Source organism: Prauserella rugosa, assembly GCF_000719975.1.
In the GTDB taxonomy this organism is placed as follows: domain Bacteria; phylum Actinomycetota; class Actinomycetes; order Mycobacteriales; family Pseudonocardiaceae; genus Prauserella; species Prauserella rugosa.
In genome coordinates, this window is record NZ_JOIJ01000002.1 from 57,672 (window position 1) to 288,357 (window position 230,686).

The 230,686-nt window shown below is 71.3% G+C and carries 195 protein-coding genes, 2 tRNA genes, 2 pseudogenes and 2 riboswitches (2 of these 201 only partly in view); of the genes and pseudogenes, 85 read left to right on the top strand and 114 right to left on the bottom strand.

Going from position 1 to position 230,686, the window contains the following annotated elements:
• Both IF64_RS0102865 and IF64_RS0102870 read left to right on the top strand, forming a co-directional pair.
• A protein-coding gene (locus IF64_RS0102865) for a hypothetical protein (RefSeq protein ID WP_030530405.1) crosses the window boundary here: on the top strand, positions 1-126 show its 3' portion. 543 nt of this gene lie to the left of the window's left edge; only the last 126 of its 669 coding nucleotides appear in the window; the start codon falls outside the window, past its left edge; the stop codon is at positions 124-126.
• Between the two features lie 231 nt (positions 127-357).
• Positions 358-879, top strand: coding sequence for a hypothetical protein (locus IF64_RS0102870; RefSeq protein WP_051757431.1), 522 nt, complete (start codon positions 358-360; stop codon positions 877-879).
• 62 nt (positions 880-941) lie between these two features.
• Here the strand turns inward: IF64_RS0102870 and IF64_RS0102875 are convergent, their stop codons facing one another.
• The 4 genes from IF64_RS0102875 to IF64_RS0102890 are packed head-to-tail and all read right to left on the bottom strand — an operon-like array spanning position 942 to position 5,641.
• Positions 942-2,999 (bottom strand): M3 family metallopeptidase, encoded by a 2,058-nt coding sequence (locus tag IF64_RS0102875; protein WP_030530407.1) that lies wholly within the window; start codon positions 2,997-2,999, stop codon positions 942-944.
• A complete protein-coding gene (locus IF64_RS0102880) occupies positions 2,996-3,733 on the bottom strand; it encodes a histidine phosphatase family protein (protein WP_030530408.1) in 738 nt (245 codons plus the stop codon). Before IF64_RS0102880 ends, IF64_RS0102875 begins: the two co-directional genes overlap by 4 nt.
• A gap of 22 nt (positions 3,734-3,755) precedes the next feature.
• Positions 3,756-4,595, bottom strand: a complete 840-nt coding sequence (locus IF64_RS0102885) for an undecaprenyl-diphosphate phosphatase (RefSeq protein ID WP_030530409.1) — start codon at positions 4,593-4,595, stop codon at positions 3,756-3,758.
• Positions 4,595-5,641 carry an LLM class F420-dependent oxidoreductase gene (locus IF64_RS0102890; protein ID WP_030530410.1) on the bottom strand — a complete coding sequence of 349 codons (1,047 nt, stop codon included), beginning with the start codon at positions 5,639-5,641 and terminating at the stop codon, positions 4,595-4,597. Before IF64_RS0102890 ends, IF64_RS0102885 begins: the two co-directional genes overlap by 1 nt.
• Positions 5,642-5,728: 87 nt before the next feature.
• Between IF64_RS0102890 and IF64_RS0102895 the strand changes: the two genes are divergently transcribed.
• The 3 genes from IF64_RS0102895 to IF64_RS0102905 are packed head-to-tail and all read left to right on the top strand — an operon-like array spanning position 5,729 to position 8,045.
• Positions 5,729-6,703: an aldo/keto reductase gene (locus tag IF64_RS0102895; RefSeq protein ID WP_036875655.1), complete on the top strand. Its 975-nt coding sequence runs from the start codon at positions 5,729-5,731 to the stop codon at positions 6,701-6,703.
• Positions 6,700-7,821 (top strand): NHL repeat-containing protein, encoded by a 1,122-nt coding sequence (locus tag IF64_RS0102900; protein ID WP_084705610.1) that lies wholly within the window; start codon positions 6,700-6,702, stop codon positions 7,819-7,821. Before IF64_RS0102895 ends, IF64_RS0102900 begins: the two co-directional genes overlap by 4 nt.
• Positions 7,818-8,045: a DUF5703 family protein gene (locus IF64_RS0102905; RefSeq protein ID WP_030530413.1), complete on the top strand. Its 228-nt coding sequence runs from the start codon at positions 7,818-7,820 to the stop codon at positions 8,043-8,045. Before IF64_RS0102900 ends, IF64_RS0102905 begins: the two co-directional genes overlap by 4 nt.
• Before the next feature lie 71 nt (positions 8,046-8,116).
• Here the strand turns inward: IF64_RS0102905 and IF64_RS0102910 are convergent, their stop codons facing one another.
• Both IF64_RS0102910 and IF64_RS0102915 read right to left on the bottom strand, forming a co-directional pair.
• Complete coding sequence (locus tag IF64_RS0102910; protein ID WP_030530414.1) at positions 8,117-8,872, bottom strand: enoyl-CoA hydratase; 756 nt, start codon at positions 8,870-8,872, stop codon at positions 8,117-8,119.
• Between the two features lie 29 nt (positions 8,873-8,901).
• Complete coding sequence (locus tag IF64_RS0102915) at positions 8,902-10,089, bottom strand: hypothetical protein (RefSeq protein WP_030530415.1); 1,188 nt, start codon at positions 10,087-10,089, stop codon at positions 8,902-8,904.
• Positions 10,090-10,118: 29 nt separating this feature from the next.
• Here IF64_RS0102915 and cysC point away from each other — a divergent pair, with 29 nt between their 5' ends.
• The 3 genes from cysC to IF64_RS0102930 all read left to right on the top strand — a co-directional run bounded on the left by cysC (position 10,119) and on the right by IF64_RS0102930 (position 12,981).
• On the top strand, positions 10,119-10,817 hold the full coding sequence (gene cysC / locus IF64_RS0102920; protein WP_084705611.1) for an adenylyl-sulfate kinase: 699 nt from the start codon (positions 10,119-10,121) through the stop codon (positions 10,815-10,817).
• 164 nt (positions 10,818-10,981) lie between these two features.
• Positions 10,982-11,770 (top strand): crotonase/enoyl-CoA hydratase family protein, encoded by a 789-nt coding sequence (locus tag IF64_RS0102925; RefSeq protein WP_030530417.1) that lies wholly within the window; start codon positions 10,982-10,984, stop codon positions 11,768-11,770.
• A gap of 50 nt (positions 11,771-11,820) precedes the next feature.
• Positions 11,821-12,981 (top strand): carboxylate-amine ligase, encoded by a 1,161-nt coding sequence (locus IF64_RS0102930; RefSeq protein WP_030530418.1) that lies wholly within the window; start codon positions 11,821-11,823, stop codon positions 12,979-12,981.
• Positions 12,982-13,055: 74 nt separating this feature from the next.
• Here the strand turns inward: IF64_RS0102930 and IF64_RS0102935 are convergent, their stop codons facing one another.
• A complete protein-coding gene (locus IF64_RS0102935; RefSeq protein WP_030530419.1) occupies positions 13,056-14,654 on the bottom strand; it encodes a phytoene desaturase family protein in 1,599 nt (532 codons plus the stop codon).
• Positions 14,655-14,737: 83 nt separating this feature from the next.
• Here IF64_RS0102935 and IF64_RS0102940 point away from each other — a divergent pair, with 83 nt between their 5' ends.
• A complete protein-coding gene (locus IF64_RS0102940; RefSeq protein ID WP_030530420.1) occupies positions 14,738-15,715 on the top strand; it encodes a bile acid:sodium symporter family protein in 978 nt (325 codons plus the stop codon).
• Positions 15,716-15,746: 31 nt separating this feature from the next.
• On the opposite strand, the gene IF64_RS0102945 is transcribed toward IF64_RS0102940, so the two are convergent.
• On the bottom strand, positions 15,747-16,388 hold the full coding sequence (locus IF64_RS0102945) for a GntR family transcriptional regulator (protein WP_030530421.1): 642 nt from the start codon (positions 16,386-16,388) through the stop codon (positions 15,747-15,749).
• On the bottom strand, positions 16,385-17,590 hold the full coding sequence (locus IF64_RS0102950; RefSeq protein ID WP_030530422.1) for an acyl-CoA dehydrogenase family protein: 1,206 nt from the start codon (positions 17,588-17,590) through the stop codon (positions 16,385-16,387). Before IF64_RS0102950 ends, IF64_RS0102945 begins: the two co-directional genes overlap by 4 nt.
• Positions 17,591-17,697: 107 nt before the next feature.
• Here IF64_RS0102950 and IF64_RS0102955 point away from each other — a divergent pair, with 107 nt between their 5' ends.
• Positions 17,698-18,813: a CaiB/BaiF CoA transferase family protein gene (locus IF64_RS0102955; protein ID WP_030530423.1), complete on the top strand. Its 1,116-nt coding sequence runs from the start codon at positions 17,698-17,700 to the stop codon at positions 18,811-18,813.
• On the opposite strand, the gene IF64_RS0102960 is transcribed toward IF64_RS0102955, so the two are convergent.
• Entirely contained in the window at positions 18,777-20,285 is a 1,509-nt protein-coding gene (locus IF64_RS0102960; protein ID WP_030530424.1) for a flavin-containing monooxygenase, read from the bottom strand. The two genes, IF64_RS0102955 and IF64_RS0102960, sit on opposite strands and share 37 nt — an antisense overlap.
• A 231-nt stretch (positions 20,286-20,516) precedes the next feature.
• On the opposite strand from IF64_RS0102960, the gene IF64_RS0102965 reads away from it, so the two are divergent.
• Positions 20,517-20,825, top strand: a complete 309-nt coding sequence (locus IF64_RS0102965) for a MerR family transcriptional regulator (protein ID WP_030530425.1) — start codon at positions 20,517-20,519, stop codon at positions 20,823-20,825.
• A gap of 45 nt (positions 20,826-20,870) precedes the next feature.
• Positions 20,871-21,359, top strand: coding sequence for a DUF6292 family protein (locus IF64_RS0102970; RefSeq protein ID WP_051757432.1), 489 nt, complete (start codon positions 20,871-20,873; stop codon positions 21,357-21,359).
• Between the two features lie 16 nt (positions 21,360-21,375).
• On the opposite strand, the gene IF64_RS0102975 is transcribed toward IF64_RS0102970, so the two are convergent.
• Complete coding sequence (locus IF64_RS0102975; protein ID WP_246134710.1) at positions 21,376-22,200, bottom strand: pentapeptide repeat-containing protein; 825 nt, start codon at positions 22,198-22,200, stop codon at positions 21,376-21,378.
• 304 nt (positions 22,201-22,504) lie between these two features.
• Positions 22,505-22,762 (bottom strand): annotated as a pseudogene (locus IF64_RS0102980) (DUF2277 domain-containing protein); the annotation flags it as partial.
• A 163-nt stretch (positions 22,763-22,925) separates the two neighbouring features.
• Here IF64_RS0102980 and IF64_RS0102985 point away from each other — a divergent pair.
• Complete coding sequence (locus IF64_RS0102985) at positions 22,926-23,519, top strand: TetR family transcriptional regulator (RefSeq protein WP_030530429.1); 594 nt, start codon at positions 22,926-22,928, stop codon at positions 23,517-23,519.
• A 28-nt stretch (positions 23,520-23,547) separates the two neighbouring features.
• Positions 23,548-24,747, top strand: coding sequence for an NADH:flavin oxidoreductase (locus IF64_RS0102990; RefSeq protein WP_030530430.1), 1,200 nt, complete (start codon positions 23,548-23,550; stop codon positions 24,745-24,747).
• Positions 24,748-24,753: 6 nt separating this feature from the next.
• Here the strand turns inward: IF64_RS0102990 and IF64_RS0102995 are convergent, their stop codons facing one another.
• The 3 genes from IF64_RS0102995 to IF64_RS0103005 all read right to left on the bottom strand — a co-directional run bounded on the left by IF64_RS0102995 (position 24,754) and on the right by IF64_RS0103005 (position 26,880).
• Entirely contained in the window at positions 24,754-25,374 is a 621-nt protein-coding gene (locus IF64_RS0102995; RefSeq protein WP_030530431.1) for an L-threonylcarbamoyladenylate synthase, read from the bottom strand.
• A gap of 26 nt (positions 25,375-25,400) precedes the next feature.
• Positions 25,401-25,724, bottom strand: coding sequence for an STAS domain-containing protein (locus tag IF64_RS0103000; RefSeq protein ID WP_036875660.1), 324 nt, complete (start codon positions 25,722-25,724; stop codon positions 25,401-25,403).
• Between the two features lie 226 nt (positions 25,725-25,950).
• Positions 25,951-26,880 carry an AEC family transporter gene (locus IF64_RS0103005; protein WP_030530433.1) on the bottom strand — a complete coding sequence of 310 codons (930 nt, stop codon included), beginning with the start codon at positions 26,878-26,880 and terminating at the stop codon, positions 25,951-25,953.
• A 415-nt stretch (positions 26,881-27,295) separates the two neighbouring features.
• Between IF64_RS0103005 and IF64_RS0103010 the strand changes: the two genes are divergently transcribed.
• Entirely contained in the window at positions 27,296-27,640 is a 345-nt protein-coding gene (locus IF64_RS0103010; protein ID WP_048808419.1) for a hypothetical protein, read from the top strand.
• Here the strand turns inward: IF64_RS0103010 and IF64_RS0103015 are convergent.
• The 4 genes from IF64_RS0103015 to IF64_RS0103030 are packed head-to-tail and all read right to left on the bottom strand — an operon-like array spanning position 27,612 to position 31,033.
• On the bottom strand, positions 27,612-28,502 hold the full coding sequence (locus tag IF64_RS0103015) for a universal stress protein (protein ID WP_030530435.1): 891 nt from the start codon (positions 28,500-28,502) through the stop codon (positions 27,612-27,614). The two genes, IF64_RS0103010 and IF64_RS0103015, sit on opposite strands and share 29 nt — an antisense overlap.
• 26 nt (positions 28,503-28,528) lie before the next feature.
• Complete coding sequence (locus IF64_RS0103020; RefSeq protein WP_030530436.1) at positions 28,529-29,509, bottom strand: Acg family FMN-binding oxidoreductase; 981 nt, start codon at positions 29,507-29,509, stop codon at positions 28,529-28,531.
• Entirely contained in the window at positions 29,509-30,138 is a 630-nt protein-coding gene (locus tag IF64_RS0103025; protein ID WP_030530437.1) for a CBS domain-containing protein, read from the bottom strand. The genes IF64_RS0103020 and IF64_RS0103025 overlap by 1 nt, the downstream gene beginning before the upstream one ends.
• A gap of 4 nt (positions 30,139-30,142) precedes the next feature.
• Positions 30,143-31,033: a universal stress protein gene (locus IF64_RS0103030; RefSeq protein ID WP_030530438.1), complete on the bottom strand. Its 891-nt coding sequence runs from the start codon at positions 31,031-31,033 to the stop codon at positions 30,143-30,145.
• Positions 31,034-31,273: 240 nt separating this feature from the next.
• Here IF64_RS0103030 and IF64_RS0103035 point away from each other — a divergent pair, with 240 nt between their 5' ends.
• Entirely contained in the window at positions 31,274-33,664 is a 2,391-nt protein-coding gene (locus IF64_RS0103035) for a molybdopterin-dependent oxidoreductase (protein WP_246134711.1), read from the top strand.
• A 180-nt stretch (positions 33,665-33,844) separates the two neighbouring features.
• Positions 33,845-35,116, top strand: a complete 1,272-nt coding sequence (locus IF64_RS0103040; protein ID WP_030530440.1) for a YeeE/YedE family protein — start codon at positions 33,845-33,847, stop codon at positions 35,114-35,116.
• A gap of 333 nt (positions 35,117-35,449) precedes the next feature.
• Here the strand turns inward: IF64_RS0103040 and IF64_RS0103045 are convergent, their stop codons facing one another.
• The 4 genes from IF64_RS0103045 to IF64_RS0103060 form a co-directional block, all read right to left on the bottom strand.
• Entirely contained in the window at positions 35,450-35,701 is a 252-nt protein-coding gene (locus tag IF64_RS0103045) for a hypothetical protein (RefSeq protein ID WP_030530441.1), read from the bottom strand.
• A gap of 21 nt (positions 35,702-35,722) precedes the next feature.
• Positions 35,723-35,929 (bottom strand): hypothetical protein, encoded by a 207-nt coding sequence (locus tag IF64_RS0103050; RefSeq protein ID WP_246134712.1) that lies wholly within the window; start codon positions 35,927-35,929, stop codon positions 35,723-35,725.
• Positions 35,930-35,957: 28 nt separating this feature from the next.
• A complete protein-coding gene (locus IF64_RS0103055) occupies positions 35,958-37,718 on the bottom strand; it encodes a hypothetical protein (protein ID WP_030530443.1) in 1,761 nt (586 codons plus the stop codon).
• A 148-nt stretch (positions 37,719-37,866) separates the two neighbouring features.
• Positions 37,867-39,705, bottom strand: coding sequence for a hypothetical protein (locus IF64_RS0103060; RefSeq protein WP_051757433.1), 1,839 nt, complete (start codon positions 39,703-39,705; stop codon positions 37,867-37,869).
• Between the two features lie 503 nt (positions 39,706-40,208).
• Between IF64_RS0103060 and IF64_RS0103065 the strand changes: the two genes are divergently transcribed.
• On the top strand, positions 40,209-41,123 hold the full coding sequence (locus IF64_RS0103065) for a peptidoglycan-binding protein (protein ID WP_051757434.1): 915 nt from the start codon (positions 40,209-40,211) through the stop codon (positions 41,121-41,123).
• 62 nt (positions 41,124-41,185) lie between these two features.
• Here the strand turns inward: IF64_RS0103065 and IF64_RS0103070 are convergent, their stop codons facing one another.
• Positions 41,186-42,577, bottom strand: coding sequence for an MFS transporter (locus IF64_RS0103070; RefSeq protein WP_051757435.1), 1,392 nt, complete (start codon positions 42,575-42,577; stop codon positions 41,186-41,188).
• Between the two features lie 618 nt (positions 42,578-43,195).
• Between IF64_RS0103070 and IF64_RS28105 the strand changes: the two genes are divergently transcribed.
• Positions 43,196-44,542, top strand: coding sequence for a lysozyme (locus tag IF64_RS28105; protein WP_030530447.1), 1,347 nt, complete (start codon positions 43,196-43,198; stop codon positions 44,540-44,542).
• 30 nt (positions 44,543-44,572) lie between these two features.
• Here the strand turns inward: IF64_RS28105 and IF64_RS0103085 are convergent, their stop codons facing one another.
• On the bottom strand, positions 44,573-45,730 hold the full coding sequence (locus IF64_RS0103085) for a PucR family transcriptional regulator (RefSeq protein ID WP_030530448.1): 1,158 nt from the start codon (positions 45,728-45,730) through the stop codon (positions 44,573-44,575).
• 243 nt (positions 45,731-45,973) lie between these two features.
• On the opposite strand from IF64_RS0103085, the gene IF64_RS0103090 reads away from it, so the two are divergent.
• Both IF64_RS0103090 and IF64_RS0103095 read left to right on the top strand, forming a co-directional pair.
• Positions 45,974-47,371, top strand: a complete 1,398-nt coding sequence (locus tag IF64_RS0103090; RefSeq protein ID WP_084705613.1) for a cytosine permease — start codon at positions 45,974-45,976, stop codon at positions 47,369-47,371.
• A gap of 3 nt (positions 47,372-47,374) precedes the next feature.
• Positions 47,375-48,898 (top strand): amidohydrolase family protein, encoded by a 1,524-nt coding sequence (locus IF64_RS0103095; RefSeq protein ID WP_030530450.1) that lies wholly within the window; start codon positions 47,375-47,377, stop codon positions 48,896-48,898.
• Between the two features lie 72 nt (positions 48,899-48,970).
• On the opposite strand, the gene IF64_RS0103100 is transcribed toward IF64_RS0103095, so the two are convergent.
• Positions 48,971-51,133, bottom strand: coding sequence for a hypothetical protein (locus IF64_RS0103100; RefSeq protein ID WP_030530451.1), 2,163 nt, complete (start codon positions 51,131-51,133; stop codon positions 48,971-48,973).
• Positions 51,134-51,276: 143 nt separating this feature from the next.
• A riboswitch (cobalamin riboswitch) is annotated at positions 51,277-51,494 on the bottom strand.
• A gap of 127 nt (positions 51,495-51,621) precedes the next feature.
• Positions 51,622-52,422: a TetR/AcrR family transcriptional regulator gene (locus IF64_RS26420; protein ID WP_246134713.1), complete on the bottom strand. Its 801-nt coding sequence runs from the start codon at positions 52,420-52,422 to the stop codon at positions 51,622-51,624.
• Positions 52,423-52,607: 185 nt separating this feature from the next.
• On the opposite strand from IF64_RS26420, the gene IF64_RS0103110 reads away from it, so the two are divergent.
• The 3 genes from IF64_RS0103110 (at position 52,608) to IF64_RS0103120 (ending at position 56,052) form a co-directional block, all read left to right on the top strand.
• A complete protein-coding gene (locus tag IF64_RS0103110) occupies positions 52,608-54,866 on the top strand; it encodes a molybdopterin cofactor-binding domain-containing protein (RefSeq protein ID WP_246134888.1) in 2,259 nt (752 codons plus the stop codon).
• Between the two features lie 13 nt (positions 54,867-54,879).
• Positions 54,880-55,374, top strand: coding sequence for a (2Fe-2S)-binding protein (locus IF64_RS0103115; RefSeq protein WP_030530454.1), 495 nt, complete (start codon positions 54,880-54,882; stop codon positions 55,372-55,374).
• A 66-nt stretch (positions 55,375-55,440) separates the two neighbouring features.
• Positions 55,441-56,052 (top strand): TetR/AcrR family transcriptional regulator, encoded by a 612-nt coding sequence (locus IF64_RS0103120; protein WP_030530455.1) that lies wholly within the window; start codon positions 55,441-55,443, stop codon positions 56,050-56,052.
• 144 nt (positions 56,053-56,196) lie between these two features.
• Here IF64_RS0103120 and IF64_RS0103125 read toward each other — a convergent pair whose 3' ends face one another.
• From IF64_RS0103125 to IF64_RS0103155, 7 genes are all read right to left on the bottom strand, one after another.
• Positions 56,197-58,542, bottom strand: a complete 2,346-nt coding sequence (locus IF64_RS0103125) for an MMPL family transporter (protein ID WP_030530456.1) — start codon at positions 58,540-58,542, stop codon at positions 56,197-56,199.
• Between the two features lie 385 nt (positions 58,543-58,927).
• The gene (locus IF64_RS25130; RefSeq protein WP_169741917.1) at positions 58,928-60,139 is read right to left on the bottom strand and encodes an electron transfer flavoprotein subunit alpha/FixB family protein; all 1,212 of its coding nucleotides are present in this window, start codon (positions 60,137-60,139) and stop codon (positions 58,928-58,930) included.
• Between the two features lie 5 nt (positions 60,140-60,144).
• Complete coding sequence (locus tag IF64_RS0103135) at positions 60,145-60,921, bottom strand: electron transfer flavoprotein subunit beta/FixA family protein (RefSeq protein ID WP_030530458.1); 777 nt, start codon at positions 60,919-60,921, stop codon at positions 60,145-60,147.
• A 24-nt stretch (positions 60,922-60,945) separates the two neighbouring features.
• Positions 60,946-63,459, bottom strand: a complete 2,514-nt coding sequence (locus tag IF64_RS0103140) for a GcvT family protein (RefSeq protein ID WP_030530459.1) — start codon at positions 63,457-63,459, stop codon at positions 60,946-60,948.
• Between the two features lie 13 nt (positions 63,460-63,472).
• Positions 63,473-65,164: a formate--tetrahydrofolate ligase gene (locus IF64_RS0103145; protein WP_030530460.1), complete on the bottom strand. Its 1,692-nt coding sequence runs from the start codon at positions 65,162-65,164 to the stop codon at positions 63,473-63,475.
• Positions 65,165-65,167: 3 nt separating this feature from the next.
• Positions 65,168-66,094 carry a methylenetetrahydrofolate reductase gene (locus tag IF64_RS0103150; protein ID WP_030530461.1) on the bottom strand — a complete coding sequence of 309 codons (927 nt, stop codon included), beginning with the start codon at positions 66,092-66,094 and terminating at the stop codon, positions 65,168-65,170.
• Entirely contained in the window at positions 66,091-67,362 is a 1,272-nt protein-coding gene (locus tag IF64_RS0103155) for a glycine cleavage T C-terminal barrel domain-containing protein (RefSeq protein ID WP_246134714.1), read from the bottom strand. The genes IF64_RS0103150 and IF64_RS0103155 overlap by 4 nt, the downstream gene beginning before the upstream one ends.
• 503 nt (positions 67,363-67,865) lie before the next feature.
• Between IF64_RS0103155 and IF64_RS0103160 the strand changes: the two genes are divergently transcribed.
• Positions 67,866-69,056, top strand: a complete 1,191-nt coding sequence (locus tag IF64_RS0103160; protein WP_030530463.1) for a glycoside hydrolase family 64 protein — start codon at positions 67,866-67,868, stop codon at positions 69,054-69,056.
• 51 nt (positions 69,057-69,107) lie between these two features.
• On the opposite strand, the gene IF64_RS0103165 is transcribed toward IF64_RS0103160, so the two are convergent.
• The 8 genes from IF64_RS0103165 to IF64_RS0103200 all read right to left on the bottom strand — a co-directional run bounded on the left by IF64_RS0103165 (position 69,108) and on the right by IF64_RS0103200 (position 80,375).
• Complete coding sequence (locus tag IF64_RS0103165; RefSeq protein ID WP_030530464.1) at positions 69,108-70,253, bottom strand: polysaccharide pyruvyl transferase family protein; 1,146 nt, start codon at positions 70,251-70,253, stop codon at positions 69,108-69,110.
• A 72-nt stretch (positions 70,254-70,325) separates the two neighbouring features.
• A complete protein-coding gene (locus IF64_RS0103170; protein ID WP_169741918.1) occupies positions 70,326-72,578 on the bottom strand; it encodes an RCC1 domain-containing protein in 2,253 nt (750 codons plus the stop codon).
• 273 nt (positions 72,579-72,851) lie between these two features.
• The gene (locus IF64_RS0103175) at positions 72,852-74,288 is read right to left on the bottom strand and encodes an NAD-dependent succinate-semialdehyde dehydrogenase (RefSeq protein ID WP_030530466.1); all 1,437 of its coding nucleotides are present in this window, start codon (positions 74,286-74,288) and stop codon (positions 72,852-72,854) included.
• Between the two features lie 191 nt (positions 74,289-74,479).
• Positions 74,480-75,895 carry an Nramp family divalent metal transporter gene (locus IF64_RS0103180; protein ID WP_030530467.1) on the bottom strand — a complete coding sequence of 472 codons (1,416 nt, stop codon included), beginning with the start codon at positions 75,893-75,895 and terminating at the stop codon, positions 74,480-74,482.
• Between the two features lie 66 nt (positions 75,896-75,961).
• A complete protein-coding gene (locus IF64_RS0103185) occupies positions 75,962-76,579 on the bottom strand; it encodes a bifunctional 4-hydroxy-2-oxoglutarate aldolase/2-dehydro-3-deoxy-phosphogluconate aldolase (protein WP_036875666.1) in 618 nt (205 codons plus the stop codon).
• A gap of 84 nt (positions 76,580-76,663) precedes the next feature.
• Positions 76,664-78,397, bottom strand: coding sequence for an IlvD/Edd family dehydratase (locus IF64_RS0103190; RefSeq protein WP_030530469.1), 1,734 nt, complete (start codon positions 78,395-78,397; stop codon positions 76,664-76,666).
• Between the two features lie 182 nt (positions 78,398-78,579).
• Complete coding sequence (locus tag IF64_RS0103195) at positions 78,580-79,716, bottom strand: mandelate racemase/muconate lactonizing enzyme family protein (RefSeq protein ID WP_051757437.1); 1,137 nt, start codon at positions 79,714-79,716, stop codon at positions 78,580-78,582.
• Positions 79,716-80,375 (bottom strand): GntR family transcriptional regulator, encoded by a 660-nt coding sequence (locus IF64_RS0103200; RefSeq protein ID WP_030530471.1) that lies wholly within the window; start codon positions 80,373-80,375, stop codon positions 79,716-79,718. The genes IF64_RS0103195 and IF64_RS0103200 overlap by 1 nt, the downstream gene beginning before the upstream one ends.
• A gap of 141 nt (positions 80,376-80,516) precedes the next feature.
• Here IF64_RS0103200 and IF64_RS0103205 point away from each other — a divergent pair, with 141 nt between their 5' ends.
• From IF64_RS0103205 to IF64_RS0103215, 3 genes are read left to right on the top strand one after another with little or no spacing between them, the layout of a single operon-like run.
• Positions 80,517-80,921, top strand: coding sequence for an ArsR/SmtB family transcription factor (locus tag IF64_RS0103205; protein WP_048808435.1), 405 nt, complete (start codon positions 80,517-80,519; stop codon positions 80,919-80,921).
• The gene (gene arsB / locus IF64_RS0103210) at positions 80,918-82,024 is read left to right on the top strand and encodes an ACR3 family arsenite efflux transporter (protein WP_051757438.1); all 1,107 of its coding nucleotides are present in this window, start codon (positions 80,918-80,920) and stop codon (positions 82,022-82,024) included. The genes IF64_RS0103205 and arsB overlap by 4 nt, the downstream gene beginning before the upstream one ends.
• A gap of 36 nt (positions 82,025-82,060) precedes the next feature.
• Positions 82,061-82,504, top strand: a complete 444-nt coding sequence (locus IF64_RS0103215; protein ID WP_036875668.1) for an arsenate reductase ArsC — start codon at positions 82,061-82,063, stop codon at positions 82,502-82,504.
• Positions 82,505-82,511: 7 nt separating this feature from the next.
• Here the strand turns inward: IF64_RS0103215 and IF64_RS0103220 are convergent, their stop codons facing one another.
• From IF64_RS0103220 to bla, 8 genes are all read right to left on the bottom strand, one after another.
• Positions 82,512-84,194 (bottom strand): ABC transporter ATP-binding protein, encoded by a 1,683-nt coding sequence (locus IF64_RS0103220; protein WP_084705616.1) that lies wholly within the window; start codon positions 84,192-84,194, stop codon positions 82,512-82,514.
• Positions 84,191-85,129 (bottom strand): ABC transporter permease subunit, encoded by a 939-nt coding sequence (locus IF64_RS0103225; protein ID WP_084705617.1) that lies wholly within the window; start codon positions 85,127-85,129, stop codon positions 84,191-84,193. The genes IF64_RS0103220 and IF64_RS0103225 overlap by 4 nt, the downstream gene beginning before the upstream one ends.
• The gene (locus IF64_RS0103230; RefSeq protein ID WP_030530477.1) at positions 85,126-86,073 is read right to left on the bottom strand and encodes an ABC transporter permease; all 948 of its coding nucleotides are present in this window, start codon (positions 86,071-86,073) and stop codon (positions 85,126-85,128) included. Before IF64_RS0103230 ends, IF64_RS0103225 begins: the two co-directional genes overlap by 4 nt.
• Positions 86,073-87,554 carry an ABC transporter substrate-binding protein gene (locus IF64_RS0103235; RefSeq protein WP_342779915.1) on the bottom strand — a complete coding sequence of 494 codons (1,482 nt, stop codon included), beginning with the start codon at positions 87,552-87,554 and terminating at the stop codon, positions 86,073-86,075. Before IF64_RS0103235 ends, IF64_RS0103230 begins: the two co-directional genes overlap by 1 nt.
• 104 nt (positions 87,555-87,658) lie before the next feature.
• The gene (locus IF64_RS0103240) at positions 87,659-89,011 is read right to left on the bottom strand and encodes an MFS transporter (RefSeq protein WP_084705619.1); all 1,353 of its coding nucleotides are present in this window, start codon (positions 89,009-89,011) and stop codon (positions 87,659-87,661) included.
• Positions 89,008-90,153: a PLP-dependent cysteine synthase family protein gene (locus IF64_RS0103245; protein WP_246134715.1), complete on the bottom strand. Its 1,146-nt coding sequence runs from the start codon at positions 90,151-90,153 to the stop codon at positions 89,008-89,010. The genes IF64_RS0103240 and IF64_RS0103245 overlap by 4 nt, the downstream gene beginning before the upstream one ends.
• A complete protein-coding gene (locus IF64_RS0103250) occupies positions 90,150-90,998 on the bottom strand; it encodes a Rossmann-like domain-containing protein (RefSeq protein ID WP_036875670.1) in 849 nt (282 codons plus the stop codon). The genes IF64_RS0103245 and IF64_RS0103250 overlap by 4 nt, the downstream gene beginning before the upstream one ends.
• Before the next feature lie 155 nt (positions 90,999-91,153).
• A riboswitch (cobalamin riboswitch) is annotated at positions 91,154-91,342 on the bottom strand.
• 187 nt (positions 91,343-91,529) lie between these two features.
• Positions 91,530-92,159: a class A beta-lactamase gene (gene bla / locus IF64_RS26995; RefSeq protein WP_051757439.1), complete on the bottom strand. Its 630-nt coding sequence runs from the start codon at positions 92,157-92,159 to the stop codon at positions 91,530-91,532.
• Between the two features lie 514 nt (positions 92,160-92,673).
• Between bla and IF64_RS0103260 the strand changes: the two genes are divergently transcribed.
• Positions 92,674-93,657 carry a LysR family transcriptional regulator gene (locus IF64_RS0103260; RefSeq protein ID WP_051757440.1) on the top strand — a complete coding sequence of 328 codons (984 nt, stop codon included), beginning with the start codon at positions 92,674-92,676 and terminating at the stop codon, positions 93,655-93,657.
• On the top strand, positions 93,654-94,574 hold the full coding sequence (locus IF64_RS0103265; protein ID WP_030530483.1) for a serine hydrolase: 921 nt from the start codon (positions 93,654-93,656) through the stop codon (positions 94,572-94,574). Before IF64_RS0103260 ends, IF64_RS0103265 begins: the two co-directional genes overlap by 4 nt.
• 60 nt (positions 94,575-94,634) lie before the next feature.
• Here IF64_RS0103265 and IF64_RS0103270 read toward each other — a convergent pair whose 3' ends face one another.
• Positions 94,635-95,213, bottom strand: a complete 579-nt coding sequence (locus tag IF64_RS0103270; protein WP_030530484.1) for a TetR/AcrR family transcriptional regulator — start codon at positions 95,211-95,213, stop codon at positions 94,635-94,637.
• Between the two features lie 165 nt (positions 95,214-95,378).
• On the opposite strand from IF64_RS0103270, the gene IF64_RS0103275 reads away from it, so the two are divergent.
• The 3 genes from IF64_RS0103275 to IF64_RS0103285 are packed head-to-tail and all read left to right on the top strand — an operon-like array spanning position 95,379 to position 99,005.
• Complete coding sequence (locus tag IF64_RS0103275) at positions 95,379-95,849, top strand: (2Fe-2S)-binding protein (protein ID WP_030530485.1); 471 nt, start codon at positions 95,379-95,381, stop codon at positions 95,847-95,849.
• Positions 95,836-96,804, top strand: coding sequence for an FAD binding domain-containing protein (locus tag IF64_RS0103280; RefSeq protein ID WP_030530486.1), 969 nt, complete (start codon positions 95,836-95,838; stop codon positions 96,802-96,804). The genes IF64_RS0103275 and IF64_RS0103280 overlap by 14 nt, the downstream gene beginning before the upstream one ends.
• Positions 96,801-99,005 (top strand): xanthine dehydrogenase family protein molybdopterin-binding subunit, encoded by a 2,205-nt coding sequence (locus IF64_RS0103285; protein WP_030530487.1) that lies wholly within the window; start codon positions 96,801-96,803, stop codon positions 99,003-99,005. Before IF64_RS0103280 ends, IF64_RS0103285 begins: the two co-directional genes overlap by 4 nt.
• Positions 99,006-99,065: 60 nt before the next feature.
• Here IF64_RS0103285 and IF64_RS0103290 read toward each other — a convergent pair whose 3' ends face one another.
• Positions 99,066-100,511 carry a CitMHS family transporter gene (locus IF64_RS0103290; protein WP_030530488.1) on the bottom strand — a complete coding sequence of 482 codons (1,446 nt, stop codon included), beginning with the start codon at positions 100,509-100,511 and terminating at the stop codon, positions 99,066-99,068.
• Positions 100,512-100,708: 197 nt separating this feature from the next.
• On the opposite strand from IF64_RS0103290, the gene IF64_RS0103295 reads away from it, so the two are divergent.
• A complete protein-coding gene (locus IF64_RS0103295; protein ID WP_030530489.1) occupies positions 100,709-102,382 on the top strand; it encodes an ATP-binding protein in 1,674 nt (557 codons plus the stop codon).
• A gap of 104 nt (positions 102,383-102,486) precedes the next feature.
• The gene (locus tag IF64_RS0103300) at positions 102,487-103,173 is read left to right on the top strand and encodes a response regulator (protein WP_030530490.1); all 687 of its coding nucleotides are present in this window, start codon (positions 102,487-102,489) and stop codon (positions 103,171-103,173) included.
• A gap of 29 nt (positions 103,174-103,202) precedes the next feature.
• Here the strand turns inward: IF64_RS0103300 and IF64_RS0103305 are convergent, their stop codons facing one another.
• Together IF64_RS0103305 and IF64_RS0103310 are read right to left on the bottom strand one after the other, a co-directional pair.
• Positions 103,203-103,841: a TetR family transcriptional regulator gene (locus tag IF64_RS0103305; RefSeq protein ID WP_030530491.1), complete on the bottom strand. Its 639-nt coding sequence runs from the start codon at positions 103,839-103,841 to the stop codon at positions 103,203-103,205.
• Positions 103,842-103,881: 40 nt separating this feature from the next.
• The gene (locus IF64_RS0103310) at positions 103,882-105,318 is read right to left on the bottom strand and encodes a fatty acid desaturase (RefSeq protein WP_030530492.1); all 1,437 of its coding nucleotides are present in this window, start codon (positions 105,316-105,318) and stop codon (positions 103,882-103,884) included.
• 273 nt (positions 105,319-105,591) lie between these two features.
• Here IF64_RS0103310 and IF64_RS0103315 point away from each other — a divergent pair, with 273 nt between their 5' ends.
• A complete protein-coding gene (locus IF64_RS0103315; protein WP_030530493.1) occupies positions 105,592-106,770 on the top strand; it encodes an LLM class flavin-dependent oxidoreductase in 1,179 nt (392 codons plus the stop codon).
• A gap of 50 nt (positions 106,771-106,820) precedes the next feature.
• Here the strand turns inward: IF64_RS0103315 and IF64_RS0103320 are convergent, their stop codons facing one another.
• From IF64_RS0103320 to IF64_RS25870, 3 genes are read right to left on the bottom strand one after another with little or no spacing between them, the layout of a single operon-like run.
• On the bottom strand, positions 106,821-108,545 hold the full coding sequence (locus IF64_RS0103320) for an AMP-binding protein (protein WP_211252515.1): 1,725 nt from the start codon (positions 108,543-108,545) through the stop codon (positions 106,821-106,823).
• Positions 108,542-109,363: an alpha/beta fold hydrolase gene (locus IF64_RS0103325; RefSeq protein WP_030530495.1), complete on the bottom strand. Its 822-nt coding sequence runs from the start codon at positions 109,361-109,363 to the stop codon at positions 108,542-108,544. The genes IF64_RS0103320 and IF64_RS0103325 overlap by 4 nt, the downstream gene beginning before the upstream one ends.
• Positions 109,364-109,395: 32 nt before the next feature.
• The gene (locus tag IF64_RS25870) at positions 109,396-110,292 is read right to left on the bottom strand and encodes a hotdog family protein (protein ID WP_051757441.1); all 897 of its coding nucleotides are present in this window, start codon (positions 110,290-110,292) and stop codon (positions 109,396-109,398) included.
• A 114-nt stretch (positions 110,293-110,406) separates the two neighbouring features.
• Between IF64_RS25870 and IF64_RS0103335 the strand changes: the two genes are divergently transcribed.
• A complete protein-coding gene (locus IF64_RS0103335) occupies positions 110,407-111,027 on the top strand; it encodes a TetR-type transcription factor C-terminal domain-containing protein (RefSeq protein ID WP_036875675.1) in 621 nt (206 codons plus the stop codon).
• A gap of 193 nt (positions 111,028-111,220) precedes the next feature.
• Entirely contained in the window at positions 111,221-112,564 is a 1,344-nt protein-coding gene (locus IF64_RS0103340; RefSeq protein ID WP_030530498.1) for an MFS transporter, read from the top strand.
• A gap of 159 nt (positions 112,565-112,723) precedes the next feature.
• Here the strand turns inward: IF64_RS0103340 and IF64_RS0103345 are convergent, their stop codons facing one another.
• The gene (locus IF64_RS0103345) at positions 112,724-113,842 is read right to left on the bottom strand and encodes an NADH:flavin oxidoreductase (RefSeq protein ID WP_030530499.1); all 1,119 of its coding nucleotides are present in this window, start codon (positions 113,840-113,842) and stop codon (positions 112,724-112,726) included.
• Between the two features lie 146 nt (positions 113,843-113,988).
• Here IF64_RS0103345 and IF64_RS0103350 point away from each other — a divergent pair, with 146 nt between their 5' ends.
• Complete coding sequence (locus tag IF64_RS0103350) at positions 113,989-114,474, top strand: RrF2 family transcriptional regulator (RefSeq protein ID WP_030530500.1); 486 nt, start codon at positions 113,989-113,991, stop codon at positions 114,472-114,474.
• 14 nt (positions 114,475-114,488) lie between these two features.
• On the opposite strand, the gene IF64_RS0103355 is transcribed toward IF64_RS0103350, so the two are convergent.
• Positions 114,489-114,914 (bottom strand): hypothetical protein, encoded by a 426-nt coding sequence (locus IF64_RS0103355; protein WP_030530501.1) that lies wholly within the window; start codon positions 114,912-114,914, stop codon positions 114,489-114,491.
• 311 nt (positions 114,915-115,225) lie between these two features.
• Positions 115,226-115,864, bottom strand: coding sequence for an STAS domain-containing protein (locus tag IF64_RS27435; protein ID WP_169741919.1), 639 nt, complete (start codon positions 115,862-115,864; stop codon positions 115,226-115,228).
• A 529-nt stretch (positions 115,865-116,393) separates the two neighbouring features.
• On the opposite strand from IF64_RS27435, the gene IF64_RS0103370 reads away from it, so the two are divergent.
• Complete coding sequence (locus IF64_RS0103370; RefSeq protein ID WP_051757443.1) at positions 116,394-117,173, top strand: GAF and ANTAR domain-containing protein; 780 nt, start codon at positions 116,394-116,396, stop codon at positions 117,171-117,173.
• Between the two features lie 118 nt (positions 117,174-117,291).
• Here the strand turns inward: IF64_RS0103370 and IF64_RS0103375 are convergent, their stop codons facing one another.
• The gene (locus tag IF64_RS0103375) at positions 117,292-117,672 is read right to left on the bottom strand and encodes a DUF488 domain-containing protein (protein WP_030530504.1); all 381 of its coding nucleotides are present in this window, start codon (positions 117,670-117,672) and stop codon (positions 117,292-117,294) included.
• Between the two features lie 22 nt (positions 117,673-117,694).
• The gene (locus IF64_RS0103380) at positions 117,695-119,014 is read right to left on the bottom strand and encodes a M20/M25/M40 family metallo-hydrolase (RefSeq protein WP_030530505.1); all 1,320 of its coding nucleotides are present in this window, start codon (positions 119,012-119,014) and stop codon (positions 117,695-117,697) included.
• Between the two features lie 112 nt (positions 119,015-119,126).
• On the opposite strand from IF64_RS0103380, the gene IF64_RS0103385 reads away from it, so the two are divergent.
• Positions 119,127-119,210, top strand: a tRNA-Leu gene (locus tag IF64_RS0103385).
• 322 nt (positions 119,211-119,532) lie between these two features.
• Positions 119,533-121,248 (top strand): FAD-binding dehydrogenase, encoded by a 1,716-nt coding sequence (locus IF64_RS0103390; protein WP_211252528.1) that lies wholly within the window; start codon positions 119,533-119,535, stop codon positions 121,246-121,248.
• Positions 121,249-121,391: 143 nt separating this feature from the next.
• On the opposite strand, the gene IF64_RS0103395 is transcribed toward IF64_RS0103390, so the two are convergent.
• The 3 genes from IF64_RS0103395 to IF64_RS0103405 all read right to left on the bottom strand — a co-directional run bounded on the left by IF64_RS0103395 (position 121,392) and on the right by IF64_RS0103405 (position 125,395).
• The gene (locus tag IF64_RS0103395) at positions 121,392-123,167 is read right to left on the bottom strand and encodes an L-lactate permease (RefSeq protein ID WP_030530507.1); all 1,776 of its coding nucleotides are present in this window, start codon (positions 123,165-123,167) and stop codon (positions 121,392-121,394) included.
• 408 nt (positions 123,168-123,575) lie between these two features.
• Positions 123,576-124,430: an ABC transporter permease gene (locus tag IF64_RS0103400; protein WP_030530508.1), complete on the bottom strand. Its 855-nt coding sequence runs from the start codon at positions 124,428-124,430 to the stop codon at positions 123,576-123,578.
• Complete coding sequence (locus tag IF64_RS0103405; RefSeq protein WP_030530509.1) at positions 124,427-125,395, bottom strand: daunorubicin resistance protein DrrA family ABC transporter ATP-binding protein; 969 nt, start codon at positions 125,393-125,395, stop codon at positions 124,427-124,429. Before IF64_RS0103405 ends, IF64_RS0103400 begins: the two co-directional genes overlap by 4 nt.
• Before the next feature lie 158 nt (positions 125,396-125,553).
• Here IF64_RS0103405 and IF64_RS0103410 point away from each other — a divergent pair, with 158 nt between their 5' ends.
• Positions 125,554-126,333: an MOSC domain-containing protein gene (locus tag IF64_RS0103410; protein ID WP_030530510.1), complete on the top strand. Its 780-nt coding sequence runs from the start codon at positions 125,554-125,556 to the stop codon at positions 126,331-126,333.
• Positions 126,334-126,361: 28 nt separating this feature from the next.
• Here IF64_RS0103410 and IF64_RS0103415 read toward each other — a convergent pair whose 3' ends face one another.
• The 4 genes from IF64_RS0103415 to IF64_RS0103430 form a co-directional block, all read right to left on the bottom strand.
• Positions 126,362-127,231, bottom strand: a complete 870-nt coding sequence (locus IF64_RS0103415) for an alpha/beta fold hydrolase (protein WP_030530511.1) — start codon at positions 127,229-127,231, stop codon at positions 126,362-126,364.
• Positions 127,232-127,440: 209 nt separating this feature from the next.
• Complete coding sequence (locus IF64_RS27600) at positions 127,441-127,851, bottom strand: hypothetical protein (RefSeq protein WP_211252516.1); 411 nt, start codon at positions 127,849-127,851, stop codon at positions 127,441-127,443.
• A 196-nt stretch (positions 127,852-128,047) separates the two neighbouring features.
• Positions 128,048-128,524, bottom strand: a complete 477-nt coding sequence (locus IF64_RS0103425; protein WP_030530512.1) for an NUDIX hydrolase — start codon at positions 128,522-128,524, stop codon at positions 128,048-128,050.
• A 30-nt stretch (positions 128,525-128,554) separates the two neighbouring features.
• A complete protein-coding gene (locus IF64_RS0103430) occupies positions 128,555-128,830 on the bottom strand; it encodes a PASTA domain-containing protein (protein ID WP_030530513.1) in 276 nt (91 codons plus the stop codon).
• Between the two features lie 97 nt (positions 128,831-128,927).
• Between IF64_RS0103430 and IF64_RS0103435 the strand changes: the two genes are divergently transcribed.
• On the top strand, positions 128,928-129,614 hold the full coding sequence (locus IF64_RS0103435; protein ID WP_030530514.1) for an alpha-ketoglutarate-dependent dioxygenase AlkB: 687 nt from the start codon (positions 128,928-128,930) through the stop codon (positions 129,612-129,614).
• 88 nt (positions 129,615-129,702) lie between these two features.
• Here IF64_RS0103435 and selB read toward each other — a convergent pair whose 3' ends face one another.
• The 3 genes from selB to IF64_RS0103450 form a co-directional block, all read right to left on the bottom strand.
• Entirely contained in the window at positions 129,703-131,439 is a 1,737-nt protein-coding gene (gene selB / locus IF64_RS0103440) for a selenocysteine-specific translation elongation factor (RefSeq protein ID WP_030530515.1), read from the bottom strand.
• A complete protein-coding gene (gene selA / locus IF64_RS0103445; RefSeq protein WP_084705623.1) occupies positions 131,427-132,809 on the bottom strand; it encodes an L-seryl-tRNA(Sec) selenium transferase in 1,383 nt (460 codons plus the stop codon). The genes selB and selA overlap by 13 nt, the downstream gene beginning before the upstream one ends.
• Before the next feature lie 27 nt (positions 132,810-132,836).
• A tRNA-Sec gene (locus IF64_RS0103450) sits at positions 132,837-132,928 on the bottom strand.
• Between the two features lie 81 nt (positions 132,929-133,009).
• Between IF64_RS0103450 and selD the strand changes: the two genes are divergently transcribed.
• A complete protein-coding gene (gene selD / locus IF64_RS0103455) occupies positions 133,010-134,002 on the top strand; it encodes a selenide, water dikinase SelD (RefSeq protein WP_030530517.1) in 993 nt (330 codons plus the stop codon).
• 29 nt (positions 134,003-134,031) lie between these two features.
• Here selD and IF64_RS25880 read toward each other — a convergent pair whose 3' ends face one another.
• Together IF64_RS25880 and IF64_RS0103465 are read right to left on the bottom strand one after the other, a co-directional pair.
• Positions 134,032-136,953: a VanW family protein gene (locus IF64_RS25880; RefSeq protein WP_051757445.1), complete on the bottom strand. Its 2,922-nt coding sequence runs from the start codon at positions 136,951-136,953 to the stop codon at positions 134,032-134,034.
• Between the two features lie 151 nt (positions 136,954-137,104).
• Positions 137,105-138,772 (bottom strand): serine/threonine-protein kinase, encoded by a 1,668-nt coding sequence (locus IF64_RS0103465; protein WP_084705624.1) that lies wholly within the window; start codon positions 138,770-138,772, stop codon positions 137,105-137,107.
• A gap of 212 nt (positions 138,773-138,984) precedes the next feature.
• Here IF64_RS0103465 and IF64_RS0103470 point away from each other — a divergent pair, with 212 nt between their 5' ends.
• Positions 138,985-139,350 (top strand): DUF6401 family natural product biosynthesis protein, encoded by a 366-nt coding sequence (locus IF64_RS0103470; protein WP_030530520.1) that lies wholly within the window; start codon positions 138,985-138,987, stop codon positions 139,348-139,350.
• Positions 139,351-139,505: 155 nt separating this feature from the next.
• On the opposite strand, the gene IF64_RS0103475 is transcribed toward IF64_RS0103470, so the two are convergent.
• Both IF64_RS0103475 and mmuM read right to left on the bottom strand, forming a co-directional pair.
• Positions 139,506-140,348 (bottom strand): mechanosensitive ion channel family protein, encoded by an 843-nt coding sequence (locus IF64_RS0103475; RefSeq protein ID WP_030530521.1) that lies wholly within the window; start codon positions 140,346-140,348, stop codon positions 139,506-139,508.
• A gap of 86 nt (positions 140,349-140,434) precedes the next feature.
• Complete coding sequence (gene mmuM, locus IF64_RS0103480) at positions 140,435-141,319, bottom strand: homocysteine S-methyltransferase (protein ID WP_051757477.1); 885 nt, start codon at positions 141,317-141,319, stop codon at positions 140,435-140,437.
• Between the two features lie 134 nt (positions 141,320-141,453).
• Here mmuM and IF64_RS0103485 point away from each other — a divergent pair, with 134 nt between their 5' ends.
• The 8 genes from IF64_RS0103485 to IF64_RS0103520 all read left to right on the top strand — a co-directional run bounded on the left by IF64_RS0103485 (position 141,454) and on the right by IF64_RS0103520 (position 149,415).
• Entirely contained in the window at positions 141,454-142,683 is a 1,230-nt protein-coding gene (locus IF64_RS0103485) for a DnaJ domain-containing protein (protein ID WP_030530523.1), read from the top strand.
• Positions 142,684-142,785: 102 nt separating this feature from the next.
• Entirely contained in the window at positions 142,786-143,520 is a 735-nt protein-coding gene (locus IF64_RS0103490) for a DUF998 domain-containing protein (protein WP_084705626.1), read from the top strand.
• Positions 143,521-143,555: 35 nt separating this feature from the next.
• Positions 143,556-144,329, top strand: coding sequence for a 3-oxoacyl-ACP reductase FabG (gene fabG, locus IF64_RS0103495; RefSeq protein ID WP_030530525.1), 774 nt, complete (start codon positions 143,556-143,558; stop codon positions 144,327-144,329).
• Positions 144,326-144,796 (top strand): MaoC family dehydratase, encoded by a 471-nt coding sequence (locus IF64_RS0103500; RefSeq protein ID WP_030530526.1) that lies wholly within the window; start codon positions 144,326-144,328, stop codon positions 144,794-144,796. Before fabG ends, IF64_RS0103500 begins: the two co-directional genes overlap by 4 nt.
• Before the next feature lie 59 nt (positions 144,797-144,855).
• Positions 144,856-145,878 carry a phosphotransferase family protein gene (locus IF64_RS0103505; protein WP_030530527.1) on the top strand — a complete coding sequence of 341 codons (1,023 nt, stop codon included), beginning with the start codon at positions 144,856-144,858 and terminating at the stop codon, positions 145,876-145,878.
• Positions 145,878-147,086 (top strand): acyl-CoA dehydrogenase family protein, encoded by a 1,209-nt coding sequence (locus tag IF64_RS0103510; RefSeq protein WP_030530528.1) that lies wholly within the window; start codon positions 145,878-145,880, stop codon positions 147,084-147,086. Before IF64_RS0103505 ends, IF64_RS0103510 begins: the two co-directional genes overlap by 1 nt.
• Positions 147,086-148,300, top strand: coding sequence for an acyl-CoA dehydrogenase family protein (locus tag IF64_RS0103515; RefSeq protein WP_030530529.1), 1,215 nt, complete (start codon positions 147,086-147,088; stop codon positions 148,298-148,300). The genes IF64_RS0103510 and IF64_RS0103515 overlap by 1 nt, the downstream gene beginning before the upstream one ends.
• Positions 148,297-149,415 (top strand): acyl-CoA dehydrogenase family protein, encoded by a 1,119-nt coding sequence (locus IF64_RS0103520; RefSeq protein ID WP_030530530.1) that lies wholly within the window; start codon positions 148,297-148,299, stop codon positions 149,413-149,415. Before IF64_RS0103515 ends, IF64_RS0103520 begins: the two co-directional genes overlap by 4 nt.
• 51 nt (positions 149,416-149,466) lie before the next feature.
• Here the strand turns inward: IF64_RS0103520 and cutA are convergent, their stop codons facing one another.
• The 3 genes from cutA to IF64_RS0103535 are packed head-to-tail and all read right to left on the bottom strand — an operon-like array spanning position 149,467 to position 151,368.
• Positions 149,467-149,787: a divalent-cation tolerance protein CutA gene (gene cutA, locus IF64_RS0103525; protein ID WP_030530531.1), complete on the bottom strand. Its 321-nt coding sequence runs from the start codon at positions 149,785-149,787 to the stop codon at positions 149,467-149,469.
• Between the two features lie 4 nt (positions 149,788-149,791).
• A complete protein-coding gene (locus tag IF64_RS0103530; RefSeq protein WP_030530532.1) occupies positions 149,792-150,601 on the bottom strand; it encodes an SDR family oxidoreductase in 810 nt (269 codons plus the stop codon).
• Entirely contained in the window at positions 150,598-151,368 is a 771-nt protein-coding gene (locus tag IF64_RS0103535) for an SDR family oxidoreductase (protein ID WP_051757446.1), read from the bottom strand. Before IF64_RS0103535 ends, IF64_RS0103530 begins: the two co-directional genes overlap by 4 nt.
• A 47-nt stretch (positions 151,369-151,415) precedes the next feature.
• Between IF64_RS0103535 and IF64_RS0103540 the strand changes: the two genes are divergently transcribed.
• Together IF64_RS0103540 and IF64_RS0103545 are read left to right on the top strand one after the other, a co-directional pair.
• Positions 151,416-152,054, top strand: coding sequence for a TetR/AcrR family transcriptional regulator (locus tag IF64_RS0103540; protein ID WP_030530534.1), 639 nt, complete (start codon positions 151,416-151,418; stop codon positions 152,052-152,054).
• Positions 152,055-152,391: 337 nt separating this feature from the next.
• Positions 152,392-153,000: a DUF1203 domain-containing protein gene (locus tag IF64_RS0103545; protein ID WP_051757447.1), complete on the top strand. Its 609-nt coding sequence runs from the start codon at positions 152,392-152,394 to the stop codon at positions 152,998-153,000.
• 21 nt (positions 153,001-153,021) lie between these two features.
• On the opposite strand, the gene IF64_RS0103550 is transcribed toward IF64_RS0103545, so the two are convergent.
• Genes IF64_RS0103550 through IF64_RS0103565 form a run of 4 tightly spaced genes read right to left on the bottom strand, consistent with a single transcriptional unit; the run spans position 153,022 to position 156,785 of the window.
• A complete protein-coding gene (locus IF64_RS0103550; protein WP_211252517.1) occupies positions 153,022-153,597 on the bottom strand; it encodes a TetR/AcrR family transcriptional regulator in 576 nt (191 codons plus the stop codon).
• A gap of 14 nt (positions 153,598-153,611) precedes the next feature.
• Positions 153,612-154,772, bottom strand: a complete 1,161-nt coding sequence (locus IF64_RS0103555) for an acyl-CoA dehydrogenase family protein (protein WP_030530536.1) — start codon at positions 154,770-154,772, stop codon at positions 153,612-153,614.
• A 37-nt stretch (positions 154,773-154,809) separates the two neighbouring features.
• Positions 154,810-155,964 carry an acyl-CoA dehydrogenase family protein gene (locus tag IF64_RS0103560; protein WP_030530537.1) on the bottom strand — a complete coding sequence of 385 codons (1,155 nt, stop codon included), beginning with the start codon at positions 155,962-155,964 and terminating at the stop codon, positions 154,810-154,812.
• Entirely contained in the window at positions 155,961-156,785 is an 825-nt protein-coding gene (locus IF64_RS0103565; RefSeq protein WP_030530538.1) for a TIGR03084 family metal-binding protein, read from the bottom strand. The genes IF64_RS0103560 and IF64_RS0103565 overlap by 4 nt, the downstream gene beginning before the upstream one ends.
• A 238-nt stretch (positions 156,786-157,023) precedes the next feature.
• On the opposite strand from IF64_RS0103565, the gene IF64_RS0103570 reads away from it, so the two are divergent.
• Both IF64_RS0103570 and IF64_RS0103575 read left to right on the top strand, forming a co-directional pair.
• On the top strand, positions 157,024-157,941 hold the full coding sequence (locus tag IF64_RS0103570) for an enoyl-CoA hydratase-related protein (protein WP_051757448.1): 918 nt from the start codon (positions 157,024-157,026) through the stop codon (positions 157,939-157,941).
• Positions 157,938-158,579 carry an acetoacetate decarboxylase family protein gene (locus IF64_RS0103575; protein WP_030530540.1) on the top strand — a complete coding sequence of 214 codons (642 nt, stop codon included), beginning with the start codon at positions 157,938-157,940 and terminating at the stop codon, positions 158,577-158,579. Before IF64_RS0103570 ends, IF64_RS0103575 begins: the two co-directional genes overlap by 4 nt.
• Here the strand turns inward: IF64_RS0103575 and IF64_RS0103580 are convergent.
• On the bottom strand, positions 158,536-159,573 hold the full coding sequence (locus IF64_RS0103580; protein WP_030530541.1) for an AraC family transcriptional regulator: 1,038 nt from the start codon (positions 159,571-159,573) through the stop codon (positions 158,536-158,538). The genes IF64_RS0103575 and IF64_RS0103580 overlap by 44 nt on opposite strands.
• Before the next feature lie 90 nt (positions 159,574-159,663).
• On the opposite strand from IF64_RS0103580, the gene IF64_RS0103585 reads away from it, so the two are divergent.
• The 4 genes from IF64_RS0103585 (at position 159,664) to IF64_RS0103600 (ending at position 165,325) form a co-directional block, all read left to right on the top strand.
• Positions 159,664-161,133 carry a flavin-containing monooxygenase gene (locus tag IF64_RS0103585; protein ID WP_030530542.1) on the top strand — a complete coding sequence of 490 codons (1,470 nt, stop codon included), beginning with the start codon at positions 159,664-159,666 and terminating at the stop codon, positions 161,131-161,133.
• A gap of 231 nt (positions 161,134-161,364) precedes the next feature.
• Positions 161,365-162,765, top strand: coding sequence for a cytochrome P450 (locus tag IF64_RS0103590; protein WP_425468474.1), 1,401 nt, complete (start codon positions 161,365-161,367; stop codon positions 162,763-162,765).
• A 236-nt stretch (positions 162,766-163,001) separates the two neighbouring features.
• Positions 163,002-164,876 carry a diguanylate cyclase domain-containing protein gene (locus IF64_RS0103595; protein WP_030530544.1) on the top strand — a complete coding sequence of 625 codons (1,875 nt, stop codon included), beginning with the start codon at positions 163,002-163,004 and terminating at the stop codon, positions 164,874-164,876.
• On the top strand, positions 164,873-165,325 hold the full coding sequence (locus tag IF64_RS0103600; RefSeq protein WP_030530545.1) for a peroxiredoxin: 453 nt from the start codon (positions 164,873-164,875) through the stop codon (positions 165,323-165,325). Before IF64_RS0103595 ends, IF64_RS0103600 begins: the two co-directional genes overlap by 4 nt.
• Before the next feature lie 91 nt (positions 165,326-165,416).
• Here the strand turns inward: IF64_RS0103600 and IF64_RS0103605 are convergent, their stop codons facing one another.
• The 3 genes from IF64_RS0103605 to IF64_RS0103615 form a co-directional block, all read right to left on the bottom strand.
• Entirely contained in the window at positions 165,417-166,499 is a 1,083-nt protein-coding gene (locus tag IF64_RS0103605) for an LCP family protein (protein ID WP_084705627.1), read from the bottom strand.
• 375 nt (positions 166,500-166,874) lie between these two features.
• Positions 166,875-167,576, bottom strand: a complete 702-nt coding sequence (locus IF64_RS0103610) for an alpha/beta hydrolase (RefSeq protein WP_051757449.1) — start codon at positions 167,574-167,576, stop codon at positions 166,875-166,877.
• Positions 167,573-169,564 (bottom strand): ABC transporter ATP-binding protein, encoded by a 1,992-nt coding sequence (locus IF64_RS0103615; protein WP_084705628.1) that lies wholly within the window; start codon positions 169,562-169,564, stop codon positions 167,573-167,575. Before IF64_RS0103615 ends, IF64_RS0103610 begins: the two co-directional genes overlap by 4 nt.
• A gap of 172 nt (positions 169,565-169,736) precedes the next feature.
• Between IF64_RS0103615 and IF64_RS0103620 the strand changes: the two genes are divergently transcribed.
• Entirely contained in the window at positions 169,737-171,101 is a 1,365-nt protein-coding gene (locus tag IF64_RS0103620; RefSeq protein WP_030530549.1) for a glycosyltransferase 87 family protein, read from the top strand.
• Here IF64_RS0103620 and IF64_RS0103625 read toward each other — a convergent pair.
• The 4 genes from IF64_RS0103625 to IF64_RS0103640 all read right to left on the bottom strand — a co-directional run bounded on the left by IF64_RS0103625 (position 171,088) and on the right by IF64_RS0103640 (position 175,806).
• Positions 171,088-171,297 carry a helix-turn-helix domain-containing protein gene (locus IF64_RS0103625; protein ID WP_030530550.1) on the bottom strand — a complete coding sequence of 70 codons (210 nt, stop codon included), beginning with the start codon at positions 171,295-171,297 and terminating at the stop codon, positions 171,088-171,090. The genes IF64_RS0103620 and IF64_RS0103625 overlap by 14 nt on opposite strands.
• A gap of 344 nt (positions 171,298-171,641) precedes the next feature.
• Positions 171,642-173,270, bottom strand: a complete 1,629-nt coding sequence (locus IF64_RS0103630; RefSeq protein ID WP_030530551.1) for an ABC-F family ATP-binding cassette domain-containing protein — start codon at positions 173,268-173,270, stop codon at positions 171,642-171,644.
• Between the two features lie 163 nt (positions 173,271-173,433).
• Positions 173,434-174,159: an acVLRF1 family peptidyl-tRNA hydrolase gene (locus tag IF64_RS0103635; protein ID WP_030530552.1), complete on the bottom strand. Its 726-nt coding sequence runs from the start codon at positions 174,157-174,159 to the stop codon at positions 173,434-173,436.
• A gap of 81 nt (positions 174,160-174,240) precedes the next feature.
• Positions 174,241-175,806 (bottom strand): deoxyguanosinetriphosphate triphosphohydrolase family protein, encoded by a 1,566-nt coding sequence (locus IF64_RS0103640; protein ID WP_030530553.1) that lies wholly within the window; start codon positions 175,804-175,806, stop codon positions 174,241-174,243.
• A 258-nt stretch (positions 175,807-176,064) separates the two neighbouring features.
• On the opposite strand from IF64_RS0103640, the gene IF64_RS0103645 reads away from it, so the two are divergent.
• The 9 genes from IF64_RS0103645 to IF64_RS0103685 all read left to right on the top strand — a co-directional run bounded on the left by IF64_RS0103645 (position 176,065) and on the right by IF64_RS0103685 (position 185,474).
• A complete protein-coding gene (locus tag IF64_RS0103645; protein WP_030530554.1) occupies positions 176,065-176,919 on the top strand; it encodes a TetR/AcrR family transcriptional regulator in 855 nt (284 codons plus the stop codon).
• 4 nt (positions 176,920-176,923) lie between these two features.
• Entirely contained in the window at positions 176,924-177,817 is an 894-nt protein-coding gene (locus IF64_RS0103650) for a beta-keto acid cleavage family enzyme (protein ID WP_030530555.1), read from the top strand.
• A complete protein-coding gene (locus IF64_RS0103655) occupies positions 177,810-178,763 on the top strand; it encodes a 3-hydroxyacyl-CoA dehydrogenase NAD-binding domain-containing protein (protein WP_030530556.1) in 954 nt (317 codons plus the stop codon). The genes IF64_RS0103650 and IF64_RS0103655 overlap by 8 nt, the downstream gene beginning before the upstream one ends.
• Positions 178,756-179,193 carry a thioesterase family protein gene (locus tag IF64_RS0103660; protein ID WP_030530557.1) on the top strand — a complete coding sequence of 146 codons (438 nt, stop codon included), beginning with the start codon at positions 178,756-178,758 and terminating at the stop codon, positions 179,191-179,193. Before IF64_RS0103655 ends, IF64_RS0103660 begins: the two co-directional genes overlap by 8 nt.
• Before the next feature lie 128 nt (positions 179,194-179,321).
• Positions 179,322-180,908, top strand: coding sequence for an ABC transporter substrate-binding protein (locus tag IF64_RS0103665; protein ID WP_048807970.1), 1,587 nt, complete (start codon positions 179,322-179,324; stop codon positions 180,906-180,908).
• 15 nt (positions 180,909-180,923) lie between these two features.
• Positions 180,924-181,880, top strand: coding sequence for an ABC transporter permease (locus IF64_RS0103670; protein WP_030530559.1), 957 nt, complete (start codon positions 180,924-180,926; stop codon positions 181,878-181,880).
• Positions 181,881-181,885: 5 nt separating this feature from the next.
• Positions 181,886-182,740 (top strand): ABC transporter permease, encoded by an 855-nt coding sequence (locus IF64_RS0103675; protein ID WP_030530560.1) that lies wholly within the window; start codon positions 181,886-181,888, stop codon positions 182,738-182,740.
• Positions 182,737-184,377 (top strand): ABC transporter ATP-binding protein, encoded by a 1,641-nt coding sequence (locus IF64_RS0103680; protein ID WP_030530561.1) that lies wholly within the window; start codon positions 182,737-182,739, stop codon positions 184,375-184,377. Before IF64_RS0103675 ends, IF64_RS0103680 begins: the two co-directional genes overlap by 4 nt.
• 2 nt (positions 184,378-184,379) lie before the next feature.
• Entirely contained in the window at positions 184,380-185,474 is a 1,095-nt protein-coding gene (locus tag IF64_RS0103685; protein WP_030530562.1) for a serine hydrolase domain-containing protein, read from the top strand.
• A 134-nt stretch (positions 185,475-185,608) separates the two neighbouring features.
• Here IF64_RS0103685 and IF64_RS0103690 read toward each other — a convergent pair whose 3' ends face one another.
• From IF64_RS0103690 to IF64_RS0103720, 7 genes are all read right to left on the bottom strand, one after another.
• Entirely contained in the window at positions 185,609-186,031 is a 423-nt protein-coding gene (locus tag IF64_RS0103690; protein ID WP_030530563.1) for a metal-sulfur cluster assembly factor, read from the bottom strand.
• Entirely contained in the window at positions 186,028-186,483 is a 456-nt protein-coding gene (gene sufU, locus IF64_RS0103695; RefSeq protein ID WP_030530564.1) for a Fe-S cluster assembly sulfur transfer protein SufU, read from the bottom strand. Before sufU ends, IF64_RS0103690 begins: the two co-directional genes overlap by 4 nt.
• A 2-nt stretch (positions 186,484-186,485) precedes the next feature.
• Entirely contained in the window at positions 186,486-187,799 is a 1,314-nt protein-coding gene (locus IF64_RS0103700) for a cysteine desulfurase (protein ID WP_030530565.1), read from the bottom strand.
• Positions 187,800-187,869: 70 nt separating this feature from the next.
• Positions 187,870-188,634 (bottom strand): Fe-S cluster assembly ATPase SufC, encoded by a 765-nt coding sequence (gene sufC / locus IF64_RS0103705; protein WP_030530566.1) that lies wholly within the window; start codon positions 188,632-188,634, stop codon positions 187,870-187,872.
• 55 nt (positions 188,635-188,689) lie between these two features.
• A complete protein-coding gene (sufD, locus tag IF64_RS0103710) occupies positions 188,690-189,877 on the bottom strand; it encodes a Fe-S cluster assembly protein SufD (RefSeq protein WP_030530567.1) in 1,188 nt (395 codons plus the stop codon).
• 1 nt (position 189,878) lies between these two features.
• Complete coding sequence (gene sufB / locus IF64_RS0103715) at positions 189,879-191,327, bottom strand: Fe-S cluster assembly protein SufB (protein ID WP_030530568.1); 1,449 nt, start codon at positions 191,325-191,327, stop codon at positions 189,879-189,881.
• The gene (locus IF64_RS0103720) at positions 191,324-192,133 is read right to left on the bottom strand and encodes a helix-turn-helix transcriptional regulator (RefSeq protein ID WP_051757450.1); all 810 of its coding nucleotides are present in this window, start codon (positions 192,131-192,133) and stop codon (positions 191,324-191,326) included. Before IF64_RS0103720 ends, sufB begins: the two co-directional genes overlap by 4 nt.
• Positions 192,134-192,318: 185 nt before the next feature.
• Between IF64_RS0103720 and mptB the strand changes: the two genes are divergently transcribed.
• From mptB to IF64_RS0103750, 5 genes are all read left to right on the top strand, one after another.
• Entirely contained in the window at positions 192,319-194,427 is a 2,109-nt protein-coding gene (mptB, locus tag IF64_RS0103730) for a polyprenol phosphomannose-dependent alpha 1,6 mannosyltransferase MptB (protein WP_425468433.1), read from the top strand.
• 120 nt (positions 194,428-194,547) lie between these two features.
• Positions 194,548-195,474 carry an ABC transporter ATP-binding protein gene (locus IF64_RS0103735; RefSeq protein WP_030530569.1) on the top strand — a complete coding sequence of 309 codons (927 nt, stop codon included), beginning with the start codon at positions 194,548-194,550 and terminating at the stop codon, positions 195,472-195,474.
• Positions 195,471-196,262, top strand: coding sequence for an ABC transporter permease (locus tag IF64_RS0103740; RefSeq protein ID WP_030530570.1), 792 nt, complete (start codon positions 195,471-195,473; stop codon positions 196,260-196,262). Before IF64_RS0103735 ends, IF64_RS0103740 begins: the two co-directional genes overlap by 4 nt.
• A 157-nt stretch (positions 196,263-196,419) precedes the next feature.
• The gene (locus IF64_RS0103745; protein ID WP_030530571.1) at positions 196,420-197,373 is read left to right on the top strand and encodes a COX15/CtaA family protein; all 954 of its coding nucleotides are present in this window, start codon (positions 196,420-196,422) and stop codon (positions 197,371-197,373) included.
• A 339-nt stretch (positions 197,374-197,712) separates the two neighbouring features.
• Entirely contained in the window at positions 197,713-198,657 is a 945-nt protein-coding gene (locus IF64_RS0103750) for an acyl-CoA desaturase (RefSeq protein WP_030530572.1), read from the top strand.
• Positions 198,658-198,724: 67 nt separating this feature from the next.
• Here the strand turns inward: IF64_RS0103750 and IF64_RS0103755 are convergent, their stop codons facing one another.
• Both IF64_RS0103755 and IF64_RS0103760 read right to left on the bottom strand, forming a co-directional pair.
• The gene (locus tag IF64_RS0103755) at positions 198,725-199,606 is read right to left on the bottom strand and encodes an ATP-grasp domain-containing protein (protein WP_030530573.1); all 882 of its coding nucleotides are present in this window, start codon (positions 199,604-199,606) and stop codon (positions 198,725-198,727) included.
• Entirely contained in the window at positions 199,603-199,926 is a 324-nt protein-coding gene (locus tag IF64_RS0103760; protein WP_030530574.1) for a hypothetical protein, read from the bottom strand. The genes IF64_RS0103755 and IF64_RS0103760 overlap by 4 nt, the downstream gene beginning before the upstream one ends.
• Before the next feature lie 118 nt (positions 199,927-200,044).
• On the opposite strand from IF64_RS0103760, the gene IF64_RS0103765 reads away from it, so the two are divergent.
• Positions 200,045-201,016: a quinone oxidoreductase family protein gene (locus IF64_RS0103765; RefSeq protein ID WP_030530575.1), complete on the top strand. Its 972-nt coding sequence runs from the start codon at positions 200,045-200,047 to the stop codon at positions 201,014-201,016.
• 58 nt (positions 201,017-201,074) lie between these two features.
• On the opposite strand, the gene IF64_RS0103770 is transcribed toward IF64_RS0103765, so the two are convergent.
• The 3 genes from IF64_RS0103770 to IF64_RS0103780 form a co-directional block, all read right to left on the bottom strand.
• On the bottom strand, positions 201,075-201,686 hold the full coding sequence (locus IF64_RS0103770) for an FKBP-type peptidyl-prolyl cis-trans isomerase (RefSeq protein WP_030530576.1): 612 nt from the start codon (positions 201,684-201,686) through the stop codon (positions 201,075-201,077).
• A gap of 21 nt (positions 201,687-201,707) precedes the next feature.
• Positions 201,708-204,092: a HelD family protein gene (locus IF64_RS0103775; RefSeq protein ID WP_425468434.1), complete on the bottom strand. Its 2,385-nt coding sequence runs from the start codon at positions 204,090-204,092 to the stop codon at positions 201,708-201,710.
• Between the two features lie 279 nt (positions 204,093-204,371).
• Positions 204,372-205,382 carry a heme o synthase gene (locus IF64_RS0103780; RefSeq protein WP_030530578.1) on the bottom strand — a complete coding sequence of 337 codons (1,011 nt, stop codon included), beginning with the start codon at positions 205,380-205,382 and terminating at the stop codon, positions 204,372-204,374.
• A 468-nt stretch (positions 205,383-205,850) separates the two neighbouring features.
• On the opposite strand from IF64_RS0103780, the gene tkt reads away from it, so the two are divergent.
• The 7 genes from tkt (at position 205,851) to IF64_RS0103815 (ending at position 215,670) form a co-directional block, all read left to right on the top strand.
• Positions 205,851-207,950, top strand: coding sequence for a transketolase (gene tkt, locus IF64_RS0103785; RefSeq protein ID WP_030530579.1), 2,100 nt, complete (start codon positions 205,851-205,853; stop codon positions 207,948-207,950).
• A 20-nt stretch (positions 207,951-207,970) separates the two neighbouring features.
• Positions 207,971-209,080: a transaldolase gene (tal, locus tag IF64_RS0103790; protein ID WP_030530580.1), complete on the top strand. Its 1,110-nt coding sequence runs from the start codon at positions 207,971-207,973 to the stop codon at positions 209,078-209,080.
• 8 nt (positions 209,081-209,088) lie between these two features.
• Positions 209,089-210,696 carry a glucose-6-phosphate isomerase gene (locus IF64_RS0103795; RefSeq protein ID WP_030530581.1) on the top strand — a complete coding sequence of 536 codons (1,608 nt, stop codon included), beginning with the start codon at positions 209,089-209,091 and terminating at the stop codon, positions 210,694-210,696.
• Positions 210,693-212,222 carry a glucose-6-phosphate dehydrogenase gene (zwf, locus tag IF64_RS0103800; protein WP_030530582.1) on the top strand — a complete coding sequence of 510 codons (1,530 nt, stop codon included), beginning with the start codon at positions 210,693-210,695 and terminating at the stop codon, positions 212,220-212,222. Before IF64_RS0103795 ends, zwf begins: the two co-directional genes overlap by 4 nt.
• Positions 212,223-212,295: 73 nt before the next feature.
• Positions 212,296-213,495, top strand: coding sequence for a glucose-6-phosphate dehydrogenase assembly protein OpcA (gene opcA / locus IF64_RS0103805; RefSeq protein WP_051757479.1), 1,200 nt, complete (start codon positions 212,296-212,298; stop codon positions 213,493-213,495).
• Entirely contained in the window at positions 213,492-214,280 is a 789-nt protein-coding gene (gene pgl, locus IF64_RS0103810) for a 6-phosphogluconolactonase (RefSeq protein WP_030530584.1), read from the top strand. The genes opcA and pgl overlap by 4 nt, the downstream gene beginning before the upstream one ends.
• 163 nt (positions 214,281-214,443) lie before the next feature.
• Positions 214,444-215,670, top strand: a complete 1,227-nt coding sequence (locus IF64_RS0103815) for a sensor histidine kinase (RefSeq protein WP_030530585.1) — start codon at positions 214,444-214,446, stop codon at positions 215,668-215,670.
• A 125-nt stretch (positions 215,671-215,795) separates the two neighbouring features.
• On the opposite strand, the gene IF64_RS0103820 is transcribed toward IF64_RS0103815, so the two are convergent.
• The 11 genes and pseudogenes from IF64_RS0103820 to whiA all read right to left on the bottom strand — a co-directional run.
• Positions 215,796-216,143, bottom strand: coding sequence for an RNA polymerase-binding protein RbpA (locus IF64_RS0103820; protein ID WP_030530586.1), 348 nt, complete (start codon positions 216,141-216,143; stop codon positions 215,796-215,798).
• Between the two features lie 46 nt (positions 216,144-216,189).
• Positions 216,190-216,420 (bottom strand): preprotein translocase subunit SecG, encoded by a 231-nt coding sequence (gene secG, locus IF64_RS0103825; protein ID WP_030530587.1) that lies wholly within the window; start codon positions 216,418-216,420, stop codon positions 216,190-216,192.
• Between the two features lie 58 nt (positions 216,421-216,478).
• The gene (gene tpiA, locus IF64_RS0103830) at positions 216,479-217,267 is read right to left on the bottom strand and encodes a triose-phosphate isomerase (protein ID WP_030530588.1); all 789 of its coding nucleotides are present in this window, start codon (positions 217,265-217,267) and stop codon (positions 216,479-216,481) included.
• Positions 217,268-217,367: 100 nt separating this feature from the next.
• Entirely contained in the window at positions 217,368-218,582 is a 1,215-nt protein-coding gene (locus tag IF64_RS0103835) for a phosphoglycerate kinase (RefSeq protein ID WP_030530589.1), read from the bottom strand.
• A 3-nt stretch (positions 218,583-218,585) separates the two neighbouring features.
• On the bottom strand, positions 218,586-219,590 hold the full coding sequence (gene gap / locus IF64_RS0103840) for a type I glyceraldehyde-3-phosphate dehydrogenase (protein ID WP_030530590.1): 1,005 nt from the start codon (positions 219,588-219,590) through the stop codon (positions 218,586-218,588).
• 220 nt (positions 219,591-219,810) lie between these two features.
• Positions 219,811-224,289 (bottom strand): coiled-coil domain-containing protein, encoded by a 4,479-nt coding sequence (locus IF64_RS0103845; protein WP_030530591.1) that lies wholly within the window; start codon positions 224,287-224,289, stop codon positions 219,811-219,813.
• 41 nt (positions 224,290-224,330) lie between these two features.
• Positions 224,331-225,062, bottom strand: a complete 732-nt coding sequence (locus tag IF64_RS0103850; RefSeq protein ID WP_425468475.1) for a hypothetical protein — start codon at positions 225,060-225,062, stop codon at positions 224,331-224,333.
• Between the two features lie 56 nt (positions 225,063-225,118).
• On the bottom strand, positions 225,119-226,714 hold the full coding sequence (locus IF64_RS0103855) for a hypothetical protein (RefSeq protein WP_246134716.1): 1,596 nt from the start codon (positions 226,712-226,714) through the stop codon (positions 225,119-225,121).
• Between the two features lie 56 nt (positions 226,715-226,770).
• Complete coding sequence (locus tag IF64_RS0103860) at positions 226,771-228,426, bottom strand: hypothetical protein (RefSeq protein ID WP_051757451.1); 1,656 nt, start codon at positions 228,424-228,426, stop codon at positions 226,771-226,773.
• 371 nt (positions 228,427-228,797) lie between these two features.
• Positions 228,798-229,763: pseudogene (locus IF64_RS0103870) on the bottom strand (glucosyl-3-phosphoglycerate synthase); the annotation flags it as partial.
• Between the two features lie 303 nt (positions 229,764-230,066).
• On the bottom strand, positions 230,067-230,686 hold the 3' portion of the coding sequence (whiA, locus tag IF64_RS0103875; protein ID WP_030530596.1) for a DNA-binding protein WhiA. Its footprint extends 367 nt past the window's final position; the window shows 620 of its 987 coding nt (coding positions 368-987); its start codon lies off the right edge, out of view; its stop codon occupies positions 230,067-230,069.

Below are 230,686 nucleotides of genomic sequence, written 5' to 3' on the forward strand. Positions count from 1 at the left end.
TGGGACCAGCCCGGTTCGACGATGGAGTCCTGCAAGATCCAGGGTTCGGCGCTCGGTGACGTCACGGAGGTGCACTTCGACGACTACGACGCCTACAAGGACGACCCCATCGTCTGGACCGAGTGACGGCCCACGCTGAGCTCGCGGATTGCAGAAGGTCGCCGGCTTCGACGGGAAGCCGGCGACCTCGTCCTCACACCGTCACGATGGTCGGTCGCAGAGCCTCCGCTGCGAACACTGCCACGTCGGAAGCCCACTCGACCCAGTGAGGTAAACGTGCGCAACGGAAGTATCGTCGCTTCGGCGGCCGCAATCGCTACGGGCCTCTTGCTGTCGGCCTGCGGCGATGGAGCCGCAGTGCCGGGCGGCGAGCGCGCGGCACCGGGCGACGACATCACCGCACCGGGAACCACACTGGAGATCGGCGAGCGGGCGGTCGTGCCGTTCGAACACAAGCGGGACAAAAGAGGCGTCCCCGGCACCGTCGTCGAGAAGGGCACCATCGCCATCACGGTGACCGGTGTCGAGAAGGGCGCCCCTGCGGACCTGCCCCAGAGCGGCGGTTCCACGATCGACGAGCGCATCACGCCGTACTACATCAGTTTCACCGCCGAGAACCTCGACGGCTCCACCCTGGACAACGCGCGGGTCGAGCTGCACGGCCGCCTCGACGGCGGCCGATCCACGAGTCTGGCGATGGGATTTGCGCAGGGCGTGGACAAGTGTGAGAGCAAGTCCGCCCCGAGATTCTTCGACGAGCCGGGCCTGTCGTTCACCAGCTGCACGATCGAGCCCTCACTGCACGGCGAGGACGTGGCCGAGGTGCACTTCACCGATGCTCCCGACTACGAGGACAGCCCGGTCGTCTGGACCAGGTGACGACCCGTTCCCGGTCCGGACACGGTCGGCGTCCGGACCGGGAACGCCGGGACGGCGTCAGCTCACGCTGCGGTGAGACCGCGCCGTTCGAGTAACGGCTGCAGCTCGGGGTCACGGCCGCGGAAGGCGCGGAACGCCTCCATCACGTCGACGCTGCCGCCCTTGGCGAGCAGCTCGTGGCGGAAGCGGTCGCCGTTCTCCCGCGTCATCCCGCCGTTCTCGCGGAACCACTCGACCGAGTCGGCGTCCAGCACCTCGGCCCAGATGTAGGAGTAGTAACCGGCCGAGTAGCCGTTCGTGAAGATGTGCGCGAAGTACGTGCTGCGGTACCGCGGCGGCACCTCCGGCATGGCGACGCCCGCCTTCGCCAGCGCCTCGGCCTCGAAGGTCTCGACGTCGCCGATCTCGGTGTCGGGTCCGATGGAGTGCCACGCCAGGTCGAGCAGCGCCGCAGCGAGGTACTCCGTGGTGCGGAAACCCTCGCCGTAGTTCGTCGACTCCTTCAACTTCGCCACGATCTCGGCGGGCAACGGCTCCCCGGTGCGGTAGTGCCGGGCGTAGCGTTCCAGCACCTCGGGCCACAGGGCCCACATCTCGTTGACCTGGGAGGGGAATTCCACGAAGTCGCGCGGCACGTTCGGACCCTGCAACGACTGGTACTCCACATCGGACAGCAATCCGTGCAGCGCGTGCCCGAACTCGTGGAACATCGTGGTGACCTCGTCGAAGGTCAGCAGCGTCGGCTCGCCCTCGGGGGGCTTGGTGATGTTGAGGTTGTTGAGCACGACCGGCTTCTGGCCGAACAACCGCGACTGCTCGACGAAGTTCGTCATCCACGCGCCGCCACGCTTGGTCTCGCGGGTGTAGAAGTCCCCGAGGAACAGGCCCAGCGGCGAGCCGTCGGCGTCGAAGACCTCGAAGACCCGGACGTCCGGCAGGTAACCGGCCAGGTCCGTCCGTTCGGTGAACGACAGCCCGTACACCTGGCCCGCGGCGAAGAACACCCCGTCGACCAGCACCCGGTCGAGCTCGAAGTACGGACGGAGCGCGGCCTCGTCGACGTCGTACTTGCGCTTGCGCACCCGCTCGGCGTAGAACGCCCAGTCCCACGGCTGCAACTCGTCGGTGCCGCCGACGTCGTAGCCGTCGCGCCGCATCTCCTCGCGCAGTTCCTCGGCCTCGGCACGGGCGTTGGCGACGGCGGGGCCTGCGAGCCGCTCCAGCATGCCGCGCGCCGCCTCGTACGAGCCCGCGGTCTGGTCCTCGATGACGTAGGCGGCGTGGTGCGGGTAGCCGAGCAGCGCGGCGCGTTCGGCCCGCAGCCTGGCGATCCGCGTCAGCACCTCTCTGGTGTCGTGGTCGTTGCCCCGGCCGCCCCTCGACACCGACGCCCGGTGCACCCGCTCGCGCAGCGCCCGGTTCTCCAGCGACGCCAGGATCGGCTGCGCGGACGGCAGGCCCAGCGTCAACAGGTACTTGCCGTCCTCGCCACGCGCCGCGGCCGCATCCGCCGCGGCGGCGATCTCCGCGTCCGACAGTCCGGCCAGCTCGGCCTTGTCGTCCACGAGCACGGCGAGGTCGTTCATCTCGGCCTGCAGGTGGTTCTCGAACGTGGTCTCCAGTGTGGACAGCTGCTCGTTCAGTTCCCTGAGGCGCTGCTGTTTCTCCGCGGGCAGGCCCGCGCCCGCGCGTTGGAACGCGACGTGCGTGCGGTGCAGGAGCCAGGCCTGCTCGGGCGTCAGGTCGAGCTCGTCGCGCCGGTCGTACACGGCCTTGACCCTGGCGAACAGCCGCTCGTCGAGGTAGATCCCGTCGGAGTGCGCGGCCAGTTTCGGAGCGACCTCCGCCTGTGCTCGGCGGCGCGGCTCGGTGCCGTCGGGGCCGACGAGGTTGAACAGGGTCTGCACCGCCCGATGCACCAACTGTCCCGACCGCTCCAGCGCGACGATCGTGTTCTCGAACGACGGCGGTTCCGGGTCGTCGGCGATCGCCTTGATCTCTGCGCGGTGTTCGGCGAAGCCCGCTTCGAAGGCGGGCAGGAAGTGTTCGTCGGCGATGCGGTCGAACGGGGGCAGCCCGTACGGCAGTTCACTCGGTGCCAGCAACGGGTTGTCGGTCACGCGCGGTCCTTTCGTCCGGTGGAGCCTCCGATGACGGCGTCGGAACCGGAGGCCGAGGAAGAGGTCTTCGCCGAGCGGCGGCCACGCTTCTTGGCCGGTTTCGGCGGCACGACGCCACCGAGATCGCCGCCGTTGTCGTTGATGCGCAGCACGAACGGGCGCGTCTCGCCGTAGCGCACGACCGACACCGAAGCCGGGTCCACGACGATGCGCTGGAAGCTGTCCAGGTGCTGGCCGAGCGCGTCGGCGAGGATCGCCTTGAGCACGTCGCCGTGGCTGCACAGCGCCCACACCGCGTGCTCGCCGTGCTCGGCGGTGATGCGGGCGTCGTGGTCGCGCACGGCGGCGACGGCGCGCGCCTGGACGGCCGCGAGTCCCTCTCCTCCGGGGAACACCGCCGCCGACGGGTGGTCCTGGACCACCCGCCACAACGGTTCCTTCGTGAGGGTCTTCAGCTCGCGGCCCGTCCAGTCGCCGTAGTCCACTTCGGCCAGCCGCGACTCGGCGATCCGCGACAGGCCGCGGGCCGTGGCGAGCGGTTCGAGGGTCTGCTTGCAGCGCAGCAGAGGCGAGGACACGAGAGCCGCCAGCGGCACGTCGGACAGGCGCTCGACCATGTCCCGCGCCTGCCGGCGGCCCGTGTCGTCCAGCGAGATCCTCGGCGTGCGACCGGCCAGGATCCCCGAACCGTTGGCCGTCGACCGGCCGTGGCGCAGCAGAATGACGGTTCCCACGCCGTCACTCTACGCGCTGTCGTCAGGTGCCGACCGGCCCCGCGTTCGGGTCGAGCACGCCGGTGAACACCAGCACGTACAGCAGCAGGCCGAGCGCCACGCGGTAGATCACGAACGGCAGGAACGAGTGCGTCTTGATGTAGGACATCAGCCACGCGACCACCGCGTAACCGACCGCGAACGCCACCACCGTCGCCAGGATGGTCGGGCCCCACGCCGGCGCGTCACCGGCGCCGATGTCGGTCAGCTTGTACAGACCGGAGGCCATCACGGCGGGCACGGCCAGCAGGAACGAGTACTCGGCGGCGGCGGCGCGGTTGTAGCCCATCAGGCGGCCACCGGTGATCGTGCCGCCCGAGCGCGACACGCCCGGCACCAGTGCGAGCGCCTGGAAGAACCCGTACGCCAGACCGTGCTTGACGGTCAGGTGGTCCAGATCGCGCTCCTGCCTGCCGAACCGGTCCGCCGCCCACAACAAGAGACCGAACACGATCAGCGTGGTCGCGATCAGCCGCAGGTCGCGGAACGCGTGGTCGATCTGGTCCTGGAACAACAGGCCCAGCACGGCGATCGGGATGGAGCCGACGATGATCAGCCAGCCCATCTTCGCGTCCTGGTCACGCCGGTACTCGGCCTTGTACAGCGAGAAGAACCAGCTCTTGATGATCGTGCCGATCTTCTTGGCGAAGAACAGGATCACCGCGAGTTCGGTGCCGATCTGCGTGACGGCCGTGAACGCCGCACCCGGATCGCCCCAGCCCGCGAACGCGGCCGTCACGCGCAGGTGCGCGCTGGACGACACCGGAAGGAACTCCGTCAGGCCCTGGACGATGCCCAGGACGATCGCTTCGAACCAGCCCATCAGCCGGCCACCCCCGACAGCTCCAGTGCGTCCACGGCGGTCCGCAGCGCGTCCTTGCCCTGTTCCGGTGCCACGAACGGCGACACCGTCATCGTCGTCACTCCCGCCTCGGCGAACGCGGCCATCCGCTCGGCGATCCGCTCCTTCGGTCCGAGCAGCGACGTCGCGTCGAGGAACTCGGCGGGCACCGCGGCCATCGCGCCCGCGTGGTCCTTCGCGAGGAACTTCTCCTGCACCTCGGCAGCCTCGGCCTCGAATCCCATGCGTGCGGCGAGGCGGTTGTAGAAGTTCTTCTCCTTGCTGCCCATCCCGCCCAGGTAGAGCGCCGCGTAGGCGCGCACCGAGTCGGCACACACCCGCCAGTCGTCGCCGGGCACGAGCGGCACGGTCGGCGCGATGTCGAAGGACTCCAGGCTCCGCCCCGCCTTCTCCGCGCCCGCACGCAGCTGCCCGAGCTGTTCGGCACTGTGCTCGGGCGAGAAGAACACCGGCAGCCACCCGTCGGCGATCTCACCGGTCAACTCGATGTTCTTCGGCCCGATCGCCGCGAGGTACACCGGCACCTCATCCCGCACCGGGTGCACCGTCAGCCGCAACGCCTTGCCGGGACCGTCCGGGAGCGGCAGCTGGAAGTGCGCCCCGTCGTAGGCGACCTTCTCGCGGCGCATTGCGGTGCGCACGATGTCGATGTACTCGCGCGTGCGGCCCAACGGCGCGGTGAACCGCACCCCGTGCCAACCTTCCGACACCTGCGGACCTGACACCCCGAGCCCGAGCCGGAACCTGCCGCCCGACAACGAGTCCAGTGTGGCCGCCGTCATGGCCGTCATCGCCGGCGTCCGCGCCGGGATCTGGAGCACCGCGCTGCCCACGTCGATCCGCGAGGTCTGCGCGGCGATCCACGACAGCACCGTGGGCGCGTCCGATCCGTACGCCTCGGCGACCCATACCACCGAAAAGCCGAGCTCGTCGGCATGTTTGGCGAGCGTCAGATTGCTCGCGTCGTTCCCTGCACCCCAGTAACCGAGGTTCACACCCAATCGCACGGGCGCCGACACTATCGGTGGTCGCACAACCCGCCGATGGTGCCTTGGTCAACAGCGGCGAGAGGCGCATCGTTACGCTGGGCTGTCATGGAATGTCGCCCACTCGGCGCCTCCGGTCTGAAGGTGTCACGCACGGGCCTCGGCACGATGTCCTGGGGCACCGACACCGACGCCGAGGAAGCCGCCAACCAGCTCGTGGCGTTCGTCGACGCGGGAGGCACGCTCGTCGACACCGCCGACGTCTACGGCGACGGGGAGAGCGAGCGGATCCTCGGTTCGCTGCTCGCCGATCTCGTCCCGCGAGAGGACATCGTCCTCGCCACGAAGGCGGCGGCGCGGCGGGCCGACGGTCCGTTCGGCGGCGGGGCGTCCCGCGGCTCGTTGCTCCTGGCCCTCGACGAGTCGCTGCGCAGGCTGGGCGTCGACCACATCGACCTCTGGCAGGTCCACGCGTGGGACCCCGGCGTGCCGCTCGACGAGACACTCTCGGCGCTGGAGCACGCGGTCACCAGCGGCAAGGTCCGCTACCTCGGCGTGTCCAACTACGCGGGCTGGCAGCTCGCGACGGCCGCCTGCGGGCTGCGGACGACCCGGCTGGTGTCGACCCAGACCGAGTACTCGCTGCTCGAACGCGGTGCCGAGGCCGAGCTCGTTCCCGCGGCCGCGCACCACGGCGTCGGCCTGCTGCCGTGGGCGCCGCTCGGCCGCGGCGTGCTCACCGGCAAGTACCGCGGAGGCACCCCCGCCGACTCCCGCGGCGCCTCGGTCACCTACGGCGGCTACGTCGACCGGCACCGCACCGAACGCGCCGCCCGCATCGTCGAGGCGGTCGCCACGGCGGCGGAGGGACTCGGCACCTCTCCCCTGGCCGTCGCGCTCGCGTGGGTGCGCGACCGGCCCGGTGTCGCCGCACCCGTCGTGGGCGCCCGCGACGCCGCACAGCTCGCCGGCTCGCTGGCCGCCGAGGAACTGACCCTGCCCGACGAGATCCGCGGGGCACTCGACGACGTCAGCGACCCCACCGCAGGCGCCGACCACGCGCCCACCGAGGAGACCAGGTGACCGTGCCGCCCAGCCCCGTCCGATCCACCCGCCGCTTCGGCAGCTTCGTGCCTGCCCGCCGGCTCCGCAGCGTCACGGCGCTGCTCGTGGTTGCCGGCCTGACGCTCGCGGGCTGTTCGGACTCCGGCGGGGGTGGCGGCGACGAGCTCCAGGTCGTGCAGAACCCGAAGCGGGCGACGCCGGTCGCCTCGCCGCCCACCACGGAACGCCCGGCCGGCCGCGTGGTGGGCGTCGACGGCGACGTCACGGCGCTCGCCTCCGCCGACGGCATCCTCGCGGTCGCTCTCGACAGCAACGGTGACACCGAAGGAAACGGCGGCAAGGACAGCGGGGCCGGCAAGGGCAGCAACGGCACGGTCCAGCTCCACGACCTGCGTGAACCGCGCTCGGCTCCGCGCACCGTGTCCCTGCCCGGCGCGGTCACCTCCCTGCGCACGATCGGCGACGAGGTGGTTGCGGCGATGCCCGACGCCGACGCCTTCGCCCGGATCGACCCGACGTCGGGGAAGGCCGAGACGGTCGAGGTCGACGGCGGTCCCTCCGGGGTCGCCGCCATCGGCGACGAGACGCTCGTGGCCCTGCGGGACGGCAAGGCGGTGCAGGTTCTCGACGCCCAGGACCGGCCGACCCGCACCATCCGCGGCGAGCTCTACAGCGCCGACGACGTGCTCGCCGCCGACGGCGGCGCCGTCGTGCTCGACAAGCTGCGCACGGCCGCGTTCTCCGTCGACCTGGACGACGACACGGTCAGCGAGGGCCTGCGCGCCGGTCAGGGCGCGGCGAACGCCGACACCGACGAGTACGGCCGCGTGCTGGTCACCGACGTCCGAAACGGGGCACTGCTCGCGTTCGACGCCGATCCCCTGCTGCTGCGCCAGCGGCTTCCCGTCGACGGTGGCCCCTACGGTGTCGCCTACGACGCGCGGCGTGACGTCGCCTGGGTGACGTTGACCGAACGTAACGAGGTGGTCGGCTACAGCATCCGCGGCGGACAACCGGAGGAAAAGTTCCGGCTACCGACCGTTCGCCAGCCGGATTCCGTTACGGTCGACGAACGGACGTCCCAGGTCGTCATCGGGTCGGCGGCCGAGGAAGGTATCCAGGTGATCACGCCATGACGAGTGCGGAAGCGGTGGTCGACGACGATTGGGAGTACCGGCGGGTGCAGCTCCCGCCGGGTGTCTCACGCGTGACCGCCTCCGTGCAACTGGCCATCCAGGCCGAGTTCACCGGCTGGGAGCTGTCGAACGTACGGCTCTACTCCGACGGAACCCGGCGCGTGTGGCTGCGCAGGCGACGGGGCCGGGGCGAGCTGTTCGCCTCGCCGGGACTCATCGCCTGACCACGTCGCCGCCCGACCCGGACCCGCACCGCCCGGCCGCTACCGGCACCGCCCGGGCCCGGTAGGCCGGACTACCGGGCCCGGAAGCGCTCGACGACCTCCTGGATCTCCGGGCCCGTGGCACTGGAGGCCTGCGCCCACGCCTCGAACTCCAGCGTCGCGTCGAAATCGCCGCCCGCAGCAAGCCCGACGGCCGTCTTGATGTCGCGCGTCAACGCCGGGTCGTGCGCGCCCCACCGCTCGGCGAGCTCGTGGGCCCGCGCCAGTGGGTCGTCCGCGAGCTCGAGCGCGAGCCCCTCGTGCACGGCGGCGTCGGCGTCGAGCGATCCGCCGTCGAGCAGGAGCGCCAGCGCCCGCTGCCGGCCGAGGGCGTTCACCAGGAACCACGTGCACCCGCCGCCAGGGTGCAGGCCGATGCGGGAGAACGTCGCGGCGAACGAGGCCTGCGGCCCTGCGATCCGCACGTCGCAGGCCATCGCGAGGTTCAGGCCCGCTCCCACGGCCGCACCCTGGACGGCGGCGATCGTCGGAATGCTCAACGAACGCAGGCGCAGGAAGCTGTCGTAGACGCGGTGCAGATGACGCCTCAACTCGCCGACGGCCCGGTCGGAGGCGTCACCGAACAGTGCGGGCAGGTCGGCACCGGCGCAGAACGCCGTGCCGGCGCCCGTCACCACCAGGGTGCGGGCGTCGGGGTCGGCGGCCACGGTGTCGATCGCCTCACCCAGTTCACGACACGTCACGTCATCGAGACAGTTGCGCCGATCTGGGTCGCTGAGCGTCAGCGTCCACCTGCCGTCGGCGTCGACGAGAGCCACCCTGCTCATGCCTGCTCCATCCCGTAGCGTGCCGGTCCTCAGCGACCGATCTTGGCACGCGCACGCCAGTAGGCGCGGCGGGCGGACATGACCTGCGGATGCCGCTCCGACAGGCGCATGACGAAGTGGCGCAGCTTGACCGCCGTGGCGGCCTTCGGCGGCTTACGCTTCATCACCCGGCGCGAGCCGGCAGGGTGCTTGAGTAGCTCGACGACCGACTCCATCGCGATCTCCGCGAGCTCCTCGTCGCTCGGCGTGAGGGCATCGGCCGTGGCGGGCTCGTCGCCGCGCGGCTCGGCGGGCCGCAGGTCGGCCAGGTCGCCGACGACGTCGTAGCCCCGCTCGGACACGGTGGCGATGTAACGCTCGGCGGTCTCGCGCACCCAGTCCTGGTCCTGTTTCGGCAGCGGGATACTGCCCCGTCCGCTGCGCGCACTGAGCGTGTTGGCGGCGAAGTCGTCCTTGACGCGCGCCGCGTACTGCAGCCACGTGACGTCGTCCTCGCCGAGCGCGTCGTTGACGCGCCGCAGGAACTCGGTCTCGGCGTAGCCGAGGGAGAAGTTGCCGTAGTGCGGAATGTCCGTCTCGTACGTGGTCGGGTCGAGGCCCAGCAACGACGCGAACCGCTCCCACAGCGCGTCCGAACGCCCGCCCCGCGGCGGCACCGTCACCACGTGGACCCGCTCGGGCGGCAGGCCGGCGCCCCAGGTCTCGAGCACGCGCGGCAGGTCCTGGTAGTCCCAGAACAGCCGAGCCGTGTCGTCGAGGTCCGCGCTGCGCAACGAGGCGAGCAGATCGGGGTACGACGTGCTCTGCCGGGTCTTGACGTTCTCCTGCCACACGGACGGGATCTGCCGCGCGAGATCACGCACCGTGCAGACGATGTGCACTTCGGCGAACGGGAACGCGTCCACGACCTGCCGCGCCTCCTCGGGGCTCGCGGGCGCCAGCAGCTCCGAGGAGATCAGGGTCGCACCCTCGTGCGCCTTCGCCTGCTCGACCAGCCACGCCCACGAACCGGGGGTGCGCGCCTCCCGCCATCCGCCGTACCGTCCGGGGTGTACGTCGGCGACCGCCCTGTGGTGGGCACCGAGGTCGTGCCCGGGGAACGACAGGCCGTCGGCCGCGAGGACCTCACGGTTGTGCCACAGCAGCTCTTGAAGCGACGTCGTGCCGGTCTTGGGAAGCCCGATGTGCAGATACACGCGCCGTGTTGCGGAGGTCATGGCCCCGGGAGCGTACTCGCTCACAGTGGATGGTTTGCTGTGCCCTCACGGCGAGTTCCGTTCAGAACGGATGCCGGCGTCGGGTGCGCGGCCCACGCTCGGCGACAATTTCCTGGTTAGTGGAGGAGCGTCACATGACTGCGGACCGGTCCCTTCGTCTCACGCGCGGAGCCACGGTGTGGCTGACCGGGTTGTCGGGCGCGGGGAAGTCCACGGTGGCGGGGGCGGTGGCCACCCTGGTCTCGGGCGACGGCGCGGACACCGAGGTCGAGGTGCTCGACGGCGACGAGATCCGGCAGACCATCTCGAGCGACCTCGGCTTCAGCAGGGCCGACCGCGACAAGCAGGGCAGGCGGGTCGGCTTCATCGCCGAACTGCTCTCGCGGCACCGGGTGCTCACGCTCGTCCCCGTCATCGCGCCGTACGCGGAGACGAGGCAGGCCGTGCGCGAACGCCACGCCGAACGTGGTTCGGCCTTCTTCGAGGTGTACGTGGCGACTCCCCTGCAGGAGTGCGCCCGCCGTGACCCCAAGGGCCTGTACGCCCGCGCGGCCGCGGGCGAGATCAAGGGGCTGACCGGGGTGGACGACGTGTACGAGCACCCCGAGTCGCCCGATCTGGAGGTCGACACCAGCTCCGTCTCCCCCGAGATCGCCGCCGACCGCATCCTCACCATGCTCCGCGAGCACGGTGTCCTCGAGTACGCCGAGACGTCGGTGTCCTTCTGAGCCCTGTCATTCCCGCCTATCGGGCCGTCCGTTGCTGGTACGGGACCACCACGGCAGGTGAGCGGTACGAGCGGTTTGGACCCTCAATGCCGTGGTGTATAGGGCGTTATACATTTTGATGTGGCACGCTGCTCGGTGATCACCGAGTCCTCAGGAGGTCCCTCATGTCGCCGCGAGTCACCGTCGAACAGGACGGCCACGTGCTGCTCATCGGCGTGAACCGCCCCGAGAAACGCAACGCGTGGGACCGGCGCACGATCGACGAGGTGGGCCTCGCCTACGACCGGCTCGCCGAGGACGCGGACGTGCGCGTGGCGGTCCTCCACGGCTTCGGCGACCACTTCAGCGCCGGTCTCGACCTTGCCGACGTGTGGCCGGCCATCCAGGACGACGGTCCCGACGCGCTGGCGGGCGGCGGCGCCTACGACCCGTTCGGCATGTGGAAACCACCCGTGCCGAAGCCGGTGGTGCTGGCCGTCCAGGGCATCGCGTTCACGCTGTCCATCGAACTGGCGCTCGCCTCCGACATCGTCGTCGCCGCGGACGACGTGCGGTTCCGCCAGCTCGAGATCGGCCGCGGCATCATTCCCTTCGGTGGCGCCACCGTGCGTGCCACGACCCAGCTGGGCTGGGGCAACGCCATGCGGTTCTTGCTCACCGGTGAGGAGTTCGGCACCGAGGAGGCCCACCGCATCGGCCTCGTCCAGGAGGTCGTCGAACCCGGCCGCCAGCTCGACCGCGCCACGGAGATCGCCCGCCTCATCGCCGAGCAGGCACCACTCGGGGTACAGGGCACGCTCGCCAACGCCCGGGTCGCGCAGCGCGCCGAGCAGGAACGCGCCGCAGCCGAGCACCTCAGGGGGCTCATGCCCGGCATCCTCGCCAGCGAGGACGCCGCCGAAGGGCTGCAGAGCTTCGTGGAACGCCGTCCGGCGCGTTTCACCGGTCGCTGACGCACCGGACCAGGACACGCACCATCCACTCCGAGGCAGGGAGGTCACCGATGCCCGCAGCGCGCACTGTCGGCGTCGAGGAGGAGTTCCTGCTCGTCGACCCGGAGACGGGACAGACCGTCCCCGCTGCCGACGACGTGCTCGCCCGCATCCCCGCGGCCGGGGACGAGCACCGCGCCGACGACAGCGGGCCCGCCTGGCATCCCGAGCTGAAGGCGAGCCAGGTCGAGTCGGCCACGGGCATCTGCACCACGTCGGTGGCGCTCCACGAACAGCTCCTGGAGGGCCGCAGGCGGCTGGCCGTCGCCGCGGCCGACGAGGGCCTGCTGCTCGCGGCTGCGGGCACGCCCGCGGTCGCCGGACCGTCCGTACCGCTCGGCTCCGATCCGCAGTACACCGAGCTCGACGGGCTCTACCGGGGCCTCATCGGGGACTACGAGGGCTGCGGATGTCACGTGCACGTCGGCGTGCCCGACCGGGAGCACGCGGTCGTGGCCGTCAACCACCTCCGCGCCTGGCTGCCGACCCTGCTTGCCCTGTCGGCGAACTCGCCGTACGACCGCGGCCACGACACCGGCTACGCCAGCTGGCGCACCATGCAGCACGCCCGCTTCCCCACCGCCGGCATCCCGCCGCGGTTCGCCGACGTCGCCGAGCACGACGCCGCGGTCGAACGTCTCGTCGGCAGCGGCGCGCTCGCCGCGAAGTACACGACGTTCTGGCTGGCCCGCCCCTCCCCTGCCCTGCCGACCGTCGAGGTGCGGGTCGCCGACACCGCGATCACCCCCGACGAGGCATCGCTGCAGGCCATGCTCGTCCGCGGCCTCGTCGACACGGCACTGGACAACACCGCACTCGAAGACCCCGCCCGAGACGACCCCGCGCTCCGGGACGGTGCCGTTCAGGATGACGCCGTGCTGTCGGCGGCCGTGTGGGCCGCGGCGCGGCACGGACTGGCCGGACGCGGCGTCGACCCGTGGACGGGCCGCGCCCGGCCCGCCACCGAACTCGTCACCGCCCTGCTCGAGCATGTGCGTCCCGCGCTGACCGCCTCCGGGGACCTGGACCGTGTGGAGACGATCCTCCGGCGGGTCCTCGACGACGGCACGGGTGCGCAACGGCAGCGGCGGGCCGCCTCCGGTGGCATCTGGAAGGCCATGCTGTCCGTCGCGGAGCAGACGGTGCCCGGCGTCCACCCCGATCCGCAGTAGCCGCGCCCGCCCAGCCGCACTTGCCCAGTCTCCCCCAGCCACAGCCCTATCCACAGTCACGGCACCGCGGGCTCTCACCGGTACAGGAGACGCTGGAGGCCGCCGATGCCCGCGGCGTAGACCGCTCCGCCTGCGCTCGACCTGGCTAGGGCGGCCCGTGCGGCGTTCGCCCCCGGACCGCCGTGCACCGCCCCACCGGGATGCGCCGAGGCGCCGGCGAGGAAGAGCCGGTCCACGGGGGTGTCGGCCCTGCCGAGGCCGGGCACGGGACGGAAGACCAGCTGCTGGTGCATCGCGGCGCTCCCACCGTTGACCGCGCCCTCGACGAGTGCCGGGTTCTCGCGTTCCAGGTCGGCGGGTCCCTGCACCAGTCGCCCGCGCACCCGCGCGCCGAAGCCAGGCGCGTGACGTTCGATGGCCGCCTCCATGCGGTCGGCGAACCGGCGGGCGGCGTCGGCGTCCCGCACCTGGCCGGCCGGTACGTGCGCGTACGCCCACGCCGACTCGTGCCCGGAGGGTGCGCGCGCCGGGTCCGCGGTGGCCATCTGGCCGACGACGAGCAGCGGATCCCGGCACGCGGTGCCGAGTTCGAGGTCGAGACCACACCGTGCGAGCTCCGCGATCTCTCCTCCGATGTGGACCGTGCCCGCCAGCCCGGCCTCGGCCGCGGTCCACGGAATGGGTCCGGACAACGTCCAGTTGACCTTCACGGTCGCCGCGTCCCAGCGGAAACCCCGGAGGTCGCGTCGCAGCCGCGCGGGTATCGCCTCGGCCCGCAGCAGGCGTTCGTACAGCAGCGGTGCGGGCACGGCAGCCAGCACGGCCCGCCTCGCCCGCAGGGGCGCACCCGCGACGACGCCGACGGCCCGCGAACCCGACGTGACGATCCGCGTGACCGGCCGGTCGCAGTCGATCCGCCCGCCCCGCGCGCGGAGCCGGCGCACCAGCGCCGCGGTCAGGGACCCGGCACCGCCCTCCGGCACCGGGAACCCCACGTCCTGGGCGAGCATCGACAGCAGCCAGCCGAACACCGCACTGCCCGCCTGGGCGGGCCCCAGGTCGGTGTGCAGCGCGTTGCCCGCCGCGACGGCGGGTGCGCCCGCGCCGCGGAACCGTTCGGCGGCCCATGCCGTGACCGGCATCGCCGCCGTCCTGGCCAGGCGCGTGCCGTCCGCGGCTCCGGCCGCCCGGGCCAGGCGCGCGGCCGCCCGCACGGGTGGAAAGGGCGTGAACAGCGCGTCCAGCAGCGGGTCCCGCAGGCGGTTCCACAGCGCGACCTCCGCCGCCCACGCCTCGCCGTCGCCCACCGCGAACGACTCCAGTGAGGCCGACGTGACCTCCGGATCGCGCGACACGAGCGCCACCCGGTCGTCGGGCAGCACGTGCGCGAGTGCCGCGGGAGCGTGCCGCCACCGCAGGCCGTACCCGTCCAGTTCGAGTCCACGCAGGATCGGCGAGGCCACGGCCATCGGATAGAACGCGCTGAACAGGTCGGTGACGAAACCCGGCTCGATCACCTCGCCGCTGCGCACGGCACCACCCGGCGACGACGTCGCCTCCAGCACCACCACGTCCCATCCGGCGTCGGCCAGCAGATTGGCCGCGACCAAGCCGTTCGGCCCCGCACCGATGACCACCGCGTCGGCCGTCTCGGCCCGGGAGAATCCAGTCACGGCATCTGTGTACCCGACCTCCCCGGCGCCGTCACCGCATCGCGTGACCTACAGTGCCTCTCGCACCGACACGGGAGGCGGACATGACGCAGCGCGGCGGCATCGTGAGGAGGCTCGCGGAACTCGCGGGCACGTGGTTCGGACTTCTCGTCCTCCTGGGTGGGGTCGTCGGCATGCTCGTGCCGGAGCAGGTGTCCGGGTTGACCGACTACGTGTCGCTGCTGCTCGGCATCATCATGTTCGGGATGGGTCTCACGTTGCGTGCGGCCGATTTCGCCCTCGTGGCCCGCAGGCCGCTGGCCGTCCTGTTCGGACTGCTGGCCCAGTTCGTCATCATGCCGTTCACCGCCTGGGGCATCGCGCAGCTGTTCGGCCTCACCGGCGCACTGCTCGTGGGCATGGTCCTCGTCGGATCGGCGCCGGGCGGGACGGCCTCGAACGTCATCGTCTATCTCGCCAAGGGTGACGTCGCCCTGTCGGTCACCCTGACCTCGGTGTCGACGCTGCTGGCTCCGTTCCTGACGCCGCTGCTGATCCTACTGCTCGCCGGTTCCGACCTGCCCGTCGGCTTCGGCGACATGTTCGTCTCCATCGCCCAGGTCGTACTCCTGCCCGTGCTCGCAGGCATCGTGCTGCGCGCGATCGCCGACCGGGCCGTCCAGCGTGTACTCCCCTACCTGCCGCTGGTGTCGGTGCTCGGCATCGTGGTGGTGGTGACCGGCATCGTGGGCGCCAACGCCGAGACGATCGCGACCAGCGGGTGGTTGCTGATGCTCGCCGTCGTGGTGCACAACGCCGCGGGCCTCGGGCTGGGCTACGGCGCCGCGCGGCTGGCCGGACTCGACGAGTCCGCCCGCCGCGCCGTCAGCGTCGAGGTGGGCATGCAGAACTCCGGTCTGGCCTCCAGCCTGGCGACCACCCACTTCACCGCGGCGGCGGCACTGCCCGGCGCGGTGTTCTCCGTGTGGCACAACCTGTCCGGCTCGCTGCTGGCCTCCTTCTGGGCGCGCAGGCCACTGCGGCGCACCGGCGACGAACCCTCCGAGCGCGCCGCGTCCTGAGCGCGGGACGCGCGCCGGCGACCCTGCGGCGTCACCCGTCCAGTACCGCCGTGAGCACGTCCAGTGCGCGCTGCCGGTGGGCGTCCAACAGCGACACCACCGTCTCGACGTCGCGTTCCCGCACGGCGTCGAGGATCCGGCCGTGGTCGCCCACGGTGCGTTCGCGCTCCTCGGGCGCGTTGTAGTACAGCGCGCGGTAGGCCTCGGTCGACTCCCACAGCAGGCGGATCAGGCGCATCGTGTGGGCCTGACCCGGCGCCTCGAGGATGCCGAAGTGGAACCGGCGGTTCGCCTCCAGTTCGGCCACGACGTCGCCGCGGGCGGCCGCGTCGGCGCAGTCGCGTTCGGCGAGTGCGATGCGGGCGAGCGCATCGTCGTCCAGCACCGGCACGGCGGCGCGGGCCGCGCGCTCCTCGAGCAGCCGTCGCAGGGCGTAGATCTCCACGAGGTCGGCCACGTCCAGCGCGGTGATCACGTAGCCGCGCCGAGGGCGGTACTCGACCTGTCCCTCCTGTTCGAGCACGCGCAGTGCCTCCCGCACCGGCGCGACGCTCACCTCCAGCCGCGCTGCCACCTCCTCCTGGCGCACGCGCTGGCCCGGACGCAGCCTGCCGGCGACGATCTCCCGGCGCAGCTGCGCGAGGGCGTGGTCGGCGGTCGTGCCCGCGGTCATCGGAACGCGGGCGGCACGCCGGCCACCGCGCCGCCGACCACGAGGGCGTGCACGTCGGCCGTGCCCTCGTAGGTGACGACCGATTCCAGGTTGGTCATGTGCCGGATCACCGGATACTCCAGGGTGATGCCGTTGGCGCCGAGCATCTGCCGTGCGGTGCGGGCCACGTGCAGTGCCGCGTTGACGTTGGCCAGCTTGCCCATGCTCACGTGTTCGGGGCGCAGCGTGCCCGCGTCCTTCATCCGGCCGAGGTGCAGCGCGAGCAGAGTCGCGCGGTTGACCTCGAGCGCCATGTCGGCGAGCTTCTGCTGCTGGAGCTGGAACGAGGCGATCGGCCTGCCGAACTGCTCACGGGTCGCGGCGTAGTCGGCGGCGGCCTCGAGGCACGCGCGTGCCGCGCCTGCCGCGCCCCAGATGATGCCGTACCGCGCCTCGTTGAGACACGAGAGCGGGCCGCGCAGCGACGTCGCCTCCGGCAGGCGCGCGGAGTCGGGCAACCGCACGTCGTCGAGTACGAGTTCCGAGGTGATCGACGCGCGCAGCGACAACTTGGCGTGGATGTCGTGCGTGGTGAATCCCGGCGTGCCGCGCGGGACGAGGAAGCCGCGGACCCCCTCGTCGGTGTTGGCCCAGACGACCGCGACGTCGGCGCGCGAACCGTTGGTGATCCACATCTTCCGCCCGTTCAGCACCCAGTCGGCACCGTCCCTGCGGGCCCTGGTGCGCATCGAACCCGGGTCGGAGCCGGAGTCGGGTTCGGTCAGGCCGAAGCAGCCGACCGCCTCCCCCGCGGCCATCCGCGGCAGCCACGTGGTCTTCTGCTCCTCCGAACCCCAGCGGTGGATGGCGTACATGGCCAGCGAACCCTGTACCGACACCATGCTGCGCAACCCGCTGTCGCCCGCCTCGAGCTCCATGCACGCCACGCCGTACGCCGTGGCGCTCGTGCCCGCGCATCCGTAGCCCTCGAGGTGCATGCCGAGGACGCCGAGCCGGCCCAGGCGTTCGGGCAGGTCCGCCGGGATCGACGCCTCCTCGAACCACGTCCCCACGTGCGGCAGGACGTGGTCGCGCACAAAGGTCCGCACCACGTCCCTGATGTCGCGTTCCTCGGGGGTGAGCTGGTCGCCGACGGCGAGGAAGTCCCGCGGATCGAGCGCCGCCTTCCTGCCGTTCGCGCCGCCTGTGCTGCCGTCTGCCATACCGCTGCCTCCTGTGGACGTCGCCGGCCGGGTGCCGCGCCTTGACCCGGCACGCCGAGCACTTTAGCTTCGATTTTCGAAAATCCACCAGAAGGAGCTGCGTGCGCATGTCCTCATCGCTCGGTGACCTGCGGATCGTCGACTTCTCCCGCGTGCTCGCCGGACCGTTCGCGACCATGCTCCTGGCCGATCTCGGCGCGAGCGTGACCAAGATCGAACGCCCGGGGACCGGCGACGACACCCGCGGCTGGGGTCCTCCCCACGACGAGCGGGGCGAGGCGACGTACTTCCAGTCGGTCAACCGCAACAAGGGCTCGGTGACCCTCGACCTGCGCACCGACGAGGGGATCGCCCGCGCCAAGGAGTTGGTGGCCGGCGCCGACGTCGTCGTCGAGAACTTCCGCCCCGGTCTGATGGACGAGCTCGGACTCGGCTACGAGGCACTCAGCGCGGCCGACCCCGCGCTCGTCTACTGCTCGATCACGGGTTTCGGTACCGGCCGCGGCGCCGAGCTGCCCGGCTACGACCTGCTGATCCAGGCGCTCGGCGGGTTGATGAGCGTCACCGGGCAGCCGGACGGCGAACCGCAGAAGGCCGGTGTCGCTCTGGTGGACGTGCTGTCCGGACTGTTCGCGACGGTGGGCGTCCTGGCGGCGATCCGGCACCGGGACGCCAGCGGCCAGGGCCAACGGGTCGAGGTGAACCTGCTGTCCGCACTGTTGGCGGCACTGGTCAACCAGAGTTCGGGATACACCTCGGGCGGTGTCGTGCCGCACCGCATGGGCAACGCGCACCCGAGTGTGGCGCCGTACGAGGTGCTGCCGTGCGGTTCCGGTGAGCTCGTCCTGGCCGTCGGCAACGACCGCCAGTTCCGGGTGCTCTGCGAGCAGCTCGGTGAACCGGACCTGGCCGCCGACGACCGGTTCGCCACGAACAGCGCCCGGGTCGCCCACCGCGGCGAGCTGCGGGACCACCTCGTACGCCTGCTGAAGGCCGGCGACGCCGCCACCTGGGCCGAGACCCTCACCGCGACGCGTGTTCCCGCGGGCGTGGTCAACGACGTCGCGGGGGCGTTCCGCCTGGCCGAGGCACTCGGGCTTGATCCGATCGTCGGGGTTCCCCACCCCGACGGCGGCGAGGTACGGCTGCCCCGCAACCCGATCGGGCTGTCGGCCACTCCCCCGACCTACCGGTCGGCGCCGCCTCCGCTCGCCGACGCCTGACGTACCCGCGCACGGCGGCCGAACTCCATGTCGTCGGTGAGGGGTCCGTGGCGCAGCAGGGCGACGTCGCGTACGTAGTTCTGATGCAGCCGCCACGGCCGCGACCGCCCCTGCTTCGGCATCTCGTCGATGCTCCGCAGTACGTACCCCGCCTTGAGGTCGATGAGCGGTTCGGTCTCGTGATCCCCCGGCGGGAGCCGGGGCGTGGCCGTGTCGAGGCCCCGCCGGTCGAGATGGGCCAGCAGGCGGCACACGTACTCGGCGACGAGATCGGACTTCAGCGTCCACGACGCGTTCGTGTACCCGATCGTCATGGCGAAGTTGGGCACGCCGTCGAGCATCATCCCCTTGTAGGTCGCCGCCGAGCCGACGTCGACGGGCTCACCGTCGACCTCGAGCGCGATCCCTCCGATGGCCAGGAGGTTCAGTCCGGTCGCGGTCACCACGACGTCCGCCGCGAGCTCGTCGCCGGAGCCGAGCCGAATCCCGTCCGGGGTGAACGTATCGACGGTGTCGGTGACGACGGAGGCATCGCCGCGGCTGAGCGCCCGGAACAGGTCGCCGTCGGCCGCGAAGCACAGCCGCTGGTCCCACGGCTGGTAGGCGGGCCGGAAGTGCCGCTCGACCTCGAAGTCCTCCGGCAGCGACGCGCGCACACCCCGCTCGACGAGTCGGCGCACCAGGGCCGGGCGCCGCCTGCTGAGCTGGAAGAACAACGCCATCATCAGCGCGTTCTTCCAGCGCACCACCGGATAGGTCACGCGGTCGGGCAGGAACCGGCGCAGCGTCCTCGCGAGCGGGTCGACCGACGGCAACGCCATCACGTAACTCGGCGAACGCTGCAGCATCGTCACGTGCGCCGCGTCCCGCGCCATCGACGGCACCAGCGTCACCGCCGTGGCTCCGCTGCCGATCACCACGACCCGTGCGCCGCGGTAGTCGAGATCCTCGGGCCAGTGCTGCGGGTGCACGATCGTGCCGCGGTAGGAGTCGATACCGGGCAGCGGCGGCGTGTAGCCCTCGCTGTAGCGGTAGTAGCCGGAACACACGTACAGGAAGGAACACGTCAGCGTCCGCGCCGCACCGATGTCGGTCCGGTACACCTCGACCATCCACTGTGCCCGGTCGCTCGACCACGCGGCCGAGCGGACCTCGTGGTGGTATCGCACGTCGCGGTCCACGCCGTGTTCGCGGGCGGTGTCCCGGATGTAGGCGAGGATCGACGGGCCGTCGGCGATGGCGTCGGCGCGGCGCCACGGCCGGAAGCCGTAGCCGAGGGTGAACATGTCGGAGTCCGACCGCACGCCCGGATATCGGAACAGATCCCACGTCCCGCCCATGGCGCCGCGGGCCTCCAACACCGCCACGCTCCGGTGGGGATGGCGCTCCCGGAGCCGGCAGGCCGCTCCGATCCCGGTCAGTCCTGCTCCCACGACGAGGACGTCCACGTGTTCGGTGGGCTCGGCGGGCATGGGCCTCCTTCCGACGAGGGCGGCAGCGGCGACGGTGCCGGCCGCGCGCGCTCGACGCTACCGATGCGCCGCGTCCCGCACCACGCCGTGATCGGCATTCTCGACTTGACGAAACCTGCATCGCGCAGTACATATTTATTCGGATCGTTGGAGCAGGCTTCGCCGAGAGCCCGACACCCGGGCCCGCGACTCCCCGGAGGACATCGACGACAGCGCTGCGGAGGTGAGCACGTGAACCTGCACGACCTGGACGACGAACACCGGCCGACGTTCACCACCGGACAGGCGGCCGACATCCTCGGCGTGGAGCAGCCGTTCCTGCGCAGCCTCGACAGCGCCGGCGTCGTGTCCCCCGAACGCTCGGGCGGCGGCCATCGTCGGTACTCGCGGCATCAGCTGGGCCAGGCCGAGCGCATGCGCGCGCTGTTCGACGAGGGCTACAACCTCAACGCCGCGCAGCGCATTCTCGAACTCGAACACGAGCTCGAGCAGGCACGCAGGGAGATCGCCGAACTCCAGCGACGTCTCGGAAACGAGTGAGCCGCTCGCAGCCAGCGGGTGGCGGAAGGATCGAGGTGATCATCAGTGGACATCTACGGTTGGCACTCGACGGAATCCGCGCTGCACGCCTATGCCGGCGCCGTCGTGGAGGCGCTCACGTCCGGCCCGTACGGACGATCCCGCACCGGCGCCACAGGCCCGGCCGCGCAGTACACGTGCGACACGACGGGCACCCCGGTCAGCGCCTACATCGCACTGGACGGGCACCTGCCGACCTTCCCGGACCGGGACTTCGCGCTCGTGTGGGACGAACGGCACGGCTGGGGCGGTGCGATCGAGACGCACTCGGGTGAGGACCTGATCATCGTGTCGTACCTGGGCGGCAGCGATCCGACACCCGACCCCGACGACGTCGCCCGATTCGCCAGGCAGCTGCTCGACGGTGGCATGCCGGGCAGGCTCGATCCTCCCGAGCACACCCCGCTGCCCGACCTGCCGCGCAGGCTGCTCGCCGCCGCCGGCACCGCCGACGTCCCCGTCCAGGAACCCGCCTCGGCCGCACACGTGCTCTGACCCGCGGAAGCGGTGGTCAGGAGCTCCAGTGCGCGGGGACGCGCGCCCAGCCGGGAAGGCGGGTCCGCGCGTCCCCGCGGGCGGCGTCCACGTGCGACTGCGTGAGGAACAGGGTCTCGGCCAACCACGCACCCGACAGGTCCGCGCCGCGCAGATCGGCACCGGTGACATCCGCACGCGTCAGGTCGGCGCCGCGCAGATCGGCGCCCAGCAGCAGGGCTCCCCGCAGGTTCGCCCCGGCCAGCGCATCGCCGGCGAGGTCGGCGCCCACGAGATCCGCACCGCGCAGATCCCTGCCGGGGTAGCCGCCACGCGCCCAGGTGCTCGCCCTGGTCAACACGGCGTTGGCCTCCGCCCAGTGCTCTCCCGTGGACATGACGGCCACCGTGTCGAGGTCGCGGTCCGCCAGACGTTCGGTCTCGGCGATCATCGTGTCGAGCTCGGCGTGCACCGGCGCGGCGTCCGCGAGGTTCCGCGCCTCGTGCAGGTAGTACAGCAGCTCGTGCAGGTCGCGCAGCACCGGATAGGCCGAGAACATCCGCCGCCGGGCCGCGTCGTCGCGGCGCCAGTCGGCCCCTTCACGTTCGGCCACCGCCTGGCCCGCGCCGAAACAGTCGTAGACGACACAGCCCGCGAATCCGCGTTCCCGGAGCGTCTCGTGCACGCCACACCACGAGTCGGCCCGCAGATTCGGGCACGGCGTTCCCGGCGGCTTCGTCAGCGCGAAGTCGGCCGAGGCAACGAAACCCGGTGCGGCACAGCACAAGCCGTAGCACCGCCCGCAGTCCGCCCGCAGCCGTTCGCGAAACCCCGTGTCCGGTGTGGACGATCCGTGACTCACGCCGCCTCCCCTCGTTCGCTCCGCCGAGGGTAGACCGCGGGCCGGACACACCCACCGGCCACCTGCGCGACCGCCGCACTCCCCCGGCACACTGGACGGCGAGCCGTTCCCGACGCGGAAGGACCACCGTATGAGCACGTTGCAGACGCTCGACCGGGGCCTGCGCGCGCTCGACGTGATCTCCCAGTCCCCGGAGGCATCACGGTGGCCGACCTGTCCCGGCGGCTCGGTTGTCACCTGCGCGGTTGTTTCCTACTCCCCGGGCGCCTTCGGGCTCGGGCGGGTGAGGCCCCGTTCCGGTCCTCGCCACCCGCGCCCGCACCTCGGGCCTGCGCAACGGAGGCACGGTGCGCGGCGGCTGCCTCCGGGCGGGCAGTTCGGCCAGCAGCCGCGTCGTCGTCGCGGTGACCTCGGCGACGGCCCGTTCGAACGGTTCCCTCGTCGCCTCGGACACGGTCTGCACGCCGCTGACCTTGCGCACGTACTGGCGCGCGGCCGCCTCGATCTCCTCGTCCGTCGCGGACGGTTCCAGGCCCCGCAGGACCGTGATGTTCCGGCACATACCGCTGACGGTAATCGCGCCACCGTCCCCGGGCGAGGCCGCGAACGTGACGACGGTCCCGCCGTCACCACACGGTCGCCCCGAACGGTCACCGCGCACGGAATCCCATCACCGTTTGAAACATCTCTTGAGGGCAGCCACCGGCGTGCGCTCTACTGACCGCATGCCAACGACGGCGGCCTCCGACGCCACCCGCGCACGCCTGCTCGACGCCGCCGAGTCGCTCCTGCTCACCCGCGACGTCGACGCGGTGTCCGTCCGCGCCGTCAACGCCGCGGCCGGGATGAACCCCGCGGCCGTGCACTACCACTTCGGGTCGAAGGACGCGCTGATCGGCGCCCTCCTCGAGCGCAGGCTCGCGCCCCACTGGCAGGACGGGCTCCAGCGCCTCACCCGGCGCAGACGCGCCGGCGACCTGCCGACCGTCGACGAGCTGGTCGACGTGGTCCTGGTCCCACTCGCCGACCTCGCCCGCACCGAACGCGGTCGCCTGCACCTGCGGCTGCTCGCCCGCATCGTGCTGGGCCGCAGGGACGTCGGGTTCGTATCGGGCTGGTTCGGCCTGCGGCCGTGGATCGCGCTGCTGCGCGACGCCGTGCCCGGACTCCCGCCCGCCGAGGCCGCGCGCCGTCTCCTCCTGGCGTTCGACCTGATCCTGCAGACGCTCGCCGCACCGGACGGCGGCAGCGCCCGCGGCAGGGCCCCCGTCCGGTCGCTGCGCCGATTCGTCGTCGCCGGCCTGTCGGCCCCGATCTGACCCGACCGACCAACCCCGGGAGTTCGGCGTGAAGGTTCCACCCGCACAACGCTCCGTCCCCGACGTCCTCGCCCCCGCCACGCTGGGGCCGGCGCGGCTGCGCAACCGGATCATCAAGGCCGCCACGTTCGAAGGGCGGACGCCGGAGGGCCGCATCACCGACGACCTGGTCGCCTTCCACACCGACCTCGCCCGCGGCGGGGTCGGCATGACGACGGTCGCCTACTGCGCGGTCGCGCCCGAGGGACGCACCGACCGGCACCAGATCCTCATGCGGCCGGAGGCGATCGAGGCCCTGCAGACCCTGACCTCGGCCGTGCACGCCGAGGGCGCCGCCGTGTGCGCACAGCTCGGCCACGCGGGCCCGGTGGCCAACGGCGCCTCCAACGGCACCCCCGCACTGGCACCGCACACCCTGCCCAGTCCCCTCAGCATGCGCCTCATCCGACGCGCGACGACCGATGACCTCGCCAGGATCGTCACCGCCCACGCCGAGTCGGCCCGCGTCGCCGCCGACGCCGGATTCGACGCCGTCGAACTCCACTTCGGCCACAACTACCTGATCAGCGCGTTCCTCAGCCCCCTGCTCAACCGGCGCCGCGACGGGTACGGCGGTTCCCCGCACGCCCGCGCGCGACTGGCCAGGGAGACCGCCGCCGCGGTACGGGAGGCGGTGGGTGAGCGCATCGCCGTCACGGCGAAGCTCAACATGGACGACGGCGTCCCGGGCGGGCTGTGGCTCGACGAGAGCCTGCAGATCGCGCGGTGGCTCGAGGACGACGGGCATCTCGACGCGCTGACCCTCACCGCGGGCAGCTCGTTGCTCAACCCGATGTACCTGTTCACCGGAGAGGCACCGGTGCGCGACTTCGCGGCCGCCTTCGGCGGACCGTCGCGCGCACTCCTGCGGGTCGGGATCCGCCTCAGCGGCAACGCCTTCCTCCGCGAGTACCCGTACCGGGACGCCTACCTGCTCGACCGCGCGATGCAGTTCCGCGAGGAGCTGGAGCTGCCCCTGATCCTGCTGGGCGGTATCACCGGACGCGAGACCATGGAGCTGGCCATGCGGCGTGGGTTCGCGTTCGTGGCCATGGCGAGGGCCCTGTTGCGCGAACCCGGCCTGCCGAACCGGCTCGCCGCCGAACCCGACCACCGGTCCCTGTGCGTGCACTGCAACCGGTGCATGCCGACGATCTACCGGCGCACGCGCTGCGTGCTCACCGGCTGACGCGCGTCACTCGAACCGCGCCGGATCACCCGCGCCCACCCGCACGATCTCGGGTTCGTCCCCCGAGAAGTCGACGACCGTGGTCGGCTCCACACCGCAGTCCCCCGAATCGATCACCGCGTCCAGGACGTGATCGAGGCGCTCCTTGATGTCCCACCCCTGCGTCATCGGCTCCTCGTCGCCGGGCAGCAGCAACGTGCTCGACACCAACGGCTCGCCGAGCCCGGACAGCAGCGCCTGCGGCACGTTGTGGGCCGGAATCCGCACCCCGACGGTCTTCTTCTTCGGGTGCAGCAACCGCCGCGGCACCTCCTTGGTGGCGGGCAGGATGAACGTGTACTGCCCCGGAGTCGCCGACTTGACCGCACGGAACACCGTGTTGTCGACGTGGACGAACTGGCCCAGCTGGGCGAAGTCCTCGCACACGAGCGTGAAGTGGTGCCGGTCGTCGAGCCTGCGGATGCTCCGGATGCGGTCGAGACCCTCACGGTTGTCGAGCGAGGTGCCGAGCGCGAAGCACGAGTCGGTCGGGTAGGCGATCAGCCCTCCCTGCCTGACGAGGTCCACGACCTTCCCGATCGAACGCGGCTGTGGGTTGTCCGGATGCACGTCGTAGTAGATCGCCATGGCGGCCACCCTAAACGCGACCGGGGCTATTCGCCTTCACGGATGTCGAGCAGGGTGTCCAGCCCGGTGACCTGGAACCCGCGCAACACCGCCCGGTTCCCCACGATCACCCGCAACGCGGTCCCGTCCTCCTGGCACCGTTCGTGGGCCCGCACGAGCGCGCTGAGCCCCGACGACGCCAGGAACGTCACCCCGCTGAGGTCGGCGACCACGGCCATGGGCGGGGTCGCCTCCTCGCAGGCGGCGTCGAGGGCCGAGGTGAGTTGCGCGACCGTGCCCAGGTCGACCTCACCCTTCGCACGAACGAAGACCGCGTCGTCGCTGCGGTCGGCCGTGATCACCAGTTCCATGTGCTCTCCGTCGCCGAGTTCCGATGCACGTCGAGTACTCCCTTCTACCACGGCGAAAGGATTCCGGCGCTTCGTGCGCGTGTGCGACCGCCGGAGAAGCCACCCGCGTGGCCCCAAGTTCACCCCGGCAGCGCAATGATCATCCGCAGATCACCGCATCCGATCACCGGCATCCAGTCACCCGGGAACGCTCATCCGGCCGACGCGCGCCGCCGCGTCCGACCGGTCACCCCAGCACCGCCACGACTCCGACCAGCACCGGCAACGCGAGCACCGTGGAGGTCAGTGCGGCGTCGCGGGCCAGCTGGACCCCCTGGTCGAACCGCACCGCGTACCCGAACACGTTCTGCGCCGTCGGCAGCGCGGCACACACCACGGCCGCCAGCAACGTGTGCCCGTCGGCGCCGACGGCCACGGCCAGCGCCCACGCGATCAGCGGGTGCATGAGGTTCTTCAACACCACGACCGTGAGCAGCGACGGGCGCAGGTCCCGATCCCGGCCGGGCAGGGTCGAGGCGTGCAGCGAGATTCCGAAGGCCAGCAGCATGGCGGGCACGGCGAGGTTGCCGAGCAGGTCGATCGGATCCATGAGGCCCGTCGGCGGGAGAAAACCGGTCGCCGAACAGACGATGCCCGCGGCACTGGCCAGGGCGAGCGGGTTACGCAACGGCGCGGTGAAGGCCCGGAGCCAGTTGGGCCGACCGCCCTCCGCCCGTTCCGACAGCACGTCGAGCACCGAGGTGAACACCGGGGTCAGCACGGCGAGCTGGAACAACAGCACCGGCGCGACCTCGGCCGCGCCGCCCAGCACGTAGGTCGCGATGGGGATGCCCAGATTACCCGCGTTGACGTAGCCGCTGGCCATCGCGCCGACGGTCAGTTCGCCGGCAGGGCGCCTGCGGGCGAACCCGAAGGGCAGGTACAGCAGACAGGCCAGGCTGCTGGTGATCGCCGTGACGAGCAGGGCCGTGGAGAAGACGGCACCGACGTCGGACCTGGCGAGTGTGCCGAACAGCAGCGCCGGGCTTCCGACGAAGAACGCCGTCCGCGACAGCACCTGCATAGCCGCCGCGCCCAGTGCACCGGTGCGGCCGAGGACGTAACCGACCGCGACCACGAAGCCGATGACCAGGAACCCTTCGAACACCCCGTTCATGCGACAGTCACGTCGGCCCACCCTATGCCTGTGATGTATATCACCGCTCAGTGGGTAGTCGCCGAGATGTCCATTGTGGACATCGACGTACCGGTGACGTTCGGCGAAAGGCCTCGCAACCGGACGGCGGTCCGCCTTCACCCGCCACTCGCGGCTGGTTACTCCACTCCCCGTTCGGGTGTAGTTTGCCCGCGGGGAACGTGCAGATCGAGCGCCGTACACGTCCGCCTGCGTGGAGCGGACGTGTGCCGGCCGGCGAGCGGTTTCGCCTGCGACGTGCGGCCCGGCCCGCGTGGCGGCCGAAGCCGCAGCCGGCGAGCCGCGGCAGAGGTGGCTCGCCGCAGGAGCGGGTCACCGCGGAACCGGCTCACCACGGTGCTCGGCCCCGGAAGGGAAGCACGCGAAGGGAGTCGTCATGTTCGACCGTGCCGGCCGCGTCGGGGTCGGAGACCGGGTCACCTACGTGCCCGGATGCGCGGGACCGGGATCGCGCTCGGGCGCACCCGCGGCCGGCCGATGTGTGCTCGGCCGGGTCGTGGCCCCTCCGGTCACCGACCCCTACGCCGCCGTCGTGTGGGTGCCCACACGGCCGGACGGTGCCGCCGAGGACACCGAACCGACGTGGGTGCGGCACGACCGCCTCGTGGAGGTCGGCGGTCAGGGCGGCCCGAGCGGCAGGGTCGATCGCGCGGTCGGCGGCAGGGCCGGCGATGAGATCACTGGCGGGGAGATCACTGGCGGGGAGGGCGCACGATCATGACCGGACATCCGGCATGGTGAATGACCGACTGACTCGTCGAACCCAGCAGCATCCCGCGGAAGCCACCGCGTCCTCTGCTGCCGACCACCAGCAGCCGCGCCCCCTGGGCACGCTCCAGTAGGTGCTGGCGCGGGCGTCCGGGCACGACGACCCGCTCGACCTCGACGTCCGGAAACCGCTCGGGCCAGCCCGCCAGCGCCTCGGACAGCACCACCTGTTCGGTCTGTTCCCTGGTCGAGCCCTCCGCCATCTCGGGAAATCCCCAGTCGTACTCGACGTCGGCCCACGCGTGCACCGCGACCAGCCGCGCCCCGAGCACGGACGCCGCGCGGAAGGCCATCCCGACGGCGGCCGTGCTGACGCCGCTGCCGTCGACGCCCACGACGACGGGGCCGTCACCGGAGAGTCCGTCCACGGCACCGCGCACGACCACGATCGGGCACTGCGCATGGGCGGCGAGCGAGACCGAGGTCGAACCGACCAGCATCCCGGTGAATCCGCCGCGGCCCGACGTGCCGACCACGACCACCCCGGCACGTTCGGACTCCTCGACCAGCAGCGGCACCGAGCCCTGCAACGGCATGTCGGTCTCCACCGGCAGTTCCGGCGCCCGCGCGGCCACGCGCCGTCGCGCCTCCTCGAGGAACTGCCTGCCCTCGTCCTCCATGGCCTGGTAGACCTCGGGGCTGGCCGGCAGGTCGCCACCGTAGAAGCCCTGCACGTAGGTGAACGCGTGCACGATCCGCAGCGGCCGGTTGCTCCGCACGGCCAGGTCGGCGGCCCAGTCCACCGCGCGGTTGGCGGCCTCCGAACCATCGGTGCCCACGACGACGGGTCCGTCCCGCAGTTGCTCGGGCTCCATGTCTCCCAGCTCCCTTCCGGGTCTCGTCACTCGCCCCCGGCTCCGATGATCACGTCGCCGGGTGGTCGCCGCGGCGTCGCCACGCCGGGATAGCCGTGGCCGATCCGCAACGCCGTCTGCGGACACCCGCCCAGGGCCTCGACCAGGAGACTCCTGGTGTCCTCGACCTCCAGCGGTTGCGGCAGGAACGAGGCGCTCAGGCCACGCGCCGTGGCGGCCAGCAGCACCCGTTCCATGGCGACGCCCGCGAGCACGCGGTGTCTGCGGGTGTCGGTGGCGGTGGTCAGCACCGCGACGAGCGGGTCCTGTTCGAACGCGGCAGCAGGGCGTGCCCGCTCGTCCGGCCGGAAGTCCCGCAGGGCCAGCAGCGCGCCGGCTTCCGGGCACGGCCCGCCCGCCGACGCGGGCACTCCGTCGGCCCTGCCGCCGTCGTGGGTCCAGTCGGCCAGCTCGCGCCGATATTCGGCGTCCTCGGCGAGCAGTTGGTCGGCACGGCGCAGGAGCTCGGCGAACACGTCGAGCTGGGCGGGCGAGAGCACGAGCAGCCGGGCACCCTCCACCTCGGCGGCGGCCGACAGGGCACTGCTCAGCCGCCGGGGAACCGGCCGGTCGACGAACGGACGACGGTTGGTGGTGCGGCGCGCGACCGCACCCGCCAGTGCGTGATCCTCGGGCGTGACCGTCCGGGCGCCGCCGATCCGGACCAGACCGGCGACGTCGGGGTCGTGCGGGTCCGGCAGCACCTCGACGACGGCCTGCCTGCCCGTGGCCGCGACCGCCACCCGCATGTTGCACAGCGCCGCCCCGCACGCCAGGTCCGCGCCCCGGCCCTCGGGGTCGCTCGCGCGCAGCACACGGCCGCGATCCACCAGCACCTCCACCGCGTCGGAGCGAACCCGGAACAGCCACGGCTGGGTGTTGTGCTGCGACGGCGCGCGGATCCCCGCCCGCACCGCGACGCCGGCCACCTCCGTCCCCGCCGCGGATGCGCCGCCGGAAGGAGTCATCACGCGTCCGTGCGGGACTCGTCGCGGTGGCGGGTCTCGGCGTGCACGATGCCGGGAACGGACTCGGCCAGCAGCGTCGCCACGTGCCGGTCCTGGGCGTCGTCCCGTACATCGGCGATGTGGGCGACCCCTTCGGTCACGGCCACGTCCCACCGGTCCGGTCCGCCGTAGACGGTCAGCCTGCGCCGCACCTCGCGTGCCAGCTCCTCGTCGTCGCGCGACAACGCACGGACGAGATCGCGCCGGGTCACGACCCCGACCACCCGACCGCCGTCCACCACCGGAATCGTCCGATGGTGCAGACCGAGCATGAGCGAGACGAGCGCGGCCACGTCGGTCCCGGACGCGACCGACGCCACCGACCCGGCCTCGGTCATCACCTCGCCCACGGCCCCCGGCGGCGGAGCCGACTCCGCCGCGGCGGTCCCGTGTGGACGGAACCGGACGTCCTGCGGGACCCGTCCACGCAACAGATCGGCCTCGGTGACGATGCCGGCCAGCCGGTCGGCGTCGTCCACCACGGGCAGGGCCGTGAAGCCGTGTTCGGCCAGGATGCGCAGAGCCTCGGTCACCGGCGTCGCGGTGCCGACGGTCACCGCGGGGCCAGTCATCACGTCGCGTGCCCGCATGCCGTCAGGCCCCCGATTCCTCCGGCCTGGTCACGACGACGGGGCAGGGCGCGTGGATCACCATCGCCTGGCTCGTCGAGCCCAGCAACATGCCCGTGAACCCGCCGTGGCCGCGCGTGCCGACGACGACGAGTTGCGCCCCTTCGGCCTGTTGCAGCAGCGTGCGGACGGGCCTGCCCGGCTCGAGCACCTCGTGCACCTCGACCTCGGGGTGCCGTTCACGCCAAGGCGCCAGCGTCTCCTCGAGCAGTGTCCGCCCCGCCTTCTCCAGTTCGGACAGATCGGTCGGGAACGGGTAGGCGTACGGCCCTTCGACGGAGATGACGTCGTTCCAGGAGTGCACCGCCTGCAACGGCACGCCGCGTTCGGCGGCCGCGTCGAACGCGTACGCCAGCGCGGTCTCGGTGTGTTCCGAACCGTCGACCCCGACCACGACCGGGCCCTGCGCGGGCGGCGGGTCGTCGTGCCGCTTGCCGCGCACCACCGCCACGGGACACCGCGCGTGCGCCGACAGCGACACGGCCACCGACCCGACCAGCATGCCGGTGAACCCGCCCAGGCCGCGCGAACCGACGACCACGCATCGGGCCGTGCGCGACTCACCCGCGAGCACGTGCGCGGGCTGGCCCTCCACCCGCTGTGCCTCGATCTCCACGTCCGGGACCTGCTGCCGCACCTCGGTGCGCGCCGCGTCCAACGCGGTCTGCGCCTGCTGCTCGATCCCCTCGCGTACCTTCGGAGCGGAGGCCACGAAGGCGGGGTAGCTGCCCGCGGGCACGATGTAGGCGTAGATCAGCCGCACCGTGTCGCCGCGTCGCTGCGCCTCGCGCGCCGCCCAGACCGCCGCGTTCATCGCCGAGGGCGAACCGTCGACGCCTGCCACGATCACCGCCATGGAATCCGCTCCCCTCGCCGGGTGTCCGACGTCCGTGCCGTCCGGTCTCTCGCGCGAAGGGGACGCCGGGCGCTCCGGCGTTCCCCCGCTGCTCCGAGTCGGACGGTACTCCCGATCAGTGGCCTCGGCAGCGCTTCAGCGGCGGACCCCGAATGCCGCGGCCCGCCGTCCGTCGTGGCTCCCGCCGGGCGGCCCGCCACGACGCGGTTCCCGCTTCCGCACCCCGGTTACCGTGGAGCCGTGACGGTCGACGAGCACTCCCGCGAGATCACCCGCAGTCCGACGACCTTCCACTGGGGTCGCTACGAGGTCGTCACCTCCGGCGGCGAGATCGTGGCCCTCGAGCCCGATCCCGCCGATCCCGACCCGTCCCCGATCGGCCCGGGCGTGGCCGAGGCCGACCGTGCGCCCTACCGGATCACGCGCCCGATGGTGCGCGAGGGCTGGCTGACCGGCTCCGGCACGCGAGGCGGCGACCGGTTCGTGGCGGTGAGGTGGGAACGCGCGCTGGACCTCACCGCACGCGAGCTCGACCGGGTCCGCACCCGGCACGGCAACGCCGCGATCTACGGCGGCTCGTACGGCTGGGGCAGCGCGGGCCGGTTCCACCATCCGCAGAGCCAGATCCACCGTTTCCTCGCCATGGCAGGCGGTTACACCGCATCGGTCAACAGCTACAGCCAGGCGGCCATGGAGGTCGTGCTGCCGCATGTCATCGGCGGCGGTCCGCGCAGTCTGGAGGAACGCGGCCCGTCGTGGCCCGAGATCGTCGACCACGCCGAGCTCGTCGTCTCGTTCGGCGGGCTGGCGGCCAAGAACGCCCAGATGGTTCCGGGCGGTCCGAGCAGGCACACCCAGGTGTCGTGGCAGCGGGCCGCGGCCGGGGCGGGCGTGCGCTTCGTCAACGTCTCCCCCGTGCGCGCCGACACCGAGCCCGACCTCCGCGCCCGGTGGGTGCCGATCCGGCCCGCGACCGACACGGCGCTCATGCTCGCGCTGTGCCACGTGCTCCTCACCGAGGACCTGGCCGACACCGACTTCGCGCGCCGCTGCTGCGTCGGGTTCGACCGCTTCCGCGACTACGTGCTCGGCACCGCCGACGGCTGCGCGAAGGACGCCGAGTGGGCCGCGGCGATCACCGACATTCCGGCCGGCGACATTCGTGACCTCGCGCGGCAGATCGCCGCACACCGGACGGTGATCAACCTCGCGTGGTCGATCCAGCGGCAGGACCACGGCGAACAGCCGTACTGGGCGGGTATCGCCCTGGCGGCGCTGTCCGGGTCGTTCGGCAGGCCGGGCGGAGGCCCCGCGGCGGGACTGGGCATCGCCGAGACCGGCGTGCGTGGCCACTGGAGCATCGCCGCACTCCCCCAGCCGCCCAATCCCGTCTCCCCCGCGATGCCCGTCGCCCGGATCGCCGACGTCCTCCTGCACCCGGGCGCGACGATCGACTACAACGGCGCCCGCCTGACGTGTCCCGACATCCGGCTGGTGTATTGGGCGGGCGGCAACCCGTTCCACCATCACCAGGACCTGGGCAGGCTCGCGCGCGCCTGGCAACGGCCCGACACGGTGATCGTCCACGAGGCGTGGTGGAACGCCAACGCCCGGCACGCCGACATCGTGCTTCCCGTCGCCACCCCGCTCGAGCGCGAGGACCTCGCACTGGGCTCCTCCGACACGACGATCACCGCGATGCACCGGGCCGCGGCACCGCCCGCCGACGTCCCCACCGACCACCGCGTGTTCGCCGCGCTCGCCGAACGTCTCGGGTTCGCCGAGCGGTTCACCGAGGGACGCACCGAACGGCAGTGGGTGCGGGAGCTCTACGAGCGCACACGGACCAGGTTGGCCGCATCGAATGTCGACCTACCCGACTTCGAGCGGTTCTGGACGGACGGATCGGCGAGCCTGCCCGAACGGGAGATGCGCCACGACGGCGGTGCGTTCGCCGCGCTGCGGGCCGACCCCGACGCCCATCCGATCGCCACCCCGTCCGGCAGGGTCGAGCTCGTCAGCGACACGGTGGCCGGATTCGGTTATCCGGACTGTCCCGGCATGCCCGTGTGGCTCGAACCGGCCGAATGGCTCGGGGCTGCCGGCGCCGCGCGGCATCCTCTGCATCTGGTGTCCAACCAGCCGCGCACGCGCCTGCACTCCCAGTACGACGGGGCGCGGGCGAGCCGCGAGGCCAAGGTCGCGGGCAGGGAGCCGGTCGACCTGCACCCGGACGACGCCCGCGCACGGGGCATCGCCGACGGCGACGTGGTGCGGATCCACAACGACCGGGGTGCGTGTCTCGCCGGTGCGCGTCTGACCGACGCCGTCCGTCCCGGAGTGGTGGTCCTGGCGACGGGTGCCTGGTACGACCCGGACGCCGACGGGCTCGACCGGCACGGCAACCCGAACGTGCTCACGCGGGACGCAGGCACCTCACGGCTCGCGCAGGGTCCGACGCCGGGCACGACGCTGGTCGAGGTCTCCCCCGCGGGGCCGGACCCCGCTCCCGTGCGCGCCTTCGAACCACCGGAGATCGTGGAGACCGAACCCGCGCCCGGCCACCACGGCCCTGCCCACCACTGCCCTGCCCACGGAGCCGGCAACCACGGAGCCGGCGAAAAACGGTGACGCCGGACACCATTTCCGGACGGCATGGAACTAACGCGGTGAAATGAATCCGCGACGTCCGGATCGATGATTTCGCCGTGTTCCGAATAGTGGACGCACTTCTCCGGGGGAGTATTGGCGCCGTACGGTGGACGACGGCATTATCCCCTCCAACCGGAGCCTGCACATTCGGGAGTATTCGTGTCCACCGACACCGACCGCACGTCACCCAGGAATTTCCTGACGAGCTCCCCGACGTCGTGTGCTGCGCCACGTCCGGAGCCGGAACAACCGGTTCGCGTGGTGCCGCTCACGATCGCGGGAATCATCGCGGTCGCACTGAGCTGGTACGTCTGGGCCGTCCACGGCGCACAATTCGGCGCGCTGCTGATCATCGGACTGTTCCTCGGCGTCGCCCTGTTCCATTCCCGCTTCGGCTTCACCTCGGCGTGGCGGCAGCTGGTCGCCGTCGGCAACGGTGAAGGCCTGCGGGCGCACACATTGTTGCTCGGCACGGCCGCGACGCTGATCGCACTGGTGATCGGAACCGGAACCGGCCTGTTCGGCAACACGCCGGAGGCGACCGCGGGACCGATCGGACTCGCCCTGTTCGTCGGCGCGATGCTGTTCGCCATCGGCATGCAGCTCGGCGGCGCCTGCGCCTCCGGCACGTTGTTCGCCGTCGGCTCGGGACAGTCGACGATCGTGCTCACGCTCGGCGGGTTCATCATCGGCTCGGTGCTCTACACGTTCGCCTTCCCGGTGCTCGACGGCTGGCCGGAGGTGCCGGGCGTGCTCCTGTCCGACCACGTCGGCTGGTTCGGCTCGTGGGCGATCACGATCGGCGTGCTGCTGGCGATCGTCGTGGCGACGCGCATCATCCAGGCGCGCCGCAATCCGCCGCCCATCGGCGCGCCGCCGTCGGCGAAGGGCCCGGCGCGGGTGTTCCGCGGTTCGTGGCCGCTGCTCGTCGGCGCGGTGGTGCTGGGTGTACTCGCCGGTGCCGTGATGCTCGTGTCGGGCGGCATCTGGGGCGTGACGACCGCGTTCGCACTGTGGGGCGCGAAGCTTCTGCAGTTGCTCGGACTGCACCCGGAGACGTGGGAGTTCTGGCAGCAGCCCACGTTCGCCGAGATGCTCCAGGGTTCGGTGTGGACGGAGAAGACCACGCTGACCAACGTCGGCATCATTCTCGGCGCGGCGGTCGCGGCCGCCGCGGCGGGCGCCTGGAAGATCCACTCGGAGATCCCGTGGCGCACGGCCGTCGCGGCCGTCCTCGGCGGCATCCTCATGGGGGTCGGCGCCCGGCTCGCAGGCGGCTGCAACATCGGCGCGTACCTCGGCGGCATCTCCACCGGCAGCCTCCACGGCTGGCTGTGGGGCGCGTTCGCCCTGCTCGGCACCTGGGTCGGACTGAAGCTGCGCCCGCTGTTCGGCCTCGGCGTACCCAAGCCCGCCGACAGCGTCTGCTGAGTAACCCCGTTCGATCGATCAGCGCCCTGTGAGACCACCGCCCGGTCTCACAGGGCCCTCGTTCTGCGCGGAGGAACACCGGCCGACGTCCGTGGGCAGCCTGCCACCCGGCACCGGCGTCCCACACGGAAGAAGGGCGGTTTCCGGGGCATGCATCCGGAAACCGCCCTTCTCCTCTGTCCCCGCGCCGGGTCCGGAAAGGGTGTGACGACCTTCCGCGGGCGAGCCCACAGCGACCCGGTGCCGGCGGCTACGGTCCGGCCACCGGATCGCTGCCTCGCTGGGGCTCGGCCCGGCCACGGGAGTCCTGCCGGCCCTGACCGGCCTCCGCGGTTATCCGCCGACGCTGGGCAGCAGCTTGCCCGGCACGTCGGCCACCGACTGGACGACACCCAGCACCGGCACGCCCAGCGGGGCGAACGTGTACACGTTGTGCAGGTCGCTGGTATCGGGCTCGTCGACGACGGCGACGTCGTCCGCACCGTCACCGGGTGCGGCCGCGGCCACGCCCGCTCCGAGGCCGGTGACCGCCGCCGCTCCGGCCAGTGCGGCACCCGCGATCACGCGGGCGATGGTCTTGTTCATGGGGCTTTCCCTTCGTCTCCGTCACCCCGTGATGAGGGTGATCAGGCTGTACACCGGCTGCAGCGCCTCGGTGGGCAGGTTCGCGATCGGTCCGACGAGGCCTCCGGCGTCGACGCCCGGCAGCAGCCAGAACGGCGTGTCGTCGGCGGCCGCGGCGCCCGCGCCGAGGAGGCCGAACGCCGCCACCGCGGACGCGCCCGCGGCCAGGCGCGCCATGGTCCTGTTCATGTGGTCACCTCCCTCGTCCTCCCGTCCTTCACGGCCGCAGCGGACCGGTGACCGGCACCACCGCGGCACCCTCGATCCAGTTCCCCGCGCCGTCGCCGATGCCTGACATCCCGGGTGCGTGCGGTTCGCCCGCTCCCATCGGCATCGCCGTGACCTGCGCCGAGGCGTAGATGCGGTTCTGTTCGGCATCGCTGCGTCCCTGCGCGGCGAGCCATCGCCGGTATCCGTCGAGCGTGGGCCGCTGACCGCCGAACCGTCCGCCGAGCGCGACCACGAATTCGACCGCGTTCGGCCCGCGGGGATCCATGTCCAGTGCCAGCGAGGTGGTGGCGAGGCTGTTGACCACCGGGCTCGTCAGCAACCACGGAGCCAGGTGCACGCCGTACAGATACGTCGGACCGCGCGTCTGGTCCTGCGCCGTCCGCTGCACGGTCGTGTGGGCGTCGGTCCACCCCGAGACCACGATCAGTGCCGCGTCGCGCACCGGTCCGGTCCGTACCGGGAGGCCGTGCCGCTGTGCCTCCTGCCGCACGACCCGTGCCGCGAGTCTGCTGCGCGGCGAGTCGTCTGCGGCGAGCGCGACGGCGGGCACCTCGCGCTGTGCCAGATGCCCGACGAGGCTGCGCAGCGAACGCTCGTCCCGGTCGCTCAGTGCCTCGGCCGGGCAGCGGCGCAGGACGTCGCGCGCTCCGCCGACGAGCCCGCCGAGGGCGGCGGTCGCACACTCCGGGCCGTCGGCGCCCGTGGCGCCCGGCGGTCCGCTACCTGCCCCCGAGCCGGTGTCCACGTCGATGCCGGCCTCGTCGCCACCAGCTCGGACCACGATCTCCGACCGGCCCTCCGGCAGCTGCACCTCCGCCCACCGTCCGGGCGCGCCGCGCCTGCCGCCCGCCGGGACGAACCCGTCGCCGTCGACACCGACCGTGACGTCATCCCCCGCGCTCGCGGGCAGATGCACCAGGTTGGTGCCGGGACGGTGGGGGCTGATCAGCACGGGCACGTCCGCTCCGCCGACCGTGGCCGACGCGAGCACGGGCACCCCCGGCACGGGCAGCTCCGCGGGCCGGCCCAGCGCGGGCGCCGCGGTCCACGCCACGAACGCCACCGCGACGCCTGCGGCGGCCAGTCCGGTGGCGCCGCGCGGTCCGCTCCACCGGCGGGCCGCCACCACGAGCACCGTCGCCGCGACCGGCAACACCACCGCGGCGAGGCTCACCACGCCGATTCCGGTGGTCAGCAAGCGCCGGTCGGGGCCGAGTCCCGACCACACCAACGCGAGCGCGCCGGCCACGGCGAGCACGACGCCGAGCGACGTCATCAGCCCGCCGGGACGGACCGTCCGGCCGAGCCACGTACCCGACGCCATCGCGACCACGACGCCGAACCACGTCGCCGCGGCGGTGACCACCACGAGGTCCAGCATCAGGTCGAGACCGGACCGTCCCGCACCTGTCTCCACCACCAGCAGGACGAGCAGCGCACCCGAGGGCCCGACCGTGACCCGCGGCCGCGTCAGCGTCACCACGACGGCGACGCTCAGCACCGCGTGCACGGCCCCACCCACGACGTTGACGTCCAGCGCCGCCACCGACACGAGTGCCAGCACCGCCGACGCCGCGCCCACGGCACCGAGCGTCGCCCTGACCCGGCCCGGCGGATCTCCGCCGAGCGGTCGCAACAGCCCGGCACCGGCCACGACGACGGTGCACAGCAGCAACGTCAGCCGGATGGCGAGCGCCAGCCCGTCCGCGGTGGACGAGCCGGTGAGCTCGGAGGTTCCGTGGTGCATGCTCTCCTCGTTCGCCAGAGCGGGCCAGCCGGGAAGCCGGTGCCCGGCACATCCGTTGTCCGAACCCGCGGGACCGTGGTCCGGACCGCCGGCCGTGCGGCTCGACGGTCCGGACCACGCGGGCCCTCCCCGGGTCCCGCCTACACCGCTACTTGACGTCCTTGTCGGCGATCACGAACAGCTCCGAATGCGGTTTCGCGTTGCCGAAGTCGCCGTGCGGCCAGGACTTGCGGTTGAAGTTGATGCCGACCTGGCCGGTGAACTCGTCGCGGAACTCCTCGTCCACGGACACGTCACCGTTCTCGCCGAGGTTCAGCATCGTCACCTTGTGGTCACCGTCCAATCCGGACCGTGCGACGAAGTAGTTCGACACCGCCAGCCGCTCCGGCGTGTCGGTCTCGGTGTAGAGACCGTCGGAGTCCTGGGTGAAGTTGTCGTAGGCGCCCCAGTGCGGGCCGGCACCCGGGGTCCCCGGGTTGATCGGCGCGGCACCGGCGACCGTCGGGCAGTCGGCCTCGGCTCCCCCGTTCTCTGATTCGTCCCGCGTGTCGATGGAGCACTCGGGCGCATCGCCGGAGGCGAGCAACTTCTGGATGTCGAGCACGTACACACCACCGGTCGTACCCGGGTCGTCCGGGCCGAGCGTGCCCTTCTGCCTGCCGGTGACGGCGTGGTACAGGAACCGGTCGTCAGGACTGGTCTGCAGCCACCCGCCGTTGGAGCTCGAGCCGATGCGGTCGTTGCCGTCGTGGATCGACGCCGCGGCCGTGCCGTCGTCGAACACCTGCCGCCAACGCGGTTCCGGCGCGGTGATGTCGGGCGTGTAGAAGATCGCACCGCCCTGCATCGTCTGCGCGAACGCACCCTTGTGACCGGGCCGGTTCGTCACGGTCGTCTCCATCACCGCACGGCTCTCGGCGTACAGCGGGTCCGCGAAGTCGGCGCGGGGCCCGTCCGGCAGATAGGACACCGCCTTGAGCTTCGGATTGTCCCGATCGGAGATGTCCCAGGTGCGCACCGTCGGCCTGCGCAGGTACGGCGACGGCTGCTTCACCGGGTCGAGGATGATGTTGCGCGGCTCGGCGTAGTCGCTGGTGACCATCGTGTTCAGGTCCTCGCGGGCCTGGATGCCGTGCGGGTTGGCGCACGTCGGTTTCCCGAGGCTCGGCAGGTTCTCGCAGAGCTTGTCGTTGTCGCCCTGCGGCGTGGCCGCCGACGTCTGCGACAGCACCTGCCCGTTCTCGTCGAACCGCATCACCGCGCCCGGACTGCCCGCGAATCCGTTGCTGGTCACGGTCTGCCCGTTCTTGTACCGGTACGGGCCGGGCGCCACCGGCCCGCCCATGTAGGTGCCGTACGCGGTGCCGTCCGACAGCGTCCAGTACGCATCGGGCACCGACCCGCCGAGTGTCTGGGTCGGCAGGCTGACACCCTTCAGCTTGAGTTCCGGCAGTGCCGACACGTCGAAGGCGTACGTCGCGGCGAGGAACAACGCGCCCGCGTAGATCGTGTCGCCCTTGTGCCACACGTACTGCATGTGGTGCGGCTCGTTCTCGACGAGCGGCCCGACCGTCGCGGTGTTGACCACCTTGCCGTACGACTCGGAACCGGGTGTCGCGTCGATGACGGCGAGGAAGTCGGGGCCGGGCAGCGCGTTCTTCACCTTGTCCACACCGCCGGCCAGGGTTCCGGGCAGATCCTTCACGTCGCCGACGGCCGTGTCGGCGACGTTCTCGTCACCGGCCCAGACCAACAGCCACTTCTTGCGGTCGTTGCCGTCCTCCTCGGCCGACCGGGCGAGATCGGGCACCAGATGGTTCTTGACCCAGTAGTTCTTGCCGTCCGCGCCCTTCTTCTGGTCGACGAGCACCTGCACGTCGGCATAGGCGGGCGTGTTCGAACCGGCCGAGGTCACGCTGGCCGCTGCGATCACGGCGGCGGCTGCGCACAGGGAGAGCCGTCGCCACACTGGCGATGTGACTTTCATCTTCGCTCCGAAATCGGGACGCGGCGCGAAACGACGCGTCGTCGCGGATGACGCCGGGAATGCCGCCCGGCAATTCTTTGCACACTGATCCGAACAATGAGCGACCGGACTCGGTGTCCCCCACCCCTCCTGCGTAGGGCTGATGGTGGGCCCTACGTGAAGCGGCGGTGAAACGACATGAAGAGATATTCGCGTCCGACATGATCGACTGTCAAACCCCGATCACGGCCCGAGACTGACCCATCTGCGTGACATTCCTTGAAAGAAATCCCGGAGGATTTCCTTTCAATTCGAGAAAAGGACTTTCGTCACGGCGTCCCCATATCCGGGGCCCGTAACTCCCTGCGGCGCATGCGGCGTTCGGAGTACGACGATCAGGCCGTGTCCGCCGCCCGGCCGACGTTGGTCGCTACTGCACGGCGGGGGCGATGCCTAGCGTTCCCGGGCGGGGTCACCGGACGAAAGGAACCGACGTCATGAATCAGGACCGTCCACGGACTGCCATGTCGCGGAGGAGACTGCTCGCGGCCACCGCCGCGGGCCTCGGCGCCGCCACCGTGGGTCTCGCCTTCGGCACCGGCACCGCCACGGCCGCCTCGCTCAAGAACGGACTGTGGTGCAACCCGGCCCAGGGTTATTTCCCGAGCGGCGGACATTTCGGCGCGGACCGGGGCGGAGTGCCGCACGCCGGTCAGGACATCACCGGTCCGGCCGGGACCGCGATCTACGCCGCCCGCGGGGGCACGGTCCACGCGGCCGGGGAGAACGTGCTCAGCGGGCGGACCGGCTACGGCATCGTCCTCGCCCACGGCAGCGGCAGCTACACCTACTACGGCCACCTCAACGCCCTCCACGTGTCCACCGGCGAATCCGTCGGGGCCGGCGCGTGGATCGGCGACATGGGATCGACCGGCAACTCGACGGGCCCGCATCTGCACTTCGAGGTCCACAGCGGTGGACTCGGCGCGATCACCGACCCCGTGCCGTTCATGCGCAACCGCGGTGTCGACCTCGGTGGCGGGTGGCCGACGCTCAACCCGGGAGCGTCGGGCGAGACCGTGAAGGTCATCCAGCGCCTGCTCACCAGCCGGGGAGCCGACCTGGTGATCGACGGCGACTTCGGAACGGTCACCACCGACGCCGTCGCCGCGTTCCAGAGCGACCAGGGGCTGGTGGCCGACGGGCAGGTCGGGCCGAAGACGTGGCCGAAACTGGTCCGCACCATCGACAGCGACAGTTCGCCGGGCGACGCGGTCAAGGCCGCACAGACCGCCCTCAACAAGCACAGCGCGGGACTCGTGGTGGACGGCGACTTCGGGTCGGTCACCCGGGCCGCGGTCGAGACGTTCCAGTCGGTGAACCAGCTCGTGGTCGACGGCGAGTGCGGGCCGAAGACGTGGGAGGTACTCACCGCCTGACGTACCGGCGCGGGCGGGGAACGTGCCGGGGTGGGCGCCTGTCGCACCCACCCCGGTCCGGCTCAGGTGCCGGTGCGCTCGGTCGCCGCCGGATCGCCGCCGGCGACGCGGTCACCGGACACGCCGAGGTCGGCGCCCTTCGGCTCCTTGACCATGGTCACGGCCGCGCCGGAGACCACGGCCAGCAGCATGATGTAGAGGCCGACCGAACCTCCCCACCCGGTGCCCTGCACCAGCAGTTCGGCGATCGTGGGGGCGAACGCGCCGCCGAGGATCGCGCCGAAGGCGTAGCCGATCGACACCCCCGAGTAGCGCACGTTCACGGGGAACATCTCGGCGTACAGCGCCGACATCGGTCCGTACGAGAACCCGAGCCCCAGGCCGAGGATCACGATGCCCGCGCCGAACGCCACGATGTCGCCGGTCTCGACGAGCAGGAACATCGGCAGCATCCAGACGAACATGAACGCGTACCCGAGCTGGAACGTCCGCACCCGGCCGATGCGGTCGGACAGCATGCCGCCCCACATGGTCGAGGCCAGCCAGCCGACCGAGGCCAGCACGATCACGGTCAGCACCGACGAGCGGTCGAGGTCGAGCACGTTCGTGCCGTAGGTGAGGAAGTAGGCGATCACGAGATACCCGGCCGCGTTGTTGCCGACGAAGATCAGCGCCGTCAGCACGACCTCGCGGGTGTTGTGCCGCAGGAGGTCCTTCAGCGGGGCCGACGACTCCTTCTTGCGTTCCAGCATCTCCTGGAACACGGGGCTCTCCTCCACCGCTCGCCGGATCAGGTAGCCGACCACCACGAGGATCACCGAGAACAGGAACGGGACGCGCCATCCCCACGACTCGAACTGTTCCGGCGTCATGACCGCGTTCAGCAGCCACAGCATGCCGGTGGCCATGATGAGGCCGATCGGGACGCCGATCTGCGGATACGCACCGAACAGGCCGCGTTTGCCGACCGGCGCGTGTTCGACCGACATGAGGGCCGCACCACCCCACTCGCCGCCCGCGGAGAAGCCCTGCACGATCCGCAGGACCATGAGCAGCACGGGAGCCGCGACGCCGATGTCGGCGTGCGTGGGCAGCAGGCCGATCAGGGACGTCGCACCACCCATCATCACGAGCGTCAGCACGAGCATCCGCTTCCGGCCCAGCCGGTCCCCGAACCGGCCGGCGACGATGGCGCCCAGGGGGCGGAACAGGAAGCTGATGCCGATCGTGGCCAGCGACACGACCGCGGCCAGGCCCGGCGACTCATCACTCAGCGGCGCGAAGAACAGCGGCGCCAGTACCAGGCTCGCGGCCTGGGCGTAGATGAAGAAGTCGTACCACTCGATCGACGTTCCGGCGAGCGTACTGGCCAGAACCTTGCGTTCGGCCGTGCTGAGTCGCCTTCCGGATCGGCCGGGCGGTGCGCTGTGGGGCGGTGGGGACTGCGGTTCCATGTGAACTCCGTTGTTCGGACCGTGCCGGGTGCGTTCGCGCCCGGTGTCAGGGGGGCGGCTGCCTGCGGGGAATCCGGCGCGGGTCGATGCGGCGCCTTCCTCGCCCGCTGTCCGGCGGGCCGGCGCCGATACCGCAGGCGAGGGCCGCGCATGTCCGCGCACCCGCGCGCGTCCTGCCGGACGTCGGTCACCGCGCCTGCGGTCTCTCGTCGAGGTCCGCCGACGAGGCGAAGGCCTTCCGGGCCACGGTGCCCTCCAGGTCGCGCGAGTTGATAAACGCTTTGACCACCTGCTCGGCGTCGAGACTAATGCGCCCGAACGGGGAACGGAAGGCCCGCCCGGGACCCACACAGCGCTGCGTGGACCGGAGTTGCGCCCCGCGGCCGTCACCTCATAGGCGTCACCTCAACGGGTGACTTGCGCTGCTGTGACGCACTCGATCACTGACGTGACGTGCGTAAACCCTGTCGTCACACCAGTCACAACGGAAACACCTGTTTACAGTCGCCCCATACGCACCGATCCTGGGGGCGCTTGTGCTGACCAGGGCCGCGCGGTCGATCACCGCCGCCCACCGAAGCCGCGCGGCGCAGCCGCTCGCGACATGGGAGGAACACGATGCCGGCGACCGGCCTGCGCACCGCGACGCGAACATCCGTCGCACTGGCCGCATTGGCGGCCGTTCTGCTGGGCTCGATGGCCCTGCTCGGCGCGTCCCGTGCCGACGCGGCCCCGGACGGCGTCCCGGGTGTCGACGTATCCGGCCACCAGGGCGACGTCGACTGGCGTGCCGCGTGGAACTCGGGCGCGCGCTTCGCCTACGTGAAGGCGACCGAGGGCACGGGCTTCCGCAACTCGCACTTCGCCCAGCAGTACAACGGCTCCTACGAGGTCGGCATGATCCGCGGGGCCTACCACTTCGCCCGCCCCGACGTCGGCGGCGGCGCGGCACAGGCCGACTACTTCGTCGCCAACGGCGGTGGGTGGACCGCGGACGGCAAGACGCTGCCCCCGCTGCTCGACATCGAGTACAACCCGTACGGCGACAACTGCTACGGGCGCTCGCACTCGAGCATGATCCAGTGGATCCGCGACTTCTCCGAGCGGGTGCACGAGAAGACCGGTCGGTGGCCGATGGTCTACACGACTACCGACTGGTGGAAGTCCTGCACCGGGAACACGCCGCGGTTCGCCGAGACCCATCCGCTGTTCATCGCACGCTATTCCGACCGGGTCGGCGAGCTGCCGGGCGGCTGGGGCCACTACACGATGTGGCAGTACTCGGATTCCGGGCCGATGCCCGGCGACCAGGACACGTTCAACGGTTCCATGGAGCAGCTGCGCCAGCTCGCGCTCGGCGATGCGGCCCGTGAGCCCGAACCCGAGCCGAAGCCGGAACCGAAACCCGAACCGGAGCCCGAGCCCACGACCCCGAAGCCCGAACCCGAGCCCGAGCCGGAGCCCGAGCCGGAGCCCGAGCCCGCTCCGTCCGAACCTGACTCGCCGGAGCCCGACCCGTCGGAGGGCAGGGACGAGCCGAGCGCTGACCAGCCGCCGGAGGACGCCGAATCGTCCACTCCGGCCCCCGACGAGTCCACGTCGGACGACGCTGCATCCGACGACGCTGCATCCGACGACGCGGCGACGCCGGAAAAGGCCGTGTCGGACGACCCGGCCGACAACGCCGGGTCCGAGAACGCCGGGTCCGATGAGGACACGCCGCAGAAGGGCATGCTCGTCGCGGGCGCCGAGGGACCGACCTCCGGCTCCGGTGGTGGCGACGCACAGGCGCAGGCACCCGCCCAGGACCAGGCCGCGGCGAGCGACGCGGGCTCGGGCTACGACGAGTTGGCCGCGACGGGCGTCGACCGGGACCTGCCGCGCATGGCCGTGTTCGCCGCCGCGATGATCGTCCTCGGCCTCATCGTGCTGACGCTGACCCGGGCGCCGGCCCGCCGCCGCTGACACCCGCGGTCCGTGCGGTGAGCCCACTGCTCACCGCACGGACCGCGCGGCGGCGGCCTCGCTGATGGCCCCACTGACGACGCCGCCGGTGCCCAGTCCGACGTCCGGGTGCCCGGCCACGGGCGCTTCCCCCGGAGGCGGGTCGGGAAGGGCCAGCGCCAGCACCGCCAGCTCGAGCGGAACCGCAGGGTCCTTGTCTGTCAACCCCCGTATCCGTGCGAGCCGCTTCCGCACCGTGTTCGGGTGGACGTACATCCGGCGCGCGCAGGAGGCGACCGAGCCTCCGCAGTCGATCAGCATCCGGAGCGTGTCGACGAGACACGCGTGGTGGGCGCGGTCGTAGCGCACCAACGGCTCGTGCAGTCGTTGCCGGAACAGTCGCAGGTACCCGCCGGGAAGACACTGCGCCAGCGCCTCGATCGACACCAGTTCGGCCGCCGTGGCCGGAGCGCCGCGGCGGACCGCCAGAGCCAACGCCGACAGCGCGTGTTCGATCAGCATCGGCAGATCGTCGGTGCGTCCCGGCCCGCTCGTGCCGTAGGTGCCGCGATCCGGCCGCAGGGGTGTGCCGGCCGGGTGCACCACCACCACGCGCTCGTCGACCGTACCGACGAACAGCTCCTCTCCCGTGGTGGGTACGCCCACGGCATCGCGGGCCGACATCGCCACCACGCCCAGCTGGTGCGCACCCGCCAGTGCGGGCGCACGTTCGGCCAGTGCATCCGGCCGCGCGTGGCCTCGGCGGATCAGATCGAGCAGGTGCCCGTTGGCCGTGCGCTCCCCGTGCGCCACGCGTTCGCGTGCGAGGCGTTCGGTGAAGTGCACGAACGGCACCGTCGGCGGAATCTCGAACACGGGGGTTCCCGCCTCGTTGGCACAATGCACGAGCGTGTCGGGGGCCGCCTCGTGCACCACACCCACCGCGTACCCGATCGCCGCGGGACGCGCGGGAACGAGCGCACGCACGAACTCGGCGCACGCCGCCGCATCACGCAGCGACAGCCCCGTGACCAGTACGAGTTCCTCGCCGCGCAGGTACGGCGAGGGGTCGATCAGGTCGGTCGCCTGCGCCCAGCGCACCGAACGGTCCAGTCCGACCGGTCGTCCGACGAGGCGTAGCCCCTCGGCCCAGCCGAGCACGTCCAGCACCCGAATGCGGGGCCCGTCCACGGCATCAGCGGCACCCATGGCGATCGACGCTAGAACCGGCACGTAACAACCACGTTGCCCGCGCTGACGGCCGTGTTGCGCCGTGGTGTGCGATCCGACACCGCCCGCGTCTCCGCCGGGCGTACTCCTCCACATCTGGCCCGCAGCCATGGCCCCGGGCCGACGAGGGGCGTTAGATCGGCACCGTCCGCCTCCCGCGCTCCCCGTCGTCGTGGGGCCGTGCACTCCCCTCCCCAGTTCCCTTCCGTCGCGAGGTGCCTCATGCCGCATTCCGCCGCGCCCACACCGCCGTCTCCCTCGGCGCCCTCCTCCGGTCCCGCAGGCGTGGCCCACCCGCGCGACCGCGATCATCCGCTCTCGCGCGTGCCCGAACGCGACCGCAAGGGTGTGGCCTCGCTCGCGGTCGTCATCGCCGGGTTCGGCTTCTTCACACCGACGATGGCCACGGGTGGCCAGGTGGCCGTCGAGTTCTCCTTCAGCACGTACCTCGGCCTGGCGTTCGTGTCGGCGATCGTGCTCGCGGCCTACATCGCGACGCTCGGCATCGCGTCCGCGCGGACCGGCCTCACCACCGTGTTGCTGGCGCGGCTGGCACTCGGCCGGGCGGGTGGGAAATGGGCGTCCCTTCTGCTCGGCGGTACCCAGGTGGGCTGGTACGGGATCACGATCGGCATGCTGGCGACGCTGCTCGGAGGAGCACTGGGCCTGTCGGTGACCTGGCCGCTGATCGTCGCGGGTGGCATCGCGATGGCGATCACCGCCTACACCGGATTCCGCGGCATCGAGCTGTTGTCCTGGCTCTCGGTACCGCTCATGACCGCGTTGTGCCTGTGGGTCGCGGTCTCGGCGACGAACGAAGCGGGCGGCTGGGGCGCCCTGTTCGCACACACCGGAGCCGGCTCGATGAGCGTGGGCACGGCGCTGACGCTCATGATCGGCACGTTCATCAGCGGCGGTACCCAGATCGGCAACTGGACGCGGTTCGCCTCCGGTGGCAGGCTCGCCTTCGGCATCACCGCACTGACCATTCTGGCCGTCCAGTTCGGACTACTGGGCTTCGGCGGACTCGGCGCCATCGGCTACGGCGAACCGGACTTCTCCACGGTGCTGCTCACGCTGGGCTCCACCCTGCTCGCCGTGCTCCTGATCATCACGAATCTGTGGACCACGAACGACAACGCGGCCTACGCCTTCGGGGTCGCCGGCGCCGAACTCACCGGGAAACCGGACAAACGGCCGTTCGTCGTGGGCGGGGCCGCGGTCGCCATCGTCATGGCCCTCACCGGCATCGCCGACGCGCTCACCGCGTTCCTCACGATGCTCGGCGTGTTGATCCCTCCGCTGGGCGGCGTCCTCATCGGCACGTTCCTGCTCGTCTGGCGCCGCCGCGACCCCGGCACGGCACTCGACGACGTGCCCATGGTCCGCTGGCCGGGCACCATCGCATACCTGGGCGGAACGGCTGCCGCGCTCCTGGGTTCGCTGCTGGACATCGGCATCCCGCCCGTCCAGGGCATCGCCGTCGCGCTCGTCCTCGTCGTCGCCGGGCGCGCCGTGACGGGCCGCGCGGACCGCGACACAGCACCCTCCGCCTGCGGCGAGTCCCAGCCCATCCGCCCGGCGCCCACCGACCCGAACCCCACCGCGAAGGAGCACTGACCCGTGGCCCTCGTCATCCGCGACGCCGACGTGATCACCATGGACGACCACACCGGCGTCACACCCGTGCGCCGCACGATCCGCATCGAGGGCGCCGTCGTCGACCTCGTCGCAGCCGATCCAGCCGACGTGCCCATCGCCCAAGGGGACACGGTCGTCGGCGGCCGCGACCGGCTCGTCTGTCCCGGTTTCGTGAACGCGCACACGCACTCGTGGGAGTACCTGGCGAAGGGCAGGTACGACAACCTTCCCCTGGAACTGTGGATGCTGTACGCGTATCCGATCCTCGGGGCCCGTCCACTGCCGCCGGACCTCGTCCGGCTGCGCAGCGCGTTGTTCGCAGTCGAGTCGCTCAAGTCCGGAACCACCACCCTCGTCGACGACGTGCTCGAAACCCCCGGTCAGGATCTCCGCCAGCTCGACGCGGTGTTCGATGCCTACGACGAGGTCGGGGTCCGCGCCAACATCTCCGGGCACATCATCAACCGGCCGTTCGTGGACACGCTTCCGTACGTCGCGGACTGGCTCCCCGCCGACGTCGTCGCGCAGGTGCGGGCCGTCCCGGTGCCGACGACGGAGGACTACCTCGCCTTCAGCACCGAGGCGTTCGCCCGCTATGCGGGCCGTGGCGACGGACGGCTGCGGTACATGGTGGCCCCGTCCGGGCCGCAGCGGTGCACCGACGACCTGCTCGCCGCGGCGACCGAGCTCGCCGTCCGCCACGGCGCGGAGTGCCACGTGCACGTCCTGGAGACCAAGACCCAGGCGGTGACGGGACGCGAGTTCTACGGCACCACACTCGTCGAGCACATGCGCCGCATCGGCGCGTTGTCCCCGAACACCACGTTGGCCCACGGGGTCTGGACCACCGACGACGACATCGCCGCACTCGCCGAGGCTGGCACGTGCGTGTCGCACAACCCCGTCTCGAATCTCAAACTCGGGTCCGGGATCGCCCCGTGGCGCCGCTACCACGACGCGGGTGTCCCGATCGGACTCGGCTCCGACGGATGTTCGAGCAGCGACACCCCGCGCCTGCACGACGTGATCAAGGCGGCCGCGCTGCTGCACAAGGTCACCGACGCCGACCACGAGTCGTGGCCGACGGTGGCGGAGGTGCTCGGCGCGGCGACCCGCGGTGGCGCCAGGACCGCGCAGCTGCACCACGACGTCGGCACGATCGAGGCGGGCAAGCAGGCAGATCTGCTCGTCTACGACCTGACGACACTGGCGTTCGCCCCGCGCAACCGGGCCGAACTGCAACTCGTGTACTCGGAGAACGGCGGCTCCCTGCGGCAGGTGGTGGTCGCCGGACAGGTCGTCGTCGACGAGGGGCGCGTGACGACCGTCGACGAGGACTCCCTGCTCGCCGAGCTCCGCGAGCGACTGCCCGGGGTCCAGGCCGAACAGGACCGCGTCGAAGCCCGCAACGCGGTGTTCCACGAGACGTTCGACCGGATGCACCGGACGACGGCGGCCGAGGACGTGGGCGTGCACCGCTGGTCCGGGACTCCGGCGGCCCGCTGACCGTCGCCCCGGCACGGGGCGGCGGGTTCCGGCTTGAGGACGCACCCGCCGCCCCGTGCCGAGACGGATCGGTCACGACACCGAACGGCGGACCTCCCGGGGGCCGGACACGGCGTCGCGCAGGGCATCGCCGGTGTCGGCGCTACCGCGGGCCGGTGCGCCGTGGCCCGGACGCACCCACAACCGGCCCACCGGCACGGAGTCGATCGCCTCGGCCAGACGGCCCGTGAGCTCGTCGGTCGGCGGCAGCCTCGGCGAGTGGATGTCGTACACCCCTGGCGCGACCGGATGCGCGACACCGGCCGCACCCAGGTCGTCGAGCGCCTCGAGGTGCGCCGGCGCCGCGTCGACGCTCGTCACGTCGGCCTCCAACCGCACCACCGCATCGATGACGTCGGCGATGTGGCCGAACTCGGCCGCACGCAGGTGCGTGTGGATCCGGGTCGAGTCGGCGACGCCGGAGGTGGCGAGGCGGAACGACTCGACAGCCCAGCACAGGTGGTCCCGCCGTGCGGCGCCGCGGACCGGCAGGGGGTCGCGCAGGGCGGGCTCGTCCACCTGGATCACCCGGACCCCCGCCGCCTCCAGATCACGCACCTCGTCGCGGAGCGCGAGGGCGATCTGGGCAGCCGTCTCCGCCCGTGGCTGGTCGTCCCGCACGAACGAGCACGTCAGGACCGTCACCGGCCCCACGAGCACGCCCTTCACCGGCCGATCGGTGCGGCGCTGCGCCCGGACGGCCCGGTCCACGGTGAACGGCGCCGGGCGGGCGACGTCGCCGAACACGATCGGAGGCCGCACGCACCCGGCCCCGTGGGACTGCACCCAGCCGTGCTCGGTGGTCACGAACCCGTCCAGGTGCTCCGCGACGAAACCCACCATGTCCGTACTGCCAACCTCGCCGGGCACAGGGCTGTCTGGCACAGGGCTGTCTGGCACAGGCCCGCCTATGCCGTGGGTGCCCTGTGCCCGCGCACGTACGGCATAGGCGGGCCTGCGGATGTGTTCCGGTCGCAACGCGGACAGCCGAGCGCGCACCCGGTGGTCCCGCACCCGCGGGGACCGTGTCCGCGTGGCAGCCGCCTGCCGCGCGTCGGCCAGCGCCTCCGCGACCGTGTCCGGCCCGACGGTCAACGCGCGACCGAGGGTGACGACCTCCCGCACCTTCTGCACCGCGAACGCCAGCCAGGAGGCGATCTCCGGATCCAGTGTGGACTCGGCGTCGACGTCGTAGGGCACGTGCAGCAACGAGCACGACGTGCCGACGGCCAGCTCCCGTGCCGAGCCGAGCAGGGTCGCGGCGGTGGCGAGTGCCGTGTCGAGGTCGGTCCGCCAGACGTTGCGCCCGTCGACCACTCCCGCGACGAGCGTCTTGCCGGACAGTCCGGACGTTCCGCCGAGTGTGTCCACAGTGGAAGGGTCCGACACCAGGTCGACCGCGATACCCTCGATCGGGCTCGCGGCGAGCACCCCGAGCGCCTCCCCCAGATCACCGGCGTGGCCTGCGACGAGCACCGACGGCCGTCCGTCGAGCTCACCCAGTGCCCGGTATGCCGTGGCCAACGCCTCGAGGTCCTCGTCGCTGCGGTCCGCGGTGAAGGCGGGCTCGTCGAACTGCACCCACTCCGCGCCGCCAGCGCACAGTTCGCGCAGGACCCGGGCGTACACCGGCAGCAGATCCGCCATCCGGTCCAGCGGACGGAAGCCGGCGGGCGCGCCCGGTGCGGGGTCGGCGAGCAGCAGGAACGTGACCGGGCCGAGAATCACCGGTCTGGTCGGCACCCCCAGCTTGGTCGCCTCGAGGAAGTCACGCACCACGGCACGGTCGGCGAGGGCGAACTCGGTGTCCGGCCCGACCTCCGGCACGAGGTGGTGGTAGGCCGTGTCGAACCACCGCCGCGTTGCCAACGGCGGCGTCGGCCCCGTGCCCTCGGCCATGGCGGCGTAGGTGTCCAGCGTGCCGAGGCCGAGTTCGCGGTATCGGTCGGGGATGGCGCCCACCATGGCCGCGGTGTCGAGCACGTGGTCGTGGAACGAGAACGTGTTGCCGGGCACGGAGTCCAGACCGGACGCCGCGAGTTCGCGCCACGTGCGGGCCCGCAGTTCCCGTGCCACGGCGCGCAGTTCCGACTCTCCGAGTTCCCCGGCTCGGTAGTGCTCCCACGCACGGACGAGTTCCCGGCGCGGGCCGATGCGCGGATAACCCAGGACGGTGGATCCGATGCTGCTGGTCATGCTCTCTCCTCGCGAGCTCTGGCGACACAGTCGCCCGAGTACCTCGCAGGAGGTGCGAACCCGGCCGGAGGCAACGCCGCGCAGAGGCGGCCACCGGCACGTCCGCCAGGTCCTCCCGCGAGACCTCGGACTCGCGCGCATCGGCGATGCGCGCACCGATGGCAGGTCTTCGGACTCGCGGGCACCTCCGGCTCACTGCCGGCCGTCCTACCGGCCGTCGCTTCCCGGACCGAGGGTCCAGTGCTGTTGACGGCGTTCGTTCCCACTCACCGCTGCGGGGCAGTCCCGGATTCGCACCGGGTTCCCTCTTGCCTCGCCGCCCACACCCGCGGCCCTCGGGACCGTCGTCGCGCGGGCAGGCGAACCACCAGCACGCCCACCGTAGCGTCCCGTCACGTCCGGGCGCCCGGGACCGAGGCGGCCGACGGCGCGAGGCGCATGCCGCGGCCAGGGCCGTTGTCCCGCGGCGAGACGTTGATCACCCGGGCTCAGTCCGACACCAGGAGCGCGAGCGCCGCCTGGACGGCGGCCTCGGTCATGCCGGCCACGCTCCGGCCGTCCTCGACGGTGGTCGCCACCAGCTCCCGCAGTCCGCCGACGAGGATCGTGGCGCTCTCCCGCGACACCCGCGGACGGCCACCGTGCCGGGCCGCCTCCCTGCCGAGTCCCTGGGCCAGACCGATGAACCCCTCCAGCTGCATGCGCTGCAACTGGCGCGACTTCTCCCCGAGCGCAGGCACGTCCCGGATCCAGCTGTGGATGATCGCGGGCTCGGCCTCGGCGTACCGGAACCACGCCTCCACCGCCGCGCGCACCTGGTCGGGCCACGGGGCGCGGCGGTCCACCGCGGACGAGACCTGCCGGATCATCTCCGCCGTCGCCTCGGTCATCAGCACCAGGAAGCACTGGTCCCGATCGGTGAAGTACTGGTAGAAGGTGCGCCGCGACGTCTGCGCACGCCGGACGATGCCCGCGACCGTCGACGTGCGATAGCTGCCCTGCGCGATCTCCTCGGCCAGCCCGTCCAGCAGCCGCTGGCGGAAGTCACCACCCCGCGCTCGCGCCCGGGCCGTGCCACGCGCCGGGCCGTCGGCGTTGCCGGCGTCGTCGGCGTGGCCGGCGTCGTCGGCGTGGCCGGGCGTGTCCGTCTTGCCGGAGTCTGACGGATTCGCCGCACCCCGCGACACACCGAGCACTCCGCGAGCGGCATCGTCTCCACCGGCCACGGCCGGATCGGCGTCGGCCCTGGTCCCGGTGCTCGCTGCGCTGCTCGTCTCGGTATCGGCCACGACTCGGACGACTCCCCCATCGGCTCGACCTTCCTTGCCCGCCGATGGTACGCGCCTGTACCGTTCCGCGCGGTACATCGACGTACCACGCGGCAGCGGGCTCGCCCGGCCGTGTCCCCCGCGCAAAGGAGCGTGTATCCGTGACCACTTCGGACACCCGGCTCACGGTCGACCGGCGCCGGTTCATGGGCTATCTGCTCGGCGGTGCCACGGTCGTGGCGGCGGCGGACCTGGGACTGCTGCAGGGCACGGCCCGCGCGGAGGTGCCCACCCTGCCGCAGCCCGCCGAGATCGCCGACCTCAGCGACCTGCTCACGCTCGCCGCGGCACCGACGTCCCAGCTCATCACCGTCACGATCAACGAGGACGGCACGGCGTCGTTCGCGCTGCCGCGCGCGGAGGTCGGCCAGGGCATCACCACGGCCGCGGCCATGATCATCGCCGAGGAGCTCGAGCTGCCGGTGGACAAGGTCCACGTCACGCTCGCCCCCGCGCGGCCCGAGCTGCTGTTCAACCAGATCACCGGCGGGTCCAACACGATCCACGCGATGTACACGCCCATCCGCGTCGCGGCCGCGATCGCGAAGGGTGCGCTCCTGCAGGCCGCCGCGACCCTGCTCGGCGACAGCGCGAACGCCCTGACGGCCCACCTCGGGCAGATCCTCGCGCCCGACGGCCGCCGCGTCGACTACGGACGGCTCGCCGCGCTGGCCGCGAAGGACAAGCCGGAGGCCGTGGAGGTCGAGCTCAAGGACGAGAACGCGCACGCGGTCGTCGGCACCCCGGTCAACCGGATCGACGCGCTCGCCGCCGTCACGGGAACCAAGGAGTTCACGACCGACCTCGACGTCCCGGACGCGCTGCCGACCATGGTGTGCCGCGCCCCCACACTCAACGGCACGCCCGAGTCGGTCCGCAACGCCGACCAGGTGCGCAAGATGCCCGGGGTCACGCACGTCGCCGTGATCCCCACCGGTGTCGCCGTGCGGGCAGCCACGTTCGGCCAGTGCATCGACGCGGTCCGCGCGCTCGACGTCGAGTGGAACGACGGCCCGGTCGCCGGACTGTCCGACGAGGACGTGCTCGCCAACGTCCGGTCCGCCGAGAAGGTCATTCCCACCCTGCCGAGCGCTCCCGGCTCCGAGACCGTCGAGGGTGATTTCACCTTCTGGTTCCGCAGCAACTCCGCCATGGACACCAACAGCGCGATCGCCGACGTGCGCGACGGCCGTGCCGAGATCTGGGCGAGCCTGAAGAATCCCAACGTGGCGCAGGGTCTGATCGCCGAGGCGATCGGCGTGCCGCTGAACAACGTGACGGTCAACGTCGTGCAGGGCGGGGGGTCGTTCGGCAGGCGCTTGTTCTCCGACGGCGCGATCGAAGCGGCGCGGGCGAGCAAGGCCATGGGCGTTCCGGTCAAGCTGATGTGGCACCGGGCCGACGACGCCCGGGTCGGCCGGACCCACCCGCTGGCGACCTCGCGGGTGCGCGCGAGTTTCGCCGGGGAGCAGGTGCTCGGTCTGCAACAGCAGCACACCAGCGTCGAGACCGATTTCCGGCACGGCCTGGGCGACATCATCACCGCCAAGGCGGCCGACCTGCCCGCCGGTCTGGGGAACCTGCCGTTCTCGCAGACGATCTTCCTGCTGACCACGATCATGCCGTACGACTTCGGCGCCGTGGGCCAAACGCTCGTCGAGACCGACACGCGGTTCAACACGAGCTCGATGCGCAACATCTACTCGCCCGACGTGCGCACGGCCAACGAGCTGATCGTCGACCAGCTCGCCGCGCGCATGGGCAAGGACCCCGTCGACTTCCGCCTCCAGTTCCTCCGCAACGGACGTCTCCGCACCGCGCTCGAGAAGGCCGCCGAGGCGGCCGAGTGGGGCAAGGACATGCCGAAGGGCACGGCCCAGGGTGTGGCCGTGCACGTGGAGTACAAGGGCGTCACCGCGTGCATCGTGGAGATCGACTGCCGCCCGGAGACGGTCAACCGCAAGGTCCGCAACGCCGTGACCGGTCCGCGCGTGACCAAGGCGACGATGGTCATCGACTGTGGACGGCCGATCAACCCGCGCGGCATCGAGGCCCAGATGCAGGGCTGCATCAACGACGGCATCGCGATGACGCTCACCAGCAGCCTCCACCTGCGCGACGGCCACTTCGAGGAGGCCAGCTGGGACAACTACTTCTACACCCGGCAGTGGAACACGCCGCCGGACGTCGAGGTGGTCGTTCTGGACTCCACCGAACCGCCCGGCGGGGTCGGCGAGGCGGGCGTCGCGGCGGCCGCGGCGTCGGTGGCGTGTGCCTACGCCAGGGCCACCGGGACGATGCCGACCGAGTTCCCCATCAACCACCGGACGTTGTCGTTCGAGCCCAAGCCTCGGACGCCACCGGTGCCGCAGTCCCCGACCGACGGTCTCGACCACACCTACTGAGAGCGGAGTCGACATGCCTGAACAGACCTTCATCGTCAACGGTGAGCGGGTGACGGTCGACGTCGCCGACGACGTCCGCGTGCTCTGGGTACTGCGCGATCTGCTCGGGGTGAAGGGGCCGAAGTACGGCTGCGGGATCAACGTCTGCAAGGCCTGCACGTCCCACATCAACGGCAAGGCGTTCAACCCGTGTGCCGTCCCCGTGGGCGCACTGTCCGAATCGGACGAGGTGACGACGATCGAGGGACTGCCGTCCCAGGTCGACGACGGCGCGCGCGGCGAGCACGGACTGCACCCGATGCAGGAGGCGTGGCTCGACCGGGACGTCGCGCAGTGCGGGTACTGCCAGCCGGGGCAGATCATGGCCGCCGTGGCCCTCGTGCACAAGGTCCGCGCCGAGGGCAGGACGATCACCGACGCCGACCTCGACAGCATCCGCAACATCTGCCGGTGCGGCACCTACACGCGCATCCGCGAGGCCGTGCGGGAGGGCGAGAAGAACATGTGACCTCCCGCCCACGCCGCTCGCGCATGAGGTCGGCGTGGGCGCGGGCGGGTAGAGTGGCTCCCCGGCATGAGTGAGCACAGCGACCCGGCACGCGCGACGCGCCGCAGCGGCGAGGAACTGCGCGAGGCGATCCTCGATGCGGTGCGCGGCGAACTGTTCGAACGCGGGTACGCGGGCCTGACGTTCGACGGGGTCGCCCACCGTGCCCAGACGAGCAAACCGGTGATCTACCGCCGATACACCAGCCGCGCCCAGATGGTCATCGACGCACTGATCCGCTCGTCCCCCGCCGATCTGCCCGCCGAGACGACCGGCAGTCTGCGCGACGACCTCGTGGCGCTCGGCACCGCGTTGGCACGGCGGTTCGAGCAGCTGGGCATCCACACGGTGCGGCGGCTGATCGCCGAGATCGACGACGACCTCCTCCCCCAGCTGGCCGAACTGGCCTCGGCACCGGCGGAGAAGGCACTGCTGCGCACGCTCGGTGACGCGCGCGCCCGCGGGGAGCTGCCCGCTGAACCACTGCCGGACCGCGTGGCCATGCTCCCGCTCGCGCTGCTGAGCCACGAGATGCTGTTCAACGGCCACGTGGACGACGCGGCCGTCACCGACATCGTCGACACGATCTGCATGCCGATGCTCACCCGCACGCACCACGGCGGATCCGCAACGGACTGAGCCCGCAGGCCCGGTGGGCGCACGTGGTGGCAGCCGGGGTGATCGCCACCGGCGTACCCGGACAGCCGAAGGCCCCCGGAGCCTGCGGCCCGCGCCGTGCGCGTGACCGCGGTCCCCGGGGGCCGGATGTCGGTCCGACTCGTCTTACACGCGGGCCGGTTTCTTGTCCGAATCGGCGTAGTGGCCCGCCATGTGAGGTCGCTCGAGCTTCTCGCCCTCGACGTCGACGTTCGGGATGATCCGGTCGAGCCACTTCGGCATCGCCCACGCCTTTTCCTTCATCAGGTACATCAGCGACGGGATGAGCAGCATCCGGATCACGAACGCGTCGAACACGACCGCCACGGCGAGGGCGAACCCCATGGACTTGATGATCACGTCGTCCATGAGGACGAAGCCGGCGAACACCGAGGTCATGATCAACGCGGCGGCGGTGACCACCCTCGCGGAGTTGCGGAAGCCGTCCACGATCGCCTCGCGGTACGTCGCGCCGTGGACGTGCGCCTCACGGATCCGCGTCACCAGGAACACCTGGTAGTCCATCGCCAGCCCGAAGACCACACCGACCAGCAGGATCGGCATGAAGCTGACGATCGGCCCGCCGTCGAAGAGCCCGAACCAGCCCTCCTGGAACAGCGCCACGGTCACCCCGAGCGTGGCCAGCACCGACAGGAGGAACCCGAGCGTGGCGGTCAGCGGCACCAGCAGGGAGCGGAACACGAGCACCAGCAGGACGAACGCCAGGCCCACGACGATCGCCAGGTACGGCACGAGCGCGTCGTTCAGCGTCTGGGAGATGTCGGCCATGATCGCGACCGTGCCGGTGATGCCGAGGTCCACACCGGTGCGGTTCTCGAAGTCCGCCTCCCCGCTGCGCAGGTTGTCGAGCAGTTGCTCGGTGCGCGCGTCCTCGGGGCCGAACTCGGGCTGCAGCATGATCATCGTGCCCTTGTCGCCGCCCGGCGCGGGCACGATGTGGCGGACGCCGTCCTGCTCGGCGGCCCACTGCTGGGCCTGCTGGTAGGCGGCCTGCTGCGCCTGCGGGTCGTCGGCGATGTCGCGGGCGTCGACGACGAGCATCATCGGGTCGAGCTTGCCCGGCCCGAAGGCCTCGCTGACCAGTTCGGCGGCCTGCCGCCGTGAGGAGTCCTCCGGCGCCGTCGAGTCGCTCGGCATGCCGAGCCGCAGGTCCTTGAACGGGATGGCCAGGACGCCGAGCGCCACGACGACCAGCAGGGTCCACGCCAGGGGGCGCTTGCCGATGAACCTCGACCAGCGGACACCGTTGTTGACGATCTTGCCGTCGTCCTCGCGCTTCGGCCGGTACTTGCGGAACGTCAGGCCGAAGGTCTTGCCCTTGAGCATGCCGACCACCGCGGGCAGCAGGGTCAGCGCGACGAGCACCGCGATGGCGACCGTGGCCGCGGCGGCCAGTCCCATCGCGGTCAGGAACGGGATCCCGACGACGCTGAGCGCGGCGAGGGCGATGATCACCGTCAGACCGGCGAACACGACGGCCGAGCCCGCGGTGCCGACGGCGATGCCGAGCGCGGTCGCCTGGTCGTCGGTGTGCTCGAGTTCGCTGCGGTAGCGCGCGAGGATGAACAGCGCATAGTCGATGCCGACCGCCAGGCCGATCATCGTGGCGAGGATCGGGGTCGTGGAGGTGATGTCGTCGCTGAACACCGTCATCGCCGAGATGCCGAGCGAGCCCAGCCCGACACCGACGCCCGCGGTCACCACCGGCATGCCCGCCGACACGAGGGAACCGAACGTCAGGCCCAGGATGATCAGCGCCATGACGATGCCGATGATCTCGGCGGTGCTGTCGAACTCCATCACCTGCATACCGGAGCCGCGCACCTCCATGCGCAGGTCCGACGAGGCGGAGTGGTCCTCGACGGTCTGCAGGATCCGGTCCTGGGTCGCCGGGTCGACGTCGGCGACCTTGTCGACGTCGAGCGCGAAGTCCAGCAGGCCGGTGCGGCCGTCCTCCGACAGCGGCGACGAGGCGGCCAGCTGCGGGCGGACCTGTTCGAGCGCGGCCTCCCGGTTGAACGGCTGCCCCTGCGCCTCGGCCTGTTGGCGAGCCTGCTGCAGGGCCTGCTGCTCGGTCGCCGCCGCCATCTGCACCGGGCCGACGAGGTCCTGCTCGCCCTGCGGCACGCTCTCGATGTCGCGCAGATCGTCGATCAGTGCGTCGACCGCACGCATGTTCTCCGGCGAGGACAGCTGCTGCCCCTCGGGCGCCTGCACGACCACCTGGACACCGGCCTCGTCGGTGGGCGAGGACTGCCCGTCCAGGATCTCCGGCAGCTTCTCCGCCGCCTCGACGGACTCGATGCCGGGGATCGTGAACTGATCCGACATCGGCTCCGACTGGGTCACGGAGAAGGTGCCGACCCCGCCGAGAACGACGAGCCAGGCGATCAGGAAGAACGGCCACCGTCGGTACGCGGACCTACCGAGGCGGAAGAGAAGTTGTGCCATGCGCGGATTCGGCTCCTGGAGACGTGACGGACTGTGGCTCGTGTCGCACGGTGGCCGGCACCGTTGCCGGCGGGATCGGCCCGAGGCGCACACAGCTCCCCCGCTGCGTGCCGCGAGGCCGGATGCGCGGGCGTGGCCGACGTCTTCGACGTCGACGTGACCGGCTCCGAGAGCGGCGGCGTACCCACGCGCAGGCCGTAAGATACGGCTCGTATCTTACGGCGTCACGCCCACTGTACATGACCCGAAGGGGCGATCGCCGCGTGCGCCCGTCACAGTGCGCCGATGGTCCGGCACACGGCCGAGTGCACCGGACCATCAGGGCGAGTGATCCGCCCGGCCCTCGCCGTGACCGCGCGCTGCTCGCCGCCGAGGCAGCCCAGCCTCAGGTACCCCGTGCGGGCAGGCCCGACACGGCGTCGGCCGAACCCTGGGAGCTCGCATCCGGGGCGCTCGTGTCCGGCACGGCCGGTTCCGGGGTGGCAGAGTCCGGGGTGGCAGAGTCCGGGGTGGTCGCGGCGGAAGATCCACCGGCCCTGCGGCGGCCGAGCTCGGCGAGGATCGCGGGCAGGACCTCGTGGACGTCGCCGACCACGGAGTACGTGGCGCGCTGCATCATGGGCGCCTCCGGATCGGTGTTCACGGCCAGGATCACCGTCGAGTCCATGCACCCGACCCAGTGCTGGGTCGCGCCGCTGATGCCGCACGCGATGTACAGCTCGGGGGCCACCTTCGTGCCCGTGAGGCCCACCTGGTCGCGGTGTGGCCGCCAGCCGTTGCTCGTCGCGACGCGCGAGCATCCGACGACCCCGCCGAGTGCGTCGGCGAGCTCCTCCAGCGCGGTGAATCCCTCGGCGCTGCCGACGCCCCGTCCTCCCGAGACGACCACGGGTGCCGCCGACAGCGACAGTCCCCGCTCGCCCTCGGTGCGTTCGACCAGACGTACCCGCGCGTCACCGGGCGACAGCTCGGGGACGACGTCGACGACCTCGCACGCGCGGCTGTCCGCCGGTTCGTCCGGATGCCGCGCGCCCGAGACGGTGCAGCCCGGTGCGACCGTCGCCATGCGCACCGGTGCGGTGAGGTCGGCGTCCTCGAGCAGTACTCCCCCACTGCGGGTTCGGGTGATCCGCCACGTCTCCGTCCCCGCACCACGGCCGGTGCCGCCGGTGTCCGGGAACCCGGCGTGGCCGACGTGGGCGCTGTCATCGAGTTGGGCGCCGTCGTCGATGTGGACGCAGTGCGTCGCGAGCGGGGCGCCCAGGCGTGCCGCGGTGTGGGCGAGCACCTCCGCCGGCCGGGTCCCCGCCGTGGCGAGCACGCCCTCGGGCCGGATCCGGTCGACCAGCTCGGCGACCACGGCGGCCCAGGCGTCCGGAGAATAGGAGGCCAGCAGCTCGTGCCGGGTCACGTACAGCCGGCCGACACCGCAGGCACCGGCGGCCTCCACAGTTCCGGCACTCACGGTCCCGGGGCCCACCGGGTCGGTGTGTGCCGGGTCGTCGGTGATGATCACGGCGTCCACGCGCTCGCCGAGCCCACGGGCCTGCGGTGCGAGGTCGGCGGCCTGCGCCGGGTCGTCGAGCAGGATCAGCACGGTCGTCACACCTTTCCGAGTCCGGCCAGTACGTCGACCACGGCGGGGGCCGCGTCGGCGCCCCGGCCCAGGGGGATCGCCGCGCCTCGCCGGTCAGGTGGGGTGCGCAGCCCGACCGTGCGCAGTCCCCGTCCTGCGCCGGGGTCGTAGGCCACCACGTGCAGCTGCGCCTTCTTCGCCTTCAGCCGGCCGGGCAGCGTCGGATAGCGGGGCAGGTTGAGCCCTTCCTTGACCGCGACCACCGCCGGCAGGACGAGTTCGAAGACCTCGGTCCCGGCGTCGCCGTCCCGGCTCGCCCGGACGCTCCCGCCGGTGGCCGAATGCTCCGGGCGTTCGCACCGCAGTCCCTTGATGCCGCCGACGACCGGCAGGCCCAACGCGGCCGCCAGGCGCAGTCCGACCTGGCCGTGGCCCGCGTCGGCGGAGGTGTCACCGACCAGCACCAGGTCCGGAGCCGAGCCACCGGTCACACCGGCCGCGAGCGCCTCCGCCGTCATCTGCGGGTCGGTTTCGGACCGTCCGATGTCGACGAGGACCCCGCGGTCGGCACCCATCGCCAGCGCATAGCGGAGCTGCTCGGCTGCCTCCTGCTCGCCGGCGGTGACCACGGTGACGGATCCGCCGTGCTGGGCGACCAGACGGACGGCCTCCTCGATGGCGCACTCCTCGTGCGGCCCAATCGTGAAGCCGAGATGCCGGGTGTCCACCGCCGTCCCGTCGTCGGTCAGCGGCACCTGCGAGCCCAGTGCGGGTACCCGTTTGATGCAGACCACGATGTCCACGACCGGCTCCCTTCTCCCGGCGCCTCACGCCTTCATACGGGTGTCGTCGGGATCGAACAGTGGGGTCCGGCCCACGCGGGCGACCGTGACGGGATACCGCTCGGCCATGTACTCCACCTGCAGCTGGGTGCCCTCCGTGGCGTACTCGCCCGGCAGGTACGCCATGAGCAGGTACTGCCCGAGCGAGGGGGCGCGGCCGGCGCTGGTCACGAACGAGCCGCGGCCCCTGCGGTCGACGATGCGCTCGCCCTCACCGGTGAGGATCGGTTCGCCGCCCTGCGGATACCGCGCGAGACCGTCGGCGGAGGTGTGGTCGTCGACCGTGAGCGTGCAGAGTGTGGCGGCCGGCTCGCGTTCGCGCGCGGCCAGGTAGGCGTCCTTACCGATGAAGTCGGCCACCTTGACCTTCGGCAGCGCGAGCCCCGCCTCGACGGGGTCGTACTCGCCGTCCAGTTCGGCCCCCATCAGCCGATAGCCCTTCTCGAGCCTGCCCGTGGTGCCGTAGACACCGATACCGGCGGGCACGATCCCGTGCGGTGCACCCGCCTCGGCGATCGCGTCCCACAGCGCCTGCCCGTGTTCGAACGGCGCGTGCAGCTCCCAACCGAGATCGCCCACATAGGACACCCGCAGCGCGAGCACCGGCATGCCGGCGACGTCGATCCACCGGGCGGTGCCGAACGGCAGCGCCGCGTCGGACACGTCGTCGCCGGTCGTCGCGGCGAGCACGTCCCGTGCGCGCGGCCCCCACAGGCCCAGCGTGCACACCGCCGAGGTGACGTCCACGAGCGAGGCCGACCGATCGTCGGGCAGATGGCTCTCGAACCAGAACCGATCGCGAGCGCCGTCCGCACCACCGGTGATCACCCGGAAGCGGTCCTGCGCCAGCCGTACGACGGTGAGGTCGCTGCGGAACCCGCCACCCGGGGTCAGCACCGGGGTGTAGCAGAGCCTGCCGACGGGTCGGTCCAGCTGCGCCATCGTCAGCCGCTGCAGGTAGTCCAGCGCCCCCGGACCCTGGACGTCGAACTGGGCGAACGCCGTCAGGTCGATCATCGCGACGCGTTCCCGCAGGGCGAGGTGCTCGGCGTCGATCACCGGCGACCACCATCGGGCGTCCCACTCGTGCGGCCGGCCGGGGATCCGTTCGGCGAACTCCTCCACCAGGTCGCGATTGGACTCGTACCAGTGCGGCCGTTCCCAGCCGCCGGTCTCGAAGAACACCGCACCGAGCGCCTGCTGCCTGGCGTGGAACGGCGAGAGCCTGCGGCCCCGGCCCGACTCCCACTGCTCGCGCGGATGCACGATGCCGTAGGTCTTGTTGAAGCCCTCCTCGGCGCGCGCCCGCACGTGCTCGCGCGTGCGCTGGTGCGGGTAGAACCGCGCGATGTCCGCGCCGTGGAGGTCGAACTCCGTGTCACCGTGGGTCATCCACTCGGCCAGCATGCGGCCGACGCCGGGGCCCTCCTTGATCCACACCGCGGCGGCCGACCACAACCCGTCCACCTCGGGCGAGGGTCCGAGTACCGGTGCGCCGTCCGGGGTGATCGACAGCAGCCCGTTGATCGCGTGGCGCACTCCCGCGTCGGGACGGTCGAGGATGCTGCCGAACAGTTCCAGGGCCTGTTCCAGTTGCGGGTCGAAGTCGTCGGAGGTGAACGGCAGCTGGGTCGGCGACAGCGCGGCGGCCTCGTTCGACGGGATGTCGTCGGGTTCGTGCAGGATCGGCCGGTGCGCGTAGGACCCGATCTCCAGGTCGGCCCCGCTCTGCCGTTCGTACATCAGGGCGTCCATGTCGCGGATGATCGGATACGCGATCGCGGTGCCGGTCGCCTCGAACTCCGCGATCGGCCCCACGTCCATCATCTGGTGCACCGCGGGCGTGAGCGGGATGGACGCACCGGCCAGGCGCGCGATCCGCGGACTCCACACGCCGCTCGCCACGACCACGAGGGGTGTCTCGATCTCGCCCCGGTCGGTGCGGACGGCCTCGATCCGGCCCGCACGGGTGCGGATGTCGGTCACCTCGGTGTTCGCGGAGACGGTCAGGGCGCCCTGTGCGATCGCCTGTTCCCGCATCAGGGCTCCGGCCTGCAACGGGTCGACGACGGCGACCGACGGGGTCCAGAATCCGGCCAGCAGGATGTCCGGGTCGACGAAGGGCACGAGTTCGGCGACGCGGCGCGGTGCGATCAGCTCGGCCGGGACGCCCCACGCGCGGGCCGAGGCCATCCGCCGCTTCAGCTCCTCCACGCGGGCGGGTTCGCGCGCCACCTCCACCCCGCCGCAGGTGATCAGCGTGCCGAGCTTCTCGTACTGCCGCATCGAATCCGTCGTCAGCGCGGTGATCTCCCGCGAGTGGTCGACGGGGAAGATGAAGTTCGACGCGTGGCCCGTCGATCCGCCCGGGTCCGGCAGCGGTCCCTTGTCGAGCAGGACGATGTCGCGCCACCCGGCCTCGGCGAGATGGTGGCACACGGAGTTGCCGACGATGCCCGCTCCGATCACGACGACGTCGGCTCGCTGCAGCATGGTCATCTCGATCACTCCTCTAGGACAGCCCCACGACCTGGCCTGCCTCGTCGATGTCGATGTGCTCGGCCGCGGGCCGCGACGACAGGCCCGGCATGGTGCGCATGTCCCCGCAGATCGGGTAGACGAACCCGGCGCCCGCCGACAGCCGGACCTCCCGGATCGGCAGTCGCCATCCCTCGGGCACGCCCTTGCGGGCGGGATCGTCCGACAACGACAGGTGCGTCTTCGCCACGCACACCGGCAACGCGCCGAACCCGTGGCACTCGTAGGCGTCCAGTTGGGCGCGTGCCGTGCGGCTCGGCTCGATCCCGTCGGCGCCGTACATGCGCCGCGCCACGGTCTCGATCTTCTCGGTCAGCGACAGCTCGTCCGGGTACAGCGGGGTGTAGTGGTTCGGCTCGCGGCACGCCTCGGCCACGGCCTCGGCGAGTTCGGCCGCGCCCTTGCCGCCTTTCGCCGCGTGGCTGGTGATCGCCGCGCGCACGCCCTCCGACGCCGCGACGTCCACGATGGCCTGTTTCTCGCTCTCGTGGTCACCCGGGAACGCGTTCGCCGCCACGACCGGCGTCACGCCGTGGGCCCGCACGTTGGCGATCTGCTTGCGTAGGTTCGCCGCGCCCGCGTGGACGTCGTCGGGATTCTCCTCGAGCATCTCGTCGGGCAGCGGGCGTCCCGCCACGACGCGGTACCGGCCGGTGTGCGCCTTCAGCCCGCGGACGGTGGCGACGACGACGGCGGCGTCCGGTACCAGCCCCGAGGTGCGGCACTTGATGTTGAAGAACCGTTCGGCGCCCATGTCCGCGCCGAAGCCGGCCTCGGTCACGAGATAGTCGCCGCAGTGGATGCCGATCAGGTCGGCGACGACCGACGAGTTGCCGTGGGCGATGTTGCCGAACGGTCCACAGTGCACCAGCGCGGGGGTCTGCTCGGTCGTCTGCAACAGGTTCGGTTGCAGCGCATCGCGTAGCTGCACGCACATCGCGCCCGCGGCGTGCAGGTCCTCCGCGGTCACCGGGTTGCCCGCACGGTCATAGGCGACGACGATGCGCCCGAGCCGTGCCCGCAGGTCCGGCAGCGACCGTGCGAGGGCCAGCACCGCCATGACCTCGCTGGCCGCGGTGATGTCGAAGCCGGTCTGCCGCGGCAGGCCGTCCTGCCGTCCCCCGAGTCCGGTCACGATCTGCCGCAGGTCGCGGTCGTTGACGTCGAGCACGCGCCGCCAGGCGATCTCCAGCGGGTCGATGTCGAGGGCGTTGCCCTTGTGCAGGTGGTTGTCGACCATCGCCGCGAGCAGGTTGTGGGCCGACGTCACGGCGTGCAGGTCACCGGTGAGGTGAAGGTTCACCGCCTCCATCGGCACCACCTGGGAGTAGCCGCCACCGGCCGCCCCACCCTTGATGCCGAACGTCGGTCCCATCGAGGCCTGCCGGACCGCGATCACGCCTCGTGTGCCGATGTGCCCGAACGCCTGACCCAGGCCGACGGTCGTGGTCGTCTTGCCCTCGCCGAGCGGGGTGGGGGTGATCGACGTGACGACGACGTACTTCGCCCGCGGCCGGTCGGCCAGTGCGTCGATCGCGTCCAGCGCGATCTTGCCTGCCGACCGTCCGTACGGTTCGAACAGCTCGGCGGGGATTCCCATGTCCGCGGCGACGTCCGACAGTGGTTTGCGGACCGCGGCGCGCGAGATCTCCAGGTCCGACGGCATGACTCACCCCTCCCCTCCCTGCGCTCTCCGTGCGCCCTCCCGGGGCGCGTCGGAGAGCTCGGTGACGAGGCGGGCCGTGGCCCGCACCCGGTTGAACGTGTAGAAGTGCAGTCCGGCCGGCACCGGTGCCCGGCGTCCGCCGACCCGATCGGACGCCTCACTCGGCGCGGATCCGCTCATGAGATCGGCGAGCCCGCGCAGCACCGCGTCCCGGCCCGCCGCCGGCCGCAGCAACCGCCGCACGAGCGAGTGGTGGGCGGTGACGAACCGCAGCGAGTCCCCGACCCCGATCCGCGCTCCGACCCTGGCGAGCGTGGCCGGGTCGACGGCCCCGGGCACCCCGACCACAACCGGCAGTCGCACGTCCCGTTCGCGGGCGCGGGACAGGAACGTCGCGATCGCGTCCGGGTCGAAGCACAGTTGCGTCACGACGTAACTCGCGTAGTCCTGTTTGGACAGCAGGGACGACCACAGGGCCTCGTCGTCGATCACCGGATGCCCCTCCGGATAGGCCGCGACGCCGACCGACGCGGGCAGCCTGCCCAGCTCGGCCATGCCGCGCAGCAGCGCGAGGCCGTCGGGGTACGGCCCGGCGGGCTCCGTCGCGTCACCGCCGACCACGAACACCTCGTCGACCCCCGAACCGGCGAGCCGATCGAGCACGCCCGCCAGCTCGTCGCCTCCGGTGATCTGCCTGGCGGCCAGGTGCGGCACCGGACGCAACCGCTGCGCGGCGAGCTTCTCGCACAGCTCGACGGTGGCGCCGGTCCCGCGCCGGGGCGAGGCGGTGACGGTGACGACGGTGTGCTCCGGCAGTGCGCCGGTCTCCTCGAGCACCCCGCGCACGGGCAGCACCTCGTACCGCGGGCGGGCCAGCAGCGGCGCGAGCGCCCGTGCGGTGCGGCGGTTCCGTGCCCGTGGCGCCCTCATCGTTTCGGAGTCTCCTTCCGCGGATCGACGAACGGCTTGTCGACGACCCCCGCGTCCCGGATCCCGTCCGGGGTCCGCACCGTGACGGCCGTGCCGGTGCCACTGAGCCCGACGGGCACCATCGCCAGCCCGATGTTGCGTTCGAGCCGAGGCGATCGGCAGGCACTCGTCACCGTGCCGACGGTGCGGCCCGCCGTGTCGAGCACCGCGTACGGCTCGATCATCGAGCCGTCGTTGTAGGTGCCGAGCGGTTCGCCGCCGATCTCGAGCCCCACCATGAGCCGGGACACGCCCTCCTCACGTGCGCGAGCGAGCGCGGCCTTGCCGACGAAGTCGGCCTCCTGGTCGAGATCGACCATCCAGTGGTAGTCGTAGCCAACCTCGAGCGGATTGGTGTCGAGCGTGATGTCGCAGCCGTAGGCGAGCATCCCGGCCTCGATCCGCCGCATGTGGCACGGGCCGATCGGCCGCATGCCGTGCGGACGCCCGGCCTCCCACACCGCGTCCCACAGCCGTTCGGCGTCGCGGGATGCGTCCCGCAGGTAGAGCTCGTAACCGATCTCGCCGGAGTACCCGGTGCGGCTGACCACCACCCGCATACCGTCCACAGTGAACTCGCGCAGGCGGTAGTACGGGACCTCCAGCACCTCATCACCGAACAGGTCGCGCACGACGTCCTTGGCGAGCGGACCCTGCACCTGCAGCGGCGCGACGTCGGCCTCGCCGATGTGGACGTCCCAGCCGCCCGCGTGCGCCAGCCCGAGCGCCCACAGCCGGACGTCCGAATCGGCCAGTGACAGCCAGAACCGGTTCTCCTCCAGCCGGAGCAGCACCGGGTCGTTGATGATGCCGCCGTCGGGCGCGGTGACGAAGACGTACTTGCACTGCCCGACGTCACACTTGCTGAGATCGCGGGGAATCAGCATGTTCGTGAAGTCGAACGCGTCCGGCCCGGAGATCTCGAGCTGACGCTCGACACCGACGTCCCAGAGGGTCACCCCCTGCAGCAACGCCCAGTACTCGCCGACCGGGTCGCCGTAGTGCCGGGGGTGATAGGTGTGGTTGTACACGCTGTACATCGCGGCGCCGGCAGCACGGGATTTCCAGAAATACGGGGATTTCCGGAGTCGCGTGTACAGCAGGACCGCGGGTGCGCCGTCCGTACCGGCCCCGTTCGGTGCGGGTGCGGTGCCGAGGCCGCTGCTCGCGCCCGAGTCGAAGGCCGCGCCGACGCGCGTGTCGAATGCGGTGTTCATGGCATCGGTCATGGGGCCACCTCGTTGTCCGGCCCGGTTCGATGTGAAGTGCGTACTGGGCGAACGCCCGCCGCCTCGTCGCCGACGCGTCTGCGATGCGCGCGGTTGCGTCCTGCGCAACGAGTTCTGTATTACTAAACCGCGTGACCCCAGGATGGGCCGCCGCACATCCGGCGTCAAGAGGTGTGACAGCGGTTTCCGCGCCGCCGAGATCATCGCCTCGACCAGGCGAAACCCAGCGATTTTCCCGGCGCGGCGACAGCGGGCCGCGCGAGGGCTCCACGCTCGCTTCCGGCCCTCCCGTCGAGCCGTTCCGCGCACCGCGCACGGTCTCGGACTACCCGTCCACCTCCACGTCAACCGCTGTTCGGTGTCGTTGGATGCTGTGTGACTGTGATCGGTGCCCTTCTTTCGTCGGGTGCCGCGCTCGGCCCCAGGTCGGCAGACTCTCGTAACCGTTCACGACACGGATCCGCCGCCACCCCCGACGGCGGCGCCATCACCTGGAGGTACCCGTGGTTTCTCGTAGACGGTTTCTCGGCTATTCCGCCGCAGCACTCACCTCGCCGTTCTGGGCGCCCGCGATCAGCGCGCCGTTCGCCTCGGCGGCACCCGAACGCCTGACGTTCGTCCTGCGCAACGACTCCGGCACGACGGCACACGCCTACATCGCCGGGTTCTCCGACGCACAGGGCAAGCCCGTGTTCGTCCGCCAGGACGGCACCGAGTACTTCCCCGAGGCCGCGGGCGCCGAACCGCAGCCGCTCGACGAGGACCCGTCGATCGCGATCGACGGCAGCGTCGAGGTGAGCGTTCCGCGCATGTACGGCGCCCGCGTCTACTTCGTCACCGACGACAAGCTCGAGTTCCAGGTCGCCGCTGCCGCCGACGGCACCACGACCGTCGTGCACCCGGACTTCGTGTCCGACGCCGACGCCAACTTCGGCAAGGACTGGACGTTCGCCGAGTTCACGCTGAACGCCGAGCAGCTCTACGCCAACATCAGTTACGTGGACTTCGTCGCCGCCCCGGTGTCGCTGCACCTCCAGGCGGCCAGCGGCGACCAGGAGGTTCCCGGCATGCCGACCGGCGGCATGGACAAGGTCGCGCAGGCGTTGCGCGACCAGGGTGGTTCCTGGCCGACGCTCGTGCAGGAGGCTGACGGCGCGGTGGTGCGGGTGCTGAATCCGAACCACCGCGCCGGCGAGTTCGAGGGGTACCTGGAGCCGTACGTCGACGAGGTCTACGCGAAGTATGCGAACGAGACCCTGTTCGTCGACACCCAGCGCGACGACATCGGCATTCTGGAAGGCCGTGTCGAGGGTTCCGAGCTCGTCTTCGGTTCCGAACGGTTCGCCAAGCCGTCCTCAGTGGACATCTGGGGGTGCAACAGCGGGCCGTTCGCCAACAACCCCGACAGCGACTCGCCGGAGCGGCTGGCCATCGTGCCGCGGCTGGCTGCGGCGTTCAACCGCACGACGCTGTTGATCAATCCGAACCAGCCGCACGAGGAGGACCCGGCGACGTTCTACGACGCCGAGGTCACCAATCACTACGCGCGCATCGTGCACGAGAACCTGCCGGACGGGAAAGGCTACGCGTTCGCCTACGACGACGTGAGTTCCGACGGCGGCGAGGACCACAGCGGCAAGGTCAACGCCGGTGACCCCGAGGTCTTCACCCTGACGCTCGGCGCGCTGCGCTGACCCACGTTCCCGGGCCCGGCAGCGTGTGTCGCCGGGCCCGGGAACGGCCAGTCACCGGTCGCCGTAGACGTGCTCGGCGACGATGCCCTTCATCGTCGCCAGCATGTCGAGGGTGTCGGCGGAGAAGCCGCCGGTCTCGGGAACGGCAGGCACGTCGGTGCCCGCCGCGTCGATCATCGACCATCCGCTGCCCAACCGGATCAGGCTGCCGTGCTTGGTGTCGTAGTAGTCGGGCGACACGCTCACCGCAACACCGCGCGCACCGGCCGCGGCGGCCAGCAGGTGCAGGTGGAAGCGCGTCGAGATCCACACCTGGTCGGCCGCGGCCGGGATGCCGCGCCGCCACAGCGCCGACATCGGCACGAACTCGGCGTCCGGGAGCTCGGCCGCGATCAGGTCGTAGACCGCGCGGTCGACGCGCGGGATCGCCTCGACGAACGTCAGCTCGCTCGACTTCACCTCCCACCCGCGCAACAGGCCGAGGACGCGACCGGCGAGCGCGGGCGGTTCGAGCGCGCCCATGTCCGACTGCACGCACACCATGAACCGGCGCGCCTTGTCGTGCTGCTCGGGCGTGGGGACGTCGAGGAACACGTCGTCGCACGTGGCCTCGGCACCGGCGGAGGCGAGCAGTGCGGCGGACGGTTCGTCGCGCGTGTCGACGACGTCGAAGTGCGCCACGAGTGCGTGCAGGAGTTCCTCGCTGCCCGGCGCGTGGGGCACGAAACCCTGTCCCGTCAGCGCCAGCCGCGCACCGGAACGTTCGCGTGCGGCCACGGCACCGGCGAGCAGGCCGACGTGCTGCGGCCAGAGCGCGTTGACGTACCCGCCGCCGATGATGTGGACGACGTCCATCTGCCCCAGCAGTTCGACCCCGGGATGGCAGCGCGGTGCCATCCCGGGGTCGTGCAGCACCTTGCGCACCCATGCGGCCACCTGCCACGGGTCGTCGGAGGGGGCGGCCTCCGTGCTGAGCCGCCACAGGGTGTTGGTGCACCGCAGATTCGGATGGAGCCCGGCGAGCATCACCTGGGCCGTGCCCGGCGTGTGACAGTCGAGCCACACCTCGGCCTCCGGCGCGACGCGCGCCAAGTACCGCAGCCACGTCGCGGCCAGGAGTTCGTCACCGAAGTTGGGAAGGCCGGTGGGACCGATCAGGTAGATCCGGCGCGGTGACGCCGAGTCGGCACGAGACATACCGACGCACGGTAACAGCACGACCGCACCCCGCACGGACCTCTCCGCGAAGTCCCTCGGGAACAGGGCGGATCACGGAACGGATGGTGGGTCGAATCCCCAGCGGACCGCCTTCGCTGTCGACGTCGTGGTGGTGCCGTCGCCGAGCTCGTGGTCGTCGTTCCACCCGATGGCGTACACGTGGCCGTCCGAGCGCAGGAAGAACGCGTTGGCGTGGTTTCCCGCCGCCATGACGACGTCGCGGGCGTTGTCGTCGCTGGCGAGGTCGAAGCCGCGCGTGGTGGTGTTGCCCGAGAACAGCTCGCCGTGGTCGTTGTGGCCGGCGGTGACGAGGCGTCCGTCGGCCAGGGCCACCCACGACTGGTCGTAGCCGGTGGCCACGTGCGTGGCCGGACCGTACGACTCCAGGCCCATGGACGCCGGCGCGTCCTCGGCTCCGTGGCCGCCGAGCCGGGACTGCCCGTCGTGACCCCAGCCGTGCACCACACCCTCGGTGGTGACGGCCAGGGCGTGCAGCTGACCGATCGAGACCATGCCGTAGGTGGTGCCGTCGGCATTGATCCTCGTCGGCGCGTTGCCGACGTCGCCGTGGGTGTCCGACCCGTCGCCGAGCAGGCCGTAGGCGTCCCACCCCCACGTGTGGAGGTCGCCGCCGGTGGTCACGGCCCCACCGGTGTAGTAGCCCATGGACAGCTGCGCGACCCCGGAGACATCGACCCGCACGGGCGTGGACCTCGTCGCCGTCGTGCCGTCGCCGACCTGGCCGTAGCCGTTCTGTCCCCAGGCGTAGACGTTGCCGGCCGTGGTCACCACACCGGTGGTGTCGTGGCTCGAGGAGATCTGTGCCGCGGGTTCGGGCAGGTCGAATGCCACCGGGTGGTCGCTCTGGGTGCTGCCGTTGCCCAGTCCGTACGCGTTGTGGCCCCACGCCCACACCCGGCCGTCCGCGGTGACCGCGTACGAACTCGAGAATCCCGCCGCGATGTCCACCACGCGGGTCGCGTCGCTGCCGCCGTCGAAGGCGGGCAGCATCGTGGGCACGCGGGCGTCGTCGGTCGCCTCACCGCTGTCGCCCAGGCCGAGCCGGCCGCTGGAACCGTGACCCCAGACCCACACGCGGCCCAGCGAGTCGAGGGCGAGGGTGTGGCGCCGGCCGTTGGCGATCCCGCCGAACGTCCACGTCTCCCCGGCCAGGCTGATCGGGTCGGCATCCGCACCCGTGGAGTCCTTGACGGCGTACGTCGCCGACCACGGGCCGGGTGTGTCCGGGTCGAAGTCCGAGTTCCAGGTGATGCTGCCCTTCAGCGCGGAGCCGTCGCCGTCCGGATCGTCCTCGGCGTCGGTGGCGGTGACGAGCCCGCGCAGGTACTCGTCGGTCGTGGGATCGTCGCCCACCTGCCCGAGGAACGGCGTGGTGTTCGCCCCCGCGTCGGTCAGCGTCGGCGGGGTGTTGACCCGGACGCTCGCGATGGCCTCGACGGCCTGCCTGCCGCTGCCGGTCCACCCTGTCCGGTAGTCGCCCGCGGTTCCCGTCGCCTGTGCCGACGCTCCGAAGTGGACCGGCATCGACACGACCTCGTAGCCGTCGACGACCTGGGTCGTCCCGTCCTCGCCCGCGCTGATCCGGTTCGACAACAACACGACCTGGAACGAGTACGCCTGCTGCTCGCCCGCGCCGAGAGTCAGCGTGGGCAGCGGCACCGCCTGTCCCGTCGTGGGCGGATCCGCACCCGGCATGTCGCCGGTGTCGGCGGTCTCGGGGGTGATCACGCTGGCGCCCGAGTGCTCGCCCGCGGCGACCGCCTCGGCGATCTCCGTCTGCGGCGTGCCGCCCGGCCACACCAGCACGACCCCGCGCTCGCCGATGTCCTCCCCGGACTCGGCGGCGATGTAGTCGAACAGGGTGAGATCGCCGCGCCACGGCGCGGTGCCGCTGTTGGCCACCGTGAACGCCAGCTCGTACGGCCTGCCGTGTTCCAGGGTGCTGCCGCTGCCCGCGGCCTGCCCGCCGATCGTCATGTCCCGGATCTCCAGGCCCGGATGGCCCGCCGAGGCCGTGCTCGAGCCCGCAACCAGGTCGGAGAAGTACGCCTGGCTGCTCGTCGTCATCAACACCAGCATCACCACCGCCGCCAGCACCGCGGCGATCACCGACCGGTGCACCGTGGCCACGCGGACCCGGCGGTGCCGTCCACGCGCCCTGTCGCGTCCCGTCACGTCGCCTCGCCTGCCCTCGTCCGAGCCGGAATGGTCGCTGTCACGATCCGCCCGCGGGCCGGGCGTGGCGACGTGGGTGTGCCGTCCGCCGCCCCTACGTGCCCGCATACCCCACTTCGGAGTGCGACAACCGGCCGCTACGCGGGTCGGCGGTACCACCGGCACACGGAGGCCGGCTGTCGACGACCGCATGGCGAGGCAGGTGCCACCGTGGCGCAGCGAAACCGGGTAGCACAGCGAGACCGGGTGGCACAGCGAGGCCGAACCCGCCGGGTACGGAACACGCCGAGGTCCCCGCACCCTCTACGGGCGCGGGGACCTCGGGCGATCAATTCCGGGCGATCAGTTCCGGGCGATCGGCGTACGCGTCGAGTGCCGGTATCAGTGCGCGATGGTGACCGCGCGCGTGTTGAGGTAGGCCTCCATCGCCTCGTGGCCGCCCTCCGAGCCGTAGCCCGAGTCCTTCACCCCGCCGAACGGCAGTTCCGCCGACGGCATCGCGGGCGTGTTGATCCAGAGCATGCCGACCTCGACCCGCCGGGTCAGCACGTCGGCGTTGGCGAGCGAGCGCGTGAAGGCGTACCCGGCCAGTCCGTACGAGAGCCGGTTGGCCTCCGCGACCGCCTCGTCCAGTTCGGTGAATCCGCGGATCGCCGCCACCGGCCCGAACGGCTCCTCGTTGAACACGCGGGCCTCCGACGGGACCTCGTCGAGGATCGTCGGCGCCCAGAAGTTACCCGCGTCGCCGACGCGCTCGCCGCCGGCGAGCGCCGTCGCGCCGCGCTCCACGGCGTCGGCGTACAGCCGCTCCATCGCCTCGACCCGGCGGGTGTTGGCGAGCGGGCCCATCTCCGTGCCGTCGGCGAGTCCGTCCCCGACCTTCACCGCGGTCGCCGCATCGGCCAGCGCCTTCGCGAAGTCGGCCCGCACCGATTCGTGCACGAGGAACCGGGTCGGCGAGATGCACACCTGACCGGCGTTGCGGAACTTCGCCTTCGACATGGTCTTCACCGCGAGTTCGACGTCGGCGTCCTCGCACACGATGACCGGCGCGTGCCCGCCGAGCTCCATCGAGACGCGCTTCATGTGCTGGCCCGCCAGCCCGGCGAGCTGCTTGCCCACGGCCGTCGAACCAGTGAACGTGATCTTCCGGATGACCGGGTGGGCGATCAGGTACTCCGAGATCTCCGCCGGGTCGCCGTAGACCAGCGCCAGCACGCCCGCGGGCAGGCCCGCGTCCTGGAAGGCACGCACGAGCGCCGCCGGGCTCGCCGGCGTCTCCTCCGGAGCCTTCACGATCATCGAACATCCGGTGGCCAGGCAGGCTCCGAGCTTGCGCACGACCTGGTTGATCGGGAAGTTCCACGGCGTGAACGCCGCGACCGGCCCCACCGGGTCCTTCACGACGAGCTGCTGCACGGCGGGATTCGCGCGATGCGGCACCGTGCGGCCGTACACGCGCAGGCCCTCGTCGGCGAACCAGTCGATGATGTCCGCCGCGGCGAGGATCTCCCCCTTCGCCTCGACGAGCGGCTTGCCCTGTTCCCGGGTCATCAGACCGGCGATCTCGTCCGCGCGCTCGCGCACCAGCGCCGTGGCCTTGTGCATGATCGCGGCGCGCTGGGCGGGGGTGTAGTCGCGCCACACCTCGAACCCGCGGCGCACCGACTCGGCCGCCCGATCCAGGTCCTGCTTGCTCGCGTGCGCCACCCGGCCGATCACCTGCCCGGTCGCCGGGTTGTGGACGTCGATCCAGCGTCCCTCGGCCGCATCGCTCCACTCGTCGTCGATGAACAGCTGGGTGTCCGGGTAGGTCATCGCAGTCCTCCTTCGGGCGTGCGCTCCAGGCGCGGCATCACGGCACAGACGGATGCGATCGGCATCCGTCGCGAACGGGCCGGATGCGCCGACGTCGGCCGCCTCCGGTCCACCCTCGACCGTATACGTTCCGGCGGCCGCGCCGCCCCACCGGAACCGCGATCAACGCCACCGTCCCGAAACGGCCACCCTCACCCACCCGAGATCCCGGGCACGAACGCCTCGAGCACGGTGTAGGCGGCCAGCGCGACGATCGAGGCGCTGCTGACGACGAACGCGGCGGTCAGCCAACCGCTGCGCTTGAACCGGGCGTCGACCTCACGGGTGCGCAGCCGCCACACGGCGAAGAGCACGGCGAGCAGGAAGATCCCGGTGGCGATCGCGCCGATCTGCATCATCACCAGCGGCGACTGGACGAACAGGAACATGCACAGCCACAGCACGGGCAGGCAGACGGTGAAGATCCGCAGCACCCGCGCCCGCACCCGCACGTCGTGCCAGTCGATCACGCCCAGCAACCCGAGCGTGTTGGTCCACAGGCGGGGCACCGCGGCCGCCGAGGCGATGTTGGTCGAGAACAACACGATGATCGCGCCGCCGAGGAACAGCGTCTCCGCCCACGGTCCGAGCGTGTCGGTGTACATCCGCGACACGGTGGTGATGACGTCGTTGCCCTCGGGCACCAGGCCCTGTGGGTGCAACACGCTCGCACCGACGACGTAGAACGACAGCGTCGCGACCGTGCAGGTCAGCCACGACACGAACACGTCGAGCTGCATCACCTTGATCCAGCCCTCGGCGCGCCGGGCCCGCTCCTCGCTGCCGTCGTCCGGCCCGGTCCACCGGGCGTAGCCCTTCTCGAGACACCAGTAGGTGTAGTTGGTCATGTCGTCCGCGCCGACACCGGTCGAACCGAACATCGCGACCGCGAGGCCCACGGTGCCCGCGGGGATGGCGAAGCTCAGTCCGCCCGCGAAGTCGCCGCCGTCGTAGGCGAACGGGGTGAACGGCAGCACGAGCACCAACGCCACGGTGCTGAGCGTGAACAGCGCCACCGACCACGTCGTGATGAACTCGACCACGCTGTAGCGGTTGCTGCGCAGCAGTCCGACCGTCACCACCGTGACGATCACCGCCCACGTGGCGAGCGATCCGCTGCTGAGGGGCTGCCCGACGATCGGCCACAGGATCGAGCACGCCGCGGCGGTCCCGCCGATGACCCCGCCGCGTTGGAAGTTCTTGGCGAGGTCCAGTCCGATCCAGAGCCAGTTGATCCAGCCCATCCGGCCGATCCGCGGTGGCACGGTCGCGTAGCCGGCCAGTGCCGTCTTGCCGCGCAGGATCGCCCACCTGGCCAGTTCCATCTGGACCCAGACCTTCACCGCCGCGCCGACGATGACCATCCACAACAGGACGAAACCCGCCTGTGCGCCGAGGGACGTCGTGACGATCAGTTCGCCCGAGCCCACGACGGAGGCGGTGAGCACGATGCCCGGGCCGAGATGACGCAGCCGGCCCCGCATCGTCGTGGGCGCCTCCCGGACGTCCTCGTCACGGAGACGGTAGGCATCCTCGACCGGAGTGTGCGGCGTGTCTTTCGTGGACATGGCGGGCTTCCCTTCGGGTCGGCGTCGTCGCCGGAAGGCCGTGGGACGGCCGGGGGCGAGGGCCGGTCAGCCGATCGCGGACCGGAGCCGGCGGGCCTGGGTGCGTACCGACGGCGGGTCGGACGGATCGCCAAGGAGCTGGACGCCGACCCCGACGCCGGCGCACCCGGCAGCCAGGCACGCGCCCGCGAGCTCGGGTCCCACGCCACCGGTCGCCATCATCGGGACGTCCGGCAGCGGGCCGCGGAGCTGACGGATGTGCTCGGCCCCGACCGGCGAGATCGGGAACACCTTCACCACGTCGGCCCCGAGCCGCACGGCCCGCACCACCTCCGTGGCGGTGAACGCTCCGGGCACGGTGCCGAGGCCGAGCTGCCCGGCGCGGGCGAGCACGTCCTCGTCCACATGGGGCGAGACGACGAACTGCGCTCCGGCGTCAGCGGCACGCTCGACGTCGGCGGCGGTCAGCACCGTGCCCGCACCGACCGGGAGCTCATCGCCGTACTCCGCACGCAGCGCGGTGATCGCGGCGAACGGGTCGGCCGAGTTGAGCGTCACCTCGAACAGCCGGATTCCCTCGCCGTGCAGAACCTCCGCGAGCGAGAGGCACTCGCGCGGCGACTGACCGCGGAAGATCACCATCGCCCGGTGCCGCCGGACCTGGTCGAGAATGTCGTGGGCCATGGTCGTTGCACGTTCCTCTCTCGCGCCGGGAGGTCACCGGCGCCTGTGGTTCGGCGGCGCCTGTGGTTCCCATATGCCTGTGGTTCACAGATGCCTGCGGGGCACCGGGTGGCCCCGGCGTCCGGTGAGGAAGTCGAAGTCGGCTCCGGTGTCGGCCTGGCGCACGTGGGAGCGGTAGAGCCACTCGTAACCCGAGGCCGCTTCCGGGACCGTCGGGCCGCTCTCCCCCGCTCTGCGGCGCAGTTCCTCGTCGCTGACATCCATGTCGAGGCGCCGCGCGGGAACGTCGAGGGTGACGCGGTCGCCGGTCCGCAGCAGCGCCAACGGTCCTCCAGCGGCCGATTCCGGCGCCACGTGCAGCACGACGGTGCCGTAGGAGGTTCCGCTCATCCGCCCGTCGGTGATCCGCACCATGTCCCGGACGCCCGCGTCGAGCAGTTTCTTGGGGATCGCGAGGTTGCCGATCTCCGGCATGCCCGGGTAGCCGGCGGGTCCCGCGCCCCGCACGACGAGCACCGTTCCGGCCTCGACCGGCAGGTCCGGGGAATCGGCCTGCGCGTGGTACTCCTCGATGGTGTCGAACACCAACGCCGGCCCGGTGTGCCGCATCAGCTCCTCGGACGCGGCCGACAGTTTGATCACCGCTCCGTCGGGCGCCAGGTTGCCGCGCAGCACCGCGGTGTGCCTGCCCGCGTCGTGGACGGGCGCGGAGCGCGTGCGGACGACGTCGGTGTTCCAGTTCGGCGCGTCGGCGCAGTTCTCCCCGAGGCTCTTGCCGGTCACCGTGGCCGCGTCACGGTGCAGCAGCTCACCGAGCTCGCCGACCACGGCGGGCAGCCCGCCCGCGTAGGCGAACTCCTCCATGAGGAACCGCCCCGACGGCAACAGGTCGACCAGCAGCGGGACGTCGGCCGCCAGCGCGTCGAAATCGTCGAGGGACAAGGCGACCTCGGCCCGTCCGGCGAGGGCGAGCAGGTGCACCACCGCATTGGTGGAACCGCCGATCGCCGCGTTCACCCTGACCGCGTTCTCGAACGACCGCCGGTCCACAATGGAGGACGGCGTCAGTCCCTCGTCGACCATGGCGACGATCCGGCTGCCCGCCGCTTCGGCGATCCGGTACCGGGCCGCGTCGACCGCGGGGATCGCCGCGCTGCCGGGCAGCGACAGTCCGAGTGCCTCGGTCAGACACGCCATCGTCGACGCGGTCCCCATCGTCGTGCAGTGGCCCGCACTCCGCGACAGGCACGCCTCCGCCGTGGCGAAGTCCTCGCGGCTCATCCGCCCGGCCCGGACCTCCTCGCTGAACTGCCAGACGTGCGTGCCGGACCCGGCGTCGCAGCCACGGAACTTGCCGTTCAGCATCGGCCCGCCCGTCACCATGACGGTCGGCAGGTCGACGCTCAGCGCTCCCATGAGCTGCGCGGGCACCGTCTTGTCACACCCGCCGAGCAGGACGACCCCGTCGAGCGGATTGGCGCGGAGGGTCTCCTCGACGTCCATCGCCATGAGATTGCGGAACATCATCGCCGAGGGCCGCATCAGGGTCTCGCCGAGCGAGACGGTCGGGAACTCCAGCGGAACGCCGCCCGCCATCAGCACGCCGCGCTTGACCGCGTCGGCCACCTGGCGCAGGTGCGCGTTGCAGGGCGCGAGGTCCGACGCACTGTTGGCGATGCCGATCACCGGCCTGCCGTCGAACATCGACGACGAGTAGCCCTGGTTGTACATCTTGGACCGGTGGACGAAGCCGAGTTTGCCGTCGAGTCCGAACCAGGCGGCACTTCGGCGGCCCGAGTGGTCGTTGCCTGACGTCATCGTCGTCCCACCTGCACTGTCCCACCTGCACGGCATCAGTTTTACATGTAATTTCTCGACTGAGCATATTCCGAGCCCGCGGTGCATGCAATAGTCCGCCGCCCGACACCGCCCGCCCGAGGCCGCCCGTCCGGCACCGCCCGCCGGCCACGTCTCGGCGTATCCCGGGTCGCCGGCCCGGGTTACGCGGAGAGCTGGACCTCGGAGTCGGTGACCGCCTCGATCGCGTCCTCGTCGACGGTCACACCCCAGCCCGGCCCATCTGGAACGATGAGGACCCCGCCGTCCGGCGTGGGCGCTCGGTCGAGCAGCGGATCACGCAGCGGGTTGTCCCGGATGTCGTACTCGAGAGCGGCCACCGGCGCCGCCGCCGCGGCGAGCTGCAGCGTGGCCGCGAACGCGATCGCGCCGCCGTAGAGATGCGGCAACACCGGCGTGCCGCAGGCTTCGGCGACCGCGCAGATCGCGCGCACCTCCGTCAGCCCGCCGGTCTTGGCCAGGTCCGGCTGCAGGATCCCGATCGCGGGCGAGGCGGCGAAGGCACGGAACTCGTGGCGGCCGTACATGTTCTCGCCGGTCGCGATCGTCAACCCGGTCCGCCGGTGCAGCTCCTCGAGTGCGGCCAGGGCGTTGCCACGCACCGGCTCCTCGATCCACGCCACGTCCGCGGCGCGCAGCAATGGCGCCATGGCGACGGCCTCGTCGACGTCCCACGCCTGGTTCGCGTCGGCGTACAACGCCACGTCCGGACCGGCGACCGCGCGCGCCTCGGACAGGTTGCGCTCGTCGACCTCGCGACCGAACCCGACCTTGAGCTTGAGTGCGGTGTGCCCGGCGGCGAGGCAGGCCCGCGCCGTGTCCCCCACGCCGTCCGGGCCGAGACTGCTGGCATACACCGGCACCGCGTCGCGAACCGGCCCCGGCGCGAGCGCGCCCACCGCGCACCCGCTCCGCTGCCCGGCCAGATCCCACAGGGCCAGGTCGGCACCGCTGATCGCCTGCCGGACGGGACCGGGCGCGCCCCACTGCCGGCCGAGCGGGTCCAGCCGCGAGCACAGCCGGTCGTGCAGCGAGGCGATCCGCGTCGCGTCGCGGCCCATCAGCAACGGCAGCACGCCGTCCCGGAGGGTCGCGACCCGCTCCTCGGCGGCCCACGGCGGATAGTTGATCCAGCTCTCCCCTCGCCCGACGAGCCCGTCGGACGTGCTCAGCTCCACGAGCACGGCGCTGCGGTGCCGCAACGGCGAGAACGACATGGCGATGCCGTCGGACACCGGGGCACGCAGCACCCGCAGCCGCGCACCGACGATGCGGGCCATCAGTCGACCTCGAGCTGGCGCAACAGGACACCGCGGAGCCGGCGGATGTGAGCCCGGGCCGCCTGTTCGGCCGCCACGGCGTCACCGGCGTCGATGGCCGTGACGATGGCCCGGTGGTCGTCGAGCGCCTGCCGCGGACCGGCCGTCACGGTCGTCGTGCGCATCGCGAGCCGCACCTGGGTCTGCACGTCGTCGAGGAGGCGGACGACCTCGTCGTTGCCCGCCGCCTGCCGGATCTGCCGATGGAAGTGCATGTCCGCCTCGGTGCTGGCGACCAGATCCGCCACCCGCACCGCGGCCTCGTGCTCGTCGACCGTCTGCCTCAGTGCCCGCACGAGCCTGCGGCCGGCGTTCTCGACAGCCAGCCGCGCCGCGAGCCCTTCCAGCACCTCGCGGACCTCGTAGATCGAGGCGAGTTCGACGGGGCCGACGTGCGCGACGACGGCGCCCCTCCGCGGTTCCTCCCGGGCGAGGCGTTCCCGCACGAGCCGCATCACCGCGTCCCGCACCGGACTGCGGCTCACCTCGAGCGATTCGGCGAGCGCGGGCACGCTCAGCTTCGTCCCCGGCGCCAGCTCACCACTGAAGATCATCTCGCGCAGCCGGTCGGCGACCGCGTCGGCGACCCGCGGCCCCGCCGTGTCGTTCGCTCCCACCATGCCGGTTATTTTACATGTACTGAAAGCAATTTACATTCCACGCGAGGATGAGCACGGCACGAACCCGCCGCCTCGACCAGCTGCACTCGTGGCGAAGCTGTTTAGATTGACATCTATCTAGACACTGGCAAAGATAGAAGCATGTCGAACGAGGTGTGCTCGACGTCGCTGGCCGGCGAGCCGTTGTCCCCGGACCAAGCCGCCGAACTGTCGCGCGCGTTCAAGGCGCTGTCCGATCCGGTGCGGCTGCGGCTGCTGTCCCTCATCGCCTCGCATGCGGGCGGGGAGGCATGCGTGTGCGATCTGACCGGGGCGTTCGAGCTCACCGGTCCGACCATCTCCCACCATCTCAAGGTCCTGCGGGAGGCCGGACTCGTCGCCGGTGAGCGCAGGGCGACCTGGATCTACTACCGCGTGGACCGCGACGTGCTGCGCCGGTTGTCGACCGTCCTGCGCCCGATGCCCGCGGAATCGGGCGCACCGCCGCAGCGAACGACCTCCGAAGCCGCAGTCCAGGACACCACCGACCAGGGAGCACCCGCGTGACGAGCGAAACGAGGACCGACGCGCCGGAGGCCACCGAGTCCGGAGTGGTCCGCAATCTATCCACACTGGACCGATTTCTTCCACTGTGGATCGGCGCCGCCATGGTGGCCGGACTGGTGGCCGGCCGGTGGGTCCCGGGTCTCGGCTCCGCGTTGGACGCCGTCCAGGTCGGCGGCATCTCGGTGCCGATCGCGTTGGGCCTGCTCGTCATGATGTACCCGGTGCTGGCCAAGGTTCGCTACGACCGGCTGGACACCGTCACCGGCGATCACCGACTGCTGTGGCCGTCCCTGGCGTTGAACTGGATCGCCGGGCCCGCGGTCATGTTCGCCTTGGCGTGGCTGTTGCTGCCGGATCTGCCCGAGTACCGGACCGGGCTGATCATCGTCGGCCTGGCGCGCTGCATCGCGATGGTGATCATCTGGAACGACCTGGCCTGTGGTGACCGGGAGGCCGCCGCGGTTCTGGTCGCGCTGAACTCGGTGTTCCAGGTCGTCGCGTTCGGTGCGCTCGGATGGTTCTACCTGGAGCTGCTGCCGGGCTGGCTCGGCCTGCCCACCGCGGATCTCGACGTCTCCGCGTGGCAACTCGTCGTCAACGTGCTGATCTTCCTCGGCATCCCGTTGCTGGCCGGCTACCTGTCGCGGCGGCTCGGCGAACGCGCGAAGGGCCGCGCCTGGTACGAGTCCCGATTCCTGCCGAAGGTCGGACCGCTGGCGTTGTACGGGCTGCTGCTGACCATCGTCCTGCTGTTCGCGCTGCAGGGCGAACAGATCACCGACCGCCCGCTCGACGTCGTGCGGATCGCGGTCCCACTGCTGATCTACTTCGCCGTGATGTGGGCGGGTTCGTACGCGTTGGGCAGGGCGATCGGGCTGAGTTACGAACGCACGACGACGCTGGCCTTCACCGCCGCGGGCAACAACTTCGAACTCGCGATCGCCGTCGCGATCGCCACCTTCGGGGCCACCAGCGGACAGGCCCTCGCCGGTGTCGTCGGACCGCTCATCGAGGTGCCGGTCCTCGTCGCGCTCGTGTACGTCTCCCTCGCGCTGCGACGGCGATTCCCCACCACCGCGGCGTCGACGAGCACGCCGGACTGAGTCCCATCCCGATCGACCGGAGCCGAAGGAGCCGTCATGTCCGATCTGCCCGAGGTGCTGTTCGTCTGCGTGCACAACGCCGGCCGCTCGCAGATGGCCGCGGCGCTGCTCGACCACCACGCGGCAGGCAGGGTGCAGGTGCGTTCCGCGGGGTCGGCACCGGCGGACTCGATCAACCCGGCCGTCGTCGAGGTCATGGACGAACTCGGCCTCGACCTCACCCGCGAGTTCCCGAAACCGCTGACGACCGAGGCGGTGCGGGCGGCCGACGTGGTCATCACCATGGGCTGCGGCGACGCCTGCCCCGTGTTCCCCGGCAAGCGCTACCTCGACTGGCAGCTCGACGACCCCGCGGGCCGATCCGCCGACGACGTGCGCCCGATCCGGGACGAGATCGACCGCCGCATCCGCGCTCTGCTCGCCGAGCTCGTCGCTCCCAGCGGTGACGAAGCCGACGGCGGCAAGCACCCGCAGCACTGAGCGCGACCTACACCCCCGGCTCCGGGACGGGCTGTGCCTGTGGTTCCGATGATCCGTCCGGCGCCCGCCACCGGCCGTGATGGTGTCGCATGTGGTCGCCGGGTATGTGGTGGTGCTGCATCGCTGTGACGAGCTCGGCCGCGGCCCGCGACCGCGGCGCCGTCAGCAGCGCGTCGGGACTCGCCGTTTCGACGAGCCGGCCGCCGTCCAGGACGTGCACCTCCTCGGCCAACGCGGTCACCACGGCCAGGTCGTGGCTGATCAGCACGACCGCTGTGTCCTGCGTGGACCGCAGATCGGCCAGGGTGGTCAGCAGGTCCGTGCGGGTGACCGTGTCGAGGGCGGACGTCACCTCGTCGCAGACCAGCACCGCAGGGCGCGCGAGCAACGCCCGCACCACGGCCGCCCGCTGCAGCTGTCCTCCCGACAGCTGTTCCGGCCGCCGCCGGGCCTGCTCCGGGCCGACGCCCCAGTGCGCCAGCAGATCCTCGGCCTCCCTGCGCGCCTGCGGCCGCGGCAGACCGCGCAACAGCTCCGCCGTCCGCGCGATCTGATGCGTCACCGGCCGCCGGGGATCGAACCCGCCGCGCGCGTCCTGGTGCACGTATTGGACGTGCCGGCGCTGTGGTGCGCTGCGGCGGCGCGCACTCGGCGGCAGCGGGTGCTCGCCCCACCGCACCTCACCACTGTCGAACGGCGTCAGCCCGGCCAGTCCCCTGGCCAGGGTGGTCTTGCCCGCGCCCGAGCGTCCGACGATCGCGACGCACGCTCCCGCCCGCACCGTCAGGTTCACGTCCGAGAGCAGGGTCGCACCGCGGGGCGCGCGGTACCCGACGCCGTCGGCGACCAGCACGGACCTGCGCGGGCCTGCACTGCGCGGCGCGGGCGCCTCGAGGCGCGCTTCGGCTCCGACCAGCGTCCGCCCGTGGTCGGTGTCCGGTGCCTCGAGCGGCGACGCACCGTCCCCGCGTTCGGCGACCCGTCCGTCATGCAGCACGATCGTGGAATCCGCCAGCCGTCGCGCCAGCGGAAGGTCGTGGGTCAGCAGGACCAGCGCGGTGCCACCGGCCACCAGATCGGCCAGCGTGTCGGCGATCTCCGAGGTGGTCACCGGGTCCGCGCCGGCCGTCGGTTCGTCGAGGACCACCAGTCCGGGCCGGGTGATCAACGCCTGCGCGAGCGCAACCCGCTGCTGCTGACCGCCGGAAAGCTGGTGGGGAAACCGACCGGCCACGGACGGGTCGAGTCGCGCCGCAGCCAACGCCGTCCGAACCGCCTCCCCGCGGGCGGACCGGCGCGACTGGCTCAGAGCGGCCAGCTCCCGCAACGCCGCGCCGATCCGGCGCATCGGGTTCAGCACCGCCTGCGGATGCTGCGGCACCATCGCGGTGACCCCGGTTCGCAGGCGCCGCCGCTCGGCGTCGGTGCGACCGAGCAGTTCCCCCGACGACAGTTCCCCCGCCGGCAGTTCCCCCGACGAGCTGCCGTGGAGGCGCACGCTGCCCGACAGGGCGATGCCGGGCCGGTCCTGTCCCTGCAGTGCGTAGCCGAGCGTGGTCTTGCCGCTGCCCGACCGGCCCACGACCGCGAGCACGCTGCCCGGGGTGACGTCCAGGTCGATGCCGTCCAGCAGCACGCTCTCGCCTGCCACGGCTCGCAACCCGCGCACGGTGAGGATCGGTGCGGTCACCCGGCCATCTCCTCGTCGCGGCGCGCCGGTGCCGACCGGAACCACCACCGGAGCCGCCGCGCTCGGGGCTCCCGGGACGACCTCGTGACCCGGTCGACGACGACGTTGGCCCCGGCGCACAACGCCACGAGCAATCCGGCGGGCACGAGCACGGCGAGCGGTTGGAGCACGAGCGCGTCGCGGTTCCGTTCGACGAGCACCGCCCAGTCGGCGGTGGAGCCCGCCAGGCCCAGTCCGAGGAAGTTCGCCGAGGCGATCAACTGCAGCACCAGAATGAGCCTGGTACCCGCATCCACCGCCACCGGCGCCAGCACCGCCCTGCCCGTGTGCCACAGGTGGATCCGCCACCACGGCTCGCCCTGCAGCACCATCGTCTCCACCACCGTGCGGCATGCGGGGGCCAGTGCCGCGCTGCGGGCCAACCGCACGACCGCGGGCAACTGCAGTGCGGCCACCGCAACGACGACACCGAACGCGTGCTGTTCCCCGGTACTCGCCAGCACCAGCAGCACGAGCAGCCCCGGCAGCGCCAGCACCGTGTCCAGGCCGTGCAGTACCGCCTCGTCCACCCATCTGCGCGAGTGGCCCACCATCGTCAACGCGAGTGGAACCCCGACGAGGTAGGCCAGCGCCAGGGACGCCCCCGCGAGCAGCAGCACGGTCCGGCCACCGGTCAGCGCCAGCGCGAGCACGTCCCTGCCGAGCACGTCGGTGCCCAGCGGGTGTCCGGGTCCCGGCGGCAGCAACGGTCCGGCCTCCGAGCGCGTCGACCCCGCGACGAGCGGGCCTGCCACCGCCACCAGCAGAACGGCGCCCAGCACCACCCACGCCGCCGCGGTGCACACCGCTCCCGCGGACCCGACTGCTCCCGCCGGCCCGGCCGCTCCCGCGGACCCGACTGCTCCCGCGGGCCGACCGCACCGCACCGTCCTCATGCGACCACCTCGCGCTGCGGAACCAACCGCCGTGCGGCGACGTCGGCCGCCACGTTGACCACGACCGTGGTGACCACGAACAGCACCGCGTAGCCCTGCACCACCGGCAGGTCGCGTGCCTTGACCGCCTCGACGAACCCGGCGCCGACGCCGGTGAGCCCGAAGAGCGCCTCCACCACGACGACCCCGCCGAGCAGTCCGTCCACCGTGCGCGCCACCTGCTGCACCGCGGGTGCGAGCCCGTTCGGCACGACGGTGCGCAGCAGCACCGTCCGCTCCGGCACGCCGAGCACGCGCAGATGGGTCGCGTACTCGGCCTCGCGCGCCTCGGCCACGCCGATCCGGATCTGGCGTGCCAGCGCGCACAGCCTCGTGCACACCAACACTGCGACCGGCAGCACCAGTACCGCAGGCTGCTCGGCGAGGGAGAACCCGGACAGGCCGGCCGCCGTGGCGGGAAACCAGCCCCACTCCAACGCGAACACGGCGACGAGGAACATCCCGAGGGCGAACTCGGGGATCGCGTGCAGGATCACCAACGCGGTGTTGAGCGTGCGGTCGGTCCGCGATCCCGGCCGCGCACCGCTCACGACGCCGAGCACCACCGCCAGCGGAATCACGCACGCGAGGGTCACCGCGGCCAGTACGGCCGTGCCCGCCAGTTCGTCGGCGAGATCGGCGGTGACGGGGCGGCCGGTCCGCAGCGACGTTCCGAGGTCGCCGTGGACCAGACCACCGAGCCAGTCGAGGAACTGCTCGCCCCACGGACGGTCGAGCCCCCACGACGCACGCAGCGCCTCCCGCTGCGCGTCGGTGGCGTTCTCCCCCAGCACGACCACCGCCGCGTCGCCGGGCAGGACCGACGTCAGCAGGTGGACGATCGTGACGACCGCGGCGATCTGCAACAGCCCCGCACCGAGTCGTCGCGCGGCGTACGCCCGCATCACCCGAGCACGGCGCCGTCGAACCGCGCCCACTCCAGCGAGTTGGGCGTGGCCGCGCGCAGGCCGCCGACCTCGGGCGTGATCGCCACGTTCCAGTCGCTGAAACCCCACACCAGCAGTCCGCTCTCCGCGTGGGCGATGCGCTGGGCGTCGGCCAGCAGCCGCGCCCGCTCGGACTCGTCGGACGTCGCCACGGCACGGGAGTACAGCGTGTCGAAGCGTTCGGACCGGAAATGCGTGTAGTTGCCGCTCTCGGCTCCGGAGGTGAGCCGCTGGCCGAGGAACCCCGCCACGGGTAGTGCGGCCGTCCGGGTGTGGGCGGCGACGCCGCGGTCCTCGATCTCGGAGAAGTAGGTCTCCGACGGGCGCGTGCGCGGCGTCGCGGTCACGCCGATGTCGGCCAGCTGCTGGGACAGCACCGTGGCGGCGCGCTCGAAATAGGGGTCCGTGTCACTGGTCAACAGCTCGAATTCCACGTTCTCGGCACCGGCCCTCGTCAGCAGCTCCCTGGCGGCCTCGACGTCGCGCATGCGCTGCGGCACGTCACCGGCGTAGTGGCGCAGCCCTTTGCCGAACAGGTCGTTGCCGACCTGGCCCTTGCCGCTCAGCGCGACCTCGACGAGTGCCTGCCTGTCCACCCCGAGCAACACGGCCCGCAGTACTCGCGGATCGTCGAAGGGCGGCCGGTCGACCTTCAACGCCACCGCCTGCATCGTCGAGTGGGGCGCCGACAGCACGCGGGCCCGGGGATCGCCCTCGAGCCTGCGCGCCGCATTGGCTCCGATGTCGTGGGCGTAGTGCACCTGGCCCGACAACAACGCCGACACCCTCGCCGACTCGTCGTTGATCGGCACGAACTCCACCTCCCGCGGCCTCGCCTTTCCCGCCCAGTGGCCGTCGAACCGGGCGAACACCGCGGGCGAGCCGGGTTCGAACGAGCGGAGGCGGAACGGGCCGGACCCCACGGGGTCCCGGAAGTCCGTGGTGCCGGACGGAACGATCTCCGTCCCCGGCGCTCCCCACGCGGAGGGGAACTCGAAGTTCGGCGCGGTGAGGACGAGTTCGAGTTCGGTGGCCGACCGGACCCGGCTGGCCGCGAAGTCGACGTCCGCGAAGTGCGCCTGTGCCGACGCGCCCGTCGCCGGATCGGCGATGCGGCGATAGCTGTAGAGCACGTCCTCGGCAGAGACGCGGCTCCCGTCGTGGAAACGCGCCTCGCGCAACCGGATCCGCCACCGTCTGCCCGAGGCGTCCGGTTCCCACGACTCGGCCAGGCGCGGCACCACGCTCATGTCGTCGTCGTAGGCCGCCACCGTGTCGAACAGCGCCTTGGCCCGTGCCTGGTCGACGAACAGCGGTGCCGCGTGCGGGTCGAGCGATTCCTGCCCGCCCGCGGTGGCGAAGGCCACCCGCAGGCGCTCCGTGCCGCCGGTGCCTGCGGCGCACGCCGGCAGGACGGCCGCCGCAGCGGTGCCGGACACCGCCGCGAGGAAGCCGCGACGGCTCAGCGCGCGCCGCGGCTCCTGCCGAGCTCGCCCCGGTTGTGCGCCACGTGGAGACGGGACAGTCGTGAACCGCGTCATGGTCACCGTCCCTCCGTACGGTCGGTTCCGTCCGCAGCTCGCTCATCGGAGCTCTCCCCGGAAGCCCCGCCGGAGCCGTGTCCGGGCGCACCGCCGGAGCCGTCGGCCGCGCTGCGTTCGAGCAGTCCCCTCCGCTCCATGACCGCGGTTCCGGCGGCACCGGCCAGTCCGACGGCACACAACGCCAACCACGGCAGCCAGCGCAGCTGCGCCGCGCCTGCCATCTCGAGGAGCGCGCCGACGAGCCAGCTCACGCCGGCGGCGGCCACGCTCGAGACCAGGTAGTAGAACCCGTAGTAGGTACCCGCCAGCCGCTCGCTGCCGACGACGGGCAGCAGTTCCATCGCGAACGGATTGGTGATGGCCTGGCCCACGGTGAACAGCACGGTCGTGACGAGCACGGGGACCATCACCGCTGCCACCGTCACCCCCGCGTCGGCACCGGCGGCGCGGGTGGCGATCATCGGCGAAGCCACGAGCAGCGGCACGAACGACAGCCCCATGCACGCCAGCCCGAGCACGATCGAGCGGCCCGAACTCCACCGGGCGCGGCACCACTCGGTGATCCGCACCTGCCAGAACACCCCGATGACCGTCGACACGACGAACACCACGGTGATCGCCCACGACAGGCCGGACACCCGCTGCGCCTCCAACGGGATCGTCAGGTACAGCTGGTTGTACAGGCCGAAGTACGCCGACAGCGAGACCGTGAAGGCCAGGAAGCGCCGGTTGGTCACGACCTCCCGCCAACTGCCCAGGACACTCGACCGCTGCGGCTCCACCTCGCGATGCGGCAGCACCAGCACCTGAGCCACCGTGAGCGCGGCGAAGGCCAGGCAGGCCACCCAGGCCACGGCACGGAAATCGATCGCCAGCAGCAGCGCACCGACCAGTGGACCGACCAGCGTGCCTGCGTGCGCGAACACGTTGAACACCGAGAACGCCTCGGCGCGCCGCTCGCCGGCCTCGTGCATCAGATAGGTCCGCACGGCCGGGTTGAAGAAGGCACCGGCCAAGCCGGTCAGGACGACCGCGGCGACCAGTCCGGGCAGCGACGTGAGCACCGCGAACAGGCCGAACGCGACGACCCGCAACGCGCATCCGAGGACGATCATCGGCCGGCAGCCGATCCGGTCCGCCGCGGTCCCGCCCACCAGGAACATGCCCTGCTGGCTGAGGTTGCGCAGGCCGAGCACCAGCCCGACGATCGCGGCACCGTAGCCGAGCTCCCCGCTCATGTACGAGGCCAGGAACGGCAGCAGCATGTAGAAGCCCACGTTGATGCCGAACTGGTTCAGCACCAGCAGCCGTGCGGGCGTCGAGAGCTGCAGGAACGCGCTTCGGCTCGTCATGATGATGTCTCCTCCTCGCCCGCCGCGTGCGAGCGCGCCGCTTTCCGGTCGCACGGGTCGGGAACGCCGACGCACCGCGCCCATCGCAGGCCCACCGAATCCGCGACGCTGTCCACTGTGTCCGGTTCGTCGGCCAGTGCCGTCAGTCCGTGCCGCCTGCGGAACCCGTCGTCGAAGACCGACTCCCAGTAACGGCTCGGACCGTCGGGAAAGACCGCGACGACCCGGTCGGAGTCGAGCTGCCGCGCGCACCATGCGGCCACCATGGCCGCGGCACCCGTACTCCACCCTCCGCTGACGAACGTGCCCGCGGCGAGCCGCCTGCTCGCATCCGCGGCCTCGCCCGCATCGACCCAGTGCACCTCGTCCAACTCGTCGTAGGCGACGTTGTCCGGATGGATGCTGCTGCCGAGTCCGCGCATCAGGCGCGGGCGTGCGGGCTGGCCGAACACGGTCGAACCGCACGCGTCGACGCCGATCACGCGCACGTGCGGCCACCGTCGGCGCACCACGGGTGCGATGCCGGCGCTGTGCCCTCCGGTGCCGACACTGCACACCACCGCGTCCAGCCGGTCGAACTGCTGGACGAGCTCGGTGCCGAGTTGCCGGTAGCCGGCCGGGTTGTCGGGATTGTTGTACTGATCCGGCCAGTACGCGTCCGGGATCTCGCGCAACAGCCGTTCGACGCGCTCCAGGCGCGCCCGCTGCCATCCGCCGGCCGGGTGCGGCCGGTCGACGATCTCCAGCCGCGTTCCGTAGGCACGCAGCAGGCGGCGGGTCATCTCGTCGAGTTCGTCGTCGGCGACGATGACCACCGGATGTCCCAGTGCGCGGCCGACGAACGACAGGCCGACGGCCAGGGTTCCGCTGCTCGACTCGACCACGGTCGCCCCGTCGGCGAGTTCGCCGCGCCGGCGGGCGCCCTGCAGCATCGCCAACGCCGCCCGCGCCTTCATCGTCGCGGGGCCGACACCCTCCAATTTGGCCCAGAACCCGGGGTGCGGGTGCGGCAGCGGTGTGCCCACCCGCAGCACGGGCGTGTTGCCCACCAGGTCCAACAACGACACACACCTGCGACCGCCCGGCGTGTCGACCGGTGTCGTCCGTGCCTCACCGGGTCCGGTGTGCTGGAACGGAATCACGCGGGATCACCGCCGTCCACGCCATACAGATGGATGTCGCTCGCGTCGCCGGTGAGCCAGAAGAACGGGTACGGCTCGGCCGACAGCGCCGCCACGTCGTCGCCGAGCAGTTCCCGCAGCACGGCGCTGCCGGTCTGGGCGAACACCGCCAACGGCAGTCCACCCTCGCGGCATCGGCGGGAGATGTCGTCGAACGTGCCGTTGCCGAGCGTCATGCCCGAAGCGAGCACGGCGTCGGCCGCACCGACCGCCTCGCGATGGTCGGTGACGACCGGTTCGCCCCATTCGGTGCGGCCGCCCAGGAGATCGCACGGGAGGTAGTCGATCCGCCGTTCCCGCAGGGCCGACAGGAGCGAGTTGACGACGCCGATCACGGCCACCCGGCCGGCGGGCCGCACCCGCACGAGACCGGCGACCGCGCGCGCCCGCGCCATCGACTTCTCGAGCGACGTGCCCGCGGCGATCCGCACGGTCCGGGCGCCGGCCTGCGCGCCGTGCGGCCGCCGGGCCGCGAGCCAGGCATCCAGGGCCGCGATCCGTACCGCCCGGATCGGATGGTCCAGGAGCGCGGCGACGTCCGTGCCGACGAGGCCGCGCACGACCGTGTCGTCCAGCTCGTCACGCTCGACGGCGCACGACCCGACGGCGGGTCCCACGCGCACACTCAGCACGGTGTTGGTGTAGCCGACCCGCCGCCCCGCATGACGGGCCGCCTGCACGGTCAGAAAAGCCACGGAGACCGTGGCATTGCTCAACGCGGTGAACGCGCCGGGGTCCAGCCGGCCGACGACACGCTCCAGCGCACCGTCGTCCGACTTCCCCGGCGCGGGGAAGTTCTCGGTCACACGACTCTCCACATCGTACGGACAGGACGCGAGAACGCGACCGGACTAGGCGATGTGGAGCAGAGTGGAACGTGTTTCGGGTGATACCGGAAACGACGGGAACGACTGCTGTGCGACCTGCACCGTTGACCTCCTCCGGGGCTCCGCGACCCCGTACGATTCGGCGCGACGGTGGGAGTCTCCTGACTCGTGGATCCGCATCGTCCCCTGCCTTCCCGCCGGATGTCCGGCAGTGGCGCGGGTGGGGACGACTCCTCACTCACAGTGGCGGGACCGTGCCGGATTCGCACCGGCTTCCTCGTCACCATCGCATGAACTGCGATTCAACATCCCAGCTCCGCACGATCCCGTCAAGATCGACCGCCCGGGAGTGACGGACGTTGCATCGATCAACACCGATTCCCATGTGCATCGGTGCATCCGTGCATGCCCGTTCGTTCGTGCACCCGCGGCGATGTGTGCATTCGGGCGAACGGACCTTTGTGGACCCGGCTCCTCAGCTGCCGTGGCGTGGGACCACGGGCGGACGGGTCAGTTCGCGGTGCCGGTCAACCTGCGGCAGGCGGACTCGGCGATGGCGGCGAGGGGCTCGTCGAGGCTGTCGTCCTCGTAGGCGCGGCCGTGGGTGAACGCCGCGATGACGAGCGGGGCACCGTCCGGGGTCCACGTGATGCCGACGTCGTTGCGCGCGCCGTACCAGCCCGCTCCGGTCTTGTCGGCCAGTGCCCACCCCGCGGGCACGCCCGCGCCGAACACGGGGCCCGCCGTCTGGTTCGCCAGCATCCACGTCGTCAACCGCTCGCGGTCCGGCCTCGACAGTGCGCGTCCGACCACGAGGGACGCGTACGTCCCGGCGATCGACCGCGGGGACGTCGTGTCGCGCTCGTCCCCCGGAGTTCCGGTGCTCAGCTCGGGTTCCCATCGGTCGATTCGCGTCACCCGGTCTCCCAACGAGCGTGCGAACGCGGTGACGGCAGCCGGGCCGCCGAACTCGCGCATGAGCACGTTGGCCGCCGTGTTGTCGCTGACCGTCACGGTCGCTTCGGCCAGCTGGGCGACGGTCAGGCCATTTCGGACGGTGTTCTCGGTGACCGGGGAGTTCAGCACCAGGTCCTCGTCGGTCCACGAGGAGCCTGCGCCCGAGTGCTGCCGCCGGAGCATCGCGCACGATCCGCGCGGCGAGCAGGACCTTGAACACCGAGCACACGGGAAACCGTTCCTGTGGGCGGTGTTCCAGCCGTGTACCGGTGCGCAGGTTGACCGCCGTCACACCGACACGCCTGCGGTACGTGTGCTCGAGTTCGGCGAACTCCTCGTCGATCCGCGACCCGTCCCCCGCTGTCCCGGCCCCTGTTGAGGTGCCGCCCGCTGCCCCGGCCCTCGCGGGCAGACCGAGCGTCACCGCACCCGCGGCGGCGCCCACGAGCAGCGCTCGTCTGCGCACGTCGCCTCCGGGCGCCTGCTCGCTGTCTGCTCCGTGCTCGGTGCGCCGCCATCCGTCCATCGCCGGGTCCTCCCTGTCGTGGCCCCGCACCCGCGCGGGGCCCTGTGGTGCCTGTGTCGGATCGTCCGAACGATGGCACCGCGCGCATCGGCGCGTCCAAGGACGGACACGCATGCGTGCATGTCGCCGCGACATACGACAGTCCGGCGGCGGTGCGGGACACTGGACGACGTGGATCTCGTGCTGCACCTACGCGGTTTCGTCGCCGTCGCCGACGAACTGAGCGTGTCCGAAGCCGCGTGGCTTCTCGGTGTCGACCAGCCGTTGTTGAGCAGGAGGCTGCGCGCGCTCGAGCGGGAGCTCGGCGTGGAGCTGATCGACCGGTCGCGGCGGCAGATCGCCCTGACCGCCGACGGCGCGGCGCTCCTGCCCCGGGCGCGCCATCTCGTCGAGCAGGCCGACCACCTGGTGCGCACCGTCCGGCACACGACCGCGCCGACGGTCCGGCTCGCGGTTCCCCCGGAGTGTGATCCGGCGGTGCTCGCCGAGCTGACGACCACCCTCGCCGACGCCGCGCTGCCGCTCGAACTCACCGAACCCACCGGCGGGGAACCGCACCCGGACGGTTCGTGGACGGTCGAGACCTGCGACCCCGCCTCGGCGCAGTGGACCGTGCCGCTCGGAGCCGGCTCGGCCACGGGCGGGCACCACGCGGTGCGACTCAGTGGGCTGCGACCGCGGCGCGGTGAGGCTGCGCGTCCGCTGCTGGTGCTGCCGCCCGATCTCACCCCACCGCGCGACGAGTGGCTCGCCTCGGCGGTCGACGCCGCGGGGCTCTCGCCCGCGCTGGTGCGGCCGAGTCCCGTCCACGTCGCCGTGTCCGAGGCGCTGGCGGGCCGGGCGACGGTGCTGTGCACCGCGCGCGAGGCCCGCGAGCACGAGCTGGTCTGGACCCCGGTCACCGATCCGCCGCTGCTGCGCGGTTACCGCCTGGCCGAGCGTGAGCCGCTACCGCAGGCCCTGGCAACCGGCTCCGTGCGCAGCCGCGCCCTGGAGCTCATCGGCACCGCACTGGGCGCCGGCGACCCGGGAACCACCGACCCTGACACGACCAACTCGGGCACCGACCGTGGCACGACCGATCGGGGCACAGGCGACGATCCCGCGGCCGGTCGCAAGCCGGGAGCGACGTCCCCAGCGGAGGACCACACATGACCACCCCGCCGATCGCAGGCGACGGGGCCGATCTGCTCGCCCTGGCCGACGACATCTGGCGCCGCTGGCGCCGGGTCCGCATCCACGGCGGGTTCGTGGCCCGCAACGTCGACACCGGACGCCGGATCTGCGTCGACCCCGACCGGCTGTGGCCGCTGGCGTCCGTCGCCAAGGTCCCGTTGGCACTCGTGGTCGCCGATCGCATCGCCCGCGGCGAGCTGGCGGGCGACCGCATGATCACGATCGACCCGGCACGGCGCAGCGAGGGCCCCACCGGCCTGTCGACGTTCCGCCATCCCGCGACCTGCGCGGTCGCCGACCTGCTGGGGCAGATGATCGCGATCAGCGACAACGCCGCGGCCGACGCCCTGTTCGAACTCGTACCACCCGCCGAGGTGACGTCCCGGCTGCGGGAATGGGGAGTGGACGCCGTCCACGTGCGCCACCCCATGCACCTCATGTACGAGGCGGCGACGCGGGTCGCGGGCCCGGACTTCACCCTGGGGCGCCGTCTGGCCGTGGAGGGCGCACGGCCGGACGGCGGCCACGTGATCGACTCGCTCGACATCCACCGGGCCACCGTCGGTTCGGCAGCCGCACTCGCCGACCTCGTGTGCCGCATCTGGACCGGCGACATCGACGCGGCCGAGGACGCGTGCGCCGCCGTCCGCGACGCCATGTACCGCCAGCTGCTCAGCCCGCGGATCGGCGCCGACCTGCAGGCCGACGACATCCGCATCGCAGGCAAGACCGGATCGTTCCTGACCCTGCGCCACGAGATCGGACTCGTCGAGTACGGCTCCTCCCGCATCGCCGTCGCCGCGCTCGCCGCGTCCGAACGCACCGCCCGAATCCAGCAGGACGTCGACCTGGCGATCGGCGCCGCGGCGCGGGACGCCGTCGAGGCTCTCGCCTGAGACCCCAGCCTCAGAACTGTCCTGAGAGACCAGCCTGAGCAGCTGGCCTGACGCGCGAGGTCAGTCGGCCCGAATGCCGCGCCACACCACGTCGGTCAACTTCGCGACGTCCGACTGCCAGTCGCCCCGCGGGTCGAGGTGGAACAGGCCGAACAGGCACCGCACGACGGTTTCGACCTCCGTGTCCTCCCGAACGTTGCCCGCCTCGACGTTGGCGCGCAGCAGGTCCGCCAGCCCGCAGCGGATCCGGTCGAAGGCACTCGCCGGCAGCGAGTCCGATTCCTCGGACGTGGCACTGATTCGTTGCAGCGCCTCGGCCAGCCCGCGTTTGGTCATCATGTAGTGCGCGAGGTGGTCCCTGATCCACATCCGGAAGGCCGCCTCGGGAGTCTGCTCGGCGAGCAGATCCGCGACCGCGTCGACGATGTGGTCGACCTCGCGCTCGTACACCGCCAGGATCAGCGACGCGGGGGTCGGGAAGTGCCGGTAGACCGTGCCGACACCGACCCCGGCCTGCTTGGCGATCGCGTTGAACGAGACCTCGCCGGTCGCGCTCAGCGACGTGGCCGCCGCCGCGAGGATGGCCTCGTGATTACGGCGGGCGTCGGCACGCCTCGGGCTCACCGATCCGGCGGACATCGACCCTCCCGCAACTGCTCGACCACGACTTCCGGACCCGCGTAGCGTACCCGTTGCCAACCGGATAGCTATCCGCTAGCGTCGTCCACGTCACCAACGGATACCTATCCGCTTCTCCGTCTCTCCGCTCTCGACAGCGCACACGAACTGCGCGGAACGGATCCCATGGACATCACACTCGAGATCAACGGCACCACCGAACACCTCGATGTGGACCCCGGCGTGACACTCCTCGACGCGTTGCGGGAACGCCTCGGCGTCACCGGGCCGAAGAAGGGCTGCGACCGCGGGCAGTGCGGCGCCTGCACCGTCCACATCGGAGGCAGAACGGCGCTGTCCTGTCTCACCCTCGCCGCCACGGTGACCCAACCCGTCACCACCGTCGAGGGACTGTCGGACGACGACCGGCTCCACCCGGTGCAACAGGCCTTCGTCGACCAGGACGCACTGCAATGCGGGTTCTGCACGCCCGGGCAGATCATGTCGGCCGTCGCCGCCACCGAACAGGGCATCGACGAGCCCGACGAGGTTCGCGAGTTCATGTCGGGCAACCTCTGCCGCTGTTCGGCCTACCCCAACATCGTCGCGGCCGTGCGCCAGGCCGGGGCGGGAAGGCGGACCGATGCGACCGTTTGACCTGACCGCACCCACCACGCTCGACGACGCCGTCGACCCGGGCCACACCGTCCTCGCGGGCGGCACGACCCTCGTCGACCTCATGAAGCTGGACGTACTCACCCCGCAGCGGGTGGCCGACATCAACGCCCTGCCGCTGCGCGGCATCGGCACCGGCACCGGTGGCGGACTCCGCATCGGGGCGCTCGAGCGGATGAGTGACGTCGCCGAACATCCCGACGTGCCGGTGGCGGTGCGCCGAGCGCTGGCGCTCAGCGCGTCGCAGCAACTGCGCAACATGGCCAGCGTCGGCGGCAATCTGATGCAGCGCACCCGGTGCGGATACTTCCGTGATACCACCATGCCGTGCAACAAACGCCGTCCCGGCAGCGGCTGCGGCGCGCTCGACGGCAACACCCGCACGCACGCCGTCCTCGGCACGTCCGAGCACTGCGTGGCGACCCACGCCAGCGACCTCGCCGTCGCACTCGTCGCACTCGACGCCGAACTGCGGCTCGTCGGCGCCGACGGACCGCGCACCCTCGCGTTGGCCGACTTCTACCGCACGCCCGGTACGACTCCGGAGGTCGAGAACGCCCTCCGCAGCGGAGAGCTGATCACCGAGATCGTCGTCCCGGACCCTGCGGGCGCGGCGAACTCGACGTACGTGAAGGTCCGCGACCGCAGTTCCTACGAGTTCGCCCTCTGCTCGGTCGCCGCCACGCTCGACGTCCGCGACGGCATCGTCACCGAGGTCCGGATCGCCGCAGGCGGGGTCGCCACGATGCCCTGGCGGCTGCCCGGTGTCGAGGCCGCTCTCCGCGGCGAACCCGCGACGGAGGCGTCCTTCGCCGCCGCGGCCGAGGTCGCCGCCCACGGAACCCGGCCGTTGGCCCACAACGGATTCAAGGTGCCGCTGCTGCAGCGAACCATCGTCCGCGCACTGCTCGAACTGACCGAAGGGACCGCCGCATGACCGCCAGACCGGATGCCCCGCTCAAGGTCACCGGCCGCGCGAGGTACGCACTCGACAACACCGCAGACGGTGGTGTCGGTGAGGTCGGCACGGCGTACGGGTACCTGTTGCTCAGCACGGTCGCGGGCGGGGAGCTGGCGGCCATGGACGTCGACGCCGTTCGGGCCGCGCCCGGGGTACTCGGCGTGTACACGCCGTTCGAACCGCTCACCCTGCACCCGGTGGACTCGGCGTTGCTCGGTCCGATGTGGCTTCCCCTGCAGGACAAGGACGTGCGCTACCACGGCCAGCCGATCGGGTTCGTCGTCGCGGAGACGTTCGAGCAGGCACGGGACGCCGCCGCCCTCGCCGAGGTCACCTACCACGAACGGCCCACGGCCACGTCGTTCTCCGACGGCATCGACTCCGCCGTCGACGCGCAACCCGCGGCCAGGCAGGTACCTCCGTCCCTGACCGTCCTGTCCGACGGTGTCGAGTCCATCGAGGACGCGCTCGCCGCGAGCGACGTGACCGTCGACGCGACCTACGAGACAGCGCCGCAGAACCATGCGGCGCTCGAACCGCACTCGGCGTTGGCGGTATGGGCCGACGGCCTGCTCACCGTGTACACCGGCAACCAGGCTTCGCACCTCGTGGCGGCAGACCTCGCGAGCGCCCTCGGCCTTCCCGCCGAGGCCGTGCACGTCGACAACCCCGTCGTGGGCGGTGCCTTCGGTGGTAAGGCCACGTCGATGCCCGCGGTGCTCGCGTCGGCGGCGGCACAGGCGCTGGGCAGGCCGGTCAAGGCCGCGCTCACGCGGGAGCAGGTGTTCACCGCGACGGCCAACCGGCCCGCGACGATGCAGCGGGTCGCCCTCGGCGCACGCCGGGACGGCGGTCTGGTCGCCGTGCGGCACGACTCGTGGTCGGCGACGACGCGTGACCTCGGCTTCGTCGAGCCGACCTCGCACGGCACGTCCCGCGAGTGGTACAGCACGGAGAACCTGGCGATCAGCCAGAAAGCGGTGCCGCTCGACATGCCTCCCGCGACCTTCATGCGCGCACCCGGTGAGGCTCCGGGATCGTTCGCCCTCGAAAGCGCCGTCGACGAGCTGGCCGACGCCCTCGGCATGGATCCCGTGGCGCTGCGCCGCCGCAACAGTTCGATGGCACCCGCGGGCGAGGATCTGCAGTGGTCGAGCAAGCACCTCGACGAGTGTTTCGACATCGGAGCCGCCCGGTTCGGCTGGGCCGACCGCACCCCTGGCGGCAGGGCCGACGGCGACTGGCTGGTCGGCATGGGCACCGCGACCGCGATGTTCCCCGGGCTGCGGTTTCCCGCCACGGTGGGCGTGACGCTGCATGCCGACGACACCGCAGCCGTCGCGACGGCGGGTGCCGACCCCGGCACCGGTCTGCTCGGCGTACTGCGGACCGTCGGAGCCGAGTCGCTCGACGTTGAACCGGAGCGCGTCAGCCCGCGCCTGGGCGATTCGCGGCTGCCGCCCGGCGGGTTGTCCGGCGGTTCCACGGCCACCGCGAGCGCAGGTTCGGCGACGATGGTGGCTGCGAGCACGGCCATCGAGCAGTTGCTCGCACTGGCGGCCTCGGCCGACGGGCCGTTCCACGGCCACGAGGTGGGCTACGCCCGCGGCAGCGTCCACGCCCTCGACGCCCCGGACCGCGAACCGATGACGTTCGGCGAGGTGCTGACGGCCACCGGCCGGACGTCGCTGGCCGCCACTGGCAGCACCGCACCCGGGGAGGAGACGACGAAGCACTCGTTCGGCTCGTGGGGTGCGCAGTTCTGCGAGGTGCGGGTGCACCGGCTGACCAGGGAGGTCCGGGTGTCGCGCCTGCTCGGGGTCTTCGATGCCGGCCGGATCATCAACCAGCAGACCGCGCGCAGCCAGCTCATGGGCGGCATGATCTGGGGCGTGTCCGCGGCGCTGCACGAGGGCATCGAGTTCGACGCCGACGGCAGAGTGTCCAATCACGACCTCGCGGACTATCTCCTGCCTGTCAACGCCGACATCCCCGACGTCGACGTCCGGTTCGTCGAGCATCCCGACACCCTGCTCAGCGACCTCGGCGCCCGGGGCCTCGGGGAGATCGGCATCGTCGGTGTCGCCGCTGCCGTCGCCAATGCGGTGTACAACGCGACCGGCATCCGCGTCCGCCGGATCCCGATCCGCATCGAGGATCTCCTCGAGGCCGGCTGACGGCCCACGCTGCCCGTGGGCGGGTCACCGGCTATTCCCGGCGGCCCGCCCACGGGTGACCTACAACACGATCACGCCGAGCGGCACCGCGATGATCAACAAGACGATGCTGAACGCCCACATCGGCAGGAACGAGTAGCGAATGTGCTTGCCCAGATCCACGCCGGCGAGTCCGACACCGAGCCACACCGATGCGTTGAACGGGCTGATGTAGGTACCGATGATGTTCCCGACGAGCACCGCGTAGACCACCGTGAGCGAACCGGCACCCAGCTGGGTCGCCGCGTCGTGCACCAGCGGAAGAAGCGCGAAGTAGTGCGCGTCGGTGCTGAGTACCAGCTCGAGCGGCATTCCCAGGACACCCACGATCAGGTGCAGGTACGGGACCACGGCTTCGGGCAGCAGGCCGATCATGTCGGAAGCCAGCGATCGCAGCATCCCCGATTCCTCCATGACGCCAAGAAAACAGCCGGCGGCGAGGATGATCCCGCCGGTGCCGAGCGCGCTGCCTCCGTGAGCCCGGATCCGTTCCATCTGGTCGGACACCTTCGGGTAGTTCACGACGAGCGCCGCGCTGAGACCGAGCATGAAGACCAGTCCGGCGGGCAGTACGTCGGCCACCAGAACCCCGAGCACGGACAACACCAGCACGGCGTTGAACCACGGAAGGTGCGGGCGGCCGTCGACCGCGTTCTGCGGCGTGTCCTGATCGCCGCCGGCGTCCGCGGCACCCCGCACGACCGTGTCGACGCCGCCAGTACCGACGCCGCCGGTGTCGCCGGTCGCCGATGCGCCGCGTCGGGACGGCTGCGCACCACTGGTGTCGTCGGTACCGCCCGTTGCGCGTGCCGAGGTCGCAACCACCTCGGATTCCTGGACCACGGCCGCTCGCGCGATCCGCCGGTTCTCCCGCAGCCCGAGTAGTGCGGCCATGCCGAGCAACAGCACGATACCCACCACCTGCAACGGAATCAGGCCGTGCCACAGCTCGATGGGGTCGTGCCCAGTCACGGCGCCGGCCCGCCCGACCGGCCCGCCCCACGGCAGCATGTTGAGAATCGCCATGCTGGTGCTGAGCAGGAGCATCAGCAGATACGGACTCATGCCGAGACGTTTGTACAGCGGCAGCAGCGCCGGGATCGCGATCAGGTAGGACGTGGCGCCGGACCCGTCGAGGTGACACACCACTCCGATGATCACCGTGACCATCGCGACGCCGACCACGTTGCCGCGGCTGACCCGCACCATGAGATTGATCAGCGGATTGAACAGGCGGACGTCGTTCATGATGCCGAAGAACAGGATCGCGAACACCAGCATCACGGCGACATTGAGCACCGACGACAGCCCGGATTCGAAGAACTCTCCGAGCTCCTCGGCGTTGAATCCCGCGAGGAACGCCCCGACGGTGGGAATGACCGTCAGACCGACGATCGGGGCGATGCGGCCGAGGATCAGCAGCGTCGCGATGGCTGCGATCACCCCGAAGCCGACAATACTGAGCATGGGCGCTTCTCCTGCCTCCGTTGGTCGAGTTCGCCCGCCGTCCCCCGGGCAGGTTGTTTCACCCGGATGTACGACGATTTGCGACATCATGAACCGGGCGTGGCTGCGCCCACGAGCGTTGTGTGCATTGGATCGGTAATGGTCGTATTGGTCTCACCCCCGGCATCGGCAGCGTCCGAGGCAGGGCGGGCCGGAGCATGAGGCCGCGGCGTCGCAGGCCGGCCCGCCTGTCGTTGACCGGCTACCTGTTCGTGGCCATCACGCTCCTGCTGCTCGGGAGCCTGCTCGCCGCGGGTGCACTGTGGACGGTGACCCAGTACCGCGAGGTGCGCGACAACTACGCGTACCGGGCGCTGACGCTGGCCCAGTCGGTCGCGGCACTGCCGAGCGTGCGGGACTATCTCGCCGACCCGCAGCATCGCGGGGACATCGCCGGTCTCGCCGAGAACATCCGCCGTGCGGCCGACATCCGATACGTGGTCATCGTCGACGCCGACGGCATCCGCCACTCCCACCCCGACCCGTCCCAGATCGGCGGACGCCCCCACACCGATCCGGGCCCGGTGCTGGCCGGCGACACATGGACCGGAACCGAATGGGGTCCAGCCGGCACGACGTTGCGGGCCCGGGTGCCGGTGAACAGCGAGGCAGGCAGCGTCGTCGGCTACGTGTCGGTCGGCGTGCTGTCGTCCCGGGTCTCGCTCGCCGCGACGAGCACACTGCCCACGATCGCCGGCGCGCTCGCACTCGCGCTGGTCGTCGGTGCGGGCGGGGCCTGGCTCATCTCGCGCCGGATCCGCGCGAAGACCCACGGGCTCGAACCGCGGGAGATCACCGAACTCCTCGAAGGACGCGAAGCGCTCCTCTACGCCATATCGGAGGGCGTACTCGCCGTCGACGCCGACGGCTCCGTACTGCTGGCGAACGATTCGGCCCGCACGATGCTCGGCCTGCCCGACGACTGTGTGGGACGCACGCCGGCCGAACTCGGACTGCATCCCCGGCTGCGCTCGCTGGTCGAGGCCACCGCACCAGCTCCCACCGACAACACCGCCGGCGAGACCTCCGAAGAGACCAACGACGAGACCGACGGCGGCTCGGGCGAACTGTTCGTTCCCGTGGGCGAACGACTGCTGGTGTGCGATCGCCGGCGGGTCCGCATCGGCAACGGACGCGTCGGCACCCTCGTGACCCTCCGCGACCACACCGAGCTGGTGCGCCTCGGTGGGGAACTGGACGGCGTGCGCACGATGGTCGGCGGGCTACGAGCGCAGACCCACGAGTTCGCCAACCGGATCCACACCGTGAGCGGCATGCTCGACCTCGGCGCGGTGGCGGAGGCGCGGCAATACCTGTCGGAGCTGTCGGCCACCACGACCGAGGCGGCGAGCCGGGTGTCGGAACACATCGGGGACGCGGCGGTGGCCGCACTCGTGCTGGCCAAGTCGGCGCAAGCAGCCGAGCAGGGCGTGGACTTCGAACTCTCCCCGCTCAGCGACGTGCCCGGTGACCTGCCCACCCGGATGCGCGACGACGTCCTGCTGGCCGTGGGCAATCTCGTCGACAACGCGCTGGAGGCCGTCGGCGCGCGGGGGTGGGTGGAGCTGCTCGTGCGCAGACACGACGACGAGCACCGGTTGCTGGAGATCCGCGTCACCGATTCCGGCCCCGGCCTCGACCCGGACGTGGCCGACTCGGTGTTCACCGCGGGCGTGAGCACCAAGGACACCAGCACGAAGAACGGCCCGCGCGGCCTCGGCCTCGCACTCGTGCGCCAGGCGTGCCGCCGGTGGGGCGGATGGGTCGAGGTCGACGTCACCGAGGAGACCGTGTTCAGCGCGTTCCTGCCCGTGCGAGAGGATGCCCGCTAGCGCTCGGCCGGGGTGATCGGCCACCTGGCGGGCCGAGACGGACGCGGATCCGCAACGCAGAACCGCCCGAACGCCACACTGCCGAGAAGGAAAGGTGCCATCGCGTGCTGTCGGTGCTCATCGTCGACGACGACGCACGCGTCGCCCGCAACCACGCCGACTGCGTCGCCGCGATGCCCGGCTTCACCGTGGCGGGCATCGCGCACACGGGTGGATCGGCGCTCGAGGCGGTCGCCGCACACCGGCCGGACCTCGTCCTGCTCGACCTGTACCTGCCCGACATGTCGGGCCTCGACGTGCTGCATCGCCTGCGCACGCTCACCGGCGCCGACGACACACCTCCCGTCGACGTCCTCGTGATCAGCGCGCTGCGGGATCTCGACAGCGTGCGCGCGGCCATGCACGGCGGAGCGCTGTACTACCTGATCAAACCGTTCGAACTCAGCGCGCTGCGCGAACAGCTCGAGCGGTTCGCCACTGCCCGCAGCAAGCTCAGCGGACTGGACCAGGTGACCCAACACGACGTCGACAGCGTCTTCGGCGTGCGCAGACCGGCCCAGCGGCGTGAGCTGCCCAAGGGCCTGACCGCTGAGACCGCCCGCCTGGTCGCCGAGACGCTCCGTGCGGCCGGAACGGATCTGTCCGCCGTCGAGGTCGCCGAACGCGCCGGGATCGCCCGGGTCACGGCGCGCCGCTACCTCGAGTACCTGTGCGCCGACGGACGTGCCGAACTGCGCATGCGGTACGGATCGGCGGGCCGGCCCGAACACCGCTACCGCTGGCAGGGGTAGGTCATGTCCAGGAGGGTTGTGCAGGCGGGTCACCGTCCGCGGTAGCGCAACGGCGCCTCGGGCCTGCGGTCGTCGAGGACACGCGCCGTCAGCCATGCCAGCCCGTCGGCGGTCCGGCCCGGCGTGGCCGAGGGCTGCACGACGTGACTAAGCACCGTGCGCACGAGCGTGTCGATCAGGACGTCGGTCTGCTCGTCGGCCAGCCCGCTGCGGTACGCGCGCACGCGGGAGGCCACGAACGTCGCCGCTTCCGCCACCAGCGTGTCCGCCCGCGTGGTCAGAAGCGGCAGGAGTTCGGTGTCCGAGCCGTGGGTGGCCGAGGCGACCGCGCGCAGCAACACGTTGTCGCCCGCCAGCTCCAACACGCCGCGGGCCGCGTCGTGGATCGCCTCGGGCAGGTCGTCCGGATGCCGGTCGAACGCACCGCGCACGACGGCGAGGAACCGGTCCAGCTCGTGGGCGACCATGGCTTCGGCCAACGAGGGTTTCGACCCGACCTCGTTGTACACCGTCTGCCTGCTCACTCCGACGACGTCGGCCAGCCGCGCCATCGTCACCGCCGACCAGCCCTCACGCGCGGTGATGTCGATCGCCGCCGCGATGATCGGACCCCGATACTGACCGCCGGCCACGCGCGCGGCCGGACGCGCCTCCTCCATGATCGTCATTCTAGGCCGCCGCCCGCCCCCGAGCCCGCCTCGCCGCTGCTCACACCCGCACCCGCCCGGGGGCCACGAAGTCGACCTTCTCGCGCACCCCGCAGTCGGGGCAGCACCACGAGTCCGGGATCGCCGACCACGGCGTCCCCGCGGGGAATCCCTCCCGTGGATCGCCGGTCGCCTCGTCGTAGACGTAGCCGCAACCGGGGCACATCCCGCCGTCGGTGGCATCGCCACGGGTGTCCTCCCCGACCACCGCGCCGACGCCGGCCGCACCCTTTTCGGCACCGGAGTCGGCGCCGGAGCCGGAGTCGGGCCGGCCGTAGCGCGCGAGGATCTTCTCCCGCTTGCCCGGCTGGATGTTGGCCCGCGTGATGTCGCCGTCGAAGTGGGCGAGCACCCGTGGGTCCATCACGCGCCGCCACAGCGGCGGGATCAGGGCGAGCACGATCATCCCGGCGTAGCCGGTCGGCAGCACCGGCGATTCGGGGAAGTCCCGCAACGTCTGGTAGCGGCGCACCGGGTTCGCGTGGTGATCGCTGTGCCGCTGCAGGTGGTACAGCAGCACGTTCGTGGCGATGTTGTTGGAGTTCCAGCTGTGGCTCGGGTCGACGCGTTCGTAACGCCGCCGCTCGGGGCTGCCCCGCTTCTGCCGCAGCATGCCGTAGTGCTCCATGTAGTTGACGATCTCGAGCAGGGAAAACCCGACCACCGCCTGAATGAGCAGATACGGCAACACCCCGATGCCCAGCCACGCGATCATCACCGACCACAGCACGGCCGACATCAACCACGCGTTCAGCACGTCGTTGCCGATGCGGAACGGATGCCGGTCGCGCCGCGCGTACCGCTTGCGCTCCAGGCGCCACGCCGAACGCAACGATCCGACGACCGTGCGCGGCCAGAACCGGTAGAAGCTCTCCCCCACGCGACTGCTCGCGGGGTCCTCCGGCGTCGCCACGCGGACGTGGTGGCCCCGGTTGTGCTCGATGTAGAAGTGCCCGTAGAAGCTTTGGGCCAGAGCGATCTTCGACAGCCACCGCTCGTGGCTCTCCTTCTTGTGGCCGAGTTCGTGGGCGGTGTTGATGCCGATACCGCCGACGCAGCCGACCGTGATCGCCAGGCCGACCTTGTCCACCGTCGACAGATCGCCGCGCATGATCAGCCACAGGGCGACGACGAACCCCGCGTACTGGATCGGCAGGTACGCGTACGTCACCCAGCGGTAGTAGCGGTCGTTCTCCAGCTGTTCGAGAACGTCGTCCGGCGGATTGCTGCGGTCCAGGCCCGCCACCAGGTCCAACAGCGGCACCACGACGAGGATCACGATCGGGCCGATCCACAACCACACGCCCCACCCGGTGGCCTCACGCAGGCCGATCGCCAGGAACACCAGCGAGGGCACCACGAGGCCGATCAACCACAGGTACCGCTTCCGGTCCGTCCACTCCTCGGTCCCGCCCGTGGCCGCCGGGCGGGAAGCCATGGGGCGGGAAGCCGCCGCGGGTGCGTCGTCGCTCATCTCCGACCTCCTCGTCGAGGTGCCCTCACAACCGACCGAGAACCAGGTTGTACATCGAGACGTCGAATGTAAACCCGACTGGACACGGTTAGCCATTTTGTAAACCGATTGGCGGAGCGAGCTCGCACCGCAGACGTGTGGTCGGGCGCGGGTGTCGAAGATCTGGACAGTCGGGCCGTGTGATCCGGATTACGTTCGAGCGATCACCGTGAGCACCGTGAGCTCGAGGAGAACCCCATGGACCGACTGCGTTTCGGCACGTTCCTGGCCCCGTTCCACCCGGCGGGCGAGAACCCGACCCTGGCCCTGCAGCGCGATCTCGACCTCGTCGCCCACCTCGACGCCTGCGGGTACGACGAGGCCTGGATCGGCGAACACCACTCGGCTGGCACCGAGCTCATCGCCTCCCCGGAGATCTTCATGGCCGCGGCCGCCGAGCGGACCAGGAACATCAAGTTGGGCACGGGCGTGACCTCGATCAGCTACCACAATCCGCTGTGGGTGGCCGAGCGCATGGTGTTGCTCGACCACCTCACCCGCGGCCGCACGATGCTCGGCTGCGGGCCCGGCTCGCTGCCGAGCGACTCGATGATGCTCGGCCTGACCCCCACGGACACCCGCGAACTGATGGAGGTCGACCTCGACATCATCATGCGCCTCCTGCGCGGCGAGAGCGTCACCGAGCAAACCCGCACGCACAACCTCGTCGACGCGCGCCTGCACCTGCGGCCCTACACCCAGCCGTGTTTCGACATCGCCGTCGCCGCGGTCGCGTCCCCGACCGGCCCGCGCCTGGCCGGCAGGTACGGCACCGGCCTGCTGTCCATCGGCGCGACCATGACCCAGGACGGCTTCGACGCACTCGCCCACCACTGGGGCGTCGTCGAGGAACGCGCCGCCCACTACGGGCAGTCCGTGTCGCGGCGCGACTGGCGGCTCGTCGGCCTCATGCACGTGGCCGAGACCCGCGAGCAGGCCTACCGGGACGTGGAGTACGGCATCGAGGCCTGGTTCGACTACTTCCAGCACACCGCCGCGTTCCCGCAGATGGCCGTCGAGGGCAACCGGCTCCGCGAGATGATCGACTTCATCAACGAGGCGGGTATCGGCGCCATCGGCACGGTCGAGGACGCCCGCGCCCAGGTACAGAAGCTGTGGGACCAGTCGGGCGGATTCGGGTGCATGCTCCTGCTGGCGCACGAGTGGGCCAACCCGCAGGCGACCAAACGTTCCTACGAACTCATCGCCCAGCACGTGATGCCGCACTTCCAGGGCGGAACGGTCTCGCACGCACAGCAGACACTCGAGGCGCGGCAACGGGCACGGAGCACCCGCGAGGACTACGCCGCCGCGCAGCTCAAGGCCGTCGAAACGATGACCGAACGCTACGAGAAGGAGAAGGCGGAGCAGTCCTGACACACCGGACTCCGGACGCGGACCGGTGCGGGTCTGCACCGCGCCGGTTCTCAGGCGAGCAGACGCCGGGCCCGCTCGCGCAGTTCCGTCGTGCGGATCTTCGATCCGTTGGTGCCGACGGTCATCGGCATCTCGTCGATCACCTGAACCAGGTGCGGCACCTTGAACCGCGCGAGCGTCCGCGCGCACCACTCCCGCAGCTCCTCCGGATCGAGCGCCTCGCCCGCATCGGGATCGGGTTCGACGAACGCGACGGTGCGCGTCTGCCCTGCCACCGGTACGCCCACCACCTTCGCCCTGACCACGCCCGCGTGCTCGGCGATACGCAGCTCGATCTCGGCCGGTTCGACGAGAAAACCCTTGAGCCGTAGCGAATCCCCCATCCGGCACAGGTAGTCGAAGCTGCCGTCGTCGCGTACGAGTCCGAGATCCCCGGAGCGGAACCAGCCGTCGGCGGTGAACGAACGCGACCGGATCGACCCGTCGTGGTCCCCGAGGTAGGCGTCCACGACGGGATAACCGCGGAACTGCAACTCTCCCGGTTCCCCCTCGGCAGGAGACTCGCCGGTCACGGGATCGACGGCGCGCACACCGATCGCCGGGGACACCGGGCGTCCGCCGCCCCGCCAGCGCTCGGGTGCCGCGTCGTGCACTCGCCAGAACGCCACGAGCGAGAACACCTCGCTCGAACCGTAGACGCCCATCGCGGGTGTGCCCGTGTCGTCCTCGGCCCACGCGGACGCCTCGAGCGAGTCGCCGTAGAAGTCGGCCATGAGCATCCGCCGCCACGCGGGTACCGCCACCGGCTCGTCCCGCCAGCTGGCCATGAGCCGTCCCACGACGTCGTCGGCACAGGCCAGGTGGGTCACGCCGAACTCGGCCATGTGCCGCAGCACCAGCGCGGGATCGAAGCGGGGTTCGAGCAGTGCCGCACCACCGGCGCCGATCGCCGTGATCGCGGGCACGTAACCGAAGACGCCGGACAACGGCAGCACGATCAGGCTCACGGACATCGCGTCCCAGTCGCCTGCGGCGGCGACGTTGCGAGCGTGGGCGGCCACCGCGCTCCCGCGATGCGCAGCCAGCTTCGGCCTCCCCGTCGATCCCGACGTGGTGAACGCGACGGCGAGCTCGTCGGGGACACCGCGCAGCACCTCGGGATCCAGCGGCGCCGTGACGTCCCATCCGCTCGGCACCCACGCGCCGGCTCCGACGTCGTACCGCGGGAGAACCCCGTCGTCCGAAACGTCGGGAGCGTCCACACCGGACCCCTCGTCGCCCGGCGTCCGGTCGTCCCGCGGCCCACAGCCGGCCGGGCCCGCCACCACGGCCACCGACGGTGGTGCGGTGTCGGCGCGGTCCACAGCGGACGCGAGCGTGCCCGCCAGGTCGAGGTCCAGGAAGCCGTGGGCGACCGCGACGACCGCGGGGCGGGCACGGTCGAGCACGTGGGCCACGTCGTCGACGCCGTAGCGGGTGTTGACGCCGATGACGTGCGCGCCGAGCGAGGCCGCGGCGAACTGCCAGACCAGTGACTCCGACCAGTTCGGCAGCCACACCCCGACGCAGTCGCCCGTGCCCACCCCGCGGGCCCGCAGGTCCTCGCGCAGGGCGACCGTCCTGCGCCACAGTTCGCCGCGCGACACCCGGCGCGGCCGCTCGCCGCCGTCGATGATCGCCGTTGCCTCGGCGTCCGCCGCCACCGTGCCGGCGAGCAGGTCGGTCAGCGTCTCGTTCGGACGGGAGACGTCGCTCCTCCCTTGTGGACCGTTCACGCCACCCTCCTCGGGGTCCGGTCGCCGAGTTCGCCGAGCCATCGGTGGAGCTCGCCCGCAAAGCCCTCCATTTCCTCCATCGGGTAGTGACCGATGCCCTCGAGCACGGTCAGGCGAGCCTCGGGGATGGCCTCGGCCGTCGCGCGAACGTCGGCCGGCTCGACCCACAGATCGTCCCGGCCCACCACCAGCCGCACCGGGCACGCGATCGACGGCAGTCCGTCGCGGACGTCGTGGGTCGCCCAGCCGATGAGGTCGCTGGTGGAGATCTCCGGATCCTCCCTGCGGTGCATCCGCGCGATCAACTCCGCGCGCGCGGCAGGCACCCTGTCGCCGACGACGGCGAGGGTGCCGAGGTAGGTCCGGTCGGACCGGCTGGGGGCGGCCGCGTCGATCAGCTCCCGTTCCAGGCCACGGACGCTCGGGCGCGGCTCGTCGGATCCGCCGTAGGCCGCCATCGCGACCACTCCGGACAACTGCGCACCCCGGCGGACGGCCAGGTGCAAAGCGATCGCTCCGCCGATCGAACATCCGACGACGAACGGCCGTTCCAGCCCGAGGACGTCGATCAGGTCCTCGCACCACGCGGCGTAGTCCGCCAGGTCCCGCACGGGGCCACCGGGCGCGGGCTCCGACCGTCCGTGTCCGGGCAGGTCCGGCACCACGACGCGATACCCGAGCGCGGCCAGTGCCGGGTGGGTGTCGCGCCACTGCACGCCGTTCTGTCCCGCGGTGTGCAGGCACAGCACCGGCGTACCCGCCCCTTCCTCGAGCACGAACGAGCGCGTGCCCGCGATCTCCAGGTACCGCGCGCTCATCTCTGCCCTCATCGCTGCAGTCATCTCTGCAGTCATGGCCGTCCTCCCGCCGCGGCGAACCCGGCCGGTGCGCCCGCCAGAGCGCGTGCCTCGTCGACCAGTGCCGTCAGCGCAGCCGTGAGCCGCAGGTACTCGTACGCGCTGCCGGACACGGAGAACTCGTCCCGCATCGCGCGTTTCGTGAAGTCGTTCACGGGGCCGGTGAGCAGGCGCGCCCACGTCACGTCGGCGGCACCGAGCACGAACGTCGGCGCGTGCGGCATCCGCGTCCCGCAGTCGAGGATCCGGCCGCGGAAGATGCGCAGCAGCACCGTGTCGGCGCCGAACCGCAGCCCCACGGTGCCGTCCCAGCCGCCGGTGGCCTCGGTGAACGCCTCCGATGCGCTCAGGCGGCCGGCCAGTGCCCGCACCCAGGCCGGCGACGGGAACGCCGTTCCGGCGCGCTCCTCGGCGTCGTCGACGGCGTGCCGGGCCGTCACCAACGCCGACGTGGTGCCCTCCTGGACGAGCGCACCGTCGTGGTTGCGCACCGCGACGTGGCGTCCGATCACCCCGTTGCGCAGGGACGACGCCCGCCGGGCACGGGTCACGGTCATCTCGTAGGTGACCGAGTCACCGACATGGATCGGCGCCACGAAGTCCCACCGGGTGTCGAACGCCGCTTCGACGTGCCCGGACAGCCCACGATCGTGATGCCAGCCGAAGAACGCCGCCAGGCCCAACGGGCCGTGCACCAGCGGACGTCCGTCCGCGGTGTGGCCCGGCTCCGTGTGGAGCGCGGCGCGATCACCGCTGAGCTCGGCGAAGGCCGCCACCACCTCCGCCGAGAACGTCCGCGGCGGTCCCGTGAACGTGCGGCCGACGACGAAGTCCTCGAAGTACGGCGACTCGCCCGCCACGGCGTGGCCCGCGTGCGCGCCCTCGTCCATCGCCCGCCCTCTCCGACGACATGAACAACTGTTCTTGTCCTCGACACAACCAGGCCGACTGACGCGCTGTCAACACGTCCCACCGCCGCACGCGGCCTCGGATACCGTGGACACATGAATGCCCGTTCTCCGGAATCCCTCGTGCGCGACACCGGTCGCCGCAACGAGGCCGTGATCCTCAACGCCGCACTCCAGGCGTTCGGCACCAGCGGCTTCAACGGCGCCTCCATGCGCGACGTCGCCAAGGGCGCGGGCACCAGTCTGTCCAATCTGTACAACTACTTCCCCTCGAAGTCGAAGCTGCTGGCCGCGGTTCTCCGGCACGCCAACGAGGAACTGCGCACCCGCGTACTGCGCGCCGTCGACGAGGCCGGGGACGACGCCCCGTCCCGCCTGCGCGAAGCGGTACGCGCCCACGTGGGATTCGTCGTCGACCACCAGGTCGCCACACTGGTGGCGACGAACGAGGTCCGTTACCTCGATCCGGCCGACCACGCCGAGCTCGTCTCGCACCGTGACGCGACACAGGCGACGTTCGAGCGGATCGTGGCCCAGGGCGCCGAGGACGGTAGCTTCCGCACGCCCTACGCCGACGACGCGGCGCGCGCCATCCTCGGAGCCGTGGCCGCCATCGCCTCGTGGTACCGGCCGGACGGGCCGTTGAACAGGGGTCAACTGGCCGAGCAGTACGCCCGGTACGCGCTCGCACTGCTCGAAGGCCCGCTCCCCCGCTGACTGGACTGGCGGCGCTTACGGCACTGACAGCACCGAGGGCGCCGGCCGCACCTGCTCCCCGCCTCCGTCGCACCCTTGCCCGGGCACGGTGGGCTGACTAACGTGCACGAACGATCGTTCTCGTTCCCCGCCGTGCACGGTCTCCCGTTCCCGGCACCACGGCCGCAACGACGCGACCCGGAGGTGGACCCGTATGAACCAGCCCGCTCACGCCACGAAGATGGGACGACTCGCCGCCGCGGCGGTGTTCGCCACCGCCCTCGAATGGTTCGACTTCCTGATCTACGCCACGGCCGCGGCCCTGGTCTTCGGCCCACTGTTCTTTCCCGCCGCCAGTCCGGTGGCGGGGACCCTGGCCTCGTTCGCGACGTTCGCGGTCGGCTTCGTCGCCAGGCCACTCGGCGGCATCATCGCCGGACACGTCGGTGACCGGTTCGGCCGCAAGCCACCGTTGGTGGCGGCCATGTTGCTGATGGGGGTGGCGACGTGCGCGATCGGCCTGCTGCCCGGCTACGCCACGATCGGCATCTGGGCGCCGATCCTGCTGGTCGTGGCACGTCTGGTCCAGGGACTCGGAGTCGGGGCGCAGTGGGGCGGAGCCGCGCTCCTGCTCACCGAGCACGCACCCGTGTCGCGCCGCGGTTTCTACGGCAGCCTCGTACAGACCGGCGCCATCTTCGGCGCGGTAGCGGGGAACCTGTTCTTCGTCCTGCTCACCACCGTGCTCACCGAGGAGCAGTTCAACGCGTGGGGCTGGCGCCTGCCGTTCCTGTCCGGCGTCGTCCTGGTGCTCATCGGGTGCTACGTGCAGCTGAAGATCGAGGACACGCCGGTGTTCCGGGAGTTGCAGCAGCAGACGGCCGAGTCCCGGCGCCAGGCCGGGCTGCGCAAGGCTCCGCTCGTGGAGGCGGTGCGTTCACACTGGAGGCAGATCCTGCAGGCGGCCGGCGCCTTCTTCGTCGTCAACGCCACCTTCTACTTCCTGATCAGCGGCATGCTGAGCTACGCGACCACCGAGGTCGGCATGTCCAGGACGACGATCCTCTGGTGCGTCATGATCAGCGGACTCACCCAGGTCGTGAGCATGCCGCTGTTCGGCGCACTGACCGACCGGATGGGCACGCGGAAAAAGCTCTACCTCATCGGCACGGTGCTCATGGCGGCGTTCGCGTTCCCGATGTTCTGGCTCGTCGACACCGGGTCCGTGCCGCTGGTGTTCGTCGCGCTCATCGTGGCGTTCACGATCCACGCCACGATGTACGGCCCGCAGGCCACGCTCTACGCCGAGATGTTCCCCGCGGACGTGCGTTACTCCGGCGCATCGTTGGGCTACCAGTTCGCGTCGGTGTTCGCGGGCGGACTCGCACCGTTCATCACGACGGCACTGCTCGCCGCGACGGGGAGTTCCTGGTCGATCGCGCTCTACATCATCGCCACGGCGGTGATCACCTTCGTGGCGGTCGCCTCGATCCGGGAACGCTTCCAACGCGACCTCTACGAAACCTCGGCGGCCGAGAGCGCCCAGGTCGCACGCTGAACGCACGCGGCCGGCCCGCGGCGTCGATCCGCCGCAGGCCGGCCGTCCACTGTGTCCCCACCGCTGCGGGATCCGCGGACCCCGGGCCCCCGACTCCCGGGATCCGGAGGTGTCCCCAGGTCCCCCATGCCCCCGGTGTCCTCGGTGTCCTCGGTGTCCTCAGTGGAGGGTCTTGAGTGCCTCCTTGCCGAAGGGAACCAGCTCGCTCTCCCGGCCGTCGAGCACCTTGCGGGCCCACTCCGGGTCGGCCAGTAGCGCCCTGCCGACGGCGACGAGGTCGAACTCGTCGCGTTCGAACCGCTCCAGCAGACGTTCGATACTCTCGACTCCCGCGCCCGCACCGCGGAACGTGTCCACACCGAACACGGCGTCGAGACCGACGGATCCGACCGTGATGACGGGCTTTCCGGTGACCTTGCGCGCCCAGCCCGCGATGTTCAGCTCTGCATCGTGTTCGGGGAACTCCGCCTCCCAGTACCGGCGACCCGAGGCGTGGAAGGCGGTCACGCCGGCCTCCGAGATCGGCCCCAGCACGGCCTGCAGCTGATCCGGCGTCGTCGCGAGTTTCGCGTCGTAGTTGTCGGCCTTCCACTGCGAGAACCGGAACACGACGGGAAAGTCCGGTGCCACACGCTCACGCACCGCACGGACGATGTCGGCCGCGAACCGACTGCGCGACGCCTCGTCACCGGCGTAGGCGTCCGTGCGGCGATTGGTGCGGCTCCAGAGGAACTGGTCGATGAGGTAGCCATGCGCACCGTGCAGTTCGATCCCGTCGAACCCGATGCGTTCGGCCTCGGCGGCACCCTCGGCGAAGGCCTCGATGATCCGGTCGACGTCGGCGCTCGACAGCGCCTCGCCCGCGTCCGGCGTGCCGTCGAGAGCGACACCGGAGGGGCCCACCGACGGCGCCTCCGGATATGGCGCGTTGCCGGCCACCCGCTGGATACCGATGTGCCACAGCTGCGGCATGATCGCGCCGCCCTCGGCGTGCACGGCGTCCACGACGCGTTTCCACCCGGCCAACGAGGCCTCACCGTGGAACCGCGGGGCGCTGTCCATGTCCCCTGCCGACGGGTGGTCGACGTAGGTGCCCTCGGTGATGATCAGGCCGGTGCCCGCGGCCGCGCGACGGCTGTAGTACGCCGCGACGTCCTCACCGGGAATGCCATCCGGCGAGAATCCTCTGGTCATGGGTGCCATCACGATGCGGTTCGGCAGTTCGGCCGAGCCGAGGGCGAACGGACGGGCCAGGGCCTGTGCCGCGCGTGTGGACATGCTGCTCCTGTCGATCGGGAGGAAAATTGCTCCCGTCAAAGGTACATATCTCGCGGCAGACTGTAACTGTGTCGCGCACCATTCCAGGGCGAGCTGCGCCGGGTGGGTAAGCTCGACCTGCCGGCTCCGGAAGGGTGGTGACCGACATGCTGGACATCAGGTTCTCGAGTGCGCTCAAGGCGATGCTCTACCTCGCCGTCGCCGCCGAACGGGACGCGCCGGATCCGTCGGCGCACCAGTCGCCGGAGCAGCACTCGCCGACCCTGAGTTCGGCCCAGCTCGCCGAGGTGCTCGGCACCAATCCGAGCCTGGTCCGCAAACTCCTCGTCCCCCTGGTGCGTGCGGGCCTGGTCGAATCGACGAAGGGGCGGGCAGGAGGTGCGCGGCTCGCCAAGCCGGCCTCGCAGATCACGCTGGCTGAGATCTACCGATGCTCGGTCGGCGACAAACCGCTCTGGGCCTGCCGGCCCGACGGCGCCGCTTCGTGCGAGGTGACGGCCAACACCGCCGAGTTCTTCTCCCGGCTCAGCGCCGACACCGAGGACGCGGTCCTCGACGTGCTCGGCAGGCGCACGTTGGCCGACAGCCTGGCCGAGGTCCGCAGCCTCGGCTCGCAGACCCCCGCCGGCTGAACGCGGGCGGCGCGTCACGCCTCGGCGAGGCGGGAGCCCGTCAGCGTGGCCAGTTCCTGCGCAAGTTTGCGGTGCTCGCGGCCCACCAGCGGACCCCACTGCACGGCCCGCGAGGTGATCCCCAGTTCCAGCCGGCTTCCCGCCGGGTCGGCGTACACGACGCCCGGGAAGAAGAACCCCCACGTGGCGAACGAGGGACGCGACGACACGACGAAGCGCCCGGACGCCGGGTCGGCGTCCTCGAGGCGATATCCCTGCGGGCAATACTGGGTGACCCACGCGTACAACGCCTCCGGCGGCGCCGAGGACCACAACACGATGCGCCGCTTGGTCATCGCGATCGAGGCGACGGAGCCCTTGCGCGTGGTGGCGACGAGGAACATGACACCGGCGGCGACGAGCGCACCGGCCATCGCGCCGATGACGATCACGGGATCCATGCCGGCAGTATCACCGACGAGCCGCCCTCATCGGCGCAGCATGCGGTAACCCGGAGCAGCGTGTCGCCCGGTGCGTGGACACCGGCTGGAGCGCCGAATCCGGCACGCGGAGAAGAAGTGTGCGCCCCATCGGCGTCGGGTAACCGTGGATCGGTTCCAGCAGCGGGACGTTTCCTCATTTCCTCTCCGAAGAAAGGAACCGATCATGATGCGCCTGTTCGCTCACGTGCGGTCCTTCGTCCGTGACCTCAACCGGTGCCACGACCGTATGTGCGGCCGCGAGACCCACTGACCGCACACGCGCTCGCCCGTCAGCCCGCACCCGCCGCGCGAGGCCGGCCCGGCACCAGGCCGCCGGCCCACGCGGGACCGGCACCGACGGCGTCGTTCCACGGCGAGCCGCCCCATGCGGGTGCCGAGCGGGTGAACGCGTCCCCCCAGGCGGCCGGCGACTCGGGTTCCTCCGTGGCACCGGCCGCCGCCGCACGCCGGACGTCCCGGCGCGGGGAGTTCTCCCGTGCGGCTCGCTCCCGCAGTGCGACGACGCCCGCGGCGACGTGCACCGCGTCCGCCACCGAAGGACGCCAGGCGACCCGCGTGTCGAGGCCGGCCAGTGCGGCCACTCGACGCACGGGAGCGCTGCCGACGACGGCGAGTTGTCTGCCGTCGTCGCTTGCGTCCAGACTGGCCTGCTCGAGGACTCGCGCACCGGCGACCGAACAGAAGTCCACGTGCGACAGATCCACCACCACGAGCGCCAGATCCCGTATGCGGTAGTGCCGCAACCGGTCCTCGAGCAGCGGCGCCGTGCCCAGATCGAGTTCGCCTACCGCTTCGCAGATCTCGACCCGCTCGTGAAACCGGATGCCGCGCACTTCCAGCGTCTGCCCCATACCCGTTCCGCCTCCCCCGAAATCGCCGTCGACGAACTCACGGGTGGGAATGCGCACAGCGGCCCACCCGCGTTGTGCGATACAGCGGAAATCGAAGTCCCGTGTGAGACGTGCCGGAGCCCTGAGCTCCCGCGACGTCCGCGAGGCGGCGCCTTCTTGACCGCGCCCGTTCACCGTAACAGCGGCCGGCCTGCGGTACGAGGTCCGTCGACCGTGCCGCCGTGGGCGCATGCACCGATCACCGAGGTGTCCGTGCACGGTGCGTGAACCCACTCGCTGCCCGTGCCGCCCACCGCACGCCGCCTCACCACACCGGACCGTTGCCCGGTCCGCGCTCTCGGCGATCACCCACCGCAGCGACCACGCGCCGACACCGACCGTCCCGCGCTCGACCGAATTTTCACTCCATTCAGTGACACAGTGGACATTGCGGACCACCTCCAGGTGGTTCTGCGTCACGTGCGGGTGAGACGCCGCTCGGCGGGGGCTTACCGTCCGGGTCAGACATACCGTGGCCGGCCGACGCCGAGCACGGACCGGGAACGACACCGGCCGTCCCGGACGGACCACGGGAAGGACACGCTTCATGAACCGACCTTCGACCGGCGGGCAGGGGTCCGCATCGCAGCACGACGGCCAAGTCCCCGACGAGGTGGCCGAGCACTTCACCTCCCTCACCCGCTCGCTGCTGGCCTCCAAGAACGTCTCCGAGGTCCTGGAACGGGTCGTCGACGCGTGCTGGCGGGTGATACCCGGTGCCGAGCTCGTCAGCATCACCCTGCGCGATCCCCAGGGCAGCTTCTTCACGCCCGTCGAGACCGACGAGCTGGCGACGGAGATCGACCGGCTCCAGTATCGATTCGACGAGGGGCCGTGCCTGTCGGCCGCGGACCCGGACGGGCCTGCGCTCGCCGCGAGCAACGATCTGTCGCGCGATTCCCAGTGGTTACGCTTCGGACCGGCGGCGAGCGAGCTCGGCCTGGTATCACTGCTGGCGACCTCGTTGTTCCCCGCGCACCGGCCGCCGCAGATCACCGGGGCCCTCAACATCTACGCCAAGCGGCCCGACGCCTTCGGGCCGGGCACGGCCTCGAGCGCCCTCTTGCTGGCCACTCATGCCTCCCTCGCCCTGGCCCACACCGACGCGGTGACCCGGGCCGCACTCGAGCGCGAACAGCTGCGCCGCGCGATCGACTCCCGTGACGTGATCGGACAGGCCAAGGGAATCCTCGTGGAACGCCGAGGGCTGTCGGCCGACGAGGCGTTCGACGTGCTGCGGACCACCTCGCAGCAGTTGAACATCAAGGTCGCCGAGCTCGCCGAACGGCTGACCGACGGCCACGCGCCCCGACTAGACGAGGAGTGACCGGCCCGAGGACACCGCGGCAACGATTCCCGGTGCCGCCCGTCCCGGTGCCGCCCGTCCCAGTGCCGCCCGTCCCAGTGCCGCCCGTCCCGGTGCTGCTGCCCGGGTGCGGCCGGGGTCAGCTCGGTTCCGCGGAGTTCAGCACCTCGGCCAGCACCGCCGCGTGGCTGTGGTCGACGTCCCGGGTGGCGGTCAGCAGCGTCACGGCCCCGTCGTCCGCCAGCCGGCGCAGGTGTGCGAGCGCCTCGGCCCGCTCGGCGTCGTCCAACTCGTCGAGGTAGCGGCGGCGGAACTCGGCGAATCGCTCGGGGTCGTGGCCGTACCAGGTGCGCAACTCGGTCGACGGCGCGACGGCGCGCAGCCATTCGTCGAATCCGGCGTCGGCCTTGCGCACACCGCGGGGCCACACCCGGTCCACGAGCACGGCCGCACCGCGATCCCGGCTGCTGCGGTCGTGATCGCGGTCGTAGACCCTGGCGTAGTCGACGCGATGTGCCATGGCTGCGTGCGGGACCGGCGACTCAGGCGGTACGGAAGAACCGGTCGAGCACGCGGACGCCGAACTTCAGCGCGTCGACCGGGACCCGTTCGTCGACCCCGTGGAACAGCGCCGAGAAGTCGAGGTCGGCAGGCAGCTGCAACGGTGCGAAACCGAAGTTGCGGATGCCGAGGCGCTGGAACGACTTGGCGTCGGTGCCCGCCGACAGCATGTACGGCAGGGTCCGCGCACCGGGATCCTCGGCGACGACGGCCGCGGTCATGGCGTCGACGATCGGTCCGTCGAACGTCGTCTCGACGGGCGGCAGCTCCATCCATTCGCGTTCGACGTCCGGGCCGAGCAGCTCGTCCAGCTCCCGATCGAACGCCTCGACCCGCCCCGGCAGGATGCGGCAGTCGACCGAGGCCTCGGCCACCGAGGGGATCACGTTCGACTTGTAGCCCGCGTCGAGCATCGTCGGATTCGCCGTGTCCCGCAGGGTCGCACCGATCATGCGCGAGATGTTGCCGAGCTTCGCGACGCTGCCTTCGAGGTCGTCGTCGGGAAAGTCCCAGCCGGTGATCTCGGTGACGCCGTCGAGGAACTCCCGCACCGAGTCCGACACGACGAGGGGGAACCGATGGTTGCCCAGCTTCGCCACCGCCTCGGACAGCTTCGTCACGGCGTTGTCGTGGTGGATCATCGACCCGTGGCCCGCGGTACCCCGAACCCGGAGCTTCATCCAGCGGATCCCGCGCTGCGCGGTCTCCACCAGGTAGGCGCGCACGTCGTCCTTGAGCGTGATCGAGAAGCCGCCCACCTCGCTGATCGCCTCGGTGGCGCCCTCGAACAGCTCCGGACGGTGCGACACGAGCCACTGGGCGCCGTACTTGCCGCCCGCTTCCTCGTCGGCGAGGAACGCGAAGATCATGTCGCGCGGGGGCACGATGCCGTTGCGCTTGTAGTGGCGTGCGAGCGCGAGCGTCATGCCGACCATGTCCTTCATGTCGACGGCCCCGCGCCCCCAGACGTAACCGTCCTGCACCGCACCCGAGAACGGATGGACCGACCACTCGGCGGGATCGGCCGGCACGACGTCGAGGTGCCCGTGCACGAGCAGCGCGCCCCGCGACGGATCCGCACCGGGGAGACGTGCGATGACGTTGTGCCGGTTCGCACCCCCTGACTCGACGTACTCGATCTCGTAGCCGACCTCGGTGAGCTTCTCGGCGACGTACTCGGCCGCCGCCTGCTCGCCGACGAGCGTGTCGGGATCTCCGGTGTTGGTGGTGTCGATGCGGATGAGCTCGCTGGTGAGGGTCACGGCCTCGTCGGCGGCCGCCTCGATCAGGGTGTCGGTCACGCACACCTTCCTATCACTGAGACCGTTGATGCAGGTGGGACACATGGTGCAGACGGGGCCGACCCCCCTGTGTGCGGCCTCCGACGCGTCCGCTACTCTATTCCCCAAGCAAGTCCGAGTGGCGGAATGGCAGACGCGCTAGCTTGAGGTGCTAGTGCCCGTAAAGGGCGTGGGGGTTCAAGTCCCCCCTCGGACACACATGGAAGGCTCGTGCTCCTCGGAGCGCGAGCCTTTTTCTTTGTCCCGCACCGCGTCCCCTGGTCGCGACAGACGCGCCGCAGAACGCGAATCCGTTTCATATCGATCCGCCGCAGCTCTTGTGCGCAGGCCGGTGAACAGTGTTTATTACACGCCTATGCGGCGGCCGAAGCACCGAGAGTGCCGGGCGTCGCAGGCGCGCGCTGTCGATGCGGACGAAGGGCGGAAGGGACATCATGAACGATCGCGAGAACGGCATGGTGCGCCGGCGCTCGGTACTGGCCGGCGCCGGAGCGGCCGCGATGGGCGCGGCGATCCCGATGAGCGCCTCGACCGCCGCGGGTGCCGCGCCACGGGCGGGTGCCGACGACGCCGACGCGATCGTGGTGGGCGGCGGCCTGGCCGGATTGGTCGCGACCTCGGAGCTGGTGGACCAGGGACGCAAGGTCGTTCTGGTCGACCAGGAGCCCGAGGCCAGCCTGGGCGGGCAGGCGTTCTGGTCGCTGGGCGGGCTGATGTTCATCGACTCCAAGGAGCAACGGATGGCCGGCATCCGCGACTCGTTGGAACTCGCTCGCGCCGACTGGTTCGGCACCGCCGGTTTCGACCGGGGTGTCGACGATCCGTTGGGCGAGGACTACTGGTCGGCGCAGTGGGCCGAGGCCTACCTGCAGTTCGCCGCGACGGAGAAACGGTCCTGGTTGCACGGCCTGGGAGTGCGCTGGGTGCCGGTCGTGGGGTGGGCCGAGCGCGGCGGCCAGCATGCCGACGGACACGGGAACTCGGTGCCGCGGTTCCACCTCACGCTCGGCACCGGTCCCGGTGTCATGGAACCGTTCGAGAAGATCGTCCGTGAGGCGGCCGACGAGGGCCTGGTGTCGTTCCGGTTCCGGCACCAGGTGGACGAGCTCACGGTCACCGGCGGAGTCGTCGACGGGGTGCGGGGCGGCGTGCTGGAGCCCAGCAATGTGGAGCGCGGAAAGCCGAGTTCCCGCACCAGGGTCGGTGATTTCGAGCTGCACGCGCCCGTGGTGATCGTGACGTCGGGTGGGATCGGCGGCAACCAGGACCTGGTACGGCAGAACTGGCCGGAATGGTTGGGCGCGCCCCCGAAGCGCATGATCACCGGAGTTCCGGCCCATGTGGACGGTCGGATGCTGGGCATCAGCGAGAAGGCAGGTGCGCGGCTGGTCAACCGGGACCGGATGTGGCACTACACCGAGGGGCTCGCCAACCACAGCCCGATCTGGCCCGACCACGGCATCCGGGTGCTCGCGGCCCCGTCGTCGCTGTGGTTCGACGCGCGTGGCAAGCGGTTCGGCAACCCCGGCATTCCCAGCTACGACACGCTCGGCACGCTGCAGCTGATCGCCGACACCGGTTACGACTACTCGTGGTTCGTGCTCAACCAGCGGATCATCGACAAGGAGTTCATCCTCTCCGGTTCCGAGCAGAATCCCGAGCTCACCCGCAAGGACCTCGCCGGCTACCTCGCCAGCAGGGCGCTCAACGACACACCGCCGCCGGTCAAGGCGTTCCAGGATTCCGGCGAGGACTTCGTGACGGCCTCCACCGTCCGCGAGCTCGTGGCCCGGATGAACCAGCTCACCGGCGACAACCTGATCGACGCCGACGACCTGGAGCGGCAGATCACCGCTCGGGACCGCCAGGTGGACAACAACTTCACCAAGGACGAACAGGTCATGGGCATTCGCAACTCCCTGGCCTACGTCGGCGATAGCCTGATCCGCACCACCCGCCTGCACAAGATCCTCGACCCCGACGCGGGTCCGCTGATCGCGATCCGCATGAACCTGCTGACCCGCAAGACCCTCGGCGGTCTGCAGACCAACCTCGACGGGCAGGTACTCGACCAGCAGGCGAAACCGATCCCGGGGCTGTACGCCGCGGGCGAGGTCTCCGGTTTCGGTGGCGGCGGCGTGCACGGCTACCGGGCGCTCGAGGGAACGTTCCTCGGCGGCTGCCTCTTCTCCGGCCGCCAGGCCGGACGCGCAGCGGCCCGAGCCACAGCCTGACGCAAGCCTTGTCGACGCAGCCTTCTTCACACGGGCTTTCCCGACGCAGCGCCTCTCGACGCGACCGATCCGAGATGGTGTGACCGCTGCCGCGGCACGGGCACGTGCTCCCCGGGGCGTATCCGGGTCGCGACGTCAGGCCGTCAGTCCCGCTCCTCCACCACGGTCGCCGCGCGCTGGCGGCGCAGCATCCACACCGTCACCGCGAGCCCCGCGACCAGGAGCGCGATCAGCACCGTGCCCGGGTTGAATCCGAGGCCGTAGGCGAACACGTACCCGAGCCCGCCCGCGAAGACGACGTAGTAGCCCAGTGGCAGCAAATTCTTGCGGATGATGTCGCCCTCACGGCCCAGCAGCCCCACCGTGGCGGACGCCGCCACGACGTTGTGGACCGTCACCATGTTGCCCGCCGCACCACCGACGGCCTGCGAGGCGACCACGCTCTCGGGCACGATGCCGACCTGCTCGGCGGTCGAGAATTGGAACAGCGAGAACATCATGTTGCTGATGGTGTTCGATCCCGCCACGAACGCGCCCAGCGCGCCGATCGCCGGTGCCAGCAGTGGCCAGTTCCCACCGGTGATCGTGGCGACGCCCTCCGCGATCGTCAGCGGCATGCTGTCGTAGCCGGACAGGTTGATCTCGGAGTTGATGAACACCCGCACCAACGGCACCGCGAACAGCAACGCGACCGCGACCCCGAAGATCTGTTTGCCCGCGATCCGCCACGAGCCCGCGATCTCCGAGGCTCGCATCCGGTGCAGACCGTAGGTCGCCACGCACACGACGATCAGCAGGAATCCGGGCAGATACAGCGGTTCGATGCTCTCGCTGATCTCGGTACCGAAGATGTTCTCGAAGTCGAGCGACGCTCCGGTCAGGAACTCCTGCACCGGGGTCACCGTCCGCGTCACCACGAGCAGCAGGGCCAGCAACACGTACGGCGTCCACGCCAACAGCGGGTGGATCCGGCGGCCGGTGTCGCCGGTCTCCGGCTCCAAGGTGCCCATCCAGCGCGGATTCCACCGCTCACGGTCGGGGAACTGCCACGCCTGCGCCGGCATGAACAGCCCACGGCGCGCGGCCGTCACCACGATCGCCAAGCCCGTGAGCCCACCCAGCAACGCGGGGAACTCCGGGCCGAGCACGATGGCGAACACGACGTACGGCACGGTCATCGCGAACGCCGAGAACAACGCGAACTTCCACACCCCGAGCCCCTCGCCGAAACGGCGGCGCTCCCCGAAGAACCCGGTCACCATGCACGCCAGGAACAGCGGGATCAACGTGCCGATGATGGCGTGCATGAACGCGACGTCGATACTGATGCGCGCGACGTACTCCGGCATCTCGATACCGAGGAACCGCAGTCGTTCGTCGACCGCGGCGCTGCCGCTGAGCCCGTCGCCGATGCCGGTGATCACCGGTGTGCCCGCGGCGCCGAAGGTCACCGGCGTCGACTGGATGACCAGTCCCACCATCACCGCGGCCATGGCGGGAAAACCGAGCGCGAACAGCAACGGTGCCACGACCGCGGCCGGGGTGCCGAAGCCCGACGCGCCCTCGATGAACGACCCGAACAGCCAGCCGATGATGATCGCCTGGACGCGGCGGTCCGGGCTGATGTCGGTAAACGTCGAACGGATCGTGGCCAGCCCGCCGCTCTTGCTCAACGTGCCCAGCAGCAGGAGTGCACCGAAGACGATCGCCAGGATGCCGATCGCGAGAATCAGACCTTCGACACTGGCCGCGGCGATGACCGCGGCCTCCACGTCCCACACCATCGCGGCGATGGCCACGACGGTCACGAAGCCCACCGGCATGGCGTACTTCGCCGGCCACCGCAGACCGACGAGAAGAACCCCGACGACGGCCAACGGAGCCAACGCGATGAGACTCAGGACGGCCAGATTCTCCATGCGAAAACACCCTTCGGCACAACGTTGTGCCCTCGGACCCCGCTGCTGTGGCTGGGGTCGGGTACGAGCGTTCGTCGTGGGGCGGTGCCCGGGCGGACCCGCCGTTCGCGGGATCAGGCCCCGTGGCGGTTCACCGGGGACAGCGGATCGGTGGCGTGCCGTGATGGGCGCGGTCGCGGGCCGGACGGTGCGGGACGTGCTCGTCGCGTGCTGCAGGGAACGTCATGAATACACCTCTGTATCGCCTCGCTCCTCGCCAATGGTGCGACCTTAATGAGCGAGGGCCGGTGGGACAAGAGTGCGATCTTGTCCCACCGGCCCTCGATGCGTCGGCGTCGGCGGTGTCGTGGGTGTCGTGTCGTCCGCGTCGTCGGTGTCGTCAGCGCGGGTGCGGGATTCGGCGCCGGCTCACTTGCGGTTGTAGATGCGCATCGTCAGCGGGCCGAAGATCGCGAGGATGATGCCGGCCGAGACGAACGTCCACATCGTCGCCGAACCGTCCCACTGGCCGCCCAGCGCGCCGCGCACCGCGGCCACCAAGTTGGCGATCGGGTTGACGTCCACGAATCCCTGCAGCCAGGCGGGCATGGTGCGCGGGTCCACGAACACGTTGCTCAGGAACGTCATCGGGAACAGCACCAGCATGCTCACGCCCATCACCGACCGCTCCGAACGCAGCAACAGGCCGAACATCGTCCAGATCCAGCTGAACGCGAACGAGAACACCAGGAGCATGCCGATGCCGGCCAGCACTCCCGTCAACCCTCCCTCGGGCCGGTAGCCCATGATCAGGCCCAGCACCATGATCACGGTCGAGGCCATCAGGTACCGGCACACGTCCCCGATCACCGCGCCGACCAGCGCCGCGGGCCGCCAGATGGGCAGCGTCCGGAACCGGTCGAACACGCCCTTCTCGATGTCGGTGTTGAGCCCGACACCGGTGTACATAGTGATCATCGCGACACTCATCACGAGGATTCCGGGAAGCAGGTACTGCAGGTACTCGTCCGTCGACCCGGCCAGTGCACCACCGAACAGGTAGGTGAACATCAGCGTCATGATCACCGGGAAGACGGTGACGTCGAACAGCTGTTCCGGAACGTGTTTGATCTTCAGCATCGCGCGCCACGCGAAGGTCGCCGACGCCGACAGCGCACTCGGGCGCGCGGGCGGTTCGCCCGTGGCCAGTACCGCGCCGAGGTTCTCCGCGGCGGGCGTGTAGTCGTCGGCCTGCGTGCGCTCCGCACTCGACGTGCTGGTCATGCCCGCACCTCCTTCCGGTCGGTCAGGGCCAGGAACACCTCGTCGAGGCTCGGCTGGCCGAGCGAGAAGTCGTCCACCGTGATGCCGTCGGCCGCCAGCCGCGCCAGCGCCTTCGACGCGTGCTCGGCCGCGCCCCTTCCGGACTCGCCACCCGCGATCCGCGCCGTGAGCGCCACCGGATCGGCGTCGAACGTCACCTCGGTACCCAGTTCCGCCGCCAGCACCCGTTCGGCCTGCGGACGCTGGTCGGCGTCACGGAGGCGCACGTGCACCGACCCGGCTCCGACCGACGACTTGAGCTGACCCGGCGTGCCCTCCGCGATCACGGTGCCCCGGTCGATGACGGCGATCCGGCCGGCGAGATGATCGGCCTCGTCCAGGTACTGCGTCGTCAGCAGCACGGTCGTGCCCTGCGCGACGATGATCCGCACGATGTCCCACACCTGGTTGCGGCTGCGCGGATCCAGTCCCGTGGTGGGTTCGTCCAGGAACATCAGCCGCGGCGTGGAGATGATGCTCGCGGCGATGTCGATCCGCCTGCGCATCCCGCCGGAGTAGTTCTTCACCTGCCGGTCCGCGGCGTCGGACAGGCCGAAGGCGTCGAGCAGCTCGCCCGCCCGCCGTTTCGCCGCCGCCTTTCCGTGCCCGAGCAACCGGCCCAGCAGGACGAGGTTCTCCACGCCGGTCAGGTCCTCGTCGATCGACGCGTACTGGCCGGTCAGGCTCACCTGCGACCGCACCCCCGCGGCGTCCTGGACGATGTCCCTGCCGAACACGGTCCCGTGTCCGCCGTCCGGCCGGAGCAACGTCGCCAACATCCGCACGAACGTCGTCTTGCCCGCCCCGTTGGGCCCCAGAATCCCGTACACGCTGGCCTCGGGCACCGACAGGTCGATCCCGTCGACGGCCCTGGTCTTGCCGAAGACCTTCACCAGGCCCGATGTCTCGATGGCGTGTGTCGCCATGGTCCTCCCCTGTCGCCCTTCCGGTCCCACACGTCGGTGTCGCCGGGGCCGGTCGGGAGCGCCTCGTCGCCGGCCGCACGGTCACCGCGGACCGCGCGGCCGTCACCGGTTAGATTGCCCTTCGCATCCCTTCCGTCGCCCCGAGAAAGGCAGCGCACATGGCCGGCGAGATCCGCGGACTGTACGTCTACCCCGTGAAAGGGCTCAGCCCGCAGGAACTCCCCCATGTCACCCTCGAACCGGGCCGCGGAGTGCCACACGACCGCGGGTTCGCGCTCGCCCGTCCCGGCGGCAAGTACACCCCCGGCCTCGCCGAGCCGTTGCCCAAGACCCAGTTCCTCATGCTCGCCCGCGACGCCGCTCTCGCCGGATTCCGCACGCACTTCGACCCCACGAGCGGAGTGCTGCGTGTCGACCGCGACGGCCACACCGTGCTCGAGGCCGAGCTGACCACCGACGACGGCGCCGAGGCCGTGTCCACATTCTTCGCGGAGGCGCTCGGTTTGTCCACTCCGCCCGTTCTCGCCCACGTCGACGGCAGGCGGTTCACCGATGTCTCGGTCGTCTCGGACGCGATGATGAATGCGGTCTCGCTGGTCAACCTCGCCTCGGTGCGCGCACTGGCCGAGCGCCTCGACATGCCGCTGGATCCCCGGCGTTTCCGCGCCAACATCTACTTCGACGGACTCCCGCCGTTCAGCGAACGTGCGCTCGTGGACGAGGAGATCACCGTCGGCGATCTGCGGTTGCGCGGCGTGCTCGCCACGAAACGGTGCGCCGCCACCCAGGTCAACCCGGACACCGCCGAACGCGACGTCGACCTGCCGCGGCGGCTGCACGAGGAGTTCGGCCACAACGAGATGGGCGTCTATGCCGAGGTGCTGGACGGCGGCACCATCCACCCCGGGGACGTCATCGATTACCCGCTCCCGCACTGATCCCGTCACCGTCCCACCACCGTCCACTTCAGACACCCATGCGGTCCGCGTCGGCCACGAGGGTCGCGAACAGTTCGGCGGCCGCCACGATCGCCGGTTCCCGCACGAGGAACCCGACGTGACTGCTGTCCAGCGTGTGGACGTCGAACCGATTCCCCGGGGTCAGCGCGTCGGCGTCGGCGATGAGGCGGTCCTGCATCGCCGGCGGTAGCGACGTGTCCCGTGCGAGACGGACATAGCTGCGGGCCACGCTCCCCCAGCGTGCGACGTCGGCGCGCTCACCCGGGTCGCGGATCTCGTCGGTGTCCAGCAGTGCCAGGAACGCGAGGAACTCCTCGTCGCGGCCGTCGGCGAGCATCGACTCCTTCAGCGCCGCCAGGGTCTCCCGGTCCGCCGTCCGCCAGTTCATGCGGAGCGCACCCAGTTCGTCGGGGTCGGCGACCAGCATGTCCGGCAATGTCGCGAGCGCGCTGTCGGCGTACTCCGGACCCGCCACGTACTCCGCGACGGTGGCCGCGACCGGACACCACGCCGACACGTATACGGCGCGGTCCACGAGTTCGGGCGCCGCGCTGAGCAGGCCGGTCAGTGGCAGACCGCCGCGGCTGTGCCCGGCGACGACCACCGGCCCGTTCCTGCGGGCACGGCCGACGACGTCGACGAGGTGGTCGACCGCATCCTGCACCGTCCGCCCCGCAGCCGCCGACGGCTCGACCGCCCACTGCGCGATGTCCTGCGGCGCCTGGTAGTTGCGGGACCAGGTCGCGCCGAACCCGTGCCCTGGTAGGTCCACGGCCAACGACCGCACACCCCGCAGTGCCAGTTCCCGCTGCAACGGGCCGAAGGAGAACGAGTTGGCGTTCGAACCGGGAACGAACACGAGCGTCGGTGCGGACATGCGACGAGCCTGGCATGCGCGAACTGCGCTGCCCAGCGATTTTTCACCCCTCGCCGTCGAAAGCCTGCCGTGGTGACGGACGTGTGGAGGTGAGGTGACGTGGAGACGCCGCACAACGACGAGCGGTATAGGACGTTATACACATTGCGCCGCCGAGTTCGACGTGATCCCACGCCGGGCGCCCGCCGAGCTTCCCGAGTGCGGCGCCGTCAGACCCCCGGCTCCCCGGACGGCGACCACCCGAACCGCGCGCGCTCGCCGCGACACGGCCGCACGGCGTGCAGCGTCCAGGGCGCGCGCCTGCGCGATCCCGCCCGCACGGGTGAGGTCAACGACCCCTCCCCCGATTCCCGCACCTGCGCGGCACCCGCCTGCGCCTGCACGGAGAAACAGCCGGGACACACCAGACACCGGTAACGCACCGCCACCAGTGTCGCCTCGCACCACTCGAGACAGCCCGCGCACACGAAACTCACGGCGTCGGCGAGGCTGTGCAGCTCATGCGACGGCGAACCCGGCAACCCCGCATGCCCGGACGACGCGGTCGGCACCGAGTACGACGACAGCACGCGAACCCGCCAGTCCCGTCCGTACAGCCACCGCGCCGCGACATCACCCACCACTCGGACCGGACCCGGTACGTCACCGGCGGTCTCACTCGCTTCCGGCGCCATCGTCATGCCCTCGAGATACCCGGCGTGCCGGCACCGAAACCACGTTGAAAAGAACTCCCACGACACCGCTCGCGACCGTCCGAACCGGACGGAAACGATGCGTGACGAACGAGGCGACGGCACCACGTTCGACGGCGACGGTTCAGCCGACGGCGGCGCTCAACCGGTCCAGAAAACCGCGCTGCGCCGCGACCAACCGGGGCCTCGCCTCCGACATCGTCATCCAGGCGACCCGATCCAACTCCGGAAACTCCCGCACCGTCCCGGATCTGGGCGGCCACTCGAGCGTGAAGGTGCCGGGCGAGATCTCCCCCGGATCGAGATCACCCTCCAGCGCCCACACCACGACGACCTTGCCGGACTGCCGAACCTCACCCAGCGGCAGCAACGGGCCGTCCGGCGGGTCGACGCCGAGCTCCTCGCGGAACTCCCTGCGGGCGGCGACCTCGGGCTCCTCGTCGCTCGAGTACTCACCTTTCGGGATCGACCAGGCGGCCTCGTCCTTGCGCGCCCAGAACGGACCACCCATGTGCCCGATCAGCACCTCCGGCTCGGCCGTCGAATCGGCCGTGGCGTCCGAGCCGTGCCGATACAGCAGAATCCCCGCGCTGCGTCTCATCGCACGCCCGCGTCCACTCGCCCTGAGACGTCAGGCCGGGTCGAGATCGGCGCTCTCCGTGGGGCTGGGGCCCACGAGCGCTTCGGCCGCGTCCCGGCCCGGGTGGGTCCACAACACGACCGTCGCACCCTCCTCGGCGCCGGCCGCACCGATCGGCCGCTGCGACGACACGACGCCGCTCTGCGGGGCATCCGCGCCGTCCGGGCCCACGGGCACCAGCCCGGCCCTGCGGACGATGTCACAGGCGTCCTCCGCCCCGAGGCCGACGACGTCGGGAACCTCGGTCACGGGTCGCGGTCGATGCATGCCCCGATTGTAGGCGCCAGCGCGCCGGTCCGGGTCCCCCTGAACCGGCGAACACCGGGACTGGAACATGTGTTCGATGCGCGTTACTCTCGAACACATGAACGTGGCACTGCAGGGATCGCTCTTCGACAGCGCACCCGCCTCCGCGCCGGAACCCACCACGGAGCGCACGGCCGGGCACGACACTGGGGCGGAGCCTGCACTGCGTCCCCTCGACGGGCTGCACCGCACGCACCTCGGGGACGGCGCATGGGTCGACGTGCTGCCCGGTTGGCTGACCGGCGCCGATCTGCTGTTCGACACGCTCGCGACCCAGGTGCCCTGGCGGGCCGAGCGCAGGCGGATGTACGACCGGACGGTGGATGTGCCCCGGCTGCTGTGCTTCTACGACAAGGACCGGCCACTCCCCCACGACGTACTGGCCGCGGCCCGCGACCGGCTCTCCGCCCACTACGGCGCCGAACTCGGGGAACGGTTCCGCACCGCCGGACTGTGCTACTACCGCGACGGGGGCGACAGCGTCGCCTGGCACGGCGACACGATCGGCCGCGGCAGCGCGGAGGACACGATGGTGGCGATCCTGTCCGTCGGTGCGGCCCGGCCGCTGCTGCTGCGCCCGCGCGGCGGCGGGGCGGGAGCGACGGTGCGGTACGGCCTCGGCCACGGCGATCTGATCGTCATGGGCGGCTCGTGCCAGCGCACGTGGGAACACGCCGTGCCGAAGACGTCCAAACCGGTCGGGCCGAGGATCAGCATCCAGTTCCGGCCGCGCGGTGTCCGGTGAGCACCCCGCCCCGGTGCGGCGTGCGGTACCGCGCGGGTTCGGCTCCGCGCCCGCGGGGACCGGCCGAGGGCGCCGCGGTGTCCCGGGGTCAGCGCAGCTCGCGGGTGCCGTCCGCACGGCGGCGGGTGACACCGTCGGCGTCGAGCCGCTCCAGCAGTGGCACCGCGACCCTCCTGCTCGTGCCGAGGGCCTTGCGTGCGGCGCTGACCGTGAACGGCGCATCGAGCCCGGCGAGAACCTCAGCAGCCCGCTCCAGCGCGCCGTCGGCCAGCACGAGTGTGTCGGTGATCCGCACGAGCCTGCCCGCCCGCTCGGCGGCGGCCAGCTCGCGCGGACCGAGCCCCAGGTCGGCGAGCTCCTCCGCATCCGGCGCCTCGAACGGCTCCTCGGCCAGCCATCCCTCGATGCGGCGTACGGCACGGTCGACCCACTCCGGAAGTGCCGTCGCCTCGGGCCGCTGGACCAGCCCGTCGCGCACGTGCAGTCCGGCATCGGCGGCCGCTGTCGCCACGAGCTCGGTGGGCACGTCCAGTTCCCTGCGCAGCGCATCGACCGGCATGCCGGCCGCCAGCGGCTCATCCGTCACGAAGGCGTCGAACCGCTGGCGGGCGCGTGCGGGCAGCTCCGCGAGCAGAGCCTCGTCCACCGCCCAGCGGCCCACCGCGCGCCCACGTTCCCCGAAGCCCCGTGCCCGTAGCTCCGACCGCGCGACCACGCCGTGGCGGCGCAGGTACACGGCGGCCGGATCACCGCCCTCGAGATCGACGGCCCGCTCCCGTGCGGCACCGCGCCGACGCAGTTCGGGCGGATCGGGGTCGAGCACCTCGACCCCCGCGGGCACCCGATGCTGTCCCGGATCGCGCACCAGACCGATGTCCCCGCACCGCAGGGGCAGCGGTGCGGCGAGTGTCAACCGTGCGGTGTCCCCACCCAGCGGCCGCACCCGGCACGGCACGCCCGCAGCTCCGACGTGCAGCACCAGCTCCCGGTGCAACTCGGCCGCCTTCTCGCCGCGCACCCGCACGTCCACCTCCCGCGTGCCACGCCAGGCCGCGGGCGTCAGCAGTGCCTCACCGCGGCGCAGCTCGCCGCGGTCCACCCCGCGGAGGTTCACGGCCACCCGGGCCACCGCCGTGACCTCCTCCCGCGCGCGCCCGAGCGACTGCAGCCCGCGGACGCTCGCCCGGCGGCCCGAGCCCGACAGCTCCAGCTCGTCACCCACCGCGATCCGGCCCGCACCGAGGGTGCCGGTCACGACCGTGCCCGCACCGCGGACCGTGAACACCCGGTCGGCCCACAGCCGCACGTCCGCGTCGCCGTCGGGGTGGGGCAGCGTGCGCACCAACTCCGACAACCGGGTGCGCAGCTCGTCCAGCCCCGCACCGGTCGTGGCGCTCACCGCGACGGCGGGAACCTCGCCCAACGTCGTCGCCGCCAACCGTTCGGACACGTCCGCCACCACGGGCGCGGGGTCGGCCCGGTCCGCCTTGGACACGACCAGCAGGCCGCGGCGCACGCCGAACGCGTCGAGCGCCGCCAGGTGCTCGGCCGACTGCGCCTGCCACCCCTCGTCGGCGGCGACGACGAACATCGCCGCCGTGACCGGGCCGGCACCGGCGAGCATGTTGGGCACGAACCGCTCGTGGCCGGGAACGTCGACGAACGCCACGGTGCCGGCCTCGACCTCGGTCCAGGCGAACCCGAGGTCGACCGTCAGCCCGCGTCGGCGCTCCTCGTCGAGCCGGTCCGGCTCCATCCCCGTGAGCGCGCGCACGAGCGTCGACTTCCCGTGGTCCACATGACCGGCGGTCGCTACGACGTGCATGGCGGCACGTCCTCCCCTGCCCGCGCCCCTGCCGTGTCCGCGGCAGGTCGCCCTGCGCCCGCGACCACGGTCCCTACGGCGTCGAGCACGGCCGTGACCACGGTGTGGTCGTTCTCGGCATCGAGCGTGCGTAGGTCCAGCAGGCAGCGACCACGTTCGACCCGCCCGACCACCGCGGGGTTGCCCGAGCGCAGGGCGTCCGCGTACTCCTCGGGCAACGCCACCGCGGCGCTGGGCAGCTCGACACCGGGTGCGCCGCCACCACCGACCGCCGCCGCCGACGACACGGCGCGGGCGTCGACCCCACGATCCGCCAACGCGCCGGCCATGCGCTCGGCGCGGGCCGCCAGTTGTGTCACGTCGGCCTCGAGTGCGGCCACGACCGGCGGTCGCGGACCACGCAGGGTCGCTTCCAACGCGGCCAGGGTCAGCTTGTCCACCCGCATCGCCCGCGCCGCCGGATGCCGCCGCACCCGCTGCACCAGGCTCGGCTCGCCGAGCACCAACCCGGCCTGCGGGCCGCCGAGCAGCTTGTCGCCGCTGGCCGTCACGAGCGCCGCCCCGTCGCGCAACGCCGACGTCGCGTCCGGTTCGTCGGGCAACAGCGGATGCGGCGTCAACAGGCCCGACCCGATGTCGACCACGACGGGCACGTCGAGTGCGGCCAGCTCCGCCACCGACGCCGCCGACGTGAACCCCGTGACGAGGAAGTTGGACGGATGAACCTTCAGCACGAAACCCGTGTCCGGGCCGATGGCCTCGGCGTAGTCGGTCACGCTGGTCCGGTTGGTCGTGCCGACCTCCCGCAGCCGCGCCCCCGTCGACGCGAGCAGCTCCGGGATGCGGAACCCGTCGCCGATCTCGACGAGCTCGCCGCGGCTGAGCACGATCTCCTTGCCCGGGGCGAGGGCCATGGCACACAGCACGAGGGCGGCGGCGTTGTTGTTGACCACGTGCGCCGCGCCGGCCTGCGGTACCGCGTCGGCCAGCGCGGTGAGGGCGCCCTGACCACGGGTGCCGCGGGCGCCGGTGGCGAGGTCGAACTCGACGTCGGTGTGGCCCGCGGCGCCACGCACCGCCTCGACCGCGGCCTGCGACAGGGGCGCCCGTCCGAGGTTGGTGTGCACGACCACGCCGGTGGCGTTCAGCACCGGCCGCAGCGACGAGGCCGCGCACGGGCGTCCGCTCAACGCCGCGTCGGCGGCGTCGGCGACGTCCTCCGGGGCGATCTCCCCCGCCCGCGCACGGTGTTGCGCCTCGACGACCGCGGATTTGACCAGGTCACGGCCGAGAACCTCGGCGGCCTTCGTCAGCCGTGGGTCGGCGAGCACGCTGTCGGTCCGCGGGATGCGCCGTCGTGGATCCGTCACAGCGCACCTCCCGCGGACCGCTCGTCGCGGAGGCGAACGGGAATCGAACCCGCCAACGACAGGGTCTGCCGTTCCACGGTTTTGAAGACCGGGCCGGTCACCAGGCCGGAAGCGCCTCCCTGTGGCAACACCGTCGTGATCGCCGACATGCCGCCATCCTCGCAAGGACGATCTGCGGCCGCACAGGCAGGATCGGGATCATGACTGATCGCCTCACCCAGTACGCCCACGGCGGCGGCTGCGCATGCAAGATTCCCCCGGATGAACTCGAGGAGATGGTGCGGGGCCTGACCGCCGGCGCCACTCCGTCGGCGGCCGGCGAGCTCCTGGTCGGATTGGAGACCGGCGACGACGCCGCGGCGGTCCGTATCGACGGGGACCGGGCCCTCGTGTCGACGACGGACTTCTTCACCCCCGTCGTCGACGACGCCTACGACTGGGGCCGGATCGCCGCCACCAACGCGCTCTCCGACGTCTACGCCATGGGTGCCTCGCCCGTGCTCGCCCTCAACCTGCTGTGCTGGCCACGCGACGTACTGCCGCCGGAACTGGCCGGCGAGGTGCTCCGCGGCGGCGCCGACGTGTGCCGGAACGCAGGCTGCCATCTGGCGGGCGGGCACAGTGTCGACGACCCGGAACCGAAGTACGGGCTCGCCGTCACCGGCCTCGCCGACGCCGCGGCGCTGCTGCGCAACGACACCGGAATCGCCGGGCTTCCCCTGTCGTTGACCAAACCCCTCGGTCTCGGCGTGCTCAACGCACGGCACAAGGCGACCGGCGAACGATCCGAGGAGGCGATCGCGGTGATGACCACGCTGAACGACGCCGCTTCCCGGGCCGCGGTCGCCGCCGGGGTCCGGTGCGCCACGGACGTCACGGGCTTCGGACTGCTCGGGCACGTGTACAAACTGGCGCGCGCCAGCGGCGTCACGGCCGTGATCGACTCGGCTGCGGTGCCCTATGTGGATGGTGCGAGGACGGCTCTTGCCGAGGGTTTCGTCCCCGGTGGCAGCAGGCGCAACCTCGATTGGGTGCGGCCGCACACCGATCTGTCCACCGTGGACGACGACACGGCCATGCTGCTGGCGGATGCGCAGACCTCCGGCGGTCTGCTCGTCGCGGGCGAGGTTCCGGGCGCTCCCGTCGTCGGCGAGCTGGTTCCCCGCGGGGAGCACACGGTCGTCGTGCGCTGAGCGGGTTCGACCGCCCTGCGGAACGCGGGTCAGGGCCGGGGCAGGCCGGGAACGCCGCGTGCCCCGGCACCCTGGCCGGCGCCGCCACCGGGTCCGCCACCGCCCCCTGGGCGGCCGCCTTCACCACCGCCGCCGGGGCCGCCGCCGTCCCCACCGTTGTCGCCGCCGTTGTCTCCGCCGCCGTTGTCGCCGCCGGCGTCCCCGCCGGCGTCGTTGTCACCGTTGCCGCCGTCACCGCCGTTGCCTCCGTCGCCGGGCGGTTCGGGTTCGGGCTCCGGTTCGGCGCACACGACGGCGGTCTCGCCGTTGTAGACGACGTCGCGCTTCTCCTTGCGCACGACCTTGCCGGTGTCGATGTCCTTGAGGATCCGCGTGTCGCTCGTGCTGAACCCGCTGGAGCCGCTGCTCGGCACGCACGAGTCTGCGGGGGCGATCTCCGTGGGCGGAGCGGTGAAGTTGTACTGGCCGCCGTTGACGGACTCGACCTCGTAGCGCTTGGTTCCCCACAACTTCACGGTGATGTCCGTGGGGGTCCAGATGGTCTGGATGACGATGCCGGTGGGCGAGTCGTTCTTGAACTTCAGGTCGATGACGCTGGAGCCGTCGGGGTTCTGGAACACCGTCGCCTCCCTGCCCATGGGATAGCGGCTGATGTAGTAGCTGTGTTCCTTGTGCTCGACGTCCTTGAGCCCGGCGAAGTAGGCCGCGTTGTACAACGTGGTCGCGAACTGGGAGATCCCGCCGCCGACGGCCGTGTCGGGGACGCCGCCGGAGATGACCCCGGCCGCGACGTAGCCCTGTTCGATGCCGCGCGGGCCGGTGTAGCCGTTGAGGCTGAACGTCTCGCCGGGTTCGACGACCGCGCCGTTGACGTCCTGGGCGACCTGTTTGATGTTCAGGCCGGAGTCGTAGGCGAACCCGCCGGTGGTGAACTCGCCGACGACCTCCTTGATCCCGAGTTTCCTGGCCTCCTCGGTGGTCAGCTCCGCCGGCTGCTCGCCGTAGGGTGCGGTGACCACGCGCTGGCCGTCGCCGGTGAGCACGTCGGGTAGGTCACGCGCGACCGTCTCCCAGTCGACGCCGTACCCGTCGGTGGACGGTTCGATGTGCGGTGTGCCGCCCGCGAAGGTGAACCGTGCGTCACGTCCTGGGTTCTCGGTCGAGGCCAGTTGTGGTCCGGCGACCTCGCGGAGCGCCTCCGCGTCCACTCCCGCGCTGAGGCTGCCGTCGTCGCCGACGTCGAACGTCAGGATCTTCGCGATGCCCTGCGGTTGCACCGTGGCGTCGGCTCCCTCGCCGTGGATCGTCACCGGTGCCGACACCGCGGGTTCGGCCTGCTCGCGCAGGGCGGTGCGCACGGTCTCGGGGGTGGACCGCACCTCGAGGGTGTGGACCGGCAGTGCGACCGGGTCGGGAGCCGCCCACCGGCCGAGCACGGCCTGACGCGCCGCGCGGACGTCGAGCTTCCTGCCTTCCTCGGGGTCGACGGCGACGGGTGTGGTGCCCTCGAAGCGGATGGTGCCTTCGTGTTCCTTGCGGTCGATGTCCTCGCGGATGCGTTCCAGTTCGGCGTCGAGCTGGGCGTCGTCGGCGGTCGAGACCAGGTCGACGTCGTCGCCGGAGAACAGCGACGTAAACCGGGTGAACGGGTTGAGCGGCTGGTCGGTCGCCGCGTCGAGGGTCGCGTCCCAGTCGACGGCCAGGCCGGCCGCGGCCGGGTCGAGCGTGTGTTCCCCGCCCCCGGTCAGGTCCACCTTGCCGGTCTCGTCGAGCTTGGAACGCAGCGTCTGTTCGGCCTCGTCCCTGCTCTGCCCGGCGACGTCGATCCCGGCGACGGTCCGCCCGCGCGCCACGTCGCCTTGGCTGATCAGCAGGTCGAGCCCGTAGAGCACGGCGAGGACGGCGACCACGGCCGCCGCGATGAGCCCGCCCTTGCGCCAGCGCGTGGCCAGCGCGGCGAGCGACGCGCCGCGGGAGGAGGCGCCGCCGGCCGCCGTGGACGCCGTGGACGCCGTGGAGGCGGTGGAGGCCGTGGAGGCCGCCGCGTCGGGGACAGTCAGGTCCGTGACCGTGCCGTCGGCGTCGGCGGCTGCGCTGTCCCCGGACGCCGCAGCTGCCGATGCCGATGCCGATGCCGTGGTCGTGGCCGTGGTCGTGGTCGTGGTCGAGGCTGCCGTGAGCGATTCGCCGGTCGGTGCGGCATCGGAGGCGGGCTCGTCCGTGGCCGACTGCTCCGCACTCGACTCGCCTGCCGGCGCCGGGGTGTCCGGTTCGGCGGGCACGGGGTTCAGGACTGCGGTGGCGGCCGCGGCATCGTTCTCCGACGGCCATGCCGGCGCTTCACCGGAGTCGGTCTCGTCCTGTCCGTCCGTCGACGACTCAGCCGCGGCCGGAGTGGCCGCCGTGACATCGGCCAGCTGACCACGGGTGACCTCGGTGTCGCCGGTGTCGGTGTCGTGGGTGTCGCTGTCGTTCGTGGCGGCGGGTTCCTCGGCCGGTGGGTCGTCCTCGGCGCCGGCCGCGGCCGAAGGGTCGCCGGCTGCAGGCGCGTCCTCCGCCTCGCCGCTCGGCATGGCAGCGTCCCCCGAGGCAGCGTCCCCCGAGGCAGCGGCGTTCAGTTCAGCGGCCTCCGGCTCGGCGGCGTCGGGCGTATCGGCACCCGAGCCAGCCGTGTCCAGGTCAGTGGTGTCCGGGTCAGCGGGGCCCGGGTCAGTGGTGTCCGGGTCAGTGGTGTCCGGAGTCCCGGCCTCCGCATCCGGGTCCTGCGCGGCGGGGGTGTCGCCGGCCGGGTCGTCCCCGGTTTCCGGGGTCCCGGCGTCGGACGAAGGGGCGGCTGCCGACGCGCCGGTCCCCGAGGTCGCGGCTGTCGCCGCCGTGTCGGCGCTGTCGTCGGTCCCGTCGGCGGACAGGTCCGCGGATTCGGGCTTCGGGGAGTCGTCGTCCTGGGCCAAGGCTTCCCTTAACTGCGTTCAGCTGTGGCGATCGTGACAAAATTACCGCAGGGCACAGCCGTGACCGCAGCCACCTCGGACCTCCACGCACCCCCGCGCGCTCGAACCGCTGGTCGACGCAGCTCCGCGCGCTCCCGGAGTCCGAGTCGTCCTAGTCGTCCTCGTCCTCGTCGTCCTCGTTGTCGTTGTCCTTCTTGTCGTCGCCGCTGTCCTTCTTCTTCTCGTCCTTCTTCTCGTCCCCCTTCTTCTCGTCCTTCTTGTCCTCGTCCTTCTTCTCGCCCTGGTTCCCCCCGACGGGGCGCGAGGCCACCACCGTGTCGGCGTCGATCAGCGGATCCCCCGCCTGCGAGGTCGTCATCGTGAGCTGGTGCACCTCACGCGTGCGCTCCCCGTCCTTCGGCACGAACAGCAGCTCGACCTGCACGGTCTCGTCGTCCTGCGCGCGCGGACCACCCGTGATGTTCACCCGCTCGATGCCGTCCCAGAACGCCTCGTAGGCATCCCTGCCCTGCGCCTGCAGCGACGGGCCGAGGCTCTGCCACGCCGCCGACGTGTCCCCCGGCACCAACGCGTAGTACCGCGCCACCGCGGCCTGCATCTCGGCACGCGACGGCTTCGGCGGGGTCGTCGACGTGGGCGGCGCACTGCTGGACGGCGCGGCACTCGACGGCGCGGTCGTCGACGGCGGCGCGGCCTCGGCGCCCGACGACGAGGTGGTGCGGACCAGGACCTCCGCCACGAGCATCCCGGCCAGCACGGCTCCCACAACGGCCAACGCCGCGATCACCACCCGCCTGCGCCGGCCGTCGCCGTCGGCACCATCGCCGCCGGTGGACCCGACCGCGGGCAGGCCGACCCGGGTGCCGGTCGGCTGCGCCCCTGCCGCCCCTGCCGCCGCTGTCGGGGCGATCGCCGTGGCGTCCGGCCTGCTCGGCCGCGCCGGAGGCGGAACCGGGGCCACGGCGGGCACCGTGGGAGGGTCGAACTGCGGCGCCGCGCCGCTCGCGACGGACCCGAGCCCGTCGGCCACCTGCGGCATGGTCGGACGCTGCGCCGGGTCCTGATGAAGCATCGCCTGCAACGCGCCCGCCAACGGTCCAGCCTGCCGAGGCGGGTCGACCGCGCCCGTGGCCACCTTGTGCAGCAGCGCGATCTCGTTGTCGAGCGTGCCGAACGGCGGCGTGCCCTCGACGAGGGCGTACAGCGTGGCGCCGAGCGAGAACACGTCGGCGGCCGGCCCGGGGTCCATGCCCCGCGCCGCCTCGGGCGAGAGGTACGCGGGTGTCCCGGCGAACAGGCCGGTGCTGGTCAGCGTCACGTCCCCGGCTGCCCGCGAGATCCCGAAGTCGGTGATCTTCGCGGTGCCGTCGTCGGCGATCAGGATGTTGCCGGGCTTGACGTCGCGGTGCACGACCCCCGCCGCGTGGGCGGCGGCCAACGCCGAGGCCGCCTGAGCACCGATGCGCGCGGCCTCGGGAGGCGACAGCAGCCGCCCGTCGCCGAGCAGATCCGACAGGCTGCGCGACGGCAGGTACTCCATCACCAACACCGGCTGCCCGGCATCCTCGGCGACGTTGTAGACGGTGATGGCGTGCGGATGTTGCAGCCGCGCGGCCATCCGGCCCTCGCGGAACGCCCGCTGGCGCGCCGTCTCGGCCTCCCGCTCGTTGAGCCCGGGCGGCAGAAGCAGCTGTTTCACCGCGACGGTGCGGTCCAGACGTTCGTCGACCGCCCTCCAGACCACACCCATCGCTCCGGTGCCGATCCGCGACTGGAGGCGATAACGCTCCGCGATCAGCCGGCCCTCGTCTTCACTCACGGGCGACTCCTCCGGCTGCGACGAACTCGTGCGGTCTCATGGTGGGCCCAGGGTAGATGTCAAGACCCCGTCGCAGGACACGGATGGTCGAGATCGACTTCCGCGCCCACCGTGGCCTGCGCGGCAGGCGCCGAACTCGCCCACACCATCGCCGACCCGGAGTCACGAACACCCTGAAGATCCACCCGAACGGGTGGATAGACTGACGAGCCATGGGTTGGTTGATGCACACGTGGCGGGAGTCTGCCGCCAGGCGGGAGATCGCCGCGCTCGCCGACCGGCTCGGCCGGGTCGGTGCTGCCGTCGGCACGCTGACCCCGGGCGGACTCGCCACGGTCGACCAGCACGCCGCGGCCATCCGGGACATCCTCACCTTCGGCGCAGGGGGCGTCGGCGCCGTCCAGCTCGCGCAGTACGCGCGGGGCGTCCAGGACGCGGCCCGCGAAGCCGGTTGGACACCGCCCGAACCTCAGGACGCGGGCGGCGACTGGGTCGTGCTGCGCCTGGCCGCGGTGTGCCTGCTGGCCTCGGCCGGGGTCGCCGTCGGCGCCGAACTTGACCCCGCCCTGTTCTCCTGAACCCTCGGCCACAGCTCCCCCTCGGCCGTGGGTTCCTCACCGACATCGCGCCCGCCACACGACGACGGCGGATGCACCCTCGCGGTGAGGATGCATCCGCCGTGGCGATGGAACGTCTCGGGCTTGTCGCGGTGCGCGCTTTCCCGAGGTAGTCGTTACCTGGGGTAGTCACCCGCGTCCGGACGCGGCTGCTCGGACTGCATGCCCGAGGCGCCGCGCGGAGCGGTCGGGATCGGCCCCGTCTGCGGCTCCGGGTCGGCCGTGGCGGCCTCGCCGGTACGAGCGCGCATCGTGTCCTCACGACCACGCTGGTAGGCCTCCTGGCCACCGCCGTTGCCGTTGCCCGGCATCTCGGCCTCGGCCTTGCCGAGCCAGCGCTCCCACCGCTGCTGCATCGGCCGCACCATGCCGCCACCGACGCCGACCACCAGAATGCCGCCGACGGTCGCGAGCACCGCCACGAGCACGGGGGTCGTGACCGTGGTGGCGACACCCATCTGGTTCAGCGCGGCGATCACACCGAGGGCGATGATGAAGCCCTGGGCCACCCTGGCGACCAGGTTGCCCCAGCTGAACCCGCCGAGCGCGGACGCCGCGATGTCCTTGACCGCGTTGGCGATCGCGCATGCCACGACGACGATCACGATCGCGACGACGGCCATCGGCAGCCATGCGACCAGGTCGGAGAGCAGGCTGCTCACCGGGTTGGGCCCGAAGACCGCGAAGCCCATCTGCAACGCCATCAGCAGGACGGCGTAGTAGACGATCGCCGCGATCAGGCCGCTGGCATCGTATTTGGAGCGCGCCAGCGCCCGCTGGATACCACCCCGCTCGACCGCGCGGTCGAAATGCAGCCGGTCGAGCACCATGTTGACGACCTTCCGCAGCACCTTCGCCACGATCCAGCCGACAACGAGAATGACGAGGAACACGGCCAAGTTCGGGAGGAAGTTGATTACCGTGTCCAAGACGTTGCGGAACGAATCACCAATGTTCATCGCCGGTACCATCCTTTCCGGGTGGTTGCGGACTACCCGGAAAAAGAGGCTCACACGCACACCGACGCTGCGCCTTTCGAGATCGACTAGTGTCCCCGGTCGGGTGAGGACCGATAATCGCGAACAATTCTCGTGATTTCCGCGATCTCCGCAGGTCGCACCCGGCAGCATCCCCCGACCAGACGCGCCCCGGCCTCGATCCAGGAAATCACCTCGTCGGGGGAGAACGTCGCCCGCCCGGCCCATTGACGGGCCGCGGCGTCCCATCCGTGGCCACTGTTCGGATAGGCGATCACCGGTTTTCCCGTGACCGCATGCGCGATGCCCACCGCACCCGGCACGTCCTCCGGCGCACAGCAGTTCACGCCGACGGCCACGACCCGCTCGTCCCCGGCCGCCACGGCGAAGGCCTCCTCCAGCGGCTGCCCTGCCCGCGTGCGTTCACCCTCGACGGTGTAGGACAACCACGCTGGCACGTCGATCCCGTCGAGCGCCTCCAGCTCGGCGACGGCCTCGTCGACGTCGGGCACCGTCTCCAGCGCGATCAGGTCCGGACCTGCCGCGGCCAGTGTCCCGATCCGGCGGCGATGGAACTCCACGAGCTCGCCGATCGACAGCCCGTACCGCCCGCGGTACTCGGAGCCGTCGGCAAGCACCGCCCCGTAGGGCCCGACCGACGCCGCGACCCGGCCCCCGCCCGCCCGGTCGGCGGCCTCGCGAGCCAGCTCGACACTGCGCGCCAGGAGCCGCTCCGCCTCGGCCCGGCCGATCCCCCTGGCCGCGAATCCCTCCGCACTCGCCTGATAGCTCGCCGTGATCGCCAGGTCCGCGCCCGCACGGAAGAACGTCTCGTGCGCCGCCACGATCTCCCCGGGAGCGTCGGCCAGCAGCCGGGCCGACCACAACCCGTCCGACAGGTCGCACCCCCTCGCCTCGAGCTCGGTCGCCAAACCGCCGTCGAGCACCTGCAGGTCCACACGCTCAGGGTATGCCGCCACACCCACCGCGTCCGACCGGAGACCGCCCCGGCTCGGTAGATTGTGGCGCCCGAGCGGCGAGACCCACAGCGGACGGAGGAGTCCGCGGCGCGAGAGGAGCGACACGCGTGGCCCACGAGGGCACCGGCACCGCGACGGACGACGCGTCCGGACCCACCGACGACTTCTACGCAGTACTCGGCGTTCGCGACGACGCCTCGCTCGCGGAGATCAAGTCCGCGTTCCGTTCCCGGGCCCGCACGTGGCACCCCGACGCGGGCGGTGACGCCGCCCGGTTCGCCCTGTTGCGCGAGGCCTACGAGACACTGTCGGACCCGTATCTGCGCGCCGTCTACGACGGCGAGGACGACGCGGACGGCGGTGCCGGCAGCGAGGCGGACACCCGAGACGGCAGTCCCGGCGGCCGCGGGCAGGAGCCCCTGCGGCCGGACGATCCGCACGACCCCATGCCGCCGGGCCGGGCACGTGCCAGGGCACGGGCGTTCGGGGACGACCCCTCGTTCCGGCCTCCACGGGTCCGCGTCGATCCCGAGACCCTCGACTGGTGGCACGTCGCCGACGCCGACCGTCGGCTCCGGCTGACCCCGGAGAAGGCACCCGGCCACGCGGCACCGGTGACGCTGCTCGTGGTCGCGGTCCTCGGCGCCGCCGCACTGCTGACCCTCGCGCCCGCCGCGGCCGGGGTGCCCGCCGCGGCGGCGGTCGTCGCGCTGGCCGCCGGCCTCGTCGTGCTCGTCTGCCGCAGGCGCACCGACGCGCTGCGGGCCGCGTCCGACGCGGTGCGCGACGTCGTGCACGGCAGCCCCGGTTCCGAGGACGACCAGATCGCCGAACGCCGCACCGCCGATCTGCTCGCCAGGTACGTCACGCGGTTGCCCGGTGCGCGGATCTTCCACGGACTCGCCTGGCCCGGTTCCGTGTTCGCCGACATCGACCACGCGGTCCTCTGTGGACACCGGTTGCTGCTCGTCGAGTCGAAACGCTGGCTGCCCGGGCACTACTCGACCGCGCCCGACGCCGGCGGCGAACCGGTGCTGCACCGCAACGGCAGGCGCTTCGGCGGCGGGGGCAGCAGGCTCGCCGAGGCACTCGACGTGTTCGCCGAACTCCTGCCCGGCATCGAGGTACGCGGCGCACTCGTGCTGTATCCCAACCGGGCCGGCCGGATCACCGTCGACGAGCCGGACCCGCGGCCGTTCGAGACCGACGACCCCGACGACATCGCCGTCCTCACGCCCGAGGGCTTCCTCACCGACGCGTGCGCCTGGCTCGCGGCTGAGCCGTCCACTGTGGATGTCCATGCGTTCCGGACGGTGCTGGCCCAGGTGGTCGGCTGACCCGGGCACGCTGGCCCGCCCCGACGCCGGCCTGACGGCGGTCTCACGTCCGATATGCCTGAATGACCCCGTCCGCGCTCGGTGACCGCAGAAGGGGCGTCCATGGCCGACCACGTACCCGCACCGCACCCGCCCGGCGCGCAGCTCGCCGCGCCCACATCCGCAGTCGCCGGCGCGGGCGGGCGGTACCGGGTGCCGTCGACGGTGGGGCTGGCCGCGGTGCTGACCGGGTGCGTGCTCGTCGCCGCCCTGCACGTGCTGCACCATGCCGACGTCGATCCGGTACGCCGCACGATCAGCGAGTACGCCCTCGGCCCCACGAAGTGGCTGTTCGACCTCGCGGTGCTGCTCGTCGCGACCGGTTCGGGGGTGCTGTTCGGCGTGCTCGTGCACAGCCGGACGGTGCGGCCGCTGAGCCCGGCCGCATTCGGCGGCGCGGGCTGGACCCTGGGACTGCTCGCCGTCGTGGTGTTCCCGAAGACCGACTGGTCGATCGGCCCGAGTCTGGCGGGCACGATCCACCGGTACGCCAGCGTGGTCGCGTTCGTCGCCCTGCCGGTGGCCGTCCTGGCCGCGGCCCGTGCGGTCCATCCCCATGCGCCGGGGCTGCGGTTGCTCACCCGCGTGCTGGGTCTCGCGTCGCTGGCGTGGCTGAGTCTCATCGTCGGCGCTGTGCGGCTCATGCTCGCGGGCGGCGACCCGTGGTGGCGGGCGCTTCCGCTCGGACTCGTCGAACGCGGACTGCTCGCCACGGAGGTCGCCGCGCTGGCCGTCGTGGCCGCCGGTTGCCTCCGACTTCGGACTCCCGCACCTCCGTCCCGACTGGTAACTTCCTAAGCGCACGCTTACTCGATGAGGAGGAACCAGTGACGGTGGACAGTCCAGATCCGAAGTCGGTCTCCCGCGTCGCGATCGTGACGGGCGCGGGCCGCGGTATCGGAGCGGCCGTCGCGCGACGGCTCGCCGACGACGGATTCGCCGTCGGCCTGATCGATCTCGACGAGGCGGGCGCGAAGGCCGGAGCCGAGGCGATCACCGCGGCCGGCGGCAAGGCCGTGGGTATCGCAGCCGACATCAGCGACGCCGACGAGGCCGAGCGCGCCGTCGGCACGGTCGCCGACGAACTCGGACCGCCCACCGTGCTGGTCAACAACGCCGGAATCACGCGCGACAACCTGCTGTTCAAGATGTCGGAGTCGGACTGGGACTCGGTCATGGGCGTACACCTGCGGGGTGCGTTCCTCATGTCGCGAGCCGCCCAGAAGCACATGACCGAGCAGGGCTGGGGCCGCATCGTGAGCCTGTCCAGCACGTCGGCACTGGGTAATCGCGGGCAGGCGAACTACTCGACGGCGAAGGCCGGGTTGCAGGGCTTCACCAAGACGCTCGCCATCGAGCTCGGCAAGTTCGGCGTGACCGTCAACGCCATCGCCCCCGGGTTCATCGCCACGGACATGACGGCCGCGACCGCCGAACGGGTCGGCATGGACTTCGAGGAGTTCAAGGCCGCTGCGGCGAAGGAGATCCCCGTCCGCAGGGTCGGCAGGCCCGACGACATCGCACACACCGTCTCGTTCCTGGTCAGCGAGGGAGCCGGGTTCGTCTCCGGGCAGGTCATCTACGTCGCGGGAGGGCCGAAGGCATGACCGACACCGAACCGGCCCGCGTCTTCCCGGATCTCGACAGCTTCACCGCGGCGGCGGGAGAGCACCTCGGCACGAGCGAGTGGCACACGGTCACGCAGGAGCAGGTGAACCTGTTCGCCGACGCCACGTTCGACCACCAGTGGATCCACGTCGACGCCGAACGCGCCGCCGACGGCCCGTTCGGCGGCACCATCGCGCACGGCTTCCTGACCCTCTCGCTCCTGCCCCGGCTCGCCAAGGACATCTACCGGGTCGACGGGCTGAGCATGGGCATCAACTACGGGCTCAACAAGGTCCGCTTCCCGCAGCCGGTGAAGGTCGGTGCGCGCATCCGGGCGAGCGCCGAGCTGGCCGAGGTCACGCCGGCCAAGCAGGGCACGCAGGCGGTGGTCCGCTGGACGATCGAGATCGAGGACGAGGCCAAACCGGCGTGCGTGGCCGAGATGGTGACGATGCTCGTGCCGTGACCCCCGGAAACGGCCCGGACCGAGGCCGTTCCACCCCGTGCTCAGGACAAGGAGGTCGAATGAGCAACGAGGATCCGCCGGGCGTGGACCTGGCGCGCCTGCGCGCATACCTCGACCGGGAACTGCCGGGGACCGTCACCGGTCCCCTGACGGCGCGGCTCGTGGAGGGCGGCCGGTCGAACCTCACGTACATGCTGGACGACGGCACCGGCCGGTGGGTGTTGCGCAGGCCGCCCCTCGGGCACGTGCTGCCGACGGCGCACGACATGAGCCGTGAGCACCGCGTCATCAGCGGCCTGCACGGCACTGCCGTGCCGGTCCCCCGTGCCCGCACGCTCTGCACCGACGAGGACGTGCTGGGCGCGCCGTTCTACGTCATGGACTTCGTGCCCGGATCGCCGCTGCGCACGGCCGACCAGCTGCGTCCGCGGGGGCCGGAGCGGACGAAGGCGATCGCCGACCGGCTCGTGGAGACGCTCGTCGAGCTGCACGCCGTCGACCCCGCCGCGGTGGGACTCGGCGACTTCGGCAGACCGGAGGGCTTCCTGGAGCGGCAGCTGCGGCGGTGGTCGAAACAACTCGCCGCCTCCCGGAGCCGCGACGTGCCGGGCATCGACGAGCTCCACGAACGGTTGGCCGCACGCGTGCCCGCCTCCCCCGCGCCCGCCGTCGTGCACGGGGACTACCGCCTCGACAACGTGCTGGTCGGCGAGGACGACCGGATCAACGCCGTGCTCGACTGGGAGATGTCGACGCTCGGCGATCCGCTCACCGACGTCGCCCTGCTGCTGGCCTACTCCCAGCTGCACACTCTCGAGCTCGACACGGTCAGCGACGTCGGCAGGGCGCCGGGGCATCCCTCGCCCGACGAGATCGCCGACACCTACGCCCGCGCATCCGGGCGCGACGTGTCGGCACTGGGCTGGTATCTCGGGTTCGCCCTCTTCAAGCTCGCCGTGATCCTCGAAGGCATCTACTACCGCTACCGCCACGGACAGACCGTCGGCGACGGCTTCGACCGCATCGGTGCGGGTGTCGCACCGCTGGTCGCGCTCGGCAACTCCGCGCTGAAGGAGAACTGATGGATTTCGGTGTCGACAGCACCACCGAGGAGCTCAGCGGGCGGCTCCTGGAGTTCATGGACTCCCACGTGTATCCCGCCGAACCGGTGTTCCACGACCAGCTCGCCGCGCGCACCGATCCGTGGACGGTGCCGCCGATCGTGGACGAGCTCAAGGCCGAGGCCCGCTCACGCGGACTGTGGAACTTCTTCCTGCCCGGTCCCGACGGCGGCGGGCTGACCAACCTGCAGTACGCACCGCTGGCCGAGATCACCGGCCGCAGTCCCGAACTCGCTCCCGTGGCGCTGAACTGCGCGGCACCGGACACCGGGAACATGGAAGTGCTGCACATGTTCGGCTCGCCCGACCAGAAGCGGCAGTGGCTGGAACCGTTGCTGGAGGGGCGGATCCGGTCGGCGTTCGCGATGACCGAACCCGACGTCGCCTCCTCCGACGCGCGCAACATCGGCACCAGCATCGAACGGGACGGCGACACCTACGTCGTCAACGGCAGGAAGTGGTTCATCTCCGGAGCGATGAACCCCAACTGCCGCATCTTCATCGTCATGGGCAAGACCGATCCGGACGCCGAGCCGCATCGGCAGCAGAGCATGGTCCTCGTCCCGCGGGACACCCCCGGCCTGCACGTCAAGCGCGGGATGCAGGTGTTCGGCTACGACGACAGTTCCGCGGGCGGGCACGCCGAGGTCGTGTTCGACAACGTCCGGGTGCCCGCGGAGAACCTCATCGGCGAGGAGGGCGGTGGGTTCGCCATCGCCCAGGCCCGGCTCGGCCCTGGGCGGATCCACCACTGCATGCGACTGCTCGGGATGGCCGAGCGGGCCGTCGAACTGATGTGCCGCCGCGCGGTCGGCAGGGAGACCTTCGGCACGCCGCTGGCGAAGCAGGGCGTGGTGCAGGAGTGGATCGCCGAGGCTCGCGTCACCATCGAATCGCTGCGGCTGCTCGTGCTGAAGACCGCGTGGCTCATGGACACCGCGGGCAACAAGGGCGCCCACACCGAGATCCAGTCCATCAAAATCGCCACCCCGGCCGCTGTGGAGTCCATTCTGGACAGAGCGATCCAGCTGCACGGCGCGGGCGGGGTCAGTCAGGACTTCCCCCTCGCGGGCCTGTGGGCCTCGGCCCGAACCCTCCGCCTGGCCGACGGACCTGACGAGGTCCACAAGCGATCGCTCGCCCGCCGAGAACTGAAGAGGTACCTGTGATGACGACGACCGACAGCGGACCGGCCACCGGACTCGACGCCGAGGGCCTGCGCACCCGAGTCGCCGAGTTCCTCGCCGACCACGACCCCGCGACCAGCGACCGTCTCGAATTCCTGCGCGCCCGCTTCGACGCCGGCCTGGCCTGGGTGCACTTCCCGGCCGGGCTCGGCGGACTCGACGCCGCACGCGAACTGCAGTCGGTGGTCGACGCCGAGTTCGCCGCGGCGGGCGCCCCGGACAACAACCCCCGCCGCATCGGTATCGGACTCGGTATGGCGGCGCCGACGATCCTCGCGTTCGGCAGCGAGGAGCTCAAGAAGCGCCTGCTCCGTCCCCTGTGGACCGGTGAGGAGGTGTGGTGCCAGCTGTTCTCCGAACCCGGCGCGGGCTCCGACCTGGCCGCGTTGGCCACGCGCGCGGTCCGGGACGCCGGCGGAGAATGGGTCGTCAACGGGCAGAAGGTCTGGACCTCGAGCGCCCACACGGCACAGTGGGCGATCCTGGTGACCCGCACCGACCCGGACGTGCCCAAGCACCAGGGCATGACCTACTTCGTCCTCGACATGACCCAGCCCGGCGTCGAGGTGCGCCCGTTGCGGCAGATCACCGGTGAGGCCGAGTTCAACGAGGTCTTCCTCACCGACGTACGGATTCCGGACGCTCACCGGCTCGGCGAGGTCGGCGCAGGCTGGCAGGTCGCCCGCACCACGCTCATGAACGAACGCGTCGCCATCGGCGGCAACGCCCAGCCCCGCGAGGGCGGCATGGTCGGCAAGGTGACGCAGACGTGGCGCGAACGGCCGGAGTTGCGCACCCCCGAACTGCACGACCGGTTGCTGCGGCTGTGGGTGGAGGCCGAAGCCTTCCGGCTGGCCGGCAGCAGGTTGCGCCAGCAGCTGGCGGTGGGACAGCCCGGGCCCGAAGGGTCCGGGATGAAACTCGCGTTCGCCCGCGTCGCGCAGGCACTGGCCGCACTGGAGCTCGAGCTGCTGGGCGAGGCCGCACTGCGCTACGACGACTGGACCATGCGCAGGCCCGAACTGGTCGACTTCACCGGACGACAGGCCGGGTACCGGTATCTGCGCAGCAAGGGCAATTCCATCGAGGGCGGCACGTCGGAGGTACTGCGCAACATCATCGCCGAGCGCGTGCTCGGCCTGCCCGCCGAACCCCGCACCGACACCGCCGTCGCCTGGAAGGACCTGCCCCGATGACCACCGCGGACCTGCTCTACTCTGACGTCGAGACCGACCTGCGCGCGAGCGTGCGTGACCTGCTCGGCGACCAGTGCTCCCCCGAGTCGCTCCTGGCGAGGGTGGAAAGCGACGAGCCGTACGACATGGACCTGTGGCGCACCCTCGCCCGCGATCTGGGCACGGCCGGTCTCGCGGTGCCCGAGGAGCTCGGCGGGCAGGGGGCGTCCGAGCGCGAACTGGCGCTGGTGCTCGAAGAGCTCGGCGGCGCCGTCGCCCCGGTTCCGTTCCTCGGCAGTGCGGTGCTCGCCACGGCGGCGGTGGCCCGCTGCGACGCCGCCGACACCGAGGTCGCCGCGTTGCTGCGGGGTCTCGCCTCCGGTGAACGGACCGGCGCGCTCGCCGTGGCGCTGTCGACCATGACCGATGCGCCGTTCCCGACCTCCGTCTCGGCGTCCGCGGACGGCACGCTCAGCGGCACGGCCGGTTCCGTGGCCGACGGCACGGTCGCCGACGTCTTCGTGGTGCCGGCGACGGGTCCGGACGGGCCTGGTCTGTACGCGGTGGACGCGAGCGCCGCCGAGGTGCACGCCCCCGTGTCGTTCGATCTGACCCGCCGGATCGCCGACGTGACGTTCCGCGGCGCCCCGGCCGTGCGCCTGGCCGCGGGCGAACGCGCCGAGCGGGCGCTGAGCCACGCGCTGCGCACCGGGGCCGGGCTGCTGGCCTCCGAACAGCTCGGGGTGGCGCAGTGGTGTCTGGACGAGACGGTCCGCTACATCAAGGGGCGCTATCAGTTCGGCAGGCCGGTCGGATCCTTCCAGGCGCTCAAGCACCGGGTCGCCGACCTGTGGCTGGAGCTCGTGGCCGCGCGTGCGGCGGCCAGGTACGCCGCCGACACACTCGCCCGCGGCGACGACGATGCGCCGGTGGCGGTGGCCATGGCGCAGTCGTACTGCTCGGACACGGCGGTGCACGCGGCCGAGGAGTGCATCCAGCTGCACGGCGGCATCGGGATGACGTGGGAGCACCCCGCGCACCTGTATCTCAAGCGCGCCAAGGCGAGCCAGGTCGCGTTCGGCGCGCCGGGCAGGCACCGCGCGGTGCTGGGTGAGCTCGTGGACCTGCCCGCCTGACCGCGGGCGCCGTCCGGTGGGGCGCCGCCGCGGCGCCCCACCTGCGCCGGTTCAGCGCGTCTCGTCGGCCAGCCAGGACAGGTAGTCGGCGTGTCCCCCGACGACGGGGGTCACGATCACCTCCGGCACGTCGTAGGTGTGCCGTTCGGTGAGCAGGCCGACGAGCGCGTCCGCCCGGTCGGCCGCGGTCTTGACCTCGACGCGCCATTCGCGGTCGGTCTCGATCGCGCCCTGCCAGCGGTAGACGCTCGTGATCGGACCGACGATCTGCGCGCAGGCACCCAGGCGCGCCTCGACGGCGGCAGCGGCGAGGGCCCGTGCCGCCTCCTCGGAGTCGGTGGTGGTCACGACGACGACGTGTTCGTGGCTCATGTGATCACCCTAGGTCGCCTCGCCCGGACGGTCCGCCGACGGCGTCCTCGATCCGCCGTTGGAGCTTGTTCATGCCACCGAGCCACCGGTCGGTGTCGGTGGCCCTGCGCGTGTAGTACTCGGCGACCTCGGGATGCGGCAGGATCAGGAACCGTCCGTCCCGCAGGCCCTCCAGCACCGCGGCGGCGACGTCCTCCGGTTCGATGGCATCCGCCCCCAGCAGTGCCTGGCCCGCAGGCCCCGCCTCCTCGAGCAGTGCCGTCCGCACGCCCTGCGGGCACAGCGCCTGCGCCCCCACACCGTGATGCCGGTACGTGGCAGCGAACCATTCGGCGAACGCGACCGCCCCGTGCTTGGTCACCGAGTACGGCGCCGAGCCGAGGTTGGTCAGCAGGCCCGCGGCCGAGGCGGTCACCAGCAGATGGCCGCGGCCGCGTTCCAGCCACCGCGGCAACAGCTCCCTGGCCGCACGGACGTGGGCCATGACGTTGACGTCCCACGAGCGCGCCCACGCCTCCTCCGGGGCCTCCGGGCCGCCGTGTTCGGCGATCCCGGCGTTGCCGCAGTAGAGGTCGATGTCGCCGAGTTCCTCCCGGGCGCGGCTCACGAGGGCGCGCACGCCGTCCTCGCCCGCCGCGTCTCCGGGGACGGCGACCGCGCCCAGTTCCCGCGCGACCGACTCGACCGCCGCACCGTCGAGGTCGGCCAGGACGAGCCGGGCACCCTCGGCGGCGAACGCACGTGCGAGGGCGGCACCGATGCCGCGGCCCGCCCCGGTGACGACGACGCCGGCGCCGTCCAGGTCCACGGTCACAGCCCACCGCCGAGGGTCACACCGCCGTCGAGCAGCAGTGTCTGGCCGGTCATCCACCCCGCGGCGTCGGACAGCAGGAAGGTCACGGCCCCGGCGATGTCCTCGGGCACGCCGAGCCGCTTGAGCGGATACGACGAGGCGATCTCGGCCTCCCTGCCCTCGTAGAGCTGCGTGGCGAAGGACGTCTTCACGATCGCCGGGGCGACACAATTGACGCGGATCTTCGGGCCGAGTTCCTGGGCCAACTCGGTCGTCGCGCGGATGAGCGCGGCCTTGCTGACGCCGTACATGCCGATGCCGGGTGAGGTGCGCACGCCGGCGATGGAGGCGACGTTGACGATCGCGCCGCCGTGCTCGCCCATCCACGCATCGCGCACCGCCCTGGTCCACGCCAGTGGGGCGAGCACGTTGACCTGGAAGATCTTCGCCGCGGCGGCGTCGTCGCAGTCGAGCAACGCGCCGTAGTGGGGGTTGATGCCGGTGTTGTTGACGAGGTAGTCGACGCGGCCGAAGGCCTCCATCGTCCTGGCGACCGCGTCCTGCCGGTGGTCGGCGTCGTCGGCGCGGCCGGGCACCCCGAGCGCGACGTCGGCGCCGCCCAGCTCGGTCGCCGCCTCGGCCAGCGGGTCCGGCTTGCGGGCGGTGATGCAGACCTTGGCTCCGCGCGCCACCAGATCCCGCGCGATCCCGAACCCGATGCCCCTGCTCGCCCCGGTCACCACGGCCACCTTGCCGGTGAGGTCTCCGGGCCCTGCCGTCGTCGTCATCTCGTCATTGCTCCAATCCGCGCTGAGCGCTCGCTTACACTGCTGGCATGTCTGGGAGCCTGCCCGCCACCCCGCAGCCGGCCGATCTGTGGCCGGACGTGCAGCCGGACGCCGCGCGCCGGCTGATGCTCGCCGGTGTCGAATCGTTCGCGCGGCGCGGATACCACGCCACGACCACCCGCGACATCGCCGCGACGGCCGGCATGAGCCCGGCCGCGCTGTACGTCCACTTCCCGTCGAAGGCGGCACTGTTGTTCGCGATCAGCCGCAGCGGACACGAACAGGTGCTGTCGGTGGCGCGGGAGGCGCAGGAGAATGCGCCGGGGCCGGCGGAGGCGATGCGGGAACTGGTCGAACGGTTCACCGCGTGGCACGCCCGCCGGCACACGATCGCGCGCGTCGTGCAGTACGAACTCGGGGCGCTGCCCGAGGAGGAGTACCGCGTCGTCGCGAGCCTGCGCAAGGACATCGAGGACCTGGTGCGGGGACTGGTCGACCGCGGCAGGGCGGAGGGCGTGTTCACCGTCGGCGATCCGCACACGGCCGCGCGCGCGGTGCTGTCGCTGGGGGTCGACGTCGCGCGCTGGTACAGCGACCGTTCCCGGCAGACACCCGAGGAGCTGGCGAAGGAGTACGCGGACCTGACGCTGCGCATGCTGGGCGTGCCGGACTCCCCTGCCGGCTGAGCCGAACGCACTCGCCACGGCTGGGTACCGTCGAGCCGGGTGGGGCGGATACGGACGCAGGAACTGCCGGTCCACCGATCACCTCCACCGCCGACGACACCGTCGCACCCCATCCTAAGCAACCGCTCACCTGATGCACCAGAGGTGATCAACACCCGCCGGAGCACACGTCACCGGTGAGCGGACGCCCGTCCGAAATGGACCGTTCCGACTGCCCTGCGGAGCCCGCCCGACACGGCCAGGCTCGACACAGCCCGCACGGCCGGAGCGCACGGCTCGGCACGCCACGACGGATTTCCGCCGGTGGACGACACTCGAGGGCACCCAGAATCGCGGCGTGGAACTCGACATCCTCGCCATCCCACCGGACGTCCTCGACCGGCTCCGCGTCGTCGACGACGCGGGCAACCACCCCGAGAACCTCGTGAGCGGCGCCGAACGCGGGTACCCACTCCGCTGTTGCCTGCGGCGCAGCCGTCCCGGAGAGCGCCTGCTGCTCGCGTCGTACGCGCCGGTGCGACGCCGGATCGGCGCCGCCGACACGGGTCCCGGCTCCGGCACTGCCTTCGGCTCCGGCACTGCCTTCGGCTCCGGCACTACCTTCGGCTCCGGTCCCGGCTCCGGCACCGGGCCCGGCCCCTACGACGAACGGGGGCCGGTGTTCGTGCACGCCGACCGCTGCGGCGGGCCGGAGTCCCCGGCGTGGCCGGAGGAACTGCGCGGGACCCGCCGCGTACTGCGCTGCTACTCGCCGCAGGGCCGCATCCTCGGCGGATGTCTGCTCGACTCGCCCGCCCGCACCCGCCTGGCCGAACGCACGGCCGGCGACCTGCTGCTCGACCCTGCCGTCGCGTTCGTGCAGGTGCGTGCCGTCGAGTTCGGCTGCTTCCTGTTCGACGTCACCCGCGCGCACACCCGCGACGAACCCGCGGTGAGCACGGGCTGAAGCCGGCCGTGGCGCACCCGGTCAGACCGCCGTCTCCAGCATGCGTGCCCATTGGCGTGCGATCTGGGCGCGCCGGCGGCCGTCGTCGGTCAGCAGGTTCGCCAGTCCGAGACCGCGGGCCAGGTCCAACGTGGCCTGCACCGCCTCGCGCACGCCGGGCCGCGACTCGTCGGCACCCAGCAGCTCGACCACCACCCGGTGGGCCTCCTTGCCGACCCGCGCCTGCAACGGAGCGAGCACCGCGGCCAGTGCGGGATCGTGCGAGGCGGCCACCCACAGGTCGAGGGCGGCACGGAACTTCACGTCGGTGTAGAGGTCCAGCACCATCTCGGCAACCGGCAGGGTTCGCGCCCGTCCGGTGGGGAGCTCGGCCGAGCGACGCCGCAGCTCGGCGATCTGCTCCTCGGCCAGTTGCTCCACGGCCGCGACCACGAGCGCCTCCCTGGTCGGGAAATGGTGCTGCGCGGCACCGCGCGAGACCCCGGCCCGCTCGGCGATCTCGAGCATCGTCGCGGCGTGCCAACCGCGCTCGGCCAGGCAGTCCACGGCGGCACCGATCAGCCTGCGCCGGGTCGTCCTGCCTCGTTCCTGCCCCATGCGCGCCCACCGGCTCAGTACGACTTCGGCAGGCCGAGACTGTGCTGGGCCACGAAGTTCAGCACCATCTCCCTGCTGACGGGCGCGATCCGGCCCACCCGCACGGCCCCGAGCAGGGTGCCCAGCCCGTACTCCGAGGCCAGTCCGTTGCCGCCGTGGGTCTGTACGGCCTGGTCCACGGTGCGGGTCGCGGCCTCCGCCGCCGCGTACTTGGCCATGTTGGCCGCCTCGCCCGCGCCGAAGTCGTCCCCCGCGTCGTACAGCGCGGCGGCCTTCTGGCCCATCAGCTTGGCGAGTTCGGTCTCGATCTTGACCTCCGCCAGTGGGTGGGCGATGCCCTGATGGGAACCGATGGGAGCACCCCACACGCTGCGCTCCTTGGCGTAGGCGGCCGCCTTGTCGAGTGCGTACCGCGCGATGCCGACCGAGAACGCCGCGCTCATGATCCGCTCCGGGTTCAGGCCCGCGAACAGCTGCGCCAGCGCCGCGTCCTCCGAGCCGACGAGCGCCTCGGCGGGCAGCCGTACGTCGTCGAGGAACAGCCCGAACTGCTTGTCGGCCGATACGAGATCCATCGGGATCTCCTTGTACTCGAACCCCGGCGTGTCGGTGGGCAGGATGAACAGGGCGGGCTTGAGCTTGCCGGTCCTGGCATCCTCGGTCCGGCCCACCACGAGCACCGCGTCGGCCTCGTCCACACCGGACACGAACACCTTGCGTCCGTTGAGCACCCAGTCCGAACCGTCCCGGGCGGCCGTCGTGGTGATGCGATGCGAGTTCGACCCGGCGTCCGGTTCGGTGATCCCGAAGGCCATCCGCACGCTGCCGTCGGCGAAACCGGGCAGCCAGCGGTCACGCTGCTCGTCGGTGCCGTAGCGGGCGATCACCGTGGCGCAGATGGCCGGCGAGACCACCATGAGCAGCATGGGCGTCCCGGCTGCGCAGAACTCCTCGCACACGGCGGCCAGATCGCCGATGCCGGCGCCGCCTCCGCCGTACTCCTCGGGAACCGACACCCCCAGGTAGCCCAACCGGCCTGCCTCGTCCCACAGCTCGGAGGTCTTGCCCCCGTTTCGGGCGCGCTCGGTGTAGTAGTCGTGGCCGTACTTGGCCGCCAACTCGGAGACGGCCCGACGCAACGCCTGCCGTTCGTCGGATTCGGTGAAGCCGGTCATGACGGTGTCCTCCTGCGGGTCGGTCGGGGGGCGTGGGTCAGGCGGTGTAGCCGAGACGTTTCGCGGCCAGTCCGGTGAGAATCTCCGTGGTGCCGCCGCCGATGCCGAGGATCCGCACGTCCCGGTAGTGACGCTCCACTTCGGACTCGCTCATGTAGCCGAGCCCGCCGTGCAGTTGGACCGCCTCGTTGACGACCCACTCCCCCGTTTCCACGGCGGTGTTCTTGGCGAAGCACGCCTCGGCGATCACGTCCTCGCCGGCCGCGTGGCGGGCCGCGATCTCCCGGGTGTAGCTGCGGGCGACGTCGATCCTGCGGGCCATGTCGGTGAGGGTGTGCTGCACCAGCTGGCGGGAGATCAGCGGCCTGCCGAAGGTCTCCCGCATCCGGCACCACTCGACGGTCAGGTCCAGTGCCCGTTGCGCGGTCGCGTAGCCCTGGACGGCCAGCGACAACCGCTCGGGCACGAACTGCGTCGCGATCTGGAAGAAGCCGCTGCCCTCGGGGCCCACCAGGTTCTCCGCCGGCACCCGGACGTCCTCGTAGGACAGTTCCGCGGTGTCCGAGCACCGCCAGCCCATCTTGTCGAGTTTGCGCGTGACGGTCAGCCCGGGCGTCGGTTTCTCCACCACGATCAGCGACAGCCCCCGTGCCCCCTCCTCACCGGTGCGCACCGCCGTGGTGATGAAGTCGGCGCGGCAGCCGGACGTGATGAACGTCTTCGCCCCGTTGATGACGTACTCGTCGCCCTCGCGGCGCGCGGTCGTGCGGATCCCCGCGACGTCGGAACCGCCGTCGGGCTCGGTGATCGCCAGCGAACACACCTTGTCGCCTGCGAGCGCGGGGGCGACCCACTTCTCGATCTGATCCGGGTCACCGACGGCCGCCATGTGCGGCACGGCGATGCCGCACGTCAGCAGCGATGCCACGAGCCCACCCGAGCCGCCCGCGTAGTGGATCTCCTCGGTCACCACGAGCGCGTCGAGGAAGTCCCCGCCTCCGCCGCCCGCCTTCTCCGGTAGCGCCACGCCGAGCAGCCCCGCCTCACCGGCCTTGCGGTGCAGGGAGCGCGGCAGCTCACCCTCGGCCTCCCACGTGTCGAGGTGCGGTAACACCTCGCGCTCCATGAAACTCCGCACCGTCCGGCGAAGCTCGAGCCGTTCGGAAGTGGCCAGCGGATCGGCTCGGGTCACAACGCCTCCCTGTGTGTCGTGGTCGTTCCGGTACCGGAGCCACCGGTGGGCTGCCTGCCCTGCCCCGGCGGCCCGGCGAACGCCTGCGCGATCGCGAGCCACTCCTCGGCACCCGCGGTCGCGACCAGGTCGGTGTCGGCGCGATGTCTGCGCTGCGTGACCAGCAGGCAGAAGTCGAGGGCACTGCCGATGATCCGCTCGGACGCATCGTCGGGGCCGAACGTCCACATCGCACCGTCGGGCGCGGTGAGTTCGACGCGGAACTCGGTCTCCGGGGGATTGCGGTCATGCACGAGGAACGCGAAGTCGCGGGTGCGCACACCCAGGCGCGCGATGTGCCGCAGGCGGGCCGTGGGTGGCCGGGTGACCTCGAGCGCATCGGCGACGTCCTGGCCGTGGGCCCAGGTCTCCATCATCCGCGCGGTCGCCATCGATGCCGGGCTCATGGGCGGGCCGTACCAGGGCAGCTTCTCGCCGGCCGGCACGGCCGCGAGCGCGGCCTGCAGCTCGCCGCGGCCCGCGCGCCAACGACGCAGCAGTTCCGCGGGTTCGAGCCCGGCCAGCTCCTGGGCCCCGGCGTCCACGAAATGCTCGCCGCCCTCGAGTGCGCGGCGCAGCTCCTCGCCGAACTCCTCGGGCCTCCGCGCGGCGATCAACGCCTTCTCGTCGGTCCACACGAGATGCGCGATCTGGTGCGCGACGGTCCATCCCGGCGCCGGTGTGGGCCGGAGCCAGGCCGCGTCGGGAAGCCGGGCCACCAGCGCGTCGAGCTCGACGCTCTCGGCCTCGAGATCCCGCAGGATCGGGTCGAGTTCGACCACCGGATACCTCCTCGTCGACGACCGGCGGGCCGCGCGGCCCGGGTGCAACCTAGGCCGCCGTCGCGCTCGGAATCAAGCACGCGTGATTGTTTTTACCTTGTTGACAGTTCGCCAGCAAGCCCGTAGGCACGTGACCACAGGGATCCACGCAGCACACGACGCACGACACAGGACGTACGGCACAGGACGTACGGCACAGCCGGACTCGACAGCCCGAGCAGACGAGACAGGAGAGACCGTGCCCGACACCTCCGGCGCCACCGACCCGGCAGGCACCGAGCCCGAGGTCACCTACCGGGTGGCCGATCGGATCGCCACGATCACGCTGAACCGGCCTGCGGCGCGCAACGGCTACACGGTGCGCATGGCCGACGAACTGGCCGCCGCCCTCGACCGGGCCGACCACGATCCCGACGTCCGCGTGGCCGTCCTGACCGGCGCAGGCAGGGACTTCTGCGTCGGAGCCGACCTGTCCCAGGGCGGGTTCGACCCCGGCTCCGACCCTGCTCCCGGCTCCGATAACGCAACCGACACCGCAGCCGCGACGGCCACCGACCCGGGGGCCACGTGGCAGGAACCGGCGGGACGGTGCTCGCGGCGCATCTTCACGATGAACAAACCGGTGATCGCCGCCCTCAACGGGAACGCGATCGGCGGCGGCATCACCATCACCCTGTCCGCGGACTACCGGCTCGCCGCCACCGACAGCCGGTTCGGCTTCGTCTTCACCCGCCGCGGGATCTACCCGGAAGGGGCCTCGGCCTGGTTCCTGCCCCGGCTCGTCGGAATGGGACGCGCGCTCGACTGGATGATCAGCGGACGGCTCGTCGACGCCGCCGAGGCCGAACGAGCCGGGCTCGTGCACAGCGTCCACGCACCCGACGAGCTGCTGGACGCGGCGTACGCGCTCGCGGCCGAACTGGTGGCCACCACCGCGCCGGTGTCGGTGGCCGTGACCCGCCAGCTCGTCTACCGCATGTCCCCGCTCGACTCGCCTGCGCCCGTGCACGAGCTCGACTCGAAACTCGTCGCCGGCATCGCCGACAGTCCCGACGCCGTCGAAGGCGTCCTGTCGTTCCTGCAGAAACGCCCGCCGGAGTTCACCCTGAGCCCGGAGACCGACCTGCCCGAATTCCTGCCGTGGAGCCAGTCATGACCGCAACGCCGAAGTCAAGCACGCCGTCCGCCGAGTATCCGCCCGCACCGTGGAACCTCACCGCGAACGCCTACCTGTCACTGTGGACGGTGCCCGCCGCGGACGTCCCGCGTCTGCCCACCACCGCGGCTCCGCTCACGATCGGGTCGACGGCGCTGGTGTTCACGGCGTGGTTCGACTACCTGCCCTCCGGGCAGATGTCGTACCACGAGCTACTCGCCGCGGTCGCCGTGCAGGGCGGGCGGACGCCCACCGGCACGGTCACCGAGATCTGGGTCGACAGCCCGGCGTCGATGGCGGGCGGGCGCGCGCTGTGGGCCATCCCCAAGGAACTGGCCGACCTGGATTTCACCTACGGGCGCGGGTTCACGGCCACCGCGGGCACCGGCGAGGACTGGATCGCCACGGCCGCGTTCTCCCCGCGGCCCGGCCCGCCCATACGCCTGCCCGCTACGTTCGCCATCCGGCAGGAGGCCGACGGCGTCCCGCTGACCAGTGCGGTGCGCTCGACGGCACGGCCGCAGGCCGCCGCGTCCTCGTGGAACATCAACCCGTCCGGACCACTCGGCTACCTCGCGGGACACCGCCCGCGCCTCAGCCTGCACCTGGGTGACGCGCGGATCCGGTTCGGCGCCTGAACTCCCGCGGCGACACGCCGTGCCAGCGCGTGAAGGCGTGGATGAAGCTCGACGGCTCGCTGTAGCCGAGCCGGTGGGCGATCCGCTCGACGGTCACGGTGTCGTCGGCGAGCAGCTCGCGCGCCAGCTCGCGGCGCACACCGTCCACGAGCGACCGGAAACCGACGCCCTCACTCGCGAGCCTGCGGCGCAGGGTCCGCTCGGTCATCGACAGTGCGGCGGCGACCTCGGCCATGCCCGTCCCCGGGCCGTGGTCGGCGAGCGTCCTGCGGACGAGAGTGGCCACGTCGGTACTGCTGCGGCGTGCCTCCAGTTCCTCGCGGCACCGGCGTTCGCACCACGCGAGGGTGTGCTCGCTGGCCTGCGGCATGGGCTGGTCCAGCACCGCGTGCGGGAACGTGATGCGCGTGGCCGGCCCGAACTCCGGCAGCACGCCGAGGATCTCGCGATACGGCCGGGGATCCGCCGGTTCGGGCAGGCGCAGTGACATCGTCGTCGGCCGCAGGTCGGCGCCGGCCTGCTCGCGAACGAGCGTGACGACGGCGGCCACGTCCCTGGTGATCAGAAAGCTCCGCACGTCCGGCGGGACGTCGGCGTCGTGACACCACAGCTCCGCGAGCGGCCCGCCGGTGCGCAGCTCCGGAATGCAGAACACGTAGGTCAACTCGACGTAACGCAGCGCCAGTTCGACCGCAGCCCGAACGGTCGCGCAGCTGGTGACGGCGTAGCCCCAGATCCCGTAGGACGTCGCGTGGTAGCGCGTGCCTGCCCGCAGACCGAGTGTCCCGGGGTCGCGGTCGCCGGCTCCCGCCACGAGGTTGCGCACGACCGTCAGTTCCTGGGACGCCGAGACGTGCGCCTGCGGATCACGCAGCACGTCGTCGTCGAGACCGCTGCCGCGCAGCACGTCGCACCGTTGCTGGCCGAGCTCCTCCGCGAACCCGGCCAGCAGCGCCACGCTCGCCACACCGCGAGGAAAGTCCCAGCCGGCCACGGAGCCGAACGTATCAACGTGTCCGGAAATATCAACATTGTGTCCGCCGCTGCGATGGGCGGGGCCTGCGCGCGTCCCTACGCTGCCGCCATGACCACACGCACCACCGCGCTCATCGTCGGAGCCGGATTCGGCGGGCTGGCCGTCGCCATCGAGCTGCGGCGCCACGGTGTCGACGACTTCGTCGTCCTGGAGAAGGCCGGCGACGTCGGTGGCGTCTGGCGGGAGAACACCTATCCCGGCGCCGGATGCGACGTGCCCTCCCCGCTGTACTCGTTCTCGTTCGCGGGCGGCACCCGGTGGCCACGGCGTTACGCCCGCCAGCCCGACATCCTCGACTACCTGCGCCGGACCGCGCGCGAGGAGGGCGTGCTCGGCCACATCCGATTCGGCCGTGAGGTCGCCTCCGCCGAGTTCGACGAGGCGACCGCCCGGTGGCAGGTTCGCACCACCGACGGCGAGGAGTTCTCCGCCGCCGCGTTCGTCCCCGCCGTCGGCCAGCTGTCCCGGCCCGCCTACCCCTCGATCCCGGGGATGGAGACGTTCGCCGGCACCGCCTTCCACTCGGCCGAGTGGGACCACGACTGCGTGCTCGAGGGCAAACGGGTGGCGGTGATCGGCACGGGCGCGAGCGCGGTCCAGTTCGTTCCGGAGATCCAGCCGGAGGTCGCGCGGCTCACGGTGTTCCAGCGGTCGGCGCAGTACATCCTGCCCAAACGCGACCACGCCTACGACCGCTGGTACCACGCCCCGCTGCGCGCCGTGCCCGCGCTGCAGAAAGTGGACCGCCTCGGTTTCTGGCTCTACACCGAGTTCGCCCAGGCGTGCCTGTCGCGCTGGCAGATGTTCACACCACTGTTCAGCAGGCAGGCCGCCCGCCACCTGCGCGAGAAGGTGACCGACCCACGGCTCCGCGCGGCGCTCACCCCGGACTACGCGCTCGGCTGCAAGCGGGTGCTGTTCAGCAACGACTACCTGCCTGCACTCACCCGTTCCAATGTGGACCTCGTGACCGACGAGATCTCCGAGATCACCCCGCAGGGGGTCCGCACGGCCGACGGCACGCTCCACGAGGCCGACGTCCTCGTCTACGGCACCGGCTTCGCCGCGCTCGACCTGCTCGCACCCATGAAGATCCACGGTCTGGGGCATCGGCCGCTCGGCGACGTCTGGAGCGACGGCGCCCGCGCGCATCTCGGGATCACGGTGCCCGGCTTTCCCAACATGTTCCTCATGTACGGGCCGAACACCAACCTCGGCGGCGGTTCGGTCGTGTACATGCTCGAAAGCCAGGCACGGTACGTCCGCGACGCCGTGCAACGGCTGGCGGCACACCCGGGGCGCTACCTCGACGTGCGGCCGGAGGCCGAGCGCGCGTGGGACGAGACCGTGCAGCACCGCCTGGCCGGGTCGGTGTGGACGCGGTGCCGGAGTTGGTACCGCACCGCACACGGACGCGTCGTGTCGAACTGGCCCGGCCGCACCCTCGAGTACCGCAGGCGGACCCGCGCGGTGAATCCCGGCGATTTCCGGATCGGCGTGGCCACCGACCCCGACTGAACCGCCCCGTCCCGGCCAGTGCCATCCCGTCCCCGTCCCGACCGGTCAGCCACGCCGACCTGGCGTACGTCCACAGGGAGGAACCTTCTTGTCCGGTCGCCAACACGTGGTGCACCGTGGAGGGACGTCTCGACGAGGAGATGGTTCATCATGGCCGTCACGCCAGTCAGTGCCGTGCGCGGAGTCGCGGGCACCGCGATCGACAGGGCGAGCACCGTACTCAGGGAGCGGATGCCACCGCTTACCGCGCTGCCCCTGCCCGAGGCGATCGACCGGCGGCTGCTGCGGCAGCGATGGCCCTCCGGCGAGCTCGCCACGCCCCCTGCGGGCAGCGGACTCCGCCCCGTGCTCGGGGATGCGGGAGCGCCGGTCGTGGGCAACACGCTCACCCAGATGCGCTTCGGGGTGCAGTACGGGCTCGAACGTTTCGAACGGTACGGACCCGTGTCGTGGACGGGGGCGTTCGGCAGGCGCATCGTGACCCTGACCGGCGCCGACGCCACCCAGGTGGCCCTGGTGAACAAGGACAAGGCCTTCTCGCAGGAGGGCTGGCGGTTCTTCATCGACAGGTTCTTCCACCGCGGGCTCATGCTGCTGGACTTCGACGAACACCGCATGCATCGGCGAATCATGCAGGAGGCCTTCACCCGCGACCGGCTCGCCGGTTACGTCGCCAGCATGGGCCCGACCCTGCGGGAGGGGATCGCGTCGTGGCCGCGCTCGCCACGGCTGTACTGGGCGCTCAAACAGCTCACCCTCGACGTCGCCACGCGCGTGTTCATGGACATGCGCAGTGACGACGAGGCGCGGGAGATCAACCGTGCGTTCGTCGCGTGCGTCCGCGCGGGCACGGCACTCGTGCGGTTCCCCGTGCCGGGCGGGCGTTGGCGGGCGGGCCTCGAAGGCAGGAAGGTGCTCGAGCGCTACTTCGCCGAGAACCTGCCTGCCAAGCGGGCAGGCGACGGCGACGACCTGTTCTCCGCGCTGTGTCACGCGCGGACTCCGGACGGCGAGCGGTTCACCGACACCGACGTGATCAACCACATGGTCTTCCTCATGATGGCCGCGCACGACACCACCACGATCACGTCCACGGCGGCCGCCTACTACCTCGCCAAGCACCCCGAGTGGCAGGAGCGGGTGCGCGAGGAGTCCCTGGCACTCGGCGACGACCACCCCGACACGGCCGCACTCGACGGGCTCACGTCGCTGGAACTCGTCATCAAGGAGGCGCTGCGCCTGGTCGCACCGGTGCCGAGCCTGTCGCGCACGGCGGTCAAGGACACCGAGGTGCTCGGCCACTACATCCCGGAGGGCTCACTGGTCGGCGTCGCCCCGTCGGTGAACCACTTCGACCCCTCCTGCTGGAGCGATCCGCACACGTTCGACCCCGAGCGGTTCGCCGAGCACCGCAGGGAGGACAAGTCGCACCGGTTCGCGTGGATGCCGTTCGGCGGTGGTGCACACAAGTGCATCGGGCTCCACTTCGGGATGTTCGAGACCAAGGCGCTGCTGCACGAACTGGTCCGCTCCCACCGGATCACCGTCCCGCGTGACTACCGCGTCCGCTGGGACTACGTCTCGCTGCCCGTACCGGTCGACGGGCTGCCCGTGCACCTCCAGCCGGTGTAATCACAGTGCGTGACGGCCACAGCGCGTAGAACCACCCGACCAGCCGGTGGACACAGCGTAGCTACCATGATGGTCTTGCAACGTTTTCGGCCGACTCATCCGTCGATGCGCACTCTGCGGTGTTCCGCGGGCGCGCAGACGGGCGAGCCGGCCTTTTCGACTTGTCAGGCCGTGGACCAGCTCAGTCGGGGCAGCTGAACCACACGGCAGTGCATACCAGCTGAGAGAGGTGCACGGTGCCCGAACCTGGTGGCGCACCAGGGTTGTCCGACATCGCCCGCCGATGGGCCGCCGAGATCGCCGACGCGGCCGGGGACGCCGCGCCCAGGGCCGAGCTCGAGCGGTTCGTGCTGTCCGCCGTGACCGAGGCCGCCGACGCGGCGGCCCGGCACTGCCGCGGCACCCACGACGCCGCCGTCGAACGGTTCGCCGCGCTGTACACCGCCGCACCCTGCGGGGTTGCCCTGGCCGGCCCCGACGGCACCATCCTCGACGCCAACCCGGCGCTGCTCGACATGTTCGACACCGACCTCGACACGCTGGCCGGGCACGCGCTCACCGACCTGGGCACCGACGAGCGCGACGTCGCCGCACTGCGGACCGCGCTGGCCGACCTCGCCGAGGACGGCAGGCCACGCAGACGCGAACAGGTCCAGCTCGGCTGCGGCGCCGACGGCGCCGTACTGACCAACGTCACCGTCACCGCGCTCGCCGGCACCGACGACGAGGACCTGCACCCGGTGCTGCTCGCCGAGAACATCAACGAACTGCACCTGCTCCGCGAGACGCTGCGCAGGCAGAACATCCACGACCAGCTCACCGGACTGCCCAATGCGGGCAGCTTCCTGACCACGCTGGAAACGTGGCTCGGGGGTGCCGGCGAGGGCCGGATCGCCGTGGTCTACCTCGACATCGACGGCTTCCGTGTCGTCAACGACGGACTCGGGCCCGGCGCGGCCGACACCGTCCTGCGTTACGCGGCGGGCAAGCTCGAATCCGTCTTCGCCGGTCCGGACACCGTCGTCGCCCGACTGGCCGGCGACGGCTTCGCCGTACTGGTCCGGGGCGAGGACGTCACCGCCGCCGACGTCATCGCGCTCGTCGAGGAGGCCATGGCCGAGCTCGGCGAGCCGGTCTACGTCGGCGAGGTCGGCGTGTCGGTGAGCATCAGCGCGGGCATCGTCGTGCAGGACGCGGGTGCCGGCAGCACCGAGGAGATCCAGCGCGCCGCCGAGATCACCCTCCACCGGGCCAAGGAGGCGGGCCGCGCCCAGTGGATGCTGTACGAACCCGACCTCGACGCGGGCGATCGCAGGCGCTACGGCATCGGTGCCGGGATCGGCGGCGGCATGGAGAACGGCGAGTTCGCCGTCGACTACGAACCGACCGTCAAACTGGACGGCAGCAACGAGATCGCCGTCGTGAACGCGGTGCTGCGCTGGGATCACCCCCGGCACGGCAAGCTCGACGGTGCCGAGTTCCTCCCGCTCGCCGACGCCACCGGCATGACCCCGAGCCTCGGCACCCAGCTGCTGTCGCAGTCCATGGGCGACGCGGCCGCCTGGTACGGCGCCTTCCCGAGCGCGCCCGACCTGTGCGTGCGGCTCCCGACACGGCTCGCGGTCGACCCGAACCTCGTGCGGATCATCCGGCGGCTACTGGAGGAAACGGGGCTGCCCGCCCAGAAGCTGCGGATCTGCACCGACAGCCTCGCCCTGTTCGATCCGCGCGGCGAGGTGCTCGACACGCTGTCCGTGCTGGCCGATCTGGACGTCAAGATCACACTGGCGATCTCGGGGGCCTCGGACCTCGAACTGGTGCACACCCACAAGCTGCCCGTGGGCTTCGCGATCCTGTCCGGCCCGCTCGTCGACGGCCTCGCCGCCGAGGGCACCGAAGCCGACAACGCCCGCGCCCACCTGTACGCGCTGCTCGAACGGTCCCGCGAGCTGGGCATCAAGCGCATGGGCGCCGACGGCGTGCGCAACGCGGCCCACGCCCGGCGGCTGCGGGACGTCGGCATCTTCGCCGGACGCGGCAAGCACTACGGCGGTACGGCCACGGGCGAGGAGATCCGCACGGTGCTCGAGCAGCGATACTCGCACGCATGAAACAGGACGAGTTCGCGCCCGACTTCACCCTGCCCGACCAGACCGGCACGCCCCGGTCGCTCACCGGGTTCCTGGAGAGCGGGCCGGTGGTGCTGCTGTTCTATCCCGCGGCGATGACGCCCGGCTGCACCGCCGAGACGTGTCACTTCCGCGACCTGGAGTCCGAGTTCGCCGAGGTGGGAGCCCAGCGGGTCGGCATCAGCCGGGATCCGGTGGACAAGCAGCAGGCATTCGACCAGGCCCACGGCCTCGGCTTCCCTCTGCTGTCGGACGCCGACGGCACGGTCGCCGCGCAGTTCAACGTGCGGCGCTCGTTCGGGCCGCTGGTCACCAAGCGGCACACCTTCGTCATCGACACCGACCGCCGCGTGCTGTCGGTCGTCAAGAGCGAACTGCGGATGTCGGTGCACGCCGACAAGGCACTCGAGGTACTGCGCGCCCGGTCCTGACCGGCCCGGCGAGCGCAGGTTCCCCGGCCGCGACCCGGCAACCGGGCCGCGGCCGGGGAACCACTACTCGACAGCTCCCACTCGACAGCTCCTACTCGACGATGGCGTTCTCGGGCACCTCGGTGTCGTTGCGCAGCGCATCCAGCAACGCGGTGGAACGCTCCTCGTCCCAGTACTCCGCCGACGCGCTCGTGGTCGGCATCGTCGTACTGACCACGCCACCGCTGGAGATGCCGCGCATCGCCCACGCCAGAGCCACGAGGTGGTGCAGGTGGTCGTCGTCGTCCATCGTCAGCGCGTCCGGCGCCTCGGCCAGCAGCGGCACCACGTCGAACGGGTTGAGCAGCGTGCCGGGGCTGGCCATCTGGCTGACCATCTCGCCGATGAACCGCCGCTGGTTGACGACACGGTCGAGGTCCGAACGCGGCGTCGCCGAGCTGTAGCGCATGCGGACGAACCCGAGCGCCTGCGCCCCGTCCAGCGTCTGGTTGCCCGCGGGAATCGTGATGCCGGTCTTGGGGTCGTGCATCTCCTCGGCGATGTCCATCTCGACCCCGCCCATGGCGTCGACCATCCCGGCGAAACCACCGAACCCGATCTCGGCGTAGTGGTCGATGCGCAGCCCCGTCGACTGTTCGACGGTCTTGGCCAGCAGCGGTGCCCCGCCGATCGCGAACGCCGAGTTGATCTTGCCGCTGCCGTGTCCCGGGATCTCGACGATCGAGTCCCGCGGCAGGCTCAGCAACGTCGGTTTGGTGTCGTTGTCGGGCAGGTGGGCGATCATCATCGTGTCGGTGCGATCACCGCCCGCGTCCCCGGTGGCGAGGGCCTCCTTCTGGTCGTCGTCGAGACCCTCGCGCGAGTCCGAACCGACGATGAGCCAGTTGGTGCCCTCCGCGGCGGCCGGACGGCCCTCGTAGTCCTCGATCGCGTTGATCCGGTTGATGGAGAACTCGAGGTACAACCACACGCCGGCCAGCAGCAGCACGATGACCATCGCGAGCGCGCCGAGCGTCTTGCCGAACGACCAGCGACGCCTGCGCCGTCCCTCCGGACGGGAGGGAGGCGGCGGTGGCGGCTCCTCCGGGGGCACGTCGTGGGGCGGCGGGGCCACCCGGGTGTGCTGCTGCGGCGGCACGCGCCGTGCCTGCTCGCTGCCCGGCAGCGGCATCATCTGTGCCTGCTGGTGCTCCCGCGGGCCGCGCGGCCGCCGAGGGTCACGGGGCCCGCCGGGCCCAGCCGGGCGCCCCGGTCCGGCGGGACCGCCCGGCGGTCGCTGCCGCCCGTGCGGCGGCCGGCCTTCCGGCCATCCCCCGCCGTACTGCCCGCCCTGCGTCATGGCCGTCTCCCGGTCCGTGTGAGTTCGTCGTACTCGTCCGTCTCGCCCGCTGCGCCCGGCATGCCGGGATGACACGCTCCGGCACCGGCGCAGCCGCGGCCTCCACTAAACCGCACACCCCGGTGTGGAGGACGCACGTGCCCCCGTGTCGGTTGTCCGTTACACCCGAACGCACCCCGTCGCGGCGCACCCGGGCGCAGGTCAGCACCGTCAGAGCGAGATCGACAAGCGTCCGGGAGCAGGATCACACCACACCCGGTCGAAGGCGTCCACGGCACCCGGCAGTGTCAGGGCCCGCGCGGTGGCGTCGAGGACGAGCCGGCGCCACAGACCGGGCCTGCGGAGCATCGCGTGCCGCTCCCCCGCGATCTCGACCCGTGCGAGCCTGGCCGCGACCGGCGCCGCCCGCGTGGCGTAGGCCAGCGACGCGGCCGGACTGGTCCGCTCGTCGCCGGACCCGTGCGCGATGAGCACGGTCCGATCGCGCACCGGTTCGACCGGTTCGCCCTCGGGCGTCCAGGGCGCGAGTGCGCAGACCGCCGCGACGCCGTCGGCGTCGGCGATCCGCAGCGCCACCCTGCCACCCATCGAATGGCCCACGAGCACGATCGGCATCCCCGGTGCCGTGGCACGGATGCGCTCGAGTGCCCATCGCGCGTCCGTGACCGGGTCGCGGTCGGGCTCGTTCCACCCGCGGACCCGGTTGCGCAGCAGGTGCACATCGAGACCGAGGTCGCCGTAGGCCGAGGCCAGTGCGCGGGCGAAGGGCACCATCCGCAGGTACGCCGCTCGCCACGGGCGCACGCGGTCGAGACCGTGCTCGGCCCCGCCGTGCAGGACGAGGGCCGCGGCCCGCGGCTCCCCGCGTGCGCGGCGCACGGTGAGGACGGGGCGGCCGCCGGCGGCGTTCATACGCCCGCCGGCTCGCCGGCGACCGCGCCGTCGCCGCCGGCCACCGCGTCCGCACGACCGGCGGAGATCTCGGCGCGGGCACCCGCGGCGCTCTCGTCTCCGTGTTCTGCGTGCTCTGCGTGCTCGCGGCGGTCGCCGTTCTCGCTGAACTGCGTGCGATACAGCTGCGCGTACTTGCCCCCGGCGGCGAGCAACTCCTCGTGGGTGCCCTGTTCGACGACACGCCCGTCGACGACCACCACGATGCGGTCGGCCGCGCGGATGGTCGACAACCGGTGGGCGATCACCAGCGACGTCCGCCCGTCGAGCGCCTCGGCCAGCGCCTCCGACACCGCAACCTCCGATTCGGAATCCAGGTGCGCCGTCGCCTCGTCGAGCACCACCACCTGCGGGCGCGCCAACAGCAGACGCGCGATGGTCAGGCGTTGCCGTTCACCGCCGGACAACCGGTAGCCGCGCTCGCCGACGACGGTGTCGAGACCGTCGGGCAGCGACCGCACCAACGCATCGAGCCTGGCACGCGAGAGCGCGGCGGTGATCTCCTCGTCGGTCGCTCCGGGGCGGGCGTACTCGAGGTTGGCGCGGATGGTGTCGTGGAACAGGTGACCGTCCTGGGTGACGACACCGACCGTCGTCTTCAGGCTGTCGAAACTCAGGTCGCGCACGTCCACGCCGGCCAGCCGCACGGCGCCGGCGTCGACGTCGTAGAGGCGCGGGACGAGTCCGGCGATCGTCGACTTTCCCGCGCCCGACGGCCCGACGAGCGCGACCATCTCGCCCGGGTCCGCGCGGAAGCTCACGCCGTGCAGGACCTCCTCGCCCCCGCGGTGGTCCAGGGTCGCCACGTCCTCGAGCGAAGCCAGTGAGTACGATTCGGGTGCGGGATAGGCGAACCGCACGTCGTCGAACTCGACCGACACCCCGCCGGAGAGAAGCGGCGTCGGATCGGCCTTCTCGCTGATCATCGGATCCAGGTCGAGCACCTCGAAGATCCGCTCGAACGACACCAGCGCGGTCATCACGTCGACGCGCACGTTGGCCAGCGCCGTCAACGGTGTGTACAGCCGCGTCAGCAGCAGCGCCAGGGACACGACGGTGCCCGCGGCGAGCTCGCCGTCCAGCGCCAGCCAGCCGCCGAGGCCGTACACGAGCGCCAGCGCCAACGCGGAGACGAGGGTGAGGCTGGTCATGAACCAGCGGGTCAGCATCGCGGTCCGCACGCCGAGATCCCGCACCCGCCCCGCGCGCTCGGCGAACTCGCCCTCCTCGACGGCGGGCCTGCCGAACAGCTTCACGAGCGTGGCGCCCGGCGCGGAGAATCGCTCGGTCATCTGCGTGGTCATCGAGGCGTTCTGCTCGGCCGACTCCCGCTGCAGGTCGGCCATCCTGCGGGCGATCCGCCGCGCCGGGATCACGAAGATCGGCAGCAGCACCAGCGCCAGCGCGGTGACCTGCCACGACAGCGTCACCATGACCACCACCGACAGCACCAGCTGGATCACGTTGGTGACCAGTCCGGACAACGTGGCCGTGAAGGTGCGCTGAGCCCCGATCACGTCGTTGTTGAGCCTGCTGACCAGCGCGCCGGTGCGCGTGCGGGTGAAGAAGGCGATCGGCATCCGCTGGACGTGGGCGAACACCGCCCTGCGCAGATCGAAGATGAGTCCCTCACCGATGTGGGCCGACTGCCAGCGTTCGGCCAACCCGACCGCGGCGTCGGCCAGCGCCAGTCCCGCGATGGCCAGCGCGAGCCACACGACGACGCCGACGGCTCCCCCGCCGACGATCTCGTCCACCACCCGGCCTGCCAGCAACGGCGTGGACACCGCGATCACGGCGGCCACCACCGTCAGCCCGAGGAAGACCGCGAGCCGCCGCCAGTGCGGGCGGGCGAACGACGCCACGCGCGTCACGGTGCCCTTGCGCAGGCCCTTCGGTGCGTCCGCGGCACGCATCGCACCGCTCATCAACGACCACGTGCCGTCCATCACCGGCCTCCACCCTTCCGAGTCCCCACACCCACCGAAGTTCGAGATTGGTCGAACTTCGGCCGACGTATGTCCTGCACAACACGTTCGCCGTGATGATCCTTCCCGATCGGGTGTCCGGATCGGTGACTGCCTCCCGGCGCCGGTGACCTGTCACCTAACCTGACAAGCCATGGGGAGCCGCCTCGTCCCGGAGTGGGTACGCGTCAGCTGGGCCGAATCCGCCGCGGGCGCTCGGCCGACGGGCGAGGTGCTGCGGCTCGACCTGCTGCTGTACGCGGTGTGCACGGCGTACGCGGTCGCGCTGGCGCTGACCGACAAGCACTACGGATTCCGTGTCTGGGCCGCCTTCGCCGCCGTCGCCTACGGCGCCGCCTTCGCGCACAGCGTCTGGCTCCGGCTCTCGGTGCGCCGCGGCGCGCGGCGGGACACCGGCGAGCGCGGCGGGCGGCTGCGCTCCCGCTGGGTCGGGGTGGGGCTCGTCGGCGCCGTCGGCATGGTCGCGCCGCTGGGCGTCCTGCTCGCCGAGCGGCTCTCGGGTGGCGACTGGTCACCGGATCCCAACCGCTGGGCCGCGCAGCCCGAGGTGTGGGTCATCGAGCGCTCGGCCGATCTGCTCACCTCGACCGGCACTCCGTACGTGGACGTCACGGCACTCGGCCGCGCACCGGTGGTCGACGACTTCACGCCGTACGGACCGGTGATGCCCGTGTTCGGCCTGCCGCGGGCGTGGTTCGGCGGCACGCCGGTCGGTGATCTGCTGACCGACGCGCGCGTGCTGTTCGCCCTCACGGCCGTCCTGTGCGCGTGGGGTGCGTGGCGACTGCTGGGGCGTCCGCGCGTGCCAGTGCGCGCGGCCCAGCTGGCCGCGGTGTTCCCGCTGACCGCACTGACCTGGGCGACCGCGGGCCCGGACCTCGCCATGACCGGCCTGCTCGTGCTGGGCTGCAGCCTGGCCGCGGTCGACCGGCCACTGTGGGCCGGACTCGTGCTCGCCCTGGCCACGAGCGCCAAGTTGACCGTACTGCCGGCGGCCGTGGTCGTGGGCGTGCTGGTCTGCGCCAGGCTCGGCGCAGGCGGCCTGGCCCGGTACAGCGCGGTGTTCGTCGGAACCTGCGGTCTCGTCAACGTGCCGGTGCTGCTCGTCGATCCCCGGGCCTTCACCGAGCACGTCCTGAAGTTCCCCGCCGGGCTCGGCGCCGTCACCTCACCCGCGGCGAGCCCGCTGCCGGGTCATCTCATCGCCGCGACGGGACAGGCGGGAAAGATCGTCGCCTTCGTCCTGCTCGGCCTCGCCGCGGCCGCGGTGCTGTGGTGGCTGCTGCGCAGACCGCCGGTCGACGGCGCGGACGCCATGCTCCGCATCGCCGTCGGCCTCGGCGCCTTCACGCTGCTGACCCCGGCGACGAGATTCGGGTATCTCGTGTATCCGGTCGTGCTGCTCGGGGCAATGCTGTGTGTGCCGCGCGGGAGCACGAGGGGTACCTCCGCGCCCGGAGAGGCCGCGCGGAGGCCGATTCCCCCTACTTCTTCTTGACCCGCGTGGCACCACCCCGACCACGCAATTGGACTCCGGATTCGGACAGCACGCGGTGCACGAATCCGTAGGACCGGCCCGTCGACTCCGCCAGGGAGCGAATGCTCGCACCCTTCTCGTACTTCTTCTTCAAGTCGGCGGCCAGCTTGTCCCGCGTGTTTCCGGTGATGCGCGCGCCCTTCTTCAGGTCAACCACGTCGATCCACCTTCCGCCCGTCGTGTTCTGGGCCACATTCGACCCCTCTCGTCGCAATGATCGAACACCTTCCGCCGGAATGCCAGACGAGAACGGCAAAACGCGGCAGATGCGCGGAATCGTTGGGCCGATCCGGTATTTGCGCTGACCAACTAACTATCTGCGCGCGCGTTCTGGCGAATCGCCAACGAGGGGCCGAAAACCGGGTTCCACCCGGAGAATTCGCCGGGGTCGGGCAACAGCGGGTACGGAACTACAGGCCGAGCAACCACGCCCGGCGCGGGCGGCCCCGACATCGGGAGCCGGGCCCGCCCCGCACGGCCCGCGGGGCGGGCCCTGGCGGCTCACGCGAGTTGGACGAGTTCCAGATAGTCCTCGGACCAGTGGTCCTCGGTGCCGTCCGGGAGCAGGATCACGCGTTCCGGCTCCAGGGCCTCCACCGCACCCGGATCGTGCGTGACGAGCACGACGGCGCCGGTGTAGCTGCGCAACGCGTCGAGAACCTGTTCGCGGCTGGCCGGGTCCAGGTTGTTCGTCGGTTCGTCGAGCAGCAGCACGTTGGCGGCGCTGGACACGAGGCCGGCGAGCGCGAGCCTCGTCTTCTCACCGCCGGACAGCGTGCCCGCGGGCTGGTCGAGCTGTTCACCCGAGAACAGGAACGAGCCGAGCAGCGTGCGCAGCTCCTGGGCGCCCGTGTCGGGGGCGAGGTGCCGGATGTTCTCCCACACCGAGGCGTCGTGGTCGAGCGTCTCGTGCTCCTGGGCGTAGTAGCCGAGCCGCAGGCCGTGGCCGGCGACGACCTCCCCCGTGTCGGCCTTCTCCATGCCGCCGAGCAGGCGCAGCAACGTCGTCTTGCCCGCGCCGTTGAGTCCGAGCACGACGACCTTCGACCCGCGGTCGATGGCCAGGTCGACGCCGGTGAAGATCTCCAGCGAGCCGTAGGACTTGGACAGTCCCTCCGCGGTCAGGGGCGTGCGTCCGCACGGCGCCGGCGCGGGGAAGGTGATCTTGGCGACCTTGTCGGCCTGCCGCTCCTCGTCGAGGTTCGACAGCATCTCCTCGGCGCGGCGGGCCATGTTCTTCGCGGCCACGGCCTTCGTCGCCTTCGCCCCGAGTTTCGCGGCCTGCTGCTGCAACGCGCTCGCCTTCTTCTCGGCGTTGGCGCGTTCCCTGCGGCGGCGTTTCTCGTCGGTGGCGCGCGCCTCCTGGTACCGCTTCCAGTTCATGTTGTAGCCGTCGAGCTCGCCGCGCGTGGCATCGAGGAACCACACCTTGTTGACGACCTCGTCGAGCAGTTCGACGTCGTGGCTGATGACGACGAGCCCGCCCTCGTGGGCCTTGAGGAAACCGCGCAGCCAACTGATCGAGTCGGCGTCCAGATGGTTCGTGGGCTCGTCGAGCAGGAGCATCGTGCCGGACTTCCCGCCGGCACCCGCCTCCGACGCGGCGAACAGGATCCTCGCGAGCTCGACCCTGCGGCGCTGGCCGCCGGAGAGCGTCGCCAGCTGCTGGCCGAGGATGCGCTCCTCGAGCCCCAGGTTGGCGCAGATGCGCGCGGCCTCACTCTCGGCCGCGTAGCCGCCCAGCGAGGAGAAGCGCTCCTCGAGCCTGCCGTACTTGCGCACGGCCTTGTCGCGCTCCCGGTCGTCGACCAGTTCGGCCATCGCCGTCTGCGCCTTCTCCATGTCACGCAGGATCTTGTCGAGCCCGCGGGCCGACAGCACGCGGTCCTTGGCCAGCACGGACAGATCGCCCTCGCGCGGGTCCTGCGGCAGGTAGCCGAGCTCGCCGCTGAGCGTGACCTCCCCCGCGTACGGTTCACCCTCGCCCGCCAGGACCTTCAGCGTGGTGGTCTTGCCCGCACCGTTGCGGCCGACGAGGCCGATGCGGTCGCCGGGCTGGACGCGCAGCGTGGTGTCGTCGAGCAGGATGCGCGAGCCCGCGCGCAGTTGCAGGCCGGTAGCCGTGATCACAGAGAACTCCGGGTCGTCGAAGGGAAAACAGACAGGCGGATACGCGCGGACACACGCAGCGGCCCTGGAGCGGGCGGCTGCGTGCGCGGGTTACTCCAACCTGACGACCACGTCGACCAGTGTACGGGCCGCACGCAACGTGGTTCTCATCCGGTGAGCGGGTTCACCGGATGAGCACCTCGACGGCGCGGGCCCTGCGCGCGGCCTCGTCGAGCACGGTGCGGCGCGGCTCTCCGACGTCCAGTACGCGCGGCGAGGCGAGGGCGAAGACGTCGGCGAGTCTGGTGTCCTCGCGCAGCTCGTCGAGCGCCCTGCGATCACCACCGAGGACCACTCCGTCCAATGCGGATAGCCGCGAACCCAGCACCTCGACGGCGTCGTCGGCGGCCGCGCGCAACGCGCTGCGCGCCTGACCGGCCCTGCGGCGGGCGAACCGTTGCTGCGACCAGCCGCCCGCGGCGCTGCGGCCGTGGACGAGATGCCGGTCGGTGCGCGAGACGACCACCTCGCCGCCCTCCGCGACACCGACACTGTGCGCGCCGAGCCGCACCAACAGCAGGCCGATCGTGCGCGGCGCCGTCACGTGCTCGACGAGCGGTTCCACCGCCAGGCCGGGGACCCGCGCTACCTCCCCGCCGGGTCGGTCGGTTGCGGCGCTGTTGTCGGCCGTCGTGGTTGTCGTCGGCGTGGCTGTGGTGAGGGGCGGGAACGGCACCTCGACGGTCGCCGTGGTGCCGTCGGCGGCGGTCACGGTCACCGACGTCGCCGTGAGGGTCGTGGTGGTGACGCCGCCCCCGCGTTCGGCGAAGCGTGCGAACCATCGCGCGAGGCGCTCCGGTTCGACCTCCACGGCCTTGCCGCCGCCACTGACCTGCCGAACGCGTGCCATGCGAGCACCGTAACGAGCCCACCGCGTGCCCCGCGCGGTCGACGCCCGGCCGCCGTCCGCTACCGGCCGCCGCGCCGGGGGTCACAGGACGAACGACTCCGACCACGGTTCGGTGGTGCGTCCCGTGATGCCGTCCAGCAGCGCCGCCGCCTGGCGATCGGTCAGCGACGCCACGAAGTCGATCACGGCGCGGCCACGGGCGAGGTTCCACACGGCGTCCTTGCCCGTCACCTGCTCGCCGGTCGCCCCGACGAGCAGGTCGGGTGCGTCCTCGGCCAGCCGCGTGTACTGCTCCCTGGCCAGCGTCACCAGGTCGTGCAGCCTCCGGGGGAGCCTGCGCGCCTCGTCCCGGTCGGTGAGCCAGTCGTCGAGGGCGTCGACCAGGTCGGCGATCATCCGCGCCTGGCCGCGCTGGTGCAGGGCCAGATCCGCCCGTTGCAGCACGAACCGCACGTGCACGAATTTCAGCACCTGCACCTCGTGCCACTGCGCGGGCCGCAGCGTGATGTGCCCGGTCCGCACGGGCGGTTCCGGATCGACCAGGACACCGCCGACCAGGCGGGCCATCCACCGTGCCGAGAAGGCCGCCATCGCCTGTTCGGCCTCCACCGAACCGTCGAAGGGGATGGCCAGCAGGTCGTCGACCAGTTCAGCGCGTACCCGCGCGACGGCACGGGCGAAGGCCTCGTCGTCGGCGACCCACGCGTCCTTGGCGTGCATCCGGCGGCGCAGCGCCTCCAGTGACCGCCCGGGCTTGCGATGCTGGTCGCTCAGCGCCTCCACGGGAAGCCGGGCCAGCTCGTCGACACCGGACAGCCACTGCCCCAGTTCGGTCGCCACGGCCGCGTGCTGCAGCACGCCGATCCGGTGGAAGTCCTGGATGTCGTGGATGGCGTAGGCGATGTCGTCGGCCAGGTCCATCACGGAGGCCTCGACGCTCTGCTGCCACGGCTCGATCCGCCCGGCACACAGCGCCCTGGCCTCCTCGACGTCGGCGAGTTCGGTGACGTAGGCGGAGAACTTGCTCGACCCCGTGCCCGGTGCGTCCGCCGGTTCGCCCGCGCCCCGCGGCAGGACCGGCATCGTCGACGGATGCGGGTCCGGGTAGTGCAGCCGCGCCCACGGGTACTTCAGGACCGCCGCGCGCGTCGCCGCGGTCAGATTCAACCCGCGTGGAGTGGGACCGCCCGACTCCGTCGTGGTCACGATGCGGAAGCTCTGGGCGTTGCCCTCGAATCCGTCGGCGAGCCCGTAGCGGTGCCGGGCGATGCGGTCCAGCACCTGTTCGCCGAGATGCCCGAACGGCGGGTGCCCGAGGTCATGGCCGAGTGCCGCGGCCTCGACCACGTCGGCGTCGCATCCGCCGAGCTTGTCGACGAGCGTCCGCGACTCCGGCACCGAGGCGACCCGTTCGGCGATGGCCCTGGCGACCTGGCCGACCTTGAGGCTGTGCGTGAGCCGGTTGTGCAGCAGACCAGACCCACTCGGACTGACGACCTGCGTCACGCCGCCGAGTCGTGCGAAGAACGGCGACGCCGCGATGCGATCCCTGTCCACCCGGAACGGACTGCCGATCAGATCCGAGAATCCCGCGTCCGCCGATTCCCCGTCCCGCCTGCGCGTGCGTGGCTCGTTCTGCTCAACCATGCGCATCACCGTACGTCAGCGCGCTCGGCATTCGGGCGGTTTTCCGCTTCCGCCGTATCCGCCGAACCGGCCGCGGTGCTGTCCGTCCGTTATGGATCCGCATACCCAGGGTGACGGGAATCGTCACCGAACCGTTGCGTGCAGATGCGGTGACCCAGACCTCCTTTCCGAAGAGTTCCCAGTTCACGGACTTGCGATTGACTGATTGACCAGTTGAACCCTTGCGATTGCCGCAAGCGATTACTACGGTCCACCGTCATGTCCGGAAGGGAAGAATTGCGTGACCGCGTCCGTGGGCTCCTGCCCGCGAGGCCGGGTGCGCAACGGGAGTTCGCCGCGGCGATCGGTCTGGACGAGACGAAACTGTCCAAATCGCTCAAGGGAACCCGACGGTTCTCCCCGCACGAACTCGTCCGGATCGCCGAACATTCCGGTGTCACGGTGAACTGGCTGCTCAACGGCAGCGACGACGCCGCGACCGTCACGGCGGTGCCCGCCCCGTCGGCGAGCACCACACAGGACGGTCCCCAACCGGAGACCCGCAGAAGAATTCTGGAAACCGCGTGGGAACTCATCGCTGAACGCGGTTACCACCACGTGCGCATCGCCGACATCGCCAAGGCGTGCGGGCAGAGCACGGCGAGCATCCACTACCACTACCCCACCAAGCACGCCGTGCTCACCGAAGCGTTGCGCCGCAACGTGAAACTCGCCTTCGACCGTCAGGTCGCCGAACTGCACACGATCGACAACGCCTACGACCGCCTGCTGCGGCTGGTCGAACTGCAGCTGCCCACCGACGGGTTGCTGCGGGACGAATGGTCCGTGTGGCTCCAGGTCTGGAACGAGTGCGCGCTGAACCCCGACATGCGCGGACTCTACTGGGATTCCTACGACCGCTGGTTCCACACGATCGCCATGACCATCCGGAGTGGACAGCAGCAGGGCGTGTTCGCCGAGCGGGACGCCGACGCGATCACCACCCAGCTCAGCGCACTCGTCGACGGGCTCGGTATCCAGGTACTGACCGGGAAGCCGGGCAGTTCCGTCGAGGCGATGCGGGAGCACCTGAAGGACTTCATCGACCGCACCATCGTCCAAGAAGGACCGTGAACACATGCAGGACAAGGTCATCATCACCTGCGCGCTGACCGGCGCGGGCGACACCGTCGGCAAGAGCGAACACGTTCCGGTGACCCCGGAGCAGATCGCCGCCGACGCCGTGGCCGCCGCCAATGCCGGTGCGGCCGTGGTGCACATCCACGTGCGCAACATCGAAACCGGGCAGGGTTCCCGCGAGGTCGCGCTCTACCGCGAGGTCGTCCGGCTCATCCGCGAGTCCGGAGTGGACGTCGTGGTGAACCTGACCGCGGGCATGGGCGGTGACCTCGTCATCGACCAGGAGGACCCGCTCAAGCCCGTCGACGGCACCGACCTGGTGAACGCCCAGGACCGCCTTCCCCACGTCGAGGAACTGCTGCCCGACATCTGCACCCTCGACTGCGGGTCGCTGAACTTCGGGGAGGGCAGCCAGCTCTACATCTCCACACCGGACATGCTGCGCGCCGGTTCGAAGCGCATCCAGGAACTGGGCGTCAAGCCGGAACTGGAGATCTTCGACACCGGCCAGTTGTGGTTCGCCACGAAGATGATCGAGGAAGGCCTGATCGACGCCCCGCCGCTGTTCCAGCTGTGCATGGGCATCCCGTACGGCGCGCCCGCCAACCCGGAACTGCTCCAGACGATGGTCAACATGCTGCCCGAGGGTGCGCAGTGGGCGTCGTTCGCGATCGGCCGCAACCAGCTGCCGTGGGTCGCGCACTCGGCACTGCTCGGCGGGCACGTGCGGGTCGGACTCGAGGACAACCTGTACCTGGCCAAGGGCGTCAAGGCCACCAACGCCCAGCTCGTCGAGCGCGCGGTGTCCGTCGTGGAGGGACTCGGCGGCACCATCGCCGAGCCCGACGACGCCCGCCGCATCCTGAACCTGAAGGGACACACCGGTGCCTGAACCCCACGACATCCGCACGGTCGCGTGCATCGGCGCCGGCGTCATCGGCGGCGGCTGGGCCGCCCACTTCCTCGCCCGCGGATACCGGGTGCGGGCGTGGGATCCCGCGCCCGACGCCGAGGCGAAGCTGCGCCGCATCGTCGACGGCGCCTGGCCTGCCCTGACCGAGCTCGGACTCGCCGACGGCGCGTCGCCCGACAACCTCACCGTGCTGCCGACCCTCGCCGAGGCCGTCGACGGCGCCGGGTTCGTCCAGGAGAGCGCCCCGGAGGACCTGGAGCTCAAGCGCGCGCTCCTGGCCGACATCGACGCCGTCACCCCGGCCGAGGTGATCATCGCCTCGTCCACCTCGGGCTTTCCCGTGACCGACATGGCCACCGTGGCCGCCAACCCCGGTCGCCTCGTCGTCGGCCACCCGTTCAACCCGCCGTACCTCATCCCCCTGGTCGAGGTCGTCGGCGGCGAGAAGAGCGAGCAATGGGCCGTCGAACAGGCGAGTGCGTTCTACCGCCACGTGGGCAAGTCGGTCATCACCATGGACCGCGAACTGCCCGGCTTCATCGCCAACCGTCTGCAGGAGGCCCTGTGGCGCGAGGCCCTGCACATGGTCGCCGAGGGCGAGGCCACCGTCGAGCAGATCGACACCGCGATCACCGACGGGCCCGGCCTGCGCTGGCCGGTGCACGGACCGTGCCTGACGTTCCACCTCGCGGGTGGCGAAGGCGGCATGGCGCACATGCTCGACCACTTCGGACCGTCCCTCGAGGCGCCGTGGACGCGGTTGACCGCACCCGAACTGACCTCGCAGCTGCGCGACGACATGGTCTCCGGATGTGACGAGGAGGCCGACGGCCGCAGCATCGCAGAACTGGTCGCCGAGCGCGACCGCGCCGTCATCGCCGTCCAACGGGCGGTCGCCGAGGCCCGCGGGGGCGCCCGTGGGTGAATTCCTGGAGTACCGCGACCGGGTCCGTCCGGAGTGGATCGATTACAACGGCCACCTTTCCGAGCCGTTCTACGTGATGGTGTTCGGGTTCGCCACGACGAACCTGATGGACCGAGTGGGCCTGGACGAGGCCTACCGCGCCGAGACCGGGTGTTCGCTCTACACCGTCGAGGCGCACGTACGTTATGTCGCCGAGGTCGGCCCGGACGCCGACCTGCACGTCACCACGTTCGCGCTGTCGGTCGGCGCGAAGAAGGTGTGGCTGTGCCACGAACTTCGCGTCGACGACGAGGTCGTGGCCACTGAAGAGCTGATGGCGATCCACGTCTCCGGGTCGCGGGCGGCACCGTTCCCCGACCACGTGGCCGACAAGCTGCGTCGCTTGCTGCGCCCGGCACCGGAGTACGCCGGAAGATCGATCGGCGCCTGAGACGTGTTCCGGCGGTGGCGGACAGCCCCCAGACCCGTCACCGCCGGAACCGACCACCGGCGCGCGTACCCGCGCCGGACACGCCGAGACGATCCGCCGTCCCTGTCCCCTATCGGAAGCTCGACTCCATGTCGTCGTCTAGTCATTCCCCATCCGTTCATTCTCGCAATGCGAAGATTTCGCGCAGGACTCTTCTGCTGGGCGGTGCCGCGCTCGCGGGCAGCGTGCCGTTCCTGTCTGCCTGCGGCGGGCGCACCAGCGCCGCCGAGAGCCCCGCTGGTCCGCCGAAGCGCGGCGGGACCCTCCGCGTCGGCGTCACCGGCGGCGGTGCCTCCGACACCCTCGACCCGCACTCCCCGGTCGCCAGTCCCGACATCGCGCGGGTGCGCAACCTCTACGAGCCGCTCGTCGACCGGGACGCCGAGTACGAGATGGAATATCTCGTCGCCGAGCGTCTCGAGCCCTCCCCCGATGCCAGAACGTGGACGGCGACGATCCGCGACGGCATCCGGTTCCACGACGGCAGGCCCGTCACGCCCGACGACGTGGTCGCGACGTTCGCCCGGATCATGGATCCCGACGACCCGAAGTCCGGCGCCGCGAGTCTGTCCATGTTGGACCGTGTGGTACCGAAGGGGGATCGTCAGGTCGAGTTCCACCTGAACGAGGCCTCGGCGGTGTTCGACGACTACCTCGGCCAGTACTCGCTCGGCATCGTCCCCGCCGACTTCGACCTCGACGATCCGATCGGGACCGGCCCGTTCCGCGCACGCGAGTTCACACCGGGCCTGCAGAGCCGGTTCGTGCGCAACCCCCATTACTGGCGGCCCGACCGGCCGTATCTGGACGAGCTGGTGCTCATCAACTTCACCGAGGACGACGCGCGCATCAACGCGCTGCTGGCGTCCCAGGTGGACGCGATCGACCAGGTTCCGGTCTCCCTGGTCGAGGTGCTGCGCAGCGACGAGCGTATGCGCATCCTCTCGTCCGAGACCGGCACCTGGCTGCCGTTCACGATGCGGGTCGACCGTCCGCCGTTCGACGACGTCCGGGTCCGCCAGGCGATGCGGCTCATCGTCGACCGGGAGCAGATGATCAACCAGGTGCTGTCGGGCCAGGGCCGGATCGGCAACGACCTCTACGCCCCGTTCGACCCGGCCTACGCCGCCGAACTGCCCCAGCGCAGGCAGAACATCGCCGAGGCCCGCAGACTGCTAGCCGAGGCAGGGCAGTCGAACCTCACCGTCGAGCTCGTGACCGCGCCGATCCAGGCCGGAGCCGTCGAAGCCGCCCAGGTGTTCCAGCAGCAGGCGAAGGCGGCCGGGGTGAACGTCGTGCTCAACCGCGTCGACACCACCACGTTCTACGGCGACAACTACCTGAAGTGGGATTTCGCCCAGGACTTCTGGTACACGCGCAACTACCTGCCGCAGGCCTCCAACGGGTCCCTTCCGGACTCTCCCTACAACGAGACCCACTGGCAGGACCCGGAGTATCTCGACCTCGTCGCCCGTGCCCGCTCCACGACCGACGAGCGCGAGCGGACGCGACTGCTCAAACAGGCGCAACGCATCGAGTACGAACGTGGCGGGCTGATCGTCTGGGGTTTCATGAACCAGGTGGATGCCTACCAGGTCTACGTCGCCGGGCTCGTCCCGGACCGTACGGGCCTGCCGCTGTCCGGATATTCGTTCGACCGCGTCTGGCTCGGCTGAGGAGGTGAGTGTCTCGTGTTCCGTCTGATTCTGCGCAGGCTTGCGGTGAGTGTCGTCGTGCTGTGGGTCGTGTCGCTCCTGGTGTTCGTCGCGACCCTGCTGCTGCCCGGCGACCCCGCCCGCGCCATCCTCGGCCAGCAGGCCACCCCCGACCGCATCGCGGCGCTCAACGCACAGCTGGGCCTCGACGCTCCGGTGTGGCAGCGCTACGTCGACTGGCTCGGCGGCCTGTTCACCGGTGACCTCGGTGTCTCGGCCGCGAGCCAGGGACCGGTGACGGAGCTGCTCGGCGAACGCATCGGGGCGTCCCTGGTGCTGCTGGTGGTGGCCGCCGTCGTGAGCACCGTGATCGGCCTCGCGCTCGGCACCTGGTCGGCGCTGCGGCGCGGCCGCGCCGCCGACCACACCGTCTCGGCGCTGAGCCTGGTCGTGGCCGCGCTGCCCGAGTTCGTCATCGGTGTCGCACTGATCGTGCTGCTGTCGACGACCGTGTTCCCGGTCCTGCCGTCGGTGACCCTCGCCCCACCCGGCGAGCCCGTGTGGTCGCAGCCGAGTCAGCTCGTGCTGCCGATCATCACGCTGTGCCTCGTCGTCACGCCGTACATCACCCGCATGATGCGCGCGACGATGGGCGAGGTCCTCGACAGCGGCTACGTGGAGATGGCGCGGCTGAAGGGCCTTCCCGAGCGCGTGGTGATCACTCGCCACGCCGTTCCGCACGCGATCGGCCCGGTCGCCCAGGTGATCGCACTGCAGTTGGCCTGGCTCGCCGGTGGCGTGGTCGTGGTGGAGTTCCTGTTCCGCTACCCCGGCATCGGGCAGGCCCTCATCGACGCCGTCAACAACCGGGACGTCGCGGTCGTCCAGGCGATCACGTTGCTCATCGCGGCGGTCTACATCGTCGTGAACCTGATCGCCGACGTCGTCGGCATCATGACCAACCCCAAACTGCGCGCCGAGGTGACCAGGTGAACCCCATGCAGAAGCAGCCCTCGCTGCTGCGCAGGGCACTGTCCCTGCCCCAGGCCAGGATCGGGCTCGTCCTGACGGGAGTCGTCATCGTGCTCGCCGTGGGCGGCGCGCTGTTCGGGTCCCTCCTCACCGGACACGACCCGACCGAGTTCGTCGGCAAGCCGTTCCACTCCGACGGGGCCGCCGGCACCGACGGGCTCGGCCGCGACGTGCTCACGCGCTTCCTCGCGGGCGGTCTGACGCTCCTGGTCTACGCCGTCCTCGCGACCGCGCTCGGTGTCGTGCTGGGTGCCCTGCTCGGCATGCTCGCCGGCTACAGCGGCGGCTGGCTCGACTCGGTGATCATGCGCGGCAGCGACGTGCTGCTGTCGTTCCCCCAGCTGGTCTTCGCACTGCTGGCCATCGCGATGATCGGCCCGAAGGGCTGGCTGCTGGTGCTGGTCATCGGCATCACGCACGCACCGCGCGTAGCACGCGTTGCGCGACAGTCCACAGTGGCCGTCAAGGACGCCGATTTCGTCCGCGCCGCCCGCATGTACGCCCTGCCCCGCCGCCGCATCCTCGTCGGCGAGGTGCTGCCCAACATCACCGGGCCGCTCATGGTCGAGCTGGGACTGCGGCTGACCTACTCGATCGGCTACGTCGCCTCGCTGTCGTTCCTCGGCCTCGGCATCCAGCCGCCCACCGCGGACTGGGGACTGATGATCAACGAGAACCGCATCGCGCTCGTCGTCGAGCCATGGGGGGTGCTGCTTCCGGTGGTGGCCATCGCCGTCCTCACCGTCGGCACCAACCTCATCACCGACTCCCTCGCCTCCGCCGCGGCGGGCCGGGGACGCACGAAGGAGGTCCCGGCATGACGACCCAGGTCGCCGTCACCCACGCACTCGTCGTCGACGACCTGCGCGTCGACACCACCGGTGGACAGCCCGTCCTGCGCGGGGTGTCCTACGACATCGCCCCCGGCGAGGTCCTCGCGCTCGTCGGCGAGTCCGGATCGGGCAAGACGACGGCGGGACTCGCCGCCCTGGGCCACTTCCGCCGTGGTCTCACCCCGACCGGCGGCACGATCACGGCCACCGGCCACGACGGCACCGCGATGCCGGTACTGGACCTCGACGACCGCGCGCGGCGCGCCCTCCGCGGCCGCACCGTGGCCTACATCCCCCAGGACCCCGCCGCCTCGCTCAACCCGGCGCTGCGTATCGGCAGGCAGATCGGCGAGGTGCTCGAGACGCACGGCTACGGCGCCTCCGACGACGAGCGCGAGGCACGGGTCGCCGAGGTCCTGCGCGAGGTGGGCCTGCCCGGCGAGGAGGAGTACCGGCGCCGCTATCCCCACCAGCTCTCCGGCGGACAGCAGCAGCGCGTCGGCATCGCGATGGCCTTCGCGTGCCGGCCCGGCGTGGTCGTGCTCGACGAGCCGACCACCGGCCTCGACGTCACCACCCAGACCCTCGTGCTCACCACGGTCGCCCGGCTCACCGCCGAGCACGCCACGGCGGCGCTGTACATCACGCACGACCTGGCCGTCGTCGCCACCATCGCCGACCGGGTGGCGGTGCTACGTGGCGGCGAGGTCGTCGAATCGGGGACGGTGGACGAGGTGCTGCGCAGCCCCGCGCACGCCTACACACGGGAACTCGTCGACGCCGTACCGCACCTCGACGGCCCCAGCACCGACGGCAGCGACGACACCGACAGCAGGGACAGCAGGGACGGCACCGACGGCACGGCTCCGGACACCCGTGCCGTGCTGTCGGTGCGCGAGCTGTCGGTCTCCTACGGCGAGCACCGCGTGCTCCACGACGTCTCGCTCGACGTGCAGGCGGGCGAGTGCCTGATGCTGCTCGGCGAGTCCGGATCGGGCAAGACGACGCTGTCGCAGTGCATCGCCGGGCTCAACGACCGGCACACCGGCGCGGTGGCACTGTCGGGCCACGAGTTGGCGCGTTCGACGGCCGCGCGTACCGCGGAGCAGCTGCGGTCGGTGCAGTACGTGTTCCAGAGCCCGTACTCCTCGCTCAACCCCCGCAAGACGATCGCCCAGTCCGTCGAGTTGCCGCTGCGCACGCTCACCGATCTGGACCGCGACCAGCGCCGCGAGCGCGTGCACACCACGCTCGAGCGGGTCCGGCTCGATCCGGAGCTGGGCGGGCGGTTGCCCGATCAGCTCTCCGGCGGGCAGCGGCAGCGCGCCGCGATCGCACGAGCCCTGGTCACCACACCCGACGTGCTGCTGTGCGACGAGGTGACGTCGGCGCTCGACGTCTCGGTGCAGGCCACGATCATCGAGCTGCTCTGCGAGCTCAGAGCGGAACTCGGTACCGCGATGCTGTTCGTCACGCACAACATCGCACTCGCCCGCCACGTCGCCGACCGCATCGCGGTGCTGCGCGGCGGCGAGGTCGTCGAGTCGGGGCCGGTCGACGACGTGCTCACCGCGCCGTCGCACGAGTACACCCGTCAGCTGCTCGACAACACACCCAGGATGTGACGATGCACGTCGACGGAACGGTGGCGCCGGGTTTCGAACCGCTGCGGGAGGCGTTCGTCGAGGTACTCGGCGACGCGCGCGCGGGCGCGGCGTTCGCCGTGGTGCGCGACGGCAGGCCGCTCGTGGACCTGTGGGGCGGGCTCGCCGATCCGGTCACGGCGGCCCCGTGGCGGCGCGACACGCTCTGCGTGTTGTTCTCCGGAACCAAGGGCGTGGTGGCGACCGTCGCGGCGGCGCTGGCCGACCGGCTCGATCCGCACCAGCCAGTGCAGGCGTACTGGCCGGAGTTCACCGCCGAGGTGACCGTCGGCCAGGTCCTGTCCCACACGGCCGGTCTGCCCTGTGTGGACGGTGACCACGACCTGCTGGACGTTGCCGACTGCGCCCGGCGTCTCGCCGCGCAACGTCCACTCTGGACACCGGGGTCCCGGGTCGCGTATCACCCGTTGACCTACGGCTACCTCGTCGGGGAGCTCCTGCGGCGCGTCACCGGATCATCGGTCGGCACGCTCGTGCGTGACCTCGTCGCCGCCCCGCACGGGCTCGACCTGCACCTCGGCACCCCGGCCGAGTGCGACCCGCGGATGGCACGCCTGGTCCGCGCGCCCGACTACGCCATCAGCACGTTCCTGCGTGATCCCGAGCGCCGCAGGCTCGTCGAGCGGATGTACGCCGGTCTGCTCGACTCCGACGAGCTGATGAACTCGGCCGCCTACCGCAGGGCCGAACTCGCCGGCGGCAGCGGCACCGGCACCGCCAGGGCCATGGCGGGGCTGTACGACCTGCTCCTGCGCGGACACATCGTGCCGCCCGCGGCGCTGGCGACCGCCACGACGACGTGGTCCGAGGGTGTCGACGCGATCAACGACCGGCCGTTGCACTTCGGCCTGGGCTACGAACTCGCCGACCCGATCGGCACGTACGGACCGCACTCCCGCGCCGACGGCGCGTTCGGCCACTCCGGCGCGGGCGGCAGCCGCCACGGCGCGTGGGCCCGCGGGCGGATCGGGTTCTCGTTCGTCACCAACGAACTCCGCGCCGAGAACGCCGACGGGCGGGCAGAGCACCTGCTGCGGGTGCTCGACGCCCTGGTGTGACACCGCGGCTTCACACCGGCCACCGGTCCCGACACGCGTTCGGCCTCGGCAGCGCCGGGAAGCGCTCCGTGTATCGACCCACAAAGACCCCCTGACCTGCGGGCTTGCAGGTCAGGGGGTCTCGTGCGGGTTGTTCAGACGGTGAACCCGAGGGCGCGAAGCTGTTCGCGGCCGTCCTCGGTGATCTTCTCCGGCCCCCACGGCGGCATCCAGACCCAGTTGATGCGGAAGTCGTCGACGAGCTTGCCCGAGCCCTTCAGCACCGACGCCGTCTGGTCCTCGATGACGTCCGTCAGCGGGCAGGCCGCCGAGGTCAGCGTCATGTCGATGGTGGCGGTGTTGTCGGGCTCGACCCGGATGTCGTAGACCAGGCCCAGGTCGACGACGTTGATGCCGAGCTCGGGGTCGACCACGTCGCGCATGGCCTCCTCGACGTCGTCGACCTTCGCCACGCCCTCGGCCCCACCGGCCGAGGCCTGCGCCGCCTGGGCCTCCTGCGTCTCCTGCTCGAGGTCGGCCGCCGTCCGGCCCTCGCGCTCGCTGTGCGTCTCGGTCATGCTCCCACCTCGTTGGAGTTCGACGTGCGGGCCAGTGCGTCCTTGAATGCCATCCATCCCAGCAACGCGCACTTCACCCGCGCAGGATACTTGGCGACACCGGCGAACGCGATGCCGTCGTCGAGGACGTCCTCGTCCGGCTCGACCTGGCCGCGCCCCTGCATGAGCTCGGTGAACGCGTCCATCGTGGTCATCGCCTCGTCGATGCTGTGGCCGACCACCAGGTCGGTCAGCACCGACGTCGACGCCTGGCTGATCGAGCAGCCCTGCCCCTCGTAGGACACGTCTTCCACGCGGCCGTCGTCGGTGACCTTCACCCGCAGGGTGACCTCGTCGCCGCACGTCGGGTTCACCTGGAACGACTCGGCGTCGTACGGCTCACGCAGCCCACGGCCGTGCGGGTTCTTGTAGTGATCCAGGATGATCTCCTGGTACATGCTTTCCAGCTGCATGCTCACTGCCTGCCCTTCGCGGCCTCGACGCCGAAGAACCGCTGTGCCTCGCGGACTCCGTCGACCAGCGCATCCACTTCGGACGGTTCGTTGTACAGGTAGAACGACGCACGCACCGTCGCCGGGACCGCGCACGCCCGGTGCAGCGGCCACGCGCAGTGGTGCCCCACCCGCACCGCGATGCCCAGGCTGTCGAGCACCTGGCTCACGTCGTGCGGGTGCACCCCGTCGACCACGAACGCGACCGTGGCGCCGCGGTCGGCCGTGTCCTGCGGGCCGATGATGCGCACGCCGGGGATGGCGGCCAGCCCGGCGAGCGCACGCTCGGCGAGCACGTGTTCGTGCGCGGCCACCCGGTCCATGCCGATGCCGTTCAGGTAGTCCACGGCCGCAGCCAGGCCCACGGCCTGCGAGGTCATGGGAACGCCCGCCTCGAAACGCTGCGGCGGGGCGGCGAACGTCGAGCCCTCCATGCGGACCAGCTCGATCATCGACCCGCCCGTGAGGAACGGCGGCATCGCCTCGAGCAGCTCCCGGCGGCCGTAGAGGATGCCGATCCCCGAGGGGCCGAGCATCTTGTGCCCGGAGAACACGGCGAAGTCCACGCCGAGCTCGCCGAAGTCGACCGCACCGCGGCCGTGCACGCCGTGCGGCACGGACTGGCACGCGTCGAGCACGACCAGCGCGCCCACCTCGTGCGCCCGGCGCACCAGCGGCTCGACCGGGTTCACCGTGCCGAGCACGTTGGACTGGTGCGCGAACGCGACGACCTTGGTCCGCTCGGTGATCACCGAGTCCAGTTGGGACAGATCGAGCCTGCCCTCGTCGGTGACGGAGAACCACCGCAACGTCGCGCCCGTGCGCTGGCACAGCTGCTGCCACGGCACCAGGTTCGCGTGGTGTTCCATCTCGGTGACCACGATCTCGTCACCGGGGCCCACGGAGAACCGTTCGGCCTCCGGGCCCGCCGTGGCCGCATTGCTCATCGCGTAGGCGACGAGGTTGATGCCCTCGGTCGCGTTCTTCGTGAACACGATCTCGCCCGCGTCCACCCCGACGAACGACGCGATCGTCTCGCGCGCGCCCTCGTAGGCGTCCGTGGCCTCCTCGGACAGCTGGTGCGCCCCGCGGTGCACGGCGGCGTTCGACGTCTCCACGAAGCGCCGTTCGGCGTCGAGCACCTGCGCCGGACGCTGCGACGTCGCGCCCGAGTCCAGGTACACCAACGGTTTACCGTCCCGCACGGTGCGGGACAGGATGGCGAAATCGCCGCGCAGTGCCGTCACGTCCAATGTCGGCGAATCCGTGGTGGTCATCGCGCCGGCTCCCTTCGATGCGGGTGTGCCGGGCCCACCGGAACCATCCGGCAGGCCCGGCCGGGACACGTCAGACGGCCGCTTCGGCGGTCGTGTACTTGACGTAGCCGTTGGCCTCGAGCTCGTCGGCCAGCTCCTTGCCACCCGACTCGACGACCTTGCCGCCGGCGAACACGTGCACGAAGTCCGGCTCGATGTGCTTGAGGATCCGCGTGTAGTGCGTGATCAGCATGACGCCGACCTCGTTCCCCGACTTGTACTCGTTGACGGCCTCGGACACGACGCGCAGCGCGTCGACGTCCAGACCCGAGTCGGTCTCGTCCAGCACCGCGAACTTCGGCTTGAGCAGCGCCATCTGCAGGATCTCGTGGCGCTTCTTCTCACCGCCGGAGAAGCCCTCGTTCACGCTGCGCTCGGCGAACTCGGACGAGATCTCCAGCTGCGCCATCTCGTCCTTGACCTCCTTGACCCAGTGCCGCAGCTTCGGGGCCTCGCCCCGCACCGCGGTCGCGGCCGAACGGAGGAAGTTCGACATCGACACGCCCGGCACCTCGACCGGGTACTGCATCGCGAGGAACAGGCCCGCGCGGGCCCGCTCGTCGACACTCATCTCGAGGACGTTCTCGCCGTCCAGCAGCACCTCGCCCGAGGTCACCTCGTACTTCGGGTGCCCGGCGATCGCGTACGACAGCGTGGACTTGCCCGAACCGTTCGGGCCCATGATGGCGTGCGTCTCGCCCGAGCGGATCGTCAGGTTGACGCCCGTGAGGATCGGCTTGTTGCCCTCGTCGGTCACGACGTCGGCGTGCAGATCCTTGATTTCCAGTGTGGCCATGCCTCTTCGTTTCTCTTCGCGGTCCGAAAGTCTGTGAGTGGTCCGGTGCGCGTGCCTACACGCCGATGGCGGCGAGTTCCGCCTCGATCGCGGCCTCGAGCCGCTCACGCACCTCGGGGACGTCGATCTTCATCAGGATCTCGTGGAAGAACCCGCGCACGACGAGCCTGCGGGCCTCGTCCTCGGGGATCCCTCGTGCCTGCAGGTAGAACAACTGCTCGTCGTCGAACCTTCCCGTGGCACTCGCGTGCCCGGCACCGGCGATCTCCCCGGTCTCGATCTCGAGGTTCGGCACGGAGTCGGCCCGCGCACCCTCGGTCAGCACGAGGTTGCGGTTGAGCTCGAACGTCTCGGTGCCCTCGGCGGCCGCGCGGATCAGCACGTCGCCGATCCAGACCGCGTGCGCGTCGTCGCCCTGCAGCGCGCCCTTGTAGAGGACGTTGGACTTGCAGTTCGGCACCGCGTGGTCGACGAACAGCCGGTGCTCCTGGTGCTGGCCGGAGTCGGCGAAGTGCAGGCCGAGCATCTCGACGTCGCCGCCGGGGCCGCCGAACGTCGCGGTCGGGCTCACCCGCACCAGGTCGCCGCCGAGCGTGACGACGATGTGCTTGAGGTGGGCGTCGCGGCCGAGCTTGAGGTGCTGCTCGGACACGTGCACCGCGTCGTCGGCCCAGTCCTGCACGCTCACGACGGTCAGGTGCGCACCGTCGCCGAGCACGAACTCGACGTTGTCGGCGTAGGTGCCCGAACCGGCGTGGTCGAGCACGACCGTCGCCTCACCGAACTGCTCGGCGCGGACCTGCACGTGCCCGTAGGCCGTCTTGCCCTCGCCGGGACCGTTCAGCCGCACGAGCGTGCGGGCCGACGCCTTCGTCTCGCGCGGCACGGTGACCAGCGTGGCCTTCTCGAACGACGAGTACGCCTGCGCGGCGATCCGGTCGCTCGGGACGCCGCCCTGTCCGAGGCGCTCGTCGTCGCGGCCGACGGTCTCGACCCGCACCTCGGGTGCGGCCTCGACCTCGACCTCCGACTCACCGGTGGCGGGCGCGGAGCCGTCGTGCAGCCCGCGCAGGCGCTTCATCGGCGTGAACCGCCAGTTCTCCTCCCGACCACCGGGAACCTCGAACGCCTCGACGTCGTACGAGGCGAAACGCTCCGCGCGGGAGGCCGCCGGGACGATCGTCTCGGCGGCCTCCGCGGTGTTCGCGGCGCTCGCGGCTGCGGTGTTGTCAGCAACCGTCATGTCAGCCGACGCTTCCTTCCATCTGCAGTTCGATCAGGCGGTTGAGCTCGAGCGCGTACTCCATCGGCAGCTCCCGCGCGATGGGCTCGACGAACCCGCGCACCACCATCGCCATGGCCTCCTCCTCGGTGAGGCCACGCGACATCAGGTAGAACAGCTGGTCCTCGCTCACCTTGGACACGGTGGCCTCGTGGCCCATGGACACGTCGTCGTTGCGGATGTCCACGTACGGGTACGTGTCCGACCGCGAGATCGTGTCCACCAGCAGGGCGTCACAGACCACGCTGGAACGCGAGTGGTGCGCCCGCTTGGCGACCTTGACCAGGCCGCGGTAGGAGGTACGCCCACCGCCGCGCGCCACCGACTTCGACACGATCGTCGAGGAGGTGTGCGGCGCGAGGTGCTCCATCTTGGCGCCGGCGTCCTGGTGCTGGCCCTCACCGGCGAACGCGACCGACAGGACCTCACCCTTGGCGTGCTCGCCCATCAGGAAGACCGACGGGTACTTCATCGTCACCTTGGAGCCGATGTTGCCGTCGACCCACTCCATGGTGGCGCCCTCTTCGGCCTTGGCCCGCTTGGTCACCAGGTTGTAGACGTTGTTCGACCAGTTCTGGATCGTCGTGTAGCGGCAGCGGCCGCCCTTCTTCACGATGATCTCCACGACCGCCGAGTGCAGCGAGTCGGACTGGTAGATCGGCGCCGTGCAGCCCTCGACGTAGTGCACGTACGCACCCTCGTCGACGATGATCAGCGTCCGCTCGAACTGGCCCATGTTCTCGGTGTTGATGCGGAAGTAGGCCTGGAGCGGGATGTCGACGTGCACGCCCGGCGGCACGTAGATGAACGAGCCTCCCGACCACACGGCGGTGTTCAGCGCGGAGAACTTGTTGTCACCGGCGGGGATGACGGACCCGAAGTGCTCCTTGAACAGCTCCGGGTGCTCACGCAGCGCGGTGTCGGTGTCGAGGAACAGCACGCCCTGCGACTCCAGGTCCTCGCGGATCTGGTGGTAGACGACCTCCGACTCGTACTGCGCGGCGACACCGGCGACGAGCCGCTGCTTCTCCGCCTCGGGGATGCCCAGCTTGTCGTAGGTGTTCTTGATGTCGGTCGGCAGGTCGTCCCAGCTGGTGGCCTGCTTCTCGGTGGAGCGCACGAAGTACTTGATGTTGTCGAAGTCGATGTCCGACAGATCCGCGCCCCAGTTGGGCATCGGCTTGCGCTCGAAGAGCTTGAGGGCCTTCAGGCGTGCGTCGCGCATCCACTCGGGCTCGGACTTCTTCTCCGAGATGTCGGTGACGACATCCTCGTTGAGACCACGCCGAGCGCTCGCGCCCGCCGTGTCCGGGTCCGACCAACCGAACGCGTAGTTGCCGAGAGACTCGATGGTCTCTTCCTGGCTCAAGGGCGTGGTGGTGGGATTGCGCTGCTCGGCAGCGGCAGTCATGTGGTCGTCCCTCCGTTCGGAGTTCGTGCTTCGTGCCCCGGCGTCGGGCCGGGCACGTGCGTGGTGCACACGGCATCGCCGCGTGCGATGGTGGCCAGTCGCTGCACGTGAGTGCCGAGCAACTGGGCGAACGCCTCGGTCTCGGCCTCGCACAGCTGCGGGAACTCCGCTGCGACGTGAGCCACCGGGCAGTGGTGCTGGCAGAGTTGCGCACCGGTGCCGGACGCGCCGGGGGCGTCCCCGGACTCCGACCCGGCCGCGCCGACCTCACGGGTCGACGCAGCGTAACCCTCCCTGGTCAAGACGGCTGCCAGGGCCTCCGCCTTGGCCGCGGGAGCACCCTCGTCGAGGATCTGCTCCCGGTACGGGTCGACGAGCGCCGCGACGCGCCGCTCGGCGAACGCGCGAACCGCGTCCTCACCGACGTGCTCGGCGAGGAACCGGATCGCGGAGACCGCCAGGTCGTCGTAGGCATGACCGAACCGCGCCCTGCCCTGCTCGGTGAGCAGGAACAGCTTCGCGGGCCTGCCACGCCCCCGCCTGCCGCGCCGAGGCGCGTCCCTGGTCTCGGCCTCCTGGTCGGCCACCAGCGCGTCGAGGTGCCTGCGCACCGCGGTCGGACTGATGCCGAGCTGTTCGGCAACCGCCGCCGCGGTCATCGGGCCCTGCTCCAGCAGGACCCGTGCGACCTCGCCACGGGTGCTGCCGTCCGGACCACTCGGGGTTCCGGCAGGCAGCGCAGCGGGACCCGCGACCGTCGGTGGCGTGCCGCCACCCTGCTGGTCATCGTGCCCGCTGTTTTTCACAACATAATTGTGTCGTATTTCCTCGCGGTGGGCAAAGGTGGCCACGCCGACCAGTGACCGGGCTCACCGAACACCCCGGTGCCGCGGCGTCCGCACCGCCCTTCCGGCCGCGGGCGCACGGAGTGCCCGGCCGCCCGACACGGCCGCCGCCCGGTGGGGTGAGGCGGCATCGATACGCTGCCCACGTGGCATTCGGCAGGGCAGCACGGCGGCGCACCCGCACCGAGCGGGCAGCGGGCACGGGGGGCACGGGCGACGCGCAGGACCCGGCGGGCCGGCACGACGAGGGCGCCCCCGGCACCGGCGACAGCGCTCCCGGCACCGTCCGGCGCGGGGGGCGCGACGCGGAACCGCACCCCGACACCGCGGACGGCAGTGCGGACGGCAGTGCGGCGCCGCCGCACTCACCTGCGGGCACGGCGGCCGACGCCGGGTCCGGCACGGCTCCCGGCACGGCCGAGTCCGACGCACGAGTGACGGCGGAGACGTCTCAGCGACGTTCCCTCGGCGCCTCGACCGTGTGGGTGCCCACCCGCTCCCCCGCGCATCCCGGCGACCGGCACCCGCTGACCGACGACGAGCGCCGCTCGGTGCGCATGGTGCAGGGCTTCGGCACCGTCGGCTCGCTGATGCTCGCGTTCGGCTCGCTCGGCGCGGGCGCGGCACCGGTGCTGAACCCGGTCAACACCCTGCCCGTACTGCGCCTCTTCGCGCGCATTCCCACCGTGTCGCTGGCCGTGGCGTTCATCGGCATGCTCATGCTGATCATCGGCTGGCTCCTGCTCGGCCGCTTCGCCCGCCCCAGCCGGAAACGCATGGTGTGCCGCGGCGAACTGCACCGCACCCTGCTGCTGTGGATCGCCCCGCTGGTGGTGATCCCGCCGGTGTTCACTCGCGACCCCTACGTCTACCTGGGCCAGAGTGAGGTCCTGACCCGCGGGATGGACCCGTACCAGTTCGGCCCCGAGGTGCTCGGCAACGACGACCCGCTCGTGGTGGGGGTCGCCAACATCTGGCGCGACACACCCGCACCGTACGGCCCGCTGTTCCTGCGCATCGGCAGTTGGATCACCGGCTTCACCGGCGAGCACGTCTCGGGCGGGATCCTGCTGTTCCGCCTGCTGACCCTGGTGGGCCTCGGGGTGATCGTGTGGGTGCTGCCGCGACTGGCCGACCGGTTCGGCGTCCCGCCCAGCACCGCCCTGTGGCTGGGCGTGGCCAACCCGCTCGTGCTGTTCCACATCGTCGGCGGTGCCCACAACGACGCCATCGGCATCGGCCTCATGCTCCTGGGCCTGGAGGTCGGACTGCGCAGACTGCCCTACCGCGTGCGCGGCGACTCGCCGCCGCCCCTGGTCAAGGGCGAGCTGCGCTACATCGTGCTCGGCGCGGCCATCATCACCGTGGCCGCCGCGGTGAAGGTGCACGCGATCGTGGCGCTCGGATTCTTCGGGGTGATGATCGCCAGGCGCTGGTACGGCGGCATCAAGGACCTGCTCAAGGCCGCCGCCCTCATGCTGGCGGTCTCCGCCGTCGTGATGACGGCCGTGACCTACGGGGTGGGGCTCGACTACGGCTGGGTCAACGGATTGAGCACCCCCACGAAGCTGTGGAACTGGATCGCCCCCACCTCCGAGATCGGGCAGCTGGGCGGTGTCCTCGGTATCGCGCTCGGGCTCGGCAACCACACCGGCGGCATCATCTCGGTCCTTGCCGTGATCAGCTACCTCGTGGCCGGAGCGATCACCGTCAAGTTCCTCTGGGACAGCCTCCACTGGCGGTACCGGCCGATGATCGGCCTCGGTGTGTCCCTCGGCGCGGTGATGCTGTTGCACGTCGCCATGCAGCCCTGGTGGCTGCTGTGGGCGATCATCCCGCTCGCTGCGTCGGCGGGCACGTCGCGGTTCCGCGTGGTGGCCACCGGGATGACCGTCGTGCTGTCGCTGCTCGTGCCGCCCAACGGCAGCCCGTTCGACGGCAGGCTCTACACGCTCCCGCAGGCCTACTTCGCGGGCGGACTCGTCGTGCTCGGCGCGCTGGCGCTGCTGTGGTGGCGCGCACCGTCGGTGCTGTTCGCCCGTACCGACCCGGCCGACCTGCTGCACCCGGTGCCGTCGCGGACGTCCCTGAGGCACCGCCGGTCCCGCCAGCACGGACCCGGGAACGGCGCCGCCGGCGCCGACGCCGACGCCGGGAAGCCGACCACGGGGCGTGCCGAGCGGACCGCCGCCCCACCTGCCGAGGCCAGCGGCGCCGCACCCAGACCCGACGACCCCGCCTCGACGCCGTCCTGACCGCAGACTGTCCCGACCCGACCCCGGCCGCGGCGCGCTGGTCTGGGCGAATGTGCCCGGCCTCGCAGCTCGGCCAGGGCGACGCGACCGACGGGCTCGCACGCCGTACCCTTGACCTTCGTGAATGCTGCGGCCGTCGAGATCACCGGTCTGGTGAAGCGCTTCGGATCGGTCACCGCCGTCGACGGGCTCGACCTGAAGATGCCGCGGGGCGTCATCCTCGCGCTCCTGGGCCCCAACGGCGCGGGCAAGACGACCACCGTCGAGATCTGCGAGGGTTTCCGCCGCCCCGACGCGGGCACGGTGCACGTCCTCGGACTCGATCCCGCTCGCGAGGCCGCCGCACTGCGCCCGCGGATCGGCGTCATGCCGCAGGGCGGAGGCGCCTACCCCGGCGTGCGCGCCGAGGAGATGCTGCGCCTGGTCGCCGCGTGCGCCGCCCACCCCCTCGATCCGGCCTGGCTGCTCGACGTGCTCGGCCTCGACACGGCGCGGCGGACACCGTTCAAACGCCTCTCCGGAGGCCAACAGCAGCGGCTGTCCCTGGCGTGCGCCATCGTCGGCAGGCCCGAGCTGGTGTTCCTCGACGAGCCCACCGCGGGCATGGACCCCCAGGCGCGGCGTCTGGTGTGGCAGCTGCTCGACGCGTTACGGGCCGACGGCGTGAGCGTGCTGCTGACCACCCATCTGATGGAGGAGGCCGAGTCACTCGCCGACGACGTCGTCATCGTCGACGGCGGCACCGTGATCGCCCAGGGCTCGCCGAACGCGCTCACCGCCGAGCACGCCGAGGACGCCCAACTGCGCTTCCGCGCCCGCCCCGGACTCGACACGCGCCTGCTGACCGCCGCGCTGCCCGAGGGCTATCTCGTGCGCGAATCGAGCCCCGGCGCCTACCGCGTGACCGGCTTCGTCGACCCCCAGGTCGTCTCCACCGTCACCTCGTGGTGCGCCCAGCAGGGTGTGCTCGCCGAGGAACTGCACGTCGGCAGGCGCGACCTCGAAGAGGTCTTCCTGGAGCTGACCGGACGGGAGCTGCGCGCATGACCACGTCACCGTTCCCCGCGGGCACGTTCACGCCCGCACCCGGTCGCGGACGCCTGGGCCGCATGCTGCTGACCCACGCCCGCGTCGAAACGGCGCTGACCCTGCGGCACGGCGAGCAGATCCTGCTGACGCTCCTCATCCCGCTCGCCATGCTCATCGGCCTGAGCCTGCTCGACATCCTGCCCGCGGGCGACCTCGCGGGCATGGAACGCGTCGACTGGATCACCCCGCGCATCCTCACCCTCGCCGTCCTGTCGTCGGCGTTCACGGGACAGGCCATCGCGCTCAGTTTCGACCGCCGCTACGGCGTGCTCAAACGCCTGTCGGCGACCGCGCTGCCGCGCTGGCTGCTGGTCGCAGGCCGCCTCGTCGCCGCACTCGTCGTGGTGGCGTTGCAGGTCCTCGTGCTCGGCGTCGTCGCCGCGTTGCTGGGGTGGTCGCCGTCGACGGCGGGCATCGCGTTCGCGGTCGCGCTCGTCGTACTCGGCACCGTGTGCTTCGGCGCGCTCGGCGTCCTGCTCGGCGGCGCGCTCCGTGCCGAGGCCGTGCTGGCGCTGGCCAACATCGTGTGGTTCGTGCTGCTGCTGGCGGGCGGGATCCTCATGGTGCCCTCCGCGCTGCCCGACACCTACGCGGCGATCGTCACGTTCCTGCCCTCCGGCGCACTCGCCGAAGGACTGCACGCCGCGCTGGTCGACGGCACCTTCTCGGGCGCGTCCTGCGCCGTCCTCGCCTGCTGGGCCGCCGTCGCCGCCGCCGTGGCCGCGAAGACCACCAAACTCACCTGACCGGTTCTCCCACCGTCACCCGGAGGCACGCGCTCCGCGCGGCCAACTACGGCCAGCCCCTCTCCAGCCACCACCCATACGGACGCGCTCCGCGCGGCCAACTACTATTTGTAGTGTGAGCGCATTCGTGGAGCGGTTGTCCTCGCTCGTCGGCCGCATGCCGTACCCGTCCAGGGCGGTGCAGCGCGCCGTCGCGATCGCCGCCATCGTCACCCAGGGCGGCATCGGGGTCACCGGCTCGATCGTGCGAGTCACCGGCTCCGGTCTCGGCTGCCCGACGTGGCCGCAGTGCTTCCCCGGAAGCATGTTCCCGGTCGAACATCCCGAGTACGAGACGTTCAACCAGTGGATCGAGTTCGGCAACCGGCTGCTGACCGGCATCGTCGGCATCGTCGCTGCCCTCTGCGTGCTCATCGCCTGGCGGATCCGCATCGCCCACCCGGAACGCACCCGCCTGCTCGCCCTCGCCTGGACCATGCCGGGCGGGGTGGTCGCGCAGGCCGTCATCGGCGGCATCACCGTCGTCACCGGCCTGCTGTGGTGGACGGTCGCCATCCACTTCCTCGCCTCGGCCGTTCTCGTCTGGCTGGCCACCCACCTGCTGCACGCCTTCAACGAGGGCGACGACGAACCCCGCTGGCAGCTGCCCGGCCACAGCAGGGTCCTGATGCGCGTGCTCGTCGCGGCACTGGCCGCCCTCCTCGTCGCCGGCACGACCGTCACCGGAGCCGGACCGCACGGCGGCGACCCCGACACCCCGCGGTTCGACGCGCCGATCGAGACCCTGTCGTTCATCCACGGCGCCATGCTCGTGGTGTACCTGGCCGCCCTCGCCGCGATGGGCGCCGAGTGGTGGCGCAACCGCACCAACTCCCGCGTCACCCGCTCCCTGTGGCGCCGGTACGCCGCCGTCTGGGTCGTGGCGCTCGCGCAGGGCGCGCTCGGCAGCGTCCAGTACGCCCTCGGCGTCCCCGAGGAACTGGTGTCGTTCCATGTCCTCGGCTCCGCCGCGGTCATCGTGGCCACCGCGGCCCTGTGGTGCGGCGCCCGCGACCGCGGCCCCGTCGTCGACCGCGTCCCCGCCGCGACGACGACCACCGCCTCGCACTGACGTCGCACCGAGGCACAGAAACACCGAGGCACAGAGGTACGGAGGCACGGAGACCCCGCCTCGGAACACGGATCCCGCCGCGCGCGGGCACCCCACACGAGGACCTTTCACGTTCCGGACGTCGCGCCCGGCCGGTGCCGCGGCCGTCCGGAGTCGTTCACTGCGCTGTTCGCGCCCGAGGACCGACCGTTCGGTCACGTGTCATCACAGTGCCGCCCATCCGAGCGGGTTCGGCCGGTACTCTGCAAGACGCTGTTCTCCGGTTCCCGGCGCCTCCCCGGCGCGCCCGGGCGAGTCCCCATCCCCCACCCGACGTTCCGAGACGAGGTCCGCACGCCCATGAGCACTGCCGAACAGGCGCCCGAGACCACCGCAGGGCCCAAACCCCTTCTGGGTGAGGCCCGCACGACCGGACAGATGCTGGTCCTGAAAACCTTCCTGCTCGTCCCCTTCGTCGCCCTGCTCGTGGCGGTGCCGTTCGCGTGGGGTTGGGGACTGAGCTGGCTCGATCTGGGCCTTGCCGCCGCGTTCTACACGCTCGGCACGCTGGGTGTGACCGTCGGATACCACCGCTACTTCACCCACGGCGCCTTCAAGACGGGCCGCCCGCTGCGCATCGCGCTCGCCATCGCAGGCAGCATGGCCGTGCAGGGCTCGGTCATCTTCTGGGTCGCGAGCCACCGCAGGCACCACGCGTTCGCCGACCGCGAGGGTGACCCGCACTCGCCGTGGCTGTTCGGCACCTCCCCCGGCGCGCTGCTGCGGGGCTTCTGGCACGCCCACATGGGCTGGATGTTCAAGCGCGACGTGACCAACTACCAGCGATTCGCTCCCGACCTGCTGGCCGACCAGGACCTCAAGATCGTCAACCGGTTCTTCGCGCTGTGGATCGTCGCCAGCCTCGCCCTTCCCGCGCTCATCGGCGGGCTGCTCACGTGGTCGTGGTGGGGCGCGGTGACGGCGTTCTTCTGGGCCGGGCTGGTCCGCATCGCGTTCTCCCACCACGTGACGTGGTCGGTCAACTCGGTGTGCCACATGGTCGGCGAGCGCCCGTTCGCCAGCCGGGACAAGGCGGCCAACTTCTGGCCGCTGGCGATCCTGTCCATGGGCGAGTCGTGGCACAACTCCCACCACGCCGACCCGACGTGCGCCCGCCACGGTGTGCTGCGTGGTCAGCTGGACATCTCCGCCCGCCTGATCTGGATCTTCGAGAAGCTGGGCTGGGTGCGGAACGTGCGCTGGCCGCGGGCCGAACGTCTCGCCGCCAAGCGCGTCGCCGCCTGAGCCGCCGCGCGGAGTCCGCCGTCGCCGGTGGGCTCCGCGCGCGTGCCGGTCCGGCCGGGCGGGTCCCTCAGGACAGGGCCGACCGGACCGCCGAGGCGAACCGCACGGGCGCGTCGACGTCGGCCTGCCGGAAACCCAGGCTCGGCTCGCTCACCTCGAGTTCCAGCACGGCCGGCTCCCCCGCGTCCGTACGCACGACGTCCACCCGCGCGTACAGCAGATCACCGCGGCGCAGGCCGACCCGTGCGGCGGCGGCGTCGAGCGCGTCCTCGGCCAGCGCGAGCCACGCACCCTTGGGGGTGGCCGTGCCGAGCTTCTCGGTCACGAACAGGCCGGACTCGTCGAGGTCGGCGCCCGCGAGCATCGGGCCCTTGGTGAAGGCGTGCGAGTACTGGCCACCGAAGAACACGAGCGCGGTCTCGCCCTCGTCGTCCACGGCCGCCTGGTACGGCTGCACCACGGCGGTGTAGCCGGCGGCGTGCAGTTCGGCGAGGTGGGTGCCCGCCGCGTCGTGCCCGCGCGGGGTGAACCGCGCCGCACCCCGCGATCCCGCCCCGACGGACGGCTTGACGACGAAGTCCCCGGCCGGCCATGCGGCCCGCTCGCCGGGGGCCACGAGCGCCGTCGGCACGGTGGCGACACCGGCGTGTGCGAGGTCGACGAGATAGGCCTTGTCGGTGTTCCACCGCACCGCTTCGACGGGGTTCGCCAGTCGCGGAACCGAGGCGCACCAGGCGAGGAACTCGTCGCGGCGCTCGGTGTAGTCCCACGTCGAGCGCAGCACCACCAGGTCGGCGCCTGCGAAGTCCTCGTCCGGGTCGTCCCACACCGTCCATCGGACGTCGACGCCGACCTCGGCGAGCGCGGGCAGCACGGCCGCCTCGTCCCCGTCCCCCTCCGGCACCCGTGCGCAGCCGGCGAACAGAACCGTGCGGCGCGCCGAGCTCATGCGCGGGCGCGCGGGCCCGCCATCCGGCGCCGGTGCTCGGCTCCGATGACGGTCGCGTTCACGGTCTCCGAGTCCCATTCGGCGGCGTCGAGGTCACCGATCGCCGCGATGAGCGCTTCCCCGGTCTCCGGGCTCGGGACCACCACGTCCCCCAGCGCGCCGTCGGCGCCGACCAGGACGACGCGGGCCCCGCCGCGTCCGATGCGTTCGACCACGGCCTTGACCGGCGCGCCGTGCGCGGCGACGAAGGACGTGGCGGCCGACAGCTGTCCGTTCGTCGGCTCGGCGGGACTCGTCTCGGTGCTCTCGTTCTCAGCCACGGCGACAGTGTAGGGGCCGGGCGGCACGCGGACGCCGGGACGCGCTGCACGTCACGATCACGGCCGAGGTTCTAGGCTCTGCCGGGACGTCACCACCGCGCCACGAGGAGGAAGCCGTATGCCCACCGCCATCCGGATCGAACGCACCGGGGGTCCGGAGGTCCTGACACCCGCCGACGTCGACCCGCCCTCGCCCGGCTCCGGGGAGGTGCTGGTCGACGTCGAGGCGGCCGGGGTCAACTACATCGACACGTATCAACGATCGGGCGTCTACCGCGTCGCGCTGCCGTACACGCCCGGGCTCGAGGGCGCGGGCACCGTGGCCGAGGTGGGCCCCGACGTGACCGGGATCGCCGTCGGCGACCGGGTCGCGTGGCAGGGCCATCCCGGCGGTTACGCGCAGCGCGCGGTCGTGCCCGCGCGGGTCGTCGTGCCCGTCCCGGACGGTGTGTCGGCGCAGACCGCGGCCGCGACGATGCTGCAGGGGGTCACGGCGCACTACCTGGTCAACTCGACGTACCCGGTCGCCGAGGGCGAGACGATCCTGGTCCACGCCGCGGCCGGCGGCGTGGGACTGCTGTTGACCCAGTTGGCGAAGGCCAAGGGTGCCCGCGTGATCGGGACGGTGTCGACCGAGGAGAAGGAACGGCTGGCGCGCGCGGCGGGCGCCGACGAGGTGATCCGCTACACCGAGCGGGACTTCGCCGAGGCGGTCGACGAGCTCACCGGCGGGGAGGGTGTTCCGGTCGTCTACGACGGCGTGGGCGCCAGCACCTACGAGGCGAGCCTGCGGTCGCTGCGGCGTCGCGGGACGCTGGTGCTGTTCGGCGCGTCGAGCGGCCCGGTCCCGCCGATCGACCCGCAGGTGCTGAACTCCGGCGGCTCGCTCTACCTGACGCGTCCGACGTCGGGCGACTACACCGCCACCAGGGACGAGCTGGAGTGGCGCACCGGTGAGCTGTTCGCAGCCGTGTCGGCCGGAGAGCTGGACGTGCGCATCGGGGCGACCTACCCGCTGGCGGACGCGCGCCGCGCCCACGAGGACCTCGAGGGCAGGCGCACGACGGGCAAGGTGCTGCTGACCCCGTGAGCGGCGCGTGGTCCCGAGTGCTCCGGAAACATCCGGGCGCTCGGGACCACGCAGCGGGTCAGGAGACGCCGGTGACCTCGGCGACGACGACGATGCTGTCGGAGGCCAGCGGGTTACCGCTCTGCTCGGAGTAACCGAGGTCCGGGGGCAGCACGAACACGCGCGTGGCGCCCTGCTGCGCACCCTCCATGCCCTCGGCCCAGCCCTCGATGTCGCCCGAGGGCGAGCCGAGGTCGACCGAGGCGCTGCCGCTGTCGGCCACCGAACCGTCGGACCAGCCCACGACGGTGTAGTCCACCTGCACGGTCGACTGCGGTGTCACGGCGGCACCGTTGCCCGGTTCGACGTCCCGGGTGAGGACCTCCTGCGGCGCCGCGCAGTCGCGCGGGATCTGCACCTGCGGCTCCGCGCCGTTGGTCTCGACGGTGATGTCCTCGGCCGTGCACTGTCCCGCACCGCCCACGGCGGAGTGGCCGCCGCCGTCCTGTCCGGCACCGTGTGCGGCGGACGACGGCGCGCTCTCGGACACCGACACCGGTGCGGGCGTGTGTGTGGCCTGCTCCTCGGGCGACTGGTCCGTCGGCTCCTCGAGGGACGGCGAGCACGCCGCGAGCACCGTCGCTGCTGCCGTCGCGGCCCCCGCGATCATGATCTTGCCAGCTTTGCGCATGTGCCTACCCTAGCTGGGCGCTCACCGGGCGTTTTGCGCACCTGACGTCGTCGCGGCGAGCGCGTCGGGCACGGGACCGGTGTGCACGACGCCGAGCCGTTTGGTCGCCCGGGTCAGCGCGACGTACAGGTCGTTGAGGCCACGCGGGGACTCGGTGATGATCTCGTCGGGGGCGACGACGATCACCGCGTCGAACTCCAGTCCCTTCGCCCTGTCCACCGGAAGCAGCGACACGCGCTCGTCGGCCTCGCCGGACGAGTCGAACCTCACAACGGCCTCGAGCTCGTGGGTGGCCATGTCCTCGGGGACGACCACGGCGACGGTGCCACCCTCCACTTCGGCCAGTTCGCCGTCCACCATGGACCGGAGCTCGCCGGCGAGCCCGTCGCGGTCGAGGTGCCGCTGCCAGGGCACGTCGCCGGTGTCGCGCACCGAACGCGGTGCCCGCAGCTCGGGGTCGATCTCGGCGAGCACGTGCGCGGCGAGATCCATGATCTCCGACGGGGTGCGGTAGTTGACGGTGAGCTCGCGCAGCCGCCACCGCTGCCCCACGTACGGCTCGAGCACGTCGGCCCACGCCGAGGTCCCGGCACGGGAGCCGGTCTGCGAGACGTCGCCGACCAGGGTCATGGAACGGCTCGGGCAGCGCCGCATCAGGGTGCGCCAGTCCATGGCCGACAGTTCCTGCGCCTCGTCGACGATGACGTGCCCGAAGGTCCACGTGCGGTCCTGGGCGGCGCGCTGGGCGGCGGTGAGGTTGCTGCGGGCCTCCTGGCGTTCGGCAATCATCTCCGCATCGAGCACGTCGCGGACGCGGATCTGGTCCTCGTCGAGGATTTCGTCGTCCTGTTCGAGCACGTGGAGCACGCCTTCGGCGTAGGCCCGTTCCTCGCGTTCCCTGCGTTCGCGGCGCAGCCGCGCCTCGGTGTCGTCTTCCCCGAGCAGTTCGGCGAGTTCGTCGAGCAGCGGCACGTCCGCCGGGGTCCACCACGACCCCGGGACCCGCAGCAGCGTGTCGGTCTCGGCCGCGCTCAGGTGTCCTTCGGTGGCCGAGGCGAGACGGTCCGCGTCGGTGAGCAGATCGGCCAGCAGCTCCTGCGGGGTGAGCTTAGGCCACAGCCGGTGGAGCGCGGCCTGCACGGCGCGGTCCTCGGTGAGTTCCCTGCGGATGGTGGCGTAGTCACGCTCGTCGAGCAGCACGCCGTCGTCGGTCTCGTCCTCGGTCAGCGGGATGTCGGGCACGTCGTCGAGCACGCTCGATTCGAGCTTGGCCACGGCCTGTTCGGCGAGAGCGTCCAGGAGGGTGTCGACGAACACGCGGCGGGCGACGTTGTGCGGTTTGAGCGTCGCCCTGGCCTTGGCGCGGGCGCGTTCGCACGTGCGGCGGTCGAGTTCGAGCACGTCGTTGTCCTCGGCGTCGATGCGCAGGACGTCGTCCGGCACGGTCTGCCGGTCGCGGACGGCCTGCTCCAACACCTCGGTCATCACGATGCGGCCCTTGACCTCGGCCGCCTCGGGGGTGTCGGTGCCGACCGCCTCGAGCCCGGGGAACAGTTCGCCGACGGTGGCGAGCAGCACGCCGGTCTCGCCCAGGGAGGGCAGCACCTGGCCGATGTAGCGCAGGAACGTGCTGTTGGGCCCGACGACGAGCACGCCACGGGTCGTGAGCTGGCGCCGGTAGGTGTAGAGCAGATAGGCGGCGCGGTGGAGGGCGACGGCGGTCTTGCCGGTGCCGGGACCGCCCTGGACGACGAGCACGCCGCCCATGTCGGCACGGATGATCCGGTCCTGCTCGGCCTGGATGGTGGCGACGATGTCGGACATCTCGCCGGTGCGGCGACGTTCGAGCGCCGACAGCAGGGCGGCTTCGCCCGCGAGGCCGAGGTGGTCGCTGTCGCCGCCGGAGCCGATGTCGAGGATCTCGTCGTCGACGTCGACGACGCGCCTGCTGAGCGTGCGCAGGTGCCTGCGGCGGCGCACGCCGTCGGGCGATGCGGCGGTCGCGAGGTAGAACGGGCGGGCGACCGGCGCGCGCCAGTCGATCAGCAGCGGCCGGTAGTCGTCGGTGTCGTCGAACAGGCCGAGCCTGCCGATGTAGAGGGGCGAGTCGGTGTCGTCCCGGGCGCGGCGTTCGTCGGTGAAATCGAGGCGTCCGAAGCACAGGCCCTGTTCGACGGACTTGAGTTGCGCGAGCCGGTCGCTGTAGGTGGCGGTGGCGGCTTCGCGTTCGGCCTGGGCCTGCGGTTCGCCGTCGGCCATCCGGAGGCTCTCGGCGAGCCTGCGTTCGACGAGCTCGCGTTCGGCGTCGAGTGCGTCGTAGACGCCCGAGACGTACTTCTGTTCCTCGGCGATCGCGGTGTGTTTGCCGTTCTCGGTGGTTTTCCGGTCGTCGGCGGACACGGACAAGGGCGGCGCCTTTCGCAAGAAGGTGTGGAGGGCTCGACCGAGTTCCAACGATCGACCGAGCACATGAATTCCCAACGGACGGCCGGGATAACCCCGGGCCCGTCGGAGGGGCCGGGCCGCGCCGCCGAAGGCGTTGACATCGTCACCCGCGACCGTGCACCTGCGCGAGGACCGGCGGCAGCGCAGTAACGGACCAGCGCAGTAACGGACCAGCGCAGTAACGGACCAGCGCGGTAACTGAACAGCGCAGTGAACGAAGCGCGGTGAACGAAGACCGGCTCAGAACGGGAGCCCGAGCACGGGCATCCCGATGGCCGCGTCGACGGCGAGGGCGACGAACACGATCATCAGGTACGTGTTCGACCGGTGGAACAGTGCCATCGGCTTGGTCTCCCGGCCACGCTTGACGCCTGCGTACAGGCTGTGGGCGTAGAAGAGGAACCACGCGCCCGCCAGTCCGGCGAAGGCGGCGTAGAGCCAGCTGGTCGCCGGGACCAGGAGCAGCGTCCAGCCGACCATGACCCACGAGTAGATGACGATCTGCTTGGCGACGTGCTGCGGGCTGGCGACCACCGGCAGCATCGGCACCCCGGCGCGTTCGTAGTCCTCGCGGTACTTCATGCCGAGCGCCCACGTGTGCGGCGGCGTCCAGAAGAAGATCACGCCGAACATGACGAAGGCGGGCCATTCGACGGTGCCGGTGACGGCCGCCCAGCCGATGACGACGGGCATGCAGCCCGCGGCACCACCCCAGACGACGTTCTGCGGCGTGCGCCGTTTGAGGCCGAGCGTGTAGACGAAGATGTAGAACAGGATCGTCGCGATGGCGAGCAGTCCTGCGAGCAGGTTGACGGTGCCGTAGAGCAACGCGAACGACGCCACGCCGAGGACGAGCCCGAACACGAGCGCGTTCGTGCGGGGCACGGTGTCCCGCACGAGGGGGCGCTTCTTCGTGCGGTTCATGACCTTGTCGATGTCGGCGTCGACGACGCAGTTGAGCGCGTTGGCACTCCCCGCGGCCATCGTGCCGCCCACGAGCGTGGCGAGCAGGAGCCACGGGTCGGGGATCGCCCGGCCCGCCAGGAACATGGCGGGGATGGTGGTGACGAGCAGCAGCTCGATCACCCGCGGCTTGGCCAGGGAGGCGTACGCGGCGACCACCTGACGAACGCCGCGACGGGCACCGGGCTCACCGGCCGGGGGCTCACCGGAGGGGGTACCGGCGGTGTGCCCGGCGCTGGTGTTGGCACTGCGCCCGTGCGACGAACGCGCAGCGTGCACCAACGACATGTCGCTCCCTGCGTCAGATTGCGGGCCGGAGACGTCCCTGGCGAGCGCCGGACGGCTCGTCGGCCGGTTCCTTGACAGAGGGTAGTAGAGGTCGCCGGGACATCCGCGCACGGCACCCCGGGTGCGAAGTCCACGTCACATTTCCCCTCGTGCGTGCACAGCCCGTTCGCTCGTCCCCGCACACCGACCGTCGACCGCCGGCCTGGCACCGGCGACACGCCGCAGGGGCAGGCCGCGCCCGCCACGGCTGAGGCGTCTGCAAGGCTCTCGCGCGACAGGCGCGCGGACGCCGCCCGGGACTAGGCTGGCAGCGTCGGTCACGTTCCACGGGTTACCTGCTGGTTCACTGTGGTACCCGCGCCCTGATCGATTAAGATCACCGGGGCAGCCGCCGACGGTGGTACGCCACCGGCGCGGCCGTCCCGGACGGCCAGCTTCAACCAAAGACGATTCAGGAGCCGAGTTCTAGTGTCGGAAATCGCCTCGACCGCGGAGAACAACCCACTACTGCGCCGGAACTACCCGGCCGACTGGGCCGACGTCGACACCCGGGCCGTGGACACGATCCGCGTGCTCGCCGCCGACGCGGTCGAGAACTGCGGCAGCGGCCATCCCGGCACGGCGATGAGCCTCGCGCCGGTCGCCTACTCGCTGTTCCAGCGCATCATGCGCCACGACCCCACCGACCCGGAGTGGCCGGCGCGTGACCGCTTCATCCTGTCCGCGGGACACTCCAGCCTGACGCTCTACATCCAGCTGTTCCTCGCCGGCTACGGCCTGGAGATGGAGGACCTCAAGCAGCTGCGCACGTGGGAGTCGAAGACCCCGGGCCACCCGGAGTACCGGCACACCCCCGGCGTGGAGACCACCACCGGCCCGCTCGGCCAGGGCCTGGCCAACGCGGTCGGCATGGCCATGGCCGCTCGCCGTGAGCGCGGGCTGCTCGACCCGGAGAGCCCCACCGGCCAGAGCCCGTTCGACCACCACATCTACGTGATCGCCTCCGACGGTGACATCGAGGAGGGCGTCACCTCCGAGGCCAGCTCGATCGCGGGCCGCCAGGAGCTGGGCAACCTCGTCGTGATCTACGACGACAACAAGATCTCCATCGAGGACGACACGAACGTCGCGCTGTCCGAGGACACCGCCAAGCGCTACGAGGCCTACGGCTGGCACGTGCAGGTCGTCGACGGCGGCGAGGACGTCGTGGCCTTCGAGGAGGCCGTCGCGGCGGCCAAGGCGGAGACGAACCGCCCCTCGTTCATCCTGCTGCGCACCGTGATCGGCTACCCGGCGCCGAACAAGATGAACACCGGCAAGGCACACGGTGCCGCGCTGGGTGCCGACGAGGTCGCGGCCGTCAAGCGCGAGCTCGGGTTCGACCCGGAGCAGGACTTCGCGATCGAGGACGAGGTGCTCGCCCACACCCGCAAGGCCGTCGACCGTGCCAAGGAGGCGCGGGCGCAGTGGCAGGAGCGGTTCGACGCGTGGGCTGCGCAGAACCCGGAGCGCAAGAAGCTCGCCGACCGCCTGCGCACCCGCACGCTGCCGGAGGGCTGGGACGAGGCCCTGCCGACGTGGGAGCCCGACGAGAAGGGTGTGGCCACGCGCAAGGCGTCCGGTCAGGTGCTCAACGCGATCGCCGACGCCCTTCCCGAGCTGTGGGGCGGTTCGGCCGACCTGGCCGAGAGCAACAACACGATCATCTCCGGTTCCGACTCGTTCGGCCCCGAGACGGCGTCGACGGACATGTTCACCATGCAGCCGTACGGCAGGAACCTGCACTTCGGTGTGCGTGAGCACGCGATGGGCTCGATCCTCAACGGCATCGCGCTGCACGGCGGCACGCGCCCGTACGGTGCGACGTTCCTGATCTTCAGCGACTACATGCGCCCGGCCGTGCGCCTCGCCGCGCTGATGAAGGCGCCGGTGACGTACGTGTGGACGCACGACTCGATCGGCCTCGGCGAGGACGGCCCGACGCACCAGCCGATCGAGCAGCTCGCCTCCCTGCGCGCCATCCCGGGCCTGAGCGTCGCGCGTCCGGCCGACGCGAACGAGACGGCCGCGGCGTGGAAGGCGGCGCTGGAGGACATCCACCACCCGACGGGCCTGGCGCTGACCCGCCAGAACGTGCCGGTGCTCGAGGGCACCGACGCCCAGGGTGTGGCCAAGGGCGGTTATGTGTTGGCCGAGGCCTCCAACGGCAACCCGGAGGTCGTGCTCATCGCGACGGGTTCCGAGGTGCAGTTGGCCGTCGAGGCCAGGAAGGTCCTCGAGGCCGACGGCGTCGCCGCGAGCGTGGTGTCGATGCCGTGTGTCGAGTGGTTCGACCGTCAGGACCAGGCCTACCGCGACGCGGTCATCCCGCCGACCGTCAAGGCCAGGGTCGCCGTCGAGGCCGGCATCGCGCAGCCGTGGCACCGCTTCGTCGGTGACGGCGGCGAGATCGTCTCGATCGAGCACTTCGGGGCCTCGGCCGACTACAAGACGTTGTTCCGTGAGTTCGGGTTCACCACGGAGGCCGTGGTGGCCGCGGCCCGCCGCGCGCTGGACAAGAACTCCTGACCGGATTGGGGAAACGCCTCATGAGTAACAACCTCGCAGCACTCTCCCAGGCCGGCGTGTCGATCTGGCTCGACGACCTGTCCCGTGAGCGGCTCAACTCCGGCAACCTGGCCGAGCTGATCCGCGACAAGCACGTCGTCGGCGTCACGACCAACCCGACGATCTTCGCCAACGCACTCTCCGACGGCGAGGCCTACGACGAGCAGGTCCGCGAGCTGGCCGCCCGCGGCGCCGACGTCAACGCCGCCGTGCGGGAGCTGACCACGACCGACGTGCGCAACGCCGCGGACCTGTTCCGCGACGTCCACCAGTCCACCGGCGGCGTCGACGGGCGCGTGTCGATCGAGGTCGACCCCGGCCTGGCCCGCGACACCGACAAGACCGTCGCCGAGGCCGCCGACCTGTGGAAGACGGTCGACCGGCCGAACCTGCTGGTGAAGATCCCCGCCACCGAGGAAGGCCTGCCCGCCATCACCCGCACGCTCGCCGAGGGCATCAGCGTCAACGTCACGCTGATCTTCTCGGTCGAACGGTACCGGGCCGTGATCGACGCCTACTTCGCCGGACTCGAGCAGGCCAAGGCCAACGGCCACGACCTGTCGTCGATCCACTCGGTCGCCTCGTTCTTCGTGTCCCGTGTGGACAGTGAGATCGACAAGCGACTCGAGGCGATCGGCACCGACGCGGCACTGGCCCTGCGCGGCCAGGCCGCGATCGCCAACGCCCAGCTGGCCTACGCCGCCTACGAGGAGCTCTTCTCCTCCGAGCGGTGGCGGGCCCTGGAGGCCGAGGGCGCGAACCCCCAGCGTCCACTGTGGGCGTCGACCGGGGTCAAGAACCCGGACTACTCCGACACCCGCTACGTCGACGGCCTCGTGGTCGCCAACACGGTGAACACCATGCCGGAGTCCACTCTGGACGCCGCGGCCGACCACGCGAACGTCACGGGCGACACCGTCAGCGGCGCCGCCGAGCAGGCCCAGGCCGTGTTCGACAAGCTCGAGGCGGTCGGCATCGACATCACCGACGTCTTCCTGACGCTGGAGAACGAGGGCGTCGAGAAGTTCGACAAGTCGTGGGCCGAGCTGCTGGAGACCGTCTCCGGCCAGCTCAACAAGGCGAAGGGCTGACGCTCGCGATGGGGGCCGACCAGACGGGGGTCGAACTCGACCCCGCACTCGAGACTGCCGCCGCGCCGTTGATCGACACCCTCGTCGCCGACGGCGTGGCGGGCAAGCTCGCCGCCCAGGACGCCACGTTGTGGGGCGCGGACGCCGAGTCCGAGGCCTCGATCCGGCTGGCGTGGACGACGCTGCACCGCACGTCCCGTCCACTGATCGGCGAGATCGAGGCGCTGCGTACGGATCTGCGTTCCGAGGGCGTCGACCGCGTCGTGCTCGCGGGCATGGGCGGCTCGTCGCTCGCGCCCGAGGTGATCACGGCGACCGAGGGTGTCGCGCTCACGGTGCTCGACACCACCGACCCGGCGCAGGTCGCCGACGCGCTGGCGGGCGATCTCGACCGCACGGTGCTCGTCGTGTCGTCGAAGTCGGGCACGACGGTCGAGACCGACAGCCACCGCCGGGTGTTCGCCGCGGCGTTCGAGGAGGAGGGCATCGATCCGGCACAGCGGATCGTCGTCGTCACCGATCCGGGCTCGCCGTTGGCCGAACTCGACCAGTGCCGCAAGGTGTTCCTCGCCGACCCGAACGTCGGCGGGCGCTACTCGGCGCTGACCGCGTTCGGGCTGGTGCCCGCCGGGCTCGCCGGCGCCGACGTCGCACGGTTGCTGGACCAGGCCGCGCTGGTGGCCGACGCCGTCGCGGCCGACACGGCCGACAACCCGGCGCTGCGGCTCGCGGCCGCGTTCGGGGCGGCACACGCCGACGGCGCGGAGAAGCTCGTCCTCGCGGACACGGGTTCGGGCATCACCGGTTTCGGCGACTGGGCCGAGCAGCTGATCGCCGAGTCCACCGGCAAGGAGGGCACCGGCCTGCTTCCCGTGGTGGTCGACGGCACGGACGCGCCCGGGTTCGCCGACGCCGCGGGCGACGCCACGCCGGTGGCGATCGGCCCGTCCTCGGGCGGGGCGCGAATCGCCACGCAGGGCCCGCTCGGTGCGCAGTTCCTGCTGTGGGAGTCCGCCGTCGCCGTCGCGGGCCGGTTGCTGGGTATCAACCCGTTCGACCAGCCCGACGTGGAGGCGGCGAAGAAGGCGGCGCGGTCGCTGCTGGACGATCCGGAGGCGCTGAACGCGACGGCGACCCCGTCCGCGGTGTCCGGTGCGGTCGAGGTCTACGCCTCCGCGGGCACGAGCGCGGAGGGCTCGCTGACCGACATCCTGCGGGAGTTCACCGCCACGGTGCCGGCCGACGGCTACCTCGCGGTGCAGGCGTACCTGGACCGGCTCGACGACGCCTCGGCGTCGTTGCTGCGGTCCGAGCTCGCCAAGCGCACCGGGGTGCAGACCACGTTCGGCTGGGGGCCGCGGTTCCTCCACTCGACGGGCCAGTACCACAAGGGCGGCCATCAGAACGGCGTGTTCCTGCAGATCACCGGTGCCTCCGAGGAGGACCTCGCGGTGCCGGACCGGCCGTACACATTGGGCACGCTGCAGCTGGCACAGGCCCTCGGCGACGGGCAGGTGCTCGCCGACCGGGGCAGGCCGGTCCTGCGGTTGCACCTGACCGACCGCGCCGCGGGACTGGCCGAGGTGATGCGCGCGGTACAGGAGATCAGTCGATGACGCGCAGCTGGACCAATCCGCTTCGCGACCCGAGGGACAAGCGGCTGCCGCGGATCGCGGGGCCGTCGAGCCTGGTGATCTTCGGCGTCACGGGCGATCTGTCCCGCAAGAAGCTCATGCCCGCGATCTACGACCTGGCGCACCGTGGCCTGTTGCCGCCCGGTTTCTCGCTGGTCGGCTTCGCCCGCCGGGAGTGGGAACACCAGGACTTCGGTGAACTGGTGCACGACGCGGTGGCCGAGCACGCCAGGACGCCGTTCCGCGAGTCGGTGTGGAACCGGCTCGCGGAGGGGATCCGGTTCGTGCAGGGCACGTTCGACGACGACGCGGCGTTCGACCGGCTCGCCGAGACGGTCCACGAGCTCGACGCCGAACGCGGCACGGGCGGCAACACGGCGTTCTACCTGTCGATCCCGCCGTGGGCGTTCCCGATCGTGACCAAGCAGTTGTCGCGTTCGGGGCTGGCGGACTTCGACGAGAACACGTGGCGCCGCGTCGTGATCGAGAAGCCGTTCGGGCACGACCTGGCGAGCGCCCAGGAGCTCAACTCGGTGGTCAACCAGGTCTTCCCCGAGGAGTCGGTGTTCCGCATCGACCACTACCTCGGCAAGGAGACCGTGCAGAACATCCTGGCGCTGCGGTTCGCGAACCAGTTGTTCGAACCTCTGTGGAACGCCCACTACGTGGACCACGTGCAGATCACGATGGCCGAGGACATCGGCCTCGGCGGGCGCGCCGCCTACTACGACGGCATCGGCGCCGCCCGTGACGTGATCCAGAACCACCTGTTGCAGCTTCTCGCGCTCACGGCGATGGAGGAGCCGGTGTCGTTCGAGCCGGGTGCGCTGCGGGCCGAGAAGGTGAAGGTGCTGGGCGCCACCAAGGCGGTCGGGCCGTTCGACGAGACGACGGCGGCCGGGCAGTACTCGGGCGGATGGCAGGGCGGCACGAAGGTGCCGGGCCTGGCGCAGGAGGCCGGCTTCGCGAAGGAGTCGACCACCGAGACCTACGCCGCGGTGACGTTGGAGGTGCAGAACCGCCGGTGGGCGGGCGTGCCATTCTACCTGCGCACCGGCAAGCGGCTGGGCAGGCGGGTCACGGAGATCGCGGTGGTGTTCAAGCGCGCGCCGCATCTGCCGTTCGACTCGACGGCCACCGAGGAGCTCGGGGAGAACGCGCTCGTCATCCGTGTGCAGCCGGACGAGGGCGTGACGATGCGGTTCGGCTCGAAGGTGCCGGGCACGACCATGGAGGTCCGCGACGTCACGATGGACTTCGGCTACGGGCACTCGTTCACGGAGAGCTCGCCGGAGGCCTATGAGCGGCTGATCCTCGACGTGTTGCTGGGTGAGCCGTCGCTGTTCCCGGTGAACGAGGAGGTCGAGTTGTCGTGGAAGATCCTCGACCCGGTTCTGCAGCACTGGGCCAAGCGCGGCGTTCCGGAGCCGTATCCGCCGGGAAGCTGGGGCCCGCCTGCGGCGGACCGCATGCTGGAGCGCACAGGACGTCAATGGAGGCGCCCGTGATCCATCATCGCGCAGCCCTCGATCGCGGGGCGCCGACCGGGTCCGAGTGTTCCGCAATGCACTGGAGGCGCCGGTGATCATCGATCTGCCGTCGACCACGACGTCGCAGTTGAACAAGAAGATGGTCGAGCTTCGGGAGCGGGGCGGCGCGGTGGCGCTGGGCCGGGTCCTGACGCTGGTGATCGTCGCGGAGGACGACGAGCAACTCGAGGATGCGATCGACGCGGCGAACGAGGCGAGCCGGGAGCATCCGTCGCGGGTGATCGTCGTGGCGAAGGGCGCTCGCACGGCGGCGCCGCGCATCGACGGGCAGATCCGGGTCGGTGGCGACGCGGGTGCCAGTGAGGTCGTGGTGTTGCGGTTGTACGGCCCGTTGGCGAATCAGGGCCAGAGCGCCGTGGTGCCGTTGTTGTTGCCGGATGCTCCGATCGTCACGTGGTGGCCGAGCAACGGTCCGCGGTCGCCGATGAAGGATCCGCTGGGCGCGTTGGCGCAGCGGCGGATCACGGATTCGGCGGCGGAGAAGAATCCGATCCGTTCGTTGCAGGGCCGTTCGAAGGCTTACACGGACGGGGACACGGATCTGGCGTGGACGCGGTTGACGCATTGGCGGGCGCAGCTGGCCGGTGCGTTGGATCTGCCGCCGTACGAGCGGGTGACGGCTGCGACGGTGACCGGGGAGGCCGATTCCCCGTCGACGGAGCTGCTCGCCGGGTGGCTGGCCGAGTATCTCGACGTGCCGGTCAAGCGCCACAAGACGACGAGCGCGCAGGGCATCGTGTCGGTGACCCTGGAGCGCCCTTCGGGTCCGATCTCGATCGAGCGGCCGGATGGGCGGACGGGCACGCTGACCCAGCCCGGTCAGCCGACGCGGCGGGTGGCGCTGCAGCGGCGCGACACGCGGGACTGCCTCATCGAGGAGTTGCGCAGGCTTGATCCGGACGAGATCTACGAGGCGGCGTTGAACGGGCTCGCGAAGCTGTCCGGTACGCGCCGGACGACGACTTCGGGCAAGTCCGGCTCGTCGAAGGCAGCGTCGTCGAAGGCAGCGTCGTCGAAGGAGTCCTCGAACGCAGGTTCTTCGAGGACCTCGTCGACGACGTCGGGCAAAGCCTCTGCCAAGGCCTCATCGAAGGCCTCGTCGAAGGACTCCGGCCCTAAGGACTCCGGCCCTAAGGACTCCGGCCCTAAGGACTCCGGCGCCAAGGACTCCGGCGCCAAGGACTCCAGCGCGAAGAACTCCGGCAGCAAGGCGAGGAGCAGCACGGCATGAGCACCTCCGACCCGGCGGGCGACGTCGTCGTCCACCCCGACGCCGACGTATTGGCGGCCGCGACGGCGGCTCGGCTCATCACGACGCTCGCGGACGTGCAGGCACGGAAGGGCTCGGCGTCGGTCGTGCTCACCGGCGGTGGCACGGGCATCGCCCTGCTCGAGCACGTCCGCCGCTCCCCCGCCCGCGACGCCGTCGACTGGTCGCGGCTGGACGTGTTCTGGGGCGACGAGCGGTTCGTGCCCGCCGACGACCCCGAACGCAACGACAAGCAGGCCCGCGAAGCCCTGCTGGACCACGTCCCGGTGGACCCGGCCCGGGTGCACGCCATGGCGGCCTCCGACGGCGAGTTCGGCGACGACCCGGACGCGGCCGCCGAGGCGTACGCCCGGGTGCTCGCCGACGTGGCCGACGGTGAGCACGGGACCGGCGCCGCCGTGCCCGCGTTCGACGTGCTGATGCTCGGGCTCGGCGGCGAGGGCCACACCGCGTCGATCTTCCCGGACTCCCCCGCCGCCCACGAGGCACGGCGCAGCGTGGTCGCGGTACGGAACTGCCCGAAGCCGCCCCCGACGCGGGTGTCGCTCACGTTCCCGGCGCTGCGGCGCGCGGACCAGGTCTGGCTGATCACCGCGGGCGAGGCGAAAGCCGAAGCCGTGGGCCGCGCCCACCGCGGCGCGGGTGAGGTGGAGCTTCCGGTGGCCGGTGCCCGCGGTACGAGCAGGACACTCTGGCTGCTCGACACCGCCGCGGCCGCCGACCTGCCCTGGTCACGGCACGTATAGGACACCACCCGGCCGTGGTGACCCACTCGCCACGGCCGGGTGTTCCCATACGAAAATTTCATGCGCGCTGCGTTAACAACCGCACACTTTTTCCCGAAGATGGAGACACTTCAGGGCAAGATGTCCTCTCATGGTGGAGTCCACAAGACGAGAGGTCTCAACCATGACCACAGAGGGAACGTTCCTCCCTGACGTCTCGGTTCAGGGCCCACGCTCGCGCTCCGCGGCCGACCGCATGCGGCACGCGCTGGGACCCGTCAAAAACTCGTTCACGACCTTGTGGAGCCGCTCAGCCGTCCGCAGCACCGCCATCGACGCCGGCGTCGTGCTGATCGCGGTCCTGGACGTCTGGCTCATCGTCCCCGAGAACGCCCCGGCCTATTCGGCGTACCTGTCGGCCGTCAGCTGCGTCGCGCTGCTGTTGCGGCGCTGGTTCCCGTTCACGGTGCTGCTGCTGACCATTCCGGGCTTCATGGCCGGATGGGCGCAGGTCGCCGCCATGATGGCGCTCGGATTCCTCGCGACCCGCAAGCAGACCCACTGGCAGGTGTGGGTCGGTGCGTGGCTGGTCTGGATGTGCCGGTTCGTGCTCTGGCCCTTGCCCGAGTTCGCGGCGCTGACCTGGAAGGACCACGGCCTCGACATCATCTACAGCACGATCGTCGCGGGCATGCCGTTGGCGATCGGCCTGCTGATCGGAGCCCGCCACCAGCTGGCCACCCGACTGGCCGAGCTCAACGCCAGCCGTGACCGCGAACGCAAGCTGCACGCCGAGATGGTGCGGGCGGAGGAACGCACCCGGCTGGCCAGGGAGATGCACGACGTCGTCTCCCACAACATCACGCTCATCGCCATGCAGGCGGGCGTGCTCACCGCCACGACGTCCGGCGGTGAGTCGGAACGCACCGCGCGCACCATCCGGGAGCTGAGCACGCACACCCTCGAGGAACTGCGCGGCCTGGTGGGGCTGCTGCGCTCGGGTTCGTGCGAGGACGACGGGCCGTCGCCGCAGGTGTGCCAGATCCCCGAACTGGTGCGCGAGTGCCAGGTGCCGGTGCGACTGGAGCTCGAGACGTTGCCGGAGTACGTGCCTGAGCAGGTGTCGGCGGCCGCCTACCGCACGGTGCAGGAGGCACTGACGAACGTGCGCAAGCACGCACCGGGCGCCGACACCCTCGTCACGGTGCACGCCGACGACACAGCACTGTTCGTGCAGGTCCGCAACGAACCACCGGCGGCCCGCAGGCAGAGTGAGGGCGCCCTGCCCTCCGGCGGCTACGGACTGACGGGCCTGGCCGAACGGGCGCGGCTGCTCGGCGGCACGCTCGAGTCGTCACCGACGGCCGAGGGCGGTTTCTGCGTCACGGCACGCTATCCGGTGCAGGCCTGACCGAGCACCGGCCTCCGCACCAGGCCCTCGCACCAGCGGGCCGATGCTCCCCCGGACACAGGTGAGTCCCCGCGGGATCGCATCCCACGGGGACTCACGTGTGCCGGTTGTCGTCGAGACGTGCCTCAGGCGCGGCCACGGCGCTGGCGCAACCGCTCCAGCGCCTCTTCGAGGAGGGCTTCCCCGTCCTCGTCGCTGCGGCGCTCCTTGACGTACTCCAGGTGCGACTTGAACGGCTCGGTCCGGCCCGCCGACGGCGGGTTCTCCTGGTCCTTGCCGCCGGGCAGGCCGCACTTGGGGCAGTCCCACTCGTCGGGAATCTCGGCGTCGAGCGCGAACGACAGTCGCGCTTCGTGTCCGTTGGCGCACCAGTACGACACGACGTGCCGGGGTGCGGTCTCACCGCGTTCGGACTCGCTGGACGGACCAGACGCCCCGATGCGCATCCCCCGGATCGCGTTGCCGCCGACCATCAAACCTCACCCACCAGAATCCCGGCGTGCTCACGCACGCGATCGATCAGATCTTCATGAGCAGGCCGAGCCCGATGATCGCGATGAGCCACACGGCGCCGAGGCCGACGGTGACCTTGTCCAGGTTCGACTCCGCGCGGCTCGATCCGGCCAGGCTGGCCTGCATCCCGCCACCGAACAAGGACGACAGTCCCCCACCGCGGCCGCGGTGCAGCAGTACGGCGATGATCAGCAGGAGGCTGGTCACGACCAACAGAATTTGCAGGAACAGTTGCATGTCATCCTCTGTCTACTGCGAGTGGCGAGGCACCCACAGTAGCGGGTGCCACACGCGATCAGGGTAGCGGGCCTCCGGCGGCCATGGCGCAGAGTTTGGTGAACTCGTCGCCGTCGAGGCTGGCGCCGCCGACCAGCGCACCGTCCACGTTCTCACACGCGACCAGGTCGGCGATGTTGCCCGACTTCACCGAGCCACCGTAGAGGACCCGCACGCCGTCGCCGACCTCGGCGCCGTACTTGTCGGTCAGCGCGCCGCGCAGCGCCGCGCACACCTCCTCGGCGTCCGCGGGCGTCGCCACCCGGCCGGTGCCGATCGCCCACACGGGCTCGTACGCCACGACGATGTCGGCGACCTGCTCGGTCTTCAGCCCCTTCAGCGCCGCGAGGAGCTGTCCGGTGGTGTGCTCGATGTGCGTGCCCGCCTCCCGGACGTCGAGCGGCTCGCCCACGCACAGGATCGGCGTGAGGTCGTTCTTCAGCGCCGCCCGCACCTTCTTCGCCACGACCTCGTCGGTCTCGGCGTGGTACTCGCGCCGTTCCGAGTGGCCGACGACGGCGTAGGTGCAGCCCAGCTTGGCGAGCATCGCACCCGAGACCTCACCGGTGTAGGCGCCGGAGGCATGCTGGGACACGTCCTGCGCCCCGTAGGTGAGCAGGAGCTTGTCCCCGTCGACCAGGGTCTGCACGCTGCGGATGTCGGTGAACGGCGGGATGACCGCCACGTCGACCTTCGCGTAGTACTTCTCCGGCAACGAGAAGGCGATCTTCTGCACCAGGGCGATGGCCTCGAGGTGGTTCAGATTCATCTTCCAGTTGCCCGCGACCAGCGGCTTGCGGGTGCTCATGAGTGGACCTCCGCCAGGGCGAGGGGGGTCTGGGGTGGAGCGGAGCTCCCCCCAGGGATGAGACACAGCCAGTTGCCCGCGACCAGCGGCTTGCGGGTGCTCACGCCGATGCTCCTTCGTCGAGAACCGCCACGCCGGGCAGGTCCTTGCCTTCCAGGTACTCGAGCGAGGCGCCGCCGCCGGTGGAGATGTGCGAGAAGCCGTCCTCGGGCAGGCCGAGCACGCGCACCGCCGCGGCCGAGTCACCGCCGCCGACGACGCTGAAGGCGTCCCCGTCGGCGATGGCCTGTGCGACCCCGCGGGTGCCGCCGGCGAACGGTTCCATCTCGAACACGCCCATCGGCCCGTTCCAGAACACGGTGGCGGCCGAGCCCGCGGCGTCGGCGAACAGCCGCACCGACTCGGGCCCGATGTCGAGGCCCATCCAGCCGTCCTCGATGCCGGTGGCCGGCACGGTGCGGGTGGCGGCGTCGGCGGCGAACCGGTCGGCGACGACGACGTCGACGGGCAGCAGGAGCTTGTCTCCCGCCTCGGCCAGCAGCCGCTTGCACACGTCCACCATGTCGGCCTCGAGCAGCGAGCTGCCGACCTCGTGGCCCTGCGCGGCGAGGAACGTGAAGCACATGCCACCGCCGACGACGAGGCGGTCGACCTTCGGCAGCAGGGCCTCGATGACGGCGAGCTTGTCCGAGACCTTCGAACCGCCGAGCACGACCACGTAGGGCCGGGCGGGGTCACCGGTCAGCGTGCGGAGCACGTCCAGCTCGGCCAGCACCAGACCGCCCGCGAAGGCGGGCAGTTCCCTGGCCACGTCGTAGACCGAGGCCTGCTTGCGGTGCACCACCCCGAAGCCGTCGGACACGAAGGCGGCCTCCGGTCCCACGAGGCCGGCCAGCTCACGGGCCAGCTCGGCGCGCTCGTCGGCGTCCTTGCTGGTCTCCCGCGGGTCGAAGCGGACGTTCTCCAGCATCGCGACCTGCCCGTCGGACAGGTTCGCGGTGACGTCCCTGGCCTCACGGCCGACGACGTCGCCGGCGAGGGGCACCGAGGTGCCCAGCAGCTCGCCGAGCCGCGCGGCGACGGGGCGCAGCGAGTACTTGTCCTCGGGTGCGCCCTTGGGGCGGCCGAGGTGCGCGGTGACGACCACCCTGGCCCCCGCGTCGGCGAGGCGCTTGATGGTCGGCAGCGCGGCACGCACGCGGCCGTCGTCGGTGATGCGGTCGCCGTCGAGCGGGACGTTCAGGTCCGAGCGGACCAGGACGTACCGCCCGGCGACGCCTTCGGTTACCAGATCGTCGAGTGTCGTGACCGTCATCGATCAGGACAGCTTGGAGCCGACGAGGTTGGCCAGGTCCGCGAGGCGGTTCGAGTAGCCCCACTCGTTGTCGTACCAGCCGAAGACCTTCACCTGGTCGTCGATGACCTTCGTCAGCGGCGCGTCGTAGATGCAGGAGGCCGGGTCGTTGACGATGTCCGAGGAGACGATCGGGTCCTCGCTGTAGCGCAGGATGCCCTTGAGCGGGCCCTCGGCGGCGGCCTTGTAGGCGGCGTTGATCTCGTCGACCGTGGCCTTCTTCGACAGGTTCACCGTCAGGTCGGTGATCGAGCCCGTCGGCACCGGCACCCGCAGCGAGTAGCCGTCCAGCTTGCCGTTCAGCTCGGGCAGCACCAGGCCGATGGCCTTGGCGGCACCGGTCGAGGTGGGCACGACGTTCAGCGCGGCGGCGCGGGCCCTGCGCGGGTCCTTGTGCGGGCCGTCCTGCAGGTTCTGGTCGGCGGTGTAGGCGTGGGTCGTCGTCATCAGACCCTTCTCGATGCCGAACTCGTCGTTGAGCACCTTGGCCAGCGGCGCGAGGCAGTTCGTGGTGCACGAGGCGTTCGAGATGATGGTCTGCGAGCCGTCGTACAGGTTGTCGTTGGCGCCCAGCACGACCGTCAGGTCCTCACCCTTGGCGGGCGCGGAGATGATGACCTTCTTCGCACCACCGGACAGGTGCGCCTTGGCGTCGTCGGCGTTGGTGAAGAAACCCGTGGACTCGACGACCACGTCGACACCCAGGTCGCCCCACGGCAGCTTGGCCGGGTCGCGCTCGGCGAGGGCCTTGATGGTCTTGCCGCCCACGACGATCCCCTCGTCGGAGGTGGTGATCTCCTCGGGGTAGCGCCCGAGCACGCTGTCGTACTTGAGCAGGTGCGCCATCGTGGAGACGTCACCGAGGTCGTTGAACGCGACCACCTCGATGTCGTGGCCGCTGGCAGCCGCGGCACGGAAGAAGTTGCGGCCGATCCGGCCGAAGCCGTTGACGCCTACGCGAACCGTCACTTCTGCTCTCTCCTCACAGTTCTTCGACCCGGCTTGGGGCGCCGGCTTCCACGTCGTTGGGACGTCCTCACCCTAGCGTGACGACCAGGCGATACCCGGATACCCCGTGCGAGACGTCGCGCACCTTGAACCATGCAGAAATCGTTCAAGATCGCGGGCGTCACACGACCCCGCCGCGCGAGTCGGTGGCCCCGGTCGATCGCGGCTCGGTCGGCCCGGCTCAGCCCGCGGCCGACTTGGTGTACACGCGGGCCGAGGTGAGCCGCGCGGTGCCGTCGGGTTCGGGCAGGGCGTCGAGTTCCTTGCGCACGGTCGCGTCGACCGACAGGTACTTCCGCCCCGCGCGCAGGTCCGCGTCGTTGCGCAGGCGCACGATGAGCGGGAACTCCGACAGCGCCCCCGCGTCGAACAGCCCCGTCGTGTAGACGAGTTGCACGCCGAGCGCCTCGGCCACGGCGCGCTGCAGTTCGAGCAGGTAGCCCGCCGACGCGCGGCCGATCGGGTTGTCGAGGAACAGCACACCGGAGTGCGGATTGCGCATCCGGCCGCGGTTGTTGGCGCGCAGCGCGGCGAGTGTGCAGTACAGGATGATCGCCGCGGTCAGCTGCTGGCCGCCGGAGAACACGTCGCGGATCTCCGACACCCGCTGCCGTTCGGTGCGCAGCACCGAGTCCGGCTTCAGCATGTCGACGCGGAACCCCTTCGGCACGGCCGCCCGCACGCCGCGCAGCAACAACGACAGCCCGTCGCGTTTGACGTCCCTGCCGTCGGCCGTCCTGCCCGCCGCCGCCTCGTCGACGACCTCGCCGAGTGCGGTGGCCAGTTCGGCGTCGTCGAGCTCGGTGAAGCGGATGCGGAGGAACTCCTGGCCGGACCAGTCGCCGAGCCCGTCGGGCAGGCGCGACACCCGCTGCGCCGAACGCAGGGTGCGGATCGCACCCTCGACCATGCTCTGCAGCCGGGTGACGATGCCGCTGCGGTGCCGGTCGATCTGCGCGAGGTCGTCGGTCAGCGTCCGCAGCCGCGGGCGCAGCGCCTGTGCCCATTCCTCGGCGTGCTCGGGCAGGCTGTCCCTGCGCACGGACACCACCTGCTGGCGCACCGGCGTGTCCAGCTTCTCGAACCGCTTCTCGGTGGCGTACTGGGCCAGCGCGTCGGCCGCCGCGCGCACGCGCGTGGCCGCCTCGTCGACCTGCTGCTGCGCCGACGTCAGGCGCGCGGTGAGGTCGGTCGCACGGGCCTGCGCCTCCTCGACGTCCCCGTCGAACGCGGCCTGCTGCTCGCCCTGCGGCACGTGCGGGGCCAGCGACTCGGCCAGCATCCGGAAGCCCGACGCGCTCTGCTTGGCCGCGTCGAGCGTGCTCTGCGCCGCGGCCCGCTGCTCGCGGAGCTCCTCGACCGCCCGGGCCGCCGCCGACACCTCGTCGGCGGCCTGCTCGATGAGCTCACGGCCGTGTTCGACGTCGCGGGGACGTTCCACGGTGTCGAGCGGGCCCGTCGGTGCGGGCAGCTGGTCGAGCTCGGCGTTGCGGGTGGCGAGCCTGCCGATCACCTCGGTGCGTTCGGCCTCGAGGGTCTCCACCGCCCGCGCCGCGCGCGCCTGAGCCGCCGCCCTGGCCGAGGCGTCGGAACCGTCGGGGGTCTCCAGCAACTCGCCCGCCCGCGTGCGCACCGCCTCGTCCAGGTTCTCCAGCGCCACGCGCGCCGCCGACTCGGCAGCCTCCGCCTGTTCGAGTTCGGCGCGCAGGTCACCGCCCACCTCGACCCGTGCGTAGGCCTCCGAGGCGGACGTGAAGGCCCTGCGCAGCGCGTCGACGGGTTCGCTCGGCACGCCCCCGTCCGACTCGCCGGCCTGGCCGGACTCCTCGGACTCCTCGAGTGACACGGAGCCACCGCCGGGCACCTCCGCGAGCTCACCCCGTGCCGTCGTCGCCGTCCGGCGGTGGCCGTCGGCGGTGCGCTGGTGTTCGGCGGCCTGTTCCCGCAGGCGCGCCGCCTGCGCCGCGCTCGCCTGCGCGCGCTGTTCGGCCAGCGCCGCGGCCTCCTTCGCGCGCTCGCACTCCTCGGCCCACTGCGGCAGCCTGGCCGCACGCCCGGCGAGTTCGGTGAGACTGCGCGCGCTGTCCTCGGCACTGCGCGCCTCCGACCGCAGCGTGGGAACGCGGCCACGCAGGTCGTCCCGTTTGCCGGTGAGCCGCTCGGTGGTCTGCTCGGCCTCGGTGACGGCCTGCTCGGCGGCGTCCCGCGCGCTGTCGGCCTCGTGGGCGCGTTCGGCCAGCACCGCGATGCTGCCGGGCGGGTAGTCCTCCCGCCAGGTGGTCAGCTTCCAGGTGAGCGCGGCATCGGCGCCGATCGACTCCTCGAGCTCGGCCAGCCTGCGCTGGCGGTCGTGTTGCCTGCGGCTGATGGCCCCGCGTTCGGCGTCGGCCGCGTCCTCGTCGTACATCGCCGGGTTGGGCGGGACGAGGAACGCCACCCCCGGCGCCTCGGCCAGCTCGCGGTCGGCGAGGGCCGCGGTGGTACCGACCGCGATGACCGCGCCGGGCAGCAACCGGTGTTCGGTCAGCACCTCCTGCGCACGGTCGAGCTGCGCCGGATCGTTGAGCAGGACACCGGCCACGAGCTGCGGAGCCCGCCGCACGGCGTCCGCACGTGCCGCGGAATCCAGAGTGGACAGATAGCGCCAGCCCGACCACGCCGTGATGCCCGCCTCCTCCAGGACGTCCAGCGCGGCCTGGACCTCCTCGGGGGGCGGCAACAGTCCGCCCGAGCCCAGCGCGCCGAGGGCCCGCTCGTCGCGGGATTCGTCCATCCGCAGCGTGGTCTGCTCCCGCTCGGCCTCGGCACGGGCCTCGGCGAGACGGTCCAGCAGCGCGGGGGTGTCGGTCTCCAACGTGACCGTGTCGGTGCCGAGCAGTTCGGCGAGCCGCGGTTCGGCGGCCAGCGCGTCGGTGCGCCGGTGCGCACGCGTCAGTTCCTCGGCGGCACGATCGGCCCTGTCCCGTGCGGCGGCCGCCTCGCGCTGCGCCTCGCCCGCCGCCGTCTGCGCCGCGGCCAGTTCCTCCGCGACCCGTTCGAGCTCGGCCTCCCTGCGGGCCAGTTCGGCCGCCGCCTCCTCGCCGCGTGCCGCGGCCGCTCTCGCCGCCTCCGCGACGTCGGCGCCGTGGGCGAGCAGCCCGGCGGAGGTGGCCTCGGCGATCTCGGCGCGCACCTCGTCGATGCGTGTCGAGAAGCCGTCGGCCTCCGCACGGCGGGCCGCGGCCGTCGAGGTGGCCTCGTCGCGTTCCTTCTGCGCCTGCTCCGCCTCGGCGCGCAGGGCGGCGGCCCGCTGTTCGGCCTCCTCCGCCTGCTGCTGGGCGTCCCTGGCGAGTCCGAGCAGGCCGCGCGCGAGTGCGGCGGCGGCGGCGTTCTTCGCCTCGAGCGCGGGCCGCGCCTTCTCCTCCCTGCTGCCCACGAGCTCACGGATGTCGGCCGCCTTGCGTGCCGCGCCGAGGTGGGTCAGGACGGTGCCGGTCTCGCGCCACGCCTCGTTGAGGGTCTTCGCCTCGGCCAGCTCGGCGTCGATGCGCTCCTTGTCGGCCTCGGCCTCGTCGCGCAGCATGCCGGCCACGAGCCGCCGGAGTTCGGTCAGCACCGCCTGTTTGCGCCGGTGGTCGCCCTCGGCCAGCCGTTCGGCGTCGGCGACCTCCGACACGTGTGCGGTCAGGGTCTCCAGACGTTCGGTCTCGACCGCGTCCCTGGCCGCGACCTCACCCGCCAGCGTGGCCAGTTCGGCGCGCGCGGCGTCGGCGACCGTCCGCGCGGCCGCGGCGAACCGCTCCTCGTCGATCAGCGGGGTCAGCGCGTCCAGCGCGCCGGCGACGAAGTCCCGCTCGGTCATCAGCTCGCCCCGCTGGGCGAGGTTGTCGGCGTACGTGGCCACGACGTCGGCCAGGTCCTTGGGCTCCTCCTCGGTGATCACCGCACGCAGGAGGAACTCGACGAAGGCCTCGTCGGTGTTGAACGCGAAGGCGTCGGCGGCCTCGCCCTCGCCCGCGTTCATCGCCCGCTGGTAGCGGAACAGTTCCGTGTCCAGTCCCAGCTGGTCGAGTCGCTCGGTCCACTCGTGGTGCCTGCGCGTCCAGAACAACTGCAGTTCGGGGATCTGCGCGTGCAGCGACGTCATCCGGTCGTGGAAACCGGACATGGTCAGCAGGCGACCGTCCTCGGTCAGCGGCAGCGTGTCGAGGCCGACCTCGGCGCCAGGCCGGAAGCAGTACCAGGAGTCGATCAGGTTCGCCGGGTCCGACGAGGCCACGTGCCCGCGCCACTCCGAGGCCTTGCCCGTGATGAGGCGCTGGCCGCTCTCGACGTGCTGCCACTCGAGCACGACGTGCGCGACGTCCTTCGCCCCGACGAACTTCTCCAGCACGCGGGTGTTCGTGGTGCCCACGACCTGGCGCCTGCCCGGCAGCATCACCGAGAAGATCAGTTTGATCAGCACCGACTTGCCGCCGCCGTTCTCGAGGAACAGCACGCTCGCCGGCGACGGACGCCGGGGAGGCCCGCCGTCGGCGTGGTGGATGCCCGCGCCGAACAGCGCGTCTTGCTGCGGCGCGGTGACCACGTCGCCGACCCCGGAGAAGTCCAGCACCACGTCCTGGTACCGCGCGCCGGCCGGACCCACCGAGTGCAGGCGCACCCGCGACAGCTCGTACATGTACTCCCCTACAGCGTGGCCGGGTGTGGAACCGGCGGCGTCTACAGCGTGTCCGTGGCCGAGGCCCGCAACGTCGAACCCTCGCCCGGCACCGAGACGACCCCGAGCGCGAGCAGCTCGTCGAACGCGGCGTCGGCCGCGAGTTCGCGCACCTGCACCTGGTAGCGCGGCGTCGTCCGGTACGTCCCGCCCTGCTCGGAACTCACCGGGACGAGGAATCCCTGCTCGGCCAGGAACCGTAGCGCCCGCGTCACCATGCCGCGCGTGGTGTCCGGGGCCAGGCGGCCGTCCTTCGTCGCGGCCGCGGCCGGCCTGCGCGCGTACGCGCGCCACGCCTGTTCGAGTTCGGGCGCGTCGGCCAGCGGATCGGTGTTCGCCGCCGCCCGTTCGTCGAGGATGCGGCACGCCTCCCGCACCACGCCGTCGACCTGTTCGACGCTCACCCTGCCGATGTAGGTGTCGTTGGCCAGGTCGTCGGGGCGCGGATAGCCCAGTGCCGCCGTCGCCAGGTGGACCAGACCGTGCAGCACCTTCTCGGTGTCGCGGCGCTCGCGGATCTTCGACTGGCGGGCGTAACTGTCCATCTTGATCTCGAAGATCGACTCGTCGGTCGCGGCCAGCACCGCACCGGCCTGCGCGTTGACCTCGAGGACCATGAGCCCCATGCCCGCCGCGATGCCGTGCGTGAGCTGTTTGAACGCGCTGTCCTCGCCGTAGCGGCGCACCAGCTCGGCGTAGACCACGTCGCGGCCCGGCACGAGCTTGGGCCGCATGCCGAACGCCAGCAGTCTGGCCGCGGCCTCGGCGTCGGCGGCCGAATGTCCGGTGCTCACAGTGCCCTCTCCTCCGTGCTCATCTCTGGCCCGCTCGTCTCGGCCGTGGTCGGCTCCCCGGTCCTCGCGGTGCTCGTCGCGTCGCCCGAGTCGTCCGGCCCGGGCGCGCCGGACTCGGGGTCGTCCGAAACGGTGGAGTCGGGCTCGTCGGGCTGCACGGTGGCCGACATCAGCAACAGGTCCGCGCCACCGATCTCCGGGTCGTCCAGTTCGGTGCCGTCGTCGACGGCGAGCAGCACCCGTTCCTGTCCCTGCCGCAGGGCGCCGCCCACCTCGGGTCCGTAGGCGTGCACGGCACGCAACGCGACCAGCCGCGCCACCGCCGGATCGGCCGCGCGGGCCTCCTCGAGCAGTCCCGACAGCCTGCGCGGCACCTCGGGCAGATCGAGCAGCGCATCGGCCTGCCGCCACTGTTCGTCGGTGAAGGCGTCGGAGTCCTCGGCGGGAAGCAGTTCCGGTTCGGGTACCTCGCCGACCACGTGTTCGCGCTCCGGCGCGGGCCGCAGCAGCAGCGACACCAGCGAGGGCAGCGACGGCACGGTCGGCAGCGCCAGTCCGGTCCCCGCGCGGAAGTACGCCTCGGTGGGGGCCAGTGCATCGGCCAGCGACAGATCGAGCGTCGGGGTGAGCAGCTGGCCGAACACGTCGATCGCGGCGCGCTGCGGCGGTCCGGAGAACTGCTGGCGGTCCTGTTCCGCACGGAACACCGCACCGGCGGCCTGCAGCCGGTTCTGGAGCTGGGTGTGCCTGCGGATGCAGTCGGCGACGATGTCGACCAGCTCGGCGGCGCGGCGTTTGTGGTCGGGATCCTCGGCCTCGTCGCGCGCGGCCGTGATGTTCTTCAAGATGGCGGTCTCGGCGCGGAACCGGGACTCGATGTGCGTCAGCGCCGAGTCGAGCAGCTCGGGCAGTTCCCGTTCCCAGTCGACGGAACGTACGTCGCGCCGCGTCGCGTCGAGCCGGGCACGGAGGATCTCGCCGTACTGCACGGTCCGGTACCGGGCCTGTTCCGCGGCGAGCTTGGCGTCGGCGAGCCTGCCGCGGGTGATCAGGTTCTCCAGCTTGACCTCGGCGGCGATGTGCGCCGACTCGACGTCGGTGTCGAGTGCGCCCACGAGGACGTTGATCGCCTCGTCCGTGGCGCGCAGGTACACCTCGCCGTCGGGTGCCGCCAGCTCGACGAGGAGTTTGAAGTCGAACGCCCTGCGCCGGTAGCGCCCGTCGGCGTCGACGGCCCCGTACACGCGGCGGAACCCGCGATCGGTGGTGCCGACGTTGATCAGGTTGTCCAGCACCCACCGCGCGACCCGCAGGTGCTCGTCGCTGCTGCGGTCGGGCGCCTGCGCGGCGATGAACGGCAGGAGCCGGTGGGTGACCTGCTGGTGGTCGGCGCCGGTGTCGAAGTCCATCGCGATCGTGACCTGGTCGATCGTGTGGAGCCCGATCTCGGCCATCTGGTACACGGTCGCGTCGGCCCAGTCGAGCTTGGCCTTGCGTGCGTCGAGATCGTGCAGCGGCGCCGTGCAGGCCAGTGCCTTCAGCCTGCGCGCGAGCCCCTCGTCGGGGTCGGCGGTCGTCTCGTCAGCTCGCACGGTGTGAGGTTAAGCCAAGCCCACCGGCCGCCGTCGGGCCGGGGAACCCACGCCGGCTAGCCGACCGGTGACGAGGCGTGCCTGCCCGGCGGATCCTCCCCTGCCGGCTCGGCGTCCCCCGTGCCGTGCGCACCGGGTGCCCCCGCCACGACCGCGTCCTCGTCACCGCCCCGCGCCCGCGTGTCGGCGTCCGGCGTCGGGCCGGGGTCCGGCTTCGCGCGGTCGCCACCCGTGCCGCTGCCCGTGTCGTCGTTGCGGGTGTCGTCGCTGGCTCGCCGGTGCTTCAGGAACGCGGTGATGCCGAGGACACCCGCCAGGGGCAGCAGCGTCAGGCCGGGCAACTGGTAGCGCCACGAGAACTCGAAGGCCGCCGCACCGCCGAGGGAGACCAGGGCGAGGCCCACCGGCAGCAGGGTCGCGGCCCGTATGCCGCTCGCCCGGACCCTGCGGGTGATGCCGAGTCCGGCCGCGAGGGCGACCAGCGCGGCGGCGCCCAGCAGGTGTCCCGGCATGAAGCCGCCGAACAGCTGGTACCACCGCAACGCCGTGCCGAGGGTCGGGCGCGACTCGGGTTCCTCGCCGCTGAAGCGCACCGAGTACTCGCGGCTCTTCTCCTCGTGGTTGTAGAACTGGTAGGTCGGCTGGAAGTGCCACCGCTCGACGGAGACGTCCCCCGGGGTGTCGATGCGCCAGCCGCGGAAGCCCTTGAGGAAGTCGTTGAGGACCGCCAGCGCGACGTCGACGGGCTGCTGCTTGATGACGGCCCTGCCGAAGTCCTGCTGGATCTTGACGATGTTGGTGCCCTCGGGCCATTGGTTGCGCCATTCCTCGTCGGCGCCGATGTGGGCGTACACGTCGCTGCCGAGCCGTTCGTCGAGCGGCTCCGGCGGGCAGGCCGGGCGCAGCCGTTCGGGCAGCTCCAGGGTGTCGCAGTCGGCCACCACGGCGCCGCGGGCGTAGAGCACGTTGCCGGTCGAGGGGCTGAGCGCGAAGTGGCCGGCCCAGCTGGCGTAGTAGGTGCCGTAGCCGACCACGACGATCAGCAGCGGCAGCACGAGAGCGGCGATGCGCGGCAGGATCGTCCGCCACGCCGCCCACGTCCGCCAGCGGCGCCACACCCCGCCTGCGATCAGCAGGAACAGCACGGCGGGCAGGGCCAGGGGCAGCGCCACCATGCGGAACACGACGGCGATGCCGAACAGCAGGCCCGCCACGGCCACCGCCCACACCGGCGGTTGTCCACCGCGTTTCCCGAGCAGCAGCCACAGGATGCCGACGAGGATCACCTGGAACCAGACGTCGGACATGATCATCTGCTCGATCTGCACCTCGTAGGCGTCGAGCAGAACCGGTGCGGCGGCGAGCGCGGCGAGCCAGTTGCGCCGCACCCCCAGTCGCTTGGCGAGCGCGTACAGCGCCACGCCGCACGCCAGGCCCGCGACGTGCTGCAGGAACGAGACCAGGCCCAGTCCACCCACGGCCAGCAGCGGGTCGAGGATGAACAGGTCGTACCCGATCGGGTGCAGTCCCGTCGGGTTGTGCACGCCGACGTTGTCGAGATACCGGAACGAGTCCCCGTACAGCAGCGCGGGCGGATAGGCCAACCAGGCCGCGGCCCGCAGACCGGCGCCGGCCACGAAGACCACCAGGAACAACCAGTGGTGCCGGCCGAGGTCGAGGGCACGGCGCTTCAACAGCGCGGGAGCGAGCACGCCAGGAAGCTAGCAATCCTGATCCGCCCATTCGGCGCGGGGCCCCCTGAAAACGCGCATTTCATGGCGGAAGAAAAGTGCATTCCCGGAACATTCCCGGGGGTGTTCGCCGTCGGGGGCGCCACCGTTATCGGTCAGGCCGTGTCCCGCAACCGTTCCGTGATCTCCCCGTCGGCCGCCGGTGCGGGGGTCGTGTCCGCGTCGCCGACCTCGGCCGGGTCGGCCGGCTCCGCGGGGGTGCCGGCGTCGTCTCGGGCGCCGCCGTCACTGTCCCCGCCGTTACTGGCCCCGCCGCCGTCACTGCCCTCGCCGCGGTCACTGCCCTCGCCGCGGTTACTGCCCTCGCCGCGGTCACTGCCCCGGCCGTCACGCCGGACGGCCTCCAGTGGACGGCGTTCCTCCAGCGTGAGGTCGGTGAGCACGAGGTCGCGTTCCACCCCGGTCCCTCCGGTCCCGGTGGTGCGCTGGAACTGGGCCAGCAGCGTGGCCGGCGGTACCGACAGCGACATGCGCCCGTGCCGCCGCAGTCGGTCCAGCAGCGTGAGGATGATCTGCCCCGACATGCGCCCGAGTGCCTGGGTGGTCTGGTGGCGATGGGTGCGCATGCCGAGGTCGACCTGGGCGAGCGCGTCGAGCCCGCGCCATTCGACGAGGTCGATGAGGTGGCCGATCTCGACGCCGTAGTGGGTGACGAACGGGATGGCCTCCAGCACCTCGCGCCTGCCCGCGTACTCGCCTGCCAGCGGCTGGACGAATCCGGACAGTTCGGGCCAGAACATGTTCAGCAACGGGCGGGCGACGAGTTCGGTGACGCGGCCGCCGCCGTCGGCCTCGCGGTGCTCGGCCTCGAGCAACGGCCGGTGGTAGAAGCCCTTGACGTAGTCGACGCCGGTGCGGGTCAGCAGCGGCCCGAGCAGCCCGATGACGTAGTCCGCGGTGAAGTCGTACAGGTCGCCGTCGACGAAGACGACGAGGTCTCCGGAGGTGGCGGCCAGGCCCTTCCACAGCGCCTCGCCCTTGCCGCGCCGGCCGGGCAACCAGGGCAGGACCGCGTCCTGCGCCACGACGTCGGCCCCCGCCTCGGCGGCGACGGCCGCGGTGCGGTCCTGGGAGTGCGAGTCCACGACGAGCACCTCGTCGACGAGCGGCTGGTCGTCGACGAGCGCCGTGCGCACCGTCCGCACGATCTGCCCGACCGTGTCCTGCTCGTCCCGGGCGGGGATCACGACGCTCACGGTGCGGCCGCGCTTGGCGGCGACGAGTTCGGCGGCCGTCCAGTCGTCGGCGCGGGCCGAGCGGTTCTCGAGCCACGTGCCGATCTCGGCGGAGACGGCCAGTTCGGTGCCTGCGGGCGAGTTCGCAGGGTTCGCAGAGTTCTCCGGATTCGCCGGATTCGCAGGGTTCGCCGGATTCGCCGGGGTCGCCGAGGTCGTCGTCCTGGTCGCGTGCACGTGCTGCCCCCTTTCGTCGAGCCCGGCCGGAGGGTGGGCGGCCGGGCTGTCGTGAGGTGTCGGAGCCGTTCTCGCCTTCGAGCGTCGACCTGCCGCGTTTCCGGCCGGGGACCGGCGGTGCAACCTCTGGGTTACGAGATCGGGGCCGTTTCACCACGTGGGTAACGGGCCGCGTTCACACGCCGGCGCTCACACTTCCTCGTCGAGCATCTCCGCGGTCACTGCCGACTCGGTGTCGGGGATACCCAGCTCGGCCGCCTTCTTATCCGCCATGGCCAGCAGCCGGCGGATCCGGCCGGCCACGGCGTCCTTCGTCATCGGCGGGTCGGACAGCTGGCCGAGTTCCTCGAGGGATGCCTGCCGGTTGCCCACTCGCAGCCGGCCTGCGGTGAGCAGGTGTTCCGGCGCGCCGTCGCCGAGGATCTCCATGGCCCGTTCGACCCGTGCCGCCGCCGCGACGGCCGCGCGGGCCGAGCGGCGCAGGTTGGCGTCGTCGAAGTTGGCCAGCCGGTTGGCGGTGGCACGCACCTCGCGGCGCATGCGGCGTTCCTCCCACGCCAGCACGCTCGAGTGGGCGCCGAGGCGCGTCAGCAGTGCGCCGATGGCGTCGCCGTCCCGCACGACGACCCGGTCGGCTCCGCGCACCTCACGCGATTTGGCCTGGATGCCGAGCCTGCGTGCTGCGCCGACGAGCGCGAGCGCCGCCTCCGGGCCGGGGCAGGTGACCTCCAGCGAGGACGAGCGGCCGGGCTCGGTGAGCGAGCCGTGCGCGAGGAAGGCGCCGCGCCAGGCGGCCTCGGCGTCGGCGA

Bases quoted from the DNA above. Each gene is read 5' to 3' on its own strand.
- IF64_RS0102885 (WP_030530409.1), bottom strand. From the start codon at position 4,595: ATGGGCTGGTTCGAAGCGATCGTCCTGGGCATCGTCCAGGGCCTGACG.
- IF64_RS0102895 (WP_036875655.1), top strand. From the start codon at position 5,729: ATGGAATGTCGCCCACTCGGCGCCTCCGGTCTGAAGGTGTCACGCACG.
- IF64_RS0102905 (WP_030530413.1), top strand. From the start codon at position 7,818: ATGACGAGTGCGGAAGCGGTGGTCGACGACGATTGGGAGTACCGGCGG.
- IF64_RS0102910 (WP_030530414.1), bottom strand. From the start codon at position 8,872: ATGAGCAGGGTGGCTCTCGTCGACGCCGACGGCAGGTGGACGCTGACG.
- IF64_RS0102915 (WP_030530415.1), bottom strand. From the start codon at position 10,089: ATGACCTCCGCAACACGGCGCGTGTATCTGCACATCGGGCTTCCCAAG.
- cysC (WP_084705611.1), top strand. From the start codon at position 10,119: ATGGTTTGCTGTGCCCTCACGGCGAGTTCCGTTCAGAACGGATGCCGG.
- IF64_RS0102925 (WP_030530417.1), top strand. From the start codon at position 10,982: ATGTCGCCGCGAGTCACCGTCGAACAGGACGGCCACGTGCTGCTCATC.
- IF64_RS0102930 (WP_030530418.1), top strand. From the start codon at position 11,821: ATGCCCGCAGCGCGCACTGTCGGCGTCGAGGAGGAGTTCCTGCTCGTC.
- IF64_RS0102940 (WP_030530420.1), top strand. From the start codon at position 14,738: ATGACGCAGCGCGGCGGCATCGTGAGGAGGCTCGCGGAACTCGCGGGC.
- IF64_RS0102945 (WP_030530421.1), bottom strand. From the start codon at position 16,388: ATGACCGCGGGCACGACCGCCGACCACGCCCTCGCGCAGCTGCGCCGG.
- IF64_RS0102950 (WP_030530422.1), bottom strand. From the start codon at position 17,590: ATGGCAGACGGCAGCACAGGCGGCGCGAACGGCAGGAAGGCGGCGCTC.
- IF64_RS0102955 (WP_030530423.1), top strand. From the start codon at position 17,698: ATGTCCTCATCGCTCGGTGACCTGCGGATCGTCGACTTCTCCCGCGTG.
- IF64_RS0102960 (WP_030530424.1), bottom strand. From the start codon at position 20,285: ATGCCCGCCGAGCCCACCGAACACGTGGACGTCCTCGTCGTGGGAGCA.
- IF64_RS0102985 (WP_030530429.1), top strand. From the start codon at position 22,926: ATGCCAACGACGGCGGCCTCCGACGCCACCCGCGCACGCCTGCTCGAC.
- IF64_RS0102995 (WP_030530431.1), bottom strand. From the start codon at position 25,374: ATGGCGATCTACTACGACGTGCATCCGGACAACCCACAGCCGCGTTCG.
- IF64_RS0103000 (WP_036875660.1), bottom strand. From the start codon at position 25,724: ATGGAACTGGTGATCACGGCCGACCGCAGCGACGACGCGGTCTTCGTT.
- IF64_RS0103005 (WP_030530433.1), bottom strand. From the start codon at position 26,880: ATGAACGGGGTGTTCGAAGGGTTCCTGGTCATCGGCTTCGTGGTCGCG.
- IF64_RS0103010 (WP_048808419.1), top strand. From the start codon at position 27,296: ATGTTCGACCGTGCCGGCCGCGTCGGGGTCGGAGACCGGGTCACCTAC.
- IF64_RS0103015 (WP_030530435.1), bottom strand. From the start codon at position 28,502: ATGGAGCCCGAGCAACTGCGGGACGGACCCGTCGTCGTGGGCACCGAT.
- IF64_RS0103020 (WP_030530436.1), bottom strand. From the start codon at position 29,509: ATGACTCCTTCCGGCGGCGCATCCGCGGCGGGGACGGAGGTGGCCGGC.
- IF64_RS0103025 (WP_030530437.1), bottom strand. From the start codon at position 30,138: ATGCGGGCACGCGACGTGATGACTGGCCCCGCGGTGACCGTCGGCACC.
- IF64_RS0103030 (WP_030530438.1), bottom strand. From the start codon at position 31,033: ATGGCGGTGATCGTGGCAGGCGTCGACGGTTCGCCCTCGGCGATGAAC.
- IF64_RS0103045 (WP_030530441.1), bottom strand. From the start codon at position 35,701: ATGAACAAGACCATCGCCCGCGTGATCGCGGGTGCCGCACTGGCCGGA.
- IF64_RS0103050 (WP_246134712.1), bottom strand. From the start codon at position 35,929: ATGAACAGGACCATGGCGCGCCTGGCCGCGGGCGCGTCCGCGGTGGCG.
- IF64_RS0103055 (WP_030530443.1), bottom strand. From the start codon at position 37,718: ATGCACCACGGAACCTCCGAGCTCACCGGCTCGTCCACCGCGGACGGG.
- IF64_RS0103060 (WP_051757433.1), bottom strand. From the start codon at position 39,705: ATGAAAGTCACATCGCCAGTGTGGCGACGGCTCTCCCTGTGCGCAGCC.
- IF64_RS0103065 (WP_051757434.1), top strand. From the start codon at position 40,209: ATGTCGCGGAGGAGACTGCTCGCGGCCACCGCCGCGGGCCTCGGCGCC.
- IF64_RS0103070 (WP_051757435.1), bottom strand. From the start codon at position 42,577: ATGGAACCGCAGTCCCCACCGCCCCACAGCGCACCGCCCGGCCGATCC.
- IF64_RS28105 (WP_030530447.1), top strand. From the start codon at position 43,196: ATGCCGGCGACCGGCCTGCGCACCGCGACGCGAACATCCGTCGCACTG.
- IF64_RS0103085 (WP_030530448.1), bottom strand. From the start codon at position 45,730: ATGGGTGCCGCTGATGCCGTGGACGGGCCCCGCATTCGGGTGCTGGAC.
- IF64_RS0103090 (WP_084705613.1), top strand. From the start codon at position 45,974: ATGCCGCATTCCGCCGCGCCCACACCGCCGTCTCCCTCGGCGCCCTCC.
- IF64_RS0103100 (WP_030530451.1), bottom strand. From the start codon at position 51,133: ATGACCAGCAGCATCGGATCCACCGTCCTGGGTTATCCGCGCATCGGC.
- IF64_RS0103110 (WP_246134888.1), top strand. From the start codon at position 52,608: ATGGGCTATCTGCTCGGCGGTGCCACGGTCGTGGCGGCGGCGGACCTG.
- IF64_RS0103115 (WP_030530454.1), top strand. From the start codon at position 54,880: ATGCCTGAACAGACCTTCATCGTCAACGGTGAGCGGGTGACGGTCGAC.
- IF64_RS0103120 (WP_030530455.1), top strand. From the start codon at position 55,441: ATGAGTGAGCACAGCGACCCGGCACGCGCGACGCGCCGCAGCGGCGAG.
- IF64_RS0103125 (WP_030530456.1), bottom strand. From the start codon at position 58,542: ATGGCACAACTTCTCTTCCGCCTCGGTAGGTCCGCGTACCGACGGTGG.
- IF64_RS0103140 (WP_030530459.1), bottom strand. From the start codon at position 63,459: ATGACCATGCTGCAGCGAGCCGACGTCGTCGTGATCGGAGCGGGCATC.
- IF64_RS0103145 (WP_030530460.1), bottom strand. From the start codon at position 65,164: ATGCCGTCGGACCTGGAGATCTCGCGCGCCGCGGTCCGCAAACCACTG.
- IF64_RS0103150 (WP_030530461.1), bottom strand. From the start codon at position 66,094: ATGAGGGCGCCACGGGCACGGAACCGCCGCACCGCACGGGCGCTCGCG.
- IF64_RS0103155 (WP_246134714.1), bottom strand. From the start codon at position 67,362: ATGACCGATGCCATGAACACCGCATTCGACACGCGCGTCGGCGCGGCC.
- IF64_RS0103165 (WP_030530464.1), bottom strand. From the start codon at position 70,253: ATGTCTCGTGCCGACTCGGCGTCACCGCGCCGGATCTACCTGATCGGT.
- IF64_RS0103170 (WP_169741918.1), bottom strand. From the start codon at position 72,578: ATGCGGGCACGTAGGGGCGGCGGACGGCACACCCACGTCGCCACGCCC.
- IF64_RS0103175 (WP_030530466.1), bottom strand. From the start codon at position 74,288: ATGACCTACCCGGACACCCAGCTGTTCATCGACGACGAGTGGAGCGAT.
- IF64_RS0103180 (WP_030530467.1), bottom strand. From the start codon at position 75,895: ATGTCCACGAAAGACACGCCGCACACTCCGGTCGAGGATGCCTACCGT.
- IF64_RS0103185 (WP_036875666.1), bottom strand. From the start codon at position 76,579: ATGGCCCACGACATTCTCGACCAGGTCCGGCGGCACCGGGCGATGGTG.
- IF64_RS0103190 (WP_030530469.1), bottom strand. From the start codon at position 78,397: ATGACGTCAGGCAACGACCACTCGGGCCGCCGAAGTGCCGCCTGGTTC.
- IF64_RS0103195 (WP_051757437.1), bottom strand. From the start codon at position 79,716: ATGGCCCGCATCGTCGGTGCGCGGCTGCGGGTGCTGCGTGCCCCGGTG.
- IF64_RS0103200 (WP_030530471.1), bottom strand. From the start codon at position 80,375: ATGGTGGGAGCGAACGACACGGCGGGGCCGCGGGTCGCCGACGCGGTC.
- IF64_RS0103205 (WP_048808435.1), top strand. From the start codon at position 80,517: ATGTCGAACGAGGTGTGCTCGACGTCGCTGGCCGGCGAGCCGTTGTCC.
- IF64_RS0103215 (WP_036875668.1), top strand. From the start codon at position 82,061: ATGTCCGATCTGCCCGAGGTGCTGTTCGTCTGCGTGCACAACGCCGGC.
- IF64_RS0103225 (WP_084705617.1), bottom strand. From the start codon at position 85,129: ATGAGGACGGTGCGGTGCGGTCGGCCCGCGGGAGCAGTCGGGTCCGCG.
- IF64_RS0103230 (WP_030530477.1), bottom strand. From the start codon at position 86,073: ATGCGGGCGTACGCCGCGCGACGACTCGGTGCGGGGCTGTTGCAGATC.
- IF64_RS0103240 (WP_084705619.1), bottom strand. From the start codon at position 89,011: ATGACGAGCCGAAGCGCGTTCCTGCAGCTCTCGACGCCCGCACGGCTG.
- bla (WP_051757439.1), bottom strand. From the start codon at position 92,159: ATGCTCCGGCGGCAGCACTCGGGCGCAGGCTCCTCGTGGACCGACGAG.
- IF64_RS0103265 (WP_030530483.1), top strand. From the start codon at position 93,654: ATGACCACCCCGCCGATCGCAGGCGACGGGGCCGATCTGCTCGCCCTG.
- IF64_RS0103270 (WP_030530484.1), bottom strand. From the start codon at position 95,213: ATGTCCGCCGGATCGGTGAGCCCGAGGCGTGCCGACGCCCGCCGTAAT.
- IF64_RS0103275 (WP_030530485.1), top strand. From the start codon at position 95,379: ATGGACATCACACTCGAGATCAACGGCACCACCGAACACCTCGATGTG.
- IF64_RS0103280 (WP_030530486.1), top strand. From the start codon at position 95,836: ATGCGACCGTTTGACCTGACCGCACCCACCACGCTCGACGACGCCGTC.
- IF64_RS0103285 (WP_030530487.1), top strand. From the start codon at position 96,801: ATGACCGCCAGACCGGATGCCCCGCTCAAGGTCACCGGCCGCGCGAGG.
- IF64_RS0103290 (WP_030530488.1), bottom strand. From the start codon at position 100,511: ATGCTCAGTATTGTCGGCTTCGGGGTGATCGCAGCCATCGCGACGCTG.
- IF64_RS0103295 (WP_030530489.1), top strand. From the start codon at position 100,709: ATGAGGCCGCGGCGTCGCAGGCCGGCCCGCCTGTCGTTGACCGGCTAC.
- IF64_RS0103305 (WP_030530491.1), bottom strand. From the start codon at position 103,841: ATGACGATCATGGAGGAGGCGCGTCCGGCCGCGCGCGTGGCCGGCGGT.
- IF64_RS0103310 (WP_030530492.1), bottom strand. From the start codon at position 105,318: ATGGCTTCCCGCCCGGCGGCCACGGGCGGGACCGAGGAGTGGACGGAC.
- IF64_RS0103315 (WP_030530493.1), top strand. From the start codon at position 105,592: ATGGACCGACTGCGTTTCGGCACGTTCCTGGCCCCGTTCCACCCGGCG.
- IF64_RS0103325 (WP_030530495.1), bottom strand. From the start codon at position 109,363: ATGAGCGCGCGGTACCTGGAGATCGCGGGCACGCGCTCGTTCGTGCTC.
- IF64_RS25870 (WP_051757441.1), bottom strand. From the start codon at position 110,292: ATGGACGAGGGCGCGCACGCGGGCCACGCCGTGGCGGGCGAGTCGCCG.
- IF64_RS0103335 (WP_036875675.1), top strand. From the start codon at position 110,407: ATGAATGCCCGTTCTCCGGAATCCCTCGTGCGCGACACCGGTCGCCGC.
- IF64_RS0103340 (WP_030530498.1), top strand. From the start codon at position 111,221: ATGAACCAGCCCGCTCACGCCACGAAGATGGGACGACTCGCCGCCGCG.
- IF64_RS0103345 (WP_030530499.1), bottom strand. From the start codon at position 113,842: ATGTCCACACGCGCGGCACAGGCCCTGGCCCGTCCGTTCGCCCTCGGC.
- IF64_RS0103350 (WP_030530500.1), top strand. From the start codon at position 113,989: ATGCTGGACATCAGGTTCTCGAGTGCGCTCAAGGCGATGCTCTACCTC.
- IF64_RS0103355 (WP_030530501.1), bottom strand. From the start codon at position 114,914: ATGGATCCCGTGATCGTCATCGGCGCGATGGCCGGTGCGCTCGTCGCC.
- IF64_RS0103370 (WP_051757443.1), top strand. From the start codon at position 116,394: ATGAACCGACCTTCGACCGGCGGGCAGGGGTCCGCATCGCAGCACGAC.
- IF64_RS0103375 (WP_030530504.1), bottom strand. From the start codon at position 117,672: ATGGCACATCGCGTCGACTACGCCAGGGTCTACGACCGCGATCACGAC.
- IF64_RS0103390 (WP_211252528.1), top strand. From the start codon at position 119,533: ATGAGCGCCTCGACCGCCGCGGGTGCCGCGCCACGGGCGGGTGCCGAC.
- IF64_RS0103395 (WP_030530507.1), bottom strand. From the start codon at position 123,167: ATGGAGAATCTGGCCGTCCTGAGTCTCATCGCGTTGGCTCCGTTGGCC.
- IF64_RS0103400 (WP_030530508.1), bottom strand. From the start codon at position 124,430: ATGACCAGCACGTCGAGTGCGGAGCGCACGCAGGCCGACGACTACACG.
- IF64_RS0103405 (WP_030530509.1), bottom strand. From the start codon at position 125,395: ATGGCGACACACGCCATCGAGACATCGGGCCTGGTGAAGGTCTTCGGC.
- IF64_RS0103410 (WP_030530510.1), top strand. From the start codon at position 125,554: ATGGCCGGCGAGATCCGCGGACTGTACGTCTACCCCGTGAAAGGGCTC.
- IF64_RS0103415 (WP_030530511.1), bottom strand. From the start codon at position 127,231: ATGTCCGCACCGACGCTCGTGTTCGTTCCCGGTTCGAACGCCAACTCG.
- IF64_RS0103425 (WP_030530512.1), bottom strand. From the start codon at position 128,524: ATGAGACGCAGCGCGGGGATTCTGCTGTATCGGCACGGCTCGGACGCC.
- IF64_RS0103430 (WP_030530513.1), bottom strand. From the start codon at position 128,830: ATGCATCGACCGCGACCCGTGACCGAGGTTCCCGACGTCGTCGGCCTC.
- IF64_RS0103435 (WP_030530514.1), top strand. From the start codon at position 128,928: ATGAACGTGGCACTGCAGGGATCGCTCTTCGACAGCGCACCCGCCTCC.
- selB (WP_030530515.1), bottom strand. From the start codon at position 131,439: ATGCACGTCGTAGCGACCGCCGGTCATGTGGACCACGGGAAGTCGACG.
- selD (WP_030530517.1), top strand. From the start codon at position 133,010: ATGACTGATCGCCTCACCCAGTACGCCCACGGCGGCGGCTGCGCATGC.
- IF64_RS0103470 (WP_030530520.1), top strand. From the start codon at position 138,985: ATGGGTTGGTTGATGCACACGTGGCGGGAGTCTGCCGCCAGGCGGGAG.
- IF64_RS0103475 (WP_030530521.1), bottom strand. From the start codon at position 140,348: ATGAACATTGGTGATTCGTTCCGCAACGTCTTGGACACGGTAATCAAC.
- IF64_RS0103490 (WP_084705626.1), top strand. From the start codon at position 142,786: ATGGCCGACCACGTACCCGCACCGCACCCGCCCGGCGCGCAGCTCGCC.
- IF64_RS0103500 (WP_030530526.1), top strand. From the start codon at position 144,326: ATGACCGACACCGAACCGGCCCGCGTCTTCCCGGATCTCGACAGCTTC.
- IF64_RS0103505 (WP_030530527.1), top strand. From the start codon at position 144,856: ATGAGCAACGAGGATCCGCCGGGCGTGGACCTGGCGCGCCTGCGCGCA.
- IF64_RS0103510 (WP_030530528.1), top strand. From the start codon at position 145,878: ATGGATTTCGGTGTCGACAGCACCACCGAGGAGCTCAGCGGGCGGCTC.
- IF64_RS0103515 (WP_030530529.1), top strand. From the start codon at position 147,086: ATGACGACGACCGACAGCGGACCGGCCACCGGACTCGACGCCGAGGGC.
- IF64_RS0103520 (WP_030530530.1), top strand. From the start codon at position 148,297: ATGACCACCGCGGACCTGCTCTACTCTGACGTCGAGACCGACCTGCGC.
- cutA (WP_030530531.1), bottom strand. From the start codon at position 149,787: ATGAGCCACGAACACGTCGTCGTCGTGACCACCACCGACTCCGAGGAG.
- IF64_RS0103535 (WP_051757446.1), bottom strand. From the start codon at position 151,368: ATGACGACGACGGCAGGGCCCGGAGACCTCACCGGCAAGGTGGCCGTG.
- IF64_RS0103540 (WP_030530534.1), top strand. From the start codon at position 151,416: ATGTCTGGGAGCCTGCCCGCCACCCCGCAGCCGGCCGATCTGTGGCCG.
- IF64_RS0103550 (WP_211252517.1), bottom strand. From the start codon at position 153,597: ATGGGGCAGGAACGAGGCAGGACGACCCGGCGCAGGCTGATCGGTGCC.
- IF64_RS0103555 (WP_030530536.1), bottom strand. From the start codon at position 154,772: ATGACCGGCTTCACCGAATCCGACGAACGGCAGGCGTTGCGTCGGGCC.
- IF64_RS0103575 (WP_030530540.1), top strand. From the start codon at position 157,938: ATGACCGCAACGCCGAAGTCAAGCACGCCGTCCGCCGAGTATCCGCCC.
- IF64_RS0103585 (WP_030530542.1), top strand. From the start codon at position 159,664: ATGACCACACGCACCACCGCGCTCATCGTCGGAGCCGGATTCGGCGGG.
- IF64_RS0103590 (WP_425468474.1), top strand. From the start codon at position 161,365: ATGCCACCGCTTACCGCGCTGCCCCTGCCCGAGGCGATCGACCGGCGG.
- IF64_RS0103600 (WP_030530545.1), top strand. From the start codon at position 164,873: ATGAAACAGGACGAGTTCGCGCCCGACTTCACCCTGCCCGACCAGACC.
- IF64_RS0103605 (WP_084705627.1), bottom strand. From the start codon at position 166,499: ATGATGCCGCTGCCGGGCAGCGAGCAGGCACGGCGCGTGCCGCCGCAG.
- IF64_RS0103610 (WP_051757449.1), bottom strand. From the start codon at position 167,576: ATGAACGCCGCCGGCGGCCGCCCCGTCCTCACCGTGCGCCGCGCACGC.
- IF64_RS0103615 (WP_084705628.1), bottom strand. From the start codon at position 169,564: ATGGACGGCACGTGGTCGTTGATGAGCGGTGCGATGCGTGCCGCGGAC.
- IF64_RS0103620 (WP_030530549.1), top strand. From the start codon at position 169,737: ATGGGGAGCCGCCTCGTCCCGGAGTGGGTACGCGTCAGCTGGGCCGAA.
- IF64_RS0103635 (WP_030530552.1), bottom strand. From the start codon at position 174,159: ATGGCACGCGTTCGGCAGGTCAGTGGCGGCGGCAAGGCCGTGGAGGTC.
- IF64_RS0103640 (WP_030530553.1), bottom strand. From the start codon at position 175,806: ATGGTTGAGCAGAACGAGCCACGCACGCGCAGGCGGGACGGGGAATCG.
- IF64_RS0103645 (WP_030530554.1), top strand. From the start codon at position 176,065: ATGTCCGGAAGGGAAGAATTGCGTGACCGCGTCCGTGGGCTCCTGCCC.
- IF64_RS0103650 (WP_030530555.1), top strand. From the start codon at position 176,924: ATGCAGGACAAGGTCATCATCACCTGCGCGCTGACCGGCGCGGGCGAC.
- IF64_RS0103665 (WP_048807970.1), top strand. From the start codon at position 179,322: ATGTCGTCGTCTAGTCATTCCCCATCCGTTCATTCTCGCAATGCGAAG.
- IF64_RS0103675 (WP_030530560.1), top strand. From the start codon at position 181,886: ATGCAGAAGCAGCCCTCGCTGCTGCGCAGGGCACTGTCCCTGCCCCAG.
- IF64_RS0103680 (WP_030530561.1), top strand. From the start codon at position 182,737: ATGACGACCCAGGTCGCCGTCACCCACGCACTCGTCGTCGACGACCTG.
- IF64_RS0103685 (WP_030530562.1), top strand. From the start codon at position 184,380: ATGCACGTCGACGGAACGGTGGCGCCGGGTTTCGAACCGCTGCGGGAG.
- IF64_RS0103690 (WP_030530563.1), bottom strand. From the start codon at position 186,031: ATGACCGAGACGCACAGCGAGCGCGAGGGCCGGACGGCGGCCGACCTC.
- sufU (WP_030530564.1), bottom strand. From the start codon at position 186,483: ATGCAGCTGGAAAGCATGTACCAGGAGATCATCCTGGATCACTACAAG.
- IF64_RS0103700 (WP_030530565.1), bottom strand. From the start codon at position 187,799: ATGACCACCACGGATTCGCCGACATTGGACGTGACGGCACTGCGCGGC.
- sufC (WP_030530566.1), bottom strand. From the start codon at position 188,634: ATGGCCACACTGGAAATCAAGGATCTGCACGCCGACGTCGTGACCGAC.
- sufD (WP_030530567.1), bottom strand. From the start codon at position 189,877: ATGACGGTTGCTGACAACACCGCAGCCGCGAGCGCCGCGAACACCGCG.
- sufB (WP_030530568.1), bottom strand. From the start codon at position 191,327: ATGACTGCCGCTGCCGAGCAGCGCAATCCCACCACCACGCCCTTGAGC.
- IF64_RS0103740 (WP_030530570.1), top strand. From the start codon at position 195,471: ATGACCACGTCACCGTTCCCCGCGGGCACGTTCACGCCCGCACCCGGT.
- IF64_RS0103745 (WP_030530571.1), top strand. From the start codon at position 196,420: ATGCCGTACCCGTCCAGGGCGGTGCAGCGCGCCGTCGCGATCGCCGCC.
- IF64_RS0103750 (WP_030530572.1), top strand. From the start codon at position 197,713: ATGAGCACTGCCGAACAGGCGCCCGAGACCACCGCAGGGCCCAAACCC.
- IF64_RS0103755 (WP_030530573.1), bottom strand. From the start codon at position 199,606: ATGAGCTCGGCGCGCCGCACGGTTCTGTTCGCCGGCTGCGCACGGGTG.
- IF64_RS0103765 (WP_030530575.1), top strand. From the start codon at position 200,045: ATGCCCACCGCCATCCGGATCGAACGCACCGGGGGTCCGGAGGTCCTG.
- IF64_RS0103770 (WP_030530576.1), bottom strand. From the start codon at position 201,686: ATGCGCAAAGCTGGCAAGATCATGATCGCGGGGGCCGCGACGGCAGCA.
- IF64_RS0103780 (WP_030530578.1), bottom strand. From the start codon at position 205,382: ATGTCGTTGGTGCACGCTGCGCGTTCGTCGCACGGGCGCAGTGCCAAC.
- tal (WP_030530580.1), top strand. From the start codon at position 207,971: ATGAGTAACAACCTCGCAGCACTCTCCCAGGCCGGCGTGTCGATCTGG.
- IF64_RS0103795 (WP_030530581.1), top strand. From the start codon at position 209,089: ATGGGGGCCGACCAGACGGGGGTCGAACTCGACCCCGCACTCGAGACT.
- zwf (WP_030530582.1), top strand. From the start codon at position 210,693: ATGACGCGCAGCTGGACCAATCCGCTTCGCGACCCGAGGGACAAGCGG.
- pgl (WP_030530584.1), top strand. From the start codon at position 213,492: ATGAGCACCTCCGACCCGGCGGGCGACGTCGTCGTCCACCCCGACGCC.
- IF64_RS0103815 (WP_030530585.1), top strand. From the start codon at position 214,444: ATGACCACAGAGGGAACGTTCCTCCCTGACGTCTCGGTTCAGGGCCCA.
- IF64_RS0103820 (WP_030530586.1), bottom strand. From the start codon at position 216,143: ATGGTCGGCGGCAACGCGATCCGGGGGATGCGCATCGGGGCGTCTGGT.
- secG (WP_030530587.1), bottom strand. From the start codon at position 216,420: ATGCAACTGTTCCTGCAAATTCTGTTGGTCGTGACCAGCCTCCTGCTG.
- tpiA (WP_030530588.1), bottom strand. From the start codon at position 217,267: ATGAGCACCCGCAAGCCGCTGGTCGCGGGCAACTGGAAGATGAATCTG.
- IF64_RS0103835 (WP_030530589.1), bottom strand. From the start codon at position 218,582: ATGACGGTCACGACACTCGACGATCTGGTAACCGAAGGCGTCGCCGGG.
- IF64_RS0103845 (WP_030530591.1), bottom strand. From the start codon at position 224,289: ATGTACGAGCTGTCGCGGGTGCGCCTGCACTCGGTGGGTCCGGCCGGC.
- IF64_RS0103850 (WP_425468475.1), bottom strand. From the start codon at position 225,062: ATGCGGCCCAAGCTCGTGCCGGGCCGCGACGTGGTCTACGCCGAGCTG.